Raw genomic sequence first — 230686 nt, forward strand, 5'->3', positions numbered from 1 at the left:
GCGCATCGGGCAGGGCGCCGCCGTCGATGGCGGCAAAGCCCAGCGCCTGCAGCCAGCTCAGCAACATGACGCGGTTGCTGTCGTAGATCTGCCCCGGCTGCAGCGGCTGGCCCGGCTGCACCAGCTCGTTGCCGCTGGAGAACACCGTCACGCGCAGCGGCGCCAGCACCGGCGCTTGCGCATAGCCCTGGATGGCCAGCAGGCCGATGGTGGCCGGGTTCAGGCGCGCGCCGCGCGAGAGCAGCGTGGCGCCAGCTTGCAGCTCTTCGGCGCGGCGGCGGATGTGCTGGCCGGGGCGGATCGCCTGGCCGGGCGCCAACGCGATCTCGCCCTGGCTGGCATCGTGCGTGACGTGCTCTTGCATCAGCACGGCCTGGGCGCCAGCGGGGATGGGCGCGCCGGTGAAGATGCGCGCGGCCTGGCCGGGTTGCAGCGCCGGGCCCTGGGCTGAGTCACCGGCGGCGATGCGCTGCACGACCTGCCAGCTGCTGCGGTCTGTGCCGCAGATGGCGTAGCCGTCCATGGCGCTGTTGTCGAAGTTGGGTACGTCCAGCCGCACGGGCAAATCCTCGGCCAGGATGCGGCCGTGCAGCTGCGCCAGCGGCAAGGTTTCGCTGCGCACCATGGGCTGGTGGGTTTGCAGCAAGGTGTTCAGGGCGTCGTGGTAGTCGAGCAGGTCTTTGGACATGGCGGTGCTTCGGTGCTTTGGGGCTGCTGCCGGGCGGCTTGGGTGCTATTGAAGTTCAGTATTGCGGTGGTGTTTCCGGCCGGGCCTGCGCAGCAGCTGGGTTGAAAACGCTTGCAAGCTCTTGAGCTTTGCGCGCATTCTCGCTTTGCAGCGGGGCAGCGCTTGCCCCGAACAAGCGCTTCGCAAACCGTATCTCAACACCCCCTAGCGCGATTGCAGTTGTTGTTGCAGGCTTTGCAGGGCCTGCTGGTCGTTGAGGTTGGCGAAGGCCTGGGCGTCGTCAAAGAACACCGTCTGCCAGCCGCGCGGCTCCAGCCAGTGGCGCAGGCTCAAGTCGCCTTGGCCTTGCTGTTGGGCCTGTAGGTACTGCGGCAGGCCCAGCAAAAGGGCCGGGCGCAGCAGGCTGATGCTGGGGTGGCGGCCCGAAGCGGTGGCGGCCGAGACGGCGGCCAAGCCAGGGCGTGCAAACAGCGCCTGTGCCAGGCGCGCGGCCAGCTGTGGCGGCAGCAGCGGCGTGTCACAGGGCACAACCAGCAGCGCGTCCAGATCCGGGGGCAGTTGCGGCGCGGCGCTGGCAATGCCGGCCAGCGGCCCCAAGCCCTGCCACTGCGGCGCATCCGGCCACACGGGCAGGCCCAGGGCCTGATACTCGGGCAAATCCGCGTTGGCGCTGATGGCGATGCTGTGCACCTGCGGCCGCAGCGCCTGCGCCACGTGCTGCACCAATGGCTGGCCCAGCAGCGGCTGCAGGCCTTTGTTGCAGCCACCCATGCGCTGGCCTTGCCCCCCGGCCAGAATCAGCGCGCCGATGCGCGCGGCAGTGGCTGTGGTGGTGGCGGTCTGGCTGGTTGTGCAGGCCATCGCGCTGCCGGTGGCAGTGTCGATGGCGTGATCGTTTGCGCCGACCGCTGCGGTGGGCGCTGCCGTGGCTTGCCAGCGCCGCTGCGCGGCCTGGTCGCTGGCCTTGGCCTGCACCCAGTGCGCGCTGGCGTCGGCAAAGCATTCCTGTTTCCAGAACGGCGCCTCGGTCTTGAGGTAATCCATGATGAAGGCGTTGGCCTCGTAAGCATCGCGGCGGTGGGCGCTGGCGGTTTCGACCAGCACGATGGCTTGCCCCGCAGCGATGCGCCCCACGCGGTGCAGCACGGTGACGGCCTGCAAATCCCAGCGCTGGCGCGCCTGGGCGACGATGCGCTCAATCTCGGCCTCAGTCACGCCGGGGAAGTGCTCCAGCTGCAAATGGCTCAGCGGCGCCTGGCGCGCGTCGTTACGCACATGGCCGGCAAAGCGCACCGTGGCGCCGCACTGCCCCTGGGGCATGGCGGCGGGGGCTTGCAGGTCCAGCGGCTCGGTCTGGATGCGCACGCGAAACAGGGACATGGCGCGCGCCCCATCAACCGCCAGTCACCGGCGGCAGGATGGCCACCTCGTCGCCATCGGCGATCTCGGCCGGCCCGTGCAGCAGCCGCTGGTTGAGGGCCAGCTTGAAGATGCGCTCAGGCGCCAGGGCCTCGGCCCAGTCCGGGCCACGCTGGCGCAGCAATTGCAGCAGCGCCTCGGTGGTGCCGCCCGCCCAGGGCAGGGCCTCGCGGCCTGCGGGTTGCAGCAGCTTGAGGGGGCCGAAATAGACGATGGTGATCATGGCAGGCAGGGCGTTGGGGCTCAGCAAGGGCGGCGCAGGATGCGTCGCGGCGGCGCCGAGTGTAGCAAGGGAAGGTTTGCATGAATTGCAGCGTCGTGTGCGCTGTGGGCTTGGGTGTTCTGTGTCGTTGCAAGCCCTTGCGGTATCTCACGGTATCGCTGTGGTTTGCTCGTCGCATCCCATCCCGATGCGCAGCGCACACCTTGTGCTGAGAGCGTGCAGTCCTGCCCAACCGTGAGGTTGCAGCAGCCTGACGGGTAGGGCTGTTCACAGCAGGCAGGAAAGTGATCATGCAAGCTCTGCGGTCATGTGAACTGCCCTGGCGAGCAAGCTGGCGAAGGTCTTATCATGGCGACCGACGCCAGCAGAATAAGCCCGCCATGAATGCCACGATGATCCCTTTGCCCCCTAACGCTGTGGGCGGCGACCAGGCCGGTGCCGCCACCCACCAGGCCCAGCTGATCGACGGCTTTGGCCGCCGCATCCACTATCTGCGCGTCTCTGTCACCGACCGTTGCGACCTGCGCTGCAACTACTGCATGCCCAAGGATTTCAAGGGTTTTGAGGAGCCGGCCAACTGGCTCAGCCACGCTGAAATGGCGCGGCTGATCGGCCTGTTCGTGCAGCTGGGCGTGAACAAGGTGCGCCTGACCGGCGGCGAGCCGCTCACGCGCCGTGGCGTGGTCGAGCTGGCCGAGCGCATCGGCCGCATGCCGCAGGTGCGCGATCTTTCACTGTCCACCAACGGCACCATGCTGGCGCGCCATGCCGCCGGCCTCAAGGCCGCGGGCGTCAAGCGCCTGAACGTCAGCTTGGATTCACTCGATGCCGCCACCTTTGCGCAGATCACCGGGCGCGATTGCCTGCAGGACGTACTGGCCGGCCTGAATGCTGCGCGTCAGGCCGGCTTTGCGCCGATCAAGCTCAACTGTGTCGTGCACGCCCAGACGCCCGAGCCCGAGGTGGCCCGCATGCTGGCTTACACGCTGGCCAATGGTTTCATCCTGCGACTGATCGAGACCATGCCCATGGGCGAGAGTGGGCGCCAGTTCCAGCCGGCCGACCTCACACAGATGGGCGCGCGCCTGGCCAAGCGCTTCGGCTTGGTGCCGGCGCTGGACATTGGCGATGGCGGCCCGGCGCGCTACTGGGCGGCGGGCCAGGGCGCGCCCGCGCTGGGCGTGATCACCCCCATGTCGCAGCACTTTTGCGCCACCTGCAACCGTGTGCGCCTGACGGTCGATGGCACCTTGCACCTGTGTCTGGGCCAGGAGGACAGCGTGCCGCTGGGCCGCATGTTGCGCCAGGGCGCAGGCGATGCGCAACTGCTGGCGGCCATCCGCGCCGGCATCGCCGCCAAGCCAGAGCGGCACGAGTTCCACAGCGAGCCGCAGCGCATCGTGCGCTTCATGTCGCAAACCGGGGGTTAAGCAATGAGCGCCATGCCCAGAAATGTGCTGGGGCTGGTTGGCCGCTCCGGCAGCGGTAAAACCACGCTGCTCGAAGCCATGCTGCCGTTGCTGCGCGCACGCGGCTTGCACGTCAACGTCATCAAACACAGCCACCACGACATCACGCTGGAGCCGCCAGGCAAGGACAGCGCGCGCTTTCGCGCTGCCGGCGCGCAGGAGGTCATGATTGCCTCGCCCTGGCGCTTTGCCATCATGCATGAGCTGCATGGTCAGCCAGAGCCTGAGCTGGCCGAGCAACTGGCGCGGCTGGCGCCGGCGGACCTGACGCTGCTCGAAGGCTTCAAGCGCCAGCCCATTGCCCAGCTGGAGGTTTATCGCCCGGCGCTGCAGCTGCCGCCGCTGCACACCCAGCCTGGCAGCGGCATCATTGCCGTGGCCAGCGATGCGCCACCGCCTCCCGGCGCGGCGCTGCCCTGGCTGCCGCTGAATGCGCCGCAGCAGGTGCTCGATTTCATTCTGGCGCAATTGCAGTTGGCGTGATGCTGCGGCGCAGAAAGCGGCGCTGTTGAGGCATCCGGCTGTCTTGAGCAAGGCCCAGTATTGGGCCTGCCGCGTTTTTTTCGGGGCTTGCGTTGCGCCACTACAATGCGCGCCTTTTGCGCGGCCGCACGCTGCTGTGCGCGCGGCCGCAGTGTTTCGTGGTGTCCGCCAGCATGCCGCTGGCGGCCGGGCCTGGTTGGCGCGCAGCCTGTGCTGCGCTGCTCAAGGCCCGGCGGGAAGCAGGTCTAGGCCTGCGCTGCCCCCGCAACGGTAGGTTCTTGTATCCGCCTTGGCCCTGGCTGCTGCATGCTGCCAGTGGCTGCCACTGTGGCCCCTGCGCCATGGGAAGGCTGGGCGGTGTTCTGAAGGCGTGCTGCCTTGTGGCGAGCGCCTGCAGCCTGAACGAGCCCGGAGACCGGCTGCGAAACGACCCTGGTGGCGCCTTTGCTGTGCCCGCTGTCGTTCTTCCTCCAGCCGCGGTCCTGTGCAGGTTCGCGGCTGGCAAGCCGGCGGGCCGGGGCGCTGAGTGTGTGTTCGCCGCGCGGGTTGGCGCGGCAAGGGGCGTCTGCACAAATACAGCAGCCAAGTGTGTGCTGCGATCGGGCTGGAATGCGAAGCGCAAACCGCAGCGATACCAAATGGTGTTGCAAGGATTTGCAGGCGAAGCAGGCTGCCCGAATCCGCAGCGGCGCAAGGCGCTGTGATGCGCGCGGACCTTCCAAGGGGGAATCGAATGACCCGTTTCTTTGTATCGGGCCAGGGCTTTGCTGCGCCCGGCCATCATCGAGCTGCTGGCCGCCTGGCCAGCGTGGCGCTGGCCTGTGCCAGCCTGTGCGCGCCGGCGCTGGCCCAGCAGGCTGCGGCCGATGGGGCGGCGACGCTGGATGAAGTGTTCGTCACTGCCACGGCGCGGCCCGAGGAGCGCAGCCGCATCGCCGGCACGACCCAGGTGATCGGGCGCGAGGCGATCGAGCATTCTTCGGCGCGCTCGGTGACGGATTTGCTGGCCGAGCACGCCGTGGGCTTTTTCAGTGAGTGGACGGCGGCGCAGACTTCGATGAATCTGCGCGGCGCGGCCACCGATGGCCAGGGGCGCGACTTCCGCAGCCAGGTGCTGGTGCTGGTCAATGGCCGCCGCGCAGGCACGGCCAATCTCTCCAAGCTCAACCCGGCCGAGGTCGAGCGCATCGAGATTGTGCGCGGCCCGGCCTCGGTGTTGTATGGCAGCCAGAACATGGGCGGCATCGTCAACGTCATCATGAAGAGCGGCCAGGGCCAGCCGCCTGCCAGCGTACAGCTGCGCGGCGGCTCCTGGGGCCAGTACCACGCCCAGGCCCAGACCAGCGGCGCCAGCGGCAATATGGATTGGTTCATCGGCGCCTCAGCCGGCGGACGCAAGGACTACGACAGCGGCCTGGGCCATCGCATGGAGAACACGGCCTGGCGCCGCCGTGGCGCCAGCGTCGCCTGGGGCTGGCAACTGCACGAGCAGCACCGGCTGGATGTGAACCTGCGCACGGATGGCATTTTCGATGCGGGCTTTCGCGGCTCAGGCGCCAACACCTTGAGCCGGGACAACCGCTCCAACCGGTCGCTGGATCTGGTCTATGACGGCGCCAGCGCCGACCAGCGGCTGGGCTGGACGGCGCACCTGTACCGCCTCAAGGACGTGGACGAGTTCAACTGGGCCTCGCCAGTGATCCGCTCGGGCAACAACCCTGCGCCGGGCACGGCGCGCGATTACAACCGCCGCAACCTCGATGCCACGGGCGCGCGCCTGCATGCGCGCGCGGCACTCACGCCCAGCAACGATGTGCTGCTGGGCTACGACACCGAACGCAGCAAGCTGCGCTCGCAGCGCGAACGCCTGCCCGTGCCCGGTGGCCCTGGCAAGCAGGTGCCGCCCATCGACTACAACCAGACCGAGCAGGTGCATGCGCTGTACTTCGAGGACGCGCAGCGCCTGCTCGATGACCGCCTGACGCTGCGCGGCGGCCTGCGCAAGACCTGGGGCCGCACGCACTTTGACGATACCCCGCATCTGGCTGCGCAGCGCGCTGCGGCGCGCTCCTACGACGCGCTGACCTGGTCGCTGGGCGCCACCTATCGCTTGAGCGAGCACACCAGCCTGCGGGCGCTGGCGGCCACAGGCTTTCGTGCGCCTACGGCCACCGAGCTGGCCGCAGACTTCACCGCGCTGGGCGGCGGGCGCAGCTTTGGCAACCCGAACCTCAAGCCCGAGCGCGCACGCCAGCTGGAAGTGGGCGCGACCTGGCAGGGCGCGGCCTGGCGGCTCGATGGCGCGCTGTTCCAGAACACCATCAGCGACCGCATCATCACCATCTCGCGTGGGCCGGGCACCAACACTTCGGACTACGGCAACAACCGCGCCAACATCGTCGCGCGCGGCCTGGAGGCCAGCGCGCACTTGCGCCTGGATCAGGCCCTGGGCTGGGGCGTGGGCGCGCCGGCGCTGAGCCTGTTTGGCCACGGTTACTACCACTTCACCATGCAGGACAAGGGCGCCGCTGCAGCGCTGGCCAGCCAGCGCGTGCAGCGCATGTACCGCCATGCGCTCTCGGCCGGGCTGCGCTACGGCCAGGGCCGCGAGGGCCAAGCTGGCGCCTGGAATGTGCAGCTGGCGGGCATTCTGCGCGGGCCGATGTGGTACGACACGGAGGAGTCGCTGCTGATCCCGCAGGCCGAGCCGCGCCGCGCCTTCCTGCACCGCAAGGGCAGCTTCACGGTCTGGAACCTGCGCGGCCAGTACCAGCTCAGCCAGAGCCTGCGCCTGTTCGCAGCGGTCAACAACCTGCTGGACAAGAACCAGCACCCGATCTTCATCTCCACCGACCGCGGCGCGGCCTGCATCTCCGACCGGCGCTTCCAGAACGGCGGCTGCGGCACCTCCATGCCCGGGCGCGAATTCCAGCTTGGCCTGGAGGCGCGTTTTTGAGCGCCAGCGGCCGCCGCAGGGGCTGGGCGATTTGGCGCAGGCTGTGCGCAGCGCTGCTGCCCGCGCTGGCCTGGTCAGCTTGGCCAGCTTGGCCTGATTTGGCCAGCGGCGCGGCGGCAGCCGATCCGACCAGCGGCGCCAGCCCCTGGCTGGCGCACTGCCTGCATGAGCAGGCGTTGCAACCCGCAGCCAGCGCTCCGGTGCTGTTGCGCGATGCGCTGGGGCGTGAGGTGGCGCTGCCGCGCCCGCCGCAGCGCATCGTGACGATTTTTTCCTCCAACACCGAGCTGGTGGCGTATCTGGGCCTGACCGGGCGCATCGTCGGCGTGGAGGACTACACCCGCTACCCCGCCGCCGTGCTGGGCCTGCCCAAGGTGGGCGGGCGGCTGGGCTTTTCGGTCGATGCCGTCACCGCGCTGGCGCCCGAGCTGGTCATCGTCACCCCGGCGCGCCAGGCGGCGCACCAATTGGTCGAGCCCATGCAGCGCATCGGCGTGCCGGTGATGGTCTTGCTCAGTCGCTCCGTGGGCGAAGTGCTGGACAACCTGCGCCTGGTGGCCCGCGCCGCCGGTGTGCCGCAGCGCGGCCAGTGCCTGGCGGCGCAATTGCAGGCGCGGCTCGATCGCATCGCCCGCAGCGTGCCGCCAGAGGCTGCGCCCAGCGCCGTGCTCATCACCGGCCGCATGGGCAATGGCATGCTGCTGGTGGCCCGGCCCGGCAGCTACACGGCCGAGGCCGTCGAGCTTGCCGGCGCACGCCACGCCCTGCAAGGCCTGGGGCCGTTGGCCCAGGTCTCGCCCGAGGCCGTGCTGGCCGCCGCGCCCGAGGTGCTGCTGTTTGCCGGCACCCAGGCTGCCTTCGACGAGCTGCTGCAAAGCCCCGGCTGGCGCGACCTGCCGGCCGTGCGCGCCGGACGCACGCTGACCGTGGCGCGCGCCGAATTCCTCATCCCCGGCCCGCGCACCATCGACGGCATCGAAAAACTGTTCCAGGCCCTGCACCTGCAACGCGCCGGCCAGCTGCTGCCCGGCGCAGCGCAGGCCGCGCCCACGCCGCCATGAGCCAACCCAATCCTTTGCCAGATGAAGCCCCCGCCCAGGCCCGCTGGCGGCGTTTCCTCTACGGGAGCGCAGCCCTGTTGGCGCTGGCGCTGCTGCTGGCCGCCTGCGCCGGGCACCGCTGGGCCAGCCCGGCGGCCGTGCTGGCTGCGCTGAGCGGCGACGAAGCCCTGAGCAGCCGCCTGCTGCTGCAATGGCGCCTGCCGCGCGTGCTGGCCGCAGCCTTGGTTGGGGCATTGCTGGGGCTGTCGGGCGCGATCTTCCAAGGAGTGTTTCGCAACCCGCTGGCCGAGCCCTACCTGCTGGGGGCCTCAGGCGGCGCGGCGCTGGGCGCCAGCGTGGCGCTGCTGGTGCCGCTGGGCCTGCCCAGTGCCTGGCTGCTGCCCGCGCTGGCCTTTGCCGGCGCCTGGGGCGCGACGCTGCTGGTGCTGGGCGTGGCCCGGGTGGCGGGCGCGCTGGATGCGGCCGGCATGCTGCTGGCCGGCGTGGCCATCGCCGCCGTGCTGGGCGCACTGCGCTCGTTTCTGATGTTGGCGCTGTCGGACGAAACCGTCAGCCTGCAAGTGGTGATGAGCTGGATGCTCGGCGGCATCCAAACGCCGAGCTGGCCCGGCCTGCTGGGTCTGCTGGCGGCCACGCTGGGCTGCGCCTTCATGGCCCAGCGCACCGCGCGCGGGCTGGATCTGCTGGGCCTGGGGCCGCAGCTGGCGCAGGGCTTTGGCCTGAATGTGGCGCGCTTCGTGCCCTGGGCCGTGGTGGCCGGCGCGCTCATCGTGGCCGTGGCCGTGGCCTGGGGCGGGTTGGTGGCCTTCGTGGGCCTGGCCGCGCCGCACATCGCCCGCTGGCAGGTCGGGGCGCTGCACCGTCACGTGCTGCCCGCCTCGGCCCTGATCGGCGCCATCGTCGTCACCCTGGCCGATGCGCTGGCGCGCTCCGTACTGCCCCCGGCCGAAGTGCCGCTGGGCCTGGTCACTGCCCTGGCGGGCGGGCCGTTTTTCATCATCTTGCTGGCGCGGAGGTTGCGGCAATGACGGTTGTGAACACGGCGCTGGCCTCCGATCTTCAGCCTGAAGCTGGCCCTGCATCGCCGGCCCTGGCCTTGCATGATGTGCGGCTGCGCCGCCAGCAGCGTCAGGTGCTGGCAGGCATCGATGTGCAGTTGCCTGTGCGTGGTGCGGTGGCCCTGGTGGGCCCCAATGGCGCGGGCAAATCCAGCCTGCTGTCGGTGTTGGCCGGCTTGAGCGCACCCGATGCTGGGCAGGTGCTGCTGCATGGCCGGCCGATGGCGGCCATGCCGGTGGCCGAACGGGCCCGCCACATCGGCTATATGCCGCAGCAATTCACACCGCATTGGGATTTGACGGTGCAGGAGCTGGTGCAGGTGCGCCTGGCGCTGCGGCCCGAGTTGGGTAAAAGCCCGGCGCAGCTGCTGCATACGCAAGGCTTGGGCGCATTCGCGCTGCGGCGCTGGTCCAGCCTCTCGGGCGGCGAGCAGGCGCGGGTGCTGCTGGCCACCGTGCTGGCGGTGCAGCCGCCCATTTTGCTGGCCGATGAGCCGGGTGCGGCGCTGGACGTGCGCCACCGCCTGGAGCTGGTGCACGCGCTGGCCCAGCGCGGGCGAGCGCAGTTGGTGGTCGTGGTCATGCACGATTTGGAGCTGGCTTTCCAGTGCTTTGAGCGCATTCTCGTCATGGCCCAGGGGCGCATCGTGCTCGACGGCGGCCCAGAGCTGGCCTTGGACGAGCGCCTGGATGCGCACTTTGGTGTGCGCTTTGAGCGCATCGGCACGCCGCCGCAGGTGCTGCTGCGCGCGCAATGGCCCCTCTCGTGAGGAAAACACGATCCATCAACAATGGCCCAAGACTTTTCTTATTTCCCTGTTGAACCCCTGCGCATCGACTTGGCCGGCTGGTCGCGCGAGGCCACGCAAGGCGCGCATCAGGAGTTCCTGGCCTTGTTCGAGCAGGCCGAAGCACTGGGCTACGACGGCGTCTGGTTCCACGAATTTCGCCTGCAAGAGCAAGCCTGGCCCTACCCCTGCCCGATGCTGCTGGCCGCCGCTGTGCTGGCGCGCACGCAGCGCCTGCGCGTGGGCAGCTCGGTGCTGGTGGCGCCGCTGCATCGCCCGCAGCTGTTGGCCGAGCAGGTGCTGCAGTTGCAGTTCCAAAGTGGCGGGCGTTTTGATGCGGGTGTTGGCCGTGGCACCGATCCGGCCACCTTGCAGCAACTGGGCATCGCCCCCGAGCAGGCGCGCGACAGCATGGAGCGCTGCGTGCAGGCGCTGCAAAAGGCCCTTACAACCGAAGCCAGCGACGCCAGCGCTTTGCCGCTGTACCTGGCAGCCAGCTCTGAAGAAAGCATTGCTTTTGCAGTGGCCCAGCGCATTCCCTTGCTGCTGAGTCTGGAGCCGCCCGAGACCTTGCAGCTCGAACGCCTGGACGCCGCTGCCTGCGTTCAGCGGGGCGGTCACTCCCAAGCCCTGGCCCAGGCCCTGCGGCAGCGCTCGCCCATCTCGCGCTACGTCGTCATCGGTACGAGTGCGCAGGACGTGCAGGGCCAATTGCAGGCTTTGTGGCCCAAGCTCTGGCAGCGTCGCCTGTACTTTGCTGCCAAGCGTGGCCAAACACCCGAACAAGTGCCCGCGATGGACACGGCCAAGGCCCTGCGCGAGCAATTCATCCACGGCACGCCTGAGCAATGCGTGGCCCAGCTGCGCCAATTGCAACAGCGCACGGGCTGCGCCCATCTGCGCCTGGTTTTCAACGCCAACGGCCTACTGGACTGGCCGGCGGCCCTGGCCGCCATGCGCCTGTTTGCCCAGGAGGCCATGCCAGCATTGCGCGGCAAGTCATGAGCTGGGTAGCAGCCTTTTGATAGGCGCTCAGTTGGCGTAGATGGGGGCGGGCTCTGGCGGGGTGATGGGGATGCCGTGCCAGTAGCGCACTGTGGGTGTGCTCAATGGAGGGGCCTGAGGGGGGACTGGAGTGGGCGCGGCGTCCACCTGAACGGTGGTGACGGTGCTCAGCGCGGGCTCGGGCGCGGGGCTGGCGGGCTTGGCCGTTGCAGGCGGGCTGCTGCGGCGGTTGAAGCGCACCGGCTGCAGCGGGATTTTGGGCAGGTTGGACAGGCCGGGCCCGCTCTGGCTTGCGGCTGGGATGCGCACCAGATTGTGGCTGCGCCGGGCCGCGACGGCATGGCCTGTGGCGGCAGGCCGCGCCTTGGCGGCTTGGGGTTGCTGCGTGGCTTGCTGGAGCAAGGCCAGGCGTTGCTCGGGCGAGAGCTGTTGGTAATCGCGCCAGGCCTGGGCCAGGCGCAGCAGCTCTTCTTCACCCAGGTGCTGATATTGCTGGCGTATGGCGTGGCGCTGTGGCTCGCTCAGGGCGCCCCACAGGGCAATGTGGCGCACTAAGTGCTGGCGGGCGTCATCGTTCAGCGACTTGGCTTGCCGGGCAATGGCTTGCCAGCGGCGTTTTTCCGCGCTGCTGATGAAGGGCCACAAGGGCTTGAGCCCAGCCAGCAGAGTCTGTTGCTCTTCGGATAGGTCAGCCCAGATGGGGCGGGTGATGTGTAGGCCGCTTGCAGTGCTGTCCGCCGTGGTTGGCGCTGGGGTGTCCAGATCGGGTAAGGGCTGCGGATTTCCCTGCAGGATCAGGGGGCCAGCATAGACGATGCCTGGAGGCAAGTCTGGTGCGAGCAAGGGCTGTTGCAGGCCCGCCCAGCTCAGTGCCAGCAGCAGCAGGCAGGCAAAGCCCAGTGCAACAGCAGGCCGATTGCCGCTGCGCGTTTGAGCGGCAGTGGGGGGAGTGGGGTGGGCGGGCGACGGCACAGGGAGTCAGGGCGCTGGGGCAGGCCCCGTATGGTATGGCAGATGTTTGCAGCAGCAAGGCTGCCCATGAAAGCCTGGGGCCAGAGATGGCCCCAGGTGGGTGGTATTCATTGGCTGCGCTGCTGCGGGGATGGGGCGGGCAATGCGATGCGTTGGTTTTTCAGGAACTGCTGGAAGCCAGGGTCAGACCAGGCCGAGGGCGGCAGCTCTTGCGCGAGGATGTGCGTATCGGTCTGGGCCAATTCAGAGGCCCCATCATTGCTGACGGCGCCTTGTGTGAACATCACGCCCGCGCCGACCGCGGCCAGGGGCAGTAGGGCCAGGGTTCTTTTCCACCATGCCGCAGCGCGGCGCGCAGCAGCTGTGCTGGATTGTTGCTGGCGCAGCAGGGCCAGCTGGTGTGTGGCCATGGCTTGCTGGCGGGCAATGCGCAGGCGCTCAGCAATGTCGCGCTCCAGCGGCTGGGTTTGCTCGGCGTGGCGCAAGGCTTTGCCCAGCGCCATGCCGATGCGTTGGGCCTGTGCGGCGCTGATGTCCGCCGCAGCAAACGCCGCAGTCTGATTGTGTGTGCTCATAGTTTGATCCCCGATGCCCCGAGCATTTGGCTCAGGGCCTGCACGGCGCGGTGGCAATGGGTTTTCACGCTGCCTTCGGAACACCCCATGGCCGCTGCCGTTTCTGCAACATCCATATCTTCCCAGTAACGCATGATGAAGGCTTCGCGTTGACGCGCAGGCAGCTTGCCGATGGCATCCTCAATCATCTCGAACACTTGCTTGCGCTCGGTGGCGGATTCGGCGCTTTCGCACTGCTGCGTGTGCTCTGGGCCAATGTAATGCTCCAGCAGTGAGAACTGGTCTTTCTCATCAGCGCCGCTGCGCTCGAAATCACTGAAGTTGCTGATGACGGCTTTGCGTGTTTTTTGCCGCCGAAACCAGTCCATGGTGGTGTTGATGAGGATGCGGCTGAACAGCATGCGCATTTCCTCAATGGGCTTGTTGGCGTAATGCTCAGCCAGGCGCAGCATGCTGTCTTGCACGATGTCCAAGGCAGCGTTTTCATCCTTGACGTGGAAAAGCGCGCGCTTGTAGGCGCGCTTTTCTACATCGCGGAGGAAATCTGCAAATTCTTGTTCCGAGGCCAAAGCAGACTTGGAAAGAGTGGGCGCAGCCAGCAAAGGCGGCGCAAAACCTGCAACGCCGCAGCGGGCAGGGCAAATTGGGCGGCTGGCCAGGGGCAGCCCTTTGGGCGAAAAGGTCGGCTCAGCCTTCTGGCTCGATACCGGCGCAAGGGGCGCTGGCATCGCCAGGGCGGCATTGTGCCAAGAGAAAGCGCTTGCCAGCAGGCATTGAAGGCAGATGCAGCCTTGGCGAGCGTTGCCGTAACAGAATTTTCGGTCAGACAGGTCTGGACGTTTGCAATTCAATGCAATAATGCGCGCTTTTCCTCCATCCTCCCACAGTCAAACGGAGTGTGGTGGGGCCAAGGCGGCGCGGCCGCGACGGTGCCCGGCATCACATTCTCAAGTCCTAAGCCTGCTTCACAAGAGTCCGGGTGAGGGGCACCGAAGGTTTTTCATTTTGAAAATCTCAGAAGGTTCATCCATGGAAATCTCCAAGACAGAAACCACTGCTGCGGCGCAGGCCGTGCAGCAATCGAGCGCGCCTGCCGAATTGATGGGCGCAGAAATTCTGATGAAGGCCCTGGCCGCTGAAGGGGTCAAGCACATCTGGGGTTATCCGGGCGGGGCAGTGCTGTACATCTACGATGCGCTGTACCGGCAGGAGCAAGTGCAGCACGTGCTGGTGCGCCATGAGCAGGCGGCGGTGCATGCGGCCGATGGCTATGCCCGCGCCACAGGCGATGTGGGCGTGGCGCTGGTCACCTCCGGCCCGGGCCTGACCAACGCGGTCACGGGCCTGGCCACGGCCTATATGGACAGCATCCCGCTGGTGGTGATTTCCGGCCAGGTGCCTGCGCCATCGATCGGGCAGGATGCCTTCCAGGAATGCGACACCGTAGGCATTACGCGCCCCGTGGTGAAGCACAACTTCCTGGTCAAGCGCGCCGAGGATGTGGCCATGACCGTCAAGAAGGCATTCCACATTGCGCGATCGGGCCGCCCGGGCCCGGTGGTGATCGACATCCCCAAGGATGTGTCGTTCAAGAAGGTGCCCTATACCGGCTACCCGGAAACCGTCGAGATGCGTTCCTACAACCCGGTGCGCAAAGGCCATACCGGGCAGATTCGCAAGGCCATGCAGTACCTGCTGGCGGCCAAGCGGCCCTACATTTACGTGGGCGGCGGGGCGATCCTGGGCAATGCCACGCAGGAGGTGCGCGCGCTGGCCGACCGCCTGGGCTATCCGGTGACCAATACGCTGATGGGGCTGGGGGCCTTCCCGGCCTCCGACCCGAAGTTTTTGGGCATGTTGGGCATGCACGGCACGGTTGAGGCCAATAACGCCATGCAGCACTGCGATGTGCTGATTGCCATCGGTGCGCGCTTTGACGATCGTGTCATCGGCAACCCCAAGCACTTTGCGCAGAACGAGCGCAAGATCATCCACATCGACGTCGATCCTTCGGTGATCTCCAAGCGCGTCAAGGTGCAGGTGCCCATTGTGGGCGACTGCAAGGACGTGCTCACCGAGTTGCTGAACATGCTTGACGAGACCGATGAGAAGCCCGACGCCCAGGCGCTCAAGGCCTGGTGGGCAATGATCGAAGGCTGGCGCGAGCGCAACTGCCTGGACTATGACCGCGCCAACAAGGACGTCATCAAGCCCCAGTACGTGGTCGAGACGCTGTGGAACATGACGCGCGGCGATGATGTGTACATCACCTCCGACGTTGGGCAGCACCAGATGTGGGCTGCGCAGTACTACCGTTTCGACGAGCCGCGTCGCTGGATCAACTCCGGCGGCCTGGGCACCATGGGCGTGGGCATTCCGTATGCGATGGGCATCAAGCTGGCCAAGCCCCAGAGCGAGGTGTTCTGCATCACGGGCGAAGGCTCGGTGCAAATGTGCATTCAGGAGCTCTCCACCTGCTTGCAGTACAACACGCCGATCAAGATCTGCGCGTTGAACAACCGCTATCTGGGCATGGTGCGCCAGTGGCAGGAGATCGAGTACTCGGGCCGCTATAGCCAGAGCTACATGGATGCGCTGCCCAACTTCGTCAAGCTGGCTGAGGCTTACGGCCACGTTGGTTTGCTGATCGAGCGCCCGCAGGACGTGGAAGGCGCATTGCGCGAGGCGCGCAAGCTCAAGGACCGCACAGTGTTCCTGGACTTCCGCACCGACCCCAGCGAAAACGTCTTCCCGATGGTGCAGGCCGGCAAGGGCATCACCGAAATGCTGCTCAGCGCGGAAGACCTGTAAGCAAGTCATGGCGCCAGGGTGGCACACCATGCATGCCCCTGGCCTGTGTCTTGCCACAGCAGGCCAGACCGCCCCATTCAAACATCCAATTTTTCCCCTGAGGGATGAGTCAATTGCTTACCAAGCCTGGTCATTACCGTGGCCGGGGGAGGGCGGCGAAAAGAGGAGTTCTTTCATGCGACACATCATTGCCGTGCTGCTCGAAAACGAGCCCGGCGCACTCTCGCGCGTTGTCGGGTTGTTTTCCGCCCGTGGCTACAACATCGAATCGCTCACCGTGGCCCCCACCGAGGATCCTTCGCTCTCGCGCATGACGATCCAGACCGTCGGTTCGGATGACACTATCGAGCAAATCACCAAGCACCTCAACCGCCTGATCGAAGTCGTCAAGGTGGTGGATCTGACCGATGGCGCCTACACCGAGCGCGAACTGATGATCGTCAAGGTGCGCGCTGCAGGCAAAGAGCGCGAGGAAATCAAGCGCACTACCGACATCTTCCGTGGGCGCATCATCGATGTGACCGACAAGAGCTACACCATCGAGCTGACAGGCGATCAGGGCAAGATCGACGCCTTTCTGGGTGCGCTGGATCGCTCGGCCATCCTCGAAACCGTGCGCACTGGCCCCAACGGCATTGGCCGTGGCGAGCGCGTGCTGCGGCTTTGAGCGGTACTGCACAGATTTCGGCTGCCCCCCGCGCATTGCCCGAGCCCTTTGCGCACTCAAAAGACAGCTGCTGGCCGCGTCGGCCGGCAACCCACCCCGCCCCCTTTTTTCGACCAGGAGAGCAAACCCATGAAAGTGTTTTACGACAAAGACTGTGATCTGAGCCTCATCAAGGGCAAGACAGTGGCCATCATCGGCTATGGCAGCCAAGGCCATGCCCATGCCCAGAATCTCAATGACAGCAAGGTCAAGGTCATCGTCGGCCTGCGCAAGGGCGGGGCTTCCTGGTCCAAGGCCGAAAAGGCCGGCCTGAAAGTCATGGAGGTGGCCGCTGCTGTCAAGAAAGCGGACGTGGTAATGATTCTGCTGCCCGACGAGGACATCGCAGCCGTCTATAAGGAGCAGGTCGAGCCCAACATCAAAAAGGGCGCCTCGCTGGCCTTTGCGCACGGCTTCAACGTGCACTATGGTCAGGTCGTGCCGCGCGCCGACCTGGATGTGTGGATGGTCGCGCCCAAGGCCCCCGGCCACACCGTGCGCAACACCTACACGCAAGGTGGCGGCGTGCCGCACCTGGTGGCTGTGCATCAGGACAAGTCTGGCAAGGCGCGGGACCTGGCCCTGTCCTACGCCATGGCCAATGGCGGCGGCAAAGCCGGCATCATCGAGACCAACTTCAAGGAAGAAACCGAGACCGACCTGTTCGGCGAACAGGCCGTGCTCTGCGGTGGCGCTGTGGAGCTGATCAAGATGGGCTTTGAAACCTTGGTGGAAGCCGGCTACGCCCCAGAGATGGCCTACTTCGAATGCCTGCACGAGCTCAAGCTCATCGTGGACCTGATCTACGAAGGCGGTATCGGCAACATGAACTACTCCATCTCCAACAATGCCGAATATGGTGAATACGTCACCGGCCCGGAAGTCATCAACGAGGAATCGCGCAAGGCCATGCGCCATGCGCTCAAGCGCATCCAGAATGGCGAATACGCCAAAATGTTCATCCAGGAAGGCCGCCTGAACTACCCCTCGATGACCGCGCGCCGCCGCAACACGGCCGACCACCAGATCGAGCAGGTTGGCGCCCAGTTGCGCTCCATGATGCCCTGGATCGCCAAGAACAAGCTGGTGGACAAGGCCAAGAACTGAACTCCGTGGGGAAAGGGCTTGGCCCTTTTCTTGGAGCATCTTTACTGGAATCAACAAAGGCGCTAAGGCGCCTTTGTGCTGTGTCGGGCCCGTACTGCCCGGCTTTTTAGTGGCCGGCTTTTCAATGGCCGGCTTTTCAATGGGCAGCAGCGCCTGTGGCCGGCAGGCCGCTGGCTCGCGCCTGGGCCAGCAGGTTGCGCAAGGCAGCCAGAGCGGCACAGGCCTTGTGCTCGGCGGCTTGCTCATCGCCTTGCAGCAGATAGTGGCGCGCCATGCTCAGCGCGTTGATGGCGGTGTGGAAGGACTGGATCCCCAGATCGTCTGGCCGGCCTTCGATCAGTTCGATGGGCTGAAGGCTATTGAGGTTAAAACTGCTAGACTGCGGGCGTTTCATGGCGATGCTCCTGATGGCATGGCTTTCCTGGCAGGCTTGTGCTGCATGGCCAGGAAAGCCAATCGCTGTGTGACACGCCGGGGCATTGTTGGCGCAATGCCCCGGCACTTTTTTGGCTGCATGGTTTTGCAGCTTGCGCCATCGGAGGGCGATGGGCAGCGCTGTTGCAGCGCTTTCCTGGTTACGGCGCCGCCGCTGGTGCGGGGCTGTTGACTGGGAAAGTGCCTCTATCGTAGCGGCGAGCCGTTCGGCGAGAAAGGAAAAATTGGTCAGTTTGCCTGCTCTTTTCTGGCACCTGTAGAGAGGCAAAAAACGCTCCTTCAACCCTGCCTGCGCCAGCGGGCGATGAAGAAGCCATCGGTCTGGTGCAGATGCGGCAGCAGCATCAACCCTTGTGTGCGGCCTGGCAAGGTGCTGGGGTTGGGCTGCAAATGCGCCAGCCCGTGTTTTTCCAGCAGGGGCGGCCAGCTTTCTTGCACAAATTGCGGGTGCTTGTTGGCAAAGAGCTGACAGACGGCTTCGTTCTCGTCGGGCAGCAGGCTGCAGGTGGCGTAGATCAGGTGCCCGCCGGGCTTGAGCAGTGCCGCCGCGGCGCTGAGGATGCGCAGTTGCAGGGCCTGCAACCTGGGGATTTCCTCGGCCGGTAAATGCCAGGCCAGATCGGGATGGCGGCGCAGCGTGCCCAGGCCGGAGCAGGGCGCATCGACGAGCACGCGATCGACCTTGCCGTGCAGGCGCTGCAGGCGCGCGTCCGCTTCCGATTGCAGCACCATGGTGTGCACGTTGTGCAGGCCGCTGCGTTGCAGGCGCGGCTGCAGTCGCGCCAGGCGGTGTGAGGAAGTGTCGAAGGCATAGAGGCGACCGCTGTCGCGCATCATGGCGCCCAGCGCCAAGGTTTTGCCACCGGCGCCGGCGCAAAAGTCGACCACCGTCTCGCCGCGCTTTGCTTCGCTGAGCAGGGCCAGCAGTTGCGAGCCTTCGTCTTGCACCTCCAGCGTGCCGTTGTGCATCAAGGGGTTTTGGCGCAGCGAGGGCTTGCCCGGCAGGCGCAGGCCCCAGGGGGAGTGGGGCGTTGGCTCGCAGGCGATGCCCTGCTCTTGCAGCATGTGCTGCACGACCTGGCGCTTGTGCGCCAGCAGGTTGACGCGCAGATCCAGGGGGGCGCTTTGGCGCAGGGCGTGCATCAGCGGCCAGAAGTGGGCTGTGCCGTAGGCGTTCAGCAGTTTCTCAGCCAGCCAATCGGGCAGATTGTGCTGGCAGGCCAGTGGCAGGGCGCTGGCTTGCTGGCCCGGAGCGCTTTCTGCTTGCAGGGCCTCGGTGCAGTGCTCCAGCCATTGCAGGCTTGTGCTGGCGTTGCCAGCTTCATGGGGCCATTGACTGACCCAGTCGCGCGCCTGTTGCAGCACTGCCAGGGCGAGGGCATCGCTGATGGGCGGGGCCATGGGCTGGCCGGCTTGGTTGATCTGGGCAGGGGGCGTTGGCGGCTGCTGCGGGTATTGCGCCAGCAGGGCGTGGCTGAGCAGGGCCAGGCGCTCGAAGTGCTGCGTGTCGGGCAGCTGGGGCGTGCTGCCCAGCTTGGCCCAGTATTGCAGCAGGCGCCAAAAGCGCAGCGCGGTGAATGCGGCATTGCCCAGTTGCTGACGCTCGCGCACCCCTAGCTTGGGATGTGTCTTGAGAAATTGCAGCAACACCGCATCAGCCGGTTCTTCGAAGCGTGCGATGCGCTGCAGCAGGGCGCCAGTGGTGGAGATCAGAAAACGCGGTGGCATGAATTGCATTGGCCTAGTCTGGGAATGGCAGGCCCTAATTCAGCGTCGGCATGAGGGCGGCGATGGCGCGGGGGTAGAGCAGGTGCTCTTGCGATTGCACGCGCGCGGCCAGCGTGGCGGCGGTGTCGCCAGGCAGGATGGGCACGGCCGCTTGGTCGATGATGGGGCCGGCATCCAGCTCGGGGATGACCCAGTGCACGGTCGCGCCGGCAAAGCGGCAGCCCGCATCCAGCGCGCGCTGGTGGGTGTGCAGGCCGGGGAAGGCCGGCAGCAGCGAGGGGTGGATGTTGATGAGCCGCCCGGCAAAGCGATGCACGAAGGCATCGCCCAGCACCCGCATGAAGCCAGCCAGCACCACCAGCGCGGGTTGGTGTGCCTCGATGGCCTGGGCCAGTTCGGCATCGAAGGCCTCGCGCGAAGGGTATTGCCGGTGGTCCACAACCTGAGTGGCAAGGCCGCGCTCGCGGGCCCATTGCAGGCCAGCGGCATCGGCTCGGTTGCTGATGACGGCGCTGACCTGCGCATTCAGGCGCTGCGGCCATTGCTGTGCGTGCTGGGCCTGCACGATGGCGGCCATGTTCGAGCCAGTGCCAGAGATCAGAATGACAATGTTCTTGCGCTTCATAGGAGGGCTATTCTCGCACCGTGTGTTGCCCAAGCCAGTCAGAAACAGACGGCGGGCTGCGCGCTTGCAGAGTGCGCCAGTCGCTTAACGGACAGATGCCCGGTGCCGGGTCGTGGTACATCTCGCGGCTTGCAGCGTGCTGCCGGTTTGCATGGCGCTTTTTGCGCCCACATCGATACGAGAGGTTTTATGGAGTTGAGTTTTACCCCGCAACAGCAGGCATTTCGTGAGGAAGTGCGCCAATGGGTGCGCAGCCACCTGCCCAAGGAGCTGGCCCACAAGGTGCACAACAACCTGCGCCTGCACCGTGAGGATTTGCAGGGCTGGGCCAAGATCCTGGGCAAAAAGGGCTGGCTGGGCTATGGCTGGCCCAAAGAGTTTGGCGGGCCAGGCTGGGATGCCGTGCAGCGCCATTTGTTCGAAGAGGAATGCGCACTGGCTGGCGCGCCGCGCATCGTGCCCTTCGGGCCGGTGATGGTCGCGCCGGTCATCATGGCCTATGGCAACGCCGAGCAGCAGAAGCGCTTTTTGCCCGGCATCGCCAGCGGCGAGGTCTGGTGGAGCCAGGGCTACAGCGAGCCGGGTTCGGGCTCGGACCTGGCATCGCTCAAAACCCGCGCCGAGCGCGTGGGCGACAAATACATTGTCAATGGCCAGAAGACCTGGACCACGTTGGGGCAGTATGGCGAGTGGATTTTCTGCTTGGTGCGCACCAGTACCGAAGGCAAGCCGCAGACGGGCATTTCCTTCCTGCTCATCGACATGCGCTCGCCCGGTGTGACGGTGCGTCCGATCCGCCTGCTCGATGGCGAGTGCGAGGTCAACGAGGTGTTCTTCGACAACGTCGAGGTGCCGGTGGAAAACCTCATTGGCGAGGAAAACAAAGGCTGGACCTACGCCAAGCACTTGCTCAGCCACGAGCGCACCAACATCGCCGATGTGAACCGCTCCAAGCGTGAGCTTGAGCGCCTCAAGCGCCTGGTCAAGGCCGAGGGCCTGTGGCAGGACCTGCGCATCCGCGACGAGATCGCCAAGCTCGAAGTGGACATCGTGGCGCTGGAGATGCTGGTGCTGCGCGTGCTCTCGGCTGTCAGCTCGGGCCGCAACCCGCTGGACATTGCCGGCCTGCTGAAAATCCGCGGCAGCGAAATCCAGCAACGCTATTCCGAATTGATGATGTTGGTGGCAGGCCCCTTCAGCCTGCCCTTCATCCAGGAGGCCATGGAAGCAGGCTGGCAGGGCGACTTCCCCGGCGGCGTGGCGGCCTACTCGGTGCTGGCGCCAACTTACTTCAACTACCGCAAAACCACGATCTACGGCGGCTCCAACGAGGTGCAGCGCAACATCGTGGCGCAAACGGTGCTGGGCTGAGTGGCCAAGGACAGAGTCATCACCGACGACATCACGCTGAACATACCGGAGAGTTGCACATGGATTTCAATTTCACGCCCGAGCAAGAGCAGCTGCGCGATGCGGTGGGCAAATGGGTGGAAAAAGCCTACGACTTCGAGCGCCGCCGCGCCATCGTGGCCGAGGGCGGCTTTGATCGCGCGGCCTGGGGCGAACTGGCCGAGCTGGGCCTCTTGGGCCTGACCGTGGCCGAGCAGGACGGCGGCATGGGCATGGGCGCCGTGGAGGCCATGATCGTGCTTGAAGAGCTGGCCAAGGGGCTGGTGCTCGAGCCCTACGCCCAAGCCCTGATCGCTGCCCAGGCCCTGGCCCATGCGCCCCAGGCGCTGCGCCAACAGTGGCTGCCCAAGCTGGTGCAGGGGCAGGCGCTGATCGTGCTGGCGCACCAGGAAAAGGGCGCTCGCTACCAGCTCGATCAACTTCAGACCCAGGCCGAGCCCCAGGGCCAGGGCTATGTGCTCAACGGGCAAAAAAGCCTGGTGCCTGCCGGCGACCGTGCTGATGCCTGGATCGTGCCGGCCCTGCTCGATGGCCAGGTAGCGCTGTTCTGGGTGGAGCAAGGCGCCGCAGGGGTGCAAACCCAGGGCTATCTGACTCAGGACGGCAGCCGCGCAGCCGAGCTGCGCCTGCAGGCCAGCCCGGCGCAATTGCTCTGTGCCGCAAGCGATGGCCAGGGCCTGGCGCTCTTGCAGCAGTTGGCCGGCATCGGCACGGCCGCCGTGTGCGCTGAGGGCGTGGGCGTCATGGAGCAGACCCTGGCGCTGACGGCCGATTACATGAACCAGCGCAAGCAATTTGGCGTGCCCATCGCCAGCTTCCAGGCGCTGCGCCACCGCATCGCCGACATGAAGATGCAGCTGGAGCTGGGCCGCTCCATGAGCTACTACGCTTGGCTGAAACTGGCCGAGGAGCCCGCAGATGGCGCTGGCGCTGCCAACGGCGCGGCTGAGCGAGAGCGCCAGCAGGCCCTCTCGCGCGCCAAATACCAGCTCGGGCAAAGCATGCGCTACGTGGGCCAGCAGTCCGTGCAGCTGCACGGCGGCATTGGCGTGACCGATGAATACATCGGCAGCCACTACTTCAAAAAGCTCACGCAGCTGGAAATGTGCTGGGGCGACAGCCTGTACCACCTGGGCATCGTCAGCGAGCACATGCAGGACACTGCGGGCGTGTTCGCATAAAGAGATCGGTGGGCGCCACCCCCAGGCAAGGCAGCGCATGGCGGCGCTGCCTTGCCGCATAATGCGCCCTTTGCCCAAATTACACGCATTGGCGTGCCGCGCCCCATGACCTCTGTTTCGTCTGCTGCAGACCAGCTTTCCGCCAACGACCCCTTCATCATCAAGGCCTACCAGCTCTTGGCGCAAAACAAGCTGCAGGAAGTGGCCACACTGCTCAACGAGGCGCAGCGCAATACCCCCTACGACCCGCGCATCTTCATGCTGGGCGCGCGCCTGGCCGAGCAATCGGACAAGCCCAACGAAGCGGTGGAGGCCATGGAGCACGCCACCCGGCTGGCGCCGCAGTGGTGGCCGGCGCAGCTTGAATACGGCTTGCTGTTGGCGCGCCTGGACCGCAACGCCCAGGCGCTGGCCCAGGCCGAGAAGATTTTTGCGCTGGAGTCGCGCGAGCGCATGGCCTTAGCCGGCGTGATCGACATCGCCGTGCGCTGTGGCGACATGGCCCAGGCCGCGCGCTACACCGAGCACGCACTGACGCATTACCCGAACGACCCAGTGCTGCTGATGAACCTGGCGCGCACCCAGTTCTTCTCGCAGCAGTACGAAGCTGCGCTGAGCAGCTGGGGGGCCGTGCTTGCGCAAGAGCCAGCCAACATGCAGGCGCGCTATGGCCGCATGCGCACCTTGCTGCAAGTGGGCCGCAACGATGAGGCCCTGGAGGATGCCCAGCAGCTGCTGGCCCACGCCCCGGACGACGCCGTGTACCGCTACTTCGCCCAGGTGGCCCAGGGCCAGACCCCACCGACCCAACCCGTGGCGCTGCAGGAGGAATTGTTCGGCGGCCTGGCGCGCCAGTACGACCTGCACATGGTGCGCTACCTGCGCTATGAGCTGCCGCAGCAGACGGCGGAGAAGATTCTGGAAATCTTCCCCGACCGCCGCTTCAACCTGCTTGACCTGGGCTGTGGCACAGGCCTGCTGGGCGTGTGCCTGGGCCGCATCGATGGCGGCATGGTGGGCGTGGACGCCTCCGAAAGCATGATTGCGCAGGCGGCCCGCCATCACGTCTACGACAAATTCCACAAGGTCAACCTGCTCGATGCGGTGCGTGACACGCCCGACGCGCTCTACGAAGTCATCGCTGCACTGGACGTATTCCCCTACGTGGGCGACCTGCAGCCGGTGCTGGGCAATGTGCACCGCATTCTGCAACCCGAAGGCTTTTTCTTCTTCTCCACCGAAGCCGCGCCCGAGCCCGACACCGACTACGCCTTGCAGGCCAGAACCGGCCGCTATGTGCATGGCCGCGCCTACCTGGAGCGCTTGCTGGAGCAGGCCGGCTTCGCGCTGGCCAGCATCGAGGAGAAAACCCTGCGCTACGAAGCGAGTGAGCCCGTGGCCGGCTTCGTCGTCACGGCACAAAAAGGGCGTTGACGCCGCGCCCCCCGTAGCGGTGCAGTCCGCGTGCGCCTGCGCACCTTTTTGGGGCAGGCGCTGCCGGCCCTCGTTTTCACACCAGTTCCTCGTACTGCCATGCGCACCTTTCTTGGCCTGAACCACCGCAGCCTGGCCCCAGCCACCGCCGTGGCAATTGGCAACTTTGACGGGGTGCATCGTGGGCACCAGGCCATGCTGGCCCTGCTCAACGCGCAGGCCCGCCAGCGCCAGCTGGCCAGCTGTGTGCTCACCTTTGAGCCCCACCCACGCGATTACTTTGCCAAGGTGCTGGGCAAGCCCGAAATCGCGCCGGCGCGCGTGGGCACGGTGCGCGACAAACTCACCGACCTGGCCGGGCAACAGGTGGCGCAAACCGTCATCCTGCCCTTCAATGCCGCACTGGCCGCGCAGCCGCCCGAAGACTTCGTGCGCCAGGTGCTGGTGCAGGGCCTGGGCGCGCGCTATGTGCTGGTGGGCGATGACTTCCGCTTTGGCCACCAGCGCGCCGGTGATTACGCCCTGCTGACCGAGCTGGGGCCGCAGTTGGGATTTGAAGTGGCGCGCATGGAAAGCCACACCGTGCAAGGGCTGCGCGTCTCCAGTTCCGAAGTGCGCAAGGCCTTGCAGCAAGGCCGTATGCAAGACGCTGCCGAACTGCTGGGGCGGCCCTACACCATCAGCGGACATGTGCTGCATGGGCGCAAGCTTGGCCGTCATCTGGGCGCTGACCTGCCCGGCATGGAGGAGGGCTTTCGTACCTTGAACCTGCACTTCAAGCACTGGAAGCCCGCTGCCAGCGGCATCTTCGTCGTGCAAGTGCGCGGGCTGACGCCCCAGCCCTTGCCCGGCGTGGCCAACCTGGGCGTGCGCCCCTCGTTGGATCCCAGCGACGTCAACGGCGGCCGCGTTCTGCTGGAAACCCACTGCCTGCAATGGCCCGAAGCCCTGGGCCCAGAGGGTGGCTATGGCAAAGTCATCCGCGTGGAGCTGCTGGAAAAACTCCACGATGAGCGCAAATACCCCAGCCTGCAGGCTCTGGCGCAAGGCATTGCCCAGGACTGCGCCGCAGCGCGCGCCTGGTTTGAACAGCGCCAGCAGACAATGGGCTGCGGGTTTTGAACCGTGTCCAGCCACCCCAGTCCAATGCCAAACCGTATGCCCCAGGCCGACGACGAGGAAATTGCACTGCCGCCGCCGGTGGTGTCCACGCCCGTGCAACGCCATTTGCACGGCCAGGCAGCGCCATGGCAGTGCGATCAGGTGGCGGCTGAAGTGCCAGTGGCGCTGGTGTGCAATGGCCTGTCGCACGCTGTCATGATGTGTACGCCGCAGGACTTGGCTGAGTTGGCGCTGGGTTTCGCCCTGAGCGAAGGCATCATCGACCGCGCTCAAGACTGCTACGGCATCGACATCGTTGCAGTCGATGCTGCGGCATCCAGCGACTGGGCCACAGCAGGCGCCAACGAATGCAGCCTGCCAGCCCTGGCTGTGCATCTGGACATCGCCAGCAGCGCTTTCATGCGCCTCAAGGAACGCCGCCGCAGCCTGGCCGGCCGCACGGGCTGCGGCCTGTGCGGCATCGACAGCTTGCAGGCGCACGATTGGCTGCCCCAGCCAGCCAGGGCAGCGCCGCCACCCTGGCTGGCACAGATTGGCCCTGCCACCATCTTCAAGGCACTGGCCGCCATGGCTGAGCAGCAAACCCTGAACCACGCCACAGGCGCGCTGCACGCCGCCGCCTATGCCGATGTGCACGGGCAGTTGCACGCCATTTACGAAGACGTGGGGCGCCATAACGCGCTGGACAAGCTGCTGGGCGCGCGCGCCAAAGCGCTGCAAAGCGGCACGCGCCGCGATGGCCCCGGCTGGCCGCAGCAAGGCTTCGTCGTCATGTCCAGCCGCGCCAGCTACGAGCTGGTGCGCAAATGCGCGCGCCTGCACCTGCCCCTGCTGGCCACCATCTCCGCGCCGACCTCGCTGGCCATCCGGGTGGCCGAAATTGCCGGCCTGCAACTCTGGGGCCTGGCACGCGAACCCCGCGCCGTGCGCTATACCCGCTGAGGGCAGGCTCAATTCAATGCCCGCGCCCGCTCGGCGTGTGCCTGTGCAACGGCTTGCGCCGCTGGCCGAAGGGTTTCAGTGGTTTTCCTTGGCGTGGTTGATGGTGTATTTGGGGATTTCAACCGTCAGGTCGGTGTGTGCAACGATGGCCTGGCAGCCCAGGCGTGATTGCGGCTCCAAGCCCCAGGCCTTGTCCAGCAGGTCTTCTTCTTCTTCCTGAAGCTCGTTGAGCGAGTCAAAACCCTGGCGCACGATGACGTGGCAGGTGGTGCAGGCGCAGCTCATGTCACAGGCGTGCTCGATTTCGATGCCGTTTTCCAGCAGGGCTTCGCAGATCGAGGTGCCAGTGGGCACTTGCAGCTCTGCGCCTTCTGGGGCGAGTTCGGCATGGGGCAGGACGGTGATTTTCGGCATGGTCGGGGATATGGCTTGGCGGTGTGGGGTGTGGGGGCCGTGCTCTGTCACAGCGATTGCACGCTTTTGCCCGCCAGTGCCTGTTGGATGCCGCGGTTCATGCGGGCAGCGGCAAAGGCTTCAGTGTCGTGCGCCAGGGCGTGGGTGGCCGTTTCGATCTCGGCGGTGCTGCCGCTGTCGATCAGCGCCTGCAGCGCGGCGATGCTGCCCAGGATGGCGGCATGGGCCGATTCGCTGAGCAGGTCGCGGTCTTGCTCCAGGGCCGATTGCGTGGCGAGGATCAGGCGCCGCGCATCGACGCGCGCCTGGGTGAGGGCGCGCGCCTGGATGTCTTGCTCGGCGGTGGCAAAGCTCTCGCGCAGCATGCGTTCGATCTCGCTGTCGGGCAGGCCGTAGGTGGGCTTGACCTGCACCTGGGCATGCACGCCGGAGCTTTGTTCCTGCGCACTCACGCTGAGCAGGCCGTCGGCGTCGACGGTGAAGGTGACGCGGATGCGCGCCGCGCCAGCGGCCATGGGCGGAATGCCGCGCAGTTCGAAACGCGCCAGGCTGCGGTTGTCGCTGGCCATGTCACGCTCGCCTTGCAGCACGTGGATGGCCAGTGCGGTCTGGCCGTCCTGGTAGGTGGTGAAGTCCTGCGCCTTGGCGGTGGGGATGGTGTCATTGCGATGGATGATGCGCTCGGTCAGGCCGCCCATGATTTCGATGCCCAGCGATAGAGGCACGACGTCGAGCAGCAGCACGCTGTCTTCGCTGCGGACATTGCCGGCGAGTTGATGGGCTTGAATGGCTGCGCCCAGGGCAACGACTTCGTCCGGGTTGAGCTCGGTCAGCGGCGGCTTGCCGAAGAAGCGCGCGACGTTGTCACGCACGGTGCGCATGCGGGTGGAGCCACCGACCATGACGGTACCTTGCACGTCACTGGCGCTGAGCTGGGCGTCTTCGAGGGTGCGGGCCACGCATTGCAGGCTGCGCTCCACCAGGGGCTGAACCAGCGCGGCAAAGGTGTCGTGCTGCAGCGCCAATTGCTGCCGGCGGCCGCCCCAGTGGGCGTCGATGGTGGCGCTGTCTTGCTCGGCCAGGGCTTCTTTGGCGGCCCTGGCCTGCTGACGCGCATAGGCTTTTTCTGCGCTGGTGACGGGCTCGGCCCCCAGTTGCTGGCTGGCCCATTGCACGAGCAGGGCATCGAAATCGTCGCCGCCCAGGGCCGAATCGCCGCCGGTGGCCAGCACTTCGAACACGCCCTTGCTCAGGCGCAGCACAGAGGCATCGAAGGTGCCGCCGCCCAGGTCGTAGACCAGGTAGATGCCCTCGGCGCCCTGGTCCAGCCCATAGGCGATGGCTGCGGCTGTGGGCTCGTTGATCAGGCGCAGCAGCCGGATGCCGGCCAGGGCGATGGCGTCTTTGGTGGCCTGGCGCTGGGCGTCGTCGAAGTAGGCGGGCACGGTGACGACGGCGCCATAGAGTTCGGCATCGAAGCTGTCTTCAGCGCGCTGGCGCAAGGTGGCGAGGATTTCTGCGCTGACTTCGACAGGGGTTTTTTCGCCAGCGGCCGTGTGCGCGTAAAGGCTGATACGCCCATCCTCGCCTTTGCGCTCGGTGAGCTCATAGGGCAATTGCCTGGCGTTGGCGATGTCGGCCAGGCCGCGGCCGATCAAGCGTTTGGCCGAGACGATGGTATTGGCGGCATCGTCCTGTCCAGCCTGCAACGCGGCATGGCCGATGTGGCGCTGACCTTGAGCGCCATAGTGCACGGCCGAGGGCAGCAGGATACGACCCTGGGCATCGGGCAGGCACTGCGGGCTGCCGTGGCGTATGGCCGCCACCAGCGAGTGGGTGGTGCCCAGATCGATACCGACGGCAAGTTTGAATTGATGAGGATCCGGGCTTTGGTTGGGCTCGGCAATTTGCATCAGGGCCATGGCGGCGTGCGTCCTCGCAAAAGAGGGTAGGGGAGAAAACGGCGAATGATTGCGCTCTGTTGGTTGCAATGGCAAGCGGCGCTGCGGAGGTCACAGCTGCCGTTGCCGCTGCGCCAGGCGCTGCTCGAAGCGGGTCAGGAACATCCAGGCACGGATGTGCTCGACCGCAGCCTGGGCATCGCCTTGGGTATCGAGGGCATGTGTAACGGCCTCGATGGTCTCGCCCAGCGCCTGCTGAACTTCATGAGCGATGGGTTGCAAGTCTTGCGCAGATTGGGCTTCGTCCAGCGCCTCCAGCCATTGCATTTGTTGCATCAGGAACTGTGGCGGCATGGCCGTGTTGTCTTCAGCACCGATCGATTGGCCCTGCAATTCACACAAGTAGCGAGCCCTTTGCAGTGGGTCGCGCAGGCGTTGGTAGGCTTGGTTGATGCGCACAGACCATTGCATGGCCAGGCGCTGGGCCGCAGGGCCTTCGGCGGCGAATTTATCTGGATGGACTTGGCGTTGCAGCTCTTTCCAGCGTGCGTCAAGTGTGGCTGCATCCTGCGCGAAGCGGTCGGGCAAGCCAAACAGTTCAAAGTCGGTCGATTGCAGGTTCATTGGCAGAGGCTGGGTAAGCGGCGGCTGGGGCGGTCGCTCATTCCCATTCCAGAACAAAGTCGTGACTTTGCCACGTTCGTTGGCCGTGGTTTGGCAATGTCTGCTTGTTTAAGCAGAGCACTGTGCTTTAGTGGGAAATCCAATCGAATACTGCCCAGTAAGCGGTCGATTGAATGAGGCCAGCCGCACCACGCCGCAGTGCCGGCTGCCAGCATCTGTGCGGGCACATCCGAGCTTCTGCGGAGAGCGCCGACTGATTGGTTTTCAGACGCGAAAGGATTCCCCGCAGCCGCAGCGGTCACGCTCATTGGGGTTGCTGAACTTGAAGCCTTCGTTCAACCCTTCACGGACAAAGTCCAGCTCCGTGCCATCCAGATAGGCCAGGCTTTTTGGGTCGACCAGCAGCTTGATGCCGTGGCTTTCAAAGACGACATCGTTGGCGTTGGGCTCGTCGACATATTCCAATTGGTAAGCAAGGCCCGAGCAACCCGTGGTCTTGACGCCCAGGCGGACACCCACGCCTTTACCGCGCCGGTTCAAATAGCGCTGAACGTGTTGTGCTGCGGCTTCAGTCAGTGTGACGGCCATGGTGAGTCTGTCCTGTCAGATGTGCTTGGTACGCATCAGTGCTTGAGTGTGAGAAAGGCTTGTTCAGCCTGCAGCCGATGCAGTGGCCACATCGCCTTCTCGCTGCTGGGCTTGTTGCTGCTTGGAACGGTAGTCCTGCACAGCGGCCTTGATGGCGTCTTCGGCCAGGATGGAGCAATGCACCTTGACGGGCGGCAGGGCCAGCTCTTCGGCGATGACGCTGTTTTTCAAGGCGGCGGCCTCATCGAGGGTCTTGCCTTTGACCCATTCGGTCACCAGCGAGGAAGATGCAATGGCCGAGCCACAGCCATAGGTCTTGAAGCGGGCATCTTCGATGACGCCCGTTTGCGGGTTGACCTTGATTTGCAGCTTCATGACATCGCCGCATGCAGGCGCGCCCACCATGCCGGTGCCAACCGAGCTGTCGCCCTTGTCGAAGGAGCCGACGTTGCGGGGGTTTTCATAATGGTCGATGACTTTGTCAGAGTAGGCCATGGCAGGCTCCAGTATGTTTCATCTTGGGGGAATGGGGGCCGCGGAGGCATGCATGACGCCGATGCCGCTGCGCAGCCAAGGATTGCTTGAATGCGCGGCTCTTAATGCGCTGCCCATTGGATGGTGCTCAGATCGATCCCTTCCTGGTACATCTCCCACAGGGGGCTGAGCTCACGCAGGCGCGCGACATTCTCGCGGATGGTGGCGATGGCGTTGTCCACCTCTTCCTCGGTCGTGAAGCGCCCGAAAGTCATGCGCAGGCTGCTGTGCGCCAGCTCATCGCTGCGGCCCAAGGCGCGCAGCACGTAGCTGGGCTCCAGGCTGGCAGAGGTGCAGGCCGAGCCCGAAGACACGGCAATGCCCTTGATGCCCATGATCAGCGATTCGCCTTCGACGAAGTTGAAACTGATGTTGAGGTTGTGCGGCACGCGTTGCTGCAGGTCGCCATTGATGAAGACTTGCTCAATGTCGCTCAGGCCGTCGATCAGGCGTTTTTGCAGGCGTTGGGCATGGGCGTAGTCCTGCGCCATTTCTTCCTGGGCAATGCGATAAGCCTCGCCCATGCCGACGATCTGATGCGTTGCTAGGGTACCCGAGCGCATGCCACGCTCATGGCCGCCGCCGTGAATCTGGGCCTCCAACCGCACACGCGGCTTGCGCCGCACGTAAAGAGCGCCAATGCCTTTGGGGCCGTAAGATTTATGCGAGGCTAGGCTCATCAGGTCAATGGGCATGGTCTTCATGTCCAGCGCGATCTTGCCGGTAGCCTGTGCAGCATCGACGTGGAAAATCACGCCGCGCTGGCGACACATGGCGCCAATGGCATTTAGATCTTGAATGACGCCGATCTCATTGTTGACGGCCATGACGCTGAGCAAGGTGGTGTCGGGCCTGAAAGCCGCCTCCAGGGCCTGCAGATCCAGCAGGCCGTTTTCCTGCACATCAAGGTAGGTGACTTCAAATCCTTGACGCTCCATTTCACGCATGGTGTCCAGCACAGCTTTGTGCTCGGTCTTCACGGTGATCAGGTGCTTGCCCTTGCCTTTGTAGAAATGCGCCGCCCCCTTGATGGCCAGGTTGTCCGATTCGGTAGCGCCGCTGGTCCAAACGATTTCGCGAGGGTCGGCGCCGATCAGATCGGCCACTTGCTTGCGAGCCTTTTCGATGGCTTCTTCCGCCTCCCAGCCCCAGGCATGACTGCGCGAGGCCGCATTGCCAAAGTGTTCGGACAGCCAGGGAATCATGGCCTGCACGACACGCGGATCCACCGGTGTAGTGGCGCCGTAATCGAGGTAGATAGGCAGATGGGGAGTCATAGTGGGATTTGCTTATGGAGCATTAGAGCAGTCATCTGTGTCGTGAGCTGCTCATATATGCATGGATGTGATTACAGAGATTGCGAACGCGCTGGTGTTGCGAAAGCGTTTGGGCTGTCAGTTTGTACAACCTATGGGTGGGCCACCAGTCGAGCTATTGCCGGACTGCGGCTTAGGATTTGGCCAGTGCATTGCCCAGTGCGAAGACGGAATTGGGCGCATTGACGCGGATGGGTTTGACCACTGGGGCAGAGGAAATAGTGCGCCGTGCGGGGCCACGCTCTTCCACTTGTACCCCTTTGGCGATTTGGTCGTCCACGAGCTTTTTCAGGGTGACGGAATCAAGAAAGTCAACCATGCGCTGGTTCAGCGCCGTCCAGAGGTCGTGCGTCATGCAACGATGGCCCTCGCCCAAGCAGTTGCCTTTGCCGCCGCACTGGGTGGCATCAATGGGCTCATCGACGGAGACGATGATGTCGGCTACGGTAATTTCTTCTGCCTTGCGCGCCAGTGTGTATCCGCCGCCAGGGCCGCGTGTGGACTCCACCAACTGATGGCGGCGCAGTTTGCCAAAGAGCTGCTCCAGGTAGGACAGTGAAATCTGCTGGCGCTGGCTGATGGCCGCCAGTGTTACGGGGCCACTGCCTTCACGCAGTGCCAGATCGATCATGGCGGTGACGGCAAAACGGCCTTTGGTGGTCAAACGCATGGTGCGGCTCCTTTCCGTTGGTCTGCTTGCGGGCCACAAAGGCCGAGAGTGCAGGCAGAAGGTGAATGGATGGCGTGGGCCTCACGCAGTGGATGTATGTGGATGGCTTCAGGCCGCATCAGGCTTTTCGATGCATGGAAGCTACATACGGGATATTCCTAAGTGTAGCACAAGCCCTAGAATTTTTGTCGGGTAATCAATTTGGCCCGATTCAGGTCTGATCGCCCGGGCGCTGTGCAAAGTGCTGCGCCAACACGGCACAGACCATCAATTGGATCTGGTGGAACACCATGATGGGCAGCAGCATGCTGCCAATGGCCTGGCTGGCAAACAGCACCTGTGCCATGGGCACGCCTGTGGCCAGGCTTTTTTTCGAGGCTGCGAAAAGAATGGTGATTCGGTCTTCCATGTTGAAGCCTAGAGCCTTGCCAAGCATCCAGACCAGCACCAGCACCAGGGCCAGCAAGGCGCAGCAAAACACCAGCAGGGCTAGCAGGCTCATGGCAGGCACCTGGGCCCACAGCCCTTGATTAACGGCCTGGCTGAAGGCGGTGTAGACCACCAGCAGAATCGATGTTTGGTCGACGTTTTTGAGCCAATGTCGGTTGCGTGCCACCCAAGCGCCGATCCAGCGGCGAGCCCATTGGCCGGCGATGAAGGGGATGAGCAGTTGCTGGGTGATTTTCGCTATGGCATCGAGCGTGCTGGGCGCACTGTCACTGCCAGCGCCAATCAGCCAGAGCACCAGCAGCGGCGTGATGAAAATGCCAATCAGGCTGGAAGCCGCAGCGCTGCAGATGGCAGCCGGGATGTTGCCCCTGGCCAGTGAGGTGAAGGCAATGGCCGATTGCACCGTGGCTGGCAGGGCGCACAGGTAGAGCACGCCCAGGTACAGCTCGGCCCCAATCCAAGGGGCTACCAGGGGTTTGAGCGCCAGCCCCAGCAGTGGGAACAGCACAAAGGTGCAGGCAAACACCAGCAGATGCAAGCGCCAATGGGTGATGCCGGCCACGACCTCTTGGCGCGAGAGCTTGGCGCCATGCATGAAGAACAGCAGGGCAATGGCAGCGTGCGTCAGCCACTGGAAGGCGTGCTCAGCGCGCCCCTGCGCAGGCAGAAAGGTGGCCAGCAGCACGACGGCGATGAGAATCAGCGTGAAGGGGTCAAACAGAAGGCGGAGCAGGCGCGCGATCGGCATGGGCAGGCGCTTTTTCAGTCGGTAAAGCCACAGCCTGGTGCAGGGCAGGGCTGTGGCAGGGTACGTGGCGTGTGCGGGGGCGCGGCATTGGGCAGCACAGCCAGTGCTCACCGCCAATGGCGCCCCGTCAATGATTACAGCCAGTATTGGCGCACCAGCTCGCACATGGTGCGGGCGGCGCGGCCGCGGTGGCTGTATTGGTTCTTGGTGGCTTCGGGCAATTGGGCGAAAGTCTGACCCAGCTCGGGCAGCAGCAGCACCGGGTCAAAGCCAAAGCCCTGCTCGCCGCGCGGCTCGGGGGCAATGTGCACGGCCACTTTGCCCACGGCGATCAGGGGTTCAGGGTCTTGCGGCTGGCGCACGCCGACCAGTGTGCTGACCATGTAGGCGCTGCGATCGCTCAGATCGGCCATTTGTTCAAGCAAGGCGCGTACATTGTTGGCATCGCTTTTTGGGTAGCCGAACTGTTGGCAGTAGTGGGCCGTTTGCACGCCGGGCAGGCCGCCGAAGGCCTTGACGCACAAGCCCGCATCGTCGGCGATGGCCGGCAGGCCGGAATGCTGTGCGGCAAAGCGCGCCTTGGCCAGGGCGTTTTCGACGAAAGTCTGGAAAGGCTCCTCGGCCTCGCCGCTGAAGAGCTTGCCTTGGGCGACGATCTCCACCCCCAGCGGCGCAAACAGGGTTTGCAACTCGTGCAGCTTGCCTTGGTTGTTGGAGGCCAGAACGATGGTTTTCATGGGGCGGTGCTCAAAGGTAATGAGGGCAATCAGGCATTGCGCGGGGCCTGCAAGGCCTGTTTTTGCAGTGCGATCAAGCTGCGGATGCCTTGTGCGCCCAGCTCCAGCATCTGTTGCAGCTGCGCCTGGCTGAAGGTTTGGCCCTCAGCCGTACCTTGCAATTCGACGAAGTGGCCGCTTTCGGTCATGACGATGTTCATGTCCGTGTCGCAGGCCGAATCCTCTGCGTAGGCCAGATCGAGCAGTGCCTGTTCTTGCACGATGCCCACCGAGACGGCCGCCAGGGCCTGGCGGATGGGCGATTGCTGGATCAGGCCCTGTTCCAGCAGCCATTGCACGGCATCGCAAGCGGCCACATAGGCGCCGGTGATGGCGGCTGTGCGCGTGCCGCCATCGGCCTGCAGCACGTCGCAGTCCAGCTGCAGGGTGCGCTCGCCAAGCAGTTGCAGGTCGAAGACTGAGCGCAGCGCACGGCCAATCAGGCGCTGGATTTCTTGCGTGCGCCCGGTTTGCTTGCCTTTGGCCGCCTCGCGCGCGCCGCGCGTGTGGGTGGCGCGCGGCAGCATGCCGTACTCGGCCGTCACCCAGCCCTCACCAGAGCCTTTCTTGTGCGGCGGCACCCGCTCCTCGACCGAGGCCGTGCACAGCACTTGCGTGTTGCCAAAGCTGATCAGCACCGAGCCTTCGGCGTGCATGGTGTAGTGGCGCTGGATGTGCACGGGGCGCAGCGCGTTGCAGGCGCGGCCGTCGGCGCGCAGAAAAAGCGTGGAGGAAGTCATGGTGCGAGTGCAGATTGGGCCCATCCAGAATTCATGCAAGGGGATGATGGGCTTTGAGAGATGTTGCGGTATTTTTGGGGGCGGATGCCCAACGTCCGCCGCTATGGCCATCTGCCGATGGCGTGGCGCGAGCCGGTGCGCGAACCCCCCGCTATCTATCTGGCCATGTGCAATGGCTTGCCATGCGCACGTGGGATAGAGCGGCGGCCTCAGCTGCGGCGCAAGGCGCGGTTGATTTCGTTGAGGCTTTTTTCAATGTCCACGTCGTCGAGCAGGTCGCCGGAGATGGTGGTGGTGAACTCCTCCATGTCCGAGAAATCGTCGTTGATCTCGACCGCGCGGCTGGCCGTTTGCTTGCGCTCCTCCTGCCAATCGACGGCAATGATGGTGATGTTGTCGCTGGACTTGCCGGCGGTATAGAACGCCAGCTCGACCAACTCCGGCCCGGTGAGGGTGATGTCGCCGCCATTGAGTTTATTGACGATGGAGTCTTCGTCCAGCGGGCCCCAAAGGCCGTCCGAGCACAACAGGATGCGATCGTCCTTGTCCAGATTTTCCGGGCTGCTGAGGTCGTAGATGGGGCGCGCAGGCGAGCCCAGGCAGGTGAACAGCACGTTGCGGTTCATTTCCCCCATCTTGGTGAGCACGGATTCGCGCAGCTCTGAATAGGAGTGGTCGCGCGTGCGGGTCAGCAGCACGCCCTTGCGCGTGATGTACAAGCGCGAGTCGCCACAATGAATCCATTGGATCTCGCCGTTTTGCACCACAGCCGCGACCAAGGTGGTGCGTGGCGAGTCGGGCATGCCCTTGTCGATGGCATAGCGCAGGATTTGGCGGTGCGCCATCAGCAGGCCCGATTCGAGAAAGTGCGGCACATCGTCAATCGTGGGCAGAGCTTGCTTCTTGAACAGCGCGGCCATGGTCTGGATGGCAATTTGCGCCGCTGTTTCTCCCTCCGGGTGGCCCCCCATTCCATCTGCCAGCACGAATAAAGCGGCATCGCCCGTATGGCAATAGCCCATTCGGTCTTCGTTCTTCTTGCGGCCACCTTGATGGCTGGTTTGGAATACTGAGAATTTCATTGCGATGGTGGCACAGCGGCAGCAGCGGTGGGCTGGTGCGCGGGCATGCGCGATGGCCAAAACGGCGTATTGTCGCTGGTATTGGAGCCTTGTAGACGAGCACCCGAAGGGCAAACTGTGGTTTTCCCCGCTGGTCGGGGCGGCGCAGCCAACGATCGTTGCAGGCTCATTCCTCTTTCTTGCCGCCCACCAGTGAGCTCAGTTGCATGCGCACTTTCTCGCCCATGCTCATCTGGGAATAGCGCAGTTCAGTCTCGCGCGCCAGCTCCTTTTGCAGTGCAAACACCGACTGGGGGCGCGCCAGTGGGTCCAGCGCCATGCACCACTCGACGACTTGGATCAAATTGTCTGAATAAATACGCTTGACCCGGCTCAGCGACAGACTCAGGCGGTCTTTCTCGTTGCGCTGCGGCACATCGTTGGGCGGCACACCCAGCATGCAGGCATAGATGCAGGCGCCAATGGCGTAGATGTCCGTCCAGGGGCCCAGCGCGCCATCGCGCTTGTACATCTCCGGCGCGGCAAAGCCCGGCGTGTACATCGGGCGCACGAAATTACCCTCCTTGGAGAGCACCTCGCGCGCGGCGCCGAAGTCGATCATCACGGCCTTGTCGTCGTCGGTGATGAAGATATTGGCCGGCTTGATGTCCAGATGCAGCATCTTGTGCTGGTGCACGATGCGCAGGCCGCGCAGGATCTCGTCGAACAGCGAGCGGATGGTCGATTCCCTGAACACCTTGCGGCTGTCGGGGTTGCGCGCAGTGACGATGAACTCCTGCAGGGTTGAGCCCTCCAGATGGTTCATGACCATGTAGACGGTCTCGTTTTCGCGAAAGAAGTTCAGCACGCTGACCACCGAGTCGTGCGAGATCTGCGCCAGCGAGCGCCCTTCCTCGAAAAAGCTCTTGAGCCCCAGGCGGTACAGCGACATCTTCTCCGGCGCAACCTGCGGGATCAGCTGGCCAGGCTCACGCGTGACCAGCGACGAGGGCAGGTACTCCTTGATAGCCACCGGGTGGCCTTCGGGGTCAATGGCAAAGTACACCACGCCAAAGCCGCCCGAGGAAATGCGGTGCAGCAGCTGGTAGCCGCCCACTTTGGTGTTGGGCGGCAGCGGGGCGGGCTTGGTCTTTGGGGCGTTGGTGCTAGGGGCTGCTGGGGTGGCCATGGCGGTCTGCGGAAGTGGATGGCTGCAGGAGCTGCGGTGTGGTCGGTGATGGCACTTTGGCGGGCGAACCTACAGATGAATCAACCGGCGCCACGCACAGCGCGGCGCACCCCGATCGGTGCGCCTTGCCGCTTTGGCTTGCAGTTGTAACCTGTCGTGGCAAGGGCCATGGCAGGCTGGCATAGCCGCCTGCGGCAGCGGGGATAATAGTCGTTTTGTGCTTGCGCGCTCATGTGTGGCGTGCTGCGCGCAGGCGCTCCCGCGTAACGAACACCAACCATTGCAACAACATATGGCAGTCAACAGCATGACCGGCTACGCCTCGCTACAGCAGCAGCTGCAGCAGCAAGGCCAAGACATGGGTCTGGGAATGGAATTGCGCTCGGTCAACAGCCGGTTTTTGGATTTGGTGCTGAAAGTGCCCGAGGCCCTCAAGGCGCACGAGGCGCGCATCCGCCAATTGCTGACCGAGCACCTGGCGCGCGGCAAGGTCGAAGTGCGCATGACGCTGCGCCGCAGCGAAGCCGTGCGGCACGGCGCCTTGCAGGTCGAGGCTTTGCAGCGCCTGGCGCACAACCAGGCGCAGATCCAAAGCTGGTTTCCCGATGCGCGCAGCCTGTCGGTGGCTGAAATCCTGCAGCTGCAAGCGCAGCCGCAAGACGAGCGCGATGAGCACGAGCTGCTCTGGGACGAAGCCTGCGAGCAACTCGTGCTCGACGCCATTGCCAGCTTGCGCGAGGCCCGGCAGGCTGAAGGCGCGCGGCTGGCGCAGGGCCTGGCCGAGCGCACGCGCCAATTGCAGCACTGGGTGCGCCAGGCCGAGCCGTTGGTGCCGCAGGTCGTGGCGCAGCAGCAGCAGAAATTTCTTGATCGCTGGCATGAAGCACTCGCCCCCGCCCTGGAAGGCACAGCCGACGCCCCGCCAGCGCTGGATCGCAAGGAGCTGGAGCAAAGGGCCATGGCCGAGGCCACGGCCTTTGCCATGCGCGTGGACGTGGCCGAAGAACTCACCCGCCTGGAAGCCCACCTGCAGGAAGTGCTGACGCTGTTGGACAAGGGCGGCGTGATCGGCAAGCGCCTGGACTTTCTGATGCAAGAGCTGCACCGCGAGGCCAACACGCTGGGCAGCAAATCGCCCGTGCTCGAACTCAGCCGCATCAGCATGGAGATGAAGGTGCTGATCGAGCAAATGCGCGAGCAGGTGCAGAACATCGAGTGAATGGCGCTGGCCATGCACCTTGGCGATAGAGGATAGAGGGCTGCCCACCCAATTGCCTGGCAGCCCATCCACGGGCACAACCCAGAGAGACGCTGCCCCCAATGGGCGGCGCTGTCTCTCCATACCAATGAAAGGCAAGCGATGATGGACTTCTCGGCTGCCCAATGGGTATTGATCTGGATAGTGGCTGCTGCGGCCTACGTGGTGTTTGGCATCGCAGGCGTTGGCGTGGCGCAGTTAGCGAGACCGGTGCTGGAGCCTTTCATGCCTTTGTTGCGCATGGGGCCATTGCTGGCTGTGCTGGACTTTGGCGCTGCCGCAACCAATTTGCTGTGCGATGGCCGTCAGCGTGTGGACGTGACCGAACTCAAGCGCCTGCTGCCCTGGATGCTGCTCGGTTACGGCATGGGAGTGGTGGTGAGGTTCCAGGCCGGGGCCACGGTAACGCTGATGGTGGGCATTCTTGCCGTTGTCTATGCGCTGCATGCGCTGCTGCACCAGTAGGCGCACAAATCCTTTCCCGCCACGTTCGCCATGCTTTTTGGTCTAGGGCCTGTTCACACTATGCAAGGAGTCGCGAAGGCATGAAAAATCGCTCCGATCAAGGCGCACGTCGCAGGGCGTATGTCGATACGCCCAAGACGGGCAACGCCGAGCGGAGCGATTTTTCATGCCTTCCCGAAGGGTTGTGGCCTGTAGGGGCCGCCCACGGCGTTGGCAATCCTCGCAAGGCATCCAGCCTTGCTGCGGTTGCCGCCTTGTGCTCGGCCCCTGCAGGCCCCAACGCGATCTCCTTGCATAGTGTGAACAGGCCCTATTGAGCGGTGCGTTCAGCGCCTTGTTCGGTGGTGGTTTTGTGTACGCCGTTTACCTGGCGGGCCGTGTGGAGGACAAGGAATGCCTGCGCGCGACACAAAGCATGCTGATTGGCCTGTCTGCCCTGGGGCCGTTGCTGTTCTTCCTGCTGGCGGGTGCGTACCACGACAGCGGCCTGTTGCTGCTGGCCGCCGTGCTGCTGCCCGCCATGTGGGGCGGGCTTTGGCTGGGCCGCCATATCATGCTGCGCCTGACGCGCGAGCAGTTCCTGCGCATCCTGCACGGCATCGTGCTGGCCTCGGGCCTGGCATTGCTGGCGCGCTACTTTTTTTGAGGGCTCAAGAAGCGGCTGTTGACGCTGGCCCGTCCAGCGCCGCGCGGATGGGGCGCAGAAAGTCCTGGGCGGCGGCCACCACGCCTTCGGGCGGCTGGTTCTCGATCACCTGGATCAGGCGGCTGCCGATGACCACCGCATCGGCCACCTCGCCGATGGCGCGGGCGGTTTCCGCATCGCGAATGCCAAAGCCCACGCCCACGGGGATGTGCACGTGCTGGCGGATGCGCGGCAGCGCGGCCTGCACTTCGGCGGTGTTCAGGCTGGCCGCGCCGGTTACGCCCTTGAGCGAGACGTAATAGACGTAGCCGCTGGCCACCTGGGCCACCTGCTGCATGCGCGCCTCGGTGCTGGTGGGGGCGAGCAGGAAGATCAAATCCAGCCCGGCGGCTTTGAGCGCGGCGGCGAAGTCTGCGCATTCCTCGGGCGGGTAATCGACGATGAGCAGCCCGTCCACGCCCGCGGCGGCCGCATCGCGGATGAAGCTGCCCGCGCCGTGCTTCTGGTCGTAGCGCTCCACCGGGTTGGCGTAGCCCATCAGCACGACGGGGGTTTGCTGGTCCTGCGCGCGGAAGGCTTGCACCATGCCCAGCACCTTGGCCAGCCCCACGCCCAGCGCCAGCGCGCGCTCGCCCGCTTGCTGGATGACGGGGCCGTCGGCATTGGGGTCGGAAAAGGGCACACCCAGCTCGATCACGTCCGCCCCGGCGGCCACCATGCCGTGCATGAGGGCGGGGGTGATGTCGGCATAGGGAAAGCCAGCGGTGACGTAGGGAATGAGGGCAGTGCGGCCCTGCTGCTTGAGGGTGGTGAAGGTGGTTTGGATGCGGCTCATGGGGTGGTGATGGCGTTGGGTGGCGCGGGGCTTGCGCCGGGGTTGGGGGCTGGTTGCGCAGGTAGAGGGCTGCGCGCGACGTAGCGCCCGTAGAGCTGCGGCAATTGCTCGGCGGGGTGGTTGGTCAGCACGATGCGTTCCGTGCTGAAGCGGATTTGGCTGCTTTTGGGCTTGATCAATTCTTGCCACAGCGCCATGCCGGCCGTGGCGTCGCGCTGGGCGAACAGGGGGGGCAGGCGCTCCAGTTCTTCACGCAAATCGTGCATGGCGCGCTGGAAGACCGGGGCTTGCAAGGTGGCAAAAAACTGCGTGATCCGCTGCGGGGCGTCCGCCAGCAATTGAAAGCCGAAGTAGCGCTGCGCTGGCGCGAACAGCACCACGCCGACGTTGGCGAATTCTTCCGTCTCGACAAAGGGCATGAAGCGCGCGATGGCGTACAGGCAAAGCTCATTCATGGCGGTCAGGCGCTCCAGAAAGTCTGTGGGTCACGGCAGCGCGCCAGAATCTGCACGAATTCATCGCGCGTCCAGCAAGCGGCCAGGGTTTCTTCCGGATCGGTGAAATACCACGCTTGGGGGATGGCGTCCAGGGCGGCGGGCAGGCTGTCCAGCGCTGCGGCGAAGTCCGCACGCATGCGCTCGCGCGCCGCCTCATCGCGGCGCAAGGCGGCAAAGGCTTCGGCAAAGACGTGGGTGGACAAAAAGGCATCACGGGAAAAGTTGCGCTCGAACGCCAGGTTGTGATCGATCATGAGCAGGCTCCCGCCTTCGGCATGCGCGGCGGTGCGCCACAGCAGATTGGGGTTGCCGCCATGCGCACTCAGGCTGCGATCGCTGTTGCGCACCCACCAGTCGAAAGCGGCCACGCGCGCGGCCAGCCCCGAAGGCAAACGGCGGACATCGTGCAGGCTGAACTCGCGCGCCGGTTGCAGCGCCGAGCCAAAGCCCACGCCCGGCCCCAGCTCGCGCAGCCAGGGCAGCCCTGCCAGGGCATCGGGGATTTCGATCAGGCGAAAAGGGGCAATGGGCAAGCCCAGCGCGCGGGCCAGCCAGGCGGCCAGCCACTCGGCCACCAGCTCGCGCCTGGGCAGCGAGCGGTGCTTGACGAAGTAGCGCAGGCCGTCGTCCGCCTGGCACAGATAAGGCCGGGTCTTGCCCTGTTCGGCGCGGTAGACGACTTCCGTGACGGTGGCAGGCTTCATGGCAGGGGCGCCCTTGGTTTCGTCCCGTCTTGCCGCGCGCATTCAGCGCTGCTGGCCTTCGCTGCCTTGGGCCCCTTTGACCACATGCCCGCGCATGGAGGGCTGGTCGTAAAAATCCACGCCGTCCAGGTCGGCCACGGTGCCGATGTCCTTGTCGCCGCGGCCGGAGAGGCACACCAGGATGGCCTGCTCGGGCCGCATGGTGGGGGCGAGCTTCATGGCGTGGGCGAAGGCGTGGCTGGATTCCAGCGCGGGGATGATGCCCTCGGTGCGGCACAGGTGGTGGAAGGCGGCCAGGGCTTCGGCGTCGGTGATGCCCACGTATTCGGCGCGGCCCGTGTCTTTCAGCCAGGCGTGTTCGGGGCCGACGCCGGGGTAGTCCAGCCCGGCGCTGATGCTGTGGGTTTCGAGAATTTGGCCGTCGTCGTCTTGCAGCACGTAGGTGCGGTTGCCGTGCAGCACGCCGGGGCTGCCGCGTTGCAGGCTGGCCGAATGCTTGCCGCTGTCCAGCCCTTGGCCCGCAGCCTCTACGCCGATCAGGCGCGTGTTTTCATAAGGGATGTAGGGGTGGAAGATGCCCATGGCGTTGCTGCCGCCGCCCACGCAGGCGATCACCGCATCGGGCTGGGTGGCTGCCATGCGCTGCGCGGCCAGCATATCGGGCATTTGCGCCAGGCACTCGCGGCCGATGATGCTTTGGAAGTCGCGCACCATCATGGGGTAGGGGTGGGGGCCGGCGACGGTGCCGATGATGTAGAAGGTGTCGTCCACGTTCGCCACCCAATCGCGCATGGCTTCGTTGAGGGCGTCTTTCAGCGTTTTGCTGCCGGACTCTACCGGCACGACGGTGGCGCCCAGCAGCTTCATGCGATAGACGTTGGGCGACTGGCGTTTGACGTCTTCCGCGCCCATATAGACCACGCATTGCAGGCCGTAGCGCGCGCAGATGGTGGCGGTGGCCACGCCGTGCTGGCCCGCGCCGGTCTCGGCAATGATGCGCGGCTTGCCCATGCGCTTGGCCAGCATGGCCTGGCCGATGACGTTGTTGATCTTGTGCGCGCCGGTGTGGTTGAGGTCTTCGCGCTTGAGGTAAATCTGCGCGCCCCCCAGCTCGCGGCTGGTGCGCTCGGCGTGGTAGATGGGCGAGGGGCGGCCCACGTAATGCGCCAGCTCGCGCTGGAATTCGGCCTGGAAATCGGCGTCGTGCTGGTAGCGGGCGTAGGCGGCGGTCAGCTCGTCGATGGCGTAGGTCAGGGTTTCGCTGCTGAAGCGGCCGCCGTAAGGGCCGAAATGGCCCTGTTCGTTGGGCAGGGCGTATGGAGTGGTTGTGGTGGTCATCTTTCTCATCCTGAAATGGCCGCGCTTGCGTGCCAGGCGGGGCGCGATCGCCAGGCTTTCAGCCCTGGCTGGCATCGGCTTGCCGCACTGCGGCCATGAAATGCATCATCTTGCCGGCATCCTTGATGCCTTTGAGCGCTCGGCCATCGGGGCCGTCCTGCTCGATGCCGGAGCTCACATCGACGGCCAGCGACAGGCCGCGATGGCGCAGCTCAGCGATGCCATCGATCACATTTGATGGTGTGAGCCCACCACTTAAGACGAGGTGAGATGTGACGCTTGTTGGTAGAAGTGACCAATTGAATGTTTGCCCGCCGCCGCCGTAGCCCGTGACGTGGGCGTCCAGCAAAATGGCCTGGGCCTGTGAGAAACGACGGGCGAATTCTACGAGATCGAACGCCGCCCCGGCCCCGTCCGCTGCCACCGGAATGCGCGCGGCGCGCAGGTAGGGGTGGCGGCCTTGGTGGCTCAGGCGCTGGCAGTCCTCGGGCGTTTCATCGCCGTGAAATTGCAGCCAGGCGTGCGGCAGCAGGCCCAGGGCGGCATCGACTTCGGCCTGACTGGCATTGACGAACAGCAGCACGGGCGTGACAAAGGGCGGCAGGGCGCGCGCCAGCGCGGCGGCGCGCTCGGGCGTGACGTGGCGCGGGCTTTTGGGGTAGAGCACGAAGCCCACGGCATCGGCCCCGGCGGCCACGGCTGCGGCCACGTCTTGCTCGCGCGTGAGGCCGCAGAACTTGACGCGCGTGCGGGCGCTGGCGCGGGTGCTGGCTGGCGGTGTAGTGGTGGTCATGGCAGGCAGTGCTCCTGTGCGCTGCCCAGGGGGCCGCCGGGCAGAAAGTCGAGCAGGGCGCAGCTCTCAGGCAGGCCCCAGTGTGGCGCATAGCGCGGCCCGATGAAGTACAGCCCATCGGGCGAAAAGGTGGGCGCGGCAGCCGCACGCGAGCGCGCCTGCAGCACCTGCAGCATCCAGTGCGGGGCCTGCTGGCCTTGGCCGATGTGCAGCAGGCAGCCCATGATGTTGCGGATCATGTGGTGCAAAAAGGCATTGGCCTCGAACTCGAAGCGCCAGTAGCAACTGGGCACGGCGCGCTCGTCGGGCCCGGCTACGGGATGCTGCTGGCGCAGTGGCGTGGCGCTGATGCGGATGGCCTGCAGTTGCTTGATGGGGGTGTGCGATTGGCAGGCCGCGGCGCGGAAGGAGCTGAAATCGTGTTCGCCCAGCAAGTGGCTGGTGGCCTCGCGCATGGCCTGGCCGTCCAGTGGCAGAAACGTCCAGCCCACCCGGCCGGCATCGACGCTGGGGCGCACGGCCGATTGCAGCACCACATACACGTAGCGGCGGCTGAGGGCGTGGTTGCGCGCGTGAAAATGGCTTGGCACGCTGCGCGCCCATTGCACGGCAATGTCGCCGGGCAGGTAGCGGTTGGTGCCGCGCACCCAGGACATGGGCGTGCGCTGCACGGGCGAATCGAAATGCACGACTTGCATCAGCCCATGTACGCCGGCATCGGTGCGCCCGGCGCACAGGGTGGAGACGGGCTGGCCGATGAACTGCCGCAGGGCGTGTTCAAGCCGGTCTTGCACGGTCTGGCCATCGGGTTGGCTTTGCCAGCCGTGGTAGTGCTGGCCGTGGTAGCTGATGCCCAGGGCGATGCGGGGGGATTGATCCATGGCGGGACGGGGATATGGGCGCAGCGGGCAAATGGCCGCCATTGTGCCTGCTGCATTGGGCGCGGTTTTTGGACGCGGTTTTTCAGGCCTGCCAATGAGAAACGCCGAAGCATGCTTCGGCGTGTTCGTCATGGATGGCCACTGCTGCGGGCCTGGCAGCAGCCCGCAGCGCAGCCGGTCGGCAAAAGGTCTTTAGCCCAACTCTTTGAGCAGGGCCTGGGCCTTCTCCTTGAGCTCACCGTCGGCTTGCTCCAGCACTTCACGGGCCAGGGCCTGTGCGCCTTCGTTGTCGCCCAGCGCGCTGAACTCTTTGGCCAGCGCCAGCTTGGTGGCCAGAGGGTTATCGGCCACGGTGCCGCCATCTTGCAGATCCAGGTCGGCCAGCATGCTTTCCTCCTTGGTGCTGGTCTGCGGCGGGGCGTCGAACTGCAGATCCGACAGATCCAGATCCAGCGAAGGCGGGGGGGTGTCCTTGACGACTGGCCCCGCAGGCGCCAGGTCGGTGGGCAGATCCAGCAGCGGCGCAGTGGCTGGCGCAGTGACGGTAGAGACTGGCGCATCCAGATTGGGCAGTGAGCCAGAGGACAGGCCTGTGTCGCTATCGGCCGCAGGGCTGGCCGGGGGCATGGCGTTGAAATCCAGGTCCAGCGGCGCGGCTGCCGAATCCGATACGGGCAGCGCTGTCGTGGCCGAGGTGTTGAGGCTGTCCAGCGACAGATCCAGATCGCTCAACGGGGGCACGCCCGAGCTCATGCCTTGCCGGCTGTCGATGTCCAGGCCGGTTTGCTTGGTCGATGGCGATTGCGAGGAGCTTTGGAAGTCAAAGTCCAGACCGGACAGTGGCCCGAAGCCCGAGAGGATGCTGGAATCGGCCCCAGCGTTGGGGTCGGCCAGAGGCGTCTGGGCCACGGCTGTCTGGTACAGGGCGTTGGCAGGATCGAGGGTGCGGCCAATTTCTGCGACCTTGATCCAATCGGCGCCCGATTGCTGAGTCAGGCGGGCAATCTCATTGGCTTTGGCCTCGAAAGCGACCTTGTCCTGGCGCGAGGCATAGATTTCCGCCAGGCGCACCTTGATGGCGGCGCGTGTCGGATTGTTGACCTCGGCTTCCTTGAGCACTTCCTCGGCTTGCTGATCGCGGCCGTAGGCCAGCAGCACATCGGCTTCGAGCACAGGGTCGCCTTCGCCCGTGGCGTCGATCTGGCTGGGCGAGTAGGACATGGAAGACACGCCCGTGGACATGCCAGTCGTGCCGGACTTGGTCATGGCGCTGTCGGCGTGCTCATGGTCGGCATGCCCGACGTCGTTCTTGGAGCCGCTGGCAAAGAAGGAATCGGGGATGTTGCCGCTGTTTTCATAGACGACATCGCCCTCGCCACGGTTGCGGCGGTAGCGGTAGAAGCCGTAGCCCAGCAGCAAGGCCAACAGGCCGCCGCCCAGGTAAGGCAGGTAGGGCATGTAGTCGTCCAGCAAGCTGGTCTCTGGCGGAGGCGGCGGGGGAGGCGGCGGGGGCGCGACCGGCTCGGCAGGCTCCACAGGCGGAACGATGGGCGCTTGCGCATCGGGCATGACTTCCTGGGTGCCAGCCATGCCGCTGTCGCCAGCGTCAGCAGGCGCCGGGGTGGGCTCTTGCGGCAGCGCAATGGGTGGCTGGGCCTCGACCGGGATGCCCACGCCGCTGTCGGCACTGGGCGCGGCGCTGGCGCTGGCGCTGGCATCGCTGCTGGCAGCGGGGCTGCTGCTGGACGATTGCTTGTTGGCCTCGTCCAGCAGGCGCTGCATCTCCTCGATCTTGCTGGCGTTGTCCTCCGCCTCTTTCTTGCGCGCGGCGTCTTCCTCACGCTGGCGTTGTGCGGCAATGCGCTCCTCTTCGGCCTTGCGTGCAGCATCTGCCTGGGGCTGGGTCAGCACCAGGGTGTCAGGCTGTGGCGGGGGCGCTACAACTGGCGGGGCCGTGACCTGGCCGCTGGTCGTGTCCTTCGGTTGGGGCGCCACGCGTGCGGCAGGCGCGCGGTGGGCGATGCGGCCACGGTATTGGTTGAAATTGCGTGTCTGTGCGGAGATGAGGCGCCGCGCCTCCTTGGCGGAAACGGACTGGGCCTCGCCGGCATCAGGGATTTCCAGCGTGACGCCTGCACGCAGCAGGTTGACGTTGCCCTGGATGAAGGCGTGCGGGTTGGCGCGCTGCAAGGCCACCAGCATCTGATCGAGCGAAACGTTGGCTGGCAGATTGCGCCGTGCAATGGCGCCGGCCGTATCGCCACGGCGGGTAGTGACCGAGCCGGAGCGGGCGCTGCTGGGGGTGTGCTGCGCCATCGGCGCCGGGGCTCGGGTGCGGGTGACGGCAGTCGGTGCGGCGGCGACAGGCGCAGCCACCGGGGCGGGGATGGTGGCTGATACGCGGCGGCGCGACGTGGCGCTGCCGCTGCTCACATGGCCTTTGCTGCGCATCCATTCCTGGGCGCGCTGGTAGGAGGTGCTGGGCTGGCCGCTGGCAGCCACGGGCGCGGGCTCGAACGCGGGCAGTGCGCCGGTCTGGCTGGGCACGGCGCCGGCTTGGGCCGTTTGCACGGCAGGGGCGGCGCGTGTGCTGGTTGGCGGGTCGAGCAGCAGGGCGTAACTGCGCACGGCATTGCCGCCATTCCAGGTGGTGCTGAGCACCAGATCCAGGAAGGGCTCGTTCACCGGCGCGGAAGTGCTCAGCTGCAACACGGCGCTGCCATCGGCGCGGCGCTGCAGCTTGACTTTGAGCTGCGTCATGATGGCCGAGTAGTTCGCACCGTGGGCATTGAAAACGTCGGGCGATGCGGGATTGGCTTGCAGCGACTCGGCCTCATCCCTGGTCAGGTTGGTGACGGGGATAGTGGCGCGCAGCGGTTCGCCCAAGTGCGATTGCACACGAATCTGCCCCAGGGTCAATGCCCAGGCATTGGAGCCATGCAAACCTGCGGCAAGCAATGCTGCGGCGGTCAGAACGGAGTGTTTCCAGTGGTGCGTGTATGCCATGTGCTTCTTTTTAATAAATGTAAGAAAGGATTGGTGCTTTGGCGCACTGTGCCGGCCATTTATAAGAAAGCCAAAGCGCTGCGCAATGCCGCCTCACGCGGCGAAAATGCACCAGAATGCCGATGGAAGATAGCAGCAATGAATTTCACTGACAAGGAAATTCATGGCGCAATGCTGTTACGATTGAAAACATTTTGTGCCATGTTGCCTGATGGCAACGCTGCGCCTGGGCATCAGTCAAATCAGCAGCTTGCGCCCATCTTTTGAGAGCCTGTTCAAAATTTCGATGCGAGTGGACAGAAAGCGGTTTGGGCTGGGGGCAAGGCGCCCCATTGAGCCCATGCCATTCGGCTTGGCCGGGGAGGCCTCCTGGCGGGGCGTTTGCAACGCCGAAGAACAACCCAATCCACTGCATTGCCCCATGCCGAGATTTTGACCAGCCTTTGCAAGGCTGTAGCAGTTCAGCTTTGGCCGGGCGCAGGGGGGGCGCCCATCAAGATGCCTCAATCAATGCGTGCGCCCGCAGCCTGGACGATGCCTTGGTAGCGTTGGCGCTCGGTCTCGATGAAGTGCTTGAATTGCTCTGGGCTGGCCGTGAAAGGGGTGGCCGACAGCGCCTGCAGCTGGCTGCGCAGCGCAGGCGATTGCAGTGCCTGGGTAACGGCCTGATTCAGCGTGCGGACTTGCTCGACCGGGGTGCCGGCTGGGGCCACCAGGCCCCACCAGGTGTCCACGGCAAAGCCCGGCAGGCTCTGGGCCATGGGCGGCACGCCCGGCAGCAACTCGCTGGCTTCGAGCGTGGTCACAGCCAGCGCGATGAGCTTGCCCGAGCGGATGTTGGCCGAAGCTGCGGCCAAGTTGTCGAAGTTGAAATCCACCTCTTGCGACAGCAGCGCCAGCTGCGCCGGGCTGGCGCCGTTGTAAGGCACGTGCACGGCGTCGAGTTCGCCCATGCGCTTGAACAGCTCGCCGGCCAGATGCCCGGCGCTGCCGTTGCCGCCGCTGCCGTAGTTCAGCTTGCCGGGATTTTTGCGGCCGTAGGCGATGAGGTCTTGCAGCGAGCCAATGTTCAGCGCCTTGGCGCGCTGGGCATTCATGACCAGCACATTGGGCACGCGGGCGATGGGGCTGACGGGCTCGAAAGCGCTCTGCGCGTCGTAGGGCATCTGCGCGTACAGCCAGGGATTGATGGCCAGCGTGGCCACGGCGCCCACGCCCAGGGTCTTGCCATCGGCCGCGCTGCGCGCCACCTGGCCCAGGCCGATGTTGCCGCCAGCGCCGGGGCGGTTGTGCACGATGGTGGGGCCAATGGCGTCTTTCAGGGCATCGGCCAGGGCGCGCGCCGAAATGTCCAGCGGCCCGCCTGGGGCGTAAGGCACGACGATGGCAGTGGCTTCTTGTTGGCGCGCTGGCGCAGCGTTGTTCTGGGCCTGGGCCAGGCCGGCAGTGCTCAGCAGGCCCAGGCTGCACAGCAGTGCGGGCAGAAGTTTGGCAAGACGCATGGGGTTCTCCTGGATGGGGTGGGCAAAGTTTGGGCGATGGCGGGCCGGCTCAGGGCGTGGCTTCGGCCAGGTCGGCCGCCGTGGTGAAGGCATCGGCGTAGAAATGCTCGGGCGGCAGGCCGCGCTGCTGGGTGTAGCTCTGGCGGGCGCTCTCGACCACGATCGGTGCGCCGCAGGCATAGACCTCGAAGCCGCTGAGATCATCGAAGTCGTCGAGCACGGCCTGGTGCACGAAGCCGGTGCGGCCCTGCCAGTCATCCTCGGGCAGGGCGTCGGACACTACAGGCACGTAGCGCAGCTGCGGCATGGCAGGCAGCAGCTGCTGCAGCCAGTCGTGCAGGTACAAATCCGCAGGCCGCCGCCCGCCCCAGTAGAAATGCACCGGGCGTGTGATGTGCCGGTGCTGGATGTGCTCGAGGATGGCCTTGATGGGCGCAAAACCGGTGCCGGAAGCCAGCAGGATGATGGGGCGATCAGAGTCTTCACGCAGATAAAAGCTGCCGAACGGCCCTTCGATGCGCAGCACCTCCTTTTCCTTCATCTGCGAGAAGACGTGATCGGTGAACAGCCCGCCGGGGAAGTGGCGAATGTGCAGCTCCAGGCGCGGCGCGACGCTTTGCTCGTGCGGTGCGATGGCGATCGAGTAGGCGCGCCGGGCGCCGTCCTTGAGCAGAAACTCGACGTACTGCCCGGCGTGGTATTCAAAGCGCTGCATGGCCGGCAGCTGCAGCGTCAGCTGCATCACATCATGGCTGCGCTGTTGCAGCGCCTGCACGCGCACGGGCAGCTTGCGGATCGGGAAGGCATCGGCCTGGGTGACCTGGCGCGACTCCAGCACCAGGGGCTCTTGCGCCTGCGCCCGGCAGGTGAGGATGTAGCCCTCGGCCTTTTCCTCATCACTCAGCGCCTTGCTGGCGTAGGGCAGCATGTGCACCTGGCCCTGCAGCAGCTTGCATTTGCAGGAGCCGCAGGCCCCATCCTTGCAGCCGTAGGGCAGGCCCACGCCCTGGCGGATGGCAGCGTTGAGGACGGATTCATCGGCAGCGACGTCAAAGCGCCGGGCACTGGGCAGCACGGTCACGTGCAGCGCAGAGGAAGCAGTGGTGGTGTTCATCGTTGCGGAAAAGGCCAGGGCAGACGCGCTACCATGGCCGGTTTTGTGCAAACCATGGATGGGAAAGGCCGCATTGTGCCCTTGATTTCACCAAGGAATATCCGGATGGCGCGCATGGCCGGTGGTGGGGCCGCGCAGCCCTGCAGCAGCTTGGCAGCTCGGCCAGGCAGGCCGGCAGGCAAGGGGCGCAGTGGCGCGCTGCCGGCGCGCTTCAGGCAGGAGAGGGTGCTGGTGATCGGCTGCGGCGACGTGGGCATGCGCCTGGCGCGCCTGCAGGGCCGCAATGGGCGCTGGCTGGTGCTGACATCCAGCCCCGGGCGCTGCGGCCAGTTGCGCCAACTGGGCCTGCAGCCGCTGCTGGGCAACCTCGACCAGCCGGCCACGCTGCGCCGCCTGGCCGGGCTGGCCACGCGCCTGGTGTACCTGGCGCCGCCGCCTGCGGCAGGCACCCTGGGCGATCCGCGCAGCCTGGCGCTGTGCCGCAGCCTGCGCCGCAGCCTGCGCCTGCCGCGCTCGGTGGTCTATGTCTCGACCACGGGGGTGTACGGCGATTGCCAGGGTCAGTGGGTGGCCGAGAGCCGCCCCACGGCGCCGGCCAGCGCCCAGGCGCGGCGGCGCGTGGCCGCCGAGGCGCAATGGCGCAGCCTCCTGCGGCAATCACACCAAGGCCAGCGCGTGCGTGTGGCGCTGCTGCGTGCGCCGGGCATTTACGCCATTGGCCGCCCCCACGGCGACCCACGCCAGCGTTTGCAGGACGGCGAGCCCGTGCTGCAGGACCGCCAGGACGTCTATATCAACCGCATCCATGCCGACGATCTGGCGCGCGCCTGCTGGCTGGCCCTGTGGCGGGCGCGGCCAGGGCGCATCTTCAACGCCTGCGATGACACTCAGCTCAAGCTGGGCGAATACCTGGACGAGGCCGCCCGCCGCCTGGGCCTGCCGCCACCGCCGCGCATCACGCGCGCCGAGGCCGAACGGATCTTCAGCGACACCAAAATGCGCTTTCTGCGCGAATCGCGCCGGCTGCGCAACCAGCGTATCAAGGCCGAGTTGCGCCTGCAATGGCGCTATCCCACCGTGTGGGATGGGCTGGCCCCGCTATGGACGGCGGCAGGCGCGGCCGGTGCGCCTGGCGGCGCGTAGACAGGCGCTGCATAACACGCTCTAGAGGTTGTTGAGATTCAGTATTGCGGCGGTGTTTTCGGTCAAAACCCGCAACTGCCGCCTTGAAAACGCCTGCAAGGTGTCCAGGCCTTGCAAGCATTTTCGCCTTGCATCTGCGGCTTTTGCCTCGAAAAAACCGCTTCGCAAACCCAATCTCAACAACTCCTAGCGCGCCTGCATGGGCTCGTGGCCCTGCGGCTGCAGGGCGGGCGGGCGCTGGCGCGGCACGGTGCTGATGCCACGCTCCGGGGCAGAGGGGCGGCGCGGCTGCCAAGCGTCATCATCGGGCGGCCATCTGCCATGGGGCGGTGCAGGCAAGGGCCGCAGAGGCGGGGGCTCAATCGGAATGTAGATCGGCGGCGGATACAACGGCGGCCAAGGCTGCGGCATCGGCAACACATGTACGGCCGGCGGCGCAGGCGGCAGCTGACCCCAACCCGAGCCATGCGGCAGGCCCTGGCCCGCAGGCGGAAAGGCCCAGGGCGGCGCCACCATCGGCGGTGTGGGAACCGCCGTGTTGCCCGTGGGGGCTGCGTCGGGGCAGGCGCGCTTGACCTGGGCCTGCGCAGCATGCAGGCGTTGCAGGCCTTCCCGGTCGTAGCGGCCGTGATCGAGCGTGGCGCGCTCCAACTGCCGGCGGGCCGCACGGCAGGCAGCCGGGCTGGGGGCGACGTGACGCTGCTGCTCGGCGGCGGCGCGGGCTGCCTCGGCCTGGGCCTGCAGCGCCTCGGTCTCGGCCTGCAGGCGCAAGGTCTGCTGCCTGGCCTGCTGGCGTTGCTGCTCGCGCTCAAAGGCGCGCAGGGCGCGCTCTTGATCGGCTTCGATCTCCTCGGGCGAGCGCGGCGCTTCGATCTGCACTGCCTGCATGCCCGCAGGGCATTGGCCATCGGTATAGACGATGCGATCATCACTTGCCGTGCAGCGGTTGACCTGGGCGCTGGCTGGCTGGCTGCACAGCAGCAGCGCAGCCAGCCAGCCAGCGGACATGCCCAGCCTGTGGCGGGCCGCCATGCGCCGGGGCGTGCGGTGGTGTTTCATGGATTTCTCCTGCATGGGCCGCGGCAGGCCGTTTGGCGTGGTGCAGACCTTCCCTAACGCTGGGGCAGCGGCCGCAGCACGCTGCCGCTGGCGGGGCCGGGGCGCTCGGTGTGCGGTTGTGGGGGCTGCGGTTGCAGCCAATGGGGGCTGTGGCCCTGGCCTGGAGACTGGAAAGGCCGATCCAGGGCCTGCTGGGCGTTGCTGGGTGGTGGGTGCGGCACCGAGGGCGGTGGTTTTCGATTGAGCCAGCTCTGCACTCTGGGCGCAGGGCGATGCCCATGCGGATGGCCATGGGGATGCCCATAGCCAGGCGGCGGGACGTAATAGGGCCGACGGTAGCCAGGCCAGTCATAGTCGGGCCCAGGGTAGGGCACGAGGTACGCCGGCTGGCCGTAATACCGCCCGCGGTAGACGGCGCCTGGTGGCAAGCTGTACGCCCCAGGCGGGTAGGCATAGCCGCCCAGGCTGTGGCCGCGCACATGGCCGTAGTGGCCATCGCCGTAATAGGCGCTGTCGTGCACGGCGCAACCGGCCATGCCCAGCGCCAGCAGCGCACAGGCCAGCCAGCGGAGCGAGCGCTGGTGCAGGCCGGCGGCTTGCACTGCAGTCGGCAAGGTGGGGAGATGCTGCAAGGGCGATGCAGCAAAGGGCTTGGCAAGTCCATGCAGGGGGCGGGGCATGCAATCACTCCTCGTAATGGCCGCTGTGCAGACTGGGGCGGACTCAGTCAAGCGATGGTGTGGGCTGACCGGCGCTCAACGCATGGCTCGCGCTGCAGGTTGACGAAGGCAACGGCAGCCTGGCGCCTTGGCCGGTGGTGGCTGTCGCGCCGGGGCTTACCCGCAGGCGGCCAACGCCTGTGCCAGGTCGGCCTGCAGGTCATCCGGGTGCTCCAGGCCGATGCACAGGCGGATGACGCGTTGGCTGCCCAGCCTGGCGTGGCTGCTGCTGAGTTCGCGGTCGTTGCGCAGGTCGTAGGCCATGACCAGGCTGACCGGGCCGCCCCAGCTGTAGCCGATGCGAAACAGCTGCAGGGCTTCGCAGAAGGCGTCGATTTGCTGACTGGACCAGTGCGCGGCAGGCTCGAACGAGAAGATGCCGGCAGCTGCGCCTTCGCTGGCGATGGGGGTAGCGGCGCGCTGGCCGTCGCAGGCCGGGGCTGACGGCGCATCGGGGGCGCAGATCTGGCGCCAGTGGGCGTGGCCGGGGCTGCCGGGCAGGGCCGGGTGCAGCACGCGCGCCACGGCTGGGTGCTGGGCCAGGAACTGGGCCAGCTGGCGGGCGGCGCGGTCTTGCGCGGCGTAGCGCAGGGCCATGCTGGGCAGGCCGCGCAGCACGGATTCGACATCATTCATGCCTACGCCCAGGCCCAGGTGCATGTGGCGGCGCTTGAGGGTTTGCAGCAGCTGCGCGTCGCGGGTGCAAATGCTGCCCATGAGCACGTCGCCGCCACCGTTGGGATATTTGGTCAGGGCGTGCACGCTGATGTCCACCCCCAGCGTGCTGCCGTCCGCGCCGGGCAGTGCAAATGGCGCAAATGCCAGGCCGGCGCCCCAGGTGTTGTCCAGCGCCGTGGTCACGCCGTGCGCGCGGCAGACTTGCAGCAGGCCGAGCAGATCGGGAAATTCCATGGTGACGGAGCCGGCGGCCTCCAGCCAGACCAGACGGGTGCGGGGCGTGAGCTTGCGCTGCAGGTCCTGCGCGTCCAGCGGGTCATAGCAGGCCCAGTCGATGCCGTATTCGGCCAGGCACTGGCGGGCCAGCTCCTTGTTGGGGCCGTAGACGTTGTCGGGCAGCAGCACCTGGTCGCCCTGGCGCAGCAAGGCCAGGTTGACCAGCGAGACGGCTGCCAGGCCGCTGGGTGCCAGCAGGCAGTAGCGGGCGCCTTCGAGGCTGGCCAGACGCTCTTCCAGCGTGAAGCTGGTGGGGGTGCCGTGCAGGCCGTAGGTGTAGGTGCTTTTGAAGGCCCAGTCGCGCTGGCGCACGGCGGCCATGCTGGGGAAGAAGATGGTCGAGGCCTTGTGCACTGCGGGCTGGACGGCTTCGAACCCGGCCGGGGGCTGGTAGGGGTGGTGCACGATGGCCGTGCTGGGGTGCCAGACGGGCGAGGCAGGCTGCTCGGGGCGTTCGGGGGATTGGGCCATGGCTAACTCAGATGTGGTGCGGGAGGGAAGTTAGAGAGGGGGGCAGGCGTGGGGGCGGAATCTCAGCTTGCGTGCAGCATTTCGTTGTGCAGCATGTGCTCCAGGCTCTCGCGCTGGCGGATCAGGCGGCTGTGCGCGCCGTCGACCAGTACCTCGGCCGCGCGTGGGCGGCTGTTGTAGTTGCTGGCCATGCTCATCGAGTAGGCGCCGGCCGAGCACACGGCCAGCCAGTCGCCAGGGGCCACCTGCAGGGGGCGGTCGTGGCCGAGCCAGTCGCCGCTTTCGCACACGGGGCCGACCACGTCGTACTGCTGGGGCGCAGCGGCATGGGCCGGCGCGGCCTGCGCCAGCGGCACGATGGCATGGTAGGCCTGATACATGGCCGGGCGCGGCAGGTCGTTCATGGCGGCATCGACGATGCAGAAATGCTTGTCCTGCCCGGGCTTGAGGTAGAGCACCTGCGTGATGCAAACCCCGGCATTGCCCACCAGCGAGCGCCCGGGCTCGACCATGAAATGGCGCTGGCCAAAGCCGCGCGCATCGGCGCGGGCAAACAGTTTTTGCCACAGCGCGTGTGGTGAGGGCGGGGTTTCGTCGCGGTACTGGATGCCCAGGCCGCCGCCGAAGTCGATGTGGCTGAGGGCGATGCCGGCCGCCTCGATGCGCTCGACCAGATCGAGCAGCCTGTCCATCGCATCGAGGTAGGGCGCTTCGGTGGTGATTTGCGAGCCGATGTGGCAATCGATGCCCTTGACCTCGATCCAGGGCAGGCCGGCAGCGTGCTGGAAGGCGGGCAGGGCGCGCTCGTGCGCGATGCCGAATTTGTTGCCTTTCAGGCCAGTGGAGATGTAGGGGTGGGTTTGCGCGTCCACATCGGGGTTGACGCGCAGGCTCACCGGGGCCTTGCGCTGCAGTTGCTGCGCCACTTCGTTGAGCACGTCCAGCTCGGCCTCGCTTTCGACGTTGAAGCAGCCGATGCCGCATTCCAGCGCGAAGCGCATCTCGGCGCGGGTTTTGCCCACGCCGGAAAACACGATACGGCCCGGCTCGGCGCCAGCGGCCAAGGCGCGCTGCAATTCCCCCTGGGAGACGATGTCGAAGCCGCAGCCGCGCTCGGCAAAAAAGCGCAGGATCGACAGATTGGAATTGGCCTTGACGGCGTAGTGCAGGCTGACCTGGCGCCCGGCAAAGCCCTGCTGATAGGCCTGGAGCGCCGCGCCCAGCGCCGCTTGCGAATACACGAACAATGGCGTGCCGTGCTGCTGCGCCAGTGTGTGCAGCGGCACATCTTCGGCGTGGAGCTGACCATCGCGGTAATGAAAAAACGGGGCGCCGGGGAGGGAGGTGCTCATGATCGGGAGTGAAAGTGGCGCCAGTGCGTCTGCGGCAGGCAGCGCGACTGGGTGGCGGGCGAAAGCAAAAGCGCGCGAGAGACGCGCGCTGTGTGGCAAACCCTGCTGGCTCAGCGCATTGAGGGGGCCGAGTCTGGGGTGGAAGAGTGCGAGGGCGAAGCCGGGGCAGCCTGCTGCGCTGCTGCAGTCGCGCCGGCATCGGCTTGCGGGGGGGGCAGGTACAGTGCGCCCGACTGGCCGCAGCCTGCCAGCACTGCGGCCAGCAGGCCGTGGGCACAGGCGCAGATTACAATTTTGCGGATTGAATGCATCCGGGAATTGTAATGACAGACTTGGAATACGCTGATCGCGCCGATGCCCTGCTGCTGCAGGTGGAGCAGGCTTGCGACCGAATCCTCGAAACCACCGATGTGGATCTGGATGCACAGCGCGTGGGCGGCATGGTAACGATTGTGTTCCCCAACGGATCGCAGCTGGTGATCAATGAGCAAAAGCCCTTGCACGAGATCTGGCTGGCCGCCAGCGCAGGCGGCTTTCACTTCAAGTTCGAGCGGGGCCAGTGGCTGGACACCAAGGGCGGCGGCGAGTTCTTCGCGCTGCTCAATCGCTTTGCCAGCGAGCAGGCCGGCACGGCGCTGGACTTTGTAGCGGCCTGAACCAGCATGAACCGCCCGCGTGGCATTTTGCGGGCTCTTTTGTTTTAGCTACCTGGAGCTGGATAGCGCACATCCAGCACCAACAGGCGCTGTGGCCCGGCCGGGGTATGCAGCAGCACCTCATCGTCGATGCGGGCCTTGAGCAGCGCGCGCGCCACGGGTGAGATCCAGCTGATGCGCTGCTGCAGGCTGTCGGCCTCGTCGATGCCGACAATGGTGACGCTGTGCTGCTGGCCGTCTTCGGTCTCGTAATCCACGCTGGCGCCGAAAAACACCTGGTCCTTGCCGTGGTGCACGCTGGCATCAACGACCTGGGCGATCTCCAGCCTCTTGGTGAGAAAGCGCACGCGCCGGTCGATCTCGCGCAGGCGTTTCTTGCCGTAGAGGTAATCGCCGTTTTCCGAGCGGTCGCCATTCTTGGCGGCCCAGTGCACGGTATCGACGATGCGCGGGCGCTCCTCTTCCAGCAGGGTCTTGAGCTCGGCGTGCAGGCTGGCGTGACCTGCTGGCGTGATGTAGTTTTTCGCGCCAGCGGGCAGCGCCGACCTGGATTGGGCCGGCTCATCCTGTTCGGGCTGCTCGGTGTTTTCCTTGACGAAGGCCTTGTTCATCGGGCGTACCTCACACTCCAATTGCCAATCGGCGATGTTTGCAGGCATTCAAGCCAGCGCTGAGATTTGAAATCCGGCCTGAGCGCCATCGTAGGCCTTGCGTTGCAGCCATGGAAAAAGCCCGCCTGGCCGGAAACAGCGCAAGCGGGCTTTCAAAAATGGCGCGGCTGGCAGGATTCGAACCCACGACCCCTTGGTTCGTAGCCAAGTACTCTAATCCAACTGAGCTACAGCCGCAAAACGATGGGCCTTGTTACTGGCGTGTGCCGCTAAAAACGGCAGCGCATTGAGCGCAACAAGACTTTGAAAATGGCGCGGCTGGCAGGATTCGAACCCACGACCCCTTGGTTCGTAGCCAAGTACTCTAATCCAACTGAGCTACAGCCGCTGAAAACCGAGATTCTAGCACAGAAAAAACGCTCCTCGGAAAAACAAGGCCTTCAGGCCACGGGCGCTTTTTCAACGCCGATGGTGTGCGCCAGCCAAGGCTTGCGCGCCAGGCGCTCGGCCTCGAAGGCGCGGATCTTGTCGGCATGGCGCAAGGTCAGGCCGATGTCGTCAAAGCCGCCCAGCAGGCAGTATTTGCGGAAGGGCAGGATGTCAAAGGGTAGCTCCTCGCCTTGGGGCAGCACGATGCACTGGCGCTCCAGATCGATGGTCAGGGTGTAGCAGGGGAAGGCGTAGACCTCGTTGAACAGGCGATCGACGACGCTGGCCGGTTGCACGATGGGCAGCAGGCCGTTCTTGAAGCTGTTGTTGAAGAAGATATCGGCATAGCTGGGCGCGATGATGGCGCGAAAGCCGTATTGCGCCAGCGCCCAGGGGGCGTGCTCGCGCGAGGAGCCGCAGCCGAAGTTCTGCCGCGTCAGCAGGATGGAGGCACCCTGGTAGCGCGGTTGGTTGAGCACGAAATCCGGATTGGGCTTGCGCTCGGACTCGGGCACGCCCGGCTGGCCGGGTTGGTCCAGGTAGCGCCATTCATCAAACAGATTGGGCCCGAAGCCGGTGCGCTTGATGGATTTGAGGAACTGCTTGGGGATGATGGCGTCGGTGTCGACGTTTTCACGGTCGAGCGGCGCCACCAAGCCTTGGTGGATGGTGAACTTTTGCATGTCAGTCGGACGAAGGCTTGGCGGCGCGCTGCTGCGCGCGCCAAAGGCGGAATTTGTGCTCGAAGCCCAGCAGGCGGCTGAGCTCGAAAAGCAGCAGGCCCAGCAGCATGCTGCCGAACTGCAAGGGCCTGAGCGAAAACAGCGAGCTGAGCAGATCCAGCACCTTGGGGCCGGCTTTGTGGATGGGCACCAGATCCACGGCCGCCAAGACCCAGAGCAGCTGCAGCGGCGCAAGCACGGCCATTAGGTAAATCAAGGCCATGCCGGCACGGCGTAGCCAGGTGATGGGACCAGGAAACAGATAGGCGTCGAGCAGGTGCGGGTCTTGGCTCAGCAGGGTCAGGCGGTACAGCGGCAGGGCCAGCACGAGCGCGGCCAGCAGCAGCGAGGCCAGGGACATCAGCAGGCTCATGAGCCGGCTGATGTCCCAGTAAAGTACTTGCAAGATGCTCAGGAACAGCACCAGCAGCGTAGTGCCGGCCGAAAGCATCAGTGCGATCAGGTTGATCGCATAGGCCAGGCGGAACTGGGGCGTGACGCGGACCATGGGCGCAGTACCGGCAAGAAGTGATGGGTCGCAGCCGCTTTCTGAAAGAGATGGAGGAGGGCTGCGACCAGCGCGCTGCCGGGATTACTTGGCCGCGCGCTCGATGGCGCGGCCGCCTTGCTGCACGTCTTGGCCGACGCCTTGCACGGTGTTGCAGCCGGCCAGGGCCAGGGCGGCGACGAGGGTGGCCAGGATGCTGGATGCGATGGTTTTCATCATGATCTCCTTAGGGGGCTACCTGAACATTTTCTGCAAGGCAGCAGGGTTGTGAAAAAGGCTGGGCAGTTTGTAGCCCAATCGCGCCGGCCAGGCAACTGCCAGGGGCGCTCAATGTGTGTGTTCAATGCGCGCTCAAGGCGCGTTCAGGCAAAGCGCCGGATGTCGACGAAGTGGCCATGGATGGCAGCGGCAGCGGCCATGGCGGGGCTGACCAGGTGGGTGCGCCCGCCGGCGCCCTGGCGGCCTTCGAAGTTGCGGTTGCTGGTGGAGGCGCAGCGCTCGCCCGGCTCCAGCCGGTCGGCATTCATGGCCAGGCACATGGAGCAGCCCGGCTCGCGCCACTCGAAGCCGGCGGCCTTGAAGATCTGGTCCAGCCCTTCGCGCTCGGCCTGTTCCTTGACCACGCCCGAGCCGGGCACGACCATGGCCAGCTTGATGTTGCGCGCCACTTTCTGGCCGAGCTTCTTGACCACGGCGGCCGCCTCGCGCATGTCCTCGATGCGGCTGTTGGTGCATGAGCCGATGAACACTTTGTCCACGAAGATGTCGTGCAGCGGCTTGCCTGGCTCCAGTGCCATGTAGCTCAGCGCGCGCTCCATGGCGCTGCGCTTGACCGGATCTTTTTCCTTGTCCGGGTCGGGCACGCGGGCGTCGATGCCCAGCACCATCTCGGGCGAGGTGCCCCAGGTGACCTGCGGCACGATCTGCGCCGCATCAAGCTCGACCACCTTGTCGAACACAGCGCCGGGGTCGGAGTGCAAGGTTTTCCAGTACTGCACGGCCTGTTCCCACTCCAGCCCGGTGGGCGCCAGCGGCCGGCCCTTGATGTAGTCGATGGTTTTGTCGTCCACGGCCACCAGGCCGGCGCGGGCACCGGCTTCGATGGCCATGTTGCACACCGTCATGCGCCCCTCCATGGACAGGTCGCGGATGGCTGAGCCGGCAAATTCGATGGTGTAGCCCGTGCCGCCGGCGGTGCCGATCTTGCCGATGATGGCCAGCACGATGTCCTTGGCGGTGACGCCGGGCGCAGCCTTGCCTTCGACCTTGATGAGCATGTTCTTGGCCTTTTTGGCCAGCAGCGTCTGCGTGGCCATGACGTGCTCGACCTCGCTGGTGCCGATGCCGTGCGCCAGCGCGCCAAAGGCGCCGTGCGTGGAGGTGTGGCTGTCGCCGCAGACCACGGTCATGCCCGGCAGCGTGGCGCCGTTTTCCGGGCCCATGACGTGCACGATGCCCTGGCCCTTGGACATGAAGGGGAAGAAGGCTGCCGCGCCGAACTCGTTGATGTTGGCGTTGAGCGTGACGATCTGCTCCTTGCTGATCGGGTCTTCAATGCCGTCGTAGCCGCGCTCCCAGCCGGTGGTGGGGGTGTTGTGGTCGGCGGTGGCGACGATGGAGCTGACGCGCCAGACCTTGCGCCCGGCTTCGCGCAGGCCCTCGAAGGCCTGCGGGCTGGTGACTTCGTGCACCAGGTGGCGGTCAATGTAGAGGATGGCGGTGCCGTCCTCCTCAGTGTGGACGACGTGCTCGTCGAAGATCTTGTCGTAGAGGGTCTTGTTCATGGGGCGGGGCAATCAGGGGTAGCGGTGGATGTTCTGGGTGCGCAGTAGTGGGCGCGCATTGTAGGTGGCACAGGCTCTCAAGTCTGAACAGGCGGGGCCTGGGCCCGGTGCTGCAAATGCTCGGCCAGCAGGCGGGCCGCTGGTGGCAGGGCCTCGAAATCGCGCGCAATCAGCCAGGACTGGCGCTGCGCCCAGGCGTCGAGCAGGGGCATGGCGCACAGCCCACCCCAGCTTTGCATCAGCGCAAAGGCGCGGTCGGGCATGAGGCCGATGCCCAGGCCGTTGTCGATCATGCGGCACATGGCATCCAGCCCGGTGACCTGGATGCGCTGGCGCAGGGCCTTGCCAGCCGCCGCGGCAGCCTGTCGCATCAACAGGCCGATGCTGCTGTCGCTGTGCAGGCCGACGAAATCGGCATCCAGGGCCTGCGCAAAGGCCAGGCCGGGTGCGTCGCCTGCGTTGGCCAGCGGGTGGCTGCGCGGCATGACCAGTACCAGGCGGTCGCGGTGATAGGGGCGCGCCTGCAGTGCAGCGGGCGGCTGGCCGGGCGTATGGCAGATGCCCAGGCCCACGGCGCCCTCCTGTACTGCGGCCAGGGTGTCGCGGCTCATGCGCTCCTGCAGGTCGATTTTGATGGCCGGGTGCTGGCGCACGAAGTGGCCCAGGTCTTCAGGCAGGAACTGCACGATGGCCGACAGGTTGGCAAACACCTGCACATGGCCGCGCACGCCTTCGGCGTACTCCTGCAGATCGCTGTGCAGGCGCCCGATCTCGTTGAGGATGCTGCGCGCGTGCTGCAGCAGGTTTTGCCCTGCCGGGGTAGGGCGCACGCCCCGGCTGTGGCGCTGCAGCAGTGGCATGCCAATTTCGCGCTCCAGATCGGACAGGCGCTTGCTGACCGCGGAAGCGGCGATGAACTCACGCTGCGCCGCATGGCCGATGCTGCCGCTTTCGCAGACGGCCACGAACAATTGCAGCGTCGTCAGGCTGGGCGGGCGCAGCAGGCGGGGAGCTTGGGGCGTGGGCGTCATGGCTTTTGATATCGCTTTTTGCGAATTTGCTTAATTATTTCCGATAAAAATGCCTTTTGGGTTCGTGTATTGAGATGTCTTGCTTGGTGGTTGGGCATCGCAGCATTGCGCTGCCTCGTGGACGCGAGGGGATTTTTGCCGGCTGTTACGTCTGCTGGGGGCGCCGGCCAGATGGCGGCAGTTCACTTTTATCTACAATCGCGCCCTTCATTTTTTTGAAGGGCTTGCCGGGTTGGCATGCGCTGCATGCTCCGCAGCCCATTTGATCGATTTGACTACTTCACCAATGAACAATGGACACAGTCTTCTGAAGATTGCCGTGATTTACGACGGCAGCTTCTTCTGGCGCATCAGCAACTACTACCGTTTCACCCACGAACGCCAAAGCCATTTGAACATCGGCGCTTTGCACAACTACCTGCGCCACCACATCAGCGCCATCGAGAAAGACGGCCTGACCGGGCTGTGCCAGATTGCCGAGGCGCATTTCTTCCGTGGCCGCTTCTCGCTCAAGGCCGTGCAGGCCACCCGCGATCCGCTCAAGCAACTGGAGACAGATCGCTTCCAGGACCAGGTGCTGATGTGGGCGGGCGTGATCCCACACTATCAGCCCATGAACGAGGCGGTCAGCCCGCCGGAGGAAAAAGGCGTGGACATCAGCCTGGCGCTGGAGACCTACGACCTGGCCTTGCACCACCGCTTTGACGTGGTGGTGCTGTTCACGGGCGCGGCCGATTTCTCGCCGTTGGTGCGCAAGCTGCAGGGTATTGGCTGTCGTGTGATGGTGCCCGAGTTCGACCTGCCCAACTACGCCAAGACTTCACAGCGCCTGCTGGAAGAAGCCGCCTACGTGCTGCCGCTGTCGGAGCTGATCGACGGCCACGTGGACGACGAGTACGAAACGCTGCTGGAAGAAGTCTTCCGCTGAACGCACTGCGCTGTCAGGCCAGGCTTGTGGCATAGTGGGCAGCTCCTGTGCCCAGCCTGCGCGCGATGGCGCCAGGCGTACGGGCGCAGTGAATCCCTCACAGGGCCTGTCCTCCACAAAATCGCCGCGCACGGCGCTCGCCCCAGCCCATCCAGCCCGACCGCTCCTGTTTTGCGGCGCGGCGTGGGGATTTGGCGAGGCAGGCCCCCAGCCCAACAAGGGGGCCAAAGTGCTGTACAGCAAGTCTTGTCAAGTCTGGCGCCGCTGGGGCGTCTTGGCCGTGGCCTGGGCCATGGCCTTGGGCGCGGCCGCCGCCCTGGCCGGGGCCGAACCTGCACCACAGGCCGCGCCGCCAGTGCAGCCAGCGCAGATGATGCTGGCCCAGGAGTACCGTGGCCAGGCCGTGGCCGGTTGGTTGATGAGTGAGAAGCTCGATGGCGTGCGCGCCTTCTGGGATGGGCGCCAGCTCATCGGGCGCTCGGGCAAGGCCTTCACGGCGCCAGCGTGGTTCACGCAGGGCTTTCCGCCGTTTGCGCTCGATGGCGAGCTGTTTGCCGGCCGGGGCCGCTTCGAGCTGGCCGCAGCGGCCGTGCACAGCAGCGATCCACAGGCCTGGCAGCCACTGCACTATGCGGTGTTCGACGTGCCCAATGCCGCAGGCGGCCTGCTGCAGCGCCTGCAAGTGCTGCGCGACTATCTGGCGCAGAGTGCGGCTACTGCTGCTGCTACTGGGGCCGCTGGGGCTGGGCCGGGCCGCATCCGTATCGTGGAGCAGCGCCCGGTGGCTGATGCGGCGGCGGCTCAGGCCTTCTTGCGCGAAGTCGAAGCCGGCGGCGGTGAGGGCGTAATGCTGCGCCACCCTCAGGCGGCCTATCCGCGCGGGCGCAGCGAGCTGCTGCTGAAGATGAAAAGCGCGCACGATGCCGAATGCGTCGTGGTCGCGCACCATCCAGGCCGGGGGCGTTTGCAGGGGCGGATGGGCTCGCTCAGCTGCGAGAACGCGCAAGGCCGCTTTCGCATCGGCTCGGGCTTTAGCGACAGCGAACGCAGTGCCCCGCCGCCCATTGGCAGCACCATCACCTACCGCTATCGAGGCCTGACCGCCAAAGGCTTGCCGCGCTTTGCCACTTTTGTGCGCATTCGCCCCGCGCAGGGCGATTGAGCGTTTTGCCTGGGGTATAAACGGGCGCTGGCGCTGCCTTTGGGCTTGTGAGTTTCGCTTGCGGGATGCACAGCCAAGGGCCTTGCCAGTCCTGAACATCCCTGCACATGCCCAGCCAGCCCATTGAAGACGCTCCCGCCGTGCCGCACAGCATGGCCCGCCCGCTGTCGCCGCGCCGGCGCGCCTGGCGGCGCTTCCGGCGCAATCGCTTGGGTTACTGGAGCCTGCTGCTGTTTGCCGCGCTGCTGCTGCTCAGCCTGATGGCCGAGCTGCTCTCCAACGACAAGCCGCTGCTGATGCGTTATGAGGGGCGGTTTTACCTGCCGCTGCTGCACAGCTACCCGGAGACCACCTTCGGCGGTGATTTCGAGACCGAAACCGATTACCTCGATCCACTGATCCTGCAGCGCATCACCAGCGCAGGCAATTGGGCGCTGTTCCCGCCCAATCGCTATGGCCCCAAAACCATCAATTACTACAGCAGCGCCCCGGATCCGGCGCCGCCCTCGCGCCAGAACTGGCTGGGCACGGACAACCGCGGCCGCGACCTGCTGGCCCAGCTCATCTATGGCTTTCGCGTCAGCGTGCTGTTTGCGCTGGCGCTGACGGCCATTGGCGTGGCGCTGGGGGTGGTCGCTGGCGCGGTGCAGGGCTTTTTTGCCGGCAAGGTGGATTTGGTCGGCCAGCGCTTTCTGGAAGTCTGGGGCTCCATGCCTGAGCTGTTTTTGCTCATCATCCTCAGCGCCATCTTCCAGCCCAGCATTGGATTGCTGCTGCTGATTTTGAGTCTGTTTGGCTGGATGGGCCTGTCGGACTACGTGCGCGCTGAATTCCTGCGCAATCGCCAGCTCGATTACGTCAAGTCCGCGCGGGCGCTGGGCGTGAGCAATTGGCAAATCATGCGCCGTCACATCCTGCCCAACAGCATGACGCCGGTGGTCACCTTCCTGCCCTTTCGCATGAGTGCGGCCATTGCCTCGCTGGTGGCGCTGGACTTCCTGGGCCTGGGCGTGCCGCCGGGCACGCCCTCGCTGGGCGAGTTGCTCAACCAGGGCAAGAGCAATCTCGACGCCTGGTGGATCGGGGTATTCACCTTCTTGCTGATGGTGCTGACGCTGCTGCTGCTGACGCTGATGGGCGATGCGCTGCGCGATGCGCTCGATCCGCGCAAGCAGGCCGCATGAGCGGCATTCCAACAGCCCATGCACCATTCACCGATGAGCCAATACTCCAACCTGCAAGCCAATGCCCGCCAGCCGTTGCTCGATGTGCAAGGGCTGAACGTGGCCTTTGGCAGCCAGCAGGTCGTGCATGGCGTGGATCTGCGCATTGCCCAGGGCGAGCGCCTGGCGCTGGTCGGGGAATCGGGCTCGGGCAAAAGCGTCACAGCGCTGAGCCTGCTGCGCCTGCTCGAAGGCGCGCAGCTGAGCGGCCGCGCACAGCTGGCCGGGCGCGATCTGCTGACCATGGACGAGGCGCAGCTGCGCGCCGTGCGCGGCGGCGAGGTGGCGGTGATCTTTCAAGAGCCCATGACCGCGCTCAATCCATTGATGACGGTTGGGCGGCAGATTGCCGAGGTGCTGCAGCTCAAACAAGGCCTGTCATTGGCTGCTGCGCAGCAGCAGGCCGTGGCCTTGCTGGAAAAAACCGGCATTCCGGAACCCGCGCGGCGTGCGCACAGCTACCCGCACCAGCTCAGCGGCGGCCAGCGCCAGCGCGCCATGATCGCCATGGCGCTGGCCAACCGCCCGGCGCTGCTGATCGCCGACGAGCCGACAACGGCGCTGGACGTGCAGCTGCGCCAGCAAATCCTGCAGCTGCTGGCCGATCTGCAGCGCGAGACGGGCATGGCCATCCTGCTGATCACGCACGACCTGAACCTGGTGCGCCAGTTTGCCGATCGCATCGCCGTCATGCAGGCCGGGCGCATCGTCGAGCAAGGCCCAGTGCAGCAGCTGTTCGCGGCGCCGCAGCAGCCCTACACCCGGCAGCTCATCGGCAGCCGCCCAGTGCGCGATGTCGTCGAAGCGCCCGACACGCCCCCCGCGCAGCAGGCATCCCAGCCCGCGCCCGCCATCGAGGCGCGCGGCCTGGCGGTGCACTACGAAGTGCCCATCCCCGGTCTGCGCGGCTGGCTGCGCAAGGGGCGTTTTACCGCCGTGCAGCCTATGGACTTCACGCTCGCGCCGCAGCAGACGCTGGCCATTGTGGGCGAGTCCGGTTCGGGCAAGACCACGCTGGCCCAGGCCGTGCTGGGCCTGCTGCCCATGCAGGGGCAGCTGCGCATCAATGGCCAACCCTGGCAACAGCCGGCCATGCGCAACAGCGCGCACAACCAACGATTGCGGCGGCAAATCCAAGTCGTGTTCCAGGATCCGTTCTCGGCCCTGTCGCCGCGCCTGACCGTGGGCGAAATCGTCGAGGAGGGCGCGCTGGCGCACGGCTTGGGCCTGAGCGCGGCCCAGCGCCGGGCCAAGGCCCTGGCGCTGCTGGCCGAAGTGGGGCTGACGCCGGCGCAGTTCCCCCAGCTGCTGGAGCGCTACCCGCACGAATTCTCCGGTGGCCAGCGCCAGCGCATCGCCATCGCCCGGGCGCTGATGGTCGAGCCTTCCATCCTGGTGCTCGACGAGCCCACCAGCGCGCTCGATGCCACCATCCAGCAACAAGTGCTGGCCCTGCTGCAGCGCTTGCAGCGCGAGCGCGGCCTGGCCTATTTGCTCATCACCCACGACGTGGACGTGGTGCGCGCCATGGCCCACCATGTGCTGGTGATGAAAAACGGCCAGGATGTCGAGGCCGGCCCCATCGCCGCTGTGCTGCATCGCCCGCAGCACCCCTACACCCAGGCGCTTTTGGCTGCTGCTCAGGCCCCGGCGCCGCACCATTCATGAGCTGCGCTAATGCCGCGCAGGGCGGCCTTGGCGTTTGTTATACAATGCGCGGTTTGCAGCGTTTTTGCCCCGCAGCAAAACGGCATGGCTGATGCAGCGCCTGGCTTGCCAGGCTTTTGTTTTGTGGCCCACGCCGCCCACCACCTAAGAGGCTCCGCTCCAAGAAGAGCACCGACCGTGGCAATAGGGCAAGTTTCTTGTTTTCAAAGGAAAACCGCATGTCTACATTCAGCGCAAAACCCGCTGAGGTGCAACATGAGTGGTTTGTGATCGACGCCACCGACAAGGTGCTCGGCCGGGTAGCCAGCGAAGTTGCCCTGCGCCTGCGCGGCAAGCACAAAGCCATTTACACACCTCACGTTGACACGGGCGACTACATCGTCGTCATCAATGCCTCCAAGCTCAAGGTCACCGGCAACAAGAGCCTGGACAAGATGTACTACCGCCACACCGGCTATCCTGGCGGCATCCGCGCCACCAACTTCCGTGACATGCAGGCCAAGCACCCCGGCCGCGCACTGGAGAAGGCCGTCAAGGGCATGCTGCCCAAGGGCCCGCTGGGCTACGCCATGATCAAGAAGCTCAAGGTCTATGGCGGCGCCGAGCACCCGCATACCGCCCAACAGCCCAAAGTGCTGGAAATCTAAGGAGCCTGCAACATGATTGGTGATTGGAACAATGGCACCGGCCGCCGCAAATCCAGCGTGGCCCGTGTCTTCCTGAAAAAAGGCTCCGGCAAGATCGTCATCAACGGCAAGGAGATCGAAAACTACTTCGGTCGCCAGACCTCGATCATGATCGCCAAGCAGCCCCTGGTGCTGACCGACCATGTCGAAACCTTCGACATCCAGGTCAACGTGCATGGCGGCGGTGAATCCGGCCAGGCCGGCGCAGTGCGCCATGGCATCACCCGCGCGCTGATCGACTACGACGAGACGCTCAAGCCCCAGCTGTCCGCTGCCGGCTACGTCACGCGCGACGCCCGCGAGGTCGAGCGCAAGAAGGTTGGTCTGCACTCCGCCCGTCGCCGCAAGCAGTTCTCCAAGCGTTAATTGCTGGTGTGCGAACAAAAAGCCATGCTTGGCAACAAGCATGGCTTTTTTTATGCCTTGTGCCCCGCCTTGAATCTTGCTTTGGTGTGTTCCATTCGCGCTCCGTTCAATGGTTTTGCAGATGAGTCTGATCGAGCTCCCGCCCGAGCCGCGAAGGCAGCAGCAGCAGCGATAATCGCGCCACTATGAGCGGCAGCACCTTTGGAACCCTATTTCGCGTCACCAACTTTGGTGAATCCCACGGCCCGGCCATTGGCTGCGTGATTGATGGCTGCCCGCCGGGCATGGCGCTGGCCGAGCCTGACATCCAGCGCGAGCTCGACCGCCGCCGCCCTGGCACCAGCCGCTTCGTCACGCAGCGCAACGAGCCCGATCAGGTGGAAATCCTCTCGGGCGTTTATGAGGGCAAGACCACCGGCACGCCAATCGCGCTGCTGATCCGCAACGTCGATCAGCGCAGCAAGGACTATGGCGAGATTGCGCGCCAGTTCCGCCCAGGCCATGCCGACTACAGTTACTGGCACAAGTACGGCATTCGCGATCCGCGTGGCGGCGGGCGCTCCTCGGCGCGCCTGACCGCGCCCACCGTGGCCGCCGGTGCGGTGGCGCGCAAATGGCTGCAAGAGCAGTACGGCACGCAGCTGCACGGCTTCATGGCGCAGCTGGGGCCGTTGGAGATCGGCTTTGAATCGCTGGAGTACGTGGCGCAAAACCCGTTCTTCGCCCCGGTGCGAGACACCAGCGCGCTGGAGCAGTACATGGATGCGCTGCGCAAGCAGCACGACTCCTGCGGCGCCATCGTGCGCGTGATCGCCAGCGGCGTGCCCCGGGGCCTGGGCGAGCCGCTGTACGACCGGCTCGATGCCGACATCGCCTACGCCATGATGGGCCTGAACGCCGTCAAGGGCGTGGAGATTGGCGCGGGCTTTGCCAGCGCCACGCAGCTGGGCAGCGAGCATGGCGACGCCATCACCCCGCAGGGCTTTGCCAGCAACCACGCCGGCGGCATTTTGGGCGGCATCAGCACTGGCCAGGACATCGAGGTGCGCATTGCCATCAAGCCCACCAGCTCCATCCTTACGCCCCGGCCTTCGATCGACGTGGACGGCCAGCCCGTGCAGGTCGTCACCAAGGGCCGGCACGACCCTTGCGTGGGCATCCGCGCCGCGCCCATTGCCGAAGCCTTGCTGGCCCTGGTGTTGATGGACCACGCCCTGCGCCAGCGCGCCCATGCGCCGGCGTCCATCCCCGTGGCCTGAATGGGGCCTTGAGTCCTGCCTGGGCAAGGGGCCAGAGGCGCCCCTTGAAAAGGGTCTTTGAACAGCCGTTCAGCCGCCCGCTTGCTGCAGACGCCACAGCGTGGCGAAGTGGCTGATGGGGCCGTGGCCCTGGCCGACCTGCAGCGCATCGGCGTGCCGGATGCTCTCGGTCAACCAAGCCTTGGCGCGCGCCACGGCCTCGGCCCAGTTGGCCGTTTGCGGGCGCAGCGTGGCCAGCGCGGCGGAGTACGAGCAGCCCGTGCCATGCGTGTTGCGCGTGGCAATGCGCTCTCCGGGGAACTCCTGCACGCTGCCCTCGGGCGTCACCAGCGCATCGGGCGCCAGCGCGCCTTGCAGATGGCCGCCCTTGGCCAGCACGTGCACCTGGTAACGACTGGCCACCTGCTGCGCCTGCTGCAGCACCTGCGGCCAGTCGCTGGCCTCGGCGGCATCGGCCAGCACGGCCAGCTCGGGCATGTTCGGGGTGATGAGATCGGCCTGGTGCAGCAGGGCGCGCAGCGCATCCTCGGCGGCGGCATCGAGCAGACGATCGCCACTGGTGGCGACCATCACCGGATCGAGCACCAGCACCGGCGGGCGGTGCTCGGTCAGCCAATCGGCCACGGTGGCGATGATGTCCACTGTGCCCAGCATGCCGATTTTCAGCGCATCAATGCGCACATCATCGCTGACGGCATCGAGCTGTTCGCGCAAGAACGACATCGGCGGCACATGGATGGAGCGCACCCCTTGGGTGTTTTGCGCCACCAGCGCTGTGACCACGGCCATGCCATAGCCGCCGTTGGCGGCAATGCTTTTGAGATCGGCCTGCACGCCAGCGCCGCCGGTGGGGTCGGTGCCGGCAATGCTGAGCACGCGCGGAATGCGGGACGCAGTCGGGGCCGCGCCGGTGGAGGAGGGGCTGGAGGCAGAGTTCATGGGCATGCGGTTCGGGTGGATGGAAGTGAATGGCTGGAGCTTTGGGCGGGCCTCATGCGCCGTGCTGCCAGGCCTGCAGCAGCGCCTGCGCGGCCTGCCTGGGATCGGGCGCGGCGCAAATGGCGCTGACCACGGCCGCGCCATCAAAGCCTGCGGCGCGCAGCCCGGCCATGTCGCCGCTGCCGATGCCGCCAATGGCCACAGCCGGCAGGCGCACGCCCTGGCTCAAGGCCTGCAGCGCCGGCAGGCCCAGCGCTGGCGGCGCATTCTTCTTGGTCGTGGTGGTGTTGAGCGGGCCAATGCCCACGTAATCCACCACGCCGCAGCGCTCGGCCTCGGCCAGTGCAGCGGGCGTGGCCGCGCTCAGGCCCAGGATGGCTTGCGGGCCGATCAGCTGGCGCGCCAGCTTGGCCGGGATTTCCGATTGGCCAATGTGCACCCCGGCCACACGCGCGCCGGCGGCGCGGGCCGCCAAGAACACGTCGATGCGGTCGTTGACCAGCAGCGGCACCTGCGTGGGCAAGACCTGGGCGACGGCGCAGACGCTGGCGAGAAACTCGCGCGCGCTGGCGTCCTTCTCGCGGATCTGCACGATGCGCACCCCCCCTTCGACGGCACGCAGCACCGTCTCCTGCAGGTTGCGGCCAGCGCGGGCGCACTGGCCCGAATCGGTCACCAGATACAAAGCAAGATCAAGAGACATGGTTCAGGGCCGGTTCACAAAACTGAAGAGCTTGCACTGGCAGCGCCCGCGCGCTCAATGCCTTGCACCTGCGCGTGCGTGAGCACATCGTGCGCCGTGATGAGCGCCAGCCGGTCGATGAACTGCACGGCAAAACTGCCTGGCCCCTGCTGCTGGCGGGCCACCTGCTCGGCGGCCAGCTCTGCGGCGATGGTGTAGATCAGCACGGCCGCAGCGGCCAGTGGCAAATGCTCGGCGCGGGAGTTGGCCAGCGACAGAAACGCTGCGATCACGCTGCCCAAAGCGCAGCCGCCGCCGGTGACCTTGGTCAGCAACGGCGTGCCATTGGCCAGGCGGATCTGGCGCTGCCCATCGGTCAAAAAATCCACCGGGCCGGAGACCGCCACCACCGCGCCGCTGCTCGATGCTAGCTGTATCGCGGCCTGCTCGGCCTGGGCCACGCTGGCCGTAGCATCCACCCCGCGCCCGCCCGCGCCGCAGCCGGCGGCGGCCAGAATCTCGGAGGCATTGCCGCGCACCGCGCTGGGGCGCTGCTGCAGCAACTGCGCCGCCAGCGCCGTGCGCACCGGCAGGCTGCCAATGGCCACCGGATCGAGCACCCAGGGCGTGCCCGCCTCGGCCGCAGCGCAGGCAGCCTCCATCACCGCCTCGGCCTGCGAAGGCACGGGCGTGCCCAGATTGATCAGCAGGCCCGAAGCCATGCGCGCAAACGGCCCGGCCTCGTGCGGAATGTCCACCATCGCTGGCGCCGCCCCCAGCGCCAGCAGCACATTGGCGGTGAAATTGGCCACCACCGTATTGGTGATCGATTGCACCAAGGGCGTGCGCGCGCGCAGCAGCGTCAAGGCCTGCGCAGCAAATGCGGGCAGGCTCTCAGGGGGCAGGGCGGTGGCATCGGGCAGGGCAGCGCTGGTGGTCGTGGCGGTCATGGCGTGGCATTCATCGCGGAGGATGGTCGAAGAAGCGGCCAATCCTAACCGCAATCGCAGCGCAGGCTGCAGCCAGCGCTGCTTGACCTCAGCCCCTGATGCCAGGCCGGCTCAGCCGGCGATGCGTTTGGCAAAGTTCTGTCAAAATCGCAGCCATCATTCGATCGCGCGTCGCGCTGCGATCTTTTGTTTTTTGCAACCCACAGCGAGAACCTGCCATGTCCAATGCCCTCACATCCCCCGTGACCGATGCCAACTTCGAAGCCGAAGTGCTGCAGTCGCAGACCCCAGTGCTGCTGGACTTCTGGGCCGAATGGTGCGGCCCATGCCGGCAAATCGCCCCCGTGCTCGAAGAACTGGCCGCGGCCAACCAAGGCAAGCTGCTCATCAAGAAAATCAACGTCGATGAAAACCGCGAAGTGCCCGCCAAGTACGGCATCCGCGGCATCCCGACGCTGATGCTGTTCAAGAACGGCCAGGTCGCAGCCACCCAGGTTGGCGCGCAAGGCAAGACACAAATCCAGGCCTTCATTGACGGCGCACTGAACGCCTGAAGCCGCGCACGCGGCGCGGCCCCATGCCAGTAGCCGCGCTGCATGCCCCAAAGGCCCGGCCCTGGGACCACCAGGGCCGGGCCTTTTGACGTGACTTGAAGCATTTTCCGCCTGCCTGTTTTCTCGCTGATGCCATCAAGCCCTTCGGATCCCCATGTTCACAGCGCCTCGCCCAGCCGCGCCTGGCTGGCGGTGCTGGCCTTGGCGCTGGCGGCGTTTGTGTTCAACACCACGGAGTTCGTGCCGGTGGGCCTGCTCAGCGCCATGGGCGAGAGCTTTGGCATGCGCGCCGAGCGCGTTGGGCTGATGTTGACGGTCTATGCCTGGGCGGTGGCGCTGGCTTCGCTGCCCTTGATGCTGGCCACGCGCCGCATGGAGCGCCGTGGACTGTTGGCCGGCCTGTTCGCGCTGTTCGTGGTCAGCCATGGCGTGTGCGCGCTGGCGCCCAATTTCAGCGTGTTGCTGCTGGGGCGGCTGGGCATTGCGGCGGCGCATGCGGTGTTCTGGTCGATCACGGCTTCGCTGGTGGTGCGCGTGGCGCCGGCCGGGCGCAAGGCCCAGGCGCTGGGCTTGCTCGCCGGCGGCACTTCGCTGGCCATGGTGCTGGGCATTCCGCTGGGGCGGGCGATGGGCCAGTGGCTGGGCTGGCGCGTGACCTTTGCCGGCATCGGGGCCGTGGCGCTGCTGGTGTTGCTGCTGCTGTGGTGGCTGCTGCCGCGCTTGCCCAGTGAACGCAGCGGCTCACTGCGCAGCCTGCCGCTGCTGCTGCGCCGCCCGGCGCTGGTGAGTGTGTATGTGCTGCTGGTGGCCGGGGTGACGGCGCATTTCATGGCCTACAGCTATCTGGAGCCTTTCATGCAGCGCGTGGCCGGGCTGGATGGGCCGGCCATCACCCAGATGCTGCTGCTGTTTGGCGCGGCCGGGCTGGTGGGCAGTGCCTTGTTCAGCTGGCAGGGGCTGCGCCATCCGGCGGCGTTCTTGCTGTGCGCCTTGGCGGCCTTGGTGCTGTGCCTGGGCCTGCTGCGCCCGGCGGCGGCGCAACCCTGGGCGCTGGCGGCGCTGCTGGGCCTGTGGGGCGCGGTGTTCTTGTGCTTTGCGCTGGCCATGCAGGCGCGGGTGCTGGGCCTGGCCGCCGATGCGGGCGATGTGGCCATGGCCTTGTTTTCCGGCCTGTTCAATGTGGGCATTGGCGCCGGGGCCTTGCTGGGCAGCGGCGTCATCGGGCACTGGGGCGTGGCCCATGTGGGCTGGCCGGCCAGCCTCCTGGCCTGCCTGGCGTTGCTGGGCGCAGGCGCTGCGCTGCGGCGCTGGCGCAGCGCCTTTGCCCAGGGGCGTCTGGTCGATTGAACTGAGCTGAACTGATATGGATCAGCGGCCCACCATGTTCTCAGGCACCACCCACTGGTCGAACTGCTCGGCGCTGAGGTAGCCGCTGGCAATCGCCGCTTCGCGCAGGCTGGTGCCTTCCTTGTGCGCCTTCTTGGCGATGAAGGCGGCCTTGTCGTAGCCGATGTGCGGGTTCAGCGCGGTGACCAGCATCAGCGAGTTGCCCACCAGCTCGGCGATGCGTTCGCGGTTGGGTTCGATGCCCACGGCGCAGTGGTCGTTGAAGCTGCGCATGCCGTCGGCCAAGAGGCGCACGCTTTGCAGGAAGTTGTGGGCCACCACGGGGCGGAACACGTTGAGCTCGAAGTTGCCCGATGCGCCGCTGATGTTGATGGCCACGTCGTTGCCCATGACTTGCGCGGCCAGCATGGTCACGGCCTCGCTTTGCGTGGGGTTGACCTTGCCGGGCATGATGGAGGAGCCAGGCTCGTTCTCGGGGATGGTGATTTCGCCGATGCCGCTGCGCGGGCCGCTGGCCAGCCAGCGCACGTCGTTGGCAATCTTGGTCAGGCTGGCGGCCAGGGTTTTGAGCGCGCCGTGGGCGTGCACCAGCGCGTCTTGCGAGGCCAGCGATTCGAACTTGTTGGGCGAAGTCACGAAGGGCAGGCCGGTGATGTCCGCCAGCTCCTTGGCCACGCCTTCGGCATAGCCCTTGGGCGCATTCAGGCCCGTGCCCACGGCGGTGCCGCCCAGGGCCAGCTCGCAGAGGTGGGGCAGGGCGTCCTGCACGTGTTTCTTGCCGTGTTCGAGCTGGGCGACCCAGCCGGAGATTTCCTGCCCCAGCGTCAGCGGCGTGGCGTCTTGCAAGTGGGTGCGGCCGATCTTGACGATGCCGTCAAAGGCCTTGGCTTTTTCGGCCAGGGTGTTTTTGAGCAGGTCGATGGCGGGCAGCAGCTTGTGGGTCAGGGCATCGACGGCGGCCACGTGCGAGGCGGTGGGGAAGACGTCGTTGGAGGACTGGCTTTTGTTCACGTCGTCATTGGGGTGCACCAGGCGGGCTTCGCCGCGCTCGCCGCCCAGCAGCTCGCTGGCGCGGTTGGCGATGACTTCGTTGAGGTTCATGTTCGATTGCGTGCCCGAGCCGGTCTGCCAGACCACCAGCGGGAATTCGTCCGGGTGCTTGCCCTCGATCACTTCCTGCGCGGCGGCGATGATGGCCTTGGCCTTTTTCTCGTCCAGCAGGCCCAGCGCGTGGTTGACGGCGGCCGAGGCGCGCTTGACCTGCGCCAGCGCCTTGATGATTTCACGCGGCTGCTTTTCGCCGGAGATGTCGAAGTTTTGCAGCGAGCGCTGGGTTTGCGCGCCCCAGAGCTTGTCGGCGGGCACTTCGATGGGGCCAAAGGTGTCTTTTTCGGTACGGGTCTGCTGTGTCATGGTGCGGTGCAAAGGATTTTGAAGTCGAGAAGCAGGATTATTACTGCAAATTATTCTTATTCTTCAGTGCTTGCGCTGTAGAGCCAAGCCCAGGCAGAAGTTCCATAGAATCCGCGCAGCCAATTTTCTGAACCGATTGAAGAACCGCAATAACGGAGCCCGCCTGTGCAAGTCGCCCCCAGTGTTTTCAAAGCCTATGACATCCGTGGCACCACGCCCGTGACCATCAACGAAGCCCTGGCCGAAGCGCTGGGCCGCGCCTTTGGCACGCGCGCCCTGGCCGAGGGCCAGCGCACCGTGGCCGTGGGGCGCGACGGGCGGCTCTCCGGCCCGGCGCTGGCCGCTGCGCTGATGCGCGGGCTGGTGGCGGTGGGCATCGAGGTCATCGACATCGGCCAGTGCACCACGCCCATGCTGTACTTCGCCGCCAGCACCCTGTGCCAAAGCGGCATCCAGGTCACGGGCAGCCACAACCCGCGCGACGACAACGGCTTCAAGATGGTGTTGGCCGGCCGCGCCATTTACGGCGATGAGATCCAGGCGCTGCGCCGCATCATCGAAGAAGAAAGTTGGCAATTGAAAGAGGGCGGTAGCGTGCGCCAGGCGGACGTGCTGCCCGCCTACCGCGAGCGCATCGTGGGCGACGTGCGCCTGGCGCGCCCCGTGCAAACCAGCGGCCAAAGCGCCAGCGCGGGCCTGTGCGAGATCAAGCAGGCCATGACGCGCCCCATGAAAGTGGTGGTGGACTGCGGCAACGGCGTGGCCGGCGCATCGGCCCCCGGCATCCTGCGCGCCCTGGGCTGCGAGGTGATCGAGCTGTTCACCGAGGTGGACGGGCGCTTTCCCAACCACCACCCCGACCCCTCCAAGCCCGAGAACCTGCGCGACGTGATCCGCACCCTGCAAGACACCGACGCCGAGCTGGGCCTGGCCTTCGATGGCGATGGCGACCGCCTCGGCATCGTCACCAAGGACGGGCAAACCATCTTCCCCGACCGGCAAATGATGCTGTTCGCGCAGGACGTGCTCACCCGCGTGCCTGGCGCACATATCGTGTTCGACGTCAAATGCAGCCAGCGCCTGGCCCCTGCCATTGAGGCCGCAGGCGGTGTGCCGCTGATGCACAAGACCGGCCACTCGCTCGTCAAGGCCAAGATGAAGGAAGTCGATGCCCCGCTGGGCGGCGAGATGAGCGGCCACATCTTCTTCAAGGAGCGCTGGTACGGCTTTGACGACGGCACCTACGCCGCAGCGCGCCTGCTGGAAATCTTGAGCCGCCACCCCGACCCCAGCGCCGTGCTCAACGCCTTGCCCAGCAGCCACAGCACGCCCGAGCTGAACGTGCCCTGCGCCGAAGGCGAGCCGCACCGCCTGGCCGCCGAGCTGCAAGCCCTGGCAGCCGATACCTTCAGCGCCCCCGCGCAGGTCAACACCATCGACGGCCTGCGCGTGGACTGGCCCGACGGCTTCGGCCTGATCCGCGCCAGCAACACCACGCCCGTGCTGGTGCTGCGCTTTGAAGGCCACACGCCCGAGGCGCTGGCGCGCATCGAAGGCGACATGCTGGCCTTGCTGCGCCGCGTCAAGCCCGATGCGCAAGTGGGCGGGGCAGGGCATTGAGGCTTGGCGCAGGCTTTGAGGCTCTACTCTCCGCCAAAGGAGCAGCCATGCACGATGGATATCCGTCTTCTACCTCCAAGGCCGCTGATCTTTCGTCCGGAGTCTTGCCTGAAGCTTTGCGGCGCCAGCTCGCTCCTGATGAGCAAGTGCTGTGGCACGACAGCCCTCGTCAAGGCTTGATGCTGCGCCCCGCCGACGCAGTGCTGATTCCGTTTTCCCTGCTTTGGGGCGGCTTTGCCATTGCTTGGGAGATCAACGCCCTGAGCATGGATATGCCCCTGATCTTCAAACTCTGGGGCATCCCCTTTGTGCTCGTTGGGCTGTACCTCATCGCCGGGCGTTTTTGGTGGGATGCCCGCCTGCGGGCGCATACGCATTACGCACTGACCAACGAGCGCATCCTCGTTGTCAGCGGCTTCAATGGTCGAAAAGTGCAATCGCACCTCTTGCGCACATTGCCACCCATCACCCAAACCGAGCGTGCCGATGGCAGCGGCACCATCGCCTTGGGCAGCCCTGCCTTGATCCAGCTCCCCTCCGGCTGGCCCGGGGCCGCCGCCACGCCAGAGCTGCACATCAAAACCAATGTGCAGCAGGTTTTTCGGAGCATTCTTGACGCCCAGCGTCGTCAAAACATGTAAGAGCCTGTTCAAAATCTTTGCACGGCGGTCAAGAGAGCGGATTTGGGCGCTCTGCTGCGTTGCAAAGCCTCGCCATAGCCCCAGCTATGGCTGCGTTTTGCGCCTTGCAGCCCATCCCAAACCGCTTCTTGCCCACTCGCGCCGAGATTTTGAACAGGCTCTAAGAAAAAAACCAGTCGATCTCAAAACGAAGTTTGAAATCGACTCAGTCAATCAGTGGGTAGTAGCGCCTTGCTGTTCCTCAGTGGCCTGCGTGAAATATTTGAACCTTTGATGGGTATCAGGAGGGGGCAGCATTGGATTGTTGTCTCTGGCCATGGCTCAAGCCAATTGAAATCAAAGTCGGTGCATTTTTGTATGCAATTGCCCGTCACACAGAAAGAGTCGCCGGTATAGATGGCCCCATCCGGCCCTTGCTGCGTGCTGCCAAAGCCAAGCCAGTAATAGCCGTATGGGTCGATGTCCGTGACCAGCGATTTGCGCCCGATATAGCGCATGAATCGAAAAAACTCTTCCAGGCTGGAATCTGAGACCAGCCAGTTAGGGATTTTCTTCAGAAGCACGACATCGCCCACAGCCACGCCTGGGGCCAGCACTTGTTTGACAGCCATTGTGTGGTGCCCCCCTTCTTGGCCTATTGCGCCGCCGCAGGCCCCATCCAATGGATCAGGGCGGCCAGTGTGGCCACTGAGGCGATGGTGGAAAACAGCACGGTGCGCGCCGTCACGCTGCCGTCGCGGCCGTACAGGTCGGCCAGCATGTAGGGGCCGGTGCCGGTGGGCAGGGCCGCCAGCAGCACGGCCAGCAGCAGCAGCGTGGCCGGCAGCTGGAAGACCCAGGCGCCCAGCGCCCAGGTCAGCATTGGCAGCAGCAGGAGTTTGACGGCCGTCAACTGCCAGGCCAGGGCGCTGGCCTGCCTGTCGCCCAACGCCTGGGGCGCGGCGCTGCCGGCCGATGCGGCCGGGCTGGCCAGGAACAGCCCCAGGCTGACCAGCGCGCAGGGGCTGGCCGCGCCCGCGAGCAGTTGCAGCAATTGCGCGCCGCTGGCCGGCAGCGGCCAGCCGGTGGCGGCATACAGGGCGCCGGCCAGCGGCGCGGCGATCAGGGGGTTTTTCAGCAGCGACCAGGTGATGCGCGGCAGCAGCAGCCAGGGCTGGCGCTGCCCGGTGGGCATGCGGGCGTATTCGATCAGCAAGATGGCCAGGCCGAACATCACGCACACCACCAGCATGGTGGCAATGGTGGTGGGCACCAGCGAGGCCTGGCCGGCGAGCAAAAAGGTCAGCGGAAAGCCCATGTAGCCGGTGTTGGGGTAGGCCGCAGCGAGGGCATCGACGCTGGCATCGGCCAGGCTGCGACCGCGCCAACGCTGCACGGCGGCCACAGCGGCAAACAGGCCCAGGCCGGCCAGCGCGAAGGTGGCTGTGAAGGCCGGCTGGTACAGCTGGCGCCAGTCGGCCTTGGCCATGCTGAGAAACAGCATGGCTGGCAGGGCCAGCCAGACCACGAAGCGCCCCAGCTCGGCAGCGGCGGCCGGGCCCAGCACCTGCAGGCGGCGGCACAGCCAGCCGGCCAGGATCAGGCCGAACACGGGGAAGATGATGGCGAGGATGGAGGACACGCGAGGCACCGGGGGGCATGGATGGCGGGGCGGCGCAAGCCAGGGGCGCTGCGCCAAGCGCGGCGGCAAGTGTAGAGGGTGTCGAGACTGAGTGTTGCAGCGGTGTTCTCGGTCGAAACCCGCAGCTGCTGCGTTGAAAACGCTGGCAAGGCGCTCAAGCCTGGGCGCACTGGCACCTGGCACCTGGCAGCTGCGGTTTCTCCTTGGACAACTGCTTCGCCAACAGTCTCTCAATCGCGCTATCTCATCAGTCCCCGGCGCTGGGCGCGATGCTTTCATAATGGCGGGCTTTTTTGATGTGGGCGCGGCCTTTCGGCTGTGCCGCTTGGGGTTGTGCCTTGTCCAGTTCCGATTGCCCGCAGGCGCTGCAAATCCTGCAACAGGTGTTTGGCTATCCGCAGTTTCGCGGGCTGCAGGCCCAGATCATCGACACCGTCATCGCCGGTGGCGATGCGCTGGTGCTGATGCCCACTGGCGGCGGCAAATCGCTGTGCTACCAGATCCCGGCGATTGCTCGGCGCGAGCAGGGCAAGGGCATGAGCATCGTGGTCTCGCCGCTGATTGCGCTGATGCACGACCAGGTGCGCGCGCTGCAGGAGGTGGGCGTGGCCGCCGATGGCCTGCATTCGGCGTTGGACTTTTCCCAGGCCCAGGCCGTGCAGGCGCGCGCCTGGCGCGGCCAGACCTGCCTGCTGTACGTGGCGCCCGAGCGCATCACCACGCCGGGCTTTCTGGAGTTTCTCGATGGTTTGTACCAACGCGGCCAATTGGCGCTGTTTGCCATCGACGAGGCGCACTGCGTGAGCCAGTGGGGCCATGACTTTCGCCCCGAGTATCGCCAGCTCAGCCTGCTGCACGAGCGCTACCCCACGGTGCCGCGCATTGCACTGACGGCCACGGCCGATGCCATCACCCGCGCCGACATCATCGAGCGCCTGCAGTTGCAGCAGGCGCGGCAGTTCATCAGCAGCTTCGACCGCCCCAACATCTTCTACCAAGTGGTGGAAAAGAGCGATGCGCGCCGCCAGCTGCTGCGCTTCATCGAGGACGAGCACGAGGGCGATGCCGGCATCGTCTATTGCCAAAGCCGCAAGAAGGTTGAGGACACCGCCCAGTGGCTGCTGGAGCAGGGTATCGACGCCTTGCCCTACCACGCCGGCCTGCCGCCCGATGTGCGCCAGCGCCACCAGGACCGTTTTCTGCGCGAGGACGCGCTGGTGATGGTGGCCACCATCGCCTTTGGCATGGGCATCGACAAGCCCGACGTGCGCTTCGTGGCCCATCTGGACATGCCCAAGAACATCGAGGGTTACTACCAGGAGACGGGCCGCGCCGGGCGCGACGGCGAGCCCGCCGATGCCTGGATGGCCTATGGCCTGGCCGACGTGGTCAACCAGCGGCGCATGATCGACGACCCGCAAAGCCCGGCCAGCGAGGCCTATCGGCAGGTCATGCGCGCCAAGCTCGATGCGCTGCTGGCCATGGCCGAGACCACCGAATGCCGCCGCCAGCGGCTGCTGGCTTACTTTGGCGAGCAGGCCCAGCCCTGCGGCAATTGCGACAACTGCCTGAATCCGCCGGCCACCTGGGACGCCACCGACGCGGCGCGCAAGCTGCTCAGCTGCATCTACCGCGTGCAGCAAAAAAGTGGCATTCACTTCGGCGCGGGGCACCTGATCGACATTCTGCGCGGCAAGGCCACGCCCAAGGTCGAGCAATACGGCCACCAGGGCCTGAGCACCTTCGGCATCGGCCAGGAGGTCGGCGAGCGCGAGTGGGGCAGCGTCGTGCGGCAGCTGATCGCCATCGACGCCGTCGTGGCCGATGCCCAGGCTTTCAACACCCTGCGCCTGGGCCCGGCGGCCCGCAGCGTGTTGGCCGGCCAGCGCCCGCTGCAGCTGCGCCGCATTGAGCGCGAGGCCCGGCGCGGTGTGCGCCGCGCCGCCCAGGGCACCCAGGGCAGCAGCGCGCGCCAGAGCCGCCAAGAGCGCCAGGCCGCACTGGACGATGCCAGCCGCCAGCGCTTTGAGGCGCTCAAGGCCTGGCGGCGCGAGGTCGCCCAGCAGCACCAGCTGCCGGCCTTCGTGGTCTTTGCCGATGCCACCTTGCTGGCCATCGCCAGCGAAAACCCCCGCAGCCTGCAGGCGCTCAGCGCCATCTCCGGCGTGGGGCAGAAAAAGCTCGACGCCTACGGGCAGGAGCTGCTGCGCGTGTGCGCCAGCATTTAGAGCGTGTTCGAAGGCTCAGAAACCAGCCCTTTAAACCCCCCTGCGGCGCAGTAACCCTTCACCTGTCTGAGCGGCTTGAAAAGCATAGAATGCCCCGCACATGGGCTATGGCTGAGACACAACGCAGAGCAGTTGGCCCTGGCGCCTGTTGGCAGCGCGCGGGGCACGCCCAGAGCGATGCAGCGCGCCTTTTGTTTTTTCTTAACCTCTTTTTTCCGACCCAGGCGATCAGCGCCGCCAGGCCTGGGTAGCTGGCCCAATGGCGGCAGCGGCACGATTACTCAGGAGCAGTGGCTTGAACAATCAATGGATTTCCAAAGTGGCGATGTGGCTGGTGCTGCTCGTCGTTTTGTTTACCGTATTCAAACGCTTTGATGGCGGCCCCGGCGCCGGGGCCACGTCGGTGGCGTACTCCGACTTCATCACCGCCGTGCAAAACGGCGAGGTGCGCGAGGTGAACGTGCAGGACACGGGCACGGGCAGCTTCGACATCCTGGCCATCCGCAACGACGACCGGCGCATCCGCACCACCGGCTCCATGGCCGACCGCGGCCTGTTTGACGATCTGCTCAACAGCAACGTCAAGCTCAACCTCAAGGAGCGCGAGCAGCGCTCGCTGCTGGGCTCGCTGCTCATCAGTTGGGGGCCGATGCTGATTCTGATCGGCGTGTGGATCTACTTCATGCGCCAGATGCAAGGCGGCGGCAAGGGCGGGGCCTTCAGCTTCGGCAAGAGCAAGGCGCGCATGCTCGATGAGAGCAACAACACCGTGACCTTTGCCGACGTGGCCGGCGCTGACGAGGCCAAGGAAGAAGTCAAGGAGGTGGTGGACTTCCTGCGCGATCCGCAGAAGTTCCAGCGTCTGGGCGGTCGCATCCCGCGCGGCCTGCTGCTGGTGGGCCCGCCGGGCACCGGCAAGACGCTGCTGGCCAAGTCCATCGCTGGCGAGGCCAAGGTGCCGTTCTTTTCCATCAGCGGCTCGGACTTCGTGGAAATGTTCGTCGGCGTGGGCGCGGCCCGCGTGCGCGACATGTTCGAGAACGCCAAGAAGAACGCGCCCTGCATCATCTTCATCGACGAGATCGACGCCGTGGGCCGCCAGCGTGGCGCAGGCCTGGGTGGCGGCAACGACGAGCGCGAGCAGACCCTCAACCAGATGCTGGTGGAGATGGACGGCTTCGAGACCAACCTAGGCGTGATCGTGGTGGCCGCCACCAACCGTCCGGACATCCTGGATTCGGCGCTGCTGCGCCCAGGGCGCTTTGACCGCCAGGTGTATGTCTCCCTGCCAGACGTCAAAGGCCGCGAGCAAATCCTGAACGTGCACATGCGCAAAATCCCCGTGGGCGCGGACGTGGACGCCAACGTCATCGCGCGCGGTACGCCTGGCATGTCCGGCGCCGATCTGGCCAACCTCTGTAACGAGGCCGCGCTGATGGCCGCGCGCCGCAATGCCCGCGTGGTGGAGATGCAGGACTTCGAGGCCGCCAAGGACAAGATCTTCATGGGCCCGGAACGCCGCTCGGCCGTGATGGACCCCGAGGAGCTGAAGAACACCGCCTACCACGAGGCCGGCCACGCGCTGATCGGCCGCCTGTTGCCCAAGTCCGATCCGGTGCACAAAGTCACCATCGTGCCGCGCGGCCGCGCCCTGGGCGTGACCTTCACCCTGCCCGAGAAGGATCGCTACGGTTATGACAAGGAATGGGCGCTGGCACGCATCTCCATGCTGTTTGGCGGCCGCATTGCCGAGGAAGTGTTCATGAACCAGATGACCACCGGCGCCTCGGACGACTTCAACAAGGCCACGCAGCTGGCGCGCGATATGGTGACGCGCTACGGCATGTCCGACGAGCTGGGCCCGATGGTCTATGCCGAGAACGAGGGCGAGGTTTTCCTGGGCCGCTCGGTGACCAAGACCACCAACGTCAGCGAGGCGACCATGCAAAAGGTCGACAAGGAGGTGCGCCGCATCATCGACGAGCAGTACGCGCTGGCACGCCGCCTGATCGAGGAGAACAAGGACAAGATGCACGCCATGGCCAAGGCCCTGCTGGAGTGGGAGACCATCGACTCCGCACAGCTCGACGAAATCATGGCCGGCAAGCCGCCCACACCGCCCAAGGACTGGGTGCCCAAGAAGCAGCCCTCGGTCGATGGCGGCAATGGCAACAACAGCGCCGGCGGCGGCGGCGCAGCCGTGGATTCCGACCCGGCGCCGACGGCGGCCTAAGAGCTGGGTCTAAGGGGGGCTGTTGAGACAGCCATTCAGACGCAAGGAGAAAACGCTTGCAAGGTGCTCATGCCTTGCAAGCGTTTTTCAATGTGGCAGTTGCACAGTTTTGACCGAAAACACCGCCGCAACACCAAATTTCAACAAGCCCTAAACTCCAGCCCCAGCGCAACGCCCATTCCCATTTGGGGTGTTGCGCTGTGAGCAGAAGTGCAAGCTGCCAGCCGCATCATGCGGCGGCGTTTTTCCAGGAGAGTTTTCAGGAGGTGAAGATGAAAAACAAGGCTTTTCGGTGCATTGGCGGGCTTGCGCTTGGGCTGCTGCTCGCTGGGCAGGCAGCTGCCTATTACGGCGGAACGTTTTCGTGGTCAGACCCTGGCGGCGGCTACGCCGATTGGTCGCGCGCACGGATGTATCAACAAACCGTTGATTACAACCGAAAACTGGCGCAGCGCTACAGCAGTCGCAGCAGTGGAAAAAACAGCGACAAAGGCAGCGACAAAAAAGAAGTTGCGCCCAAGCCGAAACTCAACCCCTCGGCGTATGAATATCAGCCCTCTGCGGCCGTGAGTGCGGCGGTCATGGAAGATTTCCTCAATGAATTCCATGCCCATGCACAAAAAAACGGCGCAGATGCACAAACGCTTGCCGATATTCGCGCGATGCGCAACTGGGGGGCGATGGATTTGATGCGCCAACAGATCAAAGCAAACGGCCTGCCCCCCGACAGCCTTGCCACCGCGATGACGCTCTGGCTTGCCGTCAATTACGGAGCGATCCATCAGCACGAAGGCACAGAGAAGCTCAATAGCGGGCTTTATACGCAATTGCGCGCAGCGATGAGCGAGGATAAAACCGTGCTGGCGATGAATGACGAACAAAAACAGCGCGCTGCCGAAGGCATGCTGTGGATGACGTTTGTGCAGATCTATGCGCAGGCAAAATTGGAAAACGATCCGCAAGGGCGCAGCGAAGCGGCGAAACTGGCGCTGCAAAGCCTGAAAAGCGGCGGTATCGATCCCGATTTGATGCACATCACCAAAAACGGGCTGGAATTGAAATAAGCAATGCGGGATGGGCAATCAAGGCGCAGGGCTTGTATGCCTTTTTGGCCCACCCCCCAGTTTCTTTCCCCTTTTTTTCAGGTCTTCTCCCGTAGGGGAAAAGGCCTTTCAAAGTTTCTGAACGAATTCCGCCTGCGGCTTGCGCAGGCCTGCTTCTCCTCACTTTCCCGAGCGGGGCGCCCCGGCGATGGCTTGGCCACCGTCATATGGACGCCCTGCCACATCATGGAGCCATGCCACCGTGCCCAACAGCGCCCCCAGCCCTGCGCAGCCCTGCGCCCCGGCCAGCGATCACGCCACTAATCAGGCCGCGCATCAAGCCGCGCATCAGGCCAGCGGCCAGCGCGGCGCGCCGGCCATCTGGCAGACCGCCCGCCACGCGCTGAGCCTGCAGCGCCCGCTGCTCATGGGCATCGTCAACCTCACGCCCGACTCCTTTTCCGATGGTGGGCGGCATGCCAGCGTCAGCGCCGCGCTGCGCCATTGCGAGCAGCTGATCGAGGAGGGGGCGGACATTCTGGACATTGGCGCCGAATCCTCGCGCCCGGGCAGCGCGGCCGTGCCGCTGGATGAGGAGCTGCGCCGCCTGCAGCCCGTGCTGGCCGAGGCCGTGCGCCTGGGCGTGCCCATCTCGGTCGATACCTACAAGCCCGAGGTCATGCGCGTGGCGCTGGCGCTGGGCGCGGACATCGTCAACGACATCTGGGCGCTGCGCCAGCCCGGCGCGCTGCAGGCCGTGGCCGAGCACCCGCGCTGCGGCGTGTGCCTGATGCACATGCACGGCGAGCCCGAAACCATGCAGCGCGAGCCGCTGACCGGCGATGCCGTGGCCACGGTGCAGAGCTTTCTGGCCGGGCGCGCCCAGGCGCTGCGCCAGGCCGGCGTGGCCGCAGGGCGCATCGTGCTCGACCCCGGCATTGGCTTTGGCAAGACCGTGACGCAGAACTTCGCGCTGCTGGCGCAGCAGCCGCAGCTGCTGCAACTGGGCTACCCGCTGCTGGCGGGCTGGTCGCGCAAATCCTCGCTGGGCGCTGTGACTGGCCGCGATGTGGGCCAGCGCCAGGCCGCCAGCGTGGCCGCCGCGCTGCTGGCCGTGGAGCGCGGCGCGCGCATCGTGCGCGTGCACGACGTGGCCGCCACCGCCGATGCGCTCAAGGTCTGGCAGGCCATGCAGGCCCAGGGCCAGGCTTGAAACCCGGGGCAAGGCCTGGGCCGGAGCGATGGCTTGTGCAATTGCGCTGCGCAATAGGGCAGGGCGCTTGCGGCAAGAATCGTAATCAAAGGTTTCTGCCCTCTGGCCTGGCGTTGGCAGGCCAAAAGCCTGCTCCACAATAGCGGCGCATGAGCAAACAGTATTTCGGCACCGACGGCATTCGCGGCACCGTCGGTCGCAGCCCCATCACCCCCGATTTCATCCTGCACCTGGGCCACACCGTGGGCCGCCTGCTCAAGGCGGGCAACGCCGCCGCGACGGTGCTCATCGGCAAGGACACGCGCATCTCTGGCTACATGCTCGAAAGCGCGCTGGAGTCGGGCTTCAACTCCGCCGGCGTGGACGTGGTGCTGCTGGGCCCCATCCCGACCCCGGCCGTGGCCTACCTGACGCGCGCCGTGCGCGCCGATCTGGGCGTGGTCATCAGCGCCAGCCACAACCCTTTCGAGGACAACGGCATCAAATTCTTCAGCGCCCAGGGCAGCAAGCTGCCCGATGAGTGGGAGGAAGAGGTCGAGCGCGGCCTGGCCCTGCCGCCGCAGTGGGCGCCCTCGGCCGCGCTGGGCAAGGCGCGGCGCATGACCGACGCGGCCGGGCGCTACATTGAGTTCTGCAAGAGTACCTTCCCCACCGAGCTCAGCCTCAAGGGGCTGAAGCTGGTGGTCGATGCCGCCCATGGCGCGGCCTACCAGTGTGCGCCCAAGGTGTTCCACGAGCTGGGCGCCGAAGTCATCGCCATGGGGGCCGAGCCCGATGGCTTCAACATCAACCAGGACGTGGGCGCCACCGCGCCGCAGGCGCTGATCGAGCGCGTGCGCGCCAGCGGCGCCGACTACGGCATTGCGCTCGATGGCGATGCCGACCGCCTGCAACTGGTCGACGCCAGTGGGCGGCTGTTCAATGGCGATGAGCTGCTGTACCTGATGGCGCGCGCCAGGCTGGAGGCCGGTGAGCCAGTGCAGGGCGTGGTTGGCACGCTGATGACCAACCTGGCCATCGAACAGGCCTTTGCCCGCCTGGGCATCCCGATGCAGCGCGCCAAGGTCGGCGATCGCTACGTCATCGAAGCCCTGCAGCGCAATGGCTGGGTGCTGGGCGGCGAGAGTTCGGGCCACCTGCTGGCGCTGGACCGGCACACCACCGGCGACGGCATCATCAGCGCGCTGCAGGTGCTGCAGCAAGTGGTGCGCAGCGGCCACAGCGTGGCCCAGGCGTTGCAGGGCGTGCAGCTGTTCCCGCAGACCATGATCAACGTGCGCCTGGCCGACCGCGACGCCTGGCAACAGCACACAGCCTTTCAAAACGCCATGCGCGAAGCCGAAGCTGCGCTGCAAGGCCAGGGCCGCCTGCTGGTGCGCCCCAGCGGCACCGAGCCGGTGCTGCGCCTGATGGTCGAAGCCCAGGATCCGGCCCTGGCGCAACACTGGGCCGAGCGCCTGGCCAGCGTGCTGCAGGGCTGAGCCTGTTCAAAACAAAACAAAACAAAGCAAAAGCCCGCGCGAGCGGGCTTTTGTTTTGAACAGGCGCGCGGGCCTTGGCATGCACGCAGGCTGCGGCGCGCGTTGCCGTGTGCCCGCAGCGCCCGCAGTGCTCGCTCAATCGGCCTGCACGCGCAGCAGGGCCTGCCGGCCCGCGTAGTACAGCGTCTGGCCGTCGCCGGCGGCGAATGCCCTGCCCTGCAGCTGCGGGTGCTGGGCATGCACGGTCGTGCCTTCGATCGGCTGCGCGCGCTGCAGGTCATACAGCTGCAGCTTGCCGGGCTCATCGGGGTCGCGCCGCCAGGCCCGCCCATTGCCAGCCAACGCCACCAGCCACGCAAAGTCTGCCCTGGGCAGGTTGTATTGCTGCCCGCTGGGCAGCTCCACGGTCGTCACCTGCTGTGGCGCATCGCCCTCCGGGCGCAGTGCGGCCAGCACCCGCCCGGCCGCGCCGCACACCAGCCCCTGCAACTGCCTGCCCTCTGGCCCATGCCGCAGCGTCGTCACCCGGCCATCGAGGTCGATGCTGCGCAGCACGCCGGCATCGAGCGCGTAGAAGCGCTGCGGCTCGTGCGAGGCGCACAGCGCCGTCAGCGATGAAAAACTGGCCGCAGGCCCTTGTCCATCCCGGAATGGGCCTGGCGCGCCAGACCGATTGGGCGTGGCAAAGCCTGCCAACTGTTGCAGCTGGCCATTGGCGTGCAGCAGCCAAAGGCCATTGCCAAAACCGGGCTTGTCGCGCGGGGTGATGGTCAGCCCGCCGGTGAAGATCTGCGAATCGGCAATCAGGTAGCGCCCCTGGCCCAGATCCAGCACGGCGCTGGGCGAGAGCAGCGACTGCGGCTGCGCCGCAGAAAAATCGGGTTGGGCCGCCGTGTACACGGTGTGCATCTGGCCGTTGCCCAGATCCAGGCGCCGCAGGCGCCATTGCCGATCACAGGCGCCTTGCTCCAGCGTCAGCAAGGCAGCGGGGGCGCTGGCATGGGCCGGCGCCAGCGCCTGGGTGTGACCCAGCAGTGGGCCGCCCTCCGTGCCGCTTGGGCCATCCACGCAACCTGCCTGCTGCACGCGGGCCGCGTCGCTGACCGGGCGCAGCGGGCCCCACAGCAGCGCCAGCCGCGCGCGTGGCTGGGCCGTGATCAGATCGGCATCGGGCGTGCCCGGCTGGTGGCTGCCAGGGCCCGGGTTGGCGTCAGGGCCTGGGCCCTGATCGCTGCCGCCGCCGCAGGCGCCCAGCAGCGCTACGGCCGAAGCGATCAGGGTGGAAAGCAATGTGGTGCGCATGTGAGAAAACTCCTTCAATGGGACGTGAGGGAGCCAAGGCCAATTGTTGCCCAGCATCGGCGCATCTGGGCAGAGGGATTTCCCCCGCCGCTGCCTCGTGGCCTGCGCCTTTGCAATGCTTGCAGGCATCAAGACTCGCAGGCCTGCGATGGTTGCGGCAGGTCAACAGGTCGTCAGGGCTGGGTGGCACTGAGCGGCGCTGGCCTTGTGGCACACTCACGCGCTTTTCGTTTTTGAGCAGCTTTTTCAAGCGCCTCAAGCCTTTGCATGCGGCTTCGTGCCGCCAGACCCTCGACCGATTTGCCATGTCTTCTGCAGCCATCGCCCCCAGTACCCAACAGGCCATCGAGCAATTGATTGCAAAAGAGCTGGGCGCGGCTGCGCGCCAGGTCGAAGCGGCCGTCAAGCTGCTCGACGAAGGCGCGACCGTGCCCTTCATCGCGCGCTACCGCAAGGAAGCCACTGGCGGGCTGGATGATGCCCAACTGCGCACGCTGCAAGAGCGCCTAGGCTACTTGCGCGAGCTGGAAGAGCGCCGCCGGGCGGTGCTCAAGAGCATTGAGGAGCAAGGCAAGCTCACGCCCCAACTGGCCGCCTCCATCGCCCAGGTGCAGACCAAGCAGGAGCTGGAAGACCTGTACCTGCCCTACAAGCCCAAGCGCCGCACCAAGGGCCAGATCGCGCGCGAAGCCGGGTTGGAGCCGCTGGCCGATGCGCTGTTTGCCGACCCGAGCCTGACCCCCGCCGAGGCCGCACAGCCTTACATCAAAGCCGAAAAAGGCGAGGACGGCAGCGACTTCACCACCGTGCAGGCAGTGCTCGACGGCGCGCGCGACATCCTGGCCGAACGCTGGGCCGAGGATGCCACTTTGGTGCAGGCCATGCGCCAATGGCTGTGGGAAGGCGGCGTGCTCAGCAGCCGCTTGATCGAGGGCAAGAACCCACAAGACCCCGAAATCGCCAAGTTCAAGGACTACCACGAATACGACGAGCCGATTGCCAAGGTGCCCTCGCATCGCGCCCTGGCCGTGTTCCGCGGCCGCGCGCAGGACATCCTGCACCTGCGCCTGGCCCAGCCGCAAGAGCCCGAAGCGGGCCAGCCCAGCCTGGCCGAAGGCCACATCGCCCTGCAACTGAAGTGGAGCCACCAGGGCCGCCCGGCCGACGACTGGCTGCGCAAGGTGGTGGCCTGGACCTGGCGCGTCAAGCTCAGCCTGTCGCTGGAGCGCGATTTGTTCGCCCGCCTGCGCGAAGCGGCCGAGGCCGTGGCCATCAAGGTCTTTGCCGACAACCTGCGCGATCTGCTGCTGGCCGCGCCCGCGGGCGCGCACACCGTGATGGGGCTGGATCCGGGCATCCGCACCGGCGTCAAAGTCGCCGTGGTGGACGCCACCGGCAAGCTGCTGGACACCGCCACCGTCTACCCGCACGAGCCGCGCCGCGATTGGCAAGGCAGCCTGCACACCCTGGCGGCGCTGTGCGCCAAGCACCAGGTGGCGCTGATCGCCATCGGCAACGGCACGGCCAGCCGTGAGACGGACAAGCTCGCCGGTGAGCTGGTCAAGCTGCTGGCCGACAAGGCCGGCCAGCGCGTGCAGAAAGTCGTCGTCAGCGAGGCCGGGGCCTCGGTCTATTCCGCCAGCGCCTTTGCCAGCGAAGAAATGCCCGATGTGGATGTGAGCCTGCGCGGCGCGGCCAGCATCGCCCGCCGCCTGCAAGACCCGCTGGCCGAGCTGGTCAAGATCGACCCTAAATCCATCGGCGTGGGCCAGTACCAGCACGATGTGAACCAGACTGAGCTGGCCCGCACCCTGGGCGCGGTGGTGGAGGACTGCGTCAACGGCGTGGGCGTGGACCTGAACACCGCCAGCGTGCCGCTGCTCTCGCGCGTCTCGGGCCTGAGCGCCTCGGTGGCGCGCTCGGTGGTGCGCTGGCGCGAAGCGAACGGCGCGTTCAAGAACCGCCAGCAACTGCTCAAGGTCACCGGCCTGGGGCCCAAAGCCTTCGAGCAAAGCGCGGGCTTCTTGCGCATCCGCGGCGGCGACAACCCGCTGGACATGACCGGCGTGCACCCCGAAACCTACCCTGTGGTGCAGTCCATCCTGGATGGAACGGGCAAATCCGTCGAGCAAATCATGGGCGACACCGCCTTGCTCAAAAGCCTCAAGCCCGAGCAATTCGCGCGCGAAGGCTTTGGCGCCATCACCGTCAAGGACATCCTCGCCGAGCTGGAAAAACCCGGCCGCGACCCGCGCCCTGACTTCGTTGTGGCGCGCTTCAACGAAGGCGTGCAGGACATCGCCGACCTGGGACCCGACATGGTGCTCGAAGGCACGGTCAGCAACGTCGCCCAGTTCGGCGCCTTCGTCGATCTGGGCGTGCACCAGGACGGGCTGGTGCACGTGAGCCAACTGGCCAACAAATTCGTCGCCGACGCGCGCGAAATCGTCAAGACCGGCCAGGTCGTCAAAGTCAAGGTGCTGGAAGTGGACGTGCCGCGCAAGCGCATCAGCCTGACCATGCGCCTGGACGCCAGCGCCGCCAGCCACAGCCAAGGCGCTGGCGCGCGCGGCGAACGCGGCCGCAGCCCCGCTGGTGCGCGCAACGCCCCGCGCCAGGCCCAGCCGCAATCGGCCATGCAGTCGGCCTTTGCCAAGTTGCAGGGGCTGAAGAAGTAAGCGCTTGTGCAGCAAGCTCTGCGCGAATCGCCGTGCCGCGCGTGCCTTTGCAAATTCGCGCGGGCTGCGCGCCTCTCGTTCGTGCCACAGATTTCCCTTGGCACAATGCGCGGCTTGCGCCCGTGTTGGGTGCGGCGCGCTTGGCATGCAGGGCATCCCAAGGGTGTGAGAACCTTTCAAAGCAAAGGAAGACGCTGCGATGAAATTGGGGATTGAAGGGCGCTGGGCCCTGGTGTGTGGCTCCAGCGCCGGGCTGGGCCTGGGCTGTGCCAAGGCGCTGGTGCAAGAAGGCGTGAACGTGGTCGTCAATGCCCGTGGCGCGGTGCGGTTGGGCAAGGCGGCCGATGAGCTGCGCAAGCTGGCGCGCTGGTATGCGCAGCAGCACAGCGACACGCATGCGCCGCAGCCGCAGGTGCTGCCAGTGGCCGCGGACGTGACCACGGCGGCCGGCCGCGAGCAGATTTTTGCCCTCGAAGGCGGGCCGGGCGTGGATTTCGACATCCTGGTGACCAATGCCGGCGGGCCGCCGCCGGGCGACTTCCGCCAGTGGGAGCAGGCGCAGTGGCTGGCGGCGCTGCAGGCCAATATGCTGACCCCGATCGAGCTGATCAAGGCAGTGGTCGATGGCATGGCCGGGCGCGGCTTTGGCCGCATCGTGAACATCACCTCCAGCGCGGTGAAGGCGCCCATCGAGGTGCTGGGGCTGTCCAACGGCGCGCGCAGCGGGCTGACGGGCTTTGTGGCCGGGCTGGCGCGCTCGCCCCTGGCCGCGCAAGGGGTGACGATCAACAACCTGCTGCCGGGTAAGTTCGACACCGAGCGCCTGCGCAGCACCATGCACGCCCAGGCCCAGCGCATGGGCCTGAGCGATGAGGACTTGTGCGCGCAGCAGCGGGCGCTGATCCCGGCCGGGCGCTTTGGCACGGCCGAGGAGTTTGGCGCCATCTGCGCCTTTCTGTGCAGCCAGCAGGCGGCCTATGTGAACGGGCAGAACTGGCTGATCGATGGGGGCGCCTATCCAGGCACGTTTTGAGCGTTTGTTCTGAGCGTTTGTTTTGAGCGTTTGACCAAGAGGAAATGGAACGACTATGGCAATGACGGTGCAAATCGCCCAGTTCGGTGGGCCCGAGCAAATGAAGCTGGTGGATCTGCCGCTGCCGCCCGTGCAGGCCGGGCAGGTGCATGTGCGGCACAAGGCCATCGGCGTGAACTTCATCGACGTGTACCACCGCACAGGCCTGTACCCCAATGAGCTGCCGCTGGCGCTGGGCATGGAGGCTGCAGGCGAAGTGCTGGCCGTGGGGCCGGGGGTGGAGCACTTGCGCGTGGGCGATCGCGTGGCCTATGCGACCGGGCCCATGGGCAGCTACACGCAAGAGCGCGTCATGCCGGCGCAGAACGTCTGCCGTCTGCCCGATGAGATCTCTTTCGAGACGGGCGCAGCGATGATGCTCAAGGGCCTGACGGCGCAGTATCTGCTGAAGAAATGCCGCCCGATGGAGGGGCTGGAGCCGGGCGACCACGTGCTGTTTCACGCCGCCGCAGGGGGCGTGGGCCTGATTGCCTGCCAGTGGGCCCGGCACCTGGGCCTGAAGCTGATCGCCACGGCCGGCACGGACGAGAAATGCGCCCTGGCGCTGGCCAACGGCGCGGCCCACGCCATCAACTACCGGCGCGAGGACTTTGCCGCCCGCGTGCAAGAGATCACGCAGGGCCAGGGCGTGAAGATCGTCTACGACTCGGTCGGCAAGGACACCTGGGAAGGCTCGCTGGCCTGCCTGCGCGCCTTTGGGCTGATGGTCAGCTTCGGCAATGCCTCGGGCCCGGTGCCGCCGTTCGCCCCGGCCGTGCTGGCGGCCAAGTCGCTGTTCGTGACGCGCCAGACGCTGTTCACGCACACCAGCTCGCGCCAGCGCACCCAGGCCATGGCCGACGACTTGTTCGCCGTCGTGCAGCAGGGCGCGGTGAAAATCCACATCGAACAGCGCTTTGCGCTGCAGGACGTGCAGCAAGCGCACCAGGCGCTGGAGGCGCGCAAGACCACGGGCTCGACCATCTTGCTGCCTTGAGGGCCTGTCCCGAATTTCTGCACGGGAGGGTCAAGAAAAAAAGACGGCCTCTGGTTAGCGCCGTTTACTGAGCCCAGTGAGCGGCATTACCGCAAGAAGCCTGTTGTTGACTCAACTATGGGAGAAGCTTGGCTGCATCAAAACGCGCCTCCCAAGTGTTTTCCTGTGCAAATGCAAGGTCTACGCCTGTCCCGACTTTGAATTGCAGGGCGGCCTCAGCCATCGCAGGCACGTCAGCCTCGATCTGCGTGATAAATACGCCACGCTCTCCTGCACGCAGACTCATTTCTCCAAAATCCGTAGAGATCACCGGCAGGTTCAGTGCGCGGTACTCGTAGTATTTGATCGGATCAACCGAGGCAGTCAGCGCATTTTTTCTGAACGGAATCAGCCCAGCGTGAAACTGCGTCATCGCTTTCAAAGCAGTCGCATGATCACAAGTAGGCAACAAGGTAATGTTGTCGGGCAGCTTACTGGGCGGGCGGTTGAAAACCGGGCCAATCAAGCGAATTTCGTCGTTCGGCCTGGCCCTTGCCAAAGCGCACACCCAGTCCCAGTCGAACCATGAAGCAATGGTTCCAACATAGCCAAAGACTTTTTTGCTGGATGCAGCAGGCCCCTGCTGCATGCTTGGCATCACCGACAGATCCAGCCCGTTGTAAACCAGCCGCACATCCTGATGTACGCGCGCCCAGCGTGATTTAAGCTCTGTGCTCGAAACTGTGATGATGTCCACACAATGGGCAATTTCCAGCTCCCGCCGAGCCAGGGCTGACCGGGAAAAGCCTTCATAAAAGGCCGGAAACTCATCCATGGCGTCGTACAAGGATGGGCAGTCACGCAGGCGCTTCAAGAGATTGCGCGCAAGAACCGATGGCTTGCCAATCACCAACCAGGTTCTGGACTGATTGGAAAAATCCATCATTTGCTGCCATTGACGTTGCCACAAGCGCCCATTCACCCAGCCGGAACCCGGCAATGGCTCAATAGGCACAGCACTGGGCTTGAGCACCGTAAGCCATGCGGGCCTGTTGTTGTGCAGATCGTGCGACGCAGAGGGGCGTAGCCGCCGCAAATCCCTCCAATTGGGAAAACGGGTGGGATAAGGATCGACCCACAAGACAGAGCCGCCTGTCCGGCTATGGAACCACTCTACGAACTTATGCGGTCGCTGGGCAAAGCTATTCCACGGCACTGGCGATAAATAGATGAGCTGCATCAGCTGAAATGCGCACGTAGCGTCTTCACGATTCGCGCAGCGGCCTGGCCATCGCCATAAGGCGAAACGCCGCGAGCCATTGCAAGATACGCAGATTCATCATCGAGCAAACGCTGCGCCTGGCTGACGATACGCTCAAAGTTGGGCCCAACCAACTTGACCACACCCTGCTCAACCGCCTCTGGCCGCTCCGTTTCGTCTCGCAACACCAGCACAGGCTTGCCAAGAGCCGGGGCTTCCTCTTGCACACCGCCAGAATCGGTCAGGATGATGTAGGCGCGCTTCATCGCCGCAATGAACGGGGCGTAATCCAGCGGCTCGCACAACATGAAATTGGGCAACCCAGCCAGAAACTCATGGGCCACATCCTTGACATTGGGATTGGGATGCACGGGGTAGAGAAACTGCACCGAAGAATTATTCTCAGCCAGCGTGCGCAGGGCGCGGCAAATGTTGCGCAATGGCTCGCCAAAATTCTCTCGGCGGTGGGATGTCACCAAAACCAGCCGCTTGTCAGCATCCAGTGGCACTGCAAGCTCCAGTTCCTTGGATGCCGTGATCAGCAATGCGTCGATGACAGTATTACCGGTGACAACAATCTCGGTATCCGGCACACCCTCCTTCAGCAAGTTCTGCCGAGAACCCTCGGTCGGTGCAAAGTGCCAGCGCGCCAGCTTGCCTGCAATAACCCGGTTGGCCTCTTCCGGAAAAGGATTTTGCATATCCCAGGTGCGCAGCCCGGCCTCCACATGCCCAATCGGGATGCGGTGATAAAAGCATGCCAAGGCCACAGTCATCACGGTGGTGGTATCCCCTTGCACCAATACAGCATCCGGCTTCTCCGTCTGCAAAACATCGTCGAGCTCAAGCAACAACCGGGCTGTCAGGGTCGTCAGCGCTTGATTGGGCCGCATGATATTCAGGTCAATATCCGGATCAATGCCAAAAAACTCATTGACCTGATCGAGCATATGACGGTGCTGCGCAGTTGCAAGAACCCGCACGTTCGCCCACGGCTCCTTCTGCAACGCCAGAATGACAGGGGCCATTTTGATGGCTTCCGGGCGGGTGCCGATGACACAAAGTATTTTTTTCATTGCGAAACCTCTGAAATTATTTTTTTCCATCGTGCGAGCCAGTTGTTTTTTTCAAATGTCTTGGACATCGCGAGACCGTTGTTGGCCATTTCTTTTAGTAGTGGTCGGTTTTTTAGAAAAAACTCTAATGATGTAATCAAGTCTTCGTATTTTGGGTTAATCAAATGGCCATTAAAGCCGTCAATGACCAAATTGGGCAACCCCCCTATGTTTGTAGCGATTAGGGCGTTGTTGGTAGCCATCGCCTCAATGCATGACAACGAGGTGCCCTCTGCATAGAGCGTCGGAACAAGAACAATATGGGATTCTTGATAAACGGAATTCATCTCGCCCATGTCGAATTCTTGCCAGGTGACACGATCTCGATAACGCTCTATGTGCTGAGCTACAATTTTTCCGTCTTCTTCATTGGCTTGGCCAACCAAGTGTAATTCAAGTTCCGGATGTTTTGGTAGCAAATAATCAAATGCCTTTAAGACAATAAATATGCCTCTGGCTTCATATAAGCGCCTTGGATAAAGCACTCTAATTTTGCCGCTAAAATCCTTCTCGTTGACTTGAAAAATTTTTGAGTCAAAATAGTTGGGAATGTATGATGCCTTCTCGGCGAGAGGGTAATCGTACGTTCTTAGCCAATTAATGAAATTGGTGTCAACCGCAACTACGCGTGAAGCCACTCGCAGGGCGTCAAAAATATTGTTGTATTCCGCAATATTGCTGCTTTTTAATCGTTTATATTTGTGGTCCCAGTATATTCCGTGATTAATTGCGATTACCTTGAGTCCATAAAGGGCGCACCCAAGATCTGCTGGTGAGGCGATCACTAAATCGCTGTCCTTGCAAAAATTCCTGAATTTTTTTGACATCAGCTTTATGTCGCCGTCGCTGTTTGTTTGCACGCCAACAACGGGAATTCCAAAAAAATCCTTGGAGAAATCGCTATTTGCATTTTGTATGATTCTTGGGGACCATCCAGCATCTCGCAGCATGCACGCCAAGTCAAAAACATATCGTTCTGCACCGCCTTTGTATAGTACTTTTCCATCCCAATCGAAAAAATTAATATTTATTATGTCAACTTTTTTGATGGCGACATGGCTTATATTATTTGTTCTCTCAAAGCTGGATTCTAGTATGTTAAAAACGGGGCTAATCTGGTTAGCCCAGTTGGATTCTTTCAAAACTTCTTCATAGTCAATGCGAGTTGGCTTCTTATTTGATGCTGCCATTTCTGTGATTTTTTCAAAAATATCTTCGGAGGATCCAACGAATACTGAGTCACTGTAGTCTATTAAGGAAGAGGTTCTTGTGGCAAAAATTGGTAGCCCAATTGCCATGTACTCAAAAAGCTTCAATGGTAAAACTGGATTTGTTTTTTCGTTTACAAGAAATGGTATTAAGCCAACGGAAAATTTTTCAAGATAAATTTTTAGCTTTTCGTATGGAACTGCTTGAATGTGTAAAACGTTAGGCTTGCTTAATACCTGGTTGCGTACGATCAGGTTTTCCTTGGAATAGCCTTCGAATTCTATTAATGGTCCCACCATTACTAGTTTTACGTTTGAAATGCTTGTGATCTTTTTTAGTATTTCCCAGTCAAGAAGTTCGCTGATGGCACCGTGGTAGCCTACTACAAATGAGTCATCCTTCAGGTCGAGCGAAGCATGATCCTTGTTTTCGCTCTGAAAATCGGAGACCCAAACACCATTCTTAACAAGAAAATAGTTTGCCTTAGTCTTGCTGGAATTTTTATTCATCAATTCTCTTGATGAAAAAATGACGGCGGTAGCACTTGCAAGCAGCCTCTCATGATCTTCGATCATGGCACTGCAGTGGAGTGAAAAAACGCTCAAATCATCGAGAACGTCATAAAGGCACTGCGCTCGAGGCATGTGGGGTAGCAAATATCCGAAGAAAGGATATGTTAGGTAGAGGACTACATTATTTCTGTCTGCGAGTGAGCTTATTACCCCCCCAAAAACATTGGTTAGGTACCGGTTTGTGGCTATCTCCCTGAGGAATGGAGGGTTGCTATCAACCTGTAGCAAGAGACATAGATAGCCTTTTTCTGCAAAAAAACGAATGATGTGATCGGGGCGCTGCGTCAGCTCCAGTGGATAGCTTAAAGGTAAGACTAAAATTTTTCTTTCGGATGCAATGGCGTCAAACAATACTTCTGAAAGCACATCGGCGTGACTGTCCTCTAGCCCAATATCAATGTACCTAAGAATATATTCATTTTGAGCGGATTTGTTTATCGAATAAATTTCTTGATTTGAAATTTTTATATTTTCCGAACTGTTGTTTTTTTCTTGTTTTTGTTTTGATAGCCAGTTTTTTGTTTTTGTTAAAGCCATTCGGGGGCCTTGCGATTTCAGAGTGTAGAAAAATGCTCGAGATAATTTTTTCAAGATTTGCGCTTTTCTTCTGGCTGTGCGCAGAATTCCTGTGATTTTCATTGAGTTCGAGTTCATTACGTTCTGATACTTTTGGTGTTCTTCTGCAAGAGACTGGTTTAGGTTGAAAATTTTCCCGTCTCGCTCGACTATGGTTAGATTCAAGTCGGCGATCAGTCTGTCACGCTCGATTGCCATTTGGTCTGAGCTGGCGATCTGCTCATCGCGCTCAACGATGGCCTGATTGAGGTGTGCAAGTTGTCCATCACGCTCGGCTACCGTTTGATTGAGATTGGTGATCTGTTGAATATGCTTGGCTACTGTTTGGTTGAGGCCAGCGATTTGCTCATTAAGCGCGGTTATTGCTCGGTTGAGGTTGGCAAGCTGCTCATCGCGCTCAATTACCGACTGATTGAGGTAACTAAGCTGCCCATCACGTTCGGCTAACGTTTGGCTGAGATTGGTTAGCTGCACATCGCGATCAAGCACAGCCTGATTGAGGAGAACAAGCTGGCTGTCACGCTCGACCACGGTTTGATGGAGGTGGGCAAGCCGCTCATCACGTTCGGTTACCGCCTGATTGAGATGAGTAAGCTGGCCGTCGCGCTCAGTTGCCGTTTGGCTGAGACTGGCGATCTGCTCATCGCGCTCAGCCAGTGCCAGATTCAGGCTCGCAATCTGCCCGTCGAGCAGATTGACTTCGTTGCTCGCCTGCCTTTGCCGGCAGAGCGAAACGGCAGCCAACAGTCTTGGGTCGTAGAATTTCTTGCTGCATACCACCGTCTCTATCTGATCCAATAGCGCTTTGCTGTAGAGGTATGGTGTTGTTCCAGTGATCGTGTTTGTGGAAAGATGGTGGTGCAAACCAGTCAACACCGTAGTGGCAGGGGCTGGTATTGAACTGATATTGTCGAGAAAGCGAGTCCATGCATGGTGAGCGTTGAAATGTGTTTTGGCAAATTCAAAAACGCTGTCAATCTGATCCTTGCTTGTCCTATTATCAAGTTGATCAAGCAATTCATTGCTGTCAATAACGGGAAGGTTGCGGCCGGAGAAGTTATGTTCAGCTGCTTTTGCTAACAGCTTTTCGTCGACAACTCCTTTTACTCCGTCATAACCCACTAAAATCACGAGTTTGCGCGACGAAATCCCCTCAAGAACAACACGCCCCATTCCCGCAATACCGGAAAATTTTTGAATAATGGTAGGAATTTCGTTGCTTGAGCCGATCAATTCAACGTAATCCGAATCCCCATGTTTTTCAAGCATTTGGCAGAGCTGCTGCTTCGCTGGCCCATCGCCAGCAATCATCACGCCCGGTATTCCGCACAATTTTGCCTTGCTGCAGAAGTCGAAAATTCCTTGTATTTTGAACTCATCCAGTCTGGATACAACCAACCAGCGTGGATCTATCGGGTTGACAGTCGAATCTGCGCTATGAGACTCTTCAAATGTCACTGAATTGGGGATGTAATGAAGGGATTGCTCGGAGGCATGGACGGTCAGTAGATCCTGAACCTCTGGCGATACCGCAACAATCAGGGGTGAACTTGCCAGGATGATGTCCTTGACCAACAGGTCATAAATCGGCCCATAGCTGGCCATGGAGGCTGGGCCGTGCAGCGTGATGGCATAAGGTATGGATTCCAGCTCGGCTGCCACAACAGCAGGAATGATTGACGTGAAAGGGTGAACATGAACGCATCCGATTGCGTGCTGGCGAATGATCTGTCGGAGATGCTGGATCACCGACAATAGCTCTTCGGGGGAACATTCAGGCCCCAGAGGCAATCCGTATGTTATGGAAGCCAGCCCTGAGGGCAAGAGTGCTTCTTCAAAAGCCTTGCCAGTAGCCAAATGAACATTAACACCAGCCTTGCTGAGATGTTCAATTTCTCCGCGAATATGCGTTTCGAGCCCCCCTAAAGTAAATTGCTCGGTGACGATTAGTAGCGATTTCATGCTTTCGCTCCTAATTCAGTCACCATCACCTTTGTATCAAGCATGGCTATGCCGCTGCCGAGAATACGTGGCTGATGTACCGTAAAAACAATGATATCGGTCTTGCGGTCAAGGTATGTCATATCCCCGTGTGATATCGCCTCCGCTATTGCTAGAGTGGCAAAGTATGTGCCTGCACACAGATCGGCGCGCAGCTCGAAATCAAAGACAAGGCGTGTGCCGGGTAGGGCATTGGTGAAGTTTTGTTGGTGATAAAGCGTACTCGTCCCGAATGCGCTGACGCCCTCCACGGTACGGATCAAGAGGCCCGCCTGGATTTCATCAATAGGACGCAGAACATCGACAAAAAAACGAACCGTCAGGATCTCGCCGGTCATGAACTGATCGCATAGGTCGCCTGAAGCATCCAGAATCTGCCAATGGGTGATCACGGCGCGCATGCCGTTCCCGCTGGGCTCGTCGTCACCGATGCAGCCCTCAGTATCCTGAATTGCTGTAGTTTCATCAACGCATGCCAGAGGTGTGTCCGTTGCCTGGCTTTGTTGCAGATAGCGGATATAAGTTTTCTCGTCCGAATAGAGCAGGGCGTGATACTGGTCGACGATTTCCTTGGCGGGGCCAATGCCGTGGACGTAGCCCTTGTGCAAAAGCACGCCACGCTGGCAAAATTTTTCCACCGTCGCGGTCGAGTGCGTCACCAGCAAAATGGAGCATCCGCCCTCGCGCAACCGCTCGATGTAATCGAAACATTTCCTCTGGAACTTTTCGTCACCCACGGCTAGTGCTTCATCCACAATGAGCACCTGGGGGGACACGCAGGCCTGCACGGCGAAGGCCAAGCGAACAACCATACCGCTGGAGTAGGTTTTGATCGGCTGCTCAAGGTGGTCCCCGATATCGGCGAAAGCGGTAATCTCATCAAACCGCTCATCCATTTCCTGTTTGGAAAAACCCAGAATTGAGCCATTGAGGTAGACATTCTCCCGCCCGGTGAAATCAGGGTTGAATCCTGAGCCCAATTCCAACAGTGCGGCAATGCGGCCGTGGGTTTCAACCGTGCCGGAGGTGGGCGCTAGCGTCCCAGTGATGATCTGTAGCAGCGTGCTTTTACCGCTTCCGTTACGCCCAAGGATGCCGACCGTTTCACCCTTCTTGACGTCCAGAGTGACATCCTTCAACGCCCAGAACTCGCGGTAATACTGCCGGGGTTGTTGCCGGAGCATCTGTTGCAGGCGTGGCAGTATGAACTGTTTGAGTCGATCTCGAGGCTGATCGTAGATTTGGTAACATTTTTTCAGATTTTCAACCTTGATGGTAATTTCAGAGGACATCGGCAAAGCCTTTCCTGGTTTTCTGAAACCATGCAAATCCAAGCCATGCAATGAAGGCTGAAACCAGCGCGTAGATACCCAATAGCTCAAAATCAGGCGGGTTCCCCCAATAGAGCACGTCCCGCGTTTGTTCAACAATCGATGTAAGTGGATTGAGATACAACCATTGCCTAAATTCTTCTGGCAAAGCCGTAACAGGGTACATAATTGGTGCCATGAACATCAAAACCAGCACCAGTGTTCCAATGAATTGGGAAACATCGCGCAGGTAAACGCCCAGCGAGGCCAGTAACCAGCTCAAGCCTAGGATAATTAGTAGGAAAGGCAAAATGACCAAGGGCAGATAGAGCACGGTTGGCTTTGGTATACCGAAGAACAGCAAATAGCTGATCAGCCAGACGCAGAGACTGACAAAGCCATGAAACAAGGCGGAGAGCAGTGAGACAACAGGCAAAATTTCCAGCGGGAAGATCGCCTTCTTGACATAGTTGACGTTGGCAACCACCAACGAGGGTGCCCGGTTGATGGTTTCACTGAGCAGGAAAAAGACGATCAGGCCAGCAAACAATACAAGTGCAAATTCGGTCTTGGACTCGGTTTCCACATTCCAGCGCGCCTTGAAGACGACGCTGAACACAAATGTGTAGACCGTAAGCATCAAGAGCGGGTTGAAAAATGACCATAGCAAGCCCATTACGGAGCCACGATAACGCCCCAGCACTTCGCGTTTGGTGGATGCCATGATCAGTTCACGGTTGCGCCAGAAGCTACTGAATATTTCCAACGGTGAAATTGAAAAGTTCCGCATCAGTGTACCCATGCCACTAAATAAAAATCTTCTAAAGTTATGCGTATTTTTGCGAATTTATTGTGCTTGTGGTATATGTTTGTTAATCCTTATTGGGTTATTCGTCTGGAGTTGAAGGCGGTAAATTTCGGATTCGCATGAAAGGCAGAAACACCATCGAAGCAGTAATAGGATATTTTTGATATGATATGAAACGCCATGGATGAGTGCTTCCAAAAAGAGGTCAATAAACGAAAGCCGTCAAATGGGTGTGCGCGTGCAAAGGTGGTTGGAGGCAAGGTAATGCTGTATCCATAATGAGAGGCGAGATTTTTAATATAAATTTTTGCTGCCAAAAATAGGCTCTTTAAAGAATTCCATTAATGTTGAAGTATTCTGGCGGCACCCCAGATTGCATCAAGATCTTAAAGTATACCTGCCTTAATTAAATTGATTGTCAATACTTTTTTAATAAATCCTTGATTTTATGTTAATGGTAATGAAGGCAATGTAACCATAGCAAGAGTGGTGCGGCATGCCACGCCACTTAGTAGTCCTGAAAACCCCTTCCGCCCCGTACCCTGCCTTGCGCTTCGATCCCAATTCGGTATGCCGAAAATGTCGTTTTTCGATAATTTCCCTTTCTTTTTCTTGCAGTCTCGAGTCATTGCATACGCCAGCGCCCCGTTGCCGCCGGCACAGCTAATGCCTGCGGTGAAGTGCTGCTTCCATCTCGGCTATAGAGCCTGATCGACCTGTGCGATCCCCTCTAGCCTGGCTGTCACCGACTTTGCAGCCCAAGCCACACCCAGGCGGTGGCCGCCGCCCGCACACTGTGCCCTGCCGGTGTGGCTGACGGCCGAGTTGCTGAATCTCAAGCACGCGCATCGCTTCCGCGAAAAGCAGGTGCGAACGCGCTGGTTGGGAAATCTCTATTGGCAGCTCTTCATCGGTGAAGTGCTGTTTCAGGCCACACGCTGCCGTGCAAGCCCCAGCTCACTAACCCGCTGGCCTCAGCGCCTGAGCAAAGCCTGCATGGAAGAGCCTTTGGAGAAGACCATTGCCGCTGCGCGTGCGATCAAGGCCGTCGATGCCAGCGAACTCTCGCGTCTGATCGTGGGCAGTACCGTATGGAAAAGGCCATCGCCCACACGTCGACAGCCGCCTGCCAGGTGCTGCGCCCAGCGCACCGTGCGCAGTAGTCGGGTGATCCGCGGCATTGGGTGGGAACTGCACAGGCTTAACAGGCTGCTGAAATACTGAATCGACAGGCGGAAAAGCCTCAGACTTGCCGCCTCAAGCCATCGTAAGTCGTTGATTTATGGTCGGCGAAGGGGAACTGAGGGCATCTGTTGGATGTTTTTCGCCCATCTTCGGCAGTATTTCAGCAGCCTGTTAAGGCACTGATAGGCAACGGCATGTAGCTGCTCAACACACGTTGTTTCCACAAACTTCCTGCTGGGTCACTAATGGTGAATGGCTCTTGGCCAGGCGAGAGCGATGGAAGTTGTAATGGTGCAGCCAAGGCGCGAGCTCGTCAGCACGAGGTGCTGAGCTGGGATAACGGTCTGCATAACCCCATTCGCGCAAAGCAGTTTGGGTAAGGCGCTTGGCCTTGGCATTGGTGCTGGGTGTAGATGGTCAAGAGCGAAAACGCTTGATCTTCAATCACCCCAGCAAATTAGCAAAGCACCGTGATGTGTGGGTTACACCATCGTCGGTCATTACCCGCTGGTTCATCACCTCAGACGGTGGTAGTCACATGGTGCGGTGAGCAGTGGTACAGGCGCTCTCGGCAATTTCATCGGGCTGCGCCCTGCAGAAGTTGGCGCTAAAGCGCCAGTGATCTATCGATGGTCACACTCAATGCCAACCAGGCCTCGACCGGGGCATGACTGGCTCTTGCTAGCGTGCTACTTGACAACAAGCCCACGCGCTCGGCAATTCGGATATAGGTCAATTGCTGGTGTGCTCAGGGCCACGGTGCGCTCAAATCTTGCTTGCATCAGTGTGCCGAGGAGTGTGCTGGGGGCGTGAGCCGCAATTCAATAGGTCCGCCTCAGCTTCGGGTGGCAAAGCTGCGCTGCCACTTGCGCGCAGTGCGGCAACTGATACCAGCGGCCTGAGTTGCTGTGACTAAGCCCAATAAGGCAAACTGAGAGACCAGGTGGGCTCGTCCTTTGGGCATCAGTGAAGCATTCTTATGGGTGTTCATCCAGGGACTCCTGAAGCAGGTGGTTGGGCTTGAGAACCTCCATCTTGCTTCACTCGGGTGAGCAATTTGTTGGGAAACGACACTGCTCATATTGCTGTGTTATGACCCGAGTAGAAATGCCGTTCACTGGGTTGGTGAACGGCATGACCCAAAGGCTGGATGTTTTGTCATCTTGCTTGGGCAAACTGCAGTGGCAGCGCCGACTGCATCAGCCCTGGCCGCCCTGGCAGGCAGGGGTGGCCGCATCCCAGGCGTCGAGTACGGCGCCGCGGCTGGCGCTGGCGGCGTTGTGGGCGAATTTGGCCAGCACGCCACGGGTGTAGCGCGGCGCGGGTTGCTGCCAGTGCTTGCGGCGCTCGGCCAGCTCTTCGTCGCTGACGTGTACTTGCAGCAGCAGTTGCTTGGCATCGATGGTGATGGTGTCGCCCTCGCGCACCAGGCCGATGGTGCCGCCCACGTAGGCTTCGGGGGCGACGTGGCCGACCACCATGCCCCAGGTGCCGCCGGAGAAGCGCCCGTCGGTGATCAGGCCTACGCTCTCGCCCAGGCCTGCGCCGATGAGCGCGCCGGTGGGGGCGAGCATTTCGGGCATGCCGGGGCCGCCTTTGGGGCCGAGGTAGCGCAGCACCATCACGTCACCGGCCTTGATCTTGCCCTCCAGAATGGCTTGCAGGGCCGATTGCTCGTCGTCGAACACGCGCGCGGGGCCGGTGATGGCGGGGTTTTTCAGGCCGGTGATCTTGGCCACCGCGCCTTCGGGGCTGAGGTTGCCGCGCAGGATGGCCAGGTGGCCCTGGGCGTACAGAGGCTTGTCGATGGGGCGGATGACGTCCTGATCGGCGCGCGGCGCATCGGGCACCTCGGCCAGGGTTTCGGCGATGGTCTTGCCGGTGATGGTCATGCAGTCGCCGTGCAACAGGCCTGCGTTGAGCAGGATTTTCATGACCTGCGGAATGCCGCCTGCGCGGTGCAGATCGACGGCCATGTATTTGCCCGAGGGCTTGAGGTCGCAGATTACGGGCACTTTCTTGCGGATGCGCTCGAAGTCGTCGATGTTCCAATCCTCGATGCCGGCTGCGTGGGCGATGGCCAGAAAGTGCAGCACGGCGTTGGTGGAGCCGCCGGTGGCCATGATGACGGCCACGGCGTTTTCCAGTGCCTTGCGGGTGACGATGTCGCGCGGGCGCAGGTTGTTGCGGATGGCTTGCAGCAGCACTTTGGCCGATTCCTTGGCGGAGTTTTGCTTCTCGTCGTGCGGGTTGGCCATGGTGCTGGAGTAGGGCAGGCTCATGCCCAGGGCCTCGAAGGCGCTGGACATGGTGTTAGCCGTGTACATGCCGCCGCACGAGCCGTTGCCGGGGATGGCGCGCTGCTCGATTTCTTTCAATTCCTCATCGCTCATGTTGCCGGCGGCGTTCTGGCCCACGGCCTCGAACACGCTGACGATGTTCAGGTCCTGATCCTTGTAGCGCCCGGGCAGGATGGTGCCGCCGTAGACATAAATAGCCGGCACGTTGGCGCGCAGCATGCCCATCATGCCGCCGGGCATGTTCTTGTCGCAGCCGCCGACGACGAGCACGCCGTCCATCCATTGCCCGCCCACGCAGGTCTCGATGCAATCGGCGATGACTTCGCGGCTGACCAGCGAGTACTTCATGCCCTCGGTGCCCATGGACATGCCGTCGGAGATCGTGGGCGTGCCGAAGATTTGCGGGTTGCCGCCCGCTTGCCGGATGCCCTCCACGGCCGCATCGGCCAGGCGTTGCAGGCCTGCGTTGCAGGGCGTGATGGTGGAGTGGCCGTTGGCGATGCCGACCATGGGCTTGTCGAAATCGCTCTCGGTATAGCCCAGCGCGTAGTACATGGAGCGGTTGGGCGCGCGCGATTTGCCCTGGGTGATGTGGGCGCTGCGCTCGTTGGCGGGGCGGATGGGGATGGTTTTTTGCTCGCTCATGGTCTTTCTCGGGGTGGGGCAGGGGCGATGCGCGGGCGGGCGGGGCCCGCTCACGAAAAGTGTCTATTGTGCCGCCTGCTGTGGCCTGGGGCGAGCTTGCGCGGGCCTGTCTGACTTTGCCGCGGTCTTCTTCCAGCTTGCGAACGGCCTCAGGGCTTGGGGCTGGCGGCAGTTGCTCACTGCCCGACATCAGCGCCTGAGATATAAGCTCATGCCATGCCGTTGTGTAGCCTTGATCACAATGCGCTGCATGGGCGCCCCGGTTGGGCGGGCACCGATGGAGAGTCACTATGAACATTCGCAACATCAAGCGCCGCGCGGCGCTGGGCGCATTGGCTTTGCTGGGGGGCGCGGCCACGCTGGCCGTTTCTGCCTGGGCCAGCGGCGGGCAAAAGCTGCCTGAGCAAACCACCGCGCAAGCAGCACAGTCAGCCGCCAGCTGGCCTGCGCAGCCCATCACACTCATCATGGCTTTTCCCGCCGGCTCGGGCGTGGATGTGATTGCGCGGCTGATTCAAGAGCCGCTGGCCAAGGCCCTGGGCCAGCCCATCATCATCGATTACAAGCCGGGTGCGGCCGGCAACATCGCCAGCGAGTTTGTCGCGCGCGCCAAACCCGATGGCTATACGCTGGCTTTTGGCACGGCGGCCACGCATGGCAGCAATGCTGCGCTGTACAAGAACCTGCCCTTCGATGTGGAGGCCGACTTCGTGCCCGTGGCGCCGATCAACGATGTCTCCAACGTGTTGACCATCAACCCCGAGGTCATCGACGTGAAGAATCTGGCCGAGTTCGTGGCCGAGATCAAGGCCCATCCGGGCAAGTACAACTTTGCCTCCACCGGCAACGGCACGGGCACGCACATGGCCTTTGCCGAGTTCAACTCGCGCCTGGGGCTGGACATGGTGCACGTGCCCTACAAGGGCGGGCCGGACGCCATTGGCGCCGTGTTGCGCGGCGAGACCTGCTGCATCATGAACCAGGTGCAGACCGTGCTGCCGCACGCCAAGGCGGGCAAGGTGCGTCTGCTGGGCGTGACCACGGCCCAGCGCGTGCCGGCCGTGGCCGACGTGCCGCCCATTGCCGACAGCGGCCTGCCCGGCACGCAGGGCTTTGACAGCGCCATCTGGTTTGGCGTGTTTGCCCCCAAGGGCACGCCCGCGCCCATCGTGCAGCGCCTCAATGCCGCCATCACGGGGGTGCTAAAGCAGCCTGCGATGCGCGAGCGCATCGAATCCATGGGCAATGCCGTGCGCATCGAAACGCCCGAGCAGTTCGCCATCACGGTGCGGGACAATCGCCGCAAGTGGGCGGAGGTGGTCGAGGCTGCCAAGGTGCAGATCAACTGAGGCCCGCATTGCCATGCCAGCAAGCGATCTTTCAACCATTCCTCCCTCCAGCCCCAGCGCCCCAGAGGCTGCCTGGGCCGAGCGCATCCTGCCGCCTGTGCCGCCACAGGCCCTGGCCAGCGCGCGCGATACGGCAGCGCTGGCGCGCCTGGCCCAGCAGGCGCGCGCCGATCTGGCTCGGCTGAACTGGCCCGTGCCAGACTGGTCGCTGCCTGCGGCGCAGCCCGGCGGCGGCCATGCGCTGGACGTGCTCATCGCCGGCGCCGGCATGTGCGGCCAGACCGCTGCCTTTGCCCTGATGCGCGAGGGCATCGGGCGCATCCGCCTCATCGACCGCGCCGCGCGCGGGCAGGAAGGCCCCTGGGGCACCTACGCGCGCATGCTCACGCTGCGCAGTCCCAAGCACCTGACCGGGCCCGATCTGGGGGTGCCCAGCCTGAGCTTTCGCGCCTGGTACGAGGCGCAGCACGGCGCTGATGGCTGGGCCGCGCTGCACAAGGTGGGCCGGTTGGACTGGCGCGATTACCTGCTGTGGGTGCGCGAGACCGTGGGCCTGCCGGTGGAAAACGGCGTGCAGCTGCTGGACGTGGCGCACGAAGGCCCGCTGCTGCGCGTGCGCCTGCACGGCCCGCAGGGCGAAGAGACCGTCTACACCCGCAAGCTGGTGCTGGCGCTGGGCCGCGATGGCAGCGGCGCGCCGCGCTGGCCGCATTACCCCAGTCTGCGCCGTGATGACCCCCTGGCCGCTGGACGGGTGTTTCACAGCGCCGATGCCATCGACTTCGCCGCGCTGGCTGGTCGCCACGTGGGCGTGTTGGGCGTGGGCGCCTCGGCCTTCGACAACGCCGCTTGCGCGCTGGAGGCCGGCGCGCGCGTGACGCAATTTGCCCGCCGCGCCCAACTGCCGCAGGTCAACAAGAGCAAATGGACTTCGTTCCCTGGTTTCTTCCACGGCTTCGAGCGGCTTGATGACGCGCAGCGCTGGCGTTTCTACACCTACATCTTCAGCGAGCAAGTGCCACCGCCTTGGGAGACCGTGCGCCGCTGCGATGCCCATGCCGGTTTCAACCTGCAGCTGGGCCAGAACTGGCTGGACGTGGCGCCCGATGCGCACGGCGTGCGCGTGAGCACGCCGCAGGGCCAGCAGCGCTTTGATGCCGTGATTTTCGGCACCGGCTTTGACGTCAACCTGCTCGACCGCCCCGAGCTGGCCCCCTACGTCAGTGCCATCGACACCTGGGCGCAGCACGTGCCCTCAGACGAAGCCGCCAGCCACGCCGAAGCCGCGCGCTTTCCCTACCTGGGGCCGGGCTTCGAGCTGCGCGCCAAGGCCGGCCAGCCGCAGGAGGTGGCCCAGGCGCTGGCGCGCATGCACCTGTTCAACTGGGGCAGCACCCTCAGCCACGGCGCGCTGGCCGGCGACATCCCCGGCCTGGGCATTGGCGCGCGCCGCCTGGCCGCGGCCATCGCCAGCGATCTGTTCACGCTCGATGCCCAGGCCCACTGGCAGCGCCTGCTGGCGCACGACGAGCCTGAGCTCAAGGACACGCGCTGGTACGTGCCGCCCCTGTCCCAGCCCTGAGCTGAAACAGGCCCATAGTTTTCCCCTTGATGGCTGCCTGCCGCAGCCCCATCACCGCCTTGCCATGACCATCAACGCCTCCGAGGGCAGCGCCACGCTGGCCTGCTACTACAGCCTCTCTTCCCCCTGGGCTTACTTCGCCGGCCCGCAGCTGCAAGACATCGTGCGCCGCCACCGCGTGCGCCTGGTCTTCAAGCCGTTTGACTTCCAGGCCGTGGTGCCGCAGACCGGCGGCATCCCACTGCGCACCCGGCCTGCGGCACGGCGCAGCTACCACCAGGAAGAGCTGGCCCGCTGGAGCGATTACCTGGGCCTGCCCATCGTGCTGCAGCCGCGCCATTACCCGCAAGGCGTGCACCCCGACCCCCACTGGAACAAACACGCCGGCTGGATGCTGATTGCCGCCCAGGCCCAGGGGCTGGATGTGCAGGCCCTTTCGCACGCGCTGCTGCGCGCGCTGTGGCTGGAAGAGCGCGATACCGCTCTGGCCGAGGTGCGCATTGCCGTGGCCAATGAAAACGGCTACGACGGCGCAGCCCTGCAGGCGCTGGAGCAAGCCCCTGCCACCCAGGCCCTGTACCGTCAGTACACGCAGGAGGCTTTGGAGCAGGGCATCTTCGGCGCGCCCACCTACGTGCTGGACGGCGTGCGCTACTGGGGGCAGGACCGGCTGGGCTTCGTGGATCGAGCGCTGGCGCAGCGCACTGCCCGCCGCTGACGCGTGTGGCGCCCTGCAGGGTAGGCCATCCTGCAGATCAGGGCGGCTTGCGGTTTTGCGCCATTGCGCCTTGCAGCCCGGCCCGAGCCGCTGCCCACTCGCGCCTCGATCTTGAACAGGCGCTTAACAGACGTTCAAAAAGCCTGGCGATTGCCGCGCACCAGCGACATGAGCCGCGTGGCATTCAGGCCCTGCGCCTGCTGGCGCATGTCCGGCAGGTATTGCGTGTGCAGTTGGCGGCCATCCTGCAGCATGTGGGCGTAGCTGTCCTTGAGCATTTGCGCCGAGATGCTGCGCCCAGCAGCGTAGTACTGGTTGGCGACGTGGCCCAGCGCGTAGGTGGAGGCAAAGCTCATGCCGGAGCTGACGGCCTGCTTGCCCAGGCCGCCCAGCAGCCCCTTGCCCGCCTTGCCCAGCAGGCCGCCCAGCAACTTGCGCCCGGCCTGCTCCAGGTATTGCGAGGTCATGCCCACGCCGATGGTGGCCAGGAAGTCGCGGATGTGGCCCTTGTCCAGCTCGTAGCCGTAGCTTTGGCCGATCTGATAGACCAGGCGCATTTGCAGCGGGATGATGGCCATGGTGGAGAGCGACTCGGGCAGCAGCTCGATGGCGCCATTGAGCGTGGCGGCGCGCAGGATTTTTTGTCTCATGGCCTGCTCGTCGAGCGTGCTGGGGCGCCCAGCGGGCTGGGCCGGGGCCGCTGCCGGGGGCGCTGTCTGGGGCGTCATCGAGGCAGCCATGGCGCTGGTAGCGGCCAAGGGCGCGTCAGCGGCCGCTTGCAGCGGCGCCTGGGCCATGGCCTCGCCATCGTGCAGGGTTTGCTGGGCAAATTGTTGCTCCAATCCCAGCGCCTGGTGCAGCTCGCCCAGGAAGGCGCGCTCGCGCTCGCTGGTGCTGCCATCGGCATCGCAGACGCATACGGCCATCTCGTAGGCCAGTTGGCGGCTTTCCATGCTGGGCAGCCCGGCAATGGCCTGCGCCAGGTTGGTGCGCTTGAGCAGCACGTCCTGGTACAGCGTGGGCAAATTGACTTCATCGGCCTGGCTCAACCCCTCGGCGATGCGACGGATTTCCTCGCGCTCGCGCGCGTGCTTGTCGCTGTCGGCATAGGCGGCCAGCAGGCTGATGGTGAGGACGGAGCGGATTTCCTGGGTGGTCATGGTCATGGCGTGGCCTTGGCTGTGAAGGTGGTGAAATGCCGGTGCGCGCCCGGCGCGGGTGGGTGGGGGCAAGCCGATTGTCGGCGCAGATCAATGGCCGTGCCCGGGCGCGGCCAATGGGCAGGCAGGGGGCCTATACTCGACGCTTTTTCGCGCGGGCCCGCGCCGTGCATGCCAATGCAGGGCATGCTTGGCACAGCGGCCTGCAGTTCTTGGCGGATTGGCGGCTTTTCAAGCCCCATGATGGTGAAAATTGAAAACGACGCTCAAAGACGTGCGCGACCGCTACGACCAGTACGCGCAGATATACGACAAATTGTTTGGCCTGGTGCTGGAGCCAGGCCGCCGCGCGCTGGCGCAGGAGCTGCAGCGCAGGCCGCCGCAAAGCATTCTGGAAATCGGCGTGGGCACGGGCCTGCTGCTGCCGCTGTACCCGGCGCATGTGCCGGTCACCGGCGTGGATTTGTCGCCCGGCATGCTGCAAAAGGCGCGTGGCCGGATGGATCCGGCGCGCGCCGCGCCGGTGACGCTGCTGGTGGCCAACGGCGAATCGCTGCCGTTTGCCGATGGGCAGTTCGATTGCGTGACCTTGCCCTACACCTATTCGGTCACGCCCGATCCGCAGGCCTTCATCCGTGAAGTGCGGCGCGTGTGCCGCCTGGGCGGGCGCATTGTGGTGCTGAACCACTTCTCCAATGCCGGGCCGGTGTGGCGCGTGCTCGAGCGCATGGCCAAGCCTTTCACCAAGCGCATTGGCTTCGATTCGGACTTTGCCTACGACCAGCACATTGAGCATTACGACTGGCATATCCAGTCGGTGCGCCCGGTCAATGCGCTCAATCTCTCGCGCCTGGTGGTGATCGAAAACCGCTGATGCGCCAATGCGCCCGATGCATCAATGGCGCAGCGCATTCAGTCGGCAGGGTCGCGTCGTGAGTTTGGGCCTGGGCGCGCGCGGCGCGACTCGAAGAACAGCAGGTAAATCAGCGCGGCGATGTTGAGCAAGGCCAGCGTGAACCAGGTCAGGGCGTAGCTCAGGTGGTTGTTGCGAAATTGCAGCTGCGTCAACCCCGGGCGCGGCCAAATCTGGGCGGCGCTGCCCCAAGCGGCGGGCAGTGTGTGGCTGGGTTCGATCTGCTGCGCATCAACGAAATAAGGCGCTGTCACTTGAGTGGGCAGGGCCTGCGCGGCCGATAGCTCGGCCGGGTTGCGCTGGTACCAGCGTTGCTCGGCCGGGCGGTTGTCGCGCGAGAACCAATGCGGGCGCGGCGGCAGGCGCAGCAGGCCGGTGACCTGCACGCTGCGCTCGGCTTCGGCAGCTGGTGCGCTCAGGCGGGCGTAGTCCGGGCTGTGGCGCATGGCCGTGGGGATAAAGCCGCGGTTGATCCAGACCACGGCGGGCGTTGCGGCACTCACGCCAGTGCTGGCATTTGCACTGGTGTTTGTGTTTGTGCTGGCATCGGCAGGTTGCGACGCCAGTTGCAGCGGCGCCATGAGCCAGTAGCCCGGCCCCAGGTCGGTGTTGGCATAGACGGGGATGCTGCGCTCGGTCAGCAACTGGCCGGCCAGTTGCAGGCGTCGGTATTCGTCGCCAGCGCCCAGCTGCGGCCATTGCGCGGCGGCGGGCGGGGTCTCGGGGCTGGCCTGCACGCGCGCCTGCACGCGCGCGATCAGGTCTTTTTTCCAGCCCAGGCGTTGCACCTGCCAACTGCCCAGGCTGCAAAACAACAGCGTGTTCAGGCTCAAAAAGGCCAACAAGGCCCAACGTTTGGTTTTGGAAGGCGCGGCGGTGGCGGCGCCTGCTGCAGAGCGGGTGTCAGGCATGTGGGGGGAGTCTCAAATCTGCCATCTGCCGCGCGCCAGGGCGATGGCCGCGATGGCGGCGGGGCAGGGCGGGGGGCTGAATTCGCGCCCGGCGCTCATTCACGCCAGTGCGCGGCAATCCAGCGGGCCGGGCGGATGTAGCGAAAGCGGCGGTTGCGACGGCCGGCCAGGGCATCGGGCGGATTGCATTCGCCGTGGAAGATGACGATTCTGGCCTGCTCGGGGATGAAGGGCTCGCGCCAATAGTTGCTCGGCCAGGTGGGGATGCCGTGGTACTTGAAGCTGGGGCACCAGGGCTCTGGCCAATAGGCCAGCTGGCCCTGGCGGTACAGGTAGTCCGACAGATAGGCCTGCTCATTGCGAAACTGCTGCTGCACCTGGGCCACGTTGCGCTGGAAGTATTCCAGCACGTCCGGGTGGGCGCCGATCTCGAAGCGGTAGACGGAGGAATTGCCGGTGATGCGGCGGCGCTTCCAGGGCCGTGGGTAGTCGTGGATGATGCGAAAAGGCCCGGGCAGGGTGAAGAAGTCATCAAGCGGGCCGACGACGACCACATCCAGATCGAGAAACAGCGCCACGCCTTGCAGGCCATAGCGCTCGCGCAGATCGGGCGAGAACGTGGCCAGCTTTTTCCAGGCGCGGTCGGGCTGGCGCGGGTAGCGTTGCCAGTCCAGCTCGGGGATGGGGAAGCACTCGACCTCGGGGCGAATGCCCTGCACGTCGTCGGTCAGGCAGACGAAGCGAAACGCCCCCTGCAGGTGGCGCTGCGCCATGGCGTAGAGGCGGTTGACGTACTCAGGGCCGTATTTGCTGCCCCATTTCATGCACAGCACATGCCGCGTGGCGGCAGGGGCTGGGGTATCGTGCAAGCGCATGTCTGCGGCGTTGGGGTGGGTGGCGGCCTGCATCAATCCAGCGACTTCTTCTTGGCCGAGCTTTGGCGCGGCTTGGCCTTCTTGACATTGCCGCCGGCGGTCAGGCGCTGGTTGCCCAGCACGCGCACGTGCTTGATCTCTGGGCGCTGGCCGGCGCGCTTGCTGGGCTTGACGACCTTGACATCGGTGGGGGCCTTGCCGCCCGTGCCCGCTGCGCGGGCCTTGGGCGCCTGCGGGCGCCAGAGCACCAGCAGCTTGCCGATGTGCTGTACGGCGGCGGCGCCGAGTTGTTCGCACAGCTGCTGCAGATATTGCTCGCGCAGCTGGCGGTCGTCGTTGAAGACGCGGATCTTGATCAGGCCATGCGCTTGCAGGGCGGCCTGGACTTCCTTTTCGACGGCGGGGCTCAGGCCCTCCGCGCCGATGAGAACGACCGGGTCGAGGTGGTGGGCATCGGCGCGCAGGCTGCGGCGCTGGGCCGGGGTCAGGGTCAAGACAGTCATGGCATGATTATCGGCCATGCGGCCAGGCTCTCAGAGCCTGGCCGCCCTCTTTGACCATATCGCAAGGCGCAATCTGGAGAGCATCGATTCATGACGGGCAAGCACAGTCGTGCGGGCAACGCCGGCAAGACCGGCAAGGTCAACAAGGCCTGGCTGCACGACCATCTCAATGACCCTTACGTCAAGCTGGCGCAGAAGGAGGGCTACCGCGCCCGCGCGGTGTACAAGCTGCAGGAGCTCGATCAGGAGTTCCAGCTGCTCAAGGGCGCGCGCGTGGTGGTCGATCTGGGCTGCGCCCCTGGGGCCTGGTGCCAGTACCTCAGCCGCAAGCTGGAGCTGGGCCGCGCGGCGGCCGAGGGCGAGGCGGCAGGCCAGGGCGCAGCTGCTGCGCCGCTGGTGGTCGGGGTGGACTTGCTGCCCATGGAGCCGGTGGCCGGCGTGCATTTCATCCAGGGCGATTTTCAGCAGGACGAGGTGCTGCAGCGCCTGCAGCAGGCCGTGCAGGGCAGGGCTGTGGACCTGGTGGTCTCTGACATGGCGCCCAACCTCAGCGGCCATGCCGCTACCGATGGCGCGCGCGTGCAGACACTGGTGGAAATGGCCGTTGACTTTGCGCAGGCGCATCTGCACAGCGATGGCGCCATGGTGGCCAAGGTGTTTCACGGTCCTGGCTACGATGAGCTGGTGGCGCTGTTCCGCCAGACTTTTCGCAAAAGTCGGCCTTATAAGCCCAAGGCCTCGCGCAGCCGCTCGGCCGAGGTTTTTTTGATCGGCCAGGGTCTGCGTGGCGGGCAGGGCTGAGCGCCCATCGCCAGTTGCCATTCGCCCCTTGCACGACGCCAAGCACCGACCATTGACCAGCGACACGCACCATGCGCATTCCCTCCTCCTCATACCGCCCCATCGCCGACTTGCCCGACACCCTCATCAGCCAGATCGCGGCCGGAGAGGTGGTTGAGCGCCCGGCCTCGGTGGTGCGCGAGTTGCTGGACAACGCCCTGGACGCTGGCGCCAGCGAAATCCAGCTGCGGCTGTTGGCCGGCGGCATCCGCCACATCGTGCTGGAGGACAACGGTCGCGGCATGCCGGCCTCGGACCTGCCGCTGGCCATTCGCCGCCATGCGACCAGCAAGATCCGCAGCCTGGACGATCTGGAGTCGGTCACCACCATGGGCTTTCGCGGCGAGGCGCTGGCCGCCATCGGCTCGGTGGCGCAGCTGCGCATTGTTTCTCGCACAGCCAGCCAGCCCCAGGCCATGATGATCGATGCCGCCAGCGGCGTGCTCGAACCGGCCGCGCGGGCCGTGGGCACGACGGTGGACGTGCAGGAACTGTTCTTCGCCACGCCGGCGCGGCGCAAATTCCTCAAGGCCGAAAACACCGAGCTGGCACACTGCGTGGAGACCGTGCGCCGCCATGCGCTGGCCCGACCTGACGTGGGCTTTGCCATCTGGCACGGCGGTAAGCTGCAGCACCAGTGGCGCGCCGTGCCGTCGCAGGAGTCGCAGGATTCGGCGCAGCCGGCGCTCGCCGGCTTCAAGCTGCTGGAGCAGGCGCAGTGGGAGCGCCGCATTGCCGACATCATGGGCGCGGAGTTCATGGCCCATTCCGTGCCCGTCGCCCATGAGGAAGGGGGCGTGGCCGTCTATGGCCGCGCCGGCATGCCGACCCACTCGCGCGCGCGCGCCGATCAGCAGTACAGCTTCGTCAACGGGCGCTTCGTGCGCGAGAAAACCCTGGCGCACGCCGCGCGTGCTGCCTACGAGGACGTGCTGCATGGCCAACGCCAGCCGGTGTACGTGCTCTACGTCGAGATCGACCCGCAGCAGGTGGACGTGAATGTGCACCCGACCAAGATCGAAGTGCGCTTTCGCGATGGGCGTGTGGTACACGCCGCCGTGCGCCACGCGCTGGAGCGCGCCCTGGCGCCTTCACGGGCGCTGGCAGGCGCGCCACCCGCTGGCGCCGCTGGAATCGATGCCGCCATGGCCCTTGATGCGCCGGGCGGCATGGCCCAACCCATGGCGGCGCGATCGCCCTTGCCGCTGGCGCAGCAGCGCCGCCTGGGCTTTGCGGCCGACATCGAAAAAACCCGCCAGACCTTGGCCGCACTGTGGGGCGATGGCGGCAATGCGCGCATTGCCAGCCCCGTGGGCGAGACCGCTGCCATGGCGGGGCACCTGGCCCAGCAGCCCAAAGCGCCAGGCGCAGCGGCTTACTCCATGCCCACCGCAGGCGCAGCACCTCTGACGCTGCGCGAGTCGCCCCAGCCCTGGTCAACCCAGACTGAAGCCGGGGCCGAGGCGCAGCCCGAGTGGCCGCTGGGGCGGGCGCTGGCGCAGCTGCACGGCGTGTACATCCTGGCGCAGAACCAGCACGGCCTGGTGATCGTGGACATGCATGCCGCGCACGAGCGCATCGTGTACGAACGCCTCAAGCAGGCATTGCACGACGCCCACATCCCCAGCCAGCCGCTGTTGCTGCCCGCAGCCTTTGCCGCCACCGCGCTGGAGATGGCCACGGCGGAAAAGCACGCCCAGTTGCTGGTGCAGCTGGGTCTGGAAGTCACGCCGCTGGCCGCGCAGCAGCTGGCGGTGCGCTCCATCCCCTCTGAGCTGCGCCAGGCCGACCCCGTCGAGCTGGCGCGCAGCGTGCTGGGTGAATTGGCCCAGCACGAAGACCTGGGCATGCAGGCAGCGCCAGCCAGCGGCCCAGCGGACGGGCAGGGCGCGCTAGCCGCAGCGCCGCCCACCCAGCGCAGCGCCGTGCTGCAGCGCGCGCGCGACGAGGTGCTGGCCACCATGGCCTGCCACGGCTCGGTGCGCGCCAACCGCCAGCTGAGCATTGAGGAAATGAATGCCCTGCTGCGCCAGATGGAGGCCACGCCCCGCTCTGACCAGTGCAACCATGGCCGCCCCACCTGGCGCCAGCTGCGCATGGCCGAGCTCGACCAACTGTTCCTGCGCGGGCGCTGACCTGGGGGCTGACAGGGCGCTGCGTGGCCGCCGCAATGCGCTGATCCGTATGTATAATGCGCGGTTTCCTTGCCACAGCCGCTGTTTGACGCTGCGGGTGGCAGTTCATTCCACAAGGGAGTTCAACGATGCGTCACTATGAAATCATTTTGCTGATCCACCCGGACCAGAGCGAGCAGGTGCCAGCCATGCTGGAGCGCTACAAGAGCATGGTCACCGAAGGCGGCGGCAAGATCCACCGCGAGGAAGACTGGGGCCGCCGCCAGCTGGCCTACCCGATCAACAAGCTCTCCAAGGCGCACTACCTGTGTCTGAACATCGAGGCCGGCCAGGCCGTGATGGACGAGCTCTATCACGCCTTCCGCTTCAACGATGCCGTGCTGCGCCAGCTGACGGTGCAGAAGAAAAAGGCCGAGACCGCGCCTTCCTCGATGATGAAAACCGTCGAGCGCGAGGAAGCTCGCAAGAGCGCACAGGCCGCTGAGGCAGAGCAAAAGGCTTGAGGGCGAGACCGCTTTCTTGAGCTTGCATCCCCAGACAGCTTTATTTATCAAGATTTCATCAGGAGCCCATCATGGCTGGACCTAAGCGTTTCAATAAAGATCGCCGCCCCAAGCGCAACAACCAGAACCTGCTCTTCCGTCGCAAGCGTTTCTGCCGCTTCACCGTCGCCGGTGTGGAAGAAATTGACTACAAAGACGTCGATACCCTGCGCGACTTCATCGCCGAGAACGGCAAGATCATCCCCGCCCGCCTGACCGGCACGCGCGCCATCTACCAGCGCCAGCTCAACACCGCCATCAAGCGCGCCCGCTTCCTGGCCCTGCTGCCCTACACCGACCAGCACAAAATCTGAGATAGGCGGAGCACACCATGCAAATCATTCTTCTGGAAAAAGTCGTCAACCTGGGCAACCTGGGTGAGATCGTGACCGTCAAGGACGGCTACGCCCGCAACTTCCTGATCCCCACTGGCCGCGCCCGCCGCGCCACCGCTGCTGCCAAGGCCGAGTTCGAAGCCCGCCGCGCCGAGCTGGAAAAGGCCGCTGCTGAAAAGCTCGCCGTCGCCCAGGCTCTGGGCGAGAAGCTGGCTGGCCAGACCGTGCGCTTGTCGCAAAAGGCCGGTGTGGACGGTCGCCTGTTCGGCTCCGTGACCAACCAGGACATCGCTGCCGAGCTGGTCAAGCAAGGCTATGAAGTGCACAAGTCGCAGGTGCGCCTGCCGGCCGGCCCAATCAAGACCGTGGGCGATTCCACCGTGGTTGTGGCCCTGCACACCGACGTGGACGTGGAAATCACCGTGGCCGTTTACGGCGAAAGTGCCTGACATTGCGTGCAGCGGGCAGGCGCTCCGAGCCCCGCTGCCATTGAAAGCCGCCTCGCAAGAGGCGGTTTTTTCTTTGTCGCCTGCCGTTGGCGTGGTGCTGCCGGCGGGCTTTTGGGCACAGCTTATCCACAGCTTGTGCACGGTTTGCCCCATGCCCATCCACAGGCTTGTGCGGTGACAGCCCCGCCTGGCCTGCGTAAGATGCGGCGCGCAGCCGGTGCGCCGGTCGTGGCGGGACAACATGGAAATGGTGAGAGTCAATGGATGAGAAGGGCCGTGGCGCCATGGGCGTCGAAGTGATGGATTTTTCCGAACAGCCGGTGCGCGGCGGCATGCCTCTGGGGCCGCTGGGGCAGGGCGCTGACCCGCAGGTGGCCGATCTGCGGCTGCCACCGCAGTCGGTGGAGGCTGAGCAAAGCGTGCTTGGCGGCCTGCTGTTGGACAACCAGGTCTGGGAGCGCGTCTCCGATCTGCTCAAGCAGTCGGACTTCTACCGCAGCGAGCACCAGCAAATCTTCCAGGCCATCGCTGCGCTGCTGGAGAACGACCGCCCAGCGGACGTGGTGACGGTGTTCGAGCACCTGCGCGGCATCGGCAAGGCCGAGGAAGTGGGCGGCATCGCCTACCTGAACTCGCTGGCGCAGTACGTGCCCAGCGCGGCCAACATCCGCCGCTACGCGGAAATCATTCGAGAGCGCGCCATCCTGCGCAAGCTGATTGCCGCCAGCGACGAGATCGCCTCCAACGCCTTCAGCCCCAAGGGGCGCGAGGTCGGACGCATCCTGGACGAGGCCGAGGCCAAGATCTTCAGCATCGCCGAGGAAAGCTCGCGCATGAAGCAGGGCTTTCAATCGCTCGATGGCCTGGTGGTCAACCTGCTGGATCAGGTCGAGGAAATGGCGCAAAGCCCGCACGACATCACCGGCGTGCCCACGGGCTTCAGTCATCTGGATCGCATGACCAGCGGCCTGCAGCCGGGCGATCTGATCGTGCTGGCGGCTCGCCCTTCGATGGGCAAAACCGCGTTTGCCATCAACATCGCCGAGCACGTGGCGCTGCGCGAGAGCATGCCGGTGGCGATCTTCTCGATGGAAATGGGCGCATCGCAGCTGGCGGTGCGCATCGTTGGCTCCATTGGCCGCATCAACCAGCAGCGCCTGCGCACCGGCAAGCTGCTCGACGAAGAGTGGCCGCGCCTGACCGAGGCGGTCGAGCGGCTGCGCAACGTCTCGCTGCACATCGACGAAACCCCGGGGCTGACGCCCACCGAACTGCGCGCCAACGCGCGCCGCCTGGCGCGCCAGTGCGGCAAGCTGGGCCTGATCGTGGTGGACTACCTGCAGCTCATGAGCGGCTCGGGCAACTCCTCGGACGAAAACCGCGCCACCGAGCTGGGCGAGATCTCGCGCGGGCTGAAGATGCTGGCCAAGGAGCTGCAATGCCCGGTGATTGCGCTCTCGCAGCTCAACCGCAGCGTCGAGCAGCGCACCGACAAGCGCCCCATGATGAGCGACCTGCGCGAATCGGGCGCCATCGAGCAGGACGCCGACGTCATCATGTTCATCTACCGCGACGACTACTACAACAAAGAAAAAAGCACCGCCCCCAACCAGGCCGAAATCATCATCGGCAAGCAGCGCAATGGCCCCACCGGCACCGTGAACCTGTACTTCCAGAAAGACCAGACCCGCTTCGAGAACCTCAGCCTGCACGAAGACACGGGGCCGATGTAAGCACCTGTTCAAAATCTCTGCTCGGCGCTCAAGAGAGCGGATGGGGGCACTCTGCGGCGTGTCGCCCCGCGGCGCGCCGCCAAAAACCGCCGCAAAAAACGCGGCCCATAGCGCGCGATGCGCTATGGGCCGCGTTGCCTTGTGCGCGGCGCATGTGTGAGGGCCCCATCGGGCCCTCAAGCGCCAGGCCCTTATGCCCTGCGCTGGCGCATGGCGCGCCCGCCCAGCCCGGCGGCGGCCAGGGCCAGCAACAGCAGGGCCCAGAGCCTGAGCGTTGGCACCGGCACGGCCCCGCTGGGCGTTGGCGCGGCAATGAACTGCGCGCTCACCGTCAGCGGCGCGCTCACAGGGCCGAGCGTACACACCGGCCCCGTGGCCGCCGCGCACGCGCCGCCAAAGCCATTGAAGACAAAGCCTGCATTGGCCGTGGCCGTGCAAGTGGCATTGCCGCCATCGGGCACGGGGTTGGGCGAGCAGACGACTGTGCCGCCTGCCGCCGGGTTGGCCGTAGCGGTGATGGCGTGCGCGGGCGCTGCTGCGGGCTTGAAGTTCGCCACCACATTCTTGGGCGCGATGACATTGCTCAGCGTGCAACTGTCACCCGTGGCGCTGGCGCAATCGCCGCCAAAGCCATCAAACGCATAGCCCGTGGCTGGTGTGGCCGTGCAGGTGGCATCGTCGCCATCGGGCACCGGGTTTGGCGTGCAGCTCACCGTGCCGCCTGCCGCCGGGTTGGCCGTAGCGGTGATGGCGTGCGCGGGCGCTGCTGCGGGCTTGAAGTTCGCCACCACATTCTTGGGCGCGGTGACATTGCTCAGCGTGCAACTGTCACCCGTGGCGCTGGCGCAATCGCCGCCAAAGCCATCAAACGCATAGCCCGTGGCCGGCGTGGCCGTGCAGGTGGCATCGTCGCCATCGGGCACCGGGTTGGGCGTGCAGCTCACCGTGCCGCCAGCGGCGGGGTTGGCCGTGGCGGTGATGGCGTGGGTCGTGGCCGTGGCGGTGAAGCTGGCCGTCACGCTCTTGGCGCTGGTCACGTTCGTCAGCGCGCAGCTTGCGCCTGCGCAATCGCCGCTGAAGGCGCTGAAGGTGTAGCCTGCGTTGGCCGTGGCCGTGCAGCTGGCATTGCCGCCATTGGGCACCGGGTTGGGCGTGCAGATGACTGTGCCGCCCGCCGCCGGGCTGGCCGTGGCCGTAATGGCATGGCCCATCACAAACGTGGCCGAAACGGTCTTGGGCGCAGTCACGTTGCTCAGCACACAGCTTGTGCCGCTGCAATCGCCGCCAAACGCGCCCAGCGCATAGCCCGCCGCAGGCGTGGCCGTGCACACGGCATCGCTGTCGTGGGGCACTGGGTTGGGCGTACACGTCACGCTGCCATTGGCGCTGGGCGTGATGGTGATCGCATGCGTGGCGCTGGTCAGGGGCTTGAACGTCGCTACCACCGCCTGCGCGGCCAGCACATTCGTCAAGTTGCAGGTTGCGCCCGTGCAATCGCCGCTGAAGCCGTCAAACGCATAACCGGCATTGGCCGTGGCCGTGCAAGTGGCGCTATCGCCATTGGGCACCGGGTTGGGCGCGCACGTCACCGCGCCGCCCGCTGCCGGGTTGGCCGTGGCCACGATGGCATGCGGGCCAGCGCCGCCGCCCACGCGGGTGAAATTGGCCGTCACCGTCTTGGGGCCCGTCACGCCGGCCACATCGCAGCTCTCGCCCGCCACGCTGGTGCAATCGCCGCCAAAGCTGTCAAACACATAGCCGCCTTTGGCCTGCACACGGCAAACCGCCGTGCCGCCATCGGGCACCGGGTTGGGCGTACACACCACATAGCCGCCCGCCGCCGGGCTGGCCGTGGCCGTAATCACATGCTCGCTGGCGCTGCCCACCAGCGGCGCAAACTGCGCCGTCACCGTGCGGTCGGTCGTCACATTCGTCAGCGAACACAGCAGCCCGGCCACCGTGTCACAGCCGTTCAGAGAGGCCAGGCCAAAGCCCGGCGCGGGCAAGGCCCCGCAAAAACTCGTGCCGCCCGTAGGCACGGCGGCAGGCGTGCAAACCACCTCCCCGCCGCCTGCCGGGTTGGCCTGCACCGTGATCGCATGATCGGCCTGCACAAAATCGGCCCGGAAACTCGCGTTCAAGCCCACGCCTGTGAGCGTACACACCGCCCCGCCGCTGGCATCGGGCGAGCACGCACTGCTGGCGTTGCTGCTCAAGGCCGAGCCAAAAGCAAACCCCGCCGCAGGCGTTGCCACGCACACACTGGCACCACCCGTGGCCACCGGGTTGGGCGTGCACTGCACCGTGCCTGCGCCCGCAGGCTGCACGCCCGTGGCAATCGGGTGCGAGCCTGGCGTGGCGAAATGCGCCGTCACCGTCACCGGGGCCGTCACATTCGTCAAATGGCACTGCCCGCCAAAACACGGCCCGCTAAAGCCCGAAAACGTATAACCCGCATTGGCCGAGGCCGTGCACGACACATTGCCGCCTCGGGCCACCGGGTTGGGCGTGCAAGTCACGTTGCCGCCGCCTGCCGGGCTGGCCACCGTAAACACCTCCACCGGCGGGGCAAACGTGGCCGTCACGCTCTTGGGGCTGGTCACGTTCGTCAGCGTGCAGCTGGCGCCCGCGACGCTGGCGCAATCGCCGCCAAAGCCCGTGAAAACCCAATTGCCCGGCGGCGACACCGTGCAGGTGGTCTCGCCGCCGTGCTCCACCATCGTGTGGGTGCATTTGAGCCCGGGCGCCAAGTATGCCGGCGTCGTCGCCAGGGTAATGGCGTGAAAGCTCGACGGCAAACCGGCCGGAGTCAGCCGCGCCAAGATGTCGCGGCTTTGGCCGCCTTCGGTGAGGCGGATGCTGTCGCCGCCCACCAGCAGCTTGCCATCGGGCTGGGGGGTGAAGTGGTAGATGCCGCGAGTATGGATGTTGCGCTCCCACTCAAGTGCCGGCAGGCTGACGCTGGTATTGCGCGCGCCATCGGGGTTCAGCAGGGCCAACGTGGTGCCGCCCAGCAGAATCTGGCCGTTGGGCAGCACATGCATGGCCCAGACCTGCTCACTGCCCAGATCCGTGGGCTGGAAAGAGAAATCCACCTTGCCATCGGGCTTGAGCCGGTAGACGTCGAAGGGCGCTGCAGACGGGTAAATCTGCAGCGACCGGCCGCCCACCAGAATGTCCCCGCTGGGCAGCACGGCCAGGGCGCGCACCTGACCACCGGTTTTCCTGAACCACTGCACCGTGCCATCGGGGCGCAGCCGGTACAGGCCCGTTTGTGCAGGGTCAGGGGGGTTGCTCACCCCCGCCAGGGCCCCGCCATCGGGCAGGGCGTGCAGCGCCGTCACTTCCGAGCCATAGGGCAGGGCGTTGGCAAAGCCCGTGTCGCGGCTGCCATCGGCATTCAGGCGCGCCAGGCCGTGGGCGGGCGCGGTGCCCACGGCCGTCAAGGCGCCGCCCACCAGTACCCTGTCGCCCGGCGCCCAGGCCAGATGCCTGAGGCGGAAATTGGCATCGCCGTGAATCGATGGCGCGGTAAAGCTGGTATCGACGCTGCCATTCGGCGCCAGCCGCGCCACGCCACCGGTGCTGTGCCCCCCGACCTCCGAGAGGCCGCCGCCCACCAGCATCCGCCCGTCGGGCTGCTGCACGAGTACGAAGAAGTTGTGACTGCCCACCTCAGACAGCCGCCGATCCAGCGAGCCATTGGGCTTGAGTAGCGACAAACTCGCGAAATCGGTCGTCCACAGGCGGCCATCGGGCAACAGGCCCACGCCATAGCTTGGGTAGATGGTGTGCGGGTATGGGTATGTGTAATCAAACCCCGTATCCAGGCTCAGGCTCTGGGCCTGGGCGGCGCTGGCCGCGCCCAACGCCAGCGCGGCGCCAGCCAACCAATGGCCCCAGCGCCGCGCTGCGCGCCTCAGGCGCCCCAATCTCGGGGGGGGGGGGGGGGGGGGGAGGTTAAGGAGGAATGCCTTTGGGGGCAAAAGGGGGGGAACCCCCAAAAGTGTGCTGGGCAGGGAAATGCAAAAAAGCAAAAACCACCGCAGCCAAACGCCCGCACAACAGCCCGGCCACGGGAAAACAATCATTAAACACGATTTGCCACAGGTTTTTGCATTTCTGATAAGTGCGCTGGGGCTTGATCGCAGGGCCAAGGGCTTGTTCACGCCGCGCCAGAAGCGCGCGCCGGGGTTGCGAGGGGAATTTACGGAGGCTTACAGGAACTTACAGGGGGCTGCGAGGATGTGATAAAGGCCCGCCAAGCCCTGGGCACGCGGGCGCATCCGGGACGCGCATAATGCCCGGTTTGCCCACCGCCGCCGCAACTGTAGGCATAGGCGCGGCGGGCCGACTTTTTTTGCCTTTGCCATGAACGCTGCATTGCACACCGGGCCCCGGCCCGTGGACCTGATCGCCTTTGACTGGGATGGGACCTTGTTCGACTCCACCGCGCTGATTGCGCGCTGCATCCAGCAGGCCGTGCGCGACGTGGGCGGCACGCCGCCCGATGAGCAGCAGGCGAGCTGGGTCATCGGCATGGAGCTGGGCAGCGCGCTGGCGCGGGCCGCGCCCGATGTGCCGCCCAGCGCCTATGCCGAGCTGGCGCGCCGCTACCGCTACCACTATGTGCAGCAGCAGGACGAGATCGTGCTGTTCGACGGCGCGCTGGAGCTGTTGCACGACCTCAAGGCGCGCGGCTTCTTGCTGGCCGTGGCCACGGGCAAGAGCCGCCGCGGCCTGGACCACGTGCTGGCCAGCCACGATCTGCACGGCCTGTTCGACGACTCGCGCACCGCCGATGAAACCGCCGGCAAGCCCAATCCGCTGATGCTGCAGGAGCTGATGCAGGTGCACGACGTGGCGCCTGCGCGCCTGCTGATGATTGGCGATACCAGCCACGATCTGGAAATGGCGCGCAACGCCGGTTGCCCCAGCGTGGGCGTGGCCTATGGGGCCCATGCTGGTGATGGCCTGCAGCAGTTCGCGCCACTGGCCGTGGCCGATTCCGTGGCCATGCTGCGCCAGTGGCTGGAGCAACACGCCGAGCCGGGGCGCCGCCCATGAGCGCTGGCGCACTGCCCCCGCAGCCGCTGTGCAGCAGCCAGGCCCTAGCCGAAGGCGGCCCGGCCGTGGTGTTCGAGGTGCGCTACCAGGGCCAGCAGCAGCAGGCCTTTGCCGTGCGCGTGGCCGGCCAGCCGCGCGCTTACCTGAACCGCTGCACCCACGTGGCCATGGAGATGGACTACCCGCGCGGCCAATTCCTCGACGACAGCGGCCAGTGGCTGATCTGCGCCCACCACGGCGCGGCCTATGATGCGGCCACCGGCGCTTGCGCCGGCGGGCCTTGCCAGGGGCCTTTGACCTCGATTGAACTGAGCGAGCAGGGCGGGCAGGTGTACTGGCACCCGCAAGGCGCGCTCCAACCCGTGGAGTTCTGAATGCAACCGTACGACCCATCCTCTTCCCCCACCGCTGCAGGCAGCGGCAGCGACGTCTGGGCCGAGCGCCCGGGCATCGACCCCGCCGCCGCGCAGGCGCATGGCGCGAGGAAAAAAACCGCCAAGGGCGGCCCCGGCGATGGTCACTGGGAGCGCAGCGTGCTGGAAAAGCTGGCCATGGCCAGCATCAAAGAGCAGCGCGCCGCGCGGCGCTGGCGCATTTTCTTCACGCTGATCTTCCTGGGCTATCTGGGCTTCATCACCTGGAGCGTGCTGCAGAAAACCGTGCTGCAGGCTCCGTTGGCCGAGACCCACACGGCCGTGGTGCGCATCAAAGGGCTGATCGCCGACGAGGAGGAAGCCAGCGCCGGCAACCTCTACCGCTCGCTGCAAAAAGCCTTCGAGGCGCCCAACGCCAAGGCCGTGCTGCTGCAGATCAACTCCCCCGGCGGCAGCCCGGTGCAGGCCGGCATTTTGCGCGACGAAATCCTGCGCCTGAAGGCCAAGCACAGCAAGCCGGTGTACGCCGTGATCGGCGAGCTGGGCGCCTCGGCGGCCTATTACGTGGCCGTGGCCGCTGACCGTATCTATGTGGACAAGGCCAGCATGGTCGGCAGCATCGGCGTGCTGATGAACGGCTTTGGCTTCACCGGCACCATGGACAAGCTCGGCGTCGAGCGCCGCCTGCTCTCGGCCGGCGAACACAAGGGCTTTCTCGACCCCTTCAGCCCGCAGGACCCGGCCGACGTGGCCCACGCCAAGACCATGCTGCGCCAGATCCATGCGCAGTTCATCGCCGTGGTGCGCGAAGGGCGCGGCGCGCGCCTGAAGGAATCGCCCGAGCTGTTCAGCGGCCTGGTGTGGACGGGCGAACAGGCCATCGAGCTGGGCCTGGCCGATGGCACGGGCTCGGTGTACTCCGTGGCCCGAGACGTGGTCAAGCAAGACAAGATTGTTGATTACACGCAGCGCAAGAGCCTGGCCGACAAGCTGGTGCGCCAGCTGGGCAGCACGGCAGGCCACGCCCTGGGCAGCAGCCTGGGGCAAGAGGCAGCCCAGGCCTTGCGCGCCCAGGGCCCACAATTGCGGTGAGCCGGTTTGCGCGCCCAGGCCATGGCATGCCGGGCGCGCCAGAGCCGGTCAGGGCGCGTCGCACGCCGCTGTGCGTCTTTGCATGTCCTCGTGCTCCCATGCGCTCATGCGCGCCATGCTGAACAATGCCCGGGGCGAGAAGCGCCGCCCCATGCCGCCCGCAAAGGGTTTGTCCGATGGAAACCTCCCAATCGCCTGATATACGCCACATCGCGCCAGGCACGACTTCAAGCCCAAGCCCAAGCCCAAGCCCGGCCATGCGCTCAGTGGCCCTGGGCCTGAAAAGCCTGCAGCGCGATTGGCGCGCCGGTGAGCTGACGGTGCTGCTGCTGGCCGTGCTGCTGGCTGTGGCGGCGCTGTGCGCCGTGGCTTTTTTTGCCGACCGGCTGCAGGCCGGCCTGCAGCGCGATGCGCGCCAACTGCTGGCTGCCGATGCCGTGCTGGCCAGCGACCACGGCATCGAGCCAGCCTGGCGCCAGCAGGCCCAGGCGCTGGGCCTGCAAACGGCCGTGACGGTGGTTTTTCCCACCATGGCGCGCGCCGACGATGCCCAGGGTGGCGCCAGCCGGCTGGTTTCGCTCAAGGCCGTGGAACCTGCCTATCCGCTGCGCGGCGCGCTGCGCATTGCCCGGCAATGGGATGCGCAGACCACGCCCGCGGCGCTGGCCGCCGCTGGGCAGGCGGTCGCCGGCGGCCCGCCGCCCGGTCAGGCCTGGGCCGATGCGGCGCTGCTGGCCAATCTGGAAATCGGCCTGGGCGATACCTTGCACCTGGGCGATGCGGCTTTTGTCGTCAGCGGCGTGATCGCGCAGGAGCCCGACCGTGGCGCTGGCTTTCTGAACTTTGCCCCGCGCGTCATGATTGGCATGGCGCAGCTCGAAGCCACGGCTCTGGTGCAGCCGGCCAGCCGCCTGAACTGGCGCCTGCTGGTGGCCGGTGAGGCCGACAGCGCGGTGCAGCGCTTCGAGCGCCAAATGCAGGCGCTGCTCGATGCCGGCACGCAGCGCGGCTTGCGCCTGCTGACGCTGGAGGGCAGCAGCCCACAGATGCAGCGCACGCTCGAGCGCGCCGAATCCTTTCTGCGCCTGGTGGCCTTGCTCTCGGCGCTGCTCTCGGCCGTGGGCGTGGCGCTGGCGGCGCGCTCCTTCGCGCAGCGCCACCTCGACGCCGCCGCGCTGTGGCGCGTGCTGGGCCTGAGCCAGCGCGCCATCATGGCCGCCTATTTGGTGGAGTTCGCCGTGGCCGCTGTGCTGGCCAGCCTGCTGGGCGTGGCGCTGGGCTATGGCGTGCATGCCCTGTTCGTGCACATGCTGGCCGATCTGCTGCAGGTGCAGCTGCCAGCGGCCAGCGCCTGGCCGGTGCTGTTGGGCCTGGGCATGGGCTTGAGCCTGCTGATGGCCTTTGGCCTGGCGCCGGTGCTGCAATTGGCGCAGGTGCCGCCGCTGCGCGTGCTGCGCCGCGATCTGGGCGGGCTCAAGGGGGCATCGCGCAGCGTGGTGCTCGCCGGCCTGGCCGGCTTTGCCGTGCTGCTGTTTCTGGTCAGCGGCAATTGGCGTCTGGGCGCCATCGCTGTGGGTGGCTTTGCCCTGGCATTGCTGCTGTTTGCTGCGCTGGCAGCGCTGGCCCTGAAGCTGCTGCGCTGGGTGGTGCGCGAGGGCAGGGCGCCGCGCTGGCTGATGCTGGCCACGCGCCAGCTGGCGTCGCGGCCGTTGTTTGCCGTGCTGCAGGTCGGCAGCCTGGCGGTAGGCCTGCTGGCGCTGGTGCTGCTGGTGCTGTTGCGCACCGATTTGATTCAGAGCTGGCGCCAGGCCACGCCGGCCGAGGCCAACGACCGCTTCGTCATCAACATCCAGCCCGAGCAGGCGCAGGCCTTCCGTCAGGCCTTGCAGCAGGCCGGGGTGCGCGACTACCAGTGGTACCCCATGGTGCGCGGCCGGCTGATGGCCATCAATGGCCGCGCCGTGCGCGCCAGCGACTATGCCGATGAACAGGCGCGCCGCCAGGTCGAGCGCGAGTTCAACCTCAGCCACAGCACCGGGCTGCCGCGCGACAACCAAATCGTGGCCGGGCGCTGGCTGCCCGGCCAGGCCCAGGGCCTGAGCATCGAACAGGGCATTGCCCAGCGCCTGGGCATTGCGCTGGGCGACCGGCTGCGCTTTGACATCGGCGGCCTGCCGCACGAGGCCGAGGTGACCTCGGTGCGCAAGGTCGATTGGGCGAGCATGAACGCCAACTTCTTTGTGCTGTTCCCGTTGGCGGAAATGCCGGGCCTGCCCGTGAGTTACCTCAGCGCCTACCGGGCGCCGGCCACGCCGGGTTTTGACAACGCGCTGGTGCGGCAGTTTCCCAACATCACCAACATCGACCTCTCGGCCACGCTGCAGCAGGTGCAGCAGGTGCTGGGCCAGGTCAGCCGCGCTGTGGAACTGCTGTTTGGCTTTGCGCTGGCCGCCGGCATGGTGGTGCTGTTTGCGGCTGTGACCGCCACGCGCGAGGAGCGCGCGCGCGAATACACCATCATGCGCGCCATGGGCGCCAGCGCCGCGCTGCTGCGGCGCGTGCAGCGCGCCGAGCTGGCCGGCGTGGGCGCGCTGGCTGGGCTGCTGGCCAGCGTGGCGGCCATCGCCATCGCCTGGGCGCTGGCGCATTACGTATTTGACTTCACTTGGCGCTGGCCGTTGTGGGCTCCCTTGCTCAGCGCCGTGGCTGGCGCGCTGCTGGCCTTGTTGGCCGGTTGGTGGGGGCTGCGCGGCATCTTGCGTCGCTCGGTCAGCAGCAGTCTTCGGGCCTTGGTGCAATGAATTCGCCCACCCCCGCGCCCATGCCTTCGCCCAGCGCCGCCGCCATGCCCGATGCCGGGCACGCGCACTGGATGCGCCTGGCCCTGGCCGAGGCAGAGCAGGCCGCCGCCGAAGGCGAGGTGCCCGTAGGCGCGGTGCTGGTGCGCGATGGCCAGCTGCTGGCGCGCAACCACAACCGCACGCGCCAGCTGGCCGACCCCAGCGCCCATGCCGAAATGCTGGCGCTGCGCGAAGGCGCGGCCCGGCTGGGCAACCACCGGATGGGCGATTGCACGCTGTACGTGACGCTGGAGCCCTGCGCCATGTGCAGCGGCGCGGTGTTCCAGGCCCGCCTGGCCTGCGTGGTCTTTGGCGCCAGCGAGCCCAAGACGGGCGCGGCAGGCTCGGTGCTGGATCTGTTCGCCCACCCAGGCTTGAACCACCACACCCAGCTGGTGCGCGGCGTGCTGGCCGATGAGTGCGCGGCGCTGTTGGAGCAATTCTTCCAGCAGCGCCGCCGCCAGCAAGCCCAGGCCAGCCAGCCGCTGCGCGACGATGCCTTGCGCACGCCAGAGGCCTGCTTTGCACCATGCCCCGCGCCCGGCCACTACACCAGCGCCTTGCCCGAGCTGCAGGGCCTGCGCCTGCACTACCAATATTGGCCCGAAAGCCTGCCCCAAGGCCAGCCCAATCACCCACCGGCCCAGCCGCGCACGGCGCTGCTGCTGCTGCACCCGCCCTGGCACTGGAGCGCCTGGTGGGCGCCGCTGCTGCAGGCCTTGCCGCGCGGCGCTTATCCGGTGCTGGCCCCCGATCTGGTGGGCTGGGGGCGCAGCGACAAGCCCAAGAAAAGCCCCTGGCACGATGCGGCCCGCCATGCGCGCATCCTGCTGCAGCTGCTGGATGCGCTGGGCCTGCGGCAGTTCACGCTCGTGAGCCTGGAAGGGGCGGGCCCCAGCCTGGCCCCGGTCTTGCTCCAGGCCCTGGCGCAGGCCGAGCCCGAGCGCCTGGCCGGTTGGTTGCGCCTGCTGCCCGCGCAGAAGATGTCCGCGCAAAGTGCGCCCGCCGCGCAGCAGCCGCTCTGGCCCGTCGCGCCTGGGCGCATGGACAAACGCTGGTCCGTGGCGGCGCACCTGGGCCGCTGCCTGCCCGCAGGCGCCGACCAGGAGTGGCTGCTGCAGGCGGCAGCGCCTTACCCCAGCGCAGCCCATGCGCGCCATTGGTTGGCAGGGCAGCTGCAAATGCCTGCCAACTTGCCTTCGCACCCCATCGCCTTGCCGCCAGAGCGCCAATGGCAGCTGGCGCTGCAGCCGGCTGGCCCGGCTGCCTGGCCAGGTCTGCCGCCGCCACAGGCCATCGACGCCATGCACCGCCGCTGGCTGGCGCACAATGGCCCTGGCCCTGGCGCTGACAGCCAGTGACAATGATGGCGCGACGACGGTTCTGAGGAGAAGATGCGATGCAGTTCGATTGGACAGGCTCGTTGATTGCCGCCCTGGCGGCGGCCTGGGGTTTGTATGTGCTGGTGCTGGTGGTCTGGGTGGTGTTGCAAAAGCGCCCGCCGGAGGCCACCATCGGTTGGATTCTGGCCCTGGCCCTGCTGCCCTATGTGGGCTTCTTCATCTTCTATTTGTTCGGGCCGCAGCGCCTGCGCAAGCAGCAAATGCGCCGCCTGCGCCACCAAATGGCCAGTTACGTCAGCGGCGATCTGGAGGCGCTCAAGCAGCGCACGCACAGCTCGCCGGGCACCCTGCGTCAGCTGGCGCGCCTGGGCATTGCCAGCACAGGCATTTACCCCTGCAGCGCGCAATCGGTCAAGCTGCTCACCAGCGGCGCGCAGACGTTCGACGCCATCTTCGAGGCCGTGGCCCAGGCGCGCCAGCATGTGCACCTGGAGTACTACATCTTCGAGCCCGACCAGACCGGCACGCGGCTGCGCGATCTGCTGATTGCCAAGGCCCGCGAAGGCGTGCAGGTGCGGCTGCTGGTTGATGCGCTGGGCTCCAAGCGGCTGCGCAAGAGCTTTGTGCAACCCATGCTGGATGCTGGCGTGCAGTTTGCGCGCTTTCACGATACGCGCTTTGGCCGACGCTGGCGCCCGGTCATCAACTACCGCACGCACCGCAAGATCGTGGTCTGCGATGGCACGCTGGCGTTCACCGGCGGCGTGAACATCACCGATGAGGAGGACAAGCGCATCCGCGCCGATGCCTACCACGATGTGCACGTACAGCTGCAGGGCAACCCGGCCTTCTGGCTGCAGGTGGTGTTCTTGGAGGACTGGGTCTATGCCACCGGCCGCCCGCTGGAGCAGGAGGTGCCCGACTGGCGCAGCTTGTTGCCCGTCAGCGACGTCGGGCCCTACAACGTGCAGGTGCTGACCTCGGGGCCCAACAACCCGCTCGAGCCCATCCACCGCTGCTATATCGAGGCCATCCACGATGCGAGCGAGCGCGTGCTGCTGACTACGCCGTACTTCGTGCCCAGCGCGGCGGCCAAGACTGCGCTGACCAGCGCTGCCCTCAGTGGTGTGGACGTGCAGGTGTTGGTGCCGCGCCAGTCCGATTCGCACCTGGTGACGCTGGCCGCGCGCTCTTACTACGACGAGCTGGTGGCCGCTGGCGTGAAGGTGTGGGAGTACGACGACGGCATGCTGCATTCCAAGACGCTGGTGATTGATGACCAGTTTGGCTTCATCGGCACGGCCAATTTCGACATCCGCAGCTTTCGCCTGAACTACGAAGTGGGCGTGGCCGTGTTCTGCGAGCACTTCAACCAGGCCCTGGCCGAGCAGTTCCGCCAGGACGTGGCCCGCTCGCGCGCCGTGCCCGCGCAGCGGGACATCGGCTTTGCCAGCGAGCTGGCCGAAGCCACGATGCGGGTGTTCTCGCCAATGTTGTGATTGGGCCAGCGCCGGGCGCTGGCTCAAGCGCGCTCGTCAGCCAGGGCCTGCAGCGCCGCGCCGCTGAGGCGGTAGCGCAGCCATTCGCGTTGCGGCTGGGCATCCAGGCGCTCGTAGAACTCGATCGCCGGGGTGTTCCAGTCCAGCACGCTCCACTCGAAGCGGCCGCAGTCGCGCTCGACGGCGATGCGCGCCAGATGCTGCAGCAGCGCCTTGCCGCCGCCCAGGCCGCGCCCCTCGGGCGTGACGTACAGGTCTTCAAGGTACAGGCCGTGGCGGCCCTGCCAAGTCGAGTAGTTGAAGAAATAGATGGCAAAGCCGATAGGCTCATCGCCGGCCTGCAAGATCAGCGCGAACACCGCAGGCTGCGCGCAAAACAGCGTGCGCTGCAACTGCTCTTCGCTGGCCTGCACGGCCTGTTCGGCCTTTTCGTAGCGCGCCAGCTCACGGATGAAGCGCAGGATCAAGGCGCAATCCTGCGGCGTGGCTTCGCGAATGTGCAGCTGGGCCGGGGCGTTTGCGTTGGTGGGGCGGTTGGGCATATGGATTTTTGCTGCGAGGCATTCAATTTCAATGTGAACTTTGAACAGAGGCGCAACGCATCAGGGCGCCAGCCGCTGGCGCTGCCAGGCGACTGCGCCAGCGCCCTGCGCCGGGCGCAGGTAGGCAATGCGGTCGTGCAGGCGGCCGCTGCGGCCTTGCCAGAACTCCCAGTAGCTGGGCCGCAGCCGGTAACCGCCCCAGAAGGGCGGGCGCTGCGGCGCCTGGCCGCTGGCGGCAAGCTCGGCTTCGATGCGGGCGAAGGCCTCATCCAGCGCCTGGCGGCTGGCCACGGGCTGGCTTTGCGGGCTGGCCAGGGCGCCAATGCGCGAGGCCAGCGGGCGGCTGTCGAAATAGCTGGCGCTGTCTTCGCCAGCGATTTGTTCCACCACGCCTTCGATGCGCACGCTGCGCTGCAGCGGGCCCCAGTAAAACAGCAGCGCGGCCTGCGGGTTGCCGGCCAGCTCCTGCCCCTTGCGGCTGTGGTAGTTGGTGAACCAGACCAGGCCGCGCGCGTCATGCCCCTTGAGCAGCACGATGCGCGCGCTGGGGCGCAGGTCGCTGCCCACGGTGGCCAGCGTCATGGCATTGGGCTCGTGCAGCTGGGCCTGCACGGCCTGCTGCAGCCAGGCATCGAACAGCGCTGCCGGCTCGGCCGGGGCCTGCTGCTCGCACAGCTCGGCCAGGGTGTAGTTCTGGCGCATGGCGGCCAGGTCCAGGCCGGCAGTCTGCGGGGCCTGGGGCGGCGGCTGATGGCTGGGCGTGGCGCTCATCGCAGCCCCCCGCCAGCGGCCTGGGCATTTTTTCTTTCTATCAATTCTATTTTGTAGCCGTCCGGGTCTTCCACGAAGGCGATGACGGTGGTGCCGCCTTTGACCGGGCCGGGCTCGCGCGTGATCTTGCCGCCGGCCTGGCGGATGCGCTCGCAGGCGGCGTAGGCATCGGGCACGCCCAGGGCAATGTGGCCGTAGGCCGTGCCCATCTCGTAGCGCTCGGTGCCCCAGTTGTAGGTCAGCTCCAGCTCGGCCTGGGCCGGGTTGCCGCCCCCGAAGCCGAGAAAAGCCAGGGTGTAGCGGTATTCGGGGTTTTCGGAAGTGCGCAGCAGCTGCATGCCCATGACCTGGGTGTAGAAGTCGATGGAGCGTTGCAGATCGCCCACGCGCAGCATGGTGTGGAGAAATTGCATGGCAGTTTTGATGGATCGTGGGGAGGAAAGTGAGGAAAGCGCTGGCAGGGCGCTTGTCATCCGAACGGGACGACAGAGCCCAGCAAGGGCTGGCCGAACACGGCCTGGGCGATGGCCGAGAGCTCCAGCCACTTCAGCACCAGCAGGCCGATGGACAGCAGCAGGCCCAGGACCATGGGCGAGAAATCAATGCCGCCGGCCGTGGGCAGCAGGCGGCGCAGCGGGGCCAGCCAGGGGGCGCACAGGCGCTCGCTCAGGCTGTGCAGCCAGTGGCCTGGCAGAAGCCAGGACAGCGCTACGTACAGCAGCAAGATGCCCAGCGCCAGGTACAGGCCCAGGCGCAGCAGCGAGAACAAGGCCTGCAGCGGCGCCAGCGCGATCAGGTTCAAAGGTAGGTTACCGGCCCACAGCAGTTGCTGCAGCAACCACATCAGCAACCAGTGCGCCAGCAGCACGGTGTAGGCCAGCAGCAGCGTCAGCCAATCCCAACGGGCCTGCGGGCGCAGCACGCGGCGCGCCGGGCGCACCAGCCAGTCCGTCAGCGCCAGCAGCAGCTGGCCCAGCGGATTGCTGAAGCTGATGCGCTGTGCCTGCAGCAGCACTCGCAGCAGGCAAGCGCCGGCGATGGTGCAGGCGATCGAATACAGTACGAACGAAAAAATAGTGAGCAGCAGCATGGCGCGCGATCTTAGAGCCTTCTGTGCGCCAACGCCCGCCAGGGCAAAGGAAATTTGCATGAGCCATATACCACCGCGCAGCCTGGCCGCGCAGCCCAGCCCCTTGGACGATGCCGCGCCGCAACCCAACACGCGGCAGCGCCATCACCGGCAGTTGCTGCTGACGCCGGCGCAAATGGGCCAGGCCGATGCCGCCACCATCGCCAGTGGCGTGCCCGGCATCGAGCTGATGCGCCGCGCCGGGCATGCCGTGGCGCTGGCCGTGGCCAGGCGCTGGCAGCCCTGCCGCGTGGCCGTGCTGTGCGGGCCGGGCAATAACGGCGGCGATGGTTTTGTGGCGGCGCAGTGGTTGCGCGCGCGGGGCTGGCCGGTGCGCGTATTCCTGCTCGGCCAGATGGAGCGACTGCGCGGCGATGCGGCCTGGGCTGCCAGCCAGTGGCAGGGCGTGACCGAGGAGGCCGCGGCTTTCGACCCCGCGCAGTGCGACATCGTCATTGATGCGCTGTTCGGCGCCGGCCTGTGCCGGCCGCTCGATGGCCTGGCTGCTGATCTGGTGCAGCAACTGGCGGCCAGCGGCCTGCCGGTGTGTGCGGTGGACGTGCCCAGCGGCCTGGATGGCGCCAGCGGCCAGCCGCAGGGGCCGGTGGCTGCTGCGGCGCTGACGGTGAGCTTCTTTCGCGCCAAGCCTGGGCACTGGCTGTACCCGGGCCGCGCGCTGTGCGGCGAGCTGGTGCTGGCCGACATCGGCATTGCGGACGATGTGCCGATCCAGCCCGCGCCCAAGCTGTGGCGCAATGTGCCCAGCCTGTGGCAGGGGCTGCTGCCGCAGCCGGCGGCGCAGGGCCACAAATACCAGCGCGGCCATGTGCTGGTGCTGGGTGGGGCGCGGTTGACTGGCGCAGCGCGGCTGTGCGCCCAGGCAGCGCAGCGCAGCGGCGCCGGACTGGTGACGGTGTTGGCGCCGCAGCCGGTCTGGCCCGTCTATGCCCAGGCGCTGCAGGCCAGCATGGTGCAGCCCTTTGCCGATGCGCAACAGCTGGGCGCGCTGCTGGACGATGTGCGCGCCCAGGTCTGTGTCATCGGCCCGGGCGCCGGGGTGCAGGCGCTGACGCGTCAGGCCGTGCTGGCTGCAGCGCAGCGCGGCAAGGCTTTGGTGCTGGATGCCGATGCGCTGACGGCTTTCGCGCAGGAGCCGCAGGCTTTGTTCCAGGCCCTGGCGGCCAACCGGGCCGCTACGGCGGTGCTGACGCCGCACGAGGGCGAGTTTGCCCGGCTGTTTCCTGAGCTGACTGGCAGCAAGCCCGAGCGGGCCGCGCAGGCCGCGCGCCTGGCCCAGGCTGTGCTAGTGCTCAAAGGAGCCGATACCGTGATTGCAGCGCCCGATGGCCGCGTGCTCATCAACAGCAATGCGCCGCCTGAGCTGGCCACGGGCGGCACGGGCGATGTGCTGGCCGGCATGGTGGCGGCCTGGCTGGCCCAAGGCGCGCCAGCATTGGCGGCAGCCTGCGCGGCAGTCTGGCTGCACGGCCAGGCGGCGCAGCGAGCCTTGGAGCGTGGAGGGGCTGTCGGCTGGGGAAGGCGCTTGACGGCCGAAGATTTGCTGCATGCGCTGTGATGCGCAGCCGCTACGGCCTGTGCGCGCACATGCGCGCTTCGGTATAAGCATCTATGGCAAAGTCGGTAAGGGGCAGGCACACTGTATTCCCAGCCTGCCAAGAAGCAGGGAACATTCAGCGACAAGGAGAGTTGCCATGTGCCATGCGTGCGTCATCGAAACCGTCAAGAAACAAATGTTGGCGCAGGGGCGCCACAGCCAGGCAGAGGTCGATGCCCAGGTGGCTCAGGCCCCGGCGGCGCTGCGCAGCGGCCATGAAATGGTGGTGGACATGACCCATGTGCTGAATGAGGACTTCCCGACTTTTTTCGGCCAGCAAGAGCTGTTTCGTCAGGCGCGCTACCACTTTGACGAGCATGGCTTCAACCTGAACGAATTGCGTTTGCACGAGCACATTGGCACGCATCTGGATGCGCCGCTGCATTTCAGCGCCGACGGCCAGTCGATTGCGGAAATCCCCGTGGGCAATCTGGTCGTGCCCTTGTGCGTGGTGGACATCCGCGAACGGGCAGCGGCCAATGCCGACGCGCAGCTCACGCCCGAGGACATCCAGGCCTGGGAAGCTGCGCACGGCCCGCTGCCGCCCCAAGCCTGCGTGGCCATGATGTCAGGCTGGGACAAGCTGGCTGCGACCGAGCGCTTTCGCAACGCCGATGAGGCAGGGGTGATGCACTTTCCGGGGTTTCATCCCGATGCTGTGCAGTACCTGATGGAGAACACTCAGGCAGTTGGGTTGGCTGTGGATACCTTGTCGCTGGACTATGGCGCCTCGGCAGACTTCGCCGCCCATCGCATGTGGCTGCCATCCGGGCGCTGGGGGCTGGAGGCCATTACCAATCTGGAGCAAGTTCCGGCTTCAGGGGCTACGCTGGTGGTGGCTGTCTCCAAGATTGAGGGGTGCTCTGGTGGTTTGGCGCGTGTCATGACTTTGGCTTGACAAGCTCTTCGGGCACGAAAAAAGCCGGTGAGCGTGCAGCGTCACCGGCCTGTTTTTGGCGGGCCGCGCTGTTGCAGGCCCTGGCCATCTGAGGATGCAATCACTTCACGTTGGCGATGCCGTCGCTGATTTCCTTGTGGGCTTCATCAATGCCGGCCCAGCCCAAGACCTTGACCCATTTGCCTTTTTCCAGATCCTTGTAGTGCTCGAAGAAATGGCTGATGGCATTGAGCGTGCCCTCGTTGACGTCGGCAATGCTCTTCATATGGGCGTAGGCCGGCAGGATTTTTTCCGTTGGCACGGCCAGCACCTTGGCATCGACGCCGGACTCATCTTCCATGCGCAACATGCCCAGCGCGCGGCAGGGCACGACCACGCCAGACTGCAGCGGATAGGGGGTGAGCACCAGCACGTCCACTGGATCGCCGTCACCAGAGAGCGTTTGCGGCACGTAGCCGTAATTGGCCGGATAGAACATGGCCGTATTGATGAAGCGGTCGACAAAAATTGCGCCCGTTTCCTTATCGACCTCGTACTTGATCGGGTCGGCATTCTGCGGAATTTCAATGATGACGTTGAACACTTCCGGGGCCTTGCTGCCGGCGGGGACTTTGCTCAGGGACATGATGGTCTTGCTTATGGTTGAAGGGGGAGGGAGAGGGGGCTCTGAAGCCTGATGGAGGGTTTATGCGGCTTGTTTTTCAGAGGCTTTCTTCAGGGCCTTGACGGCCTTGAGCACTTCGTCTACGTGGCCGGGCACCTTCAGGCCGCGCCACTCCTGCGCCAGCGTGCCGTCCGGGGCCACCAAAAAGGTGCTGCGCTCGATGCCCTTGACCTTCTTGCCATACATGATTTTGTTTTTGACCACGCCGAACATATGGCACATCTTCTCTTCGGTGTCGGCAATCAGCTCGAAGGGCAACTCCAGCTTTTCCTTAAAGCCATCGTGCGACTTCATGTTGTCGCGCGAGACGCCAAACACCACAGCGCCGAGCTTGGTGAACTTGTCGTACTTGTCGCGGAACTGCATGGCCTCGGTCGTGCAGCCGGGCGTATTGTCCTTGGGGTAGAAGTAAAGAATCATGATCTGGCCATTGTGTGAGGTGTTGCTCACCGTCACACCACCAGTTGCGCTGGCTTCAAACTCAGGAAGAGGCTTATTGACAACGATCGCCATATGTATAAGTGTCTCTCAGTCTAGGGCTGGGAATTGCAGCGGAGCGGCTGCGCTGCCTTACAACGGTAAAACAGGGCAGGCCACACCAAGGCAAACCCAAGGTGTCGTTGAAACATGTCGAACCGTGCGCGAAATTGCAAAAAAAGCTTGACAACCCAAAAGCAGCCCGCAAAGATGCGCGTTCTGCAAAAAAATGCAACGGCGCATCTCGGCGTTTTTGACGATTTCGCTGCAGCAAGTCGCTGCCATGCAAGGTCAGGCGCATGCAGGCGGACAACAACCAGTGCAGGTGCAGCCAATGTGAGCAAGGCTGCGCAGTGTGTGTGCAAGGAGATTTGCCGCGCCGCAAGCCACGGGAGCTGAGGCTGTAGCGGGCCAAGGGGGCAAGGGATAAAAGGCGCCCGGTGGGGCAGGCCACGCGCCAAGGGATTTGAACCAAGCAAACCATTCAGAGGGTGGTTGTTGCCCAATCCCGTGACACCCTTGCAGTCAAATCTTCTTGTTGCTCTTTCTCTGGTTGCTGGTTTCGCTTGCATTTGCCGCACCCCGCATTTGCAGGCCCGGCGCAACCTGCAATTGTAGCGCATTCGCGATTGGCATCGCCGCGACATTGCGCCTGAGAAAGCCTAAGGCAACGCTGAACAAGTCTCTCGCACACGGCGCATCCCTGTCTGGGGCGGTCTGCTGCGTTGCAAAGCCTCGCAATAGCGGGGGCTATTGCTGCGGTTTGCGCCTTGCATCCCATCCCCACACAGGGGGCGCCGCACTGCGGGAACTTATTCAGCGTTGCCCTAAATCGACTCAGCGCCGCGTTCGAGAATCAATCCGGCGAGCACTCGGCGGCCTTCACCGACCAGGATATTGAAGGTGCGGCAGGCGGCCGCTGTGTCCATGACCTCCAGTCCCAACTGTTGCGTGATGAATGGGCGCAGCCATGCCGTGGCGGGAAAGCGGGTGCAGGCGCCGCTGCCCAGCAATACGACCTGGGCCTGGTGCTGACGGGCAGCATCGGCCAAGGCCTGCAGATGCGCTTGCTGTAAAGCGTCGAAGCGGGGGCAGTCCCAGGGCTGATGCCAGCCTTCGCCGCTGAGCAGCAGGCTGTGCTCTAGCCGCTCTTGGGGCAGCTGCAGCCAGCCGTCGCCGTAGGCGATGATGGAGCTGGCAAGGGGCAGATCGGCGTGGAGTTTCATGGCGGTGTTGGCTGCAGCGGCTGCCACAGGCCCATGGCAAGAGTGCGCAAAATCGGCCCGGGGGCCGGGCCATCTGTGTTCAAATTATAGGTTTTACGATTTTGCGCCGGCCTGCTTGGGGCTGCGCCAGGGCAGGGCGCCGTTGGTTGCGCGGCCTGCCGATGCCGGGTGCGGCGCCTGAATCACACTGTCATGAAACCCATTCACAAATCCGCCAAGCTGGCCAATGTGCTGTACGACATCCGGGGGCCGATCGTCGATGAGGCGCGGCGCATGGAGGACGAGGGCCAGAAGATCATCAAACTGAACATCGGCAATCTGGCGCCGTTTGGCTTCGATGCTCCGGAGGAGGTGCAGCAGGACATGATCCGCAACCTGCCGGCGTCGGCAGGCTATTCGGACAGCAAGGGCATTTTTGCCGCGCGCAAGGCCGTCATGCATGAGACCCAGCGCCAAGGCATTGCCGGCGTGACGCTTGACGATATTTACCTGGGCAATGGCGCCAGCGAGTTGATCGCCATGGCCACCAATGCCTTGCTCGACGATGGCGATGAGCTGTTGCTGCCCGCGCCGGATTACCCGCTGTGGACGGCGGTGACCAACCTCTCCGGTGGCACGCCGGTGCACTATCTGTGCGACGAGGCCAACAACTGGGAGCCCGATCTGGACGACATCCGCAGCAAGATCACGCCGCGCACCAAGGGCATCGTCGTCATCAACCCGAACAACCCCACGGGCGTCATCTATTCACTGCAGACCCTGCTGGGCATCGTGGAGATCGCGCGCGAGCACGGCCTGGTCATCCTCTCCGATGAGGTCTACGACAAGGTGCTCTACGACGGGCACACGCACACCGCGCTGGCCAGCCTCAGCAGCGACGTGCTGACGCTGACCTTCAACTCACTGTCCAAGAGCTATCGCTCCTGCGGCTATCGCGCAGGCTGGATGGTGGTTTCGGGCGACAAGGGTTGCGCGCGCGACTACATCGAGGGCCTGGACATGCTGGCCAACATGAAGCTGTGCTCCAACGTGCCTGGGCAATGGGCCATCCAGACGGCGCTGGGCGGCTACCAGAGCATCAATGAACTCACTGGCGAGGGCGGGCGCCTGAGGCGCCAGCGCGACCTGGCCTACGAGCTCATCAGCGCCATTCCGGGCGTCAGCTGCGTCAAGCCCCAGGCCACGCTGTACATGTTTCCCAAGCTGGATCTGCAGGTCTATCCGATCACAGACGACCGCCTGTTCTTTCTTGAGCTGCTCAAGGAAACGCGTGTCATGCTGGTGCAGGGCACGGGCTTCAACTGGCCGCACCCGGACCATTTCCGCATCGTCTTTCTGCCGCACGAGCCCGACTTGCGCGAGGCCATCGAACGCATCGCCCGCTTTCTGAAAACCGTGCGCGAGCGCAAGAACAGTAGGCTGCATGCGGGCCACCCTACAGCGGGCAAGGCATCTGCAACGTCATCCGCCTGATGGGCCACAGCGCCCACTGCCCGATTTCCTCTCTTTTCTCTCCATCTTTTTCACACATGACTCGCATCCGAGTAGGCCTGCTGGGCATCGGCACCGTTGGCGCCGGCACATTCACGGTTCTCAAACGCAATCAGGAAGAAATCAGCCGCCGCGCTGGTCGGGAGATCGCCATTACCGTGGTGGCCGATTTGGACACCCAACGCGCGCGCAGCATCGTCGGTGATGACGTGGAAGTCGTCAGCGATGCCGCCCAAGTCGTGGCGCGCGACGATGTGGATGTGGTGATCGAGCTCATCGGCGGCTACGGCATTGCCAAAACCCTGGTGCTGGCCGCCATCGAGGCGGGCAAGCACGTCGTTACCGCCAACAAGGCATTGCTGGCCGTGCATGGCGCGGAAATCTTCGCCGCTGCGGCTCGCAAGGGCGTGATCGTCGCCTACGAAGCCGCCGTGGCCGGTGGCATCCCCATCATCAAGGCGCTGCGCGAAGGCTTGGTGGCCAACCGCATCAACTGGGTGGCGGGCATCGTCAACGGCACGACCAACTTCATCCTCTCGGAAATGCGCGACAAGGGGCTGGACTTTGCCACCGTGCTCAAGGAGGCCCAGCGCCTGGGCTACGCCGAGGCCGATCCGACCTTCGACATCCAAGGCATCGATGCGGCCCACAAAACCACGCTGATGTGCGCCATCGCCTTCGGCGTGCCGGTGCAGTTCGACAAGGCCCACGTCGAAGGCATCACCAAGCTGGAGAAAACCGACATCCAGTACGCCGAGCAACTGGGCTACCGCATCAAGCTGCTGGGCGTGACCCGCCGCACGGACAAAGGCATCGAGCTGCGCGTACACCCGGCGTTGGTGCCCACGCGCCGCCTGCTGGCCAGCGTGGAAGGGGCGATGAACGCCGTCGTCGTCAATGGCGATGCCCTGGGCACCACGCTGTACTACGGCCAGGGCGCAGGCTCCGAGCCCACGGCCAGCGCGGTGATCGCCGATCTGGTGGACATTGCCCGCTTGTATGGAGCCGATCCCAGCCATTACACGCCAGTGCTGGGCTTTCAGTCCGCCAGCCTGGAGGCTGCGCAGGGCAGCCTGCCGGTGCTGCCGATCGAGGAAGTCATCACCAGCTACTACCTGCGCGCGCGCGTGCTCGACGAGCCGGGCGTGCTGGCGCGCATCACCACCATCCTCGCCGAGCATGGCATCAGCATCGACGCCATGCTGCAGCGTGAATCGGACGACTTGCTGGGTGAGGGCGCAGATCAGACGGACCTCATCATCCTCACGCATCGCACGCGCGAGGGCACGATGAATGAGGCACTGGAAAAAATCCAGGGCCTGCCCACGGTGTTGGGTTCGGTCGTGCGACTGCGCAAGGAAGAGTTGAACTAGTTCGAGATTCTTACCCGCCATTTCCTACATCACGCCCGGCTTGCCGGGCTTTTTTTGCAAGGCGGCCGCCTTGCCTGCGAGCCCTGCGGGGCCAGAGAAAAAACATACACATGCCAGCCTCACTGCCCCTGACGCCTTTGCCATTTGCCCGCCGCTCCCAGTGCGCCCCCAGGCCCGATACCGCTCGGGCGCTGGGTGCGCGCCTGCTTTGCTGGCTGCTGGCCTGCGGGGCTTTGCTGCCCGGTACCGTGCAAGCGGCCAGCCTGGATGGCGCAGCACTGGGTTTGTGGTGGGGTGTGCCGTTTGCCGGCGTATTGCTGTCCATCGCCATCCTGCCGCTGCTGGCGCCCAGGCTTTGGCACGGTCATTACGGCAAAATCACAGCGGCCTGGGCCTTGGCCTTTTTGCTGCCCTTTGCCGTGGTCCATGGCTGGCATGCTGCGCTGGCCAATGTGGTGCACGCGCTGCTGGCCGAGTACATCCCTTTCGTGCTGTTGCTGACGGCTTTGTTCACCGTCTCGGGCGGTATCTATCTGCGCGGTAACTTGCGCGGCACCCCGGCGCTCAATACCGCCATCCTGGCGCTGGGCACGCTACTGGCCAGCCTCATGGGCACCACGGGCGCTTCCATGCTGCTGATCCGCCCGCTGCTGCGCGCCAACGATGACCGCAAGCATCGGGTGCATGTGGTGGTGTTCTTCATCTTCCTGGTCTCCAACATCGGCGGCTCGCTCACGCCGCTGGGCGATCCCCCTTTGTTCCTGGGCTTTCTCAAGGGGGTGCCGTTCTTCTGGACCATGCAGCACATCTGGTCAGAGACGTTGTTCCTGGTGGTGGCGCTGTTGGTGATCTTTTATCTGCTCGACAGCTGGTTCTACCGCACCGAGGGCCGCTCGCGCTTTGACCCCACGCCCACCGACAGCGAGAGCCTGCGCATTGAAGGTGGCGCAAACTTCATCTGGCTGGCCGGCATTGTCGCGCTGGTGCTGATGAGCGGCATCTGGAAGCCGGGCATCACCTTCGACATCATGGGCACGGAGGTCGGCCTGCAAAGCCTGCTGCGCGATCTGGGCTTTGTCTGTATCACGCTGGCCTCGCTCAAGCTCACGGCGCGCCACATCCATGAGTCCAATCAATTCAATTGGGAACCGATGCTGGAGGTTGCCAAGCTCTTTGCCGGCATCTTCCTGACCATCATCCCGGTCATCGCCATGCTGCAGGCGGGCGTGCATGGCCCGTTTGCGCCCGTGGTCCGGGCCGTCACCGGCGCCGATGGCCAACCCATCCCGGCCATGTACTTCTGGGCCACCGGCGTGCTCAGCGGCTTTCTGGACAATGCGCCGACCTACCTGGTGTTCTTCAACTCCGCCGGAGGCGATGCCCAGACGCTCACGACCACGCTGGCGGCTACGCTGACGGGCATTTCGGCCGGGGCAGTGTTCATGGGCGCGCTGAGCTACATCGGCAACGCCCCGAACCTGATGGTCAAGGCCATTGCCGAGCACCGCGGCGTGCCCATGCCCAGCTTCTTCGGGTATGTGGCCTGGGCCGTGTGCATCCTCACGCCGCTGTTCATGCTGCAGACCTTGCTCTGGTATCTGTAAGAGCCTGTTCAAAGTCTTGGGCGCACACATGGCCCCTGCAAGCAAACCACGGGTGCTGGTGGCCACAGCCCACCTTCAACGAAGTGCTGCAGCAACTGCGCGCGCATTTCGAGGCGCACGCGCCTGGCCATGGCCCAGCTGGCTGCCGACAGCCTGATTGCCTTCTTCGAAACCGGCCGCGCCTTGACGCCGGTGACGCGCTGAGTGCCGGCCCTTGGCCTTGGCGCGTGGGCCAGCAAAAAGCCCGCGCCGCCATGGCTGGCGTGCGCGGGCTGCTCATCATGGCCCGAGTCTGTGGCCAAAGAGTGGCCACAGGCTTGGGCTCAGACCCTCAAGTCTTTCAGAAGCGGCGCAGGCGGCCCAGCCCCAGGGCGGCCGTGGCCAGGCTCAACAGCCACAGCATCCAATGGCCCAGGGTGGGCACGGGCGTGGCATTGCCGGGCACTGGCGCTGGGCCGGCGCTCACCGTGAAGCGGATCGCAGCCTGCACGCACTGGGCAGGCGTACTGCGATCGCACAATTGGTATTGAAGCGTGTAGCTGCCTGCAGGCACCGATGCGGCCATGCGCACTTCGCCCGTGTTCGCATCCAGCGTGATGCCCGCAGGCCAAGTGCCCACCATGGAGACCGTGGCATTGCCGCCAGTGCCCAGCGTGGCGGGCTGGCCATTGATGGTGTCGTTTTGGACGATGTTGTTGACCACGATGGCGTCCGTGCCAGCGGGCAGGGCCTGCGGGCGGATGTCGTCCGCAGCGGCCACAGGCGTTGCCGAGACCGTCAGCGTGATCGTGCTGTCGGTGCAATTGGGCGTGGGCATTGCGCGGTCGCACAGCTTGTAGTTCAGCGTGTGCACGCCAGCCGACGTGGCCACCGTGGTGCTGACGACGCCCGTGTTCGGGTCAAGCGTGACGCCAGCGGGCCAGGCGCCGACCGTGGCCACGGTGGCATTGCCGCCGGCGCCCAGCGTGGCCGGCTGGCCGTTGACGAAGTCATTGGCGGCGATGTTGGGCACGGCATCGGGCTTGGCGGTGCCGGCGGTGGCGCTGCCGCTGTCGGGCGTTGGCGCGATGCTGGTATTGACCGTCAGCGTGATCGTGCTGTCCTGGCAATTGGGTGTGGGTGTGGCGCGGTCGCACAGCTTGTAGTCCAGCGTGTGCACGCCCGCTGGCGTGGCCGCCGTGGTGCTGACGACGCCGGTGTCCGGATCGAGCGTGACGCCAGCGGGCCAGGCGCCGACCGTGGCCACGGTGGCATTGCCGCTGGCGCCCAGCGTGGCGGGCTGGCCGTTGACGAGGTCATTGGTGGCGATGTTGGGCACGGCATCGGGCTTGGCGGTGCCAGCGGTGGCGCTGCCGCTGTCGGGTTGCGGCGCGATGTCCGGGTCGATGCGCACCTTGATGGTGGCGGTGTCGCACAACGGGTCAGGTTTTGTGCCAGCGTTGCAGATCTTGTAGGTCAGTGTGTGGGTGCCAACGGCGGTAGTGCCGGCCACGGCGAGTGTGCCATCGGCGTTCAGGCTGATGCCGGGCACGGTGGCGGTCAGCTCCGCGCTGGCCACGTTGGCCTGCGTGGCCTGGGAGCGGTTGACGCTGTCGTTGGTGAATACCGGCCCGATGGTGGCGGTCGCGCCTGCCGGAATGGGGGTGCTGGTGTAGTCGTCATCGACGGCGTCGATGTAGGTGGCCGGATCGCTGGGGTCGAACAGGGCGCTGGGCGGAATGTCTTCGATTGCGCCGCCCGGGGTGACCCATTGCACGTTCAGGTTTGCGTCCGAGCCCCAGTTGTTCCAGACCACGCGCAGGTTGTACAGCCCTTCTTGCAGTGCGGCGGAATTGGGCGCGTCGTAGCCGCCCTGGGGCGTGCCGATAGTGGCGCCGATGGCCAGTTTCTGGCTGTAATCCAGCACGCGGTAGTGCACGCCGCCGTCGCGGTTGGCGTCGATCAGCGCGCCGTCGTTGCCCTGCTGCACGCGCAGCTTGTAGCCCGCTGCGGGCAAGTGCACGGCCACGTACATCACCGCGCCTTCGATGCCGTTCTTGCAGGCGGCCTCGCCGGCCTGGGGCCAGGTGCCGCCGGCGCGGTTGTATTCGCACAGCACATTGGCCCCACTGGGGATGTTCAGCGAGGGCAGGGTCTTGGTCAGCGCGGTGCCGGCCACGGGCGCCGGGGCGCCGGTAACGCCGGAATCGACCGCATTGCCGCCCGGTGGCGTGGCATGGGCCAGCAGCCGCTGCAGGGCGGCCAGACGCGCTTCGGGCGTGCCTGCGGATGGGTTGGCCGAATTCAGGCGCGGGATGTTGTCGTAATAGGGCTCCAGCGCCTTGCCGGGCAGCCAGCGCGGGAAGTTGACGTTGTTGCTGGCCGGCGGCTGCATGGGGCCTTCATGGCCCCAGCCGCGGTAGGAATCGACCTGCACGGGGGCGGCCAGCGCCCAGGGGCTGGTTGCCAGCAAGCTCAGCAGCAGCGCCGCAGGGCGGGCTGGCCGGTGGATGGGACGTGGGTGGCGCATGGGAGTCTCCTGTTGGTGCGAAAAAGTCATGGGCTGGTCTGTCCGCGCACGATTGTCGAGCCTGCGCGGGGCTGTGTGGCACACATTTTGAGCGAACTGTTGCTGTGTGGCATGGATGGCAGCGTTTTCTGGCTTGGGGCGGGCATGTCAGCGCACCAGCAGATTGCCCATCATGCCGAGGTCTTCGTGTTCGAGGATGTGGCAGTGGAACATGCGCAGGCCCGGCTCGGTGATGCGCATGCGGATGCGGGCGCTTTCGCCGGCGCGCAGGTTGAGCATGTCGCGCCAGGCCAGGAAGGGCTCGGGCGTGACCTGGCCCTGGTATTCGCGCTCGATGACCTGGAAGTGCCCGCCGTGGATGTGGAAGGGATGGTCCATGCCCATGGCCGAGGCGTTGACCAGGGTCCATTCCTCGACGGCGCCGAGCTGGCCTTCGATGTCCACGCGCTGCAGGTCGTAGGCCTGGCCGTTGACGAGAAACAGCATGTCCTTGGGGCGCTCGTAGGGGTTGGATGGCGGCGCAGCCTGCAAATCCACATAGTCAGAGAAGGCCACCATGTGCTGTGCCGTGGGGTTTTGCAGCGCGGTGATGGGGCGCAACACGTCGGGAATATCCAGCGCAGGGTGCTGGGGTGAGAGCAGCATGTCGATGTCGGCCAGCAGGCGCCGTTGCGACGGCCCGGACAGGCGACCCATGGCGCCACGGTCATAAGGCTCGGCAATCAGCTGCGCGCGCTGCTGGCCTGGCTGGGCGCTGACGATGATCTCGGCGCGCTCGGCCGGCGCCAGCAGCAGCTCCTGCAGGTTGTGCCTTGGCGCGCCCAGCAGCCCGCCGTCGGTGCCCACCTGGGTGAAGGGCACGCCATCCAGACTCAGGCGCAGGTAGCGCGCGCTGCAGGCGTTCCAGATGCGCCAGCGCTGAGTGCCGGCCAGGGTGATGAGCGGCAATTGCCGGCCATTGATGAGGATGAACTGGCCCTCGCGGCCGTTCATCCAGTCCTCGCGGTCGTTGGGCAGGATCTGGCCGTCTTGGCCAAGCTTGAGGTCCGAGATGAACAGCTCCTGCTCGGGGATGTGGCGCAATGGGTCGTTGCGGTCGCGCACGATCAGCGCGCCAGCCAGGCCGCGGTAAACCTGCTCGGCCGTGAGCATGTGCGGGTGTGGGTGGTACCAGTGCGTGCCGGCGCTGCCCGGTGGCAGCGTGAACTGGTAGCGGCGGTGCCCGCCAGCGGGGATGAAGTCCTGTGGCGCGCCGTCCTGGTCGGCGGGGATGGCCAGCCCATGCCAGTGGATGGTTGAGGGCTGAGGCAGGCGGTTGAAGAAGTCGATCTCGACGCGGTCGCCTTCATAGACCTCCACCAGTGGTCCGGGCGTGCTCAGGTTGTAGCAGTAAGCGGCTGTGCGCCCGCGCTTGGCCAGCTGCAACTGCGCTGGCATGGCCACGATGCGGCCGCGAAACAGCCCCGGGCGGCGCGAGCGGTTGGGCAGGCGTGGCAGGCTCTGGTGCGCGCGGTGCCGGTGCAGGGCCGAGAGGGGTGCCAGCTCGCTGGAGCCCGTATAGACCAGCTCGGCGTGCGAATCCATGGCTGCGCGCAGGCCCAGTGGGGCCAGTGCGGCGCTGGCGCCCAGGCCGAGCACGAGGCGGCGGCGCTGCTGCTGCAAATGTGACAAGGGCATGTGAGGAATCGGTGGAAAAGGGCGGATGTCCTGTGCGGCTCAGTGTCGAGAGCTGCCAGCTCGCGAATCGCATCGGATTGTGCGCCATCTTGGCGACGGCCCCGCTGGCAGTTGCCGGCGCGCAGGCCAGAAGCCCCCACTACAATAGGCCGCTTTGGCCGCAGGGCCACCGATTTGCCGATATTTGCCTGCCCTGTCTGCCTTCTCTCACGGCCTTGACCACCATGCGTGTCGCACCCAAAACAGAACAAGCAAAGCGTGCGCCGATGGGCTTGCGCCCGCCGTGGGCATGGCAGCCGCTGAGGCCCGAGCGGGGCTGCAGCGCCTGGGCCTGGCGCAGTGCGCCGGGCCTGCTCACCGTTTTCTTACTTCTGGAGTCTTCCCATGTCTGAACGCTTTGCAGCGACCGCCCTGGTCGTACCGTTTGAAAACCTGAGGATGAGCGACGTCGAGGTCGTCGGCGGCAAGAATGCCTCGCTGGGCGAGATGATCTCGCAGCTGCCGCAAGGGGTGCGTGTGCCCACCGGCTTTGCCACCACGGCCCATGCCTTCCGCGAATTTCTCAAGCACGATGGTCTGTCGGACAAGATCAGCCAGCGTCTGGCGGCGCTGGATGTGGATGATGTGCGCGCCCTGGCCGAGGCCGGCGCGCAAATCCGCGCCATGGTCCAGGCCCAGCCCTTCCCGCCCGAGCTGGAAAAAGCCATCCGCGAGGCCTTTGCCACGCTCAGCGAAGGCAATGCGCAAGCGTCGTTTGCCGTGCGCTCCTCGGCCACGGCCGAGGACTTGCCCGATGCCTCCTTCGCCGGTCAGCAGGAAACTTTCCTGAACGTGGTGGGCATCGAGGCCGTGCTGGAAAAGACCAAGGAGGTCTTCGCCAGCCTCTACAACGACCGCGCCATCAGCTACCGTGTGCACAAGGGCTTTGCCCATGACGTGGTGGCCCTCTCGGCTGGCGTGCAGCGCATGGTGCGCTCGGACACTGGCGCCGCTGGCGTGATGTTCACCATCGACACTGAATCGGGCTTCGAGGACGTGGTCTTCATCACCGCCAGCTACGGCCTGGGCGAGACCGTGGTGCAAGGCGCCGTGAATCCGGACGAGTTCTACGTGCACAAGCCTGCACTGCGCGCAGGCAAGCAGGCCGTGATCCGCCGCAACCTGGGCTCCAAGCTGATCCAGATGGTGTTTGCCACGCCCGAGGAAAAAGCTGCCAGCGGCAAGTTGGTGCAAACCGTGGACGTGCCGCCCGAGCAGCGCAACCGCTACGCCCTCAGCGACGAGGAGGTGATGGAGCTGGCGCGCTACGCCCTGGTGATCGAGCAGCACTATGGCCGCCCGATGGACATCGAATGGGGCAAGGACGGCGGCGACGGCCGGCTCTACATCCTGCAGGCCCGCCCGGAGACCGTCAAAAGCCAGCAAAAGGGCAAGACCGAGCAGCGCTACAAGCTGGTGGGCACCGGCCAGGTGCTCAGCGAAGGCCGGGCCATTGGCCAGAAGATCGGCACCGGCCCGGTGCGCCTGGTCAGTGACGTGGCCGAGATGGAGAAAGTCCAGCCCGGCGATGTGCTCGTCACCGACATGACCGACCCCAACTGGGAACCTGTGATGAAGCGCGCCAGCGCCATCGTCACCAACCGCGGCGGGCGCACCTGCCATGCCGCCATCATTGCGCGTGAGCTGGGCATCCCGGCGGTGGTCGGCTGCGGCGATGCCACGGCCAGGCTCAAGGACGGCGCGCTGGTTACCGTCAGCTGCGCCGAGGGTGACACCGGCAAGATCTACGACGGCCTGCTGGAGACGGAAGTCACCGAGGTGCAGCGCGGCGAAATGCCCGCCATCGGCACCAAGATCATGATGAACGTGGGCAACCCGCAATTGGCCTTTGACTTTGCTCAGCTGCCCAATGATGGCGTGGGCCTGGCGCGGTTGGAGTTCATCATCAACAACAACATTGGCGTACACCCCAAGGCCATTCTGGACTATCCCAACGTCGATGCCGACCTGAAAAAAGCCGTGGAAAGCGTGGCGCGCGGTCACGCCAGCCCGCGCGCCTTCTATGTGGACAAGGTCGCCGAAGGCGTGGCCACCATCGCTGCGGCCTTCTGGCCCAAGCCCGTCATCGTGCGCCTGTCGGACTTCAAGAGCAACGAATACCGCAAGCTCATCGGCGGCAGCCGCTACGAGCCCGAAGAGGAAAACCCCATGCTGGGCTTCCGTGGCGCGACGCGCTACATCAGCGAGGACTTTGGCGCCGCCTTCGAGATGGAATGCCTGGCCCTCAAGCGCGTGCGCGAGGACATGGGCCTGACCAATGTGGAAATCATGGTGCCCTTCGTGCGCACGCTGGGCCAGGCCGCCGCTGTCGAGCAACTGCTGGCCAAGAACGGCCTCAAGCGCGGCGAGCATGGCCTGCGCCTGATCATGATGTGCGAGGTGCCCAGCAACGCCATCCTGGCCGAGCAGTTCCTGCAGCACTTCGATGGCTTCTCCATCGGCTCCAACGATTTGACCCAGCTGACGCTGGGCCTGGACCGCGACTCCGGCCTGGAGCTGCTGGCCGCCGACTTCGACGAGCGCGACCCGGCGCTGCAATTCATGCTGGCCCGCGCCATCAAGGCTTGCCGCGATCAGGGCAAGTACGTGGGCATTTGCGGCCAGGGCCCCAGCGACCACCCGGACTTTGCGCAATGGCTGGCCGACCAGGGCATCTCCTCGATCTCGCTGAACCCCGACAGCGTGGTCAGCACCTGGAACCAACTGGCCAAGAAAGCCGGCTGACGCACAGCGCCTGTTCAACGATCTCGGTGCGACAAAGATTCTGAACAGGCGCTCAAAGAGCAGCCATGAAAAAGCGGCCCATACGGGCCGCTTGCTTTTTTGTCTGCCGCCCTTGCTGGCGGCTTGCCGTGGCCCGCAGGATGCGCGGCCACGGCAAGGCTTTTACACCTTTTCCACCCGCACTGGCAGGCCCTGGCGTACGACGGCGCCGGAGACCCAATCGATCCAGACGTTGTCGTGCGCCGGGCGGGTCGGGTCGGTAAAGCCCAGGCGGTTGAGGTTCACGCCCCGGCCATGCTGCGGGTTGTGCGCCGTGGGCTTGCCATCCACCAGGTGCGCCACTGTGCCCAGTTGGGTGTGGCCGTAGCCGTACTCGATGGCGATGGCGCCTTTGGCGATGCCGCCGCGCACCAGCGCCACGCCTTGCAGCGAGCCGCCGGGGGTGGTGACGCGGATGTGGTCGCCATTGGCAATGCCCAGGGCCTGCGCATCCTCGCGGTTGATGGAGATGGGGTTGTGCGGGTGCACCTGGCGCAGGCGCGAGGCGGCGATCGACATGGAGCTCATCAGATTGGATTTGTAGGAGCTCATGGTCAGCGGCCAGTCCTTTTCCGGGTAATGCTCGCGCATGGCGCTGCCGTCGGCAAAGCGGGTGGGGTACCAGGTGGGGCAGCCGCTGTAGCGCTCGCCGGTCATGGAGTGGCGCATCTTGGCCAGCGGCTCGTGCCAGATTTGCACGGGCTTGAGGTAGGCGGCCTTGATGTTGTCGCCCTTCCAGGCTGCGTCGATGCTGTCAAAGCGCCCGCCACGGCTCATGACCATGGCCACGCGGCGCACTTCCTCGGGCGCCAGGCTTTGCTCCAGAGTGGGCATCCAGCGCGTCAGGCCGGTGATGGCGATGTCGTCGTCGCTGGCCTCGGGCACGGGCTTGCCGGCCTGGTAGGCGATGTTGCCCATGCCGCGCAGGAAGAACTGCTCGGGCGTGTCCAGATCCAGCGGCTGACCGTCCTTGGTGGACATGCCGTTTTTGCCAAAACCGGGCAGGCCAAGCTTTTTCGCCACGGCGAAGAGGAAGGTTTCGCAGTTGATGGGGCGGCCTTCAGCGGTTTTGGCGGTGGCCGGCTCGACCACGGGCCAGCGCACGGTGGAGGTTTTGGCGATCACGTCGGCCCAGGGCGCGCCGATGCCCCAGCTTTCGTAGGTGACGGTGTCGGGCACGATGTAGTCGGCCAGCGCAGTGGTTTCGTTGATGAAGGGGTCGATGGAGATGAACAGCGGCAGTTTTTTGGTGTCTTTGACGCCTTCGACCAGGGCCTGCTCGAAGCCGCAGATCGAGTACACCGGGTTGCTCATGTGGTTGATCCAGGCCTTGATGCCGTAGGGGTAGCCCATCAGGCCGGCGGCCAGCATTTCGCTGCTCATGGGGCCGGGCGCGGGATACCAGGGGGCCTTGGCCGGATAGGGGTTTTCGCCCGCTTCTTTCTTGCGCTTGAATTCGCTGGTTTTCTCGTACGGAAAGCGCGTGCGCGAGAGGGTTACGCCCTTGGCGGCGACCATGCCGTCGAACTTGGCGAAGTTGTAGCGCGGGCCGGGGCCGAAGGGGCCAAACGGGCCTGCATCGAGCACCCAGCCGCCTTTGACGTTGAGGTTGCCGATCAGGTTGTTGAGCATGGCAATGGCGTAGGCGGTGTAAAAGCCCGCGCCGCTCATGGTGCCGCCGTGGGAGTTGGCGACAGCGCGCTTGCCGTGGCTGGTGAATTCGCGTGCCAGGTCTTCGATCTCCTTGACGGGCACGCCGCACAGGTCGGAATACTCCTGCAAGGTTTTGAGCCGGGCCTGCTCGCGCAGTTTGAACAGCGAGCTGCACACGGCCACTGGCACGGGCGGCAGGGGCGCGGCGGCGGCTTGTGGTGTTGCGGCAGGTGCGGCAACCTGCCCCTCGGCGGCAGGGGCTGGCGCAGGAGTAGGCGGCAGGATTTCCACCATGCGCTCGACGAACAGCTCGGCAGCTTGGGCCACGGTGTGCGGCACCAGCGTGCCATCGGCCAGTTGCACGACGTACACGTCCTCAGCCGGGGTTTTCTCATCCTTGGGCGCGGGCATGGGCCAGCCCATGTCGGCGCCGCGCAGGAACTGGCCGTAGCGCGGGTGCTTGGGGTCGTTGATGAGCAAGTGCGTGGCATTGCTCCACGAGGCCTCGCCCGCCGCAGTCATGGCCGCAGGGCCGGGCTGGGCGAGGAATTTCGCGTCGTAGCGCTCGTTGTCGATGATCCAGCGGATCAGGCCCATGGCAAAGGCCAGATCGGTGGCGGGCTTGATGGGCAGCCAGCGGTTGTTGTCGCCTGCGGCGTGGCTGGAGGAGGTTGGCAGCAATGGCGAGACGACCACGTACTGGTAGGTCTTCTCATCGCGTGAGCGCGCCTCGGCCAGCTCGCGGCCCATGCGCTGGAAGGGGTTGCCTGCCTGCGCGGGCGCGGTGCCCAGAAACAGGCCAAAGCGTGAGTTCTTCCAATCGGGCTTGCCGTGCTTCATGGCCGGGATGTCGCCCAGCGCCGCGGCCGTGCCCACGCGGTAGGACTGGCCGCAGTAAGCGCCGTGGTTGGCCAGGTTGTTGGTGCCAAAGGATTGTTTGGCAAAGCGGTTGATGAGCGGGCGGCGGCCTTCATTGGAGGCGTCGGTGAACAACAACTGGTTGGCCTTGGGGCCGTATTCGGGGTTGTCGGGGTCGATGGGCGTTTGCACATCGCGGATGGCGCGCAGGCCTTCCACGTGGCCTTCGCCGAACAGGTCGCCGCCTTCGCAGACTTCTTCAATCAGTTGCTCAAAGGAGATGGTCTGCCACTGGCCCGAGCCGCGCGGCCCCACGCGCTTGAGCGGCGCGAGCACGCGGTGCGGGGCGGTTTGGTGCTCGAACATGGCCGAGCCGCGCGCGCAGGAGGTGGCGCGCCCCTCCAGGCCGTTGTCGCCGCCCAGCATGGCGTACACCTCGCGCACGGGCGTTTCCATCGGCGCGTGGTGGGTGGTGGCCAGCGGGTGGTAGGGGTTGCCGGCCACGCGCAGGATTTTGTTGTTCTGCGTATCCACGCGCACGCGAATGCCGCACTGCGTCCAGCAGCCCAGACAGCTCGAAGGGCTGACGACCTGGCCGGGCTGGGTGTCCAGCAGGCCGGTGGCGGGGTTGATGCGGAACTCTGGTTGCAGCGAGTTGCCGCGCGTGGCATTGGCCGTGGGCACGCCCGAGGTGCCGGTCAAAAGGCCCTTGGCGCCCTTCATCAGGGTTTCGCCATAGCCTGCGGCAAAGGCTGCCGCGCCGCCTGCGACCAGGCCGCCGCGCAGCAGATTGCGGCGGCTGGCATCGGGGGAAGAGGTTTTTTTCTTGTCAGTCATGGGGAAATCCTTTGGCGATGCAGCCAGATCAGGCTGCTTGGCTCACGATTTTTTGAGGGCGGCTGCTGCGGCATTGCCGCCCGAATGGGTCCGGCAATAAGGCTCAGGCTGCTTGCAAGCCGGTGGCGGGCGGGCGTTGCGGCCAAAGATCCAGCGCCCACAGCACCAGCGTGAGCACCGCGACACACAGGCCGAACACTCCGATGATGCCCATCAGCCCTTCGCCACCCAGCGGCATGTGGTAGACGTACAGCCCGGCGCCGTACTTGGGCACACCCTGCACGCCCATGAACAAGGCCCAGCGAAAGCCCCAGGCAGCGGCGCACACGGCCGTGCCCAGCACCGCGATCATGGCCGGCGAGTGCAGCCAAAGGGCAGGGCGCAGCCAGAACACCATCACCAATGCACCGAAGATCACCGACAGCCACAGGCTGATGCGCCAGATCGGGAAGTTGGCATACAGCTCCTTGGCGGCCAGGAACGACGGGGTTTGCAGCCAGTGCCCGCCAATGGCCCAGGCGCAGGCCACGGCCAGCAGCGCCAGGCTCAGGCCAAGCCCCAGCTTGCCCAGCCAGGCCCGCACGGCCACGTCGCGCCCGGCCTGCATCCACAGCGTCAGTCCCAGCGCGCAGCCCACGGCTGCCAGCCAGGCTGTCAGCGTCAGGTTCAGCGGCACCCAGGGGTTGCTCCACAGCGGGCGGGCGCGGACGATGGCAATCTCGGCGCCGGTATAGACCGCAATCGTGATGGACGAGAACACCAGCGCCAGCGCCAGCCAGCGCATCCAGCGGTGCCATCCCAGCCACCAGGTCAGGCATACGCCCAGCGAGAGCGTCACGAACACCGGCAGCAGCAGAGCGCCCAGCGACATCCAAGACCAAGGGGTGAAGTGGGCATAGAAATGCCAGAAGCGCGCCGGCTGGTGCAAGTCCGCCAGCAAGGCCACTGGCGCGCTGATGGCGGTGACGGCCAGCAGCACGATGGCCAGTGGCAGGGCCTTGGCCGCCGGATGCTGGGCCGGGGCCCAGGCGCCCCAGGCGGCCAGCATGGCCGCGCCTGTGGCCATGCCGATGAGGAAGAAGTACTGCACGGCCCAGGGCAGCCATGCGGCTTCGTAATACGGTGTCAAAAGCTCAATGATCTCCATGATGGAAGTCCTTCGGGATGGATCGAATCTGCGTTGGATTGCGGCGCGGCGCTCAATGCTCGGCAATCAGGCGCACGCTGGCTTGCCCATCGACGCCATTGACGAACTCATCGGGCAGGCCGATGTAGAACACGCGGGGGGCGGTATTCATGCCGGGCTTGAGGACTTTGATCTCCTCCTTGGACTCGGCCATGCGGCGGTTGATCTCGCTGTTCGGATCCATCAAATCGCCAATCACGCGCGCGCCGCCCACACAGCTCTCCACACAGGCGGGCAGCAGGCCCACCTCCAGCCGGTGCTCGCAGAACGTGCACTTGTCGGCCGTTTGCGTCTCGTGGTTGATGAAACGCGCGTCGTAGGGGCAGGCCTGCACGCAATAGCCGCAGCCCACGCAGCGGGTGTTGTCCACCAGCACCACGCCGTCCTCGCGTTGGAAGGTCGCCTGCACGGGGCAGACCGGCACGCAGGGCGGGTTGTCGCAGTGGTTGCACAGGCGCGGCAGGCTCACCATCGCGGGGGCCGTGCCATCGTTGCGGTCGATCTCGTACTGCAACACCGTGGTGCGGAACTGCCCAATGGGCGGCTGGTTCTCCGCCGAGCAGCTGACCGTGCAGGCCTGACAGCCGATGCACTTGCGCATGTCGATCAGCATGCCAAAGCGCTTGCCTTCCATGCCGGGGCGGCGCGGCGGCTGGTCGTTGATGCCAGCGCGCGCGGGCAGGATGGGGATCACCGTGGCCGTGGCGCTCAGGCCCAGCAGGCCCTTGAGAAAGCCGCGCTTGCCACGGCTGGGCTTGGCGCCCGAAGCGCAGGGAGAGGAGGGCTGGTTCATGGCCGCACCTCCAGAGAACGGGCAAGGGCTGGGTAGGAAATTGAAATTTTGGTCATCGTGGCACCTACTGCAAATCTCATGACTTGCCAGAGTAAGTGGCTATTGACCATTTTTCAATTGGGGGCTTTGGCCAGTGCCCTAGATGAAATTACCTATTGCCTTGTCTGTGGCAAGTGTTTGTAGGCGCGGCGCACGCTGCCAGGGCCAGCGCGGGGGGCAAAGTGCATAACACGCTCTAAAGGCCTTTGCGTCGCAGTAGAGCGGTGCCAGTTGGAGATGGCTGCAAGGTGCGCCCATTGCTTTGCATGTCGCAAAACGGGGCGCGAACAAACTTTGGGTGTGAGCAGGCCCTAATCCAGCGCCTGCGCATCGGCGGCGAGCATGAGCCTGGTCAGCTCGGCGGCGTTGGCGACTTCGGTTTTCTCCAGCACATGCTGGCGGTGCACGTGCACGGTTTTTTCGCTGATGTCCAGCAGGCGGGCCACGGTTTTGTTGGGGTGGCCTTGCGCGACCAGGCGCGCCACTTCGTGCTCGCGCGGCGAGAGCCGTTGCAGCCGCGCGCGGGCGCCGGCCTGGCGCTGGTTGTGCTGCTGCAGTTCGCGCGTACGCTGTACGGCCTGGTCCACGGCATCGAGCAAGGCCTGGTCTTTGAAGGGCTTTTCCAGGAAGTCGCAGGCGCCTGCCTTCATGGCCTGCACGGCCAGCTCGACATCGCCGTGGCCGGTCATGAAGACGATGGCCGCGTGCCAGCCGCGGCTGCGCAGGTGCTGTTGCAGCACCAGGCCGCTCATGATGGGCATGCGGATGTCCAGCAGCAGGCAGCCCAGGTCGGCGGGCGGCTGCGCGTGCGCGTCCAGAAAGGCCTGGGCGCTGTCGTATTGCACGACCGTCCAGCCCACGGAATCGAGCAAAAAGGCCACGGAGCGGCGAAAGGCGGCGTCGTCGTCCACCAGGTAGATGGAAAGGTCTTGGGCTGTGTTCATGGGGCGGGCAGGCTGAGGGAAAACACCATGCCGGGGCCATCGGCGGGGCGCTGGCCTTGCAGCTGTCCGCCATGGGCCTCGGCAATGCTTTTGCAGATCGACAGGCCCAGGCCCAGGCCTTCGTCCTTGGTGGTGTAGAAGGGCTCGAACAGGCGCTGCAGTTGCGCATCGGACATGCCGATGCCGTAGTCGCGCACATGGATCCAGGCCCAGCCCTCGGTCTGTTCGAGCTCGATGCGAATGTGTTGCTCGCCTGCGGGCACGGTTTGCATGGCGTCCTGCGCGTTTTTGAAGAAGTTGAGCAGGATTTGCTGGATTTGCAGCGGGTCGGCCTGCACCCGCAGCTGTGGGGGCAGGCGGTCGAGCACCTGAATGTAGGGGGCGTTGCGCTGCATGCCCTGAAACAGGGCGATGGCGTCCTGCACCAGCGCGGGCACGGCGCAGGGCTCGCGCACGTTGGTGCGCTTGCGCACGAAGCCTTTGATGCGCTTGAGGATTTCGGCAGCGGCGTGCGCTTGCGTGACGATGCTGGAGGAGGCCTCGCGCACGGCGTCGTCGGTCAGGCGGCCGTTGTCCAGGCGGCGCAGCAGGCTTTGGGCGTAGTTGCTCACACCGGCCAGCGGTTGGCTGAGCTCGTGGGCCAAGGTGGTGGAGAGCTCGCCCAGCACCGACAGGCGCGAGAGGTGCTCGGCCTGTTCCTGGTTGGAGCGCATGCGCATCTCGAAGGTCTCGCGCTCGTGCAGGGCGCGCTCCAGCGCGGCCGTGCGGCTGCGCACCAGGTAATTCACGCGCAGCGTGTAAGCGGCCCAGCACAGCAAGGCCAGCAAGGCAAAAGGCCAATACTGCTGCGCGATGCGCTGCAAATGGCTGCTTTGCAGATATTGGTAAGAGCCCAATTGCAGCTGACGGAACACGTCGTGGATGGGCTGGTAGTCGGCCGGGGCCGTCCAGCCGATGCCATGCTCGGCGGGCTCCATCTGCAGCAGGGCAATGGCCATGGCGCGCGCCAGCTCCGCAGGGGTGCTGCGCAGCCCGGCCATGGGCCAGTTGGGGTATAGGCGCGATGAGACCGAGCAGCCCAGCGCAGGCACGAACTGGCCCGAGAGCACTTTGTAGCGCTGACGCCAGTCGGGCAGGGTCTCCAGCAGGCATGCGCGCACCACGCCAGCGTCGGCGCGTCCCTCGTCGATGGCGCGCAGCACCTGAGGCATGGGATAGCCCACGAACAGCAGCCGGGCCAGGTCGCGCCGTGGGTCGATGTGCAAATCGTCAAGTTCGCGCCAAAGGATCTGGTAGCCGCCAAAGCCTTCAGAGGAAATGGCCGCCAGCGTCTTGCCGCGCAGGTCTTCCAGCGTCTGCAGGTCGCTGCGGTCGTGCCGAGCCACCACCGTGGCTGCAACCGCCAGACTGGAGGTGGGTGAGCGGCCATGCTCCAGCGTGGCAATGCGGCGCAGGCCAAAGGCAGTCTCCAGCTCCACATACTGGCCCGGATTGGTCAGTACGAAATCGACGTTGCCTTGTGCCACGGCTTGGCGCAAGGTCTCAAGCCCTAGGTATTGCAGCACCACTTGGTGCTGCGGCAGGGCCGTTCGCAAGTAGTCTGCCAGGGGCTGCCATTCCTGGGCTGCTGCTGCCTCACCCAGATAAGCCAGGATGCCGATGTGAACGATGGAGTCGCCCGCAGGCGCATCGGGCGATGAGGCCGTGGCCTTGGGCGCTGCCGGATGTGCACTGATCTCATTCGGATACCCAGCTGCAGCTTGCGCTGCACAGAGCAGCATGGACAAACCCACCAGTAGACAGCTTGCGGCTAACCAAGTCCGCCAGCGCGAGCAGGGCAGGGCGCTTGCCTGGGCTGCACTGCGTGGCAGAGTACGGTCCGAAGTCACAAGGTTCTGGGCAGGCATGGTGGGCAGTGGGCGATGATACGCAACAAAACCAACGCCAAGCCGCAGCCTTGGCTACAGCGGGAAACTCGCAGACTCTTATATAAGACATAAGAATTGAGCGATGGGTATAAACCCGGGTAGAATGCCGGGTTGCGCTGGCTTGCGACTGCTGTTTGGTGTGGCCTTTGTGGCCTGTCGTGCTGACAGTGGTGCAACGCGCCGTTTTCCTTCAAACCTAGTGGAGTTTTCGTATGAGCAAAAAAGCCGCACGCGTCGCGGTGACTGGCGCTGCCGGTCAGATTGGTTATGCCCTGTTGTTTCGCATCGCCTCGGGCGAGATGTTGGGCAAGGATCAACCCGTGATCCTGCAATTGCTGGAAATTCCCGACGAAAAAGCCCAGAAAGCGCTGCAAGGCGTGATCATGGAGCTGCAAGACTGCGCCTTCCCGCTGCTCGAAGGCATTGTGGCCACAGGCGATCCTGAAGTGGCCTTCAAGGATGCCGACTACGCCCTGCTGGTGGGTGCCCGTCCGCGCGGCCCCGGCATGGAGCGCGCCGACCTGCTGGCCGCCAACGCCCAGATCTTCACCGCCCAGGGCAAGGCCCTGAACAAAGTGGCCAGCCGCGACGTGAAAGTGCTGGTGGTGGGCAACCCGGCCAACACCAACGCCTACATCGCCATGAAGAGCGCGCCTGACCTGCCGCGCGAGAACTTCACCGCCATGCTGCGCCTGGACCACAACCGCGCCGCCAGCCAGATCGCCGAGAAAACCGGCGGCAAAGTCGGCGAGATCGAAAAGCTCACCGTCTGGGGCAACCACTCGCCCACCATGTACGCCGATTACCGCTTTGCCACCATCGGCGGCAAGTCCGTCAAGGACACCATCAACGATCAGGAATGGAACGCCAACGTGTTCCTGCCCACCGTAGGCAAGCGCGGCGCTGCCATTATTGAGGCGCGTGGCCTGTCCTCGGCTGCATCGGCCGCCAACGCCGCCATCGACCATATGCGCGACTGGGCGCTGGGCTCCAAGGGCCAGTGGGTCACCATGGGCGTGCCTTCCAACGGCGAATACGGCATTCCCAAGGACGTGATCTTCGGCTTCCCCGTGACCACCGAGAACGGCAAGTACAAGATTGTCGAAGGCCTGGAAATCGACGCCTTCAGCCAGGAGCGCCTGGACAAGACGCTGGCCGAGCTGCAGGGCGAGCAGGACGGCGTCAAGCACCTGCTGTAAATTGGCACAAGCGCTTGCACCTGCATTCTCGCGGGTGCGGCGCTTTTGTCTTGCCCTCTTGCAACGCCTTCCTTTGTCCATCGCACTATGTCTGCCGCTTCTTCCCACCCCCGTAACGTCCTGCTCGGAGCCCAGGCATCGGCCTGGTTGCTGCCAGTGTGTGACCACTACAGCGGTGTGGAGGCGCGCATGCGCAAAAGCCTGCAGCTGCAGGCCGAGATGGCCCAGGAGTTTGGCGCCTGCGTGTTCGACGTCACGTTGGACTGCGAGGACGGCGCGCCCGTGGGCGGCGAGCGCGAGCATGCGGACTTGGTGGTGGAGCTGCTGCGGGGTGTGGCCCCCGGCATGCGGGTTGCAGCGCGCGTGCATGCGGTGGATCACCCCAGCTTTGCTGAGGATGTGGCCTGCATTGTTGGCCAGGCGCATCAGCGCATGTGCCATTTGATGGTACCCAAGGTCGAGAGCCTGCAGGACGTGCAGCGCGCAGTGGCCCATGTCGATGCCGCAGGCGGCGTTGCCTTGCCGCTGCATGTGTTGATCGAGTCGCCACTGGCAGTGCACAACGCGTTCGAGATTGCTGCGCACCCGCGCGTGCAGTCGCTCAGCTTTGGGTTGATGGATTTTGTTTCGGCCCATGGCGGGGCCATTGGCGCCGATGCCATGGGCGTGAGCGGGCAGTTTCGCCACCCGATGGTGCTGTGCGCTAAGCTGGACATGGCCGCCGCCTGCCACGCACACGGCAAGACGCCGTCGCACTGCGTCGTGACCGAGTTTTCCGATACAAAGGCCATGGCTGCCGCAGCACGCCAGGCCAGCCGCGAGCTGAGCTACACGCGTATGTGGAGTATTCACCCGGCGCAGATCCGCCCAATCTTGCAGGCCTTTGCGCCCGATGCCGCCGAGATCGAGGCCGCATGCCAGATCATCGAGGCAGCCCAGGCGGCGCAGTGGGCGCCGATCAGCCACCAAGGTGTGTTGCACGATCGAGCCAGCTACCGCTACTACTGGCAGGTGTTGGAGCGTGCCTGGCGCACCGGCCAGTCTTTGCCGCATACGGTGCGTGCCTGGTTGGCGGCCTGATGCGTGTGCAGGGACATTGGTCTTGTTTTTCCGTAGTTGGTGCCGAATACGTTCCAATACGGCCCATGGCGTGGCGCTCGTGAACTCTGCTGGCAGATGGCACGGTAATAGCTCAGCCCTTTCTTCAACTCATCCCAACGATTGAACCACCATGCGAGTGTTATCGAAACTCCCCGTACTGGCCTTGGCCGCATACGCCTTGGCGGGCTGTGACACGGGAACGCTGCCGTTTTTGAGCAAGGCCAATGGTGCCGCCATGCCTGCAGTCCAGACGGGCGGCCAGCAAGATCAAGCCATCGCCGACCCGCCAGCGCCTGCGCCAGGGCAGTTTGGCAAGGCCCCCGCAGCGCAGGCTGCACAGGCGCAACAGCCCGCGCCGCTGACCGGGATCGACTACGTCATCAGCAAGGTCAAGCGCGGTGATTTCCTTTGTGCAGGCGCTGTGACGATCAACGTCAGTGACGCCGCAGACAACCCGCGTGAGTTCGTCATCAAGAGCAAAAGCTTTGAGTTCCGCATGGTGCCCGTAGTCACCGCCAGCGGTGCCGTGCGCTTGGAAAATGAAGCCAAAGGAGTGATCTGGCTGCAAGTGGCTAACCGCGCCATGCTGATGAATCAGAAAAAAGGCCAGCGCATGGCTGCAGAGTGCTTGGCCAAGACCTGATGCCCAGCACTTGAACAGGCATTGCCCAAGCACAACCTAAAACGAAACCGATCAATAGCCCCAGGAGAAAAAACATGCTCAATGAGTACCGCCAACACGCCGCCGAGCGCGCCGCGCTCGGCATCCCGCCGCTGCCGCTGGACGCCAAGCAGACTGCCGAGCTGATCGAGCTCATCAAGAACCCGCCCGCAGGTGAAGAAGAATTCCTGATGGAGTTGCTCACGCACCGTGTGCCGCCGGGCGTGGATGATGCGGCCAAGGTCAAGGCCAGCTTCCTGGCTGCCGTGGCGCATGGCGACGTGCAGGTTGGTCTGATCTCCAAGGCCAAGGCCACCGAGCTGCTGGGCACCATGGTGGGCGGCTACAACGTGCACCCGCTGATCGAGCTGCTGGACGACGCCGAAGTGGCCGACGTGGCCGCCGAAGCGCTGAAGAAGACGCTGCTGATGTTCGACTTCTTCAACGACGTGGCCGAAAAAGCCAAGGCCGGTAACGCCAAGGCCAAGGAAGTCATGCAAAGCTGGGCCGATGCCGAATGGTTCACCAGCCGCCCCAAGGTGGAGGAGAAGATCACCGTCACCGTGTTCAAGGTGCCCGGCGAGACCAACACCGACGACCTCTCGCCCGCGCCCGACGCCTGGAGCCGCCCGGACATCCCGCTGCACTACCTGGCCATGCTGAAGAACACCCGGCCTGACGCGGCCTTCAAGCCCGAGGAAGACGGCAAGCGCGGCCCCATCCAGTTCATCGAGGACCTGAAGAAGAAAGGCCACTTGGTCGCCTACGTGGGCGACGTGGTGGGCACCGGCTCGTCCCGCAAGTCCGCCACCAACAGCGTGATCTGGGCCACGGGTCAGGACATCCCCTTCGTGCCCAACAAGCGCTTTGGCGGCGTGACGCTGGGCGGCAAGATCGCGCCCATCTTCTTCAACACGCAGGAAGACTCCGGCGCGCTGCCCATCGAGGTGGACGTGAGCCAGATGGAAATGGGCGACGTGATCGACATCTTCCCCTACGAGGGCAAGATCGAGAAAAACGGCCAGAAGATTGCCGACTTCCAGCTCAAGAGCGAAGTGCTGCTGGACGAAGTGCAGGCCGGCGGCCGCATCAACCTGATCATCGGCCGTTCGCTCACGGCCAAGGCGCGCGAGGAGCTGGGCCTGCCCGCCTCCACCGAATTCCGCCTGCCCAAGGCCCCGGTCGATACCGGCAAGGGCTTTACGCTGGCGCAGAAAATGGTTGGCCGCGCCTGCGGCCTGCCCGAAGGCCAGGGCATCCGCCCCGGCACCTACTGCGAGCCGCGCATGACCACCGTGGGCAGCCAGGACACGACCGGCCCCATGACGCGCGACGAACTCAAAGACCTGGCTTGCCTGGGCTTTAGCGCCGACATGGTGATGCAGTCCTTCTGCCACACCGCCGCTTATCCCAAGCCGGTGGACGTGAAAACCCACCGCGAGCTGCCCGCCTTCATCAGCAACCGCGGCGGCGTGGCCCTGCGCCCGGGCGATGGCGTGATCCACTCCTGGCTCAACCGCCTGCTGCTGCCCGACACCGTGGGCACGGGCGGCGACTCGCACACGCGCTTCCCGATCGGCATCAGCTTCCCTGCCGGCTCCGGCCTGGTTGCCTTCGGCGCCGCCACTGGCGTGATGCCGCTGGACATGCCCGAGAGCGTGCTGGTGCGCTTCAAGGGCGAGCTGCAACCGGGCGTCACCCTGCGCGACCTGGTGCACGCCATCCCGCTGTACGCCATCAAGGCCGGGCTGCTGACGGTTGCCAAGGCCGGCAAGAAAAACATCTTCTCCGGCCGCATCCTGGAAATTGAAGGCCTGCCCGACCTGAAGGTGGAACAAGCCTTTGAACTCTCCGACGCCTCCGCCGAGCGCTCGGCCGCCGGTTGCACCATCAAGCTCAACAAAGAGCCGATCATCGAGTACCTGACCTCCAACATCGTGCTCATGAAAAACATGATCGCCGATGGCTACGAGGACGCCAAAACCCTGGCGCGCCGCATCGAGAAAGTGGAGCAATGGCTGGCCAAGCCCGAGCTGCTGGAAGCCGACGCCGACGCCGAATACGCCGCCGTGATCGAGATCGACATGAACGAGATCAAGGAGCCCATCGTCTGCTGCCCCAACGACCCGGACGACGCCAAGTTCCTCTCCGAAGTGGCGGGCGAGAAGATCGACGAAGCCTTCATCGGCTCGTGCATGACCAACATCGGCCACTTCCGCGCCGCGGCCAAGCTGCTGGGCGGCCAGCGCGACATCCCCGTCAAGCTGTGGGTGGCCCCGCCCACCAAGATGGACCAGAACGAGCTGATCAAGGAAGGCCACTACGCCGCCTTCGGCACCGCTGGCGCGCGCACCGAAATGCCCGGCTGCTCGCTGTGCATGGGCAACCAGGCGCAGGTGCGCGAGGGCGCGACGGTGATCTCCACCAGCACGCGCAACTTCCCCAACCGCCTGGGCAAGAACACCAACGTCTACTTGGGCAGCGCCGAGCTGGCCGCCATCGCCTCGCGCTTGGGCTACCTGCCCACGCCTGAGGAATACCTCAAGGAAATGGGCGTGATCGATGCCGACAAGGCCAGCGTGTACCGCTACATGAATTTCAACGAAATTCCCGAGTATGCGGAAGTGGCCGAAGGCGTAAAGAACGCGCTGGAGCAACATCCCTAACGGTCACATCCCGCACGCTTTGATGTTTTTGCGTGATCACTGAAGTAAAAACGGCACCGCGTTTGTGGTGCCGTTTTTTTTTGCTTTGGCGGGGGCTTGCGCAGTACCACGCTGTTGAAGCAGGTGCTTGACAGGCGTCAGGGATTGGAGTTTGCCCTGCCCAGAATTTGAAATGGCTGCGGATGCTTGCTTGTACACTCGGAGGGTTACGAATTGTTTGACCCTGCCGTCCTTTGGAAAGCCCATGAGTACTTCTGAATTCAAGTCACACAGTATTTCCGACTGGGAAAAAGCCGCCAACAAGACCGCGCCCGGTGGCGATTGGCAGAACCTGAACTGGACCACGCCCGATGGCATCGTCGTCAAGCCCCTGTACACGGCTGAGGACACCAAGGACTTGCCCTACACGAACACACTGCCGGGGCTGGAGCCGTTCATCCGCGGGCCGCAGGCCACCATGTACGCTGGCCGCCCCTGGACGATCCGCCAGTACGCAGGCTTTTCCACGGCGGAGGAATCCAACGCTTTCTATAAAAAGGCGCTGGCTGCAGGCGGGCAGGGCGTTTCCGTGGCGTTCGACCTGGCCACGCACCGCGGCTACGACTCCGACCACCCGCGCGTGACGGGCGACGTAGGCAAGGCCGGGGTGGCCATCGATTCGGTCGAGGATATGAAAATCCTGTTCGACGGCATTCCGCTGGACAAGGTGTCGGTCTCCATGACTATGAACGGTGCGGTGTTGCCGATTCTGGCCGGCTACGTGGTGGCGGCCGAGGAGCAGGGCGTTTCGCAGGATCAGCTGGCGGGCACGATCCAGAACGACATCCTCAAAGAATTCATGGTGCGCAACACCTACATCTACCCGCCCAAGCCGTCCATGCGCATCATCGGCGACATCATCGAGTACACGGCGCAGAACATGCCCAAGTTCAACTCGATCTCCATCTCCGGCTACCACATCCAGGAGGCGGGCGCCAACCAGTCGCTGGAGCTGGCCTTCACGCTGGCCGACGGTAAGGAATACGTGAAGACCGCGCTGGCCAAGGGCATGGACGTGGACGCCTTTGCCGGCCGCCTGTCCTTCTTCTGGGCGGTGGGCATGAACTTCTACCTGGAAATCGCCAAGATGCGCGCCGCGCGCCTGCTGTGGTGCCGCATCATGAAGGAGTTCAACCCCAAGAACCCCAAGAGCCTGATGCTGCGCACGCACAGTCAGACCTCGGGCTGGTCGCTGACCGAGCAAGACCCCTACAACAACGTGGTGCGCACCACCATCGAGGCCATGGCGGCCGTCTTCGGCGGCACGCAAAGTCTGCACACCAACGCGCTGGACGAGGCCATTGCCCTGCCCACGGAGTTCTCCGCCCGCATTGCGCGCAACACCCAGCTCATCATCCAGGAAGAGACGCACATCACCAGCGTGGTCGATCCCTGGGCGGGCAGCTACCTGATGGAAAAGCTCACCCAGGACATGGCCGATGCCGCCTGGGCCATCATTGAAGAAGTCGAGCAAATGGGCGGCATGACGCAAGCCGTCGATTCGGGCTGGGCCAAGCTCAAGATCGAGGCCGCCGCCGCCGAAAAGCAAGCGCGCATCGACAGCGGCAAGGACGTGATCGTCGGTGTCAACAAATACAAGCTGGCCAAGGAAGACCCGGTCGAAATCCTGGAAATCGACAACATGAAAGTGCGCGATGGCCAGATCGCGCGGCTGAAAAAAATCCGCGAAACCCGCGACAGCGCCGCCGTGCAGGCCGCGTTGGATGCGCTGACCGCCGCGGCCGAGAGCGGCCAAGGCAACCTGCTGGATTTATCCATCAAGGCCATCCGCCTGCGCGCCACGGTGGGCGAGGTTTCTGATGCGCTGGAAAAAGTCTTTGGGCGCCACCGCGCCGATACGCAAAAGGTCACTGGTGTGTACGCTGCCGCTTACGACTCGGCCGAAGGCTGGGAAAAACTCAAGCAGGAAATCAACCAATTTGCCGAGGAGCAAGGCCGCCGCCCGCGCGTGATGATCGCCAAGCTCGGGCAGGACGGGCACGACCGAGGCGCCAAGGTGGTGGCCACGGCCTTTGCCGATCTGGGCTACGACGTGGACATGGGCCCGCTGTTCCAGACCCCCGAAGAGTGCGCGCGCCAGGCCATTGAAAACGACGTGCACGCCGTGGGCGTCTCCACCCTGGCTGCAGGCCACAAAACCCTGGTGCCGGCCATCATTGCCGAGCTGAAAAAACAGGGCGCAGATGACATCATCGTATTCGTCGGCGGCGTGATCCCGGCGCAGGACTACGACTTTCTGTTCCAGGCAGGCGTCAAAGGCGTGTATGGCCCGGGCACCCCCATCCCGGCCAGCGCCAAGGACGTGTTGGAGCAAATCAGGAAAGCCGTGGCCCTTGAGGGTTGAAGTGGCTCTCGTGATACAGTAATACGGCAATTGATCTTTTGGGAGTTGCATCATGGCCGTATCTGTTCGCATGGAACCGCTGCTGGAAAAAGAGCTGGAGCTGGCCGCTCAGCGCAAAGGCATCACCAAGTCGCAATTCATCATCGACGCGGTAGAGCGTGCGCTGGGGCGCAAGGACCCGTATCAGCTTTTTCTCAAGGTGAAGGCTGAGTCTGCGCAGGATCCTGACGCGCAAAGACTGGCCCAGGCTTTCGTGGCTGAGCCTAGCGCGCCCTACGACACCGAGGCCGCGCGCGCCGCGTTGATCGCCAAGCTGAAAGCCAAGCATGGCATCAGCCTTGATTGACGCCAGCGCCCTGGTGGCCTTGTTCGGCCCGGGCCAGCCCCACGGTGAGCGCTACCGCGACCTGCTGGAGCTCGCCGGTCTGGAGCGCTGGGTGCTCTCCACCACTTGGCCTTGCGTAGTGGAAGCCAGCTATCTGCTGGCGCCGCCGCAGCGCTTTGACATGCTCAACTGGCTGGGCGAGGGGGCGGTTGCGGTCTTCCCATTCGGCCAGGAGGCATTGCTGGATTTTGTGCCGCTGATGCGGCGCTACACCGAGCGCCCCCGCACCGAGATGGACTTGGCCGATGCGTCGCTTTACTGGCTGGCGGCCGACACGGGCATCACCCGCATCATGACGCTGGACAAGCGCGATTTTTCGCGCTATCGCCTGCCCGATGGGCGGGCGTTCGAGATTTTGTGAGGCATCTGCCATGCGCAACCCTTTGGCACGAGAAGAGAACTTTGACATGCAAGAAATTCGAGGCGCGCAATATGCGGTCGCGCCGCCAATCACTGCGTGGCTGCGTTGGGAGGCACTCACGGGCCTGTTGCTGGCACTCGGGCTCTATGCCCATATGGACTTTTCCTGGGGCAAGTTTGCCCTGTACTTTTTGCTTCCGGATGTGGCCTTGCTGGCATACCTCTTCTGCAATGCGCATTGCGCGGCCTGGCTCTATAACCTGACCCACAACACCATAGGTGCTGCCCTGCTGGGTGTGATGGCGCTGGCTTGGAATATGCCCGTTCTTTTGCAAGCCAGTCTGATCTGGTTTGCTCATGCCTGCTTTGACCGAGCATTGGGCTACGGCCTGAAATACGGGCTAGGCTTTCATGTGACGCACTTGGGTGTCATCGGCTTGCGCGGCTTGGGGCAAAAGCGGGCTCAAGAGGAGCGGGCATGATGAATACCCTCATGCAGGACCACATCCTGCACGGCAACGTCGCGCAGCAACGCCGCGCCATGGCCAAGGCCATCACGCTGCTGGAATCCACCCGCGCTGACCACCGGGCGCAGGGCGATGAGCTGCTCACGCAACTGCTGCCGCACACTGGCAAAGCCTTGCGCCTGGGCATCAGCGGCGTGCCTGGCGTGGGCAAGTCCACCTTCATCGAGGCCCTGGGCATTCACCTGATTGAGCAAGACCACCGCGTGGCGGTGCTCAGTATCGATCCGTCCTCCAGCGTCTCGGGCGGCTCCATACTGGGCGATAAGACGCGCATGGAAAAGCTCTCCGTCAACGAGCGCGCCTACATCCGCCCCAGCCCCAGCGGCGGCAACCTGGGCGGCGTGGCGGAAAAAACCCGCGAGGCCATGTTGGTGTGCGAGGCTGCGGGCTACGACGTGGTGATTGTGGAAACCGTCGGCGTGGGCCAAAGCGAAACCGCCGCCTGGGGCATGACCGACATGTTCGTGCTGCTGCAACTGCCCAACGCGGGCGACGATCTTCAGGCCATCAAAAAAGGCGTGATGGAAATGGCCGACCTGGTGGTCATCAACAAGGCCGACATCGACCCCAAAGCCGCCACGCGGGCGCAGGCGCAAATCACTTCATCGCTGCGGCTGTTGGGCATGCACGGCACGGCCGAGCAGCACGATGGGCGGCACTGGTCGCCCAAGGTGATCCAGATCAGCGCCTTGCTGGGCCAGGGGGTGGAGAACTTCTGGGCCACAGTGAGCGAATACCGCCAGCTGCAGACCGACAATGGCGAGCTGGCCCAGCGCCGTCAACGCCAGAACATGGCCTGGATGTGGGAGCGCATCGACGCCGGCCTCAAGCTCGCCTTCCGCCAACACGAGGCCGTGCGCCAGCGTCTGCCGCAGCTGCAGCAGCAAGTGCTGGGCGGTCAGCTGGCGGCCTCCACAGCGGCGCGCCAGCTGCTCGACGCCTATGGCGCTGCCTCGACCGCCACCGTGGCCAAGGCCGCAGACAACACCTCAGAGAGCGCGGGCGCTGATCGCCCGGCCTATTCATAACGCCGCACACTGCCATGGCAGTGTGTGCAAACCGTAGACAATGCGCGGTTGCCGCCCTGGGGGCTCCAGCCGCAAGCCATTCGATCGACCCAAAGGAAGACCATGCAAGACATCGTTGAGAAACTCAAGGAAAAACGTGCCCAGGCCCGCATGGGCGGCGGGCAAAAGCGCATCGATGCGCAGCACGCCAAGGGCAAGCTGACTGCGCGCGAGCGCATCGAGCTGCTGCTCGACGAAGGCACGTTTGAAGAATGGGACATGTTCGTCGAGCACCGCTGCTCCGACTTCGGCATGCAGGACACCAAAATCCCCGGCGACGGCGTCGTCACCGGCTACGGCATGATCAACGGCCGCCTGGTGTTCGTCTTCAGCCAGGACTTCACCGTCTTTGGCGGCGCGCTTTCTGAAGCCCACGCCGAGAAAATCGTCAAGGTCATGCAGCAGGCCATGAAGGTCGGCGCCCCTGTCATCGGCCTGAACGACTCGGGCGGCGCGCGCATCCAGGAAGGCGTGGCCTCGCTGGGCGGCTATGCCGACGTGTTCCAGCAAAACGTGCTGGCCTCGGGCGTCATCCCACAAATCAGCGTCATCATGGGCCCCTGCGCAGGCGGCGCCGTGTACTCGCCAGCCATGACCGACTTCATCTTCATGGTCAAGGATTCGAGCTACATGTTCGTCACCGGCCCAGATGTGGTCAAAACCGTCACCCACGAAGAAGTCACCGCCGAAGAGCTTGGCGGCGCGCTCACCCACAGCAGCAAGAGCGGCGTGGCCGACATGGCCTTCGAAAACGACGTCGAAGCCCTGATGATGGTGCGCCGACTCTACAACTACCTGCCGCTGTCCAACCGCGAAAAACCGCCCGTGCGCCCCACCAGCGACCCGGCCGACCGCATGGACTACAGCCTGGACACCCTGGTGCCCGCTAACCCCAACCTGCCCTACGACATCAAGGAACTCATCCTCAAAGTCGTGGACAACGACGACTTCTTCGAGCTGCAACCGGACTACGCCAAGAACATCGTCATCGGCCTGGCGCGCATGAACGGCCAGACCGTGGGCATCGTCGCCAACCAGCCGCTGGTGCTGGCCGGCTGCCTGGACATCAAGAGCAGCATCAAGGCCGGGCGCTTCGTGCGCTTTTGCGATGCCTTCAACATCCCCATCGTCACCTTCGTGGACGTGCCCGGCTTCATGCCCGGCACCGCGCAGGAATACGGCGGCATCATCAAGCACGGCGCCAAGCTGCTTTTTGCTTACGCCGAGGCCACCGTGCCCAAGATCACCGTCATCACCCGCAAAGCCTATGGCGGCGCCTACGACGTGATGGCCTCCAAGCACCTGCGCGGCGACGTCAACCTGGCTTGGCCCAACGCCGAAATCGCCGTCATGGGCGCCAAGGGCGCGGTGGAAATCATCTTCCGCCAGGACAAGAACGACCCGGAAAAACTCGCCGCCCGCGAGGCCGAATACAAAGCCCGCTTTGCCAACCCCTTCGTTGCAGGCGCGCGCGGCTTCATCGACGACGTCATCCACCCGCACGAAACCCGCAAGCGCATCTGCCGCAGCCTGACCATGCTCAAGGACAAGCAGCTGGACAACCCCTGGCGCAAGCACGACAACATTCCGCTCTAAGTTGCATCACCCATTGAACAAGCCTGCTACCAGCCATGCCCAAAGCACGCTGCGCCCAACATGCCGTGCGGCTGACCGACATCCCCAATGTGGGAGCGGCTACCGCAGCCGATCTGTGCCGCATCGGCATTACCACACCTGCGGATGTGCGCAGCATGCAGCCGCAAGTGGCTTATGAGCAGTTGTGCCGCGCAACCGGTCAGCGTCACGATCCGTGTGTGCTCGACGTGTTCATGGCCGCGCACCACTTCATGAACGGCGGCGCGGCGCAGCCCTGGTGGGTTTTCACGCCAAAGCGCAAAGCGTTGCTGGCCCAGACCAGGCATGCCATGCATCCTGCGATGGTCAATCCACGGGGCTGAACATGGAACCCCGCCTCACATTCGTCACCCTGGGCGTGGCCGACGTGGCCCGCGCCACCGCGTTTTACCAGCGGCTGGGCTTTGCGCGTGCGCCAGCCAGCAACGCGCACGTCACCTTCATGCAAGCCGGCGGCGTGGTGCTGTCGCTGTTTGGGCGGCGCGCCCTGGCCGATGACGTGGGTCTTGACCCAGCCACGCCAGGGGCCGACGCCCCCGTTGGCTTTGCCGGCATTACCCTGGCGCACAACGTGCGCAGCCCAGCCGAGGTCGATGCCGTACTGGCCGAAGCCGTGGCCGCCGGTGCGCGGCTGCTCAAGCCGGGGCAAAAGGTGTTCTGGGGCGGCTACTCGGGTTACTTTGCCGATCTGGACGGCCACCTGTGGGAAGTGGCCTACAACCCCTTTTTCCCCATGGATGAACAGGGCGTGGTGCACGTTGACAAAGCATGAAAACCATTCAAAGCCGCCACTTCACCGCAGACCGCGCCTGGGGCAGCCTGCCCATTGCCAATATGAACGGCGTGACCGTCAAGCTGCACTGGACGGATCAGCCCTACATCTGGCACGTCAACGACGGCGAAGAAGTCTTTGCCGTCATGGATGGCGAGGTGGACATGCACTACCGCCAAGACGGCCAGGAACACGTAGCACGCCTGAGCGCGGGCGACATCTTCTACGCCGACGTGGGCACCGAACACGTGGCGCACCCGCAAGGTGAGGCGCGAATTCTGGTCATCGAGAAAGAAGGCAGCGTGTGATGGGCTTGCATTTCTCAAATGTTCATATTTGAGTGAGAAACCATTGAAAACGCACTTAAACGTCTATATCTGATCCATTGACTTTTGCCCATGTTGTCCCTTCGCTCCCCCGATGCCGTTTGCCAAGAGCTGGGCAGCCGCTTGCGCGCGCTGCGGCTGCTTGGCAACCTCTCGCAGCAAGAGCTGGCGGGCAGGTCGGGTGTATCGCTGTCGACCATCCGGCGGCTGGAGGCATCGGGCCAGGTGTCGCTGGATGTGCTGGTGCGCGTGGCGCAAGCCTTGCAGGTGGGGCAGGACTTGGACGGGCTGTTTCTGCCACCCATGCAAAGCATTGCCCAGGTGCAGGCAGCGACGGTCTTGCGCCAGCGTGCGCGCAAGCAGCGCAATCCGGGGGGGCGTGCATGAGCCTGACGGCGCCGCCCATCACCCGCCTGCACGTGTTTTACTGCGGCTGGGGACAACGCTGGCTGGCCGGCGAGCTGGCACTGCTGGGCGGCCGCATGTTGTTTGAATATTCGCGCGAGGCCATGGAGCGCGGGTTGGAGTTTTCGCCCTTGCAAGCGCCGCTGCCGCGTGCGGGCGCGGCGCCGGCGGCCTTTGCAGGGCCGGCGCACTTTCATGGTTTGCCGGGTTTTTTGGCGGATGCCTTGCCTGACGGCTGGGGCATGCTGCTGATGGACCGCGCCCTGCGCCGCCAGGGGCGAGAGCCGCGCAGCATCTCCATGCTCGAGCGCCTGGCCATGGTGGGTGAATCCGCCATGGGGGCTTGGGCTTTTGAGCCGGCGGAACCTTTGGTAGCGCCCATGCCCGCAGGCATCAGCCTGGCCGCGCTGGCGCGCGACGTGCAAAGTCTGCTGGCCAGCGCGGAAGAAGGGCCGGACGCCACGCCCGAGGCGCAGTTGCAACGCCTGTTGCTGGTGGGCGGATCACCCCAAGGCGCACGGCCCAAGGCTTTGCTGCGCTGGCACGGCGGGCGTTTTACTGCCGACATGCCTGGGGTTGATGCAGCGGGCGATGCCTGGCTAATCAAATTCCCTGCCCAGGGCGAGCACCGCGAAGTTTGCGCCATCGAAACGCTGTACGCCCGTCTGGCGCGCGCCGGCGGCATGGATATGCCCCAGCCGCGCCACTTTGCTCTGTCTGGCGGCCACGCCGCCTTTGGCGTGCGGCGCTTCGACCGCCTGCGCCTGCCCGGCAGCGGCGCTGAAGTGCGCGTGCCCATGCTCAGCCTGGCCGCCGCGCTGCACGCCGACCACCGCCTGCCTGCGCTGGACTACAGCACCGTGCTGCTGGCTACCGCGCGCCTGACGGGCGACTACCGCGAGACCCTCAAGGCGTTCGAACGCTGCGTGTTCAACGTGCTCACCCACAACCGTGACGACCACGCCAAGAACTTTGCCTACCTCATGGATGCTGATGGCCGCTGGCGCCTCTCGCCCGCGTTCGACATGACGTTCAGCCACGGCCCCGGCGGCGAGCACAGCACCAGCGTGGCCGGCGAAGGCCGCACCCCCGGCCACCGCCAGCTGCTGCAAGTGGCGCGCGCCGGCGGCATCAAGCCCAAGGACGCTGAGCGCACCATTGAGCATTGGCTGCAAGCCCTGCAACCTGCCCCCGCGCTTTTGCAAGACCTGCCCATCCGCGCCACGACGATGCAGCAAATGCGCGCGGCCTTGACGCCCGTGTGGCAGGCGGTGCAGGGCAGTGCTTGAGTTTGAGTAGAAAAGGACGGACAACACACATGGCAATACCCGATACCCCTACGATCAAGCAAGCCCTGCTGACCGCGCTGGCTGACGGGCAAGAACACCGCATGTCTGATGTGGTGTCTGCACTGGAGCAGGCGCTGGCTTTGACGGCAGAAGAGGCAAGCGCCCGTTATGCCAGCAGTGGGGATCTCAAATTTTCCAACATGGTTTGGTGGGCGCGTTATTACCTGAAGCAAGAGGGTTTGCTGGATTCACCCAAGCGCGGTGTGGTGCAAATTACTCCTAAGGGAAAAGCCGCGCTCAGTGCCGGACAGTCCCTTGCGCCACCCAATCAACAGCAGCAACAAGACCCGCAAGAGGCTCTTGAAGCCGTGATGGCGCAACTGACTGAGCGTTTGCGTGCGGATGTGCTGGAGCGTGTGCGGCAAATCTCTCCAAGACAGTTTGAATATCTGGTGACCAGAGTGCTGCTCAAAATGGGTTACGGTTTTGATGAGGAACTCTCAGGCATTACGACGCCTTACAGTAAAGACGGCGGCATTGATGGGCTTGTGCATGAGGACAAGTTGGGGCTGAGCAGCATCTACATCCAGGCCAAACGCTACAGCGCCACGACATCGGTGGGCAGCCCTGAAGTTCAGCAGTTTGTTGGCGCGCTGACTGGACATGGCGCAAGCAAAGGGGTGTTCATCACCAGTTCTGACTTTTCGAGTGGTGCGCGCCAGTACGCAGACGGCCTCAAAAACCTGAAAGTGGTGCTTGTCAACGGCGCGCAGTTGGCGCGTTTGATGGTGGAACACGGCGTGGGCGTGAGCACAAGCAAAACGCTGTGCATTCAGCATGTTGATAGCGATTTCTTTGACGACGGCCTGAATTCGGTCTGAGACAACATTCGAACACTTTGACCCAAGGGAACAAAACCATGTTTAAAAAAATTCTGATTGCCAACCGCGGCGAAATCGCCTGCCGCGTCATTGCCACGGCCAAGAAAATGGGCATTGCCACCGTGGCCGTGTATTCCGACGCCGACAAGGAGGCGCGCTTTGTGCAAATGGCCGACGAGGCCGTTCGCCTGGGGCCGCCGCTTTCGCGCGAGTCCTACCTGCTGGGCGACAAGATCATCGAGGTGGCCAAGGCCACGGGGGCCGAGGCCATCCACCCCGGCTATGGCTTCTTGAGCGAGAACGAGGAGTTCGCGCGCAAGGTGGAGGAAAACGGTATCGCCTTCATCGGCCCCAAATACGAGGCCATTGCCGCCATGGGCGACAAGATCGCCTCCAAGAAGCTGGCCAACGAGGCCAAGGTCAACACCATCCCCGGCTACAACGATCCGATCGACACTGCCGAGCAGGCCGTGGAAATCGCCAAGGGCATTGGCTACCCCGTGATGATCAAGGCCAGCGCGGGCGGCGGCGGCAAGGGCTTGCGCGTGGCCTTCAACGACAAGGAGGCGCTGGAGGGCTTCGAGTCCTGCCGCAACGAGGCGCGCAACTCCTTTGGCGACGACCGCGTGTTCATCGAGAAGTTCGTCGAGCAGCCGCGCCACATCGAAATCCAGGTGCTGGGCGATGCGCACGGCAACGTGGTCTATCTGCACGAGCGCGAGTGCTCCATCCAGCGCCGCCACCAGAAGGTGATTGAGGAAGCGCCTTCGCCCTTTATCAGCGCCGAAACCCGCAAGGCCATGGGCGAGCAGGCCGTGGCGCTGGCCAAGGCGGTGAAGTACCAGAGCGCGGGCACGGTGGAATTTGTGGTGGGCAAGAACCAGGACTTCTACTTCCTGGAGATGAACACCCGCCTGCAGGTGGAGCACCCGGTGACCGAGTGCATCACCGGGCTGGACTTGGTGGAGCAAATGATCCGCGTGGCCGCCGGTGAAAAACTCGCCTTCACCCAGGCCGATGTGAAGCTGGAGGGCTGGGCCATCGAATGCCGCATCAACGCCGAGGATCCGTTCCGCAACTTCCTGCCCTCCACCGGGCGGCTGGTGCGCTTTGCGCCGCCTGCGCAAAACCTGTTCCAGGGCCAGGCCAGCACGGACTTGGGCGTGCGCGTGGATACGGGCGTGTACGAGGGCGGCGAAATCCCGATGTACTACGACTCCATGATCGCCAAGCTCATCGTGCACGGCAAGGATCGCGCGGACGCCATTGCCCGTATGCGCGAGGCGCTCAACGGCTTCGTCATCCGCGGCATCAGCAGCAACATCCCGTTCCAGGCGGCGCTGCTCTCGCACCCGGATTTCGTCTCGGGCAACTTCAACACAGGCTTCATCGCCCAGCACTACCCCGAGGGCTTCCGCGCCGAGGATGTGCGCCACGATGAGCCTGAATTCCTGCAGGCGCTGGCGGTGTGGACGACGCTGCGTTTCCGCGACCGCGCCAGCCGCATCTCCGGCCAGTTTGCCGGCCAGGAAGTGCGCGTGGGCAAGGAGTTCGTCGTCGTTGAGCTCGATGCGCGCCAGGGCCAGCACACTTACGTGGATGCGCTGGTCGAGCAGTATGACCACGAGCAGGACGACAAGGCCGTGGTCGTGATCGGCGGCAAGCGCTACGAGCTGCAGGCGCAGACTGTGCTGGGCCACCAGGTGGCGGTGCAGGGCATGGTCAACGGCCAGCCCTTCACGGCGCAGATCGAGCGCGGCGTGGGCAAGAGCCCGCTGGCGCTGCGCATCAGCCACAACGGGCGCCAGATCGAGGCCATGGTGCTGTCCACGCGCCGCGCCGAGCTGTTTCGCCTCATGCCCTTCAAGGCGCCACCCGATCTGTCCAAGTTCCTGCTCTCGCCCATGCCGGGGCTGCTGGTCAACGTCGAGGTCGAGCCTGGCCAGAAGGTCCAGGCCGGAGAGCGTCTGGCGGTGATCGAGGCCATGAAGATGGAGAACGTACTGTTTGCCGCGCAGGATGGCGTGGTCAGCAAGGTCGTCGCCAGCAAGGGCGAGTCGCTGGCCGTGGACCAGGTGATCCTCGAGTTCGAGTGATGCACCGTTGACCTGCATGGGCATGCGGCATGGCTTGCGCACCAGGCCATGCCGCAGCGCCTTGCGCCCTGTGCCCTGCGCGGCTGTGCCCGGGGCCCATTGCCTGCTTGAGGGAAGAATCGCCATGAACATGAACTATGTACACATCGTCGCCTTGCTGGCCATCGCCCAGTTTTTGGCCTTTGGCGCGCTGGTGGGCCGCATGCGTGCAAAGTACGGCGTCAAGGCGCCGGCCATGACCGGGCATGAAATGTTCGAGCGCGCGTTGCGCGTGCAGATGAACACGCTGGAGCAGCTGGTGTGCTTTCTGCCCGCATTGCTGATTGCCAGTCTGTACTGGCCCAATGCCGTGATCGCTGCCATCGGAGTGGTCTACCTGGCAGGGCGGCTGCTGTACTGCCGCCAGTACCTGGCCGATCCTGCCAGTCGCGCACCCGGCTTTTTGCTCAGCGTCATCCCCAACATGGTGCTGCTGCTGGCAGCGTTGGCCGGGGCGCTGTTGCGCCAGCCGGCGTGATTTTTGGGGTGGCTCCAATGGCGATTGGCCTGCGCTTTGGCATGAAGTGCGACCCATCTGGCGCACTGGCTCGTGCCAGCCTGGCCCAGGCGAAGAACAATCAGGCCGGGCTGCAGGCCGCTGGCACAGGCGGCCCCTGAATGCAGCACAACGCATTGCAACGCACACCGGAGGCTGCGCCCCGCCGCGGGCGCGGCCATGAGAAAAAGGACGGAGATGGAAAACTACACCACACCACTTGAGGCCCCTGCCGCGCAGTTCGATGGCGGCCAGCCACTGGTCTTTCACACGCCGCGCAGCAAAAAAACGCCAGCCGATGCCAAGCCCCAGCGCTGGAGCGTGGAGGCCGTCCAGCAACTGCTGGATTTGCCTTTCATGGACTTGCTCTACCAGGCCCAGACCGTGCACCGCCAGCACTGGCCCAAGGGCGATGTGGAGCTGGCCACGCTGCTGTCGGTCAAGACCGGCGGCTGCCCCGAGAACTGCGGCTACTGCCCGCAATCGGCCGAGTACGACACGGGCGTGAAGGCGCAAAAGCTCATGGCCGTGGACGAAGTGCGCGCCGCCGCCCAGGCCGCCAAGGACGCGGGCGCGACCCGCTTTTGCATGGGCGCGGCCTGGCGCGCGCCCAAGGACCGCGACATCGAAAAAGTCGTCGAGCTCATTGCCGCCGTCAAAGGCCTGGGCATGGAAACCTGCGCCACCATGGGCATGCTCCAGCCCCACCAGGCCAAGGCCCTGCGCGCCGCCGGGCTGGACTACTACAACCACAACCTCGACACCGCGCCCGAATACTACGAATCGGTGGTCGATACCCGCAACTACCAGGATCGCCTTGACACCCTGCAAGCCGTGCGCGATGCCGGTATCAACGTCTGCTGCGGCGGCATCATCGGCATGGGCGAAGCCCCCGTACACCGCGCCGGGCTGATCGCGCAGCTGGCCAATCTCGATCCGTATCCTGAATCCGTGCCCATCAACAGCCTGGTGCCCGTGCCCGGCACGCCGCTGGCCGACTCCGAGCCCGTCGATCCGCTGGACTTCGTGCGCATCATCGCCGTGGCCCGCATCACCATGCCCAAGGCGCGCGTGCGCCTCTCGGCTGGCCGCCAGCAACTGGGCGAGGCCGTGCAGGCCCTGTGCTTTCTGGCCGGGGCCAACTCCATCTTCTACGGCGACAAGCTGCTGGTCACCGGCAACCCCGAGGCCGGCGACGACGCCCGCCTGCTGGCCAAGCTGGGCATCAACGGCCGCCACACCCAGGTCGAGGACGAGCGCCACGCCCACAGCCACGCCCATCTGAACATCCAGCAAGGCGCAGACTACTGACGCCAAGGCTTTCAAGGAGAAACAACACATGAGCACCCAAGCAACACGCCCCTTCAAGGTGCTGGGCATCCAGCAAATCGCCATTGGCGCGCTGAGCAAGGACAAACTGCGCCAGCTGTGGGTTGACGCCCTGGGGCTGCAAGTGACTGGCCACTTCCGCAGCGAGCGCGAGAACGTCGACGAAGACATCCTCAGCATGGGCCAGGGCCCCTACAAGGTCGAGGTCGATCTGATGCAGCCCATCGACCCCAAAGGCAAACCGGCCGTGCACGCCACGCCGCTCAACCACGTGGGCCTGTGGATCGACGACCTGCCCAAGGCCGTCGAGTGGCTCAGCAGCCAGGGCGTGCGCTTCGCCCCCGGCGGCATCCGCAAGGGCGCAGCCGGCCACGACATCTGCTTTCTGCACCCCAAGGCCAATGACGAATTCCCCATCTCGGGCGAAGGCGTGCTGATCGAACTGGTACAGGCCCCGCCGGAGGTGATTGCGGCGTTGGGGTGATGCAAGAGCAAGCGCCAGACCGAGAGGCAGCAGCCACCCAGGTCGCTGCGCAACGAGGGGATGCAGGCGCGCAACTGCGGCTTGGGATCATGCACCTCGAAGGCGAGGGCGTGGCATTGGATCTGGGAGAAGCCGTCCATTGGTTTCGTCAAGCTGCTGACCAGGGGAATGCGGGTGCGCAAGTTCTCTTGGGTCTGATGTATTGCGGGGGGCACGGTGTTGCTCAAGATCAGGCACAAGGGGCCCAGTGGTGCCACAAGGCAGCGGAGCAAGGCAATGCGAGAGCGCAGACCCTGGTCGGGACGATGTATGTCAAAGGTCGTGGCGTGCGTCGAGACTATGCCCAGGCAGCAAGCTGGTTCGGCAAAGCCGCACAGCAGGGGGATGCCAATGCGCAACACAACCTGGGTTTGATGTACGAAACAGGCCTGGGCGTATGCCAGGACGACGCCCTGGCGCTGGACTGGTACCGCAAAGCGGCCCAGCAGGGACATGCCAATGCGCAATACCACCTGGGGGTGATGTACGACACAGGTCAGGGTGTGCGCCAGGACGTTGCCCAGGCAGCAGAGTGGTACGTCAAAGCCGCGCAACAAGGACATGCGAAGGCGCAGTACAACCTTGGCGTGATGTATGCCACCGGCCAAGGGGTGTGCCAAGACGCTGCCCAGGCGCTGCAGTGGTACCGCAAAGCGGCCCAGCAGGGGCATGCAAAGGCGCAATACAACTTGGGCTTGATGTATGGCGATGGCTGGGGCGTGTGCCAGGACGATGCCCGAGCTGCAAAGTGGTACCGCAAAGCCGCGTTGCAGGGGGGTGCACAAGCGCAATACAACCTGGGGGTGGCATACGATCGCGGTCAGGGCGTGCGCAAGCATGCTACCCGGGCGCTGGAGTGGTATCTCAAAGCGGCTCGGCAGGGGGAGGCCAGGGCGCAATACAACCTGGGTGTGATGTACGAGATTGGTCGCGGCGTCAAACAAAACACCGCCACAGCCAAAGAGTGGTATCGCCAAGCCTGTGACAGCGGCCTTCAAGAAGGCTGCGACGAATACGCCCGCTTGAACAAGGCAGGGTTTTGAGCACCATCAGTGAACCAACGATGGTTTTCTTGAGTGCACAGAAAGAGCGAGCGGATTGGGGCCGTAGCAAGAGCGAGGGGGTGCCACTGGTTGGCGTATGTTTTTGTAGTGCCGCCACAGGCTTTTGGAAAGGAATGAGATGACACGCATTCTGGAATCGTTCTGGCGCGCCCTGGTCGACAGCTTTCGGCCGCGCATCATCGCCTTGTCGCTGCTGCCGCTGGGGCTGATCATTGCCGCCAGCCTGTTGCTGGGCTATCTGTACTGGGACAGCGCCACCGCCGCCATGGCTACTTGGATGGAGGGCAGCAGCATTTGGGGCTGGTTCGATGCGCGGCTGGTCGAGCTGGGCTTTGCCAATGCCACGGCGTTTTTTGCCCAGCTGCTGGTGGTGATGCTGGTCACGCCGCTGCTGATCGTGCTCAGCCTGCTGCTGGTGAGCCTGTTCATGACGCCGATGATGGCCAAGGATGTGGCCGGGCGGCGCTTTCCGGGGCTGGAGCGGCGCGGCGGCAACCAGTTCTTTCAGAGCCTGGGTTGGTCGCTGCTGTCCACCGCCATGGCCTGCATGGCGCTGCTGGCCACGCTGGTGCTGTGGCTGATCCCGCCGCTGGCGCTGGTGCTGCCGCCGCTGATCTGGGGCTGGCTGGCCTATCGCATCCTGAGCTTCGATGCGCTGGCGCAGCACGCCAGCCCTGCCGAGCGGCGCCAGATCATGGCCCGGCACCGCTGGCCGCTGTTGCTCATCGGCGTGCTGTGCGGCTTCCTCAGCGCTGCGCCCAGCGTGGTCTGGGCCTCGGGCCTGATCTTTGCCGTGGCCTTCGTGGTGCTGATCCCGCTGGCCGTCTGGCTGTTCACCTGGGTGTTTGCGCTCACTTCGCTGTGGTATGCGCATTACTGCCTGGATGTCTTGGCCGCGCAGCGCGGCCCGCTGGCAATGGCGCCGCCGACCCCGCCGACCCCGCCGACCCCGCCGACCCCGCCTGTGCCGCCTGTGCCGCCTGTGCCGCCTGTGCCGCCTGTGCCGCCTGTGCCGCCGTTGCCCAGCCCTGTGCCGCCCCAGCCGCCTTCCACCCCGGCGCTGCCATCTGCTGACGACGTGGGCGATACCGGCCCCGGCGCGACGCCCGATGCCGCCGCTGACGAGGCGCGCAGCGCGGACTCTGCGCCAGCGCCCGTGGCTGGCGCTGCAGCCCCTGGCCCTTTGGGCAATGCCCAGTCCGATGCTGGGGCAGCGTCTGCTCCGCAGCGGCCCGCCCAGGGATCGACAGGCCCAGCAGGCGCTGCAGATGCGGTGGCCACGCCAGTGCCGCAGTCGCCCACGCTACAGCCGCCAGAGGCCAGCGCCCCTGCGCAGCCCAGCGCGTCGCCCGCGGCTGAGTCAGGGTCGGAGCCAGGATCGTCCAGCGCCTCGGCATCCGCCTGAAAGCCTGCCCGGCGCCGCTGGGCAGGGCGCGCAGCTATGGTATGGTTTGCGCCGGCCTGCGCACGCAGGCCGTTTTGCCGCCGCCCGCACGAGAGGCCCTGGGGCTGGTGGCGAATTGATCTGTTCTGGAGCGTGTGATGCACTTTGCGCGGGGGCGTGAAGCGCATCACATGCTCTAAGCCCCGACGAGAACAAAGCAAAGAGAGGTTGGCCATGCATTCAAGGAACCGAACCATCGCCCCATCATCTTCAACTGCCCCCGCCGCAGTCCGCAGGCTGGGGGGTGGCATGGCCAGCGCGCTGCTGGCAGGTCTGCTGGCAGCGTGCAGCAGCACGCCCTTGCCGCCGTGGGAGCAGGGCCCAGCTGTGCAAGCCGGCCAGGTGCACCGCCTGCCCCCGGGCCAGGCAATGCCCATGGGTGTGCAGGGCGAGGCGGCAGCGCCCTACAGCCCGGCCGTGGCGGCGCGCTTTGCCGAGCCGGCCGTGCGCTATGCCACGCCGGGCCTGCAGCAAGGGCGCGAGCAGTTCAGCAGCAATGAGGAGATCCAGTCCTTCCTGGGCCAGTTGGCGGCCCGGCCTGTGGCCGGCGTTGCGGCGCAGCCGCTGGTGATTGGCCGCTCGCAGGCCGGCGCGCCCATCCATGCGCTGTTGGTGGGCAAGGGCGTGACGCTGGATCCGGCGGGCTTTGCGCGTTCGGGCAAGCCCACGGTGCTGCTCATCGGCCAGCAGCATGGCAATGAGCCGGCTGCTGGCGAAGCCCTGCTGGTGGCGGCCGAGCAATTGCTCAATGGGCAATGGGCCTCGGCGCTCAATCAGCTCAACGTCATCATCGTGCCGCGCGCCAACCCCGATGGCGCGCTGGCGGGCCGGCGCGCGCTGGGCAACGACATCGACCTCAACCGCGATCACCTGCTGCTGCGCACGCCCGAGGCGCGTGCGCTGGCGCAGCTGGTGCGCGATTACCGGCCGCTGGTCATCGTGGACAGCCACGAGTTCAGCGTCATGGGGCGCGTGCAGCAGAAGTTCCAGCTCGTGCAGGCCTACGACGCCATGCTGCAGTACGCCAATACGCCCAACATCGGCGACTTCACCATCAAGTCAGCCAACGAGTGGTTCGTGCAGCCCATGTTCCAGGAGCTCAAGCGCCACGACTTGCGCGCGCAGTGGTATTTCACGACCTCCAGCGACATGCAGGATCAGTCGTTGTCCATGGGCGGCATCCGCCCGGACACGGGGCGCAACGTCAACGGCCTGAAGAACGCCGTGAGCCTGCTGATCGAGACGCGCGGCGTGGGCATCGGCCGCCACCACATCCAGCGCCGCGTGCACACGCACGTGGTGCTGGTGCGCAAGGTGTTGGAGCAGGCCGCCGTGCGTGCCTCGCACCTGCAACAGGTCAAGAGCTATGTTGAGCGCGAGGCGGCTTCCTCGGCCTGCAGCGGCCAGATCGTCATCGAGGCGGCGCAGACGCAGGAGCACAAGGAAGTGCTGCTGCTGGATCCGAACACCGGCGCCGACGTGGTGCGCAAGCTGCCCTGGAAATCCTCGCTGCAGCTGCAAAGCACGCGCCAGCGCAATCGCCCCTGTGGCTACCTGCTGGCGCAGAGTGAAGGCGATGCCGTGGCCCGTTTGCAAATGCTGGGCGTGAACGTGCTGCGCGTGGCCGAGACTGGCGCCCTGCAGGTCGAGCGCTACCAGGAAACGGCCCGCGAGCAAGGCCAGCGCCAGGACGTGCTCGGCCCCATGGGCAGTGAGGCGCAGATCCTGCGCGTGCAGGTGCAGCTGGCGCGCGAGCGCGTCACCGTGCCGGCGGGCAGCTATTACGTGCCCATGGGCCAGCCGCTGGCCAACCTGGCCATTGCCGCGCTGGAGCCCGACACGCAAAACAGCTATTTCGCCAATCGCATTCAGCACGACCTGGGCAGCTTGGTGCGCGTCGTCGAGCCGCCCGCGCTGGTCTTTGAAGAAGTCGAATAAGCCCCGCCTGGAGCACGCACGCATGGACGGCATGGACGACTTGGCCCAGCGCCTGCAGCGCCCCAGCTGCATCACCGATGTGCCGGGCATTGCCGCCGGCCACGCCCAGATGGCTGGCCGCGCCACCGGCTGCACCGTGGTGCTGGCGGCCGGTCATGCCCATGCCGCGCCCGGTGGGCAAGGCGCCATTGCGGCGGTGGACGTGCGCGGCGCCGCGCCTGGCACGCGCGAGACCGACCTGCTCGCCCCCGGCAATCTGGTGGAGAAAGTCCACGCCATCGCTTTGTGCGGCGGCAGCGCCTTCGGCCTGGACGCCGCCAGCGGCGTGGTGCGCTGGCTGGAAGAGCAGGGCCAGGGCCTGGACACTGGCGTGTGCCGCGTGCCCATCGTGCCTGCGGCCGTGCTGTTCGATCTGCTCATCGGCGATGCGCGCATCCGCCCCGATGCCGCCTGCGGCCATGCGGCCTGCGTGGCCGCCCAGGCCCAGGCCAGCGCCCGCATGCCGCTGGCGCAGGGCAATGTGGGCGCGGGCAGTGGCGCCATCGTGGGCAAGATGTTTGGTCTGGAGCGCGCCATGCGCGGCGGCATCGGCTCGGCCTCGGTGCGCGTGGGCGGCGTCACCGTAGGCGCGCTGATCGCTTGCAATGCCGTGGGCGATGTGCGCCACCCCGAGCGGGGCGCTATCCTCGCCGGCGCGCGCGCAGCGCCGGGCAGCCTGCAGCCTTGCGATGCACAGCGCGCCCTGCTGGCCGGACAGGCGCCATTGCCCGCGCTGGCTGGCAGCAACACCACCATCGGCGTGATCGCCACCGATGCGCCGCTCACCCGCCCCCAGGCCCTGCGCCTGGCCGGTCAAGGGCACGATGGCCTGGCGCGCTGCATCACCCCCGTGCACACGCAGTCCGACGGCGACACCTTGTTCATGCTCTCCACGGGCTTGGCGTCCAGCTCGCCCGGCACCATGGTGCTGGGCGCCATGGTGGCCGAGGCTGTGGCCCTGGCCACGCTGCGCGCCGTGCTGCACGCGCAGGACTACGCGGATGCGCAGCTGCGCATCCCCGCCGTGGCGGCCGCGCAGCGCCGCGCGCTGCTGGGCGAGTGAAAGGAAGAAGGGAGCGGCACATGCAGGCATTGGTGCAACGCGTGGCGCAGGCCCAGGTGCAGGTCGATGGCCGCACCGTCGGCGCCATCGGCCAAGGGCTGCTGGTGCTGGTCTGCGCCGAGCACGGCGACGGCAGGCCCCAGGCCGACAAACTGCTGGACAAGCTGCTGAAGCTGCGCATCTTCAGCGACGCCCAGGGCCGCATGAACCGCAGCGTGCAGGACGTGCAGGGTGGCCTGTTGCTGGTCAGCCAGTTCACGCTGGCGGCCGACTGCAGCGGCGGCAACCGCCCCAGCTTCAGCGCCGCCGCAGCCCCCGAGCTGGCGCGCCAGCTCTACGACTACTTGCTGGCCCAGGCTCGCGCCCGCCACGCGGACGTGGCGCAAGGCATCTTCGCGGCCGACATGCAAATCGCCCTGGTCAACGACGGGCCTGTGACCATCCCGCTGCGCATTGCGCCGGCAGCTGCCGACGCTGAATAAGGCACAGGCAGGGCTTCTTGGCAGTTGCCATGCCTGCATAGGCATGGAGGCCATCAGCGGAAATCACCAGACTGACAGCCCGATTGCGAGAGCCAGAACATCAATACGTCAAAAACGCCCCGCAGCATGGCGGGGCGTCACGTCAGTCAGAGTCTGCTTGCAATTTTCACAGCGGGCCAAGGCACTGACCTGGGCGTGCCGCCGCCGTTGCAGGCCGGCCAAGCTGCACTGTGAGGGCGGGCTCTTTTAAGCCTGTTGTTCCAGAAAGCGCTGTGCGTCCAGCGCGGCCATGCAGCCGGTGCCGGCGCTGGTGATGGCCTGGCGATAGACGTGGTCCTGCACGTCGCCAGCGGCGAACACGCCGGGCACGCTGGTTTGCGTGGCAAAGCCCTCATGCCCGCCCTGGGTGCGGATGTAGCCGTTTTTCATCTCCAGCTGCCCCTGGAAGATCTCGGTGTTGGGGGCGTGGCCGATGGCGATGAAGGCGCCTTGCAGGGCCAGATCCTCGGTGCTGTCGTCCTGCACGTTGCGGATGCGCACGCCGGTGACGCCGCTGGCATCGCCGAGCACTTCGTCGAGCACGCTGTGCAGCTTGAGCTCGATCTTGCCGGCCTGAACCTTTTCCATCAGCTTGTCGATCATGATGGCTTCGGCGCGGAATTTGTCGCGGCGGTGGATCAGCACGACCTTGCTGGCGATGTTGGAGAGGTACAGCGCCTCCTCCACGGCAGTGTTGCCACCGCCGACGACGGCCACGGGCTGGTCGCGATAGAAAAAGCCGTCGCAGGTGGCGCAGGCCGAGACGCCACGGCCCATGAAGGCCTGTTCGGAGGGCAGGCCCAGGTATTTGGCTGAAGCGCCGGTGGCGATGATCAGGCTGTCGGCGGTATAGCTGCCGCTGTCGCCATGGAGTTTGAAGGGGCGCTGCGAGAGGTCCACGCTCTGGATGTGGTCGAACACGATCTGGGTGTTGAAGCGCTCGGCGTGCTTGAGAAAGCGCTCCATCAGCTCCGGGCCTTGCACGCCGGCGGCATCGGCGGGCCAGTTGTCCACTTCGGTGGTGGTGGTCAGTTGCCCGCCCTGGGCCATGCCAGTGATGAGCACGGGCTGCAGGTTGGCGCGCGCGGCGTAGATGGCGGCGGTGTAGCCTGCCGGGCCGGAGCCGAGAATCAGAACTTTGGCGTGTAATGTGTTGGTAGTGCTCATGTTTTTCACCAAAAATGGGGTTGCGGATGAAGCGTTTCAGCTGCTCTTTGCGATAATGCGGGCTTTGTTTGCTGAGAGCCTGCCATTGTAGGGATTTCCTGTATGGGCGGCCTGTGGCAATGCTTTGATGGCCCTCGCCCCAGGGCCTGTTCAACACCATGAGTTCCCGTTCCCGTTCTCGCTCCCGATCCTCTGGCAACACCTTCAATTCCTCGCCCCAGGAGGCTGGGCCGGGTTTTCTGAGCCGCTTCGGCCAGGATGTGCTGCTGTTCATCGCTCTGGTGGTTGGGGCTGCCTGGGTGGCGGCGCTGCTGAGCTATTCGCCGCAGGATCCGGCCTGGTCTTCGTCGGGGCAGGGCGTGGCTGTGCGGGTGCCGCACAACTGGCTGGGCAGTTTGGGGGCGTACTGGTCGGATGTGAGCTATTTCTTGCTCGGCTACACGGTCTGGGTGCTGGTGGCGGCGCTGGCGCTGCTGTGGTGGTGGGCCTTTCGCGCCTGGCTCAGCGGCAAGAGTCAGGCGCGCAGCGACGGGCGGCTGATGATGCTGCGCATCTGGGGCAAGCGTCTGTTCTGGCTGGGCAGCGTACTGCTGCTGCTGTGCGCCTGCGCGGTGCTGGAGTGGACGCGCCTGTACCGCTTCGAGGGCCAATTGCCTGACCATTCCGGCGGGGTGCTGGGCTATTGGGTCGGGCCCTTGGCCGTGCGTTGGCTGGGCTATACCGGCTCGACCGTGGCGGCGCTGGTGCTGGCGCTGCTGACGCTGTCGTGGGTGCTGGGTTTTTCCTGGGGCAAGGTGGCCGAGCGCACCGGCGCCTGGATCGAGCGCTGGATCGACCGCGTGCGCCTGGGCCATGAGCATTTGCGCGATGCCCGCGCCGGGCGGCGCGCCCAGCGCGAGCGCGAAGAGCATGTCAGCAAGGAGGCTGTGCTCACGCGCGATGCCTTGAGCGATGCGCTGCCCGAGCATCTGGCAGACATCCCAGAGGAGCAGCTGCCGCAGTTGCAGGAGCTGCCTGAGGCTGCATTGCCAAAAGCAGGCATTGCGCCTGCCAGTGCAAGCGATGCGAGCGCCGAGCCGGCTGCGCCCCCCCCGGCCTACAGCGAAACCGTGGATTTGCCCTGGGATGAGGAGCCCGCGCCGGGCAAGAGCTACGCCACAACGCGCCCGGAAGAGCGCATCGAGCCGCTGTGGGACGACCCCAGCCCGGCTGCGACCAACGAGACGGCCCTGATCTCCGCCCCCGTCAAGCGCCAAAAGCACTTGTTCGACGATGCCAAGAGCGGTGCGCTGCCCTCGGTGACGCTGCTTGATCCGATCGCGGCCAAGCAGGAAACCGTCACCCCCGAAACGCTGGAGATGACCAGCCGCCTGATCGAGAAAAAGCTCAAGGACTTCGGCGTGGAGGTGCGCGTGGTTGAGGCCCAACCCGGCCCGGTGGTCACGCGCTACGAGATCGAGCCGGCCACGGGCGTCAAGGGCGCGCAAATCGTCAACCTCTCCAAGGACTTGGCGCGCTCGCTGTCGCTGATGTCCATCCGCGTGATCGAGACCATCCCCGGCAAGAACTACATGGCGCTGGAGCTGCCCAATGCGCGCCGCCAGTCCATCCAGCTCAAGGAGATCCTCTCCTCAGAGGTGTACCAGGACGAGAAATCCAAGCTCGCGCTGGGCCTGGGCAAGGACATCATCGGCAAGCCCATCGTGGCAGATCTGGCCAAGATGCCGCACTGCCTGGTGGCCGGCACCACCGGCTCAGGCAAGTCCGTGGGCATCAATGCCATGATCCTCTCGCTGCTGTTCAAGGCCGAGCCCAGCGAAGTGCGCCTGCTGATGATCGACCCCAAGATGCTGGAGATGAGCGTCTACGAAGGCATCCCGCATCTGCTGTGCCCGGTGGTGACCGACATGAAGCAGGCCGCGCACGGGCTGAACTGGTGCGTGGCCGAGATGGAGCGGCGCTACAAGCTCATGAGCAAGCTGGGCGTGCGCAACCTGGCGGGCTACAACGCCAAGATCAAGGCCGCGCAGGAGGCGGGCGAAATCATCGGCAACCCCTTCAGCCTCACGCCCGAAGACCCCGAGCCGCTGGACGCGCTGCCGCACATCGTCATCATCATCGACGAGCTGGCCGATTTGATGATGGTGGTGGGCAAGAAGATCGAAGAGCTCATCGCCCGTCTGGCGCAAAAGGCGCGCGCCGCTGGCATCCACCTCATCCTGGCCACGCAGCGCCCCAGCGTGGACGTCATCACCGGCCTGATCAAGGCCAACGTGCCCACACGCATTGCCTTTCAGGTCAGCAGCAAGATCGACAGCCGCACCATCCTCGATCAGATGGGCGCAGAGGCCCTGCTGGGCATGGGCGACATGCTCTACATGAAAGGCGGCACCGGCTTGCCCGTGCGCGTGCACGGCGCTTTCGTCAGCGACGATGAGGTGCATCGCGTGGTCGAATTCATCAAGCAAAGCATGGGCGAGGCCGAATACATCGACGGCGTGCTCGATGGCGTGAGCAGCGAGAGTGAAAGTGACTGGGCCGTGGACTTTGAAGGCACGCCCGCTGGCGCAGGCGGCGGCGAAAAAGACCCCATGTACGACCAGGCGGTGGAGATCGTGCTCAAGGATCGCAAGTCCAGCATCTCCCATGTGCAGCGCAAGCTGCGCATCGGCTACAACCGCGCCGCGCGCATCCTGGAGGACATGGAAAGTGCTGGTCTGGTCGGTGCGCTGGGCAGGAATGGCCAGCGCGACATTTTGGTGCCCCACCGTGGCGAATGAGTCCGTTGCTGTCGCGGCTGCCGATGGCGCCGCTGCGCCGCTGCGCCTGATCGGCCTGTGCGCCGCCTGGTGCGGCGTGTGCCGCCAGTTCGAGCCCGTCTTTGAGCAGCTGCGCCGCAGTCATCCGCAGGTGCACGTCACATGGCTGGATGTGGAAGATCCGGCCGTCAGCGATGCCCTGGGCGAGTTGGACATCGACACCTTCCCCACCATCGCGCTGGGCCGCGGCCAGCAGCTGCTGTTCTGGGGTAGCATCGTGCCGCAGGTGGCGGTGCTCATTCGCTTGCTGCAAGAGGGCGCGGTCATGGGCGGGCCGCACGCCAGCGCCACCAGCCCTCAGCCGCTGGAGCAACAGGCCTGGCGCGCCCTGCAGGCCATGCTCGATGGCGCGTCAGGCAAGGCATAGCTGCGCGCTGCCAGCCAAAAGCCCACCAGGCCCAGCGGCGTTTTTGGCTTGCATGGTGTGAACACGCTCTAATCCGAAGCGTTCGGCGGCTGGGCCAGGGCATTGCCCTGCGGCTGCAAGCCATTGGCTGCGCCGTTGGCCGAGCGCGCGGGCCATTGAAAATACACCGGATACAACTGCGCCACGGCCTGGCCGTTGAAGTCCCAGGTCATGCAGCCGCCCAGGTGCGGTGGCGGAGGCCGGTTCGCATCGGGCGGCAGGCCGTGGAAATGCGCCAATGCCATGGGGGCCAGGGTTTGGTAGGCAGCCGTGGCCATGTTGTAGAGCAGCTCGCGCATGTGGGTGCAGCCCTGCACGCCGCCCAGGTGGGCGTCGATGCTTTTGCGCCAGCCCTTGGCCATGGTGCTGCCAATCATCTTGCGCATGTGCTGGTCGGCCTCATGGCAGGAGCCGTGCGGGAAATTGGCCATGCGGGTGGCAATGTCGCGCACCACCAGATGCTGATCGATGGTCAGGCGGATCTGCATGCGGTGCAGCGCTTGCCCAGGCGGCAGGCCGCTGCCATCGGCCAGTGCAAATTCAAATGGTTTGGTATCCACCATTTCCGCTTCGATGTCCCACAGGCCATCGTCACGCTGATAGCCGTGAAAAGTGGTCTGACGGGTATGGGCCAGGCGGCGCGGGGCGGGAGGGGGCAGAGTCATCGCGGGTTTCTTCGTCATGGGCGTTTGCGCATGGACAAGCCCATGCGCCAGCAGCCGGGCGGCAAGGGTAATGGATTTTTCAGCGCGGCGCTGTCACACGTTATCAGGTCGGTGCGCAGCCGTTAGCAGGCACGTCCGCAGGCATGAAAAAACCCGGCCCTGAAAAAGGGCCGGGTTGTATCAGAGCCGGCAGGCGCTGCCGCCTGCCAGTTATGGGGCCTCAGCGGCGCTGACGGCGGGCCAGGCCGGCCATGCACAGCGCCAGCAGTGCCAGCATCCAGGGCGCACCCACGGGCACAGGCACGGTGCCTGTGGGGCTGGGCGCGGCAATCACTGGCACGGCAGCGTTGCGGGCCGAGCAGCCGGTGGCCGGGTCGCAATCCACGTTGCTGGGCAGGTCGCTCAACGTGGCGACGTTGATCACCTGGCTGCCCACTGGCAGAGCGGCATCGGTAGTGGCCTCAATCTGGAAGCGGACCTGGCCACCGCTGGGCAGTTGGGTCAGCACGGCATTGAGCGCGCCACTGCCCTGATCGGGCGTGGGGCAGCTGGCGCCGCCTGTGGCTGCGGTGCAGCGCCAGGTCTGGCTGGCGATGCCCGCTGCCAAGGGGTCCTGAATGCGCACGCCGTGCGAGTCACGCCCGCCGCTGGCCGAGACCACGATGTCAAAGGTGATCTTGCCGCCGGCAGCGACACTGGTGCTGCTGGCCGTCTTGCTCACGGCCACGACGCCATTCGATGGAATGGGGCCAGGGCCAGTCGAGGTGGGAACCTGGGCGCTGGCCTCACAGGTGGTTGCGGGGTCGCACGTTGCGCCAGCAGGGGGCGTGATGCGGGCCGTGTTGACGATCTGGGCCGGCAAGTTGGCAGCTTCAGCCGTGGCCGTGATGGCGATGGTGGCTGTGGCGCCAGCGGGCAGATCCAGCGTCAGGTCGATGGCGCCATTGCCTGCGGCGCTGGAGCAGCTGCCAGCGGGCGCGGCAGCGCAGGTCCAAGCCTGGCTGGCGATGCCGGCAGGCAGGGCGTCGTTGAATTGCACCGCATTCACTGCCGTAGTGCCCGTGTTCTGCACTTGCACGGTGAACTGTGCCGTGCCGCCGGGCTGCAACTGTGTGCTAGCGGTGGTTTTGGTGATGCGCAGCACAGATGCCGGCGGCGGCGGTGGCAGGGCGGCCGGCGTCAGGCTGACCGGGGCCTCACAAGCTTGACCTGCGGGCTGGATGCCTCCTGCGACTTGGCAGAAGCCGTCTGCAGGCGGCGTCAAGCGCGCGATGTTCTCCAGATTGCCAGTGAAGCCGGCAGGCACTTGCACCGTCACCGTATAGGTCTGACGCGCGTCAGGGGCCAGCACCAGGGCGGGCAGATCCAAGGCGCCCGCGCCATTGCCGCAGGCGTTGCTGGCCTGGTCCATGCACTCCCAGCTCATCACAGTGGTGCCTGCGGGCAGTGCATCCTGCAGGCGCACGGTGGCCTGGCTGGTGGTGCTGAGGTTGCGCACCTCGACGGCGAACTTCACCTCGCTGCCTGGGGTGTAGCTGGTGGTGCCTGCGGGCAGGGCCGTCTTGCTCAGTGCCACCAAGGTGGCACCGATGCTGGCATCGGCTTTGCAGGGCGGAGTCGCAGCCTGGTTGGTGGCCGGGTCGATACAGCCGGCGCCTGGTGGCAGCTCCAGCGTGGCGCTGTTGTTCACCTGAGTCGGCAACTGACCAGCAGGCAGTTTGCCCTTGACGGTCAGGGTGATCTCACCCACGGCAGTGCTGCTGGTGGCGGCTGGGATGACGGCGCTGACCGAGATGGTCTCGCCGCCAGCGCCAGCGCCATTGGCCGTGGCGCAGGAGCCGCCGGCCGTGCCGGTGCTGGCGCAAGTCCAGGTGAAGGACTCGAACATGGCAGGCACGGTGTCCTTGATGGTGCCGTTGGTGGGCGAAGCGCTGATGTTGCTGGCCACGATGGTCCAGGTGATCTCGCCGCCGGGCTGCAGCGGGCCTTGCACGGCCTTGTTCAGTTTCAGCTGCGGGCCGGAGATCAGATAGGTGGCCGAGCCGACGTTGCGGCCAAATGGATCCCGGTACGTGGGCCCGGCAGCACCCGCACCGTTGTGAGGATCGACGTCGGCCCGCGCCTCATTTTTGTGCTGGCCGGCAGTCAAATCCTTGCCCTTAATGGTGCAGCGGATTTGGGCCTTGTCCTCGATCTCGGGGATGGTGGCCTTGAACACATTGTTGGCATCAATATTGGCTGCCGAGATGGGCGGGTTGGGCAGCACGGCGTTGCCCCCCGTGCCCTGCACCACTTCACAGCTCACGCCATTGGCGTCGGCCTTGAAGCTGGCGGGCAGCGGGTCGCTGAGCACCACCTGCTTGAGCGGGTTGACGGCGCTGCCCACAGGGCTGATCAGGCCGGTGTTGGCGCTGGTGGCGTTGGTGAAATCCAGCGTGAACTGCACGTCATGGTGATTGGTGACCGTCACGCTTTTGTTCGTGCTCATGGCTACGCACAGCGGAAGGTCCGCCAGCAGCTCCAGCGGGGTTTGGTGGGTGCCGGTGAGCGAACCAGGGCGCGAACCATCGAACTCGGTCCGGCCATCGAACACGATGCCTGAGTCCTCTGGTCGCTTGACGACCTCGACGTTCAGCGCATTGACCATGGTGTTGACGCTCTTGCGGCACAGCGGGGCGTCGGTACCGGGGTTGTGGCGGTATTGCACGGCCAGGTGCAGCGTGACGGTCTCATTCAGCTCCAGCGCAATCTGATCCCACATGGCCGAGCCACTGCCGCTGACAATCGGGCCCCAGTCCTTGCCGTGGTTCGGGTTGCTGGGGTCAAAGCCATGCTCTGCCGGATTGATCAGGTCGCAGGCCTTGCCCGGGATGCTGCTGGTGCAGCTTTCCACCTTGATTTGCTCCTGCAGGGAGTTGTTGGGGTGGAAGCTCGGCGCTGCGCCAAAGTCGACCGTGCGGTACAGGTCGTACAGCGTGAACAGGATGTCATTGGGCGTGTTGGGCTGGGCCAGGTAGTTCTCCAGCGATGGCGTGTGCCCGTTGGTGACTCTGATTTCAAACACCGCGGTGGACTTTGCATCTGCACCTGGGCCAGGGTCGGGCAGGGCCTGCGTGCCAGTGCCGGTGACGGCCTGGCCGTTGATTTCCACCAGCTTTTTCGTCGCCTGGAGGTTCAGCTCGACGGCCTCACATGCCCCGCTGCCGCCCATGGGCAGGGCCAGGAACACCTCATCGGTGCCATTGCCATTGCCTTGCCATTGCACCTGCATGGACTGGGCGCTGTTGGAGTATTTGTTGACTTCCCACTCAATGCCGTTGCGCAGCAGCGATTCGCCACAGTCCGAAGGCTGGTAGGTGCGGTCGTACTCCAGCACCATGGTCTCGCCCGCGGCCAGCATCACGCCGCTCATGGGGCGCGGCACCTCGATGGGGCGCAGGTCTGTGCCTTGGCCGCCATTGAGCACGATGTTGGCAATGTTCGGGTCGTTCTCGACTGCTTCAGGGCAGACCGATTGGGTGGCTGTGCCCGGTGGTTGAGGCGTGTTGTGCTCCACGGCGCAGCTGGCGTTTTCGGTGGTGGAGCTCAGCGGGCGTTGGCTGCGTCGCCAACGGGGGAAGGCGTGGGTAATGGGGTATTCGTAATCGGCCCAGTAGTCGTTGAGCTCGCCCAGATTCAGCGGTACGTCCGAGGCATTGGTGAAACGCAGCTGGTAGCGCACAGGCTGGCCATAGCCGGCCTGAAAGGCCTTGATGCCATTCAGATCAGGGTCGGTTGATGGTTGGGCGGGCTGGCCATTGATTTGCACAATGGTTTTTTCCACCTTCAGCGCCACGGGCTTGATACCCACAGTGCGGTTGTTTTCCACCTCCACCGGGTCGGCGGAGCCGGCCTGCTGGCTGTCTGCCGGGCCGGTGCTCACCTTTGCGCTGAAGCCGTAAGAGCCCACCACCAGTGGCACGGCCTCGAAGATGTATTCGCAGCTGGCGTTCGGGGCCAGCGAGGCAATCGTCCAGGAGACGGTGTGGCCATTGCCCGTGCTGCCTGGCACGGTAATGGGCGCAGTGGTGCAGTTGGCCGCGCCGCTGGAGATCAGCTTCAGGCCGCCCAGGTTGGGGGGCAATTCCAGCTCGACCGGGGCGTTCGTGGCCGTGCCCGGCAGCGAAGGCTCGTTCTTGATGACCACCTTGATCTGGTGGGGCTCCAGCGTCAGGCCGTTGATCGAGCCGGGATCGAGATTGATCCCCAGCAATACGGTGTCGGCTTGCGCGACACCGGCCATCGCGGCCCATGCAGCCGCTACGCCAATGGCGCGCAGCGCGTATTTGCTTCTTCTTTTCATGTGCAAGTTCCCCCTGAAATATTGAAGCTGTTGTAAAAGGTTGCGAACGTGCAATATATCGGGCTTACCCTTGGCTTGGAAGCTGGGGGCTGCATTGTTTGCAAAAGCACACAGTTGCAACATGCGTGACGGTACTTGCCCTGCATGGATGGTGCTTTGCCGCGCAAGGTGCGCGCAGGCGCTCAAATGGGGTGGTAGCCCTGCATCTGCGGGGGCAGGGCGCTGCCGCCTGGTTGTGGTTGCAGGTGGATGTGCCAGCCGTCCACCTGGGCCAGCAGCAGGCAGTCGTCCACACTCAACAGGTTGTCCTTGTGGTGCTGCGCGTGCCCGGTCAGCAGCGTGGCCTTGGCTTTGGCCTTGGCAGTCTCGGCATCGGGGGCGACGAACAGGCCGAAAGCATGGGCCTCGGCCAGTTGCTCGGGCAGGTAGCCGCCCATATTGACGAAGTACAGGCGCGGCTGCGCGGCGGCGGGCTCGCGCGCCAGCGTGATGGCGTGGCCATCGGCCCAGTTCAGGCGCTGGTAACCGTCGATGTGGACTTTGTCCGGGTCGCCAAACCAGGCGGCCTTGAGGGCGGGGATGGCGTCCTGCATACGTTGGCAGGCGACGAATTGCACATCATGTACCTCGATATTGGAGCGCCCGGCGCTGCCGCCGAGGTAGAACATGAAAAGCTGCGGGGTGGTGTCCATGGGGCTTGGGTATATGGGATGGGAAGCGGCGGCATTGTATGGAGCGGCGCTGCTTGCCAGGGCGGGCATGGGCAGTGCCTGCAGGATAATCCGCCCCCGATGAATTCCGACTCCGCCACCGACTCCGCATCTGGCCCGTCCCGGCCCGCTCGCCCTCGCTCCGGCCTTGCCGCCACGCCGCCCTCGGCACCGAACACGCCCGCTGCGCCAGCGGCTCCGCTGCACATCAGCTTCCCAGATAGCCTGCCTGTGTCCGCACGGCGGCAGGAGATCGAGCGCGCCCTGCGCGCGCATCAGGTGGTCATCGTCTGTGGCGAGACCGGCTCGGGCAAGACCACGCAACTGCCCAAGATCGCCCTGGCGCTGGGCCGGGGGCTGGGGCGCGGCCAGCGCGGCAAGGATGGGCGGCGCGGGCAGTGGATTGGCCACACCCAGCCGCGGCGCATTGCCGCCTCCAGCGTGGCCAAGCGCATTGCCGAGGAGCTGCAAACGCCGCTGGGCGAGGTGGTGGGCTACAAGGTGCGCTTCAATGACCGGCTGGGGCCGAACGCGCGCGTGAAGCTGATGACCGACGGCATCTTGCTGGCCGAGACGCAGACCGACCCACTGCTCAAGGCCTACGACACGCTCATCATCGACGAGGCGCACGAGCGCAGCCTGAACATCGATTTTTTGCTGGGCTACCTCAAGCAAATCCTGCCGCGGCGGCCCGATCTCAAGCTCATCATTACCTCCGCCACCATCGATGCGGAGCGCTTTGCCCAGCATTTCGCCTCGGCCAAGGGGCCTGCGCCGGTGTTGTACGTCTCGGGCCGCACCTATCCGGTGGAAATCCGCTGGCGGCCGTTCGAGGAAAGCCGCGAGACGGACTTGAACACCGCCATCGCCGATGCCGTCGATGAGCTGTGGCAAGGCCGCCCGGGCGGGGACATTCTGGTGTTCCTGCCCGGCGAGCGCGAGATCCGCGAGGCCGCCGACCACGTGCACAAGCACCTCTCGCACGACCCGGTGCGCCGCCACTGCACCGTGCTGCCGCTATTTGCGCGCCTCTCGCAAGCCGAGCAAGACCGCGTGTTCGAGACCGGCGGGCCGCCGCGCGTGGTGCTGGCCACCAACGTGGCCGAAACCTCGCTGACCGTGCCCGGCGTGCGCTATGTGATCGATGCGGGCACGGCGCGCGTCAAGCGCTACAGCTACCGCAGCAAGGTGGAGCAACTGCTGGTCGAGCCCATCAGCCAGGCTGCGGCCAACCAGCGCAGCGGGCGCTCGGGTCGCGTGGCCGATGGCGTGGCCATCCGCCTGTACGAGGAGGCGGACTTTGCCGCCCGAGCGCGCTTTACCGATCCGGAAATCCTGCGCTCCTCGCTGGCTGGGGTGATTTTGCGCATGAAGTCGCTGGGCCTGGGCGCGGTGGAGGAGTTCCCGTTTCTGGAAGCGCCCTCGCAGCGCGCCATCACCGATGGCTACCAGCTCTTGCAGGAGCTGGGCGCGGTGGACGAGCAGCGCGAGCTGACCGAGATGGGCCGCCAGATGGCGCGCCTGCCGCTGGACCCGCGCGTGGCGCGCATGCTGATCGAGGCGCGCGCGCGCGGCGCTTTGCAGGAGGTGCTGGTGGTGGCCGCCGCCCTGTCGGTGCAGGACGTGCGCGACCGCCCGCTGGATAAACAGGCCCAGGCCGACCAGGCCCACGCGCGCTTTGACGACGAGAAAAGCGAGTTCACCAGCTACCTCAAGCTCTGGCAGTGGATTCACGACGCGCGCGGCGGCAAGGCCGCCAACCTGCCCTCGGCGCGTCAGCAGGCCCAGGCCGCTGCGCAGGCGCAAGGCCGTGGCAAGGCCGGGCGAGGCCACGCGGCCCTGCCGGTGGCGCAGCGCGCCGTGGCCGCGCCCGCCTCACCCGCAGCGGCCACCACGCCCGCAGCGCCGGGGCCAGGGCCAGAGAGCGCAGCGCCAGCCCAGGCCACGCACCGCCTCTCCAACCGCCAATACGAAAACCTGCTGCGCAGCCACTACATCAACGTGCGGCGCGTGCGCGAGTGGCGCGACATCCACCAGCAACTGGCCGCCGCCGTGGCCGAACAGGGCTGGAAGCTGCACGAGCAAAACGGCCCAGCCAGCTACGAGGCGCTGCACCTCTCGCTGCTGGCCGGGCTGCTGGGCAACGTCGGCTTCAAGCCCGATGAGGCCGAGCATTACCTGGGCGCGCGCGGCATCAAGTTTTACCGCCACCCCGGCGCGCGGCTGCGCAAAAAGCCCGGCCGCTGGGTGGTGGCCGCCGAGCTGGTGGAAACCACGCGCCTGTATGGCCGCGGCATGGCCAACATCGAGCCGCAATGGCTGGAGGAAGTGGGCGCGCACCTGCTGAAAAAACAACTGCTGGAGCCGCACTGGGAGCAAAAAGCGGGCGAGGCCGTGGCGCTGGAGCGCGCCACGCTCTACGGCCTGGTCGTCTACAGCGGGCGGCGCGTGCCCTTTGCCCGCATCGACCCGGCCGCCGCGCGCGAGATCATGATCCGCCAGGCGCTGGTGCAGGGCGACTACGCCAGCGAGTGGGAGCGCAAATTCCCCTTCCTGGCCACCAACCGCAAGCGCATCGCCAAGGTCGAGGAGCTGGAGCACAAATCGCGCCGCCAGGATGTGCTGGTCGATGAGGAGCTGATTTATGCCTTCTACGACCGCCTCATCCCCGAGGCCGTGTGCAACGGCCGCCAGCTTGAGCAGTGGTACCGCCAGGAGCGCCGCCAGCAGCCGCAACTGCTGGAGCTGCAAAAAGACGAGCTGATGCGCCACGAGGCCGCAGGCATCACCACCGCCGCCTTCCCGCCCACCATCAAGCTGGCGGGCATGGATTTGAACGCCAGCTACCTGCACGAGCCGGGCAACCCGCGCGATGGCGTCACCGTCACCATCCCCCTGTACGCCCTCAACCAGGTGCAGGAAGCGCGCGCCGACTGGCTGGTGCCCGGCATGCTCAAAGCCAAAGTGCAGGCCCTGCTCAAAAGCCTGCCGCAGCGCCCGCGCTCGCGCCTGCTGCCGCTGGCCGAAACGGCAGAAGCCATCGCCAAGGCCTGGCTGGAGGAGGGCAGCTTCGCCCAGGGCGATTTGCACGAGCGCCTGCGCCAATGGGTGCGCGCCAAGACCGGGCTGGAGATCAAGCCCACGGACTTCAAGGCCGACATGCTCAGTGCGCACCTGTTCATGAACTTCCGCGTCGTGGACGAGCACGGCCGCCAGCTCGGTCAGGGCCGCAACCTCGCCGCCCTCAAGGCCGAGCTGGGCCAGCAAGCGCGCGGGGCGTTTCAGGCCCTGGCCGGGCTGAAACTGGCGCAAAGCGATGAGGGCGGCAAGAGCAGTGGCGAAAAAACGGCCGAAACAACGGCCGAAAAAACGGACAAAGACGCGGGCAAAAACGCTCGCCCAGCCGCCGCTGCAACGCCCACCGCCGCCAGCGGGGCAGGGCAGGGCAAGGGGCAAACGCCCGCCGCCCAGAGCGAGTCCAACGCCCTGGGCGAACCCGAGCAACGCCACACCAGTTGGGACTTTGGCGAGCTGCCCGAAATCATGGAATGGGGCAAAGGCAGCCGCAAACTCATCGGCTTTCCGGCCCTGGTCGATCAGGGCGATGCCGTCACCATCGAAGTCTTTGACGAGCCTGAAGCGGCCGCCCAAGTCCACCGCCAGGGCCTGGCGCGCCTGTTCGCGCTGCACATCAAGGACGCGCTCAAATACCTGGAAAAAAACATCCCCGAGCTGCAAAAAATGGCCGTGGCCTACATGCCGCTGGGCACGCTGGAGGAGCTGCGCGCGCAAATCATCGCCGTCGCTATCGACCTGGCCTTCCTGCAAGAGCCGTTGCCCATCAACGCCGAGCAATTCGAGCAGCGCCTCAAGGATGGCCGCCCGCGCCTGTCGCTGCTGGCGCAGGAAGTGGCGCGCCTGGCTGGGCAAATCCTGGCCGAATACGCGCAGATCGTGCGCAAGCTCAAGGACATGAAAGGCGCTGAGCAGGCCGTGGCCGACGTGCGCCAGCAGCTCGAGCGCCTGATGGGCAAGCGCTTCGTGCAGGCCACGCCGCAGGCCCAGCTCAAGCACTATCCGCGTTACCTCAAGGCCATGCTGATGCGGCTGGACAAATACCGCGAAGACCCCGCGCGCGACCAGGCCCGCCAAGCCGAAATCGCCCCGCTGGAGGCGCGCTACTGGAAGCTGCTGGCCCAGCGAAAGGGCCAGCAAGACGCCGCCTTGCAGGACTACCGCTGGCTACTGGAAGAACTGCGCGTGAGCTTCTTCGCCCAGCAACTGCGCACCCCGCAGCCGGTGTCCGTCAAGCGGCTGGAGAAGGTCTGGGCGCAGGTGGTGGCTTGAGCGCCTGCTCAAAGTTGCTGCACGGGCGGGCAAGGGCGCGGATTGGGGCGGTCTGTGGGGCGGTTTGTTCGTGAGTCCATGCCAGCCCCCTGCACGAGATGGCATGGGATAGTTGCTGCCTGCGCCGGCTTTGAGTGCCGAGGCCGGGATGTGCGCCCGGCGGCGCAGTCACTTTCTTTTTTGTCGAAAAAAGAAAGTGACCAAAGAAAAACGACCTTGCTGCCTGCGACCCCGGCGCTGCGCGCCGGGGTCGCAGGCAGCAAGGGGCGCTGCCCGGGCCATCGCTGCGCTCGGCCTTAGGTCGTCGTCGCCCAAGCACCTGCTCTCAGCATTGCCGAGAAGTAGCGATTGCGCCAGGCGCACATCCCGGCCTCGGCCCTCAAAGCCAGTGCAGGCGGCAGCCACCAAGTGCGATCTCTGCATGGGGTGTGCGGCAAGCTTTCCGCACACTGCGGCACGCAATGGCACGAAAGAGCACGAGAGGGCGCAAAGGGGCAGGCTCTGCGCCATGGCCTGTCCGCCCCATCAGTGCTTGCCGGCGGCCAGCGGTTTTTCGCGCACAATGGCGCAGCCGCGGTCACAGCGGTGGAGAGACACAGCCATGAGGGAGCATCTGCACGCAGCCAACAGCGCCGCCGCATCGCAGGCGGCCGCCGCGCCGTCCACCAAGCCGCCCGCCGCGCCGCAGCCGGCGCCGCCGACGTCAACGCCGCCAGCGCGCGAGCTGATCTTTCGCGCCCAGGGGCTGACCAAGGTCTATGGCGCGGGCGAAGTGCAGGTGCAGGCGCTGCGCGGCATTGACCTGGAGCTGCACGCGGGCGAGTTCGTGGTGCTGCTGGGGCCTTCGGGCAGCGGCAAGTCCACGCTGCTGAACATCCTGGGCGGGCTGGACGTGCCCAGCAGCGGCCAGGTCTGGTACTGCGGGCAGGATCTGAGCCGCGCCAGTGATGCGGCGCTGACGCGCTTTCGGCGCGAGCACGTGGGCTTTGTGTTCCAGTTCTACAACCTCATCCCCAGCCTGACCGCGCGTGAGAACGTGGCCATCGTCACCGAGATCGCGCCGGATCCGCTGGAGCCGGCCCAGGCGCTGGCGCTGGTCGGGCTGGAGAAGCGGCTGGACCACTTCCCCGCCCAGCTCTCGGGCGGCGAGCAGCAGCGCGTGGCCATTGCCCGCGCCATTGCCAAGCGCCCGGCGGTGATGCTGTGCGACGAGCCTACCGGCGCGCTCGATTCGGCCACCGGCGTGCTGGTGCTGCAGGCGCTCGAGCGCGTCAACGCCGAGATGGGCACGACCACGGTCATCATCACCCACAACGCCGACATCGCCCGCATGGCCGAACGCGTGTTGTGGATGCAGGACGGGCAGATCGTGCGCGAGCAGCGCAACGCCCAGCGCCTGGCCGCGCAGGAGCTGCGCTGGTAATGCGGCGCATGGGCGGCCAGGCCGGGAGGGGCCCGCGATGAAGGCGCTGCACCAAAAGGCCCTGCGCGATCTGTGGCGCATGCGCGGCCAGGCGCTGGCCATTGCGCTGGTGATCGCCTCGGGCATTGCCATGCTGGTGATGTCGCAGGCCACGCTGGAATCGCTGCGCAGCACGCGCGCGCAGATCTACCAGGAAAGCCGCTTTCCCGACATCTGGGTGCAGCTCAAGCGCGCGCCGCAAAGCCTGGCGCGCCAGCTGGCAGAAATCCCCGGCGTGGCCGAGGTGGAAACCCGCCTGGCCGCTGGCGCCAAGCTGGAGGTGCCCGGCTTTGGCGAGCCGGCCCAGGCGCTGGCGCAATCGCTGCCCGATGATGGCCGCCAGCCGCGCCAGAACCGCCTGTACCTGCGCGCCGGGCGCCTGCCCAGCGCGGCCGATGAGGTGTTGGTGGGCGAAGCCTTTGCCAAGGCGCACCGGCTGGGCCCTGGCGATGCGCTGCGAGTGACGCTGCAGGGCCGCGCGCAGCGCATGCGCATCAGCGGCATTGCCATGTCCGCCGAGCACATCTACCAGGTCAAGCCCGGGGCCATGTTCCCCGACGAGGCGCGCTACACCGTGCTGTGGATGCCCGAGCGCAGCCTGGCGGCGGCGCTGGACATGAAGGGCGCCTTCAACCAGGCCACCATCGCCCTGGCCCCCGGCGGCAACGAGCAGGCCGTCATCGGCGCGCTCAACCGGCAGCTGGCGCGCCACGGCAGCAGCGTGGCCACCGGCCGCATGGAGCAGCTCTCGCACCGCATCCTGCATGAGGAGTTCCGCCAGCTGGCGACCATGACCTGGATGTTCCCGGCCATCTTCATGGGCGTGGCCGCCTTCTTGCTGAACATGGTGTTCAAGCGCCTGATCAGCCTGCAGCGCGACCAGGTGGCCATCCTCAAGGCCTTTGGCTACAGCACGGCGCAGGTGGCGCTGCACTATGGGCTGATCGTTGGCCTGATCTGCGCGCTGGGCACGCTCATCGGCGTGGCCGCCGGCATCTGGCTGGGCCAGGGCATGGCCGGGCTCTACCAGATCAACTTCCACTTTCCCTACCTGCGCTTCAGCCTGAACCCGCACGTGGTGGCCATCGGCGCGGGCATCAGCCTGCTGGCGGCGCTGGTGGGCAGCGGTCATGCGGTGTATGCGGCCGCGCGCGAGCCCGTGGCCCAGGCCATGCGCCCGCCCGCGCCCGAGCGCTTTGGCCGCACCGTGCTCGAGCGCCTGGGCCTGGCGCGCTTTCTCTCCCAGCCCACGCGCATGATCTGGCGCCAGCTCGAACGCCGCCCCGGCAAGGCGCTGCTGAGCCTGCTGGGCCTGGCCGCGGCCGGCGGCATCGTCGTGGTGGGTAACTTCCAAAGCGCCTCGGTGCGCTACATGCTGGACGTGGAGTACCGCCTGGCACGCCGGCACGATGTCTCGGTGGCCTTCGTCGAGGCCATGCCGCGCAGCGCGCTGCACGAGCTGGCGGCGCTGCCGGGCGTTGAGCAGGTCGAAGGCCAGCGCAGCGTGCCCGTGCGCCTGCACCTGGATGGGCGGCAAAAGCTGCTGATGCTCGAAGGCCTGGCCGGCGATGCGCGGCTTCGCCAGCTGCTCAGCCCCGCGCTGCAGCCGGTGGCGCCGCAGCCCGGCGGCATCATCCTGGGCGATTACTTTGCCCAGTGGTTTGGCCTGCGCGTGGGCGATCGCATCTGGGTCGAAGTGCTCGAAGGCCGCGGCAAGATGCTGCAACTGCCCGTGGTGCAAACCATCTACGACCTCAACGGCAGCTCGGCCTACATGGAGCTGGGCACGCTCAACCGCAGCCTGGGCGAAGGCCCGCTGGTGAGCAGCGCCGTGCTCACCGTGCTGCCCGGCCATGAGCTGGGCGTGCTGCGCGCGCTCGATGCGCGCCCCAAGGTCGTGGGCACCGATCAGCGCCACACCGCCATCGAAGCCTTTCTCGACATGATGGCCCGCGTCAGCGGCACCTTCTCCACCATCGCCATCGTCATGGGCATGATCGTCAACGTCGGCGTGGTCTACAACGCCATGCGCATGGCCCTGTCCGAGCGCGGCCGCGAGCTGGCCAGCCTGCGCGTGCTGGGCCTGAGCCAGGGCGAGGTGGCCTACATCCTGCTGGGCGAAATGGCCGTGCTGGTGCTGCTCTCGCTGCCGCTGGGCATGGCCGTGGGCTACGGGCTGATCGCCGCCATGATCGCCGGGCTGCAAAACGACCTCTACCGCATCCCGCTGGTCGTCGAGCCCAGCACCTATGCCATCGCGGCGCTGACCACCCTAGCCAGCGCCGCGCTCTCCGCCCTGGTCATCGTCTGGCGCCTGCGCCGCCTCGACCTCATCGAAGTCCTGAAAACCCGGGAGTGACCCCCCATGCTTCGCAAAATCCTGCTCGTGATCTTGGCCGCCGCCGCCGTGCTGGCCCTGCTGGCCGTGGCGCTGCGCGAACCCACGCAACTGGTGGCCACGGCCAGCGCCAGCCAGGGGCCGCTGACCGTCAGCTTCACCGAAGAAGGGCGCACGCGCATCCGCCAGCGCTACGTGCTCAGCGCGCCGGTGGCCGGCCAGCTGCGCCGCATCGCCCTGCAGGTGGGCGATGCCGTGCAGGCCGGGCAAACCCTGGCGGAAATCGAGCCAGCCACCTCCGGCCTGCTGGACGCGCGCACGCGCGGCCAGCTGCAGGCCCAGCTGCGCGGCGCCCAAGCCACGCTGGCCGCAAGCCGCCAGCGCAGCGCCGCCGCCCAGGCCGAGCTGCAACTGGCGCGCAGCGAACTGGCGCGCCTGACGCCGCTGCAGGCCGCAGGAGCGGCCAGCGCCGGGCAGCTCGACCAGGCTCGCAGCCGTGCCGAAACGGCGCGTGCCCAGCTCGCCGCCGCCCGCGCCGAAGAGCGCGTGGCCCAGCAAGGCATCGAAGCGGCCCGCGCCCAGTTGCAACAAGGCAGCAGCCAAGCCCCCGAGGGCAGCGCCGCGCCAGTGCTGGCCGTGCGCGCGCCCATCGACGGGCAGGTGCTGCGCCGCATGCAGGAAAGCGCCACGCCCGTGGCCGCCGGCCAGCCCCTGCTGGAAATCGGCGACCTGAGCGATCTGGAACTGGAAGTTGAGGTGCTCTCGGCCGATGCCGTGCAACTGGCCCCCGGCATGGCCGCGCAAGTGCTGCGCTGGGGCGGCCCCGGCCAGCTGCAGGCGCGCGTGCGCCGCATCGAGCCGGCGGGCTTCACCAAAGTCTCCGCCCTGGGCGTGCAAGAGCAGCGCACCCGCGTGCTGCTGGACATCACCAGCCCGCGCGCGCAATGGCAGGCGCTGGGCGACGCCTTCCACGTCGAGGTCGAATTCATCACCCAGCAGCGCGAGCAAGTGCTGCAAGTGCCCGCCAGCGCGCTGTTTCGCAGCGCCGAGGGCTGGGCCGTCTACCGCATCGAGCAAGGCCGCGCCCGCCACACCCCGGTGCAAATCGGCCTGCGCGCGGCCAGCGCCGTGCAAATCGAACAAGGCCTGCAAGCGGGTGACACCGTGGTGCTGCAGCCCGACAGCCAACTGCACGACGGCGCACGCGTGCGCAGCAGTGGGGATGGGGCTGTTTAGCGGCTTCCTAGCCATCGGCTCTTGGCATTTTTAAGCCCTGCAGCGCACGCATTGGCTGCTGGATTCGTACAGGCTTTCCCCCAATGGCAAGCCCATTGCCATGCGAATCAAGTGCCGCATCCTATGCTTGTACGTCCATTGCTCGAGATTGAACTTTCCATCCATTTTGACTTTATGAAACGTCGCAAATCCAAGGTCAGCCTGCCTGAAATCGGTTTCGGGCTGATGGTTGTGGGCTGTGTTTTATTGCTCGCGCCTATGTTGCTGGGGGCGCATCCCGTGTTGGTAGGGCTGAATGCGTTGCTGCGCTTTCCCGGCGTGATGGCGCTGGGTCTGGGGCTGTTGTTGCTAGGGTTTCATCAATGGCGCAAGCAGCAGGACGCGGCTTTTCGGGCTGCTGCAGTGCCAGCGGCTGTCGAGCACAGTGCAACGGTTGTTGCCGAGCAGGCCAAGGGGGATGTCGGCTTGCAGGCTGCCAGGCAGGCAGATCAGCCCGAGTGCGAATCGGTGACGCCCAACATCCAGGCGCGCACTGCAATGCCCGCCCACGAGCGCCTGAGCGGATGGAGCCCCGAAGTTTTTGCTGCCATCGAATGGCGGCGCTTCGAGGCGGTGGTGCAAGCACTGTTCGCGCAGGCGGGGTTTGAGGCGCGCTCGCAATCGCACGGGGCCGATGGCGGGGTCGATATCTGGCTGCATTCGCGCCACGCAGGCGGCGCGCTGGTGAGTGTGGTGCAGTGCAAGCATTGGCAGGGCAGGCCCGTGCCGGTGTCGGCCATGCGGGAGTTTTTCGGCGTGATGGCTTCGCATGGTCTCAAGCGCGGCACCTATGCCACCAGCTCGCGCTTTACAGCCGATGCCTTGGCCTTTGCTCGCGCCCACGGCATCAACGCGCAGGATGGCGCGGGCTTGCTGAAATTGATTGCCTCGCGCACGCCCGAGCAGCAGGCTGCACTGCTGGCGGTGGCCTTTGAGGGGGAGTATTGGCGCCCCACTTGCGCCAGTTGTGGCGTGAAGATGGCTGAGCGCGCCCACGGCAAGACGGGGCAGCGCTTCTGGGGCTGTGTGAATTACCCGCGCTGCAGGAACACGCTGGCCATGCGTTAGGGGTTGTTGAGATTGAGTGTTGCGGCGGTGTTTTCGGTCAAAACCCTCAACTGCTGCGTTGAAAACGCTTGCAAGGTGTCCAACCTTGCGCGCGCTTTCGCCTTGCATTTGCGGCTTTTGCCTCGGAAAACCGCTTCGCAAACCCAATCTCAACCACCCCAAGGGGCTTCTGCTCTTGCTCAGCGAAACGCCACGTCGGCGTGGCTGCGCAGTTTGCGGCTGTGCAGGCGGGCGTGTTCCTGCGCTTGCAGGATTTGGATGGCCTGGATGCCGATTTGCAGGTGTTGCAGCACGCGGCCGCGGTAGAACTGGTTGGCCATGCCGGGCAGTTTGAGCTCGCCGTGCAGGGGCTTGTCGCTCACGCACAGCAGGGTGCCGTAGGGCACGCGGAAGCGGTAGCCGTTGGCGGCGATGGTGGCGCTTTCCATGTCCAGGGCGATGGCGCGGCCTTGCTTGAAGCGCGTCAGCGGGGTTTGGTAGTCCAGCAGCTCCCAGTTGCGGTTGTCGGTGCTGGCCACGGTGCCGGTGCGCATGATGCGCTTGACCTGCAGGCCGCTGACGCCGCAGACCTGGCCCACGGCTTGCTCCAGCGCTTGCTGCACTTCGGCCAGCGCGGGGATGGGCACCCAGGTGGGCAGGTCTTCATCGAGCACGTGGTCGTCGCGGATGTAGCCGTGCGCCAGCACGTAGTCGCCCAGTTGCTGGCTGCTTTGCAGCCCGGCGCAGTGCCCGAGCATGATCCACACGTGCGGGCGCAGCACGGCGATGTGGTCGGTCATGGTTTTGGCGTTGGCCGGGCCGATGCCGATGTTGACCAGGGTGATGCCCTGGCCGCCGGGCTGCACGAGGTGGTAGGCGGCCATTTGCGGCAGGCGGCCAGTGCTGTGGCCGCTGGCGGCGTGGTTGGCGCTGCCGCTGGCCTGGGCGTTCTGGGCTGCCAGTGCGGCCAGCCAGGGTTCGACCTGGGCGCTGGCCGGGCCCAGGCCGCTGCGCCAGCTGATGCGGTTGCCCGGTTCGATCAGCGCGGTGTAGGCGCTGTCCTCGCGGGCCAGCTCGGCCTGCGCGGTGCGCAGGAATTCTTCGATGTAGAACTGGTAGTTGGTGAACAGCACGTAGTGCTGAAAGCACTCGGGCGCGGTGCCGCTGTAGTGGCGCAGGCGCTGCAGCGAGAGGTCCACGCGCTGGGCGGTGAACAGCGACAGGGGTTGAGGCTCGCCAGGGGCGAAGCGGGCCGTGCCGTTGGCCACGTCATCGTCCACGCGCAGCAGGTCTGGGGCGTCGAAGTACAGGTGCAGCAGCTGCTTGCGCTGCGGGCTCAGCGGCGCATCGGCCAGGGCCTGCTCGACGTCGGCAAAGTGCAGCGCCATGGGCTCGCCGCTCAGGCCCACTTGCAGCGGCACGCGGTGGTGCTGCAGCAGCAGCGCAAACTGCTCGCGGTAGTAGTCGGCGAACAGGTCAGGGCGCGTCAGGGTCGATTGGTAACAACCCGGCCCGGCTACGAAACCATAGGCCGATTGGGTGTTGAAGGAGGCCAGGGCGCTGTCCACGGTGTGGGCTGGCGTGATCCGCACCTGTGGATAGCAGGCCCGCACGGGGCCCGTGTCCTCACCGGCCAGAAAGCGCTGCAGACCGTGGCGCAGCAGGCTGGTTTGCTGCTGGTACAGCGCGGCCACGGCGGCCAGCGCGCTGTCGGCGTCGGTGTGCAGGCTCCAGGAGGAGGGGCAGGGCGTATCGGGCTCGGGGCTGTCGTGCAGGCGGGGCTCGGGCATGTCGGGGCGCTTGGGTTTTCAGAGGAGGGGCCAAGCCTCGCAGTATGCCCGGCGATTGTGACAATGGTCTGCATGGGCACGATGAGGCACGATGAGGCACGATGAGGCACCATGAGGCACCGCAAGGCACAACGAGGCACAACGAGCCTCAATAGGCCACGGCCTGGCATCTGCAAAAAAGTGCAATTTCCCCTTGGGCTGTTGAACTGTGCAGGCTTGCCTGCCTCCAAGGGAAGTTTTTTGCCGTGGCTGGCTTGGGCACAATGCGGGCCAGCTTCTTCCCAAGAATCTGTTCACAAGGCCTGGCGCTGCGCCGGGCCTGTTTTTGATGAAAGCCTTTCCCATGAAGAAAACCGCAGTTTCCCTGGCGCTGGCCTTGCTGGCCCCCTGGGCCTGGGCCGATGGCCTGCAGGCGTTGGAGCGTTTCGTGCAGCAGGTGCAGTCGGGCCAGGCCAGCTTCACGCAGACGGTGACGGCGCCGCCGCGCGATGGCGAGGCTGGCCGCGTGACGCGCTCAAGCGGCACGTTTGCCTTTGCGCGCCCGGCCGGGCAGTTCCGCTTTGATTACCTCAAGCCATTTGCGCAGCAAATCGTCGGCGATGGCAAGACGCTGTGGATTTACGACCCCGATCTGGAGCAGGTCACGGCGCGCGATCAGCAGCGGGCGCTGAGCAGTACGCCGGCGGCCATCGTCTCCTCGGCCAGCACGCGCGCGGCGCTGGAGCGCGACTTCAAGCTGGAGAGCGCCCCGGACGCCGACGGCCTGCAATGGGTGCTGGCCACGCCCAAAGCCAGCGATGGCACGCTGCGCAGCGTGCGCATTGGCTTTGCCGGCGATGCCCTGGCGGCGCTGGAGATCGAGGACAACTTCGGCCAGCGCTCGGCGCTGCGCTTTGAGGGCTTTGAGAAGAACATCGCCCTGCCGGCCAAGCGCTTTGAGTTCACGCCGCCGCCAGGCGTGGACGTGGTGCGCGATCCGGCGCAGTGAAGCTGCGGCGCGGGCAGCCGCAGCCGCGCCTTTGCCTTGATTGGAGATAGAAAGAAGGCGTGCTTACCGGGATTGCCAGCGTTGCCGCGCCAAGCTGCTGCGGGCAAATTTGCTGCCTGCGGCGTGGATGCCCCAGATCAGCTCCACCAGGGCGCGATTGTTGAGCAGCGGCTCGCCGCCGAGGATGAGCCAGTAGCCCACGCCGTCCACCCAGAACAGGGCCAGTGAGGTTTCGGGCATCAGCATGTCGATGCCTTGGTAGAAGGAGATGGCGCGGCCGCTGTTGCTCCAGCCGCGTTGCTGCTGGCGCTGCATGAAGTCGCTGAAATCGGCTGCGACGGCGCACAGGGTTTCGGCCTGCCGCTCGTCGTAGCCCACGCGCGCCAGGCAAAAGCCCTGGTCCGAGGCCAGCGCGGCGGTGCGCGTGCTGGACAGGCCGGCGATGGCGTGCGGCAGGTAGTGGTCGAGGTTGAGCGTGGGCGCGGGCAGGCTGCGCGGCAGCTCGTCCACCCAGCCTTCGTACAGCGCGCGCGCCAATACGGCGCGGTGTGCGGGCGATTGCGCCAGCCAGGCGCTGCGGCGCGGCGTTTGCTCGCCGTGCATCAGGCTTTGCAGGGCGGCGCAGGCTTCGTCAGGCTGGCGCAGCGCATGGCTGTGCAAGGCGCCTGCGGGGGTGAGCATGAGAAAGGCGTCATCCATGGTGGTCAGCCCTGGTGCGAGCCGTTGAAGGGGTCAATGCCGTAGATCAGGGCTTTGACCAGGATGGCCATGTGCGCGCGGTTGCGCGCGTCGGTGTCCATGGCTGTGGGCGGCAGCCCCAGCTCCAGCAGCGTGCGCGAGAGGGTGTGGCGCACCTGCGGGCTGCGGCTTTCGCTGTGGGTGATGCCCACCACCAGCGAGGTTTTGTCGATGAAGGGACGGAAGGCCTGGGTGTAGGTGCGCAGGTCGGCCACTGGGTCGGGGGCGCTGGCCTTGATCATCAGCACCAGGCCCAGCGCGTTTTCGGTGAGGATGTCCCACATGAAGTCAAAGCGCTTTTGTCCGGGCGTGCCGTACAGGCGTACCTGATCGCCGCTGGCGAGCTTCATCAGGCCGTAGTCCATGGCCACGGTGGTGGTTTGCTTGAGCAGGCGCACCTCGTCGGAGGCATTGGCTTCGGTGCGCACGACCTCGATGTCCGACAGGGACTGGATGGCCGTGGTCTTGCCCGCGCCCACGGGGCCGGCGAAAACGAGCTTGTAGGTATTGGCCATGGCAGCAGGGTCAGAAGAGCTTGTCCAGCAAGGACTTGAAGAAGCCGCGCCGCGCCTTGGCGGCGCCGCTGGCGGGGGCTGGCGCAGCTGCCGGGGGCGCTGCTGCAGGTGTGGGCTTTGCCGTGGCGGCCTGATCGGGGCTTGGGGTGTCTTTGTGCTGGTGGGCGGGCGTGTCCAGCACCACTGCCAGGCCGCAGGCCACGCTCAACGTGATAAAGCGCAGCACGGCCTGTTCATGGCGGGGGAAAGCGCGCAACAGGTCATTCACGGATTGGGGGATGCGGGCACAGATGGCTGCCAGCTGCACGTCCAGTGGATCGCTGCGCGTGAGGTGCGGGAAGTTGGGAAAGCTGCGCAGTTGCAGCGTGAAGTCGTCCTGCGCCTGCAGCGTCAGGCCGTCCAGCGATTCGCTGAGCAAATCCCAGGCCAGCACATCCAGCGGCCTTTGCATGCGCTCGAAAGACTGCCCAAAGAACTGCTGGACTGCACTGGGCAACTCGTCGGCGGGCAGGGATTGGCGCTGCACGCGTTGCAGCAGGCCGGGGGTATGCACCATTTTTTGCAAGGTGGCCGCCGGAGCTGTCGTGGCCATCCAGCCCTGGCGCACATGCACCAGGCAAACGACTGGGCCAATGCGCCAGAGTTGCAGGCCTTCGCCCAGTGTGTCCTGCAGCGTTTGGCCGATAAAGTCTGCCAGCGCAACCCCCTTCAGGGCTGGCAGGGTGCGCAGCAGCTGGGCCCAGGCACCTGTGCGCAGGCCCATGGCTTGGGCGGACAAAGGCACGGCTGGCGGGGCTACGGACAGGCTTTTGGCTGCCCCTGTCTGGTCTGGCGGGGCTGCTGCGATGCTGCGGGCAGGCGCCTGGGCGCTGCGGGCCGGGTGACTGGCCGGGCGATTGGCCGGGCGATTGGCCACTGGCTGCGGGGGCGTGGGGGCGACGGGCTCGCGCGGCGGGTTCGGTGTTGGCCGAGTGCTTGGCGCCGGGGGCGAAGCGGGTGGCTGCTGGGCGGCAGCGGGCTGGCGCGCGCTGCGCTCGGCGTGCAGGCGCTCGGCCAACTGCAAGGCGCGGCGCCAGGCGGGCATGGGAGCGGGCGCAGTGGCAGGAGCAGGCGCGGGGGAGGGCGCAGAGCGGGAAGGTGCAGAGCGCGACGGCATGGCCTCCGCGCGCGGCCTGTCAGCCGCTGCGTCGTCAGTGACGCGGGGTTGGGTTGCTCCTGCGGACGAGGCAGATGGCGCTGATGCGGCGGCATGCACAGGCTGGCGGGCGCTGGGCTGGGCTGCGGCAGGCGTGCGCTGCGCATCGGCGGCGTTGGCGTTTTTGATTTTCTGCAGGGCATCGCGCAGGGCGATGCTGCTGTAGGGCATGCTCAGGCAGGTGATGTGCTGGCCGGGCTGCAGCGGCAGCAGGGCGTCGAACCAGCCGCTGCCGCTGCCGCGCATCAACAGCACGGCAGAGCGGCCAGCCAAAAACTGCAGCAGCAGAACTTCGTTGTCGGGCGAATGCTTGCGCAGCCCCAGGCTGAACAGGTCGATGACGCAGTAGCGACAGGCTTTGGCCTGCGCAGTCTGCTCAGGGATGCTCAGCGAGAGGTCGCGGCGCAGGGTAATGCAGCGCTGGTCGCGCCAAGTCATGTTGATCATGATCTCGATGGCGGCGGCCTCGTGGTCGGTCAGCCCGGCCAGCAATACCCAGTTGTCGTTCATGCATCCATCCTTTGCTGCAGCGCCTGCATGGTGTGCTCCCATTGCGGGGACAGCGCAATGCTCTGGCGTTGCAATGCACGGCGCGCGAGCATGAAGGCCAGGGTGTCGTGCGAGCCTAGGCAGTGCGCCAGAAAGTCTTGCTCGGCTTCTGCATCGCCTGCCTGCAATGGGGCCAGCGCGTGCGCGGCAATGGTGCGCGAGTCGTCCACCCCGCACAGCCAAGCCCGCTGCGGCACATCCAGTGAGGGGCTGGCCAGTATGCACCAGCGGGTGGCCAGCGGCGTGACGCGCGGCAGCGGCTGGCCGCTTTGCGCCTGGGCGTGCAGCGCTTGCCAGGCGGGGGCGGGCAGGCGCTCGCGCACGGCCGGCTGGGCCAGCTCCTCGCACAGTGCCTGGGGCGGGGCTTTGCAACGGCACAGCATGTCCACCAAGGCCGCTTGCAGCGGCTCTGTACCCGGCAAGGCCAGGGCCATTTGGATGCGCTGGGCATGCAAGGCCAAGTCTGTTGGCGCTTGCAGCACCAGACGGCTGGCCTGACGCAAGCGGGCGCGGGCGGCATGATGGGCCTGCGGCGCGGCCAGGCCGGCGGGCGCCGTGGCGCCCTGGGCTTGGGCCGGGGCGGGCCGAGGCGGGCGGGCCGGTTGATGCGCGCTCATGGGTGTTGCCGCTGCTTCAGTCCAGCAGGGTGTCCATCAGGTCGATCATGAACTCGGCGTCTTCTTCGCTCATGGCTTCGAAGCCGCCGCCCATGCCCAGCTCGTCGAGCACCGGCTGGCCATCGGGCGTGCCATTGAGGCCCAGCAGCGCTGCACCGATGCGCTGGGCCATCTCTGGCTCCACGCTGCCCTGCACCAGCAGCACATGGGTGATGTCGGCCAGTTTGCTCTCGATCAGTGGCTTGAGCTGCGAGCGCGTCAGGCGCGAGAGCGAGTGGTAGGCCTCGGCCAGGAAGAAGCTGGCATCGACCTCACCCTTGATGGCCAGGCGCGCGGCGGCCTGGTAGTTGTCCACCAGCTGCCATTGCACGTCGGCATCTCCCAGGTCGGCCGGCTCCAGCAGGCGCAGGCCGATGAGCTTGACGTCCTTGTTGTCGGTCAGCGCGATGCGTGCGCCGGGCTGCAGGTCTTCCACGCTGCCCAGCGCCGAGACGGCGCTGGTGGCGATGACCATTTCATCGGATTTGCCCACCGGTCGCGCGATGGCGCGATAGCCAGCCTCGCGCACCATCGAGGCAGCATCGAACGGGTTGGCATAGACCAAATGCACATGGCCCTGGGCGATGAGCTCGGCCTGCTCGGCCGCCGAGGCTGGGGTCAGCAGGTGCAGATGCAGCCCCGACTTCTTCTGCAGCAGGGTGTTGAGCATGTGCCAGCCAGCAAAGCGCTCGGGGGCGAAATCCGGTGCGATCAGCAGATTCAGTGTCATGACGCGCTCCCTTCGGCGGCCAGCCATTGCTGATACAAGGCGCTCATCTCAGCAATCTTCTTGCGAGATGGCTTGCGACGCACCGAGGTGTAGCCCACGATTTGTCCGTTGCGCACATTGGGCACGGCCGTGGCGTAAACCCAGTAGTGCGCGCCGTCCTTGCGCAGGTTTTTCACGTAGCCGTGCCACTTTTTGCCTGCGGCGACGGTGTCCCACAAATCCTTGAAGGCCGCGCGGGGCATGTCTGGGTGGCGCAGCACGCAGTGCGGCTGGCCGATGAGCTCCTCGCGCGTGTAGCCCGAGAGCTCGACGAAGGCCTCGTTGGCGTGGGTGATGATGCCTTGCAGGTCGGTGCGGGAGATGATCAGCCGCCCGTCCGGGTAGGGGATTTCACGCTGACTGACCTGCACTGTGCGGCTGCTGCCGTCGTGAAAGTGCAGCGTATGCGTTTGCTGCGCGTCATCAGCGGGTTGCATCGGGGGGAATGCCATTGGCCGGCCCTCCTTGCGTCAAACCAGCTTGGACAGCGCTTCGGCTGCGCGCTTGATGTCCAGAAACAGCAAACCGAGCTTGGCGTTGTGCTTGGCCAGCACGGTCAGCACCGCCTCCGTGCCCGAGGAGCTCATGATGACGTAGCCGCGATCGCCCTGCAGCAGCACGCGCTCGAGCGTGCCGCGCGCCAGCTCGCGCACGGCGCGGTCGCCCAGTGACAGCAGCGCCGCCGACATCGCACCCACGCGATCCTCGTCCATGCCGTTGGGCAGTGCGGAGGCAATCATCAGCCCGTCGGTGGAGATCAGCGCGGAGGCCTCCACATCGGCCGAGGAGCCCTTGAGTTCTTCCAGCACCTGCTGGAGCATGTCGGTACGCATGGTCAGTCCCTTCTTTTTCAGATTGAATGCCCAGCGCCAAAACCTGCCTGCAGCGGCGCAGTCGCCCTGCGCCGCTGTGGCCAGGTGGCCATGGGCTCAAGAGATGCCCCGCAAGAATCCAGCAGCCAAGCGGGCGTTGGATTCTTGCAAGGCACCCCTGACAGCAATTGCTACATTTGAATACAAAACGGCACAAAAAGGAAGATTTCGCCTGAATTTGCTTGGATCGAAAGTCACATTCTTGCAGGGCTTTTAAAATTGTGATAGCGAGTTTATGCGATAGTGTCGTCAAAGCGAATCGCTGTTTGACCAGGCCCTGTTCACGCTGGCCAAGCTTGGCGCTGCAAAGTGACGCTGGCTTCTGCTCAGCTTTGTTTGCCAGTCTTATAGGTTGCTGGGTACGGTGGGCGGGCAAAGGCATCGTTTACAATTTTGTATCAATGTTTCCAATCGCCTGCCAGTCCAGCCCAATTGACGCTGCGGCGCAGCAATGGGTGATGGCGCCAGCGACGGCCAGATCAATTTTTCAAGGGAGTTGCCATGCTGTTCGGGAAGCTCTTGCCTCGTGAGGGCAATTTTTTTGCGCTGTTCAACCAGCACGCCGATTACGTCATGCGCGCGGCCCAGGCGCTGCTAGAGCTGGTGGACAACTACAGTGATCCGGCTGCGCGCGAGCGCCACAACCGCGCCATCGACGATGCCGAGCACGAGGCCGATGCGATCACCAACCAGGTCAACAGGGCCATTCACCAGACCTTCATCACCCCTATTGACCGTGAGCAGATCCACAGCCTGATCAATGCGCTGGACGATGTGGCCGATCTGATTCAAGACGTGGCTGAGGCGCTGGTGCTCTACGACGTGCAAAAGCTCACCCCAGCCATGCGCAATCTGGCGGAGCTGGATTTGCGCTGCTGCGAGCGCCTGCACAGCGCCATCGCCATGCTCGACAAGATTGCCGATGCCAGCGTGGCCGAGGCGGCCCTGAAAACCTGCGAGGAGATCGACCAGCTCGAAAGCGATGCCGACCGCGTGCTGCGCACGGCCATGAGCGCGCTGTTCCGTGAGGATCTTGACGACGTGCGCGAGCTCATCAAGCTCAAGGCCATCTATGAGTTGCTGGAGACCATCAGCGACCGCTGCGAGGACGTGGCCAACATCGTCGAAGGCATCGTGCTGGAAAACTCCTGAACATGCCTGGGCCTGGGGTGCGCAAAGCCCAGCTGGCCTAGCGTGCGCCTTGGCTATGCCCTTAAACCCGTTTTGCAGGATTGAGCGATGGAAGTGATGGCAGTGACGCAGGCCGCCCTGTGGGTGGTGGTCTTGCTGGTGGTATTGGCCCTGGTGTTTGACTTCATGAATGGCTTTCACGATGCGGCCAACTCGATTGCCACCGTGGTTTCCACAGGCGTGCTCAAGCCCACGCACGCTGTGCTGTTTGCGGCTTTTTTCAACTTCATTGCCATCTTTGTTTTTCACCTGAGTGTGGCCGCCACCGTGGGCAAGGGCATTGTTGCGCCGCAGTTCGTCGATACCCATGTGGTTTTCGGCGCGCTGGTCGGGGCCATCAGCTGGAACTTGCTGACTTGGTATTACGGCATCCCCAGCAGCTCCTCGCATGCGCTGATCGGCGGCATTGTGGGCGCTGTCATCGCCAAGTCCGGCCCGGGCGCGCTGGAGCTGCTGGGCGTGGCCAAGGTGGTGCTGTTCATCTTCGTCTCGCCGCTGCTGGGCTACCTGCTGGGCTCGCTGATGATGGTGGCCGTGGCCTGGCTGTTTCGGCGCACCCGGCCCGGCCATGTGGACAAGTGGTTCCGTCGCTTGCAGTTGGTTTCGGCTGGCGCTTACAGCCTGGGCCATGGCGGCAACGATGCGCAAAAGACCATCGGCATCATCTGGCTGCTGCTCATTGGCACCGGCTACATGGGGCAGGAGGCCAGCGCCCCGCCGATGTGGGTGATCCTCTCGTGCTATGCGGCCATTGCGCTGGGCACCATGTTCGGCGGCTGGCGCATCGTCAAGACCATGGGCCAGAAGATCACCAAGCTCAAGCCCGTGGGCGGCTTTTGCGCCGAAACCGGTGGCGCGCTGACGCTGTTTCTGGCCACCATCATCGGTATTCCCGTCTCCACCACGCACACCATCACCGGCGCCATCGTGGGCGTGGGCTCCACCCAGCGCGCCAGCGCCGTGCGCTGGGGCGTGGCCGGCAACATCGTCTGGGCCTGGATCTTTACCATCCCGGCCAGCGCCTTTGTGGCTGCGCTGGCCTACTGGCTCAGCCTGTTGATTTACTGAAACCCATCAAGCGCCTGCCCCCGAGCCATGATCTGCACGCAGGCGCTTTGAAACCACCGATCAGGATTGCCCCATGAGCATCAACCACGACACGCTGCACATCGTCGATCACCCGCTGGTGCAGCACAAACTCACGCTGATGCGCGTCAAGACCGCCAGCACCAGCAGCTTTCGCCGCCTGCTGCACGAGCTGAGCACGCTCATGGCCTATGAGGTCACGCGCGACATGCCAGTGCACATGGTGCAGATCGAAACCCCGCTGGAGACCATGCAGGCGCCGATGATCGACGGCAAGAAGCTGGTGCTGGTGTCGATCCTGCGCGCTGGTGGCGGCATCCTCGAAGGCGTGCTCGACGTCGTGCCTGGCGCGCGCGTGGGGCATATCGGCCTGTACCGCGACCCCAAGACGCTGCAGGCCGTGGAGTACTACTTCAAGATGCCTTCCGAGGTGGCCGAGCGCGACGTCATCCTGGTCGATCCCATGCTGGCCACCGGCAATTCGGTCGTGGCCGCCGTCGATCGCGTCAAATCGCTGGGGCCGCGCTCGATCAAGTTCCTGTGCCTGTTGGCCGCGCCCGAGGGGGTGCAGTTGCTGCAAAAGGCCCACCCGGACGTGCACATCTACACCGCCGCGCTGGATCGTGAGCTCAACGAGCACGGCTACATCCTGCCTGGCCTGGGCGACGCGGGCGACCGCATCTTCGGCACCAAGTAAGCGGCCGCACGCCACGCCAGCCGCGCATTGCGCCCTGCGCGGCTGACTGGCCCAGCCAAGCCAGGGCGGCAGGCATCGCGCCTGCTATTGCACAGGCTTGCACAGGCGCGATGGCAGGCGCTCAGGCTTTTCAAGCCTCCTGCCGGTGGCGCAAGGCAGGGAACAGGATCACGTCGCGGATGCTGGCGCTGTCGGTCAGCAGCATCATCAATCGGTCGATGCCGATGCCGCAGCCGCCTGCGGGCGGCATGCCGTATTCCAGCGCACGAATGAAGTCGTGGTCGAAGTACATGGCCTCGTCATCGCCGCTGTCCTTGGCCTGCACCTGGGCGTTGAAGCGCGCGGCCTGGTCCTGCGCGTCGTTGAGCTCGGAAAAGCCATTGGCCATTTCACGACCGGTGATGTAGAGCTCGAAGCGCTCGGTCACTTCCGGGCGCTGGTCGTTGGCGCGCGCCAGCGGCGAGATCTCCGTGGGGTGCTCCATGATGAAAGTGGGCTGCCAGAGCTTGGCCTCGACCACTTCCTCGAACAGCAGCACCTGCAGGCCGGCCAGGCTGCGGCGCTCGAGCTGCTGCTCCTGCGCGTCGATGCCCGCGCGCGCCAGCGCCTGCAACAGCCACTGGCGATCGTCCACGGCGCTGCCGCCTTCGCAATGCTGCATGATGGCCTCGCGGATGGTCATGCGCGCAAAGGGCTGGGCCAGATCCACGGCCTGGCCTTGGTAGTTCAGCTTCAAGCTGCCCGCGGCCTGCAAGGCGGTGTGGCGGATCAGCGCCTCGGTGAAGTCCATCAGATCGCGGTAGTTCCAGTACGCGGCGTAGAACTCCATCATCGTGAACTCGGGGTTGTGGCGCACCGAGATGCCTTCGTTGCGGAAGTTGCGGTTGATCTCGAACACGCGCTCGAAACCGCCGACGATCAGGCGTTTGAGGTAGAGCTCAGGGGCGATGCGCAGGAACATGTCTTGCTCCAGCGCGTTGTGGTGCGTCACAAAGGGGCGCGCATTGGCGCCGCCGGGGATGGGATGCAGCATCGGCGTTTCCACTTCCAGAAAGCCATGCTCGACCATGAAGGCCCGCATACCGGAAATGGCCTGGCTGCGCTGCACGAAGCGCTGGCGCGTGCTGGCATCGCTGATGAGATCCACATAACGCTGGCGGTATTTGAGCTCCTGATCGGCCACACCGTGGAACTTATCGGGCAGGGGGCGCAGGCTTTTGGTGAGCATGCGCAGTTGATCGGCCTGGATGGACAGCTCGCCAGTCTTGGTTTTGAACAGCACCCCCTCGGCGGCAATGATGTCGCCCAGATCCCAGCGTTTGAACTGGGCATAAAGCTCCTCGCCCACGCCATCGCGCGTGATGTAGAGCTGGATGCGGCCTGTGGCGTCCTGAATGGTGGCAAAGCTGGCCTTGCCCATGACGCGCTTGAGCATCATGCGTCCGGCTACGCGCACGCGCTCGCCCTGGGCCTGAAGCTCCTCGGCCGTGCGCATGCCATGTGCATCCTGCAGCGGCTGGGCGCGGTGGCTGGGCTGGAAATCGTTGGGGAAGACCGGCGCGCCGCTGGCCTGGGCGGCCTCGCGCAGCTGCTGCAGCTTTTCGCGGCGCTCGGCCAACAGCTGGTTTTCATCGACCGCAGGGGCCGCATCGGCCTGGTGCGGAGCTTGGCTCGAAGAGGTGGGGGTGGACTCGGACATGCCAAAGGCCCGGCGTAGCGGGCAGTTGCAAAAAACCGCGCATTTTAGAACCTGTTGGCGGCCTGCACCGGCCTGCCAGGCCCAGCAGGGCACTACCCGGCCCATGCCAGAATGGCCAGGCGCGATGCGGTGCATAACACGCTCTAGGCGCCCGCGCGCATGACTGAGAAGAAAAAGGAGAAAGCCTTGTTCAAACCAGCATTCTTGTGCGCTTGCGCCTGGCTGTGCGCCGGCGCTGCCCTGGCCGGCGATGCCAGCCCGACAACGCCGCCGGGGCAGGGCGGCGGCATGCAGGCCACGTTCACGCCGCCGCTGAGCCAGGCGCCAGCGGCGCTGCGGGCGCGGCTGCGCGATTGCGATCAGGCCTGCCCGCAGCTGCAACTGCGCTACGCGGCCACGCCGCAGGCGGCCATCAACCGCCGCATCAATGCCGAGATCAACCGGCAATTGCAGGCGCACCTGGGCCCGGCTGCCTTGCGTCAGGCCGGGCTCGACGAACATGGGATTGCGCGCGACTTTGCGCCGATCTGGGCGGCCTTTGATGAGGCCATGCCGGGCAACAGCAGCCTCTCGCTCGAGGTCAGCTACCTGGGCGCTTACCGTGGCTGGCAGCAATTTGAGCTGCAGTCAGGCCATTACTTCGAAGGCAAGGCCCACCCGGAATACGCGCAGTGCAGTTACATGATCGACGGCCAGGGCCAGGCCCTGGATGTGCAGGGGCTGCTGCAGCCAGGCCAGCAAGCGGCTTTGCTGGCTTTGTTGGAGCAAGCGCGCCAGGCGGCCTTTGACGGCCCGGCGCAGCACTACGCGCAGCTGCGCGCGCAATTCGCCACCTCCATCAGCCCCTGCTTTCACTTTTCCGAGGATGGCAGCGAGCTGGTGTTTCTCTACAGCCCCTATGAGCTGGGGCCCTTCACCGAGGGCCCGCAGGAGCTGCGCCTGCCGCTGGACAGGCTGGGCAAGATTCTGCGGCCGCAGTGGCTGGGGCCTATCCAGAATCGTTGATGATGCCCAAGCGCGCATCGCAAGATTGGCACACCCGCTCCGCTTCCATGCCTGATCCTGACCGCGCCCTGCTTGATTTCCCGCTCGAGCGCCTGTGGGCGCTCTTTCCCATGCGCCTCGAAGCGCACTGCGATGCATGGCAGGCGTGGTATGCAGAAGAAAAAGCGCAACTGCAAACACTGCTTGGCGAAGACGCCCTGGCCATCCACCATATTGGCAGCACCGCCATTGCTGGCATCCGCGCCAAACCCATTGTCGACATTCTTGTGGAAACGCCCGACCGGGCCGCACTGCAGCGCGCTGCCAAGCGCCTCGATGAGAGCGGCTATCTGCCCATGTCGCGCAGCGATGGCCGCATCACCTTCAACAAAGGCTACACCCTGCAAGGCTACGCCGCGCGCGTTTTTCACATCCATCTGCGCCTTGTGGGTGATTGCGAGGAAGTCGCTTTCCGGGATCTGTTGCGCATCCGGCCCGATTTGGCGCGCGCCTACGAGGCGCTGAAAATCCGCCTGCTCGCAGAGCACGCGCCCGATCGCGATGCCTACACCGCGGGCAAAAGCGCTTTCATCAGTGCGAGCAAGGGCAAAAGCAAAGGCAAGGCATGTTAGTCACTGCGCGCCTCGGAGCTGCTGGTGGGCGCAGCGCTGGCACTGGATTCTGCAGCGCTGGAGGCAATACCGTCTGACGAGGTGGTGGGTGCTGGCGCGATGGCAACGGCCTCGGGCTGCCGAGGCGAGGCATCGCCGGGGGCGCTGGGCGGTTGCGGGGCGCTGTCGGCCAGGGCCTGGGGCTGCTCTGGCGCCGGCAGCGGCGTGGCTGGGGTTTCGTCCGAGGCGCTGGGGGCTTGCGTTTCTGGCTCGCTGGGGGCATTGCCGCTTGCGGCAGCGTCGCTGCGCGGGGTGGCCTCGGGCAAGGCCTGGTTCAGGGCGCGCAGCACATCGGTCTGGGTGATGATGCCCAGCAGGCGCTGGTTTTCGCCCACCACGGGCAGGTGGTAGAGCCCGCCCTGGCACAGCAGGCCCAGCAGCTCCAGCACGGGCTGCTCTACGTAGGCCACGGCCACTGAGGGCACCATGATGTCGCGCACGCGCTGCGGTGCGGCGGGCGTGGGCTCGGCCGCTGGTGGCTCAGGCGGGGCGGCCAGGGCTTTCCAGGGCAGGCGCACCCATTGGCGCCAGCGGCCGCCTTGGGGAGCTTGGCTGGCGCTGTCGGTGGCAGCGGCCTTGGCCGGGGGCTGCTGGTTTTGCAGATCCATCCATTGCGCCAGGCCGACCGTGCCCAGCAAATGCCCGTCGGCGTCAAGCACGGGCAGCTCGCGGTGGCGGTACTGGCGCATGTGGGCCTCGAATTCGTCGATGGCCATGTCGGCCTGCACGCTGTGCACCTGGGTGGTCATGACGTCGGCGCAGCGCAGCTCGCCAAAGGTGCGCTCGTAGGCTGCGCCACTGGCTTTTTGCAGCATCTTCGTCAGGTCGTTGCGGCTGATGGCCAGCAACTCGTTGTGCCGCGCCAGCACCTGGTCCACATCGGTCTGGGTGAGCAATTGCTTGCCCTGCGCGCTGGCTTCGTCTGGAGCGGCGGTGCTGATTTGCCGGTGGGGATAGCGCCGCCCAGTGGCGTGGTTATAGGCAATGGCAATGGCAATGAGCAGCAGCAGGTTGAAACCGATCGGAAACAGCAGCACGCTCGGGGCGTGGATGTGTTGCAGTACGGCGTACAAGGCCAGCGAGGTGGCTGGCGGATGCACGGCGCGCAGATAAATCATGGCCACGATGGCCAGCGGCACGGCCAGGCAGGCAGCCAGCACGGTGTTGTGCCCCAACAGCCAGGAGCAGGCCATGCCCACGGCCGTGCACAGCAGGCTGCCCATCAGCACGGCCCAGGGCTGGGCCATGGGGCTGAAGGGCAGTGCGAACACCAGCAGCGCCGAGGAGGCCAGCGTCGCGCCATGCCAGAACAGCTCCAGCTGGCTTTGCGCCAGCCACTGCGCCAGGGTGGCAACGATGCCCACCGAGAGAGCGCAGCCGCCCATGATGCGCAAGCACTCCTTGAGGGCAATGCCCGTGGGGGCCGGGCGCAGGTCGAGCAGCAGTTGGTGCAGGCGATGGGTCAGGGAAGAGGGCGTGGACATGGCAGGGCGCGGCGCAAACAGGTTTTCAGCGCGAGGGCTGCCGGGCCTGGCTGCGCTGACCAAGGGGAGGCCTGCACACATTGCAGCGCCGCGTGCAACTGCGGATTCGGGCCGTTTGCTGCGGCTTGCGCCTTGCAGCCCAGCCCGAGCCTCAACGCCCGCGCTGCCGCTGGATGGATGTGGACTTCCCAAGGCGGCGATTGTGCCGCAAGGCATTCACCGCACAGGCCAGCCTGGCAGCGAAAAAGTGGCGTATCAGTGGCGCGCCTGCTCAGCCCTGCGTCTGTGCGGCAGGCTTGGGCAGCAGGGTGTAGGCGCTCACGCCCAAGGCCATCACCAGGGCGATGCAGACAAACACGGTGAAGAAGGGCTCGCGCCCGTGCGCCAGGGCCCAGCCGGCGGCGGCGCCGGTGAGGGTTTGCATGACCGCCACGCCCAGGAACATGGACATGGTGAACAAGGCCATGGCCCGGCCCGTCATGTGGCTGGGGTAGGCGGCGCGCACGTCGGCGTATTGCCATACGCCATAGCCGCCCAGCACGGCAATGCTCAGGATGGCGGCCACGGCCAGCCACAGCTGCTGCGTGGCCGCCAGCAGCAGAAACAGCGCCACGATCAGCCAGGGCAGCCGCATCAGCAGCCAGCGTCGGCGCTGGTTGCTGCCAGGATCCAGGCGGCCAAACAGCGAGGGAGAGAACAGTGAGATGACCGACAGCGCCAGCGCGATGTTGCCGCTGAAGATCAAATCCTGGCCAAAGCGTTGGTCCAGGTAGGGGGCCAGCCACAGGCCGCGCAGCGCGATGAAGGCGGCATAGCCGACGAACACCAATGACAGGATGCCGGCGGTGTGCGGCATGCGCAGCAGCATGCCGTAGCCCTTGAGGGCCTGCCAGGGCGATTCGCGCTGGGCTGGGGCGCTGGTCGCGCTTTGGTGGGCGTTGGCGCTGGCCGGATCGCTGGCCGGGGCGCTGGGCTCGAACACGCGCCAGTAGATCAGCAGCCAGGCCAGCAGGCTCAGGCCGGCCAACAGGCCAAAGCCAGTCTGCCAGCCAAAGCGCTCGACCAGCCAGGCCAGTGGCGTGCCGGTGAAAATCATGCCCAGGCTGCCCACGCCCAAGGCCAGGCCGGAGATGGCGGCAAAGCGATGCGCGGGAAAGTAGCGCGCAATGAACACGGTGCAGACCAGAAAGGCCGGTGCGCAGCCCACGCCGATCAGCGCCTGCCCAAGCACCAGCTGCGCGGCCGAGCTGGCCAGGGCCGAGAGTGCGGCGCCGGCGATGGTCAGCGGGAAGGCCAGCAAGATGGTGCGGCGAATGCCGAACAGATCGATGCCGATGCCCATGAGCAGCTGCATGCCGCCAAAGGCGTAGTGGAAGGTGGCGGCAATCAGGCCCATGGTTTGCGGACTGAGCTGGAAATGCTCGGTCAACGGCACAGAGAGAATGCCCGCCAGCGTGCGGTAGGCCTGGCTGAGGGCGAAACCGCTGATCAGCGTCAGCAACATCAGCCAGGCGCTGCGCAGCGGCAGCTGGGGCAGGCCGGGCTGGGTGGCAGGCGTGGCGGCTGGCATGGCGGCAATCGGGCGGTGCAGGTGATGGCGGCGCTTATGGTTTGCGAGGGGCGGCCGTCACTGGCTGGTGCGCAGGCTCCACAGCTCGGGGAACAGCACCACGTCCAGCATCTTGCGCAGATAGCTCACGCCGCCGGTGCCGCCAGTGCCTCGGCGAAAGCCGATGACGCGCTCGACGGTGGTGACGTGGCGGAAGCGCCAGAGGCGGAAGGCGTCTTCCAGATCGACGAGTTTTTCGCCCAGCTGGTACAAGTCCCAGTACTGCTGCGGATTGCGGTAGACCTGCAGCCAGGCGGCTTCGACCTGCGCATCGGCGCTGTAGGGCTGGCGCCAGTCGCGCTGCAGGTGGCTGGCGGGCACGGTCAGGCCTTGCTTGGCCAGCAGCTGCAGGGCCAGGTCATACAGCGAGGGCGCCTCGTAGGCGGCCTGCACCTGGGCCAGCAGGTCGGGGCGGTGTGCGTGCGGGCCGAGCATGGCGGCGTTCTTGTTGCCCAGGCGGAACTCGATGCAGCGGTATTGGTAGCTCTGGAAGCCGCTGGAATGCCCCAGGTAAGGGCGGATGGCGGTGTACTCGGGCGGCGTCATGGTCGAGAGCACATCCCAGGCGGCCACGAGCTGCTCCATGATGCGCGAGGCGCGCGCCAGTTTCTTGAAGGCGTTGGGCAGTTGGCCGATAGCCACGTCCTGCATGGCCGCGCCCAGCTCGTGCAGCATGAGTTTCATCCACAGCTCGCTGGTCTGGTGCTGGATGATGAACAGCAGCTCATCGTGCTCGGGCGAGAGCGGCTGCTGTGCGCTGAGGATGGTGTCCAGCTGCAGGTAGTCGCCATAGCTCATGTCGCGGCTGAAATCCAGCTGCGCGCCTTCCTGGTGGACGATGGCCTCGGCGCTGGCCGGGGCTGCGGCGGACTGGCGGGGGTCGTGGGCGGTGCTCATGGTGTGGGGTCGTGGCGGTGGGGATGCAAAAGGCTTTGAACAGGCCAAGAGAGCCTGTTCAGAATCTCAGGTCACGGCCTGGCGCTGGTTGAAGCGCGGCTCGCGCCATTGGCCCGAGTCCAGCACGTCGCGCAGCTGGGCCACGGCCTGCCAGACGTCCTCGAAGCCGACGTACAGCGGCGTGAAGCCAAAGCGCAGGATGTCCAGGTGCGGGCTGCCAGGGCCGCCGCCGGCGCGGAAGTCGCCGATCACGCCGCGCGCGATCAGCGCCTGCATGATGGCGTAGGCGCCACTGTCCTGGCCATCGGCGCCGGCGCCCCAGGGGCGCGTGAGGCTGACCTGTGAGCCGCGCAGCGCGTGCTCGCGCGGCGTGGCCAGGCCCAGCTGGTGGCCGGCGCATTCTTGCTCGACCAGGGCGATGAACAAGTCCGTCAGGGCCAGTGATTTCCTGCGCAGCGCGGCCATGCCGCCCAGCGCCTGGGCCTGGTCGAACACGTCCAGCCCGCATTGCAGCAGCGACAGGCTGACGATGGGCTGGGTGCCGCACAGGTAGCGGGCAATGCCGCTGGCAGGGCGGTATTGCGGGTCGAACTGGAACGGTGCGGCGTGGCCGAACCAGCCCGACAGCGGCTGCCAGAAGCGGTCTGCGTGGCGCGGGCTGACCCAGACAAAGGCCGGCGCGCCGGGCCCGCCGTTGAGGTATTTGTAGCTGCAGCCCACGGCGAAATCGGCCCCGCTGCCGCTCAAATCCACCGGCACGGCCCCGGCGCTGTGGCACAGGTCCCAGATGGTCAGCAGGCCCTGGGCCTGGGCGGCGGCGGTGATGGCGGCCATGTCGTGCATGGCGCCGGTGCGGTAGTTGACGTGCGTGAGCATCAGCACGGCCACGCCAGCGGCGCGCTCGGGTTGCAGCCAGGCGGGCAGTTCCTCCGGCTCGATCAGCGCCAGCTCGAAGCCCAGCTGCTGGCACAGCGACTGGGCGATGTACAGATCGGTGGGGAAGTTGCTGCGCTCGGAGACGATGGTCTTGGCCTGCGGGCGCTCGCTGCGGGCGATGTGCAGCGCCGCGTGCAACACCTTGTAGAGGTTGATGGAGGTCGTATCGGTGACCACCACTTCATCGGCGCCAGCGCCGATCAGCGGCGCCAGCTGCGCGCCCAGGCGCTGGGGCAGGTCGATCCAGCTGGCCGAGTTCCAGGCGCGGATCAGCTCCTGACCCCATTCCTGGCCGACGACCTGCTGCGCGCGCGCCAGCGCGGCCTTGGGCTGCGCGCCCAGGGAGTTGCCGTCCAGGTAAATCACGCCCTCGGGCAGGTGAAAGTGCGCGCGCAGCGGCGCCAGCGGGTCTTGCGCGTCCAGCGCGCGGCAATCGGCTTGGGTGATGCGGGTGGGGGTGTGAGCGAGGGCGTTCATGGCAAGAGCGTTTTCAGTCAGGCACTCATTCTTGTGCTGCCGCTGCAGCGGCTGGCGCGCGGTGGCGGTAGTGCACTTGGTAGGCGATGGTCAGCGCCAGCAGGAAGGGCACGCCCACGAGCAAGGTCATGCGGAACTGCGGCACGAACAGCGTGGTCAGCAAGATGGCGAACATGAGCGCCGCGCCCAGCAGCGTGAGCCAGGGAAAGCCCCACATCTGAAACGGCAGCGCCGGCGCCTGGCTGCGCTGGCGCTGGCGACGGAAGAACCAGTGCGTGACGAACACCATGAACCAGGTGAACATGGCGCCGAACATGGAGATGGCCATCATCAGCAAGAAGGCCTGCTCGGGCTTCCAGAGGTTGAGCACCATGGCCACGGCAATGCCCATGCAGGAGATGGCCAGCGCTGCCAGCGGGATGCCGCGCGCATTGAGTCGCCCCATCGCAGCCGGGGCGTGGCCGGCGCGCGCCAGGCTGAACATCATGCGCGTGGTGATGTAGAGCTGGCTGTTCATGGCCGAGAGCGCGGCCACCAGCACGACGAAGTTCAGCACCGCCGCGGCGTGCGGGATGCCGATGATCTCCATGACCTTGACGAACGGGCTCTTGTCGGTGCCGGCGCTGCTCCAGGGCACGATGGCCAGCATCAGCGCCAGCGTCAGCAGGTAGAACACCACCAGGCGCAGCACGCTGGAGCGGAATGCGGTGCGAATGGCGCTTTGCGGGTCGCGCGCCTCGCCGGCGGCCACGGCGATCATCTCGATGCTCAGGTAGCTGAAGATGGAGATGATCACCGCCACCCACATGCCCCAGGCGCCCTTGGGGAAGAAGCCGCCGTGCGCGGTGTAGTTGTGCAGCCCGATCTCCGGGCGCTGCGCGCCGAACACCACCCAGCAGCCCACCAGGATGAAGGCCACGATGGCGATGACTTTGATGCTCGAGAGCGCGTACTCCATCGCGCCAAAGGCCTTGACGCTGGTGGCGTTGATGGCGATGAGCAACGCCGAGAACAGCAGCACCCACCACCACTGCGGCACATCCGGGAACCAATAGGCCATGTACAGGCCCACGGCCGTGACCTCGGTGCCCACGGCCAGCACCACTGCGGCCCAGTAGGCGTAGCGCACCAGAAAGCCCGCCAGCGGCGAGACGAAGTGCTCGGCATAGGCGCCGAAGGAGCCGGCCGTGGGGTGCGCCACGGTCATCTCCGCCAGGCAGCCCATCAGCAGCAGCGCCACCAGCGCGCCAATGGCGTAGCTGAGGATGACGCTGGGGCCGGCAAAGCCGATGGCAAAGCCGCTGCCCAGAAACAGGCCGGTGCCGATGGCCCCGCCAATGGCGATCATGGCCATTTGGCCGGCGCTCAGGTGGCGCTGCAGGCCGGATTCACGCTCGATGATGTGGTTGAAGCTTTTCATGGTGCAAGCAAGATCAGGGGCAAGGACGGTGAGCGGCGGCAGTGTGCCGCGCCGCGGCCCGGCGCGCTGTCAAACCGGCGTCGGGCCGTGGCTTTTTGAACAGGTTCTTAGGGACTGTTGAGAGTCAGCGCTGCAGCGGTGTCTTCTGCCCAAGCTTGTGCAGCAGCCGCGGCTTTTGCCTTGGGGAAAAGCCGCTTCGCAAGCCAAATCTCAACACGCTCTAGACTGCCGTGGCCTGGCGCACGGCGTGCTCCCAGGCCTGCATGGATTCGGCGGCGCGCTCGGCGCTCATGGTGGGCAGGAACTGGCGCTCGGCCTGCCAGAGGCTGGCCAGCTCGTCCGTGCCGGCGTACAGCCCTGCGCCCAGCCCGGCCAGCCAGGCCGCGCCCAGGGCCGTGGTCTCCACCACCTGCGGGCGCAGCACCGGCACGCCCAGCAAGTCGGCCTGGAACTGCATCAGCAAGTCGTTGACGCAGGCGCCGCCGTCCACGCGCAGCGCCGTCACCGGCGCGGCGCCAGCGGCCTGGGCGTCGCGTTGCATGGCCTGCAGCAAGGCCGTGCTCTGGTAGGCAATGCTCTCCAGCGCGGCGCGGGCAATGTGGGCAATGCTGGTGCCGCGCGTGATGCCGGTGATGGTGCCGCGCGCATCGGGCTGCCAGTAGGGCGCGCCCAGGCCGGTGAAGGCCGGCACCAGCATCACGCCGCCGCTGTCGGGCACGGTAGCGGCCAAGTCCTGCACCTGGCTGCTGTGGCTGATGGCTTTCAGGCCGTCGCGCAGCCATTGCACCACGGCGCCGCCGACGAACACGCTGCCTTCCAGCGCGAACTGCGGCGCGCCCGGCGCGGTTTGCGCAGCGCTGGTGGTCAGCAGGCCATTGCCCGAGAGCTGGAACTCCCCGCCGGTGTGCATCAGCATGAAGCAGCCCGTGCCGTAGGTGTTCTTGCTCATGCCGCTGTCAAAGCAGGCCTGGCCGAACAGCGCAGCCTGCTGATCGCCGGCCACGCCGCAAATGGGCATGGCCTGGCCCAGCCAGTCGGCATGCACCTGGCCGAAGGCGCTGGCCGAGGGCTGCACTGTCGGCAAGATGGCCGGCGGAATGCGCAGCAGCTCCAGCAGCTCTTGGTCCCACTGGTTGCGCTGCACGTCAAACAGCATGGTGCGCGCGGCGTTGCTGACGTCGGTGGCGTGCGCCGCGCCGCGCGTGAGGTTCCAGATCAGCCAGCTGTCCACGGTGCCGAAGGCCAGCTCGCCGCGCTCGGCCTGGGCGCGTGCGCCGGGGATGTTGTCCAGCAGCCATTGCAGCTTGGTGGCCGAAAAGTAGGCATCGACGCGCAGGCCGGTGCTGCGCTGGATGCGCGCCTCATGCCCGCCCTGGCGCAGCGCCGCGCAGGCGGGCTCGGCGCGCCGATCCTGCCAGACGATGGCATGGTGCAGGGGCTTGCCGCTGCTGCGATGCCACAGCACGGTGGTCTCGCGCTGGTTGGTGATGCCCATGGCGCGCACCTGGCGGGCTTGGATGCCTGCCTGTTTGAGCGCTTGGCGGGCCGTGGCCAGCTGGCTGTGCCAGATTTGCAGCGGGTCGTGTTCGACCCAGCCAGGGCGCGGGTAGATCTGCGGCAGCTCCTGCTGCGCCATGGCGTGGATGCGCCCCTGGGCGTCGAAGACGATGCTGCGCGAGCTGGAAGTGCCCTGGTCCAGGGCGAGAAGATAGGTCATGGCAAGGCGAGGCAAGGGCTGTAGAGGCGGGCAATGCAATGCGGCCGGGCAGGTCGCGGCCGATTATTGCTTGAGCGGAATGGGCGTGGCGTGGTCCACCGGCACGGCCGCGACGCTGTTTTGCGGCGATCCGTCAATCAGCCGATCCGAGTACGTCAGATACACCAGCGTGTTGCGCGGCGCATCCACCATGCGCACCACGCGCAGGCGCTTGAAGACCAGCGAGGTGCGCTCGCTGAACACCTGCTCTTGCTGGCGCAGCGGCTGGGCAAACTGCACCGGGCCGACCTGGTGGCAGCTGATGGAGGCCTCGGAGCGGTCCTCGGCCAGGCCCAGCGAGCCTTTGATGCCGCCGGTGCGCGCGCGAGAGACATAGCAGGTCACGCCCTGCACGGCCGGATCGTCGTAAGCCTCGACGATGATGTCGTGGTCGCGGCCGATGAGCTTGAAGGCTGTGTCAACCGTGCCAATGGTCGTCGGCCCCGCAGCCAGCGCCGCGCCCGCCGGCCATGCCAGGCAGGCGGCCAGCCAAGCCAGCCAGGCAGACAGCGCCTGGTGGCGCAGGCGCTTGGACTTCGCAGAGCGTGCAGGAGGCGGGGGGCAAAGGGCGGCAGAGAAAGGCAATGGCAAAGTCATGGCAATCGGTGTGGGTGGTGTGGCAGGTTCTATCTAACGACGGGGGCGATTGTGCGCCATGCCGTGGCCATTGCTGCCTCTGCTGGCGGTTAGTATCGGTGCGTCTGCACAGCCCTTGTTTGCCCCTTGCCCGTATCGCCCACCATGCTTGCCGCCCACTGCCCTGAAGCTGTCATGCCAACGTCGGCCCAAATTGCGCGCGATGCCTGCCTGGCAGAGGCGGCCGTGGCGGTGGTCATCCCTTGCTACAAGGTCAGCGCGCACATTTTGGAGGTGCTGCGGGCCATGCCTGCGGGGGTGCGCCACGTGCTGGTGGTGGATGACGCCTGCCCGCAAGGCAGCGGTCAACTGGTGCAGCAGCAGGTGCGCGATGCGCGCGTACAGGTGCTGTTCCACGCCGAGAACCAGGGCGTGGGCGCGGCTGTGATGACCGGCTATGCGCGGGCGCTGGAGCTGGGGGCGCAGGTAGTGGTCAAGGTCGATGGCGATGGCCAGATGGACCCGGCGCTGATTCCCAAATTCGTGCAGCCCATCGTGCGCGGCCAGGCCGACTACACCAAGGGCAATCGCTTCTACCGCCCCGAGTCGTTGCGCGGCATGCCCGGCGTGCGCCTGCTGGGCAATCTGGCGCTGTCCTTTCTCACCAAGCTCAGCAGCGGATATTGGCCCAACATGGACCCGACCAATGGCTACACCGCCATCTCGGCCAAGGTCCTCAAGGCACTGCCGCTGCAGCACATCGCTCGGCGCTATTTTTTCGAGACAGACATGCTGTTTCGCCTGGGCACGCTGCGCGCCGTGGTGCGCGACGTGCCCATGGATGCGGTGTATGCGCAAGAAGTCTCGAACCTGAAAATCCGCCAGGTGCTGCCGCAGTTCCTGCTGGGCAATCTCTCGCGCGCGCTCAAGCGCTATGCCTACAGCTATTGGGTGCGCGACTTCAACCTGGGCTCGCTCTACAGCGCCATGGCCTTGCTGCTGCTGGGCTTTGGTTTGCCCTTTGGCATCTACCACTGGCAACACAGCATTGCCACCGACGTGCCGGCCAGCA

The 230686-nt window shown here is 65.3% G+C and carries 195 protein-coding genes, 2 tRNA genes, 1 pseudogene and 1 riboswitch (2 of these 199 cut by a window edge); of the genes and pseudogenes, 102 read left to right on the top strand and 96 right to left on the bottom strand.

Annotation, left to right across the window (positions count from 1 at the left end):
- The 3 genes from CK620_RS01700 to CK620_RS01715 form a co-directional block, all read right to left on the bottom strand.
- On the bottom strand, nt 1-688 hold the 5' portion of the coding sequence (locus tag CK620_RS01700; protein ID WP_095548830.1) for a molybdopterin molybdotransferase MoeA. Its footprint begins 584 nt before the window's first position; the window shows 688 of its 1272 coding nt (coding positions 1-688); its start codon is at nt 686-688; its stop codon lies off the left edge, out of view.
- 204 nt (nt 689-892) lie between these two features.
- A complete protein-coding gene (gene mobA, locus CK620_RS14195; RefSeq protein WP_238945968.1) occupies nt 893-2068 on the bottom strand; it encodes a molybdenum cofactor guanylyltransferase MobA in 1176 nt (391 codons plus the stop codon).
- Between the two features lie 13 nt (nt 2069-2081).
- Entirely contained in the window at nt 2082-2357 is a 276-nt protein-coding gene (locus CK620_RS01715) for a MoaD/ThiS family protein (RefSeq protein ID WP_238945969.1), read from the bottom strand.
- A gap of 353 nt (nt 2358-2710) precedes the next feature.
- Here CK620_RS01715 and moaA point away from each other — a divergent pair, with 353 nt between their 5' ends.
- The 7 genes from moaA (at nt 2711) to CK620_RS01750 (ending at nt 11150) form a co-directional block, all read left to right on the top strand.
- The gene (moaA, locus tag CK620_RS01720; RefSeq protein ID WP_238945970.1) at nt 2711-3760 is read left to right on the top strand and encodes a GTP 3',8-cyclase MoaA; all 1050 of its coding nucleotides are present in this window, start codon (nt 2711-2713) and stop codon (nt 3758-3760) included.
- 3 nt (nt 3761-3763) lie between these two features.
- Entirely contained in the window at nt 3764-4282 is a 519-nt protein-coding gene (mobB, locus tag CK620_RS01725; protein ID WP_420894193.1) for a molybdopterin-guanine dinucleotide biosynthesis protein B, read from the top strand.
- Nucleotides 4283-4469: 187 nt separating this feature from the next.
- Nucleotides 4470-4720, top strand: a riboswitch (cobalamin riboswitch).
- A 295-nt stretch (nt 4721-5015) separates the two neighbouring features.
- Nucleotides 5016-7238, top strand: coding sequence for a TonB-dependent receptor (locus CK620_RS01730; RefSeq protein ID WP_095548832.1), 2223 nt, complete (start codon nt 5016-5018; stop codon nt 7236-7238).
- Complete coding sequence (locus tag CK620_RS01735) at nt 7235-8299, top strand: ABC transporter substrate-binding protein (RefSeq protein ID WP_238945971.1); 1065 nt, start codon at nt 7235-7237, stop codon at nt 8297-8299. The genes CK620_RS01730 and CK620_RS01735 overlap by 4 nt, the downstream gene beginning before the upstream one ends.
- Nucleotides 8296-9327, top strand: a complete 1032-nt coding sequence (locus CK620_RS01740; RefSeq protein ID WP_095548834.1) for a FecCD family ABC transporter permease — start codon at nt 8296-8298, stop codon at nt 9325-9327. The genes CK620_RS01735 and CK620_RS01740 overlap by 4 nt, the downstream gene beginning before the upstream one ends.
- Complete coding sequence (locus CK620_RS01745) at nt 9324-10127, top strand: ABC transporter ATP-binding protein (RefSeq protein WP_095548835.1); 804 nt, start codon at nt 9324-9326, stop codon at nt 10125-10127. The genes CK620_RS01740 and CK620_RS01745 overlap by 4 nt, the downstream gene beginning before the upstream one ends.
- 21 nt (nt 10128-10148) lie before the next feature.
- Nucleotides 10149-11150 carry an LLM class flavin-dependent oxidoreductase gene (locus CK620_RS01750; protein WP_238945972.1) on the top strand — a complete coding sequence of 334 codons (1002 nt, stop codon included), beginning with the start codon at nt 10149-10151 and terminating at the stop codon, nt 11148-11150.
- Nucleotides 11151-11177: 27 nt separating this feature from the next.
- Here the strand turns inward: CK620_RS01750 and CK620_RS01755 are convergent, their stop codons facing one another.
- The 3 genes from CK620_RS01755 to CK620_RS01765 form a co-directional block, all read right to left on the bottom strand.
- Nucleotides 11178-12122 carry a DUF3106 domain-containing protein gene (locus CK620_RS01755; protein ID WP_095548836.1) on the bottom strand — a complete coding sequence of 315 codons (945 nt, stop codon included), beginning with the start codon at nt 12120-12122 and terminating at the stop codon, nt 11178-11180.
- Nucleotides 12123-12229: 107 nt separating this feature from the next.
- Complete coding sequence (locus CK620_RS01760; protein WP_095548837.1) at nt 12230-12697, bottom strand: DUF3619 family protein; 468 nt, start codon at nt 12695-12697, stop codon at nt 12230-12232.
- Nucleotides 12694-13266: an RNA polymerase sigma factor gene (locus CK620_RS01765; RefSeq protein WP_095541252.1), complete on the bottom strand. Its 573-nt coding sequence runs from the start codon at nt 13264-13266 to the stop codon at nt 12694-12696. The genes CK620_RS01760 and CK620_RS01765 overlap by 4 nt, the downstream gene beginning before the upstream one ends.
- 460 nt (nt 13267-13726) lie before the next feature.
- Here CK620_RS01765 and CK620_RS01770 point away from each other — a divergent pair, with 460 nt between their 5' ends.
- From CK620_RS01770 to ilvC, 3 genes are all read left to right on the top strand, one after another.
- Nucleotides 13727-15508 carry an acetolactate synthase 3 catalytic subunit gene (locus CK620_RS01770; protein ID WP_095541253.1) on the top strand — a complete coding sequence of 594 codons (1782 nt, stop codon included), beginning with the start codon at nt 13727-13729 and terminating at the stop codon, nt 15506-15508.
- Nucleotides 15509-15683: 175 nt separating this feature from the next.
- The gene (ilvN, locus tag CK620_RS01775; RefSeq protein WP_095538872.1) at nt 15684-16175 is read left to right on the top strand and encodes an acetolactate synthase small subunit; all 492 of its coding nucleotides are present in this window, start codon (nt 15684-15686) and stop codon (nt 16173-16175) included.
- 129 nt (nt 16176-16304) lie between these two features.
- Nucleotides 16305-17321, top strand: coding sequence for a ketol-acid reductoisomerase (gene ilvC, locus CK620_RS01780; protein ID WP_095538871.1), 1017 nt, complete (start codon nt 16305-16307; stop codon nt 17319-17321).
- 136 nt (nt 17322-17457) lie between these two features.
- Here ilvC and CK620_RS13685 read toward each other — a convergent pair whose 3' ends face one another.
- From CK620_RS13685 to purN, 3 genes are read right to left on the bottom strand one after another with little or no spacing between them, the layout of a single operon-like run.
- Nucleotides 17458-18039 (bottom strand): hypothetical protein, encoded by a 582-nt coding sequence (locus CK620_RS13685; protein ID WP_143325864.1) that lies wholly within the window; start codon nt 18037-18039, stop codon nt 17458-17460.
- Nucleotides 18036-19484, bottom strand: coding sequence for an RsmB/NOP family class I SAM-dependent RNA methyltransferase (locus CK620_RS01790; RefSeq protein ID WP_143325866.1), 1449 nt, complete (start codon nt 19482-19484; stop codon nt 18036-18038). Before CK620_RS01790 ends, CK620_RS13685 begins: the two co-directional genes overlap by 4 nt.
- A gap of 34 nt (nt 19485-19518) precedes the next feature.
- Nucleotides 19519-20109, bottom strand: a complete 591-nt coding sequence (purN, locus tag CK620_RS01795; RefSeq protein ID WP_095548840.1) for a phosphoribosylglycinamide formyltransferase — start codon at nt 20107-20109, stop codon at nt 19519-19521.
- 189 nt (nt 20110-20298) lie between these two features.
- Here purN and CK620_RS01800 point away from each other — a divergent pair, with 189 nt between their 5' ends.
- The 5 genes from CK620_RS01800 (at nt 20299) to CK620_RS01820 (ending at nt 26198) form a co-directional block, all read left to right on the top strand.
- On the top strand, nt 20299-21480 hold the full coding sequence (locus tag CK620_RS01800; RefSeq protein WP_095541256.1) for an acyl-CoA dehydrogenase family protein: 1182 nt from the start codon (nt 20299-20301) through the stop codon (nt 21478-21480).
- A gap of 59 nt (nt 21481-21539) precedes the next feature.
- Complete coding sequence (locus CK620_RS01805) at nt 21540-22700, top strand: acyl-CoA dehydrogenase family protein (protein WP_095548841.1); 1161 nt, start codon at nt 21540-21542, stop codon at nt 22698-22700.
- A 105-nt stretch (nt 22701-22805) separates the two neighbouring features.
- Nucleotides 22806-24134: a methyltransferase domain-containing protein gene (locus tag CK620_RS01810; RefSeq protein ID WP_095548842.1), complete on the top strand. Its 1329-nt coding sequence runs from the start codon at nt 22806-22808 to the stop codon at nt 24132-24134.
- 99 nt (nt 24135-24233) lie between these two features.
- Nucleotides 24234-25256 carry a bifunctional riboflavin kinase/FAD synthetase gene (locus tag CK620_RS01815; protein WP_095548843.1) on the top strand — a complete coding sequence of 341 codons (1023 nt, stop codon included), beginning with the start codon at nt 24234-24236 and terminating at the stop codon, nt 25254-25256.
- A gap of 36 nt (nt 25257-25292) precedes the next feature.
- The gene (locus CK620_RS01820) at nt 25293-26198 is read left to right on the top strand and encodes a formate dehydrogenase accessory sulfurtransferase FdhD (protein ID WP_095548844.1); all 906 of its coding nucleotides are present in this window, start codon (nt 25293-25295) and stop codon (nt 26196-26198) included.
- A 75-nt stretch (nt 26199-26273) separates the two neighbouring features.
- Here CK620_RS01820 and fdx read toward each other — a convergent pair whose 3' ends face one another.
- The 12 genes from fdx to CK620_RS01880 form a co-directional block, all read right to left on the bottom strand.
- Entirely contained in the window at nt 26274-26612 is a 339-nt protein-coding gene (gene fdx / locus CK620_RS01825; protein WP_095538859.1) for an ISC system 2Fe-2S type ferredoxin, read from the bottom strand.
- A gap of 47 nt (nt 26613-26659) precedes the next feature.
- Entirely contained in the window at nt 26660-28534 is a 1875-nt protein-coding gene (gene hscA, locus CK620_RS01830; RefSeq protein WP_095548845.1) for a Fe-S protein assembly chaperone HscA, read from the bottom strand.
- A gap of 90 nt (nt 28535-28624) precedes the next feature.
- On the bottom strand, nt 28625-29137 hold the full coding sequence (gene hscB, locus CK620_RS01835) for a Fe-S protein assembly co-chaperone HscB (protein WP_095548846.1): 513 nt from the start codon (nt 29135-29137) through the stop codon (nt 28625-28627).
- Between the two features lie 264 nt (nt 29138-29401).
- On the bottom strand, nt 29402-29725 hold the full coding sequence (gene iscA, locus CK620_RS01840; protein WP_095548847.1) for an iron-sulfur cluster assembly protein IscA: 324 nt from the start codon (nt 29723-29725) through the stop codon (nt 29402-29404).
- Between the two features lie 63 nt (nt 29726-29788).
- Nucleotides 29789-30220, bottom strand: coding sequence for a Fe-S cluster assembly scaffold IscU (gene iscU, locus CK620_RS01845; RefSeq protein ID WP_095548848.1), 432 nt, complete (start codon nt 30218-30220; stop codon nt 29789-29791).
- Nucleotides 30221-30321: 101 nt separating this feature from the next.
- A complete protein-coding gene (locus tag CK620_RS01850; RefSeq protein ID WP_095541265.1) occupies nt 30322-31536 on the bottom strand; it encodes an IscS subfamily cysteine desulfurase in 1215 nt (404 codons plus the stop codon).
- A gap of 172 nt (nt 31537-31708) precedes the next feature.
- Nucleotides 31709-32245 (bottom strand): Fe-S cluster assembly transcriptional regulator IscR, encoded by a 537-nt coding sequence (iscR, locus tag CK620_RS01855; protein WP_095541266.1) that lies wholly within the window; start codon nt 32243-32245, stop codon nt 31709-31711.
- Between the two features lie 211 nt (nt 32246-32456).
- Nucleotides 32457-33437: a bile acid:sodium symporter family protein gene (locus tag CK620_RS01860; RefSeq protein WP_095549102.1), complete on the bottom strand. Its 981-nt coding sequence runs from the start codon at nt 33435-33437 to the stop codon at nt 32457-32459.
- A 140-nt stretch (nt 33438-33577) separates the two neighbouring features.
- Nucleotides 33578-34180, bottom strand: a complete 603-nt coding sequence (gene rdgB / locus CK620_RS01865; RefSeq protein ID WP_095548849.1) for an RdgB/HAM1 family non-canonical purine NTP pyrophosphatase — start codon at nt 34178-34180, stop codon at nt 33578-33580.
- Nucleotides 34181-34209: 29 nt separating this feature from the next.
- Entirely contained in the window at nt 34210-34959 is a 750-nt protein-coding gene (gene rph, locus CK620_RS01870; protein ID WP_095549103.1) for a ribonuclease PH, read from the bottom strand.
- Between the two features lie 209 nt (nt 34960-35168).
- Nucleotides 35169-36041 (bottom strand): PP2C family protein-serine/threonine phosphatase, encoded by an 873-nt coding sequence (locus CK620_RS01875; protein WP_095548850.1) that lies wholly within the window; start codon nt 36039-36041, stop codon nt 35169-35171.
- Between the two features lie 166 nt (nt 36042-36207).
- Nucleotides 36208-37209, bottom strand: a complete 1002-nt coding sequence (locus CK620_RS01880; protein ID WP_095548851.1) for a serine/threonine protein kinase — start codon at nt 37207-37209, stop codon at nt 36208-36210.
- Between the two features lie 292 nt (nt 37210-37501).
- On the opposite strand from CK620_RS01880, the gene CK620_RS01885 reads away from it, so the two are divergent.
- The 3 genes from CK620_RS01885 (at nt 37502) to CK620_RS01895 (ending at nt 39578) form a co-directional block, all read left to right on the top strand.
- Nucleotides 37502-38428: a YicC/YloC family endoribonuclease gene (locus CK620_RS01885; protein WP_095548852.1), complete on the top strand. Its 927-nt coding sequence runs from the start codon at nt 37502-37504 to the stop codon at nt 38426-38428.
- Nucleotides 38429-38572: 144 nt separating this feature from the next.
- Complete coding sequence (locus CK620_RS01890; protein ID WP_143325868.1) at nt 38573-38932, top strand: hypothetical protein; 360 nt, start codon at nt 38573-38575, stop codon at nt 38930-38932.
- Nucleotides 38933-39245: 313 nt separating this feature from the next.
- Complete coding sequence (locus CK620_RS01895; RefSeq protein ID WP_095548854.1) at nt 39246-39578, top strand: TSUP family transporter; 333 nt, start codon at nt 39246-39248, stop codon at nt 39576-39578.
- A gap of 4 nt (nt 39579-39582) precedes the next feature.
- Here CK620_RS01895 and trpA read toward each other — a convergent pair whose 3' ends face one another.
- The 7 genes from trpA to CK620_RS01930 form a co-directional block, all read right to left on the bottom strand.
- The gene (gene trpA, locus CK620_RS01900) at nt 39583-40413 is read right to left on the bottom strand and encodes a tryptophan synthase subunit alpha (RefSeq protein ID WP_095548855.1); all 831 of its coding nucleotides are present in this window, start codon (nt 40411-40413) and stop codon (nt 39583-39585) included.
- Nucleotides 40410-40868, bottom strand: coding sequence for a DUF3037 domain-containing protein (locus CK620_RS01905; RefSeq protein ID WP_095548856.1), 459 nt, complete (start codon nt 40866-40868; stop codon nt 40410-40412). The genes trpA and CK620_RS01905 overlap by 4 nt, the downstream gene beginning before the upstream one ends.
- Nucleotides 40869-40873: 5 nt before the next feature.
- On the bottom strand, nt 40874-41614 hold the full coding sequence (locus CK620_RS01910) for a HipA family kinase (protein ID WP_095548857.1): 741 nt from the start codon (nt 41612-41614) through the stop codon (nt 40874-40876).
- A 42-nt stretch (nt 41615-41656) separates the two neighbouring features.
- Nucleotides 41657-42952: a tryptophan synthase subunit beta gene (gene trpB / locus CK620_RS01915; protein ID WP_095549104.1), complete on the bottom strand. Its 1296-nt coding sequence runs from the start codon at nt 42950-42952 to the stop codon at nt 41657-41659.
- Between the two features lie 58 nt (nt 42953-43010).
- Nucleotides 43011-43745, bottom strand: a complete 735-nt coding sequence (locus CK620_RS01920) for a phosphoribosylanthranilate isomerase (RefSeq protein WP_095548858.1) — start codon at nt 43743-43745, stop codon at nt 43011-43013.
- Complete coding sequence (truA, locus tag CK620_RS01925; RefSeq protein WP_095548859.1) at nt 43742-44626, bottom strand: tRNA pseudouridine(38-40) synthase TruA; 885 nt, start codon at nt 44624-44626, stop codon at nt 43742-43744. Before truA ends, CK620_RS01920 begins: the two co-directional genes overlap by 4 nt.
- 192 nt (nt 44627-44818) lie before the next feature.
- Entirely contained in the window at nt 44819-47632 is a 2814-nt protein-coding gene (locus CK620_RS01930; protein ID WP_095548860.1) for a motility hub landmark protein FimV, read from the bottom strand.
- On the opposite strand from CK620_RS01930, the gene CK620_RS13970 reads away from it, so the two are divergent.
- A complete protein-coding gene (locus CK620_RS13970) occupies nt 47564-47899 on the top strand; it encodes a hypothetical protein (protein ID WP_179290542.1) in 336 nt (111 codons plus the stop codon). The genes CK620_RS01930 and CK620_RS13970 overlap by 69 nt on opposite strands.
- A gap of 236 nt (nt 47900-48135) precedes the next feature.
- Here CK620_RS13970 and CK620_RS01935 read toward each other — a convergent pair whose 3' ends face one another.
- Together CK620_RS01935 and CK620_RS01940 are read right to left on the bottom strand one after the other, a co-directional pair.
- Nucleotides 48136-49134, bottom strand: a complete 999-nt coding sequence (locus CK620_RS01935) for a Bug family tripartite tricarboxylate transporter substrate binding protein (protein ID WP_095548861.1) — start codon at nt 49132-49134, stop codon at nt 48136-48138.
- Between the two features lie 49 nt (nt 49135-49183).
- Complete coding sequence (locus tag CK620_RS01940; RefSeq protein WP_095548862.1) at nt 49184-50248, bottom strand: CDP-6-deoxy-delta-3,4-glucoseen reductase; 1065 nt, start codon at nt 50246-50248, stop codon at nt 49184-49186.
- Between the two features lie 114 nt (nt 50249-50362).
- Here CK620_RS01940 and CK620_RS01945 point away from each other — a divergent pair, with 114 nt between their 5' ends.
- A complete protein-coding gene (locus CK620_RS01945) occupies nt 50363-51391 on the top strand; it encodes an SDR family oxidoreductase (RefSeq protein ID WP_420894198.1) in 1029 nt (342 codons plus the stop codon).
- 186 nt (nt 51392-51577) lie between these two features.
- Here CK620_RS01945 and CK620_RS01950 read toward each other — a convergent pair whose 3' ends face one another.
- The 5 genes from CK620_RS01950 to lptM form a co-directional block, all read right to left on the bottom strand.
- Nucleotides 51578-52450, bottom strand: coding sequence for a DUF4124 domain-containing protein (locus CK620_RS01950; RefSeq protein ID WP_143325870.1), 873 nt, complete (start codon nt 52448-52450; stop codon nt 51578-51580).
- Nucleotides 52451-52503: 53 nt separating this feature from the next.
- Entirely contained in the window at nt 52504-53130 is a 627-nt protein-coding gene (locus CK620_RS01955; protein WP_095548864.1) for a hypothetical protein, read from the bottom strand.
- Between the two features lie 156 nt (nt 53131-53286).
- Nucleotides 53287-54594, bottom strand: a complete 1308-nt coding sequence (locus CK620_RS01960; protein WP_095548865.1) for a PLP-dependent transferase — start codon at nt 54592-54594, stop codon at nt 53287-53289.
- A gap of 62 nt (nt 54595-54656) precedes the next feature.
- On the bottom strand, nt 54657-55946 hold the full coding sequence (gene lysA / locus CK620_RS01965) for a diaminopimelate decarboxylase (protein ID WP_095548866.1): 1290 nt from the start codon (nt 55944-55946) through the stop codon (nt 54657-54659).
- Between the two features lie 110 nt (nt 55947-56056).
- Nucleotides 56057-56257 carry an LPS translocon maturation chaperone LptM gene (gene lptM, locus CK620_RS14200; RefSeq protein WP_095548867.1) on the bottom strand — a complete coding sequence of 67 codons (201 nt, stop codon included), beginning with the start codon at nt 56255-56257 and terminating at the stop codon, nt 56057-56059.
- A gap of 12 nt (nt 56258-56269) precedes the next feature.
- Here lptM and cyaY point away from each other — a divergent pair, with 12 nt between their 5' ends.
- Nucleotides 56270-56602 (top strand): iron donor protein CyaY, encoded by a 333-nt coding sequence (cyaY, locus tag CK620_RS01975; RefSeq protein WP_095548868.1) that lies wholly within the window; start codon nt 56270-56272, stop codon nt 56600-56602.
- A 44-nt stretch (nt 56603-56646) separates the two neighbouring features.
- Here the strand turns inward: cyaY and greB are convergent, their stop codons facing one another.
- The 8 genes from greB to CK620_RS02015 all read right to left on the bottom strand — a co-directional run bounded on the left by greB (nt 56647) and on the right by CK620_RS02015 (nt 61687).
- Nucleotides 56647-57213 (bottom strand): transcription elongation factor GreB, encoded by a 567-nt coding sequence (greB, locus tag CK620_RS01980; protein ID WP_095548869.1) that lies wholly within the window; start codon nt 57211-57213, stop codon nt 56647-56649.
- A gap of 159 nt (nt 57214-57372) precedes the next feature.
- Nucleotides 57373-57450, bottom strand: a tRNA-Arg gene (locus CK620_RS01985).
- A gap of 73 nt (nt 57451-57523) precedes the next feature.
- Nucleotides 57524-57601 (bottom strand) — tRNA-Arg (locus CK620_RS01990).
- A gap of 52 nt (nt 57602-57653) precedes the next feature.
- Nucleotides 57654-58325, bottom strand: a complete 672-nt coding sequence (leuD, locus tag CK620_RS01995; protein WP_095548870.1) for a 3-isopropylmalate dehydratase small subunit — start codon at nt 58323-58325, stop codon at nt 57654-57656.
- Nucleotide 58326: 1 nt separating this feature from the next.
- The gene (locus tag CK620_RS02000; RefSeq protein ID WP_095548871.1) at nt 58327-58872 is read right to left on the bottom strand and encodes a hypothetical protein; all 546 of its coding nucleotides are present in this window, start codon (nt 58870-58872) and stop codon (nt 58327-58329) included.
- A gap of 84 nt (nt 58873-58956) precedes the next feature.
- Complete coding sequence (locus CK620_RS02005) at nt 58957-59088, bottom strand: entericidin A/B family lipoprotein (protein WP_095541415.1); 132 nt, start codon at nt 59086-59088, stop codon at nt 58957-58959.
- A gap of 146 nt (nt 59089-59234) precedes the next feature.
- Nucleotides 59235-60656, bottom strand: a complete 1422-nt coding sequence (leuC, locus tag CK620_RS02010) for a 3-isopropylmalate dehydratase large subunit (protein ID WP_095541290.1) — start codon at nt 60654-60656, stop codon at nt 59235-59237.
- Nucleotides 60657-60733: 77 nt separating this feature from the next.
- The gene (locus tag CK620_RS02015) at nt 60734-61687 is read right to left on the bottom strand and encodes a LysR family transcriptional regulator (RefSeq protein WP_095548872.1); all 954 of its coding nucleotides are present in this window, start codon (nt 61685-61687) and stop codon (nt 60734-60736) included.
- A gap of 286 nt (nt 61688-61973) precedes the next feature.
- Here CK620_RS02015 and CK620_RS02020 point away from each other — a divergent pair, with 286 nt between their 5' ends.
- The 7 genes from CK620_RS02020 to aroC all read left to right on the top strand — a co-directional run bounded on the left by CK620_RS02020 (nt 61974) and on the right by aroC (nt 68979).
- Nucleotides 61974-62615 (top strand): NYN domain-containing protein, encoded by a 642-nt coding sequence (locus CK620_RS02020; protein ID WP_095541292.1) that lies wholly within the window; start codon nt 61974-61976, stop codon nt 62613-62615.
- Between the two features lie 292 nt (nt 62616-62907).
- The gene (locus CK620_RS02025; protein ID WP_095549106.1) at nt 62908-63777 is read left to right on the top strand and encodes a DNA ligase; all 870 of its coding nucleotides are present in this window, start codon (nt 62908-62910) and stop codon (nt 63775-63777) included.
- A gap of 107 nt (nt 63778-63884) precedes the next feature.
- Complete coding sequence (locus CK620_RS02030) at nt 63885-64961, top strand: ABC transporter permease (RefSeq protein ID WP_238945974.1); 1077 nt, start codon at nt 63885-63887, stop codon at nt 64959-64961.
- An 18-nt stretch (nt 64962-64979) separates the two neighbouring features.
- The gene (locus CK620_RS02035) at nt 64980-66668 is read left to right on the top strand and encodes an ABC transporter ATP-binding protein (protein ID WP_238945975.1); all 1689 of its coding nucleotides are present in this window, start codon (nt 64980-64982) and stop codon (nt 66666-66668) included.
- Nucleotides 66669-66886: 218 nt separating this feature from the next.
- The gene (gene rplM / locus CK620_RS02040; RefSeq protein ID WP_095541295.1) at nt 66887-67315 is read left to right on the top strand and encodes a 50S ribosomal protein L13; all 429 of its coding nucleotides are present in this window, start codon (nt 66887-66889) and stop codon (nt 67313-67315) included.
- A 12-nt stretch (nt 67316-67327) separates the two neighbouring features.
- On the top strand, nt 67328-67720 hold the full coding sequence (gene rpsI / locus CK620_RS02045; RefSeq protein WP_095538823.1) for a 30S ribosomal protein S9: 393 nt from the start codon (nt 67328-67330) through the stop codon (nt 67718-67720).
- Nucleotides 67721-67905: 185 nt separating this feature from the next.
- Complete coding sequence (aroC, locus tag CK620_RS02050; protein WP_095548874.1) at nt 67906-68979, top strand: chorismate synthase; 1074 nt, start codon at nt 67906-67908, stop codon at nt 68977-68979.
- Between the two features lie 69 nt (nt 68980-69048).
- Here aroC and thiD read toward each other — a convergent pair whose 3' ends face one another.
- Genes thiD through thiM form a run of 3 tightly spaced genes read right to left on the bottom strand, consistent with a single transcriptional unit; the run spans nt 69049 to nt 71550 of the window.
- Nucleotides 69049-69918, bottom strand: a complete 870-nt coding sequence (gene thiD, locus CK620_RS02055) for a bifunctional hydroxymethylpyrimidine kinase/phosphomethylpyrimidine kinase (RefSeq protein ID WP_095549108.1) — start codon at nt 69916-69918, stop codon at nt 69049-69051.
- A 52-nt stretch (nt 69919-69970) separates the two neighbouring features.
- Nucleotides 69971-70621 (bottom strand): thiamine phosphate synthase, encoded by a 651-nt coding sequence (gene thiE / locus CK620_RS02060; protein ID WP_095548875.1) that lies wholly within the window; start codon nt 70619-70621, stop codon nt 69971-69973.
- 14 nt (nt 70622-70635) lie between these two features.
- Nucleotides 70636-71550, bottom strand: a complete 915-nt coding sequence (gene thiM, locus CK620_RS02065; RefSeq protein WP_095549109.1) for a hydroxyethylthiazole kinase — start codon at nt 71548-71550, stop codon at nt 70636-70638.
- A 218-nt stretch (nt 71551-71768) separates the two neighbouring features.
- Here thiM and trxA point away from each other — a divergent pair, with 218 nt between their 5' ends.
- Both trxA and CK620_RS02075 read left to right on the top strand, forming a co-directional pair.
- Nucleotides 71769-72104: a thioredoxin gene (gene trxA / locus CK620_RS02070; RefSeq protein WP_095541299.1), complete on the top strand. Its 336-nt coding sequence runs from the start codon at nt 71769-71771 to the stop codon at nt 72102-72104.
- A 129-nt stretch (nt 72105-72233) separates the two neighbouring features.
- A complete protein-coding gene (locus tag CK620_RS02075) occupies nt 72234-73451 on the top strand; it encodes a sugar transporter (protein WP_095548876.1) in 1218 nt (405 codons plus the stop codon).
- A 21-nt stretch (nt 73452-73472) separates the two neighbouring features.
- Here CK620_RS02075 and fumC read toward each other — a convergent pair whose 3' ends face one another.
- Nucleotides 73473-74864, bottom strand: a complete 1392-nt coding sequence (gene fumC, locus CK620_RS02080) for a class II fumarate hydratase (protein WP_095548877.1) — start codon at nt 74862-74864, stop codon at nt 73473-73475.
- Between the two features lie 165 nt (nt 74865-75029).
- On the opposite strand from fumC, the gene CK620_RS02085 reads away from it, so the two are divergent.
- Nucleotides 75030-76484, top strand: coding sequence for a phosphomannomutase/phosphoglucomutase (locus CK620_RS02085; protein ID WP_095548878.1), 1455 nt, complete (start codon nt 75030-75032; stop codon nt 76482-76484).
- Nucleotides 76485-76531: 47 nt separating this feature from the next.
- Entirely contained in the window at nt 76532-77125 is a 594-nt protein-coding gene (locus tag CK620_RS02090) for a hypothetical protein (protein WP_143325872.1), read from the top strand.
- A gap of 209 nt (nt 77126-77334) precedes the next feature.
- Here the strand turns inward: CK620_RS02090 and CK620_RS13690 are convergent, their stop codons facing one another.
- A complete protein-coding gene (locus tag CK620_RS13690; protein WP_143325874.1) occupies nt 77335-77736 on the bottom strand; it encodes a hypothetical protein in 402 nt (133 codons plus the stop codon).
- 23 nt (nt 77737-77759) lie between these two features.
- Nucleotides 77760-78746 (bottom strand): AEC family transporter, encoded by a 987-nt coding sequence (locus tag CK620_RS02095; RefSeq protein WP_095548880.1) that lies wholly within the window; start codon nt 78744-78746, stop codon nt 77760-77762.
- 296 nt (nt 78747-79042) lie between these two features.
- Between CK620_RS02095 and recQ the strand changes: the two genes are divergently transcribed.
- The 5 genes from recQ to glmM all read left to right on the top strand — a co-directional run bounded on the left by recQ (nt 79043) and on the right by glmM (nt 86944).
- Nucleotides 79043-80974, top strand: a complete 1932-nt coding sequence (gene recQ / locus CK620_RS02100) for a DNA helicase RecQ (protein WP_095548881.1) — start codon at nt 79043-79045, stop codon at nt 80972-80974.
- Nucleotides 80975-81269: 295 nt separating this feature from the next.
- Nucleotides 81270-83207 (top strand): ATP-dependent zinc metalloprotease FtsH, encoded by a 1938-nt coding sequence (gene ftsH, locus CK620_RS02105; protein WP_095548882.1) that lies wholly within the window; start codon nt 81270-81272, stop codon nt 83205-83207.
- 272 nt (nt 83208-83479) lie between these two features.
- On the top strand, nt 83480-84271 hold the full coding sequence (locus tag CK620_RS02110) for a DUF6683 family protein (protein WP_095548883.1): 792 nt from the start codon (nt 83480-83482) through the stop codon (nt 84269-84271).
- 406 nt (nt 84272-84677) lie between these two features.
- Nucleotides 84678-85463 (top strand): dihydropteroate synthase, encoded by a 786-nt coding sequence (gene folP / locus CK620_RS02115; RefSeq protein WP_095549110.1) that lies wholly within the window; start codon nt 84678-84680, stop codon nt 85461-85463.
- Between the two features lie 149 nt (nt 85464-85612).
- Nucleotides 85613-86944, top strand: coding sequence for a phosphoglucosamine mutase (glmM, locus tag CK620_RS02120; RefSeq protein WP_095548884.1), 1332 nt, complete (start codon nt 85613-85615; stop codon nt 86942-86944).
- A gap of 135 nt (nt 86945-87079) precedes the next feature.
- On the opposite strand, the gene CK620_RS02125 is transcribed toward glmM, so the two are convergent.
- Nucleotides 87080-88246 carry a hypothetical protein gene (locus tag CK620_RS02125; protein ID WP_095548885.1) on the bottom strand — a complete coding sequence of 389 codons (1167 nt, stop codon included), beginning with the start codon at nt 88244-88246 and terminating at the stop codon, nt 87080-87082.
- A 305-nt stretch (nt 88247-88551) separates the two neighbouring features.
- On the opposite strand from CK620_RS02125, the gene CK620_RS02130 reads away from it, so the two are divergent.
- The 3 genes from CK620_RS02130 (at nt 88552) to CK620_RS02140 (ending at nt 92993) form a co-directional block, all read left to right on the top strand.
- Nucleotides 88552-90924: a Tex family protein gene (locus tag CK620_RS02130; protein ID WP_095549111.1), complete on the top strand. Its 2373-nt coding sequence runs from the start codon at nt 88552-88554 to the stop codon at nt 90922-90924.
- Between the two features lie 199 nt (nt 90925-91123).
- A complete protein-coding gene (locus tag CK620_RS02135; protein ID WP_095548886.1) occupies nt 91124-91957 on the top strand; it encodes an SDR family oxidoreductase in 834 nt (277 codons plus the stop codon).
- A gap of 55 nt (nt 91958-92012) precedes the next feature.
- Nucleotides 92013-92993 (top strand): quinone oxidoreductase family protein, encoded by a 981-nt coding sequence (locus tag CK620_RS02140; RefSeq protein WP_095548887.1) that lies wholly within the window; start codon nt 92013-92015, stop codon nt 92991-92993.
- Nucleotides 92994-93108: 115 nt separating this feature from the next.
- On the opposite strand, the gene CK620_RS02145 is transcribed toward CK620_RS02140, so the two are convergent.
- The 5 genes from CK620_RS02145 to CK620_RS02165 all read right to left on the bottom strand — a co-directional run bounded on the left by CK620_RS02145 (nt 93109) and on the right by CK620_RS02165 (nt 101806).
- A complete protein-coding gene (locus CK620_RS02145) occupies nt 93109-93915 on the bottom strand; it encodes a glycosyltransferase family protein (RefSeq protein WP_238945977.1) in 807 nt (268 codons plus the stop codon).
- Between the two features lie 296 nt (nt 93916-94211).
- On the bottom strand, nt 94212-95309 hold the full coding sequence (wecB, locus tag CK620_RS02150; protein ID WP_095548889.1) for a non-hydrolyzing UDP-N-acetylglucosamine 2-epimerase: 1098 nt from the start codon (nt 95307-95309) through the stop codon (nt 94212-94214).
- The gene (locus CK620_RS02155) at nt 95306-99667 is read right to left on the bottom strand and encodes a glycosyltransferase (RefSeq protein ID WP_095548890.1); all 4362 of its coding nucleotides are present in this window, start codon (nt 99665-99667) and stop codon (nt 95306-95308) included. Before CK620_RS02155 ends, wecB begins: the two co-directional genes overlap by 4 nt.
- Nucleotides 99664-100998 carry an ABC transporter ATP-binding protein gene (locus CK620_RS02160; protein WP_095548891.1) on the bottom strand — a complete coding sequence of 445 codons (1335 nt, stop codon included), beginning with the start codon at nt 100996-100998 and terminating at the stop codon, nt 99664-99666. Before CK620_RS02160 ends, CK620_RS02155 begins: the two co-directional genes overlap by 4 nt.
- Nucleotides 100988-101806, bottom strand: a complete 819-nt coding sequence (locus CK620_RS02165) for an ABC transporter permease (RefSeq protein ID WP_095549112.1) — start codon at nt 101804-101806, stop codon at nt 100988-100990. The genes CK620_RS02160 and CK620_RS02165 overlap by 11 nt, the downstream gene beginning before the upstream one ends.
- A gap of 825 nt (nt 101807-102631) precedes the next feature.
- Between CK620_RS02165 and CK620_RS13695 the strand changes: the two genes are divergently transcribed.
- Nucleotides 102632-103048: a hypothetical protein gene (locus tag CK620_RS13695; protein WP_143325875.1), complete on the top strand. Its 417-nt coding sequence runs from the start codon at nt 102632-102634 to the stop codon at nt 103046-103048.
- Between the two features lie 165 nt (nt 103049-103213).
- Here CK620_RS13695 and CK620_RS14445 read toward each other — a convergent pair.
- A pseudogene (locus CK620_RS14445) lies at nt 103214-104000 on the bottom strand (leucine zipper domain-containing protein).
- 208 nt (nt 104001-104208) lie between these two features.
- Nucleotides 104209-105954 carry a dihydroxy-acid dehydratase gene (gene ilvD, locus CK620_RS02175; protein ID WP_095548892.1) on the bottom strand — a complete coding sequence of 582 codons (1746 nt, stop codon included), beginning with the start codon at nt 105952-105954 and terminating at the stop codon, nt 104209-104211.
- A 290-nt stretch (nt 105955-106244) separates the two neighbouring features.
- On the opposite strand from ilvD, the gene CK620_RS02180 reads away from it, so the two are divergent.
- From CK620_RS02180 to CK620_RS02190, 3 genes are all read left to right on the top strand, one after another.
- Nucleotides 106245-107303 carry a Bug family tripartite tricarboxylate transporter substrate binding protein gene (locus CK620_RS02180; protein WP_095548893.1) on the top strand — a complete coding sequence of 353 codons (1059 nt, stop codon included), beginning with the start codon at nt 106245-106247 and terminating at the stop codon, nt 107301-107303.
- Nucleotides 107304-107316: 13 nt separating this feature from the next.
- Complete coding sequence (locus CK620_RS02185; protein ID WP_179290543.1) at nt 107317-108885, top strand: FAD/NAD(P)-binding protein; 1569 nt, start codon at nt 107317-107319, stop codon at nt 108883-108885.
- A 64-nt stretch (nt 108886-108949) separates the two neighbouring features.
- Nucleotides 108950-109603 (top strand): 2-hydroxychromene-2-carboxylate isomerase, encoded by a 654-nt coding sequence (locus tag CK620_RS02190; protein WP_095548895.1) that lies wholly within the window; start codon nt 108950-108952, stop codon nt 109601-109603.
- Between the two features lie 134 nt (nt 109604-109737).
- Here CK620_RS02190 and CK620_RS02195 read toward each other — a convergent pair whose 3' ends face one another.
- Complete coding sequence (locus tag CK620_RS02195; RefSeq protein WP_095549113.1) at nt 109738-110763, bottom strand: YcjF family protein; 1026 nt, start codon at nt 110761-110763, stop codon at nt 109738-109740.
- 253 nt (nt 110764-111016) lie between these two features.
- On the opposite strand from CK620_RS02195, the gene CK620_RS02205 reads away from it, so the two are divergent.
- Nucleotides 111017-111637, top strand: coding sequence for a class I SAM-dependent methyltransferase (locus tag CK620_RS02205; RefSeq protein WP_095548897.1), 621 nt, complete (start codon nt 111017-111019; stop codon nt 111635-111637).
- Between the two features lie 38 nt (nt 111638-111675).
- Here CK620_RS02205 and CK620_RS02210 read toward each other — a convergent pair whose 3' ends face one another.
- The 3 genes from CK620_RS02210 to CK620_RS02220 all read right to left on the bottom strand — a co-directional run bounded on the left by CK620_RS02210 (nt 111676) and on the right by CK620_RS02220 (nt 113965).
- A complete protein-coding gene (locus CK620_RS02210; RefSeq protein WP_095548898.1) occupies nt 111676-112587 on the bottom strand; it encodes an SURF1 family protein in 912 nt (303 codons plus the stop codon).
- A 95-nt stretch (nt 112588-112682) separates the two neighbouring features.
- Complete coding sequence (locus CK620_RS02215) at nt 112683-113495, bottom strand: glycosyltransferase (protein WP_420894194.1); 813 nt, start codon at nt 113493-113495, stop codon at nt 112683-112685.
- Nucleotides 113495-113965 carry a YhbY family RNA-binding protein gene (locus tag CK620_RS02220; protein ID WP_095541425.1) on the bottom strand — a complete coding sequence of 157 codons (471 nt, stop codon included), beginning with the start codon at nt 113963-113965 and terminating at the stop codon, nt 113495-113497. Before CK620_RS02220 ends, CK620_RS02215 begins: the two co-directional genes overlap by 1 nt.
- Nucleotides 113966-114055: 90 nt before the next feature.
- Here CK620_RS02220 and CK620_RS02225 point away from each other — a divergent pair, with 90 nt between their 5' ends.
- The 6 genes from CK620_RS02225 to dnaB all read left to right on the top strand — a co-directional run bounded on the left by CK620_RS02225 (nt 114056) and on the right by dnaB (nt 119999).
- Entirely contained in the window at nt 114056-114766 is a 711-nt protein-coding gene (locus tag CK620_RS02225; protein ID WP_095548899.1) for an RlmE family RNA methyltransferase, read from the top strand.
- Nucleotides 114767-114837: 71 nt separating this feature from the next.
- Complete coding sequence (mutL, locus tag CK620_RS02230; RefSeq protein WP_095548900.1) at nt 114838-116940, top strand: DNA mismatch repair endonuclease MutL; 2103 nt, start codon at nt 114838-114840, stop codon at nt 116938-116940.
- Between the two features lie 128 nt (nt 116941-117068).
- Nucleotides 117069-117443 (top strand): 30S ribosomal protein S6, encoded by a 375-nt coding sequence (rpsF, locus tag CK620_RS02235; RefSeq protein WP_095538798.1) that lies wholly within the window; start codon nt 117069-117071, stop codon nt 117441-117443.
- Nucleotides 117444-117514: 71 nt separating this feature from the next.
- Complete coding sequence (rpsR, locus tag CK620_RS02240; protein ID WP_095538797.1) at nt 117515-117796, top strand: 30S ribosomal protein S18; 282 nt, start codon at nt 117515-117517, stop codon at nt 117794-117796.
- A gap of 17 nt (nt 117797-117813) precedes the next feature.
- Nucleotides 117814-118266 (top strand): 50S ribosomal protein L9, encoded by a 453-nt coding sequence (gene rplI / locus CK620_RS02245; RefSeq protein ID WP_095548901.1) that lies wholly within the window; start codon nt 117814-117816, stop codon nt 118264-118266.
- Nucleotides 118267-118598: 332 nt separating this feature from the next.
- Nucleotides 118599-119999: a replicative DNA helicase gene (gene dnaB, locus CK620_RS02250; protein WP_095541426.1), complete on the top strand. Its 1401-nt coding sequence runs from the start codon at nt 118599-118601 to the stop codon at nt 119997-119999.
- Nucleotides 120000-120190: 191 nt separating this feature from the next.
- Here dnaB and CK620_RS02255 read toward each other — a convergent pair whose 3' ends face one another.
- A complete protein-coding gene (locus CK620_RS02255) occupies nt 120191-123889 on the bottom strand; it encodes a delta-60 repeat domain-containing protein (RefSeq protein WP_179290544.1) in 3699 nt (1232 codons plus the stop codon).
- A 481-nt stretch (nt 123890-124370) separates the two neighbouring features.
- Between CK620_RS02255 and CK620_RS02260 the strand changes: the two genes are divergently transcribed.
- The 6 genes from CK620_RS02260 (at nt 124371) to cls (ending at nt 132214) form a co-directional block, all read left to right on the top strand.
- Complete coding sequence (locus tag CK620_RS02260) at nt 124371-125066, top strand: HAD family hydrolase (RefSeq protein WP_179290545.1); 696 nt, start codon at nt 124371-124373, stop codon at nt 125064-125066.
- Nucleotides 125063-125440, top strand: a complete 378-nt coding sequence (locus CK620_RS02265; RefSeq protein WP_095548903.1) for a Rieske (2Fe-2S) protein — start codon at nt 125063-125065, stop codon at nt 125438-125440. Before CK620_RS02260 ends, CK620_RS02265 begins: the two co-directional genes overlap by 4 nt.
- Nucleotides 125441-126532 (top strand): S49 family peptidase, encoded by a 1092-nt coding sequence (locus tag CK620_RS02270; RefSeq protein WP_095548904.1) that lies wholly within the window; start codon nt 125441-125443, stop codon nt 126530-126532. It begins immediately after the preceding gene.
- Nucleotides 126533-126789: 257 nt separating this feature from the next.
- Nucleotides 126790-129333 (top strand): ABC transporter permease, encoded by a 2544-nt coding sequence (locus CK620_RS02280; RefSeq protein WP_095548906.1) that lies wholly within the window; start codon nt 126790-126792, stop codon nt 129331-129333.
- 20 nt (nt 129334-129353) lie between these two features.
- A complete protein-coding gene (tadA, locus tag CK620_RS02285; RefSeq protein ID WP_238945978.1) occupies nt 129354-130733 on the top strand; it encodes a tRNA adenosine(34) deaminase TadA in 1380 nt (459 codons plus the stop codon).
- Between the two features lie 38 nt (nt 130734-130771).
- Nucleotides 130772-132214, top strand: coding sequence for a cardiolipin synthase (gene cls, locus CK620_RS02290; protein WP_095548908.1), 1443 nt, complete (start codon nt 130772-130774; stop codon nt 132212-132214).
- Between the two features lie 23 nt (nt 132215-132237).
- On the opposite strand, the gene CK620_RS02295 is transcribed toward cls, so the two are convergent.
- The 4 genes from CK620_RS02295 to CK620_RS02310 are packed head-to-tail and all read right to left on the bottom strand — an operon-like array spanning nt 132238 to nt 134617.
- Nucleotides 132238-132756, bottom strand: a complete 519-nt coding sequence (locus tag CK620_RS02295; RefSeq protein ID WP_095548909.1) for a GNAT family N-acetyltransferase — start codon at nt 132754-132756, stop codon at nt 132238-132240.
- Nucleotides 132757-132816: 60 nt separating this feature from the next.
- On the bottom strand, nt 132817-133527 hold the full coding sequence (gene pdxH / locus CK620_RS02300; protein WP_095548910.1) for a pyridoxamine 5'-phosphate oxidase: 711 nt from the start codon (nt 133525-133527) through the stop codon (nt 132817-132819).
- Entirely contained in the window at nt 133524-133940 is a 417-nt protein-coding gene (gene gloA, locus CK620_RS02305) for a lactoylglutathione lyase (protein ID WP_095541332.1), read from the bottom strand. The genes pdxH and gloA overlap by 4 nt, the downstream gene beginning before the upstream one ends.
- Before the next feature lie 56 nt (nt 133941-133996).
- The gene (locus CK620_RS02310; protein WP_179290546.1) at nt 133997-134617 is read right to left on the bottom strand and encodes a YggT family protein; all 621 of its coding nucleotides are present in this window, start codon (nt 134615-134617) and stop codon (nt 133997-133999) included.
- A 58-nt stretch (nt 134618-134675) separates the two neighbouring features.
- On the opposite strand from CK620_RS02310, the gene CK620_RS02315 reads away from it, so the two are divergent.
- On the top strand, nt 134676-136232 hold the full coding sequence (locus CK620_RS02315; RefSeq protein ID WP_095548912.1) for an NAD(P)H-hydrate dehydratase: 1557 nt from the start codon (nt 134676-134678) through the stop codon (nt 136230-136232).
- Between the two features lie 136 nt (nt 136233-136368).
- Nucleotides 136369-137169 (top strand): cyclase family protein, encoded by an 801-nt coding sequence (locus CK620_RS02320; RefSeq protein WP_095548913.1) that lies wholly within the window; start codon nt 136369-136371, stop codon nt 137167-137169.
- Nucleotides 137170-137269: 100 nt separating this feature from the next.
- Here the strand turns inward: CK620_RS02320 and ppa are convergent, their stop codons facing one another.
- The 3 genes from ppa to CK620_RS02335 form a co-directional block, all read right to left on the bottom strand.
- Nucleotides 137270-137794, bottom strand: a complete 525-nt coding sequence (gene ppa / locus CK620_RS02325; RefSeq protein WP_095548914.1) for an inorganic diphosphatase — start codon at nt 137792-137794, stop codon at nt 137270-137272.
- Nucleotides 137795-137854: 60 nt separating this feature from the next.
- The gene (locus tag CK620_RS02330; protein ID WP_095541336.1) at nt 137855-138346 is read right to left on the bottom strand and encodes a peroxiredoxin; all 492 of its coding nucleotides are present in this window, start codon (nt 138344-138346) and stop codon (nt 137855-137857) included.
- A gap of 791 nt (nt 138347-139137) precedes the next feature.
- Nucleotides 139138-139536, bottom strand: coding sequence for an Mth938-like domain-containing protein (locus tag CK620_RS02335; RefSeq protein ID WP_095549116.1), 399 nt, complete (start codon nt 139534-139536; stop codon nt 139138-139140).
- Nucleotides 139537-139728: 192 nt separating this feature from the next.
- Here CK620_RS02335 and CK620_RS02340 point away from each other — a divergent pair, with 192 nt between their 5' ends.
- The 3 genes from CK620_RS02340 to CK620_RS02350 all read left to right on the top strand — a co-directional run bounded on the left by CK620_RS02340 (nt 139729) and on the right by CK620_RS02350 (nt 144004).
- Complete coding sequence (locus CK620_RS02340) at nt 139729-141009, top strand: pyridoxal phosphate-dependent aminotransferase (protein ID WP_095541338.1); 1281 nt, start codon at nt 139729-139731, stop codon at nt 141007-141009.
- Between the two features lie 56 nt (nt 141010-141065).
- Entirely contained in the window at nt 141066-142400 is a 1335-nt protein-coding gene (locus CK620_RS02345; RefSeq protein ID WP_095541339.1) for a homoserine dehydrogenase, read from the top strand.
- Nucleotides 142401-142510: 110 nt separating this feature from the next.
- Nucleotides 142511-144004, top strand: a complete 1494-nt coding sequence (locus CK620_RS02350) for a sodium:proton antiporter (RefSeq protein WP_095548915.1) — start codon at nt 142511-142513, stop codon at nt 144002-144004.
- A gap of 340 nt (nt 144005-144344) precedes the next feature.
- On the opposite strand, the gene CK620_RS02355 is transcribed toward CK620_RS02350, so the two are convergent.
- Nucleotides 144345-146513: an IPTL-CTERM sorting domain-containing protein gene (locus tag CK620_RS02355; RefSeq protein ID WP_143325877.1), complete on the bottom strand. Its 2169-nt coding sequence runs from the start codon at nt 146511-146513 to the stop codon at nt 144345-144347.
- 147 nt (nt 146514-146660) lie between these two features.
- Nucleotides 146661-148190 (bottom strand): multicopper oxidase family protein, encoded by a 1530-nt coding sequence (locus CK620_RS02360; protein WP_095548917.1) that lies wholly within the window; start codon nt 148188-148190, stop codon nt 146661-146663.
- Between the two features lie 384 nt (nt 148191-148574).
- Here CK620_RS02360 and ppsA point away from each other — a divergent pair, with 384 nt between their 5' ends.
- Nucleotides 148575-150974, top strand: coding sequence for a phosphoenolpyruvate synthase (gene ppsA, locus CK620_RS02365; RefSeq protein WP_095548918.1), 2400 nt, complete (start codon nt 148575-148577; stop codon nt 150972-150974).
- 162 nt (nt 150975-151136) lie between these two features.
- Here ppsA and CK620_RS02370 read toward each other — a convergent pair whose 3' ends face one another.
- From CK620_RS02370 to CK620_RS02390, 5 genes are all read right to left on the bottom strand, one after another.
- Nucleotides 151137-154361, bottom strand: a complete 3225-nt coding sequence (locus CK620_RS02370) for a tetrathionate reductase subunit A (RefSeq protein ID WP_095548919.1) — start codon at nt 154359-154361, stop codon at nt 151137-151139.
- Between the two features lie 103 nt (nt 154362-154464).
- Nucleotides 154465-155508 carry an NrfD/PsrC family molybdoenzyme membrane anchor subunit gene (gene nrfD / locus CK620_RS02375; RefSeq protein WP_095548920.1) on the bottom strand — a complete coding sequence of 348 codons (1044 nt, stop codon included), beginning with the start codon at nt 155506-155508 and terminating at the stop codon, nt 154465-154467.
- Between the two features lie 52 nt (nt 155509-155560).
- Nucleotides 155561-156340 (bottom strand): sulfate reduction electron transfer complex DsrMKJOP subunit DsrO, encoded by a 780-nt coding sequence (gene dsrO / locus CK620_RS02380; protein ID WP_095541346.1) that lies wholly within the window; start codon nt 156338-156340, stop codon nt 155561-155563.
- A 350-nt stretch (nt 156341-156690) separates the two neighbouring features.
- Nucleotides 156691-157323, bottom strand: coding sequence for a response regulator transcription factor (locus tag CK620_RS02385; RefSeq protein ID WP_095541347.1), 633 nt, complete (start codon nt 157321-157323; stop codon nt 156691-156693).
- Nucleotides 157320-159104 (bottom strand): sensor histidine kinase, encoded by a 1785-nt coding sequence (locus tag CK620_RS02390; RefSeq protein ID WP_095548921.1) that lies wholly within the window; start codon nt 159102-159104, stop codon nt 157320-157322. Before CK620_RS02390 ends, CK620_RS02385 begins: the two co-directional genes overlap by 4 nt.
- 359 nt (nt 159105-159463) lie before the next feature.
- Here CK620_RS02390 and CK620_RS02395 point away from each other — a divergent pair, with 359 nt between their 5' ends.
- The 25 genes from CK620_RS02395 (at nt 159464) to dtd (ending at nt 185442) form a co-directional block, all read left to right on the top strand.
- The gene (locus CK620_RS02395; protein ID WP_095548922.1) at nt 159464-160450 is read left to right on the top strand and encodes a malate dehydrogenase; all 987 of its coding nucleotides are present in this window, start codon (nt 159464-159466) and stop codon (nt 160448-160450) included.
- An 87-nt stretch (nt 160451-160537) separates the two neighbouring features.
- A complete protein-coding gene (locus tag CK620_RS02400) occupies nt 160538-161530 on the top strand; it encodes an HpcH/HpaI aldolase/citrate lyase family protein (RefSeq protein WP_095548923.1) in 993 nt (330 codons plus the stop codon).
- 151 nt (nt 161531-161681) lie between these two features.
- Complete coding sequence (locus CK620_RS02405) at nt 161682-162194, top strand: hypothetical protein (RefSeq protein WP_124856519.1); 513 nt, start codon at nt 161682-161684, stop codon at nt 162192-162194.
- A gap of 74 nt (nt 162195-162268) precedes the next feature.
- Nucleotides 162269-164878 (top strand): bifunctional aconitate hydratase 2/2-methylisocitrate dehydratase, encoded by a 2610-nt coding sequence (gene acnB, locus CK620_RS02410; protein WP_095548925.1) that lies wholly within the window; start codon nt 162269-162271, stop codon nt 164876-164878.
- Nucleotides 164879-165122: 244 nt separating this feature from the next.
- On the top strand, nt 165123-167282 hold the full coding sequence (gene scpA, locus CK620_RS02415; protein WP_095541353.1) for a methylmalonyl-CoA mutase: 2160 nt from the start codon (nt 165123-165125) through the stop codon (nt 167280-167282).
- A gap of 70 nt (nt 167283-167352) precedes the next feature.
- Entirely contained in the window at nt 167353-167628 is a 276-nt protein-coding gene (locus tag CK620_RS02420; RefSeq protein ID WP_095548926.1) for a hypothetical protein, read from the top strand.
- Entirely contained in the window at nt 167609-168028 is a 420-nt protein-coding gene (locus tag CK620_RS02425; protein ID WP_095548927.1) for a type II toxin-antitoxin system VapC family toxin, read from the top strand. The genes CK620_RS02420 and CK620_RS02425 overlap by 20 nt, the downstream gene beginning before the upstream one ends.
- Nucleotides 168029-168038: 10 nt before the next feature.
- Nucleotides 168039-168509, top strand: a complete 471-nt coding sequence (locus CK620_RS02430; protein WP_179290547.1) for a DUF4260 domain-containing protein — start codon at nt 168039-168041, stop codon at nt 168507-168509.
- A complete protein-coding gene (gene meaB / locus CK620_RS02435) occupies nt 168506-169582 on the top strand; it encodes a methylmalonyl Co-A mutase-associated GTPase MeaB (protein WP_095548929.1) in 1077 nt (358 codons plus the stop codon). The genes CK620_RS02430 and meaB overlap by 4 nt, the downstream gene beginning before the upstream one ends.
- 102 nt (nt 169583-169684) lie before the next feature.
- Nucleotides 169685-171217, top strand: coding sequence for an acyl-CoA carboxylase subunit beta (locus CK620_RS02440; protein ID WP_095548930.1), 1533 nt, complete (start codon nt 169685-169687; stop codon nt 171215-171217).
- A gap of 65 nt (nt 171218-171282) precedes the next feature.
- Entirely contained in the window at nt 171283-171579 is a 297-nt protein-coding gene (locus tag CK620_RS02445) for a helix-hairpin-helix domain-containing protein (protein WP_238945704.1), read from the top strand.
- Nucleotides 171580-171581: 2 nt separating this feature from the next.
- Nucleotides 171582-172028 carry a VOC family protein gene (locus CK620_RS02450; RefSeq protein ID WP_095541359.1) on the top strand — a complete coding sequence of 149 codons (447 nt, stop codon included), beginning with the start codon at nt 171582-171584 and terminating at the stop codon, nt 172026-172028.
- Nucleotides 172025-172336 carry a cupin domain-containing protein gene (locus CK620_RS02455; RefSeq protein WP_095541360.1) on the top strand — a complete coding sequence of 104 codons (312 nt, stop codon included), beginning with the start codon at nt 172025-172027 and terminating at the stop codon, nt 172334-172336. The genes CK620_RS02450 and CK620_RS02455 overlap by 4 nt, the downstream gene beginning before the upstream one ends.
- A 90-nt stretch (nt 172337-172426) precedes the next feature.
- The gene (locus tag CK620_RS02460; RefSeq protein WP_095541361.1) at nt 172427-172741 is read left to right on the top strand and encodes a helix-turn-helix domain-containing protein; all 315 of its coding nucleotides are present in this window, start codon (nt 172427-172429) and stop codon (nt 172739-172741) included.
- Nucleotides 172738-174048, top strand: a complete 1311-nt coding sequence (locus CK620_RS02465; RefSeq protein WP_238945979.1) for a type II toxin-antitoxin system HipA family toxin — start codon at nt 172738-172740, stop codon at nt 174046-174048. The genes CK620_RS02460 and CK620_RS02465 overlap by 4 nt, the downstream gene beginning before the upstream one ends.
- Nucleotides 174049-174077: 29 nt before the next feature.
- Nucleotides 174078-174929 (top strand): restriction endonuclease, encoded by an 852-nt coding sequence (locus CK620_RS02470; protein WP_095541362.1) that lies wholly within the window; start codon nt 174078-174080, stop codon nt 174927-174929.
- 38 nt (nt 174930-174967) lie between these two features.
- Nucleotides 174968-177025 (top strand): acetyl-CoA carboxylase biotin carboxylase subunit, encoded by a 2058-nt coding sequence (accC, locus tag CK620_RS02475; RefSeq protein WP_095548931.1) that lies wholly within the window; start codon nt 174968-174970, stop codon nt 177023-177025.
- 124 nt (nt 177026-177149) lie between these two features.
- A complete protein-coding gene (locus CK620_RS02480) occupies nt 177150-177542 on the top strand; it encodes an MAPEG family protein (RefSeq protein ID WP_238945980.1) in 393 nt (130 codons plus the stop codon).
- 216 nt (nt 177543-177758) lie between these two features.
- On the top strand, nt 177759-178871 hold the full coding sequence (gene bioB, locus CK620_RS02485) for a biotin synthase BioB (RefSeq protein ID WP_095548932.1): 1113 nt from the start codon (nt 177759-177761) through the stop codon (nt 178869-178871).
- Nucleotides 178872-178899: 28 nt separating this feature from the next.
- Nucleotides 178900-179373, top strand: coding sequence for a VOC family protein (locus CK620_RS02490; RefSeq protein ID WP_095548933.1), 474 nt, complete (start codon nt 178900-178902; stop codon nt 179371-179373).
- On the top strand, nt 179373-180455 hold the full coding sequence (locus tag CK620_RS14215) for an SEL1-like repeat protein (protein WP_095548934.1): 1083 nt from the start codon (nt 179373-179375) through the stop codon (nt 180453-180455). Before CK620_RS02490 ends, CK620_RS14215 begins: the two co-directional genes overlap by 1 nt.
- A 139-nt stretch (nt 180456-180594) precedes the next feature.
- Entirely contained in the window at nt 180595-181881 is a 1287-nt protein-coding gene (locus CK620_RS02500; RefSeq protein ID WP_095548935.1) for an EI24 domain-containing protein, read from the top strand.
- A gap of 288 nt (nt 181882-182169) precedes the next feature.
- Nucleotides 182170-183858, top strand: coding sequence for a M14 family metallopeptidase (locus tag CK620_RS02505; RefSeq protein ID WP_238945982.1), 1689 nt, complete (start codon nt 182170-182172; stop codon nt 183856-183858).
- A gap of 31 nt (nt 183859-183889) precedes the next feature.
- Complete coding sequence (locus CK620_RS02510) at nt 183890-184960, top strand: P1 family peptidase (RefSeq protein ID WP_095549119.1); 1071 nt, start codon at nt 183890-183892, stop codon at nt 184958-184960.
- A 20-nt stretch (nt 184961-184980) separates the two neighbouring features.
- Nucleotides 184981-185442, top strand: coding sequence for a D-aminoacyl-tRNA deacylase (dtd, locus tag CK620_RS02515; RefSeq protein WP_095541368.1), 462 nt, complete (start codon nt 184981-184983; stop codon nt 185440-185442).
- Between the two features lie 246 nt (nt 185443-185688).
- Here dtd and trxB read toward each other — a convergent pair whose 3' ends face one another.
- Nucleotides 185689-186648 (bottom strand): thioredoxin-disulfide reductase, encoded by a 960-nt coding sequence (gene trxB, locus CK620_RS02520; protein ID WP_095548937.1) that lies wholly within the window; start codon nt 186646-186648, stop codon nt 185689-185691.
- Between the two features lie 158 nt (nt 186649-186806).
- Here trxB and CK620_RS02525 point away from each other — a divergent pair, with 158 nt between their 5' ends.
- Nucleotides 186807-189428, top strand: coding sequence for a DNA translocase FtsK (locus CK620_RS02525; RefSeq protein WP_095548938.1), 2622 nt, complete (start codon nt 186807-186809; stop codon nt 189426-189428).
- Nucleotides 189418-189834, top strand: a complete 417-nt coding sequence (locus CK620_RS02530; RefSeq protein WP_179290548.1) for a thioredoxin family protein — start codon at nt 189418-189420, stop codon at nt 189832-189834. Before CK620_RS02525 ends, CK620_RS02530 begins: the two co-directional genes overlap by 11 nt.
- Nucleotides 189835-189902: 68 nt before the next feature.
- On the opposite strand, the gene CK620_RS02535 is transcribed toward CK620_RS02530, so the two are convergent.
- From CK620_RS02535 to CK620_RS02545, 3 genes are all read right to left on the bottom strand, one after another.
- On the bottom strand, nt 189903-190538 hold the full coding sequence (locus CK620_RS02535) for a DUF2889 domain-containing protein (RefSeq protein WP_095541372.1): 636 nt from the start codon (nt 190536-190538) through the stop codon (nt 189903-189905).
- A 220-nt stretch (nt 190539-190758) separates the two neighbouring features.
- Entirely contained in the window at nt 190759-194880 is a 4122-nt protein-coding gene (locus tag CK620_RS02540) for a DUF11 domain-containing protein (protein ID WP_143325880.1), read from the bottom strand.
- Between the two features lie 182 nt (nt 194881-195062).
- On the bottom strand, nt 195063-195572 hold the full coding sequence (locus CK620_RS02545; protein WP_238945983.1) for a DUF1543 domain-containing protein: 510 nt from the start codon (nt 195570-195572) through the stop codon (nt 195063-195065).
- A 99-nt stretch (nt 195573-195671) separates the two neighbouring features.
- Here CK620_RS02545 and hrpA point away from each other — a divergent pair, with 99 nt between their 5' ends.
- The 5 genes from hrpA to CK620_RS02570 all read left to right on the top strand — a co-directional run bounded on the left by hrpA (nt 195672) and on the right by CK620_RS02570 (nt 206080).
- Complete coding sequence (gene hrpA, locus CK620_RS02550; protein WP_095548941.1) at nt 195672-199937, top strand: ATP-dependent RNA helicase HrpA; 4266 nt, start codon at nt 195672-195674, stop codon at nt 199935-199937.
- 601 nt (nt 199938-200538) lie between these two features.
- The gene (locus CK620_RS02555; protein WP_095548942.1) at nt 200539-201360 is read left to right on the top strand and encodes an ABC transporter ATP-binding protein; all 822 of its coding nucleotides are present in this window, start codon (nt 200539-200541) and stop codon (nt 201358-201360) included.
- A 37-nt stretch (nt 201361-201397) separates the two neighbouring features.
- Nucleotides 201398-203758, top strand: a complete 2361-nt coding sequence (locus CK620_RS02560; protein ID WP_095548943.1) for an ABC transporter permease — start codon at nt 201398-201400, stop codon at nt 203756-203758.
- Nucleotides 203759-203764: 6 nt separating this feature from the next.
- The gene (locus CK620_RS02565; protein ID WP_095548944.1) at nt 203765-204973 is read left to right on the top strand and encodes an efflux RND transporter periplasmic adaptor subunit; all 1209 of its coding nucleotides are present in this window, start codon (nt 203765-203767) and stop codon (nt 204971-204973) included.
- A 51-nt stretch (nt 204974-205024) separates the two neighbouring features.
- Nucleotides 205025-206080, top strand: a complete 1056-nt coding sequence (locus CK620_RS02570; RefSeq protein WP_238945984.1) for a restriction endonuclease — start codon at nt 205025-205027, stop codon at nt 206078-206080.
- A gap of 179 nt (nt 206081-206259) precedes the next feature.
- Here CK620_RS02570 and CK620_RS02575 read toward each other — a convergent pair whose 3' ends face one another.
- Nucleotides 206260-207849: an AMP nucleosidase gene (locus CK620_RS02575; protein WP_095548946.1), complete on the bottom strand. Its 1590-nt coding sequence runs from the start codon at nt 207847-207849 to the stop codon at nt 206260-206262.
- A 343-nt stretch (nt 207850-208192) separates the two neighbouring features.
- On the opposite strand from CK620_RS02575, the gene lolA reads away from it, so the two are divergent.
- The gene (lolA, locus tag CK620_RS02580; RefSeq protein ID WP_095548947.1) at nt 208193-208837 is read left to right on the top strand and encodes an outer membrane lipoprotein periplasmic chaperone LolA; all 645 of its coding nucleotides are present in this window, start codon (nt 208193-208195) and stop codon (nt 208835-208837) included.
- 63 nt (nt 208838-208900) lie between these two features.
- On the opposite strand, the gene CK620_RS02585 is transcribed toward lolA, so the two are convergent.
- From CK620_RS02585 to CK620_RS02615, 7 genes are read right to left on the bottom strand one after another with little or no spacing between them, the layout of a single operon-like run.
- The gene (locus CK620_RS02585; protein WP_095548948.1) at nt 208901-209536 is read right to left on the bottom strand and encodes a hypothetical protein; all 636 of its coding nucleotides are present in this window, start codon (nt 209534-209536) and stop codon (nt 208901-208903) included.
- A gap of 5 nt (nt 209537-209541) precedes the next feature.
- A complete protein-coding gene (locus CK620_RS02590; RefSeq protein WP_095543412.1) occupies nt 209542-210090 on the bottom strand; it encodes a GTP-binding protein in 549 nt (182 codons plus the stop codon).
- Between the two features lie 10 nt (nt 210091-210100).
- Nucleotides 210101-211795, bottom strand: a complete 1695-nt coding sequence (locus tag CK620_RS02595) for a hypothetical protein (protein ID WP_095548949.1) — start codon at nt 211793-211795, stop codon at nt 210101-210103.
- Nucleotides 211792-212451 (bottom strand): hypothetical protein, encoded by a 660-nt coding sequence (locus CK620_RS02600; RefSeq protein WP_095548950.1) that lies wholly within the window; start codon nt 212449-212451, stop codon nt 211792-211794. The genes CK620_RS02595 and CK620_RS02600 overlap by 4 nt, the downstream gene beginning before the upstream one ends.
- 16 nt (nt 212452-212467) lie before the next feature.
- Complete coding sequence (locus CK620_RS02605) at nt 212468-213220, bottom strand: phosphate/phosphite/phosphonate ABC transporter substrate-binding protein (protein ID WP_095548951.1); 753 nt, start codon at nt 213218-213220, stop codon at nt 212468-212470.
- Nucleotides 213217-213711 carry a PAS domain-containing protein gene (locus tag CK620_RS02610; protein WP_095543416.1) on the bottom strand — a complete coding sequence of 165 codons (495 nt, stop codon included), beginning with the start codon at nt 213709-213711 and terminating at the stop codon, nt 213217-213219. Before CK620_RS02610 ends, CK620_RS02605 begins: the two co-directional genes overlap by 4 nt.
- 18 nt (nt 213712-213729) lie before the next feature.
- Nucleotides 213730-214092 (bottom strand): roadblock/LC7 domain-containing protein, encoded by a 363-nt coding sequence (locus CK620_RS02615; RefSeq protein WP_095538735.1) that lies wholly within the window; start codon nt 214090-214092, stop codon nt 213730-213732.
- Between the two features lie 540 nt (nt 214093-214632).
- Here CK620_RS02615 and CK620_RS02620 point away from each other — a divergent pair.
- The 3 genes from CK620_RS02620 (at nt 214633) to upp (ending at nt 217105) form a co-directional block, all read left to right on the top strand.
- The gene (locus CK620_RS02620) at nt 214633-215283 is read left to right on the top strand and encodes a DUF47 domain-containing protein (RefSeq protein ID WP_095543417.1); all 651 of its coding nucleotides are present in this window, start codon (nt 214633-214635) and stop codon (nt 215281-215283) included.
- Nucleotides 215284-215379: 96 nt separating this feature from the next.
- A complete protein-coding gene (locus CK620_RS02625; protein ID WP_095543429.1) occupies nt 215380-216390 on the top strand; it encodes an inorganic phosphate transporter in 1011 nt (336 codons plus the stop codon).
- 73 nt (nt 216391-216463) lie between these two features.
- Complete coding sequence (upp, locus tag CK620_RS02630) at nt 216464-217105, top strand: uracil phosphoribosyltransferase (protein WP_095538733.1); 642 nt, start codon at nt 216464-216466, stop codon at nt 217103-217105.
- A gap of 130 nt (nt 217106-217235) precedes the next feature.
- Here upp and lysS read toward each other — a convergent pair whose 3' ends face one another.
- Nucleotides 217236-218804: a lysine--tRNA ligase gene (gene lysS, locus CK620_RS02635; RefSeq protein ID WP_095548952.1), complete on the bottom strand. Its 1569-nt coding sequence runs from the start codon at nt 218802-218804 to the stop codon at nt 217236-217238.
- Between the two features lie 159 nt (nt 218805-218963).
- On the opposite strand from lysS, the gene CK620_RS13980 reads away from it, so the two are divergent.
- Together CK620_RS13980 and CK620_RS02645 are read left to right on the top strand one after the other, a co-directional pair.
- Nucleotides 218964-219809, top strand: a complete 846-nt coding sequence (locus CK620_RS13980; RefSeq protein ID WP_095548953.1) for an RsiV family protein — start codon at nt 218964-218966, stop codon at nt 219807-219809.
- 47 nt (nt 219810-219856) lie between these two features.
- Nucleotides 219857-220420, top strand: coding sequence for a GrpB family protein (locus tag CK620_RS02645; RefSeq protein WP_095549121.1), 564 nt, complete (start codon nt 219857-219859; stop codon nt 220418-220420).
- On the opposite strand, the gene CK620_RS02650 is transcribed toward CK620_RS02645, so the two are convergent.
- The 7 genes from CK620_RS02650 to CK620_RS02680 all read right to left on the bottom strand — a co-directional run bounded on the left by CK620_RS02650 (nt 220417) and on the right by CK620_RS02680 (nt 229635).
- Nucleotides 220417-221943, bottom strand: a complete 1527-nt coding sequence (locus tag CK620_RS02650; RefSeq protein WP_179290549.1) for an HPP family protein — start codon at nt 221941-221943, stop codon at nt 220417-220419. The genes CK620_RS02645 and CK620_RS02650 overlap by 4 nt on opposite strands.
- 271 nt (nt 221944-222214) lie before the next feature.
- Entirely contained in the window at nt 222215-223513 is a 1299-nt protein-coding gene (locus CK620_RS02655) for an MFS transporter (protein WP_095548955.1), read from the bottom strand.
- A 57-nt stretch (nt 223514-223570) separates the two neighbouring features.
- The gene (kynA, locus tag CK620_RS02660) at nt 223571-224449 is read right to left on the bottom strand and encodes a tryptophan 2,3-dioxygenase (RefSeq protein ID WP_095548956.1); all 879 of its coding nucleotides are present in this window, start codon (nt 224447-224449) and stop codon (nt 223571-223573) included.
- Between the two features lie 66 nt (nt 224450-224515).
- On the bottom strand, nt 224516-225862 hold the full coding sequence (kynU, locus tag CK620_RS02665) for a kynureninase (RefSeq protein WP_095548957.1): 1347 nt from the start codon (nt 225860-225862) through the stop codon (nt 224516-224518).
- A 25-nt stretch (nt 225863-225887) separates the two neighbouring features.
- Nucleotides 225888-227282 carry an amino acid permease gene (locus CK620_RS02670; protein WP_095543424.1) on the bottom strand — a complete coding sequence of 465 codons (1395 nt, stop codon included), beginning with the start codon at nt 227280-227282 and terminating at the stop codon, nt 225888-225890.
- A 220-nt stretch (nt 227283-227502) separates the two neighbouring features.
- Complete coding sequence (glpK, locus tag CK620_RS02675) at nt 227503-228999, bottom strand: glycerol kinase GlpK (protein WP_095548958.1); 1497 nt, start codon at nt 228997-228999, stop codon at nt 227503-227505.
- A gap of 63 nt (nt 229000-229062) precedes the next feature.
- Nucleotides 229063-229635: a CreA family protein gene (locus CK620_RS02680; protein WP_095548959.1), complete on the bottom strand. Its 573-nt coding sequence runs from the start codon at nt 229633-229635 to the stop codon at nt 229063-229065.
- A 174-nt stretch (nt 229636-229809) separates the two neighbouring features.
- Here CK620_RS02680 and CK620_RS02685 point away from each other — a divergent pair, with 174 nt between their 5' ends.
- On the top strand, nt 229810-230686 hold the 5' portion of the coding sequence (locus CK620_RS02685) for a glycosyltransferase family 2 protein (protein ID WP_095549122.1). The gene runs 119 nt beyond the window's last position; 877 of the gene's 996 nt are visible here — the first part of the coding sequence; its start codon is at nt 229810-229812; its stop codon lies off the right edge, out of view.

Source organism: Vandammella animalimorsus, from assembly GCF_002285285.1.
GTDB classification, from domain to species: Bacteria; Pseudomonadota; Gammaproteobacteria; order Burkholderiales; family Burkholderiaceae_C; genus Lampropedia; species Lampropedia animalimorsus.

Bases quoted from the DNA above. Each gene is read 5' to 3' on its own strand.
- mobA (WP_238945968.1), bottom strand. From the start codon at position 2,068: ATGTCCCTGTTTCGCGTGCGCATCCAGACCGAGCCGCTGGACCTGCAA.
- moaA (WP_238945970.1), top strand. From the start codon at position 2,711: ATGAATGCCACGATGATCCCTTTGCCCCCTAACGCTGTGGGCGGCGAC.
- mobB (WP_420894193.1), top strand. From the start codon at position 3,764: ATGAGCGCCATGCCCAGAAATGTGCTGGGGCTGGTTGGCCGCTCCGGC.
- CK620_RS01730 (WP_095548832.1), top strand. From the start codon at position 5,016: ATGACCCGTTTCTTTGTATCGGGCCAGGGCTTTGCTGCGCCCGGCCAT.
- CK620_RS01740 (WP_095548834.1), top strand. From the start codon at position 8,296: ATGAGCCAACCCAATCCTTTGCCAGATGAAGCCCCCGCCCAGGCCCGC.
- CK620_RS01745 (WP_095548835.1), top strand. From the start codon at position 9,324: ATGACGGTTGTGAACACGGCGCTGGCCTCCGATCTTCAGCCTGAAGCT.
- CK620_RS01750 (WP_238945972.1), top strand. From the start codon at position 10,149: ATGGCCCAAGACTTTTCTTATTTCCCTGTTGAACCCCTGCGCATCGAC.
- CK620_RS01760 (WP_095548837.1), bottom strand. From the start codon at position 12,697: ATGAGCACACACAATCAGACTGCGGCGTTTGCTGCGGCGGACATCAGC.
- CK620_RS01770 (WP_095541253.1), top strand. From the start codon at position 13,727: ATGGAAATCTCCAAGACAGAAACCACTGCTGCGGCGCAGGCCGTGCAG.
- ilvN (WP_095538872.1), top strand. From the start codon at position 15,684: ATGCGACACATCATTGCCGTGCTGCTCGAAAACGAGCCCGGCGCACTC.
- ilvC (WP_095538871.1), top strand. From the start codon at position 16,305: ATGAAAGTGTTTTACGACAAAGACTGTGATCTGAGCCTCATCAAGGGC.
- CK620_RS01790 (WP_143325866.1), bottom strand. From the start codon at position 19,484: ATGCCACCGCGTTTTCTGATCTCCACCACTGGCGCCCTGCTGCAGCGC.
- purN (WP_095548840.1), bottom strand. From the start codon at position 20,109: ATGAAGCGCAAGAACATTGTCATTCTGATCTCTGGCACTGGCTCGAAC.
- CK620_RS01800 (WP_095541256.1), top strand. From the start codon at position 20,299: ATGGAGTTGAGTTTTACCCCGCAACAGCAGGCATTTCGTGAGGAAGTG.
- CK620_RS01805 (WP_095548841.1), top strand. From the start codon at position 21,540: ATGGATTTCAATTTCACGCCCGAGCAAGAGCAGCTGCGCGATGCGGTG.
- CK620_RS01810 (WP_095548842.1), top strand. From the start codon at position 22,806: ATGACCTCTGTTTCGTCTGCTGCAGACCAGCTTTCCGCCAACGACCCC.
- CK620_RS01815 (WP_095548843.1), top strand. From the start codon at position 24,234: ATGCGCACCTTTCTTGGCCTGAACCACCGCAGCCTGGCCCCAGCCACC.
- CK620_RS01820 (WP_095548844.1), top strand. From the start codon at position 25,293: ATGCCCCAGGCCGACGACGAGGAAATTGCACTGCCGCCGCCGGTGGTG.
- fdx (WP_095538859.1), bottom strand. From the start codon at position 26,612: ATGCCGAAAATCACCGTCCTGCCCCATGCCGAACTCGCCCCAGAAGGC.
- hscA (WP_095548845.1), bottom strand. From the start codon at position 28,534: ATGGCCCTGATGCAAATTGCCGAGCCCAACCAAAGCCCGGATCCTCAT.
- hscB (WP_095548846.1), bottom strand. From the start codon at position 29,137: ATGAACCTGCAATCGACCGACTTTGAACTGTTTGGCTTGCCCGACCGC.
- iscA (WP_095548847.1), bottom strand. From the start codon at position 29,725: ATGGCCGTCACACTGACTGAAGCCGCAGCACAACACGTTCAGCGCTAT.
- iscU (WP_095548848.1), bottom strand. From the start codon at position 30,220: ATGGCCTACTCTGACAAAGTCATCGACCATTATGAAAACCCCCGCAAC.
- CK620_RS01850 (WP_095541265.1), bottom strand. From the start codon at position 31,536: ATGACTCCCCATCTGCCTATCTACCTCGATTACGGCGCCACTACACCG.
- iscR (WP_095541266.1), bottom strand. From the start codon at position 32,245: ATGCGTTTGACCACCAAAGGCCGTTTTGCCGTCACCGCCATGATCGAT.
- rdgB (WP_095548849.1), bottom strand. From the start codon at position 34,180: ATGAAAACCATCGTTCTGGCCTCCAACAACCAAGGCAAGCTGCACGAG.
- rph (WP_095549103.1), bottom strand. From the start codon at position 34,959: ATGACTTCCTCCACGCTTTTTCTGCGCGCCGACGGCCGCGCCTGCAAC.
- CK620_RS01875 (WP_095548850.1), bottom strand. From the start codon at position 36,041: ATGAAATTCTCAGTATTCCAAACCAGCCATCAAGGTGGCCGCAAGAAG.
- CK620_RS01880 (WP_095548851.1), bottom strand. From the start codon at position 37,209: ATGGCCACCCCAGCAGCCCCTAGCACCAACGCCCCAAAGACCAAGCCC.
- CK620_RS01885 (WP_095548852.1), top strand. From the start codon at position 37,502: ATGGCAGTCAACAGCATGACCGGCTACGCCTCGCTACAGCAGCAGCTG.
- CK620_RS01890 (WP_143325868.1), top strand. From the start codon at position 38,573: ATGGACTTCTCGGCTGCCCAATGGGTATTGATCTGGATAGTGGCTGCT.
- trpA (WP_095548855.1), bottom strand. From the start codon at position 40,413: ATGAGCCGCATCCAAACCACCTTCACCACCCTCAAGCAGCAGGGCCGC.
- CK620_RS01905 (WP_095548856.1), bottom strand. From the start codon at position 40,868: ATGAATGAGCTTTGCCTGTACGCCATCGCGCGCTTCATGCCCTTTGTC.
- CK620_RS01910 (WP_095548857.1), bottom strand. From the start codon at position 41,614: ATGAAGCCTGCCACCGTCACGGAAGTCGTCTACCGCGCCGAACAGGGC.
- trpB (WP_095549104.1), bottom strand. From the start codon at position 42,952: ATGACCACCACAACCACTCCATACGCCCTGCCCAACGAACAGGGCCAT.
- CK620_RS01920 (WP_095548858.1), bottom strand. From the start codon at position 43,745: ATGACCACCACTACACCGCCAGCCAGCACCCGCGCCAGCGCCCGCACG.
- truA (WP_095548859.1), bottom strand. From the start codon at position 44,626: ATGGATCAATCCCCCCGCATCGCCCTGGGCATCAGCTACCACGGCCAG.
- CK620_RS13970 (WP_179290542.1), top strand. From the start codon at position 47,564: ATGCAAACCTGCGGCAAGCAATGCTGCGGCGGTCAGAACGGAGTGTTT.
- CK620_RS01930 (WP_095548860.1), bottom strand. From the start codon at position 47,632: ATGGCATACACGCACCACTGGAAACACTCCGTTCTGACCGCCGCAGCA.
- CK620_RS01935 (WP_095548861.1), bottom strand. From the start codon at position 49,134: ATGCGTCTTGCCAAACTTCTGCCCGCACTGCTGTGCAGCCTGGGCCTG.
- CK620_RS01940 (WP_095548862.1), bottom strand. From the start codon at position 50,248: ATGAACACCACCACTGCTTCCTCTGCGCTGCACGTGACCGTGCTGCCC.
- CK620_RS01945 (WP_420894198.1), top strand. From the start codon at position 50,363: ATGGCCGGTGGTGGGGCCGCGCAGCCCTGCAGCAGCTTGGCAGCTCGG.
- CK620_RS01950 (WP_143325870.1), bottom strand. From the start codon at position 52,450: ATGAAACACCACCGCACGCCCCGGCGCATGGCGGCCCGCCACAGGCTG.
- CK620_RS01955 (WP_095548864.1), bottom strand. From the start codon at position 53,130: ATGCCCCGCCCCCTGCATGGACTTGCCAAGCCCTTTGCTGCATCGCCC.
- CK620_RS01960 (WP_095548865.1), bottom strand. From the start codon at position 54,594: ATGGCCCAATCCCCCGAACGCCCCGAGCAGCCTGCCTCGCCCGTCTGG.
- lysA (WP_095548866.1), bottom strand. From the start codon at position 55,946: ATGAGCACCTCCCTCCCCGGCGCCCCGTTTTTTCATTACCGCGATGGT.
- lptM (WP_095548867.1), bottom strand. From the start codon at position 56,257: ATGCATTCAATCCGCAAAATTGTAATCTGCGCCTGTGCCCACGGCCTG.
- cyaY (WP_095548868.1), top strand. From the start codon at position 56,270: ATGACAGACTTGGAATACGCTGATCGCGCCGATGCCCTGCTGCTGCAG.
- greB (WP_095548869.1), bottom strand. From the start codon at position 57,213: ATGAACAAGGCCTTCGTCAAGGAAAACACCGAGCAGCCCGAACAGGAT.
- leuD (WP_095548870.1), bottom strand. From the start codon at position 58,325: ATGCAAAAGTTCACCATCCACCAAGGCTTGGTGGCGCCGCTCGACCGT.
- CK620_RS02000 (WP_095548871.1), bottom strand. From the start codon at position 58,872: ATGGTCCGCGTCACGCCCCAGTTCCGCCTGGCCTATGCGATCAACCTG.
- CK620_RS02005 (WP_095541415.1), bottom strand. From the start codon at position 59,088: ATGAAAACCATCGCATCCAGCATCCTGGCCACCCTCGTCGCCGCCCTG.
- leuC (WP_095541290.1), bottom strand. From the start codon at position 60,656: ATGAACAAGACCCTCTACGACAAGATCTTCGACGAGCACGTCGTCCAC.
- CK620_RS02015 (WP_095548872.1), bottom strand. From the start codon at position 61,687: ATGACGCCCACGCCCCAAGCTCCCCGCCTGCTGCGCCCGCCCAGCCTG.
- CK620_RS02020 (WP_095541292.1), top strand. From the start codon at position 61,974: ATGAACAATGGACACAGTCTTCTGAAGATTGCCGTGATTTACGACGGC.
- CK620_RS02025 (WP_095549106.1), top strand. From the start codon at position 62,908: ATGGCCTTGGGCGCGGCCGCCGCCCTGGCCGGGGCCGAACCTGCACCA.
- CK620_RS02030 (WP_238945974.1), top strand. From the start codon at position 63,885: ATGCCCAGCCAGCCCATTGAAGACGCTCCCGCCGTGCCGCACAGCATG.
- CK620_RS02035 (WP_238945975.1), top strand. From the start codon at position 64,980: ATGCACCATTCACCGATGAGCCAATACTCCAACCTGCAAGCCAATGCC.
- rplM (WP_095541295.1), top strand. From the start codon at position 66,887: ATGTCTACATTCAGCGCAAAACCCGCTGAGGTGCAACATGAGTGGTTT.
- rpsI (WP_095538823.1), top strand. From the start codon at position 67,328: ATGATTGGTGATTGGAACAATGGCACCGGCCGCCGCAAATCCAGCGTG.
- aroC (WP_095548874.1), top strand. From the start codon at position 67,906: ATGAGCGGCAGCACCTTTGGAACCCTATTTCGCGTCACCAACTTTGGT.
- thiD (WP_095549108.1), bottom strand. From the start codon at position 69,918: ATGAACTCTGCCTCCAGCCCCTCCTCCACCGGCGCGGCCCCGACTGCG.
- thiE (WP_095548875.1), bottom strand. From the start codon at position 70,621: ATGTCTCTTGATCTTGCTTTGTATCTGGTGACCGATTCGGGCCAGTGC.
- thiM (WP_095549109.1), bottom strand. From the start codon at position 71,550: ATGACCGCCACGACCACCAGCGCTGCCCTGCCCGATGCCACCGCCCTG.
- trxA (WP_095541299.1), top strand. From the start codon at position 71,769: ATGTCCAATGCCCTCACATCCCCCGTGACCGATGCCAACTTCGAAGCC.
- CK620_RS02075 (WP_095548876.1), top strand. From the start codon at position 72,234: ATGCCATCAAGCCCTTCGGATCCCCATGTTCACAGCGCCTCGCCCAGC.
- fumC (WP_095548877.1), bottom strand. From the start codon at position 74,864: ATGACACAGCAGACCCGTACCGAAAAAGACACCTTTGGCCCCATCGAA.
- CK620_RS02090 (WP_143325872.1), top strand. From the start codon at position 76,532: ATGCACGATGGATATCCGTCTTCTACCTCCAAGGCCGCTGATCTTTCG.
- CK620_RS13690 (WP_143325874.1), bottom strand. From the start codon at position 77,736: ATGGCTGTCAAACAAGTGCTGGCCCCAGGCGTGGCTGTGGGCGATGTC.
- recQ (WP_095548881.1), top strand. From the start codon at position 79,043: ATGTGGGCGCGGCCTTTCGGCTGTGCCGCTTGGGGTTGTGCCTTGTCC.
- CK620_RS02110 (WP_095548883.1), top strand. From the start codon at position 83,480: ATGAAAAACAAGGCTTTTCGGTGCATTGGCGGGCTTGCGCTTGGGCTG.
- folP (WP_095549110.1), top strand. From the start codon at position 84,678: ATGGGCATCGTCAACCTCACGCCCGACTCCTTTTCCGATGGTGGGCGG.
- glmM (WP_095548884.1), top strand. From the start codon at position 85,613: ATGAGCAAACAGTATTTCGGCACCGACGGCATTCGCGGCACCGTCGGT.
- CK620_RS02125 (WP_095548885.1), bottom strand. From the start codon at position 88,246: ATGCGCACCACATTGCTTTCCACCCTGATCGCTTCGGCCGTAGCGCTG.
- CK620_RS02130 (WP_095549111.1), top strand. From the start codon at position 88,552: ATGTCTTCTGCAGCCATCGCCCCCAGTACCCAACAGGCCATCGAGCAA.
- CK620_RS02135 (WP_095548886.1), top strand. From the start codon at position 91,124: ATGAAATTGGGGATTGAAGGGCGCTGGGCCCTGGTGTGTGGCTCCAGC.
- CK620_RS02140 (WP_095548887.1), top strand. From the start codon at position 92,013: ATGGCAATGACGGTGCAAATCGCCCAGTTCGGTGGGCCCGAGCAAATG.
- CK620_RS02145 (WP_238945977.1), bottom strand. From the start codon at position 93,915: ATGGATTTTTCCAATCAGTCCAGAACCTGGTTGGTGATTGGCAAGCCA.
- wecB (WP_095548889.1), bottom strand. From the start codon at position 95,309: ATGAAAAAAATACTTTGTGTCATCGGCACCCGCCCGGAAGCCATCAAA.
- CK620_RS02155 (WP_095548890.1), bottom strand. From the start codon at position 99,667: ATGAAATCGCTACTAATCGTCACCGAGCAATTTACTTTAGGGGGGCTC.
- CK620_RS02160 (WP_095548891.1), bottom strand. From the start codon at position 100,998: ATGTCCTCTGAAATTACCATCAAGGTTGAAAATCTGAAAAAATGTTAC.
- CK620_RS02165 (WP_095549112.1), bottom strand. From the start codon at position 101,806: ATGCGGAACTTTTCAATTTCACCGTTGGAAATATTCAGTAGCTTCTGG.
- ilvD (WP_095548892.1), bottom strand. From the start codon at position 105,954: ATGAGCGAGCAAAAAACCATCCCCATCCGCCCCGCCAACGAGCGCAGC.
- CK620_RS02180 (WP_095548893.1), top strand. From the start codon at position 106,245: ATGAACATTCGCAACATCAAGCGCCGCGCGGCGCTGGGCGCATTGGCT.
- CK620_RS02185 (WP_179290543.1), top strand. From the start codon at position 107,317: ATGCCAGCAAGCGATCTTTCAACCATTCCTCCCTCCAGCCCCAGCGCC.
- CK620_RS02190 (WP_095548895.1), top strand. From the start codon at position 108,950: ATGACCATCAACGCCTCCGAGGGCAGCGCCACGCTGGCCTGCTACTAC.
- CK620_RS02195 (WP_095549113.1), bottom strand. From the start codon at position 110,763: ATGACCACCCAGGAAATCCGCTCCGTCCTCACCATCAGCCTGCTGGCC.
- CK620_RS02210 (WP_095548898.1), bottom strand. From the start codon at position 112,587: ATGCCTGACACCCGCTCTGCAGCAGGCGCCGCCACCGCCGCGCCTTCC.
- CK620_RS02215 (WP_420894194.1), bottom strand. From the start codon at position 113,495: ATGCAGGCCGCCACCCACCCCAACGCCGCAGACATGCGCTTGCACGAT.
- CK620_RS02220 (WP_095541425.1), bottom strand. From the start codon at position 113,965: ATGACTGTCTTGACCCTGACCCCGGCCCAGCGCCGCAGCCTGCGCGCC.
- CK620_RS02225 (WP_095548899.1), top strand. From the start codon at position 114,056: ATGACGGGCAAGCACAGTCGTGCGGGCAACGCCGGCAAGACCGGCAAG.
- mutL (WP_095548900.1), top strand. From the start codon at position 114,838: ATGCGCATTCCCTCCTCCTCATACCGCCCCATCGCCGACTTGCCCGAC.
- rpsF (WP_095538798.1), top strand. From the start codon at position 117,069: ATGCGTCACTATGAAATCATTTTGCTGATCCACCCGGACCAGAGCGAG.
- rpsR (WP_095538797.1), top strand. From the start codon at position 117,515: ATGGCTGGACCTAAGCGTTTCAATAAAGATCGCCGCCCCAAGCGCAAC.
- rplI (WP_095548901.1), top strand. From the start codon at position 117,814: ATGCAAATCATTCTTCTGGAAAAAGTCGTCAACCTGGGCAACCTGGGT.
- dnaB (WP_095541426.1), top strand. From the start codon at position 118,599: ATGCCTCTGGGGCCGCTGGGGCAGGGCGCTGACCCGCAGGTGGCCGAT.
- CK620_RS02260 (WP_179290545.1), top strand. From the start codon at position 124,371: ATGAACGCTGCATTGCACACCGGGCCCCGGCCCGTGGACCTGATCGCC.
- CK620_RS02265 (WP_095548903.1), top strand. From the start codon at position 125,063: ATGAGCGCTGGCGCACTGCCCCCGCAGCCGCTGTGCAGCAGCCAGGCC.
- CK620_RS02270 (WP_095548904.1), top strand. From the start codon at position 125,441: ATGCAACCGTACGACCCATCCTCTTCCCCCACCGCTGCAGGCAGCGGC.
- CK620_RS02280 (WP_095548906.1), top strand. From the start codon at position 126,790: ATGCGCTCAGTGGCCCTGGGCCTGAAAAGCCTGCAGCGCGATTGGCGC.
- tadA (WP_238945978.1), top strand. From the start codon at position 129,354: ATGCCTTCGCCCAGCGCCGCCGCCATGCCCGATGCCGGGCACGCGCAC.
- cls (WP_095548908.1), top strand. From the start codon at position 130,772: ATGCAGTTCGATTGGACAGGCTCGTTGATTGCCGCCCTGGCGGCGGCC.
- CK620_RS02295 (WP_095548909.1), bottom strand. From the start codon at position 132,756: ATGCCCAACCGCCCCACCAACGCAAACGCCCCGGCCCAGCTGCACATT.
- pdxH (WP_095548910.1), bottom strand. From the start codon at position 133,527: ATGAGCGCCACGCCCAGCCATCAGCCGCCGCCCCAGGCCCCGCAGACT.
- gloA (WP_095541332.1), bottom strand. From the start codon at position 133,940: ATGCAATTTCTCCACACCATGCTGCGCGTGGGCGATCTGCAACGCTCC.
- CK620_RS02310 (WP_179290546.1), bottom strand. From the start codon at position 134,617: ATGCTGCTGCTCACTATTTTTTCGTTCGTACTGTATTCGATCGCCTGC.
- CK620_RS02315 (WP_095548912.1), top strand. From the start codon at position 134,676: ATGAGCCATATACCACCGCGCAGCCTGGCCGCGCAGCCCAGCCCCTTG.
- CK620_RS02320 (WP_095548913.1), top strand. From the start codon at position 136,369: ATGTGCCATGCGTGCGTCATCGAAACCGTCAAGAAACAAATGTTGGCG.
- ppa (WP_095548914.1), bottom strand. From the start codon at position 137,794: ATGTCCCTGAGCAAAGTCCCCGCCGGCAGCAAGGCCCCGGAAGTGTTC.
- CK620_RS02330 (WP_095541336.1), bottom strand. From the start codon at position 138,346: ATGGCGATCGTTGTCAATAAGCCTCTTCCTGAGTTTGAAGCCAGCGCA.
- CK620_RS02335 (WP_095549116.1), bottom strand. From the start codon at position 139,536: ATGAAACTCCACGCCGATCTGCCCCTTGCCAGCTCCATCATCGCCTAC.
- CK620_RS02340 (WP_095541338.1), top strand. From the start codon at position 139,729: ATGAAACCCATTCACAAATCCGCCAAGCTGGCCAATGTGCTGTACGAC.
- CK620_RS02345 (WP_095541339.1), top strand. From the start codon at position 141,066: ATGACTCGCATCCGAGTAGGCCTGCTGGGCATCGGCACCGTTGGCGCC.
- CK620_RS02350 (WP_095548915.1), top strand. From the start codon at position 142,511: ATGCCAGCCTCACTGCCCCTGACGCCTTTGCCATTTGCCCGCCGCTCC.
- CK620_RS02355 (WP_143325877.1), bottom strand. From the start codon at position 146,513: ATGCGCCACCCACGTCCCATCCACCGGCCAGCCCGCCCTGCGGCGCTG.
- CK620_RS02360 (WP_095548917.1), bottom strand. From the start codon at position 148,190: ATGCCCTTGTCACATTTGCAGCAGCAGCGCCGCCGCCTCGTGCTCGGC.
- ppsA (WP_095548918.1), top strand. From the start codon at position 148,575: ATGTCTGAACGCTTTGCAGCGACCGCCCTGGTCGTACCGTTTGAAAAC.
- CK620_RS02370 (WP_095548919.1), bottom strand. From the start codon at position 154,361: ATGACTGACAAGAAAAAAACCTCTTCCCCCGATGCCAGCCGCCGCAAT.
- nrfD (WP_095548920.1), bottom strand. From the start codon at position 155,508: ATGGAGATCATTGAGCTTTTGACACCGTATTACGAAGCCGCATGGCTG.
- dsrO (WP_095541346.1), bottom strand. From the start codon at position 156,340: ATGAACCAGCCCTCCTCTCCCTGCGCTTCGGGCGCCAAGCCCAGCCGT.
- CK620_RS02385 (WP_095541347.1), bottom strand. From the start codon at position 157,323: ATGAACACAGCCCAAGACCTTTCCATCTACCTGGTGGACGACGACGCC.
- CK620_RS02390 (WP_095548921.1), bottom strand. From the start codon at position 159,104: ATGCTGCTCTGTGCAGCGCAAGCTGCAGCTGGGTATCCGAATGAGATC.
- CK620_RS02395 (WP_095548922.1), top strand. From the start codon at position 159,464: ATGAGCAAAAAAGCCGCACGCGTCGCGGTGACTGGCGCTGCCGGTCAG.
- CK620_RS02400 (WP_095548923.1), top strand. From the start codon at position 160,538: ATGTCTGCCGCTTCTTCCCACCCCCGTAACGTCCTGCTCGGAGCCCAG.
- CK620_RS02405 (WP_124856519.1), top strand. From the start codon at position 161,682: ATGCGAGTGTTATCGAAACTCCCCGTACTGGCCTTGGCCGCATACGCC.
- acnB (WP_095548925.1), top strand. From the start codon at position 162,269: ATGCTCAATGAGTACCGCCAACACGCCGCCGAGCGCGCCGCGCTCGGC.
- scpA (WP_095541353.1), top strand. From the start codon at position 165,123: ATGAGTACTTCTGAATTCAAGTCACACAGTATTTCCGACTGGGAAAAA.
- CK620_RS02420 (WP_095548926.1), top strand. From the start codon at position 167,353: ATGGAACCGCTGCTGGAAAAAGAGCTGGAGCTGGCCGCTCAGCGCAAA.
- CK620_RS02425 (WP_095548927.1), top strand. From the start codon at position 167,609: ATGGCATCAGCCTTGATTGACGCCAGCGCCCTGGTGGCCTTGTTCGGC.
- CK620_RS02430 (WP_179290547.1), top strand. From the start codon at position 168,039: ATGCGCAACCCTTTGGCACGAGAAGAGAACTTTGACATGCAAGAAATT.
- meaB (WP_095548929.1), top strand. From the start codon at position 168,506: ATGATGAATACCCTCATGCAGGACCACATCCTGCACGGCAACGTCGCG.
- CK620_RS02440 (WP_095548930.1), top strand. From the start codon at position 169,685: ATGCAAGACATCGTTGAGAAACTCAAGGAAAAACGTGCCCAGGCCCGC.
- CK620_RS02450 (WP_095541359.1), top strand. From the start codon at position 171,582: ATGGAACCCCGCCTCACATTCGTCACCCTGGGCGTGGCCGACGTGGCC.
- CK620_RS02455 (WP_095541360.1), top strand. From the start codon at position 172,025: ATGAAAACCATTCAAAGCCGCCACTTCACCGCAGACCGCGCCTGGGGC.
- CK620_RS02460 (WP_095541361.1), top strand. From the start codon at position 172,427: ATGTTGTCCCTTCGCTCCCCCGATGCCGTTTGCCAAGAGCTGGGCAGC.
- CK620_RS02465 (WP_238945979.1), top strand. From the start codon at position 172,738: ATGAGCCTGACGGCGCCGCCCATCACCCGCCTGCACGTGTTTTACTGC.
- CK620_RS02470 (WP_095541362.1), top strand. From the start codon at position 174,078: ATGGCAATACCCGATACCCCTACGATCAAGCAAGCCCTGCTGACCGCG.
- accC (WP_095548931.1), top strand. From the start codon at position 174,968: ATGTTTAAAAAAATTCTGATTGCCAACCGCGGCGAAATCGCCTGCCGC.
- CK620_RS02480 (WP_238945980.1), top strand. From the start codon at position 177,150: ATGAACATGAACTATGTACACATCGTCGCCTTGCTGGCCATCGCCCAG.
- bioB (WP_095548932.1), top strand. From the start codon at position 177,759: ATGGAAAACTACACCACACCACTTGAGGCCCCTGCCGCGCAGTTCGAT.
- CK620_RS02490 (WP_095548933.1), top strand. From the start codon at position 178,900: ATGAGCACCCAAGCAACACGCCCCTTCAAGGTGCTGGGCATCCAGCAA.
- CK620_RS14215 (WP_095548934.1), top strand. From the start codon at position 179,373: ATGCAAGAGCAAGCGCCAGACCGAGAGGCAGCAGCCACCCAGGTCGCT.
- CK620_RS02500 (WP_095548935.1), top strand. From the start codon at position 180,595: ATGACACGCATTCTGGAATCGTTCTGGCGCGCCCTGGTCGACAGCTTT.
- CK620_RS02505 (WP_238945982.1), top strand. From the start codon at position 182,170: ATGGCCAGCGCGCTGCTGGCAGGTCTGCTGGCAGCGTGCAGCAGCACG.
- CK620_RS02510 (WP_095549119.1), top strand. From the start codon at position 183,890: ATGGACGACTTGGCCCAGCGCCTGCAGCGCCCCAGCTGCATCACCGAT.
- dtd (WP_095541368.1), top strand. From the start codon at position 184,981: ATGCAGGCATTGGTGCAACGCGTGGCGCAGGCCCAGGTGCAGGTCGAT.
- trxB (WP_095548937.1), bottom strand. From the start codon at position 186,648: ATGAGCACTACCAACACATTACACGCCAAAGTTCTGATTCTCGGCTCC.
- CK620_RS02525 (WP_095548938.1), top strand. From the start codon at position 186,807: ATGAGTTCCCGTTCCCGTTCTCGCTCCCGATCCTCTGGCAACACCTTC.
- CK620_RS02535 (WP_095541372.1), bottom strand. From the start codon at position 190,538: ATGACTCTGCCCCCTCCCGCCCCGCGCCGCCTGGCCCATACCCGTCAG.
- CK620_RS02540 (WP_143325880.1), bottom strand. From the start codon at position 194,880: ATGAAAAGAAGAAGCAAATACGCGCTGCGCGCCATTGGCGTAGCGGCT.
- CK620_RS02545 (WP_238945983.1), bottom strand. From the start codon at position 195,572: ATGGACACCACCCCGCAGCTTTTCATGTTCTACCTCGGCGGCAGCGCC.
- hrpA (WP_095548941.1), top strand. From the start codon at position 195,672: ATGAATTCCGACTCCGCCACCGACTCCGCATCTGGCCCGTCCCGGCCC.
- CK620_RS02555 (WP_095548942.1), top strand. From the start codon at position 200,539: ATGAGGGAGCATCTGCACGCAGCCAACAGCGCCGCCGCATCGCAGGCG.
- CK620_RS02560 (WP_095548943.1), top strand. From the start codon at position 201,398: ATGAAGGCGCTGCACCAAAAGGCCCTGCGCGATCTGTGGCGCATGCGC.
- CK620_RS02565 (WP_095548944.1), top strand. From the start codon at position 203,765: ATGCTTCGCAAAATCCTGCTCGTGATCTTGGCCGCCGCCGCCGTGCTG.
- CK620_RS02575 (WP_095548946.1), bottom strand. From the start codon at position 207,849: ATGCCCGAGCCCCGCCTGCACGACAGCCCCGAGCCCGATACGCCCTGC.
- lolA (WP_095548947.1), top strand. From the start codon at position 208,193: ATGAAGAAAACCGCAGTTTCCCTGGCGCTGGCCTTGCTGGCCCCCTGG.
- CK620_RS02585 (WP_095548948.1), bottom strand. From the start codon at position 209,536: ATGGATGACGCCTTTCTCATGCTCACCCCCGCAGGCGCCTTGCACAGC.
- CK620_RS02590 (WP_095543412.1), bottom strand. From the start codon at position 210,090: ATGGCCAATACCTACAAGCTCGTTTTCGCCGGCCCCGTGGGCGCGGGC.
- CK620_RS02595 (WP_095548949.1), bottom strand. From the start codon at position 211,795: ATGAACGACAACTGGGTATTGCTGGCCGGGCTGACCGACCACGAGGCC.
- CK620_RS02600 (WP_095548950.1), bottom strand. From the start codon at position 212,451: ATGAGCGCGCATCAACCGGCCCGCCCGCCTCGGCCCGCCCCGGCCCAA.
- CK620_RS02605 (WP_095548951.1), bottom strand. From the start codon at position 213,220: ATGACACTGAATCTGCTGATCGCACCGGATTTCGCCCCCGAGCGCTTT.
- CK620_RS02610 (WP_095543416.1), bottom strand. From the start codon at position 213,711: ATGGCATTCCCCCCGATGCAACCCGCTGATGACGCGCAGCAAACGCAT.
- CK620_RS02615 (WP_095538735.1), bottom strand. From the start codon at position 214,092: ATGCGTACCGACATGCTCCAGCAGGTGCTGGAAGAACTCAAGGGCTCC.
- CK620_RS02620 (WP_095543417.1), top strand. From the start codon at position 214,633: ATGCTGTTCGGGAAGCTCTTGCCTCGTGAGGGCAATTTTTTTGCGCTG.
- CK620_RS02625 (WP_095543429.1), top strand. From the start codon at position 215,380: ATGGCAGTGACGCAGGCCGCCCTGTGGGTGGTGGTCTTGCTGGTGGTA.
- upp (WP_095538733.1), top strand. From the start codon at position 216,464: ATGAGCATCAACCACGACACGCTGCACATCGTCGATCACCCGCTGGTG.
- lysS (WP_095548952.1), bottom strand. From the start codon at position 218,804: ATGTCCGAGTCCACCCCCACCTCTTCGAGCCAAGCTCCGCACCAGGCC.
- CK620_RS13980 (WP_095548953.1), top strand. From the start codon at position 218,964: ATGACTGAGAAGAAAAAGGAGAAAGCCTTGTTCAAACCAGCATTCTTG.
- CK620_RS02645 (WP_095549121.1), top strand. From the start codon at position 219,857: ATGCCTGATCCTGACCGCGCCCTGCTTGATTTCCCGCTCGAGCGCCTG.
- CK620_RS02650 (WP_179290549.1), bottom strand. From the start codon at position 221,943: ATGTCCACGCCCTCTTCCCTGACCCATCGCCTGCACCAACTGCTGCTC.
- CK620_RS02655 (WP_095548955.1), bottom strand. From the start codon at position 223,513: ATGCCAGCCGCCACGCCTGCCACCCAGCCCGGCCTGCCCCAGCTGCCG.
- kynA (WP_095548956.1), bottom strand. From the start codon at position 224,449: ATGAGCACCGCCCACGACCCCCGCCAGTCCGCCGCAGCCCCGGCCAGC.
- kynU (WP_095548957.1), bottom strand. From the start codon at position 225,862: ATGAACGCCCTCGCTCACACCCCCACCCGCATCACCCAAGCCGATTGC.
- CK620_RS02670 (WP_095543424.1), bottom strand. From the start codon at position 227,282: ATGAAAAGCTTCAACCACATCATCGAGCGTGAATCCGGCCTGCAGCGC.
- glpK (WP_095548958.1), bottom strand. From the start codon at position 228,999: ATGACCTATCTTCTCGCCCTGGACCAGGGCACTTCCAGCTCGCGCAGC.
- CK620_RS02680 (WP_095548959.1), bottom strand. From the start codon at position 229,635: ATGACTTTGCCATTGCCTTTCTCTGCCGCCCTTTGCCCCCCGCCTCCT.